211 protein-coding genes, 1 other RNA gene, 1 riboswitch and 2 other annotated features (2 of these 215 only partly in view) are annotated in these 230,686 nt (G+C 51.3%); of the genes, 30 read left to right on the top strand and 182 right to left on the bottom strand.

Annotation, left to right across the window (positions count from 1 at the left end; all coding sequences use genetic code 11):
- The 7 genes from O9139_RS30130 to O9139_RS30160 form a co-directional block, all read right to left on the bottom strand.
- Positions 1 to 1,388, bottom strand: the 5' portion of a protein-coding gene (locus tag O9139_RS30130; RefSeq protein WP_270885438.1) for a DUF4352 domain-containing protein. It extends 775 nt beyond the left edge of the window; only the first 1,388 of its 2,163 coding nucleotides appear in the window; it begins with the start codon at positions 1,386 to 1,388; its stop codon lies off the left edge, out of view.
- 57 nt (positions 1,389 to 1,445) lie between these two features.
- Positions 1,446 to 2,915 (bottom strand): ABC transporter substrate-binding protein, encoded by a 1,470-nt coding sequence (locus O9139_RS30135; protein WP_270885439.1) that lies wholly within the window; start codon positions 2,913 to 2,915, stop codon positions 1,446 to 1,448.
- Between the two features lie 18 nt (positions 2,916 to 2,933).
- Positions 2,934 to 3,815, bottom strand: a complete 882-nt coding sequence (locus O9139_RS30140; RefSeq protein ID WP_270885440.1) for an ABC transporter ATP-binding protein — start codon at positions 3,813 to 3,815, stop codon at positions 2,934 to 2,936.
- Positions 3,816 to 3,818: 3 nt separating this feature from the next.
- A complete protein-coding gene (locus O9139_RS30145; protein WP_270885441.1) occupies positions 3,819 to 6,740 on the bottom strand; it encodes an ABC transporter permease in 2,922 nt (973 codons plus the stop codon).
- Positions 6,740 to 7,840 carry an efflux RND transporter periplasmic adaptor subunit gene (locus O9139_RS30150; protein WP_270885442.1) on the bottom strand — a complete coding sequence of 367 codons (1,101 nt, stop codon included), beginning with the start codon at positions 7,838 to 7,840 and terminating at the stop codon, positions 6,740 to 6,742. The genes O9139_RS30145 and O9139_RS30150 overlap by 1 nt, the downstream gene beginning before the upstream one ends.
- Entirely contained in the window at positions 7,803 to 8,582 is a 780-nt protein-coding gene (locus tag O9139_RS30155) for an ABC transporter ATP-binding protein (protein ID WP_270885443.1), read from the bottom strand. Before O9139_RS30155 ends, O9139_RS30150 begins: the two co-directional genes overlap by 38 nt.
- 253 nt (positions 8,583 to 8,835) lie before the next feature.
- The gene (locus O9139_RS30160; protein ID WP_270885444.1) at positions 8,836 to 9,381 is read right to left on the bottom strand and encodes a GNAT family N-acetyltransferase; all 546 of its coding nucleotides are present in this window, start codon (positions 9,379 to 9,381) and stop codon (positions 8,836 to 8,838) included.
- A 187-nt stretch (positions 9,382 to 9,568) separates the two neighbouring features.
- Here O9139_RS30160 and O9139_RS30165 point away from each other — a divergent pair, with 187 nt between their 5' ends.
- The gene (locus tag O9139_RS30165) at positions 9,569 to 10,945 is read left to right on the top strand and encodes a dipeptidase (protein WP_270885445.1); all 1,377 of its coding nucleotides are present in this window, start codon (positions 9,569 to 9,571) and stop codon (positions 10,943 to 10,945) included.
- A 47-nt stretch (positions 10,946 to 10,992) separates the two neighbouring features.
- Positions 10,993 to 11,493, top strand: a complete 501-nt coding sequence (locus O9139_RS30170; RefSeq protein ID WP_270885446.1) for a GNAT family N-acetyltransferase — start codon at positions 10,993 to 10,995, stop codon at positions 11,491 to 11,493.
- A 70-nt stretch (positions 11,494 to 11,563) separates the two neighbouring features.
- Here the strand turns inward: O9139_RS30170 and O9139_RS30175 are convergent, their stop codons facing one another.
- Both O9139_RS30175 and dapA read right to left on the bottom strand, forming a co-directional pair.
- Positions 11,564 to 11,953 (bottom strand): RidA family protein, encoded by a 390-nt coding sequence (locus O9139_RS30175; RefSeq protein ID WP_270885447.1) that lies wholly within the window; start codon positions 11,951 to 11,953, stop codon positions 11,564 to 11,566.
- Between the two features lie 25 nt (positions 11,954 to 11,978).
- Complete coding sequence (gene dapA / locus O9139_RS30180) at positions 11,979 to 12,854, bottom strand: 4-hydroxy-tetrahydrodipicolinate synthase (RefSeq protein ID WP_270885448.1); 876 nt, start codon at positions 12,852 to 12,854, stop codon at positions 11,979 to 11,981.
- Between the two features lie 125 nt (positions 12,855 to 12,979).
- On the opposite strand from dapA, the gene O9139_RS30185 reads away from it, so the two are divergent.
- A complete protein-coding gene (locus O9139_RS30185; RefSeq protein ID WP_270885449.1) occupies positions 12,980 to 13,861 on the top strand; it encodes a LysR family transcriptional regulator in 882 nt (293 codons plus the stop codon).
- A 126-nt stretch (positions 13,862 to 13,987) separates the two neighbouring features.
- Here the strand turns inward: O9139_RS30185 and pyrE are convergent, their stop codons facing one another.
- The 8 genes from pyrE to O9139_RS30225 all read right to left on the bottom strand — a co-directional run bounded on the left by pyrE (position 13,988) and on the right by O9139_RS30225 (position 23,507).
- Positions 13,988 to 14,629, bottom strand: a complete 642-nt coding sequence (gene pyrE, locus O9139_RS30190; RefSeq protein ID WP_270885450.1) for an orotate phosphoribosyltransferase — start codon at positions 14,627 to 14,629, stop codon at positions 13,988 to 13,990.
- Positions 14,630 to 14,659: 30 nt separating this feature from the next.
- Positions 14,660 to 15,349 carry an orotidine-5'-phosphate decarboxylase gene (gene pyrF / locus O9139_RS30195; protein WP_270885700.1) on the bottom strand — a complete coding sequence of 230 codons (690 nt, stop codon included), beginning with the start codon at positions 15,347 to 15,349 and terminating at the stop codon, positions 14,660 to 14,662.
- A 54-nt stretch (positions 15,350 to 15,403) separates the two neighbouring features.
- On the bottom strand, positions 15,404 to 18,613 hold the full coding sequence (carB, locus tag O9139_RS30200) for a carbamoyl-phosphate synthase large subunit (RefSeq protein ID WP_270885451.1): 3,210 nt from the start codon (positions 18,611 to 18,613) through the stop codon (positions 15,404 to 15,406).
- The gene (locus tag O9139_RS30205; protein ID WP_270885452.1) at positions 18,600 to 19,775 is read right to left on the bottom strand and encodes a carbamoyl phosphate synthase small subunit; all 1,176 of its coding nucleotides are present in this window, start codon (positions 19,773 to 19,775) and stop codon (positions 18,600 to 18,602) included. The genes carB and O9139_RS30205 overlap by 14 nt, the downstream gene beginning before the upstream one ends.
- 149 nt (positions 19,776 to 19,924) lie before the next feature.
- Positions 19,925 to 21,208: a dihydroorotase gene (locus tag O9139_RS30210; RefSeq protein WP_270885453.1), complete on the bottom strand. Its 1,284-nt coding sequence runs from the start codon at positions 21,206 to 21,208 to the stop codon at positions 19,925 to 19,927.
- A gap of 18 nt (positions 21,209 to 21,226) precedes the next feature.
- Positions 21,227 to 22,126 carry an aspartate carbamoyltransferase catalytic subunit gene (locus O9139_RS30215; RefSeq protein ID WP_270885701.1) on the bottom strand — a complete coding sequence of 300 codons (900 nt, stop codon included), beginning with the start codon at positions 22,124 to 22,126 and terminating at the stop codon, positions 21,227 to 21,229.
- 8 nt (positions 22,127 to 22,134) lie between these two features.
- On the bottom strand, positions 22,135 to 22,689 hold the full coding sequence (pyrR, locus tag O9139_RS30220) for a bifunctional pyr operon transcriptional regulator/uracil phosphoribosyltransferase PyrR (protein WP_270885454.1): 555 nt from the start codon (positions 22,687 to 22,689) through the stop codon (positions 22,135 to 22,137).
- 296 nt (positions 22,690 to 22,985) lie between these two features.
- The gene (locus O9139_RS30225; RefSeq protein WP_270885455.1) at positions 22,986 to 23,507 is read right to left on the bottom strand and encodes a MarR family winged helix-turn-helix transcriptional regulator; all 522 of its coding nucleotides are present in this window, start codon (positions 23,505 to 23,507) and stop codon (positions 22,986 to 22,988) included.
- 152 nt (positions 23,508 to 23,659) lie between these two features.
- On the opposite strand from O9139_RS30225, the gene O9139_RS30230 reads away from it, so the two are divergent.
- The 4 genes from O9139_RS30230 (at position 23,660) to O9139_RS30245 (ending at position 29,323) form a co-directional block, all read left to right on the top strand.
- Positions 23,660 to 25,381, top strand: a complete 1,722-nt coding sequence (locus O9139_RS30230; RefSeq protein WP_270885456.1) for an ABC transporter ATP-binding protein — start codon at positions 23,660 to 23,662, stop codon at positions 25,379 to 25,381.
- Complete coding sequence (locus tag O9139_RS30235) at positions 25,378 to 27,270, top strand: ABC transporter ATP-binding protein (protein WP_270885457.1); 1,893 nt, start codon at positions 25,378 to 25,380, stop codon at positions 27,268 to 27,270. Before O9139_RS30230 ends, O9139_RS30235 begins: the two co-directional genes overlap by 4 nt.
- Before the next feature lie 190 nt (positions 27,271 to 27,460).
- On the top strand, positions 27,461 to 28,171 hold the full coding sequence (gene dapD, locus O9139_RS30240) for a 2,3,4,5-tetrahydropyridine-2,6-dicarboxylate N-acetyltransferase (RefSeq protein ID WP_270885458.1): 711 nt from the start codon (positions 27,461 to 27,463) through the stop codon (positions 28,169 to 28,171).
- A gap of 18 nt (positions 28,172 to 28,189) precedes the next feature.
- Complete coding sequence (locus O9139_RS30245; RefSeq protein ID WP_270885459.1) at positions 28,190 to 29,323, top strand: N-acetyldiaminopimelate deacetylase; 1,134 nt, start codon at positions 28,190 to 28,192, stop codon at positions 29,321 to 29,323.
- Between the two features lie 80 nt (positions 29,324 to 29,403).
- Here O9139_RS30245 and O9139_RS30250 read toward each other — a convergent pair whose 3' ends face one another.
- From O9139_RS30250 to lspA, 3 genes are all read right to left on the bottom strand, one after another.
- Positions 29,404 to 30,561, bottom strand: coding sequence for an aminotransferase A (locus tag O9139_RS30250; protein ID WP_270885460.1), 1,158 nt, complete (start codon positions 30,559 to 30,561; stop codon positions 29,404 to 29,406).
- Positions 30,562 to 30,728: 167 nt separating this feature from the next.
- Positions 30,729 to 31,691 (bottom strand): RluA family pseudouridine synthase, encoded by a 963-nt coding sequence (locus O9139_RS30255; protein ID WP_270885461.1) that lies wholly within the window; start codon positions 31,689 to 31,691, stop codon positions 30,729 to 30,731.
- Positions 31,666 to 32,193 (bottom strand): signal peptidase II, encoded by a 528-nt coding sequence (lspA, locus tag O9139_RS30260; RefSeq protein WP_270885462.1) that lies wholly within the window; start codon positions 32,191 to 32,193, stop codon positions 31,666 to 31,668. Before lspA ends, O9139_RS30255 begins: the two co-directional genes overlap by 26 nt.
- Positions 32,194 to 32,365: 172 nt before the next feature.
- On the opposite strand from lspA, the gene O9139_RS30265 reads away from it, so the two are divergent.
- The gene (locus tag O9139_RS30265) at positions 32,366 to 33,097 is read left to right on the top strand and encodes a TraR/DksA C4-type zinc finger protein (RefSeq protein ID WP_270885463.1); all 732 of its coding nucleotides are present in this window, start codon (positions 32,366 to 32,368) and stop codon (positions 33,095 to 33,097) included.
- An 85-nt stretch (positions 33,098 to 33,182) separates the two neighbouring features.
- Here the strand turns inward: O9139_RS30265 and ileS are convergent, their stop codons facing one another.
- From ileS to O9139_RS30455, 38 genes are all read right to left on the bottom strand, one after another.
- A complete protein-coding gene (gene ileS, locus O9139_RS30270) occupies positions 33,183 to 35,951 on the bottom strand; it encodes an isoleucine--tRNA ligase (protein WP_270885464.1) in 2,769 nt (922 codons plus the stop codon).
- Between the two features lie 83 nt (positions 35,952 to 36,034).
- Positions 36,035 to 36,278, bottom strand: a binding site (T-box leader).
- A gap of 83 nt (positions 36,279 to 36,361) precedes the next feature.
- Positions 36,362 to 36,844, bottom strand: a complete 483-nt coding sequence (locus O9139_RS30275; RefSeq protein ID WP_270885465.1) for a DivIVA domain-containing protein — start codon at positions 36,842 to 36,844, stop codon at positions 36,362 to 36,364.
- 121 nt (positions 36,845 to 36,965) lie between these two features.
- Entirely contained in the window at positions 36,966 to 37,748 is a 783-nt protein-coding gene (locus O9139_RS30280) for a YlmH family RNA-binding protein (RefSeq protein WP_270885466.1), read from the bottom strand.
- A gap of 1 nt (position 37,749) precedes the next feature.
- Positions 37,750 to 38,019, bottom strand: coding sequence for a YggT family protein (locus tag O9139_RS30285; protein ID WP_377525562.1), 270 nt, complete (start codon positions 38,017 to 38,019; stop codon positions 37,750 to 37,752).
- Between the two features lie 42 nt (positions 38,020 to 38,061).
- Complete coding sequence (locus O9139_RS30290; protein WP_270885468.1) at positions 38,062 to 38,487, bottom strand: cell division protein SepF; 426 nt, start codon at positions 38,485 to 38,487, stop codon at positions 38,062 to 38,064.
- A 39-nt stretch (positions 38,488 to 38,526) separates the two neighbouring features.
- Positions 38,527 to 39,213 (bottom strand): YggS family pyridoxal phosphate-dependent enzyme, encoded by a 687-nt coding sequence (locus O9139_RS30295; RefSeq protein ID WP_270885469.1) that lies wholly within the window; start codon positions 39,211 to 39,213, stop codon positions 38,527 to 38,529.
- Positions 39,214 to 39,278: 65 nt separating this feature from the next.
- Complete coding sequence (gene pgeF, locus O9139_RS30300) at positions 39,279 to 40,121, bottom strand: peptidoglycan editing factor PgeF (RefSeq protein WP_270885470.1); 843 nt, start codon at positions 40,119 to 40,121, stop codon at positions 39,279 to 39,281.
- Positions 40,122 to 40,234: 113 nt separating this feature from the next.
- Positions 40,235 to 40,537 (bottom strand): YlmC/YmxH family sporulation protein, encoded by a 303-nt coding sequence (locus O9139_RS30305; RefSeq protein WP_270885471.1) that lies wholly within the window; start codon positions 40,535 to 40,537, stop codon positions 40,235 to 40,237.
- Between the two features lie 132 nt (positions 40,538 to 40,669).
- Complete coding sequence (gene sigG, locus O9139_RS30310; protein ID WP_270885472.1) at positions 40,670 to 41,452, bottom strand: RNA polymerase sporulation sigma factor SigG; 783 nt, start codon at positions 41,450 to 41,452, stop codon at positions 40,670 to 40,672.
- Between the two features lie 192 nt (positions 41,453 to 41,644).
- On the bottom strand, positions 41,645 to 42,367 hold the full coding sequence (sigE, locus tag O9139_RS30315; protein WP_270885473.1) for an RNA polymerase sporulation sigma factor SigE: 723 nt from the start codon (positions 42,365 to 42,367) through the stop codon (positions 41,645 to 41,647).
- A gap of 97 nt (positions 42,368 to 42,464) precedes the next feature.
- On the bottom strand, positions 42,465 to 43,385 hold the full coding sequence (gene spoIIGA / locus O9139_RS30320; protein ID WP_270885474.1) for a sigma-E processing peptidase SpoIIGA: 921 nt from the start codon (positions 43,383 to 43,385) through the stop codon (positions 42,465 to 42,467).
- Between the two features lie 224 nt (positions 43,386 to 43,609).
- Positions 43,610 to 44,740: a cell division protein FtsZ gene (gene ftsZ / locus O9139_RS30325; protein WP_270885475.1), complete on the bottom strand. Its 1,131-nt coding sequence runs from the start codon at positions 44,738 to 44,740 to the stop codon at positions 43,610 to 43,612.
- Positions 44,741 to 44,815: 75 nt separating this feature from the next.
- Entirely contained in the window at positions 44,816 to 46,072 is a 1,257-nt protein-coding gene (ftsA, locus tag O9139_RS30330; RefSeq protein WP_270885476.1) for a cell division protein FtsA, read from the bottom strand.
- Positions 46,073 to 46,360: 288 nt separating this feature from the next.
- Complete coding sequence (locus tag O9139_RS30335; protein ID WP_270885477.1) at positions 46,361 to 47,245, bottom strand: cell division protein FtsQ/DivIB; 885 nt, start codon at positions 47,243 to 47,245, stop codon at positions 46,361 to 46,363.
- A gap of 200 nt (positions 47,246 to 47,445) precedes the next feature.
- Positions 47,446 to 48,714, bottom strand: a complete 1,269-nt coding sequence (murA, locus tag O9139_RS30340; protein WP_270885478.1) for a UDP-N-acetylglucosamine 1-carboxyvinyltransferase — start codon at positions 48,712 to 48,714, stop codon at positions 47,446 to 47,448.
- A 15-nt stretch (positions 48,715 to 48,729) separates the two neighbouring features.
- Complete coding sequence (murB, locus tag O9139_RS30345; protein ID WP_270885479.1) at positions 48,730 to 49,635, bottom strand: UDP-N-acetylmuramate dehydrogenase; 906 nt, start codon at positions 49,633 to 49,635, stop codon at positions 48,730 to 48,732.
- Between the two features lie 209 nt (positions 49,636 to 49,844).
- Positions 49,845 to 50,915, bottom strand: coding sequence for an undecaprenyldiphospho-muramoylpentapeptide beta-N-acetylglucosaminyltransferase (locus tag O9139_RS30350; protein ID WP_270885480.1), 1,071 nt, complete (start codon positions 50,913 to 50,915; stop codon positions 49,845 to 49,847).
- A 5-nt stretch (positions 50,916 to 50,920) separates the two neighbouring features.
- Entirely contained in the window at positions 50,921 to 52,018 is a 1,098-nt protein-coding gene (spoVE, locus tag O9139_RS30355; protein WP_270885481.1) for a stage V sporulation protein E, read from the bottom strand.
- A gap of 58 nt (positions 52,019 to 52,076) precedes the next feature.
- Positions 52,077 to 53,471, bottom strand: coding sequence for a UDP-N-acetylmuramoyl-L-alanine--D-glutamate ligase (gene murD / locus O9139_RS30360; protein WP_270885482.1), 1,395 nt, complete (start codon positions 53,469 to 53,471; stop codon positions 52,077 to 52,079).
- A 3-nt stretch (positions 53,472 to 53,474) separates the two neighbouring features.
- Positions 53,475 to 54,410, bottom strand: a complete 936-nt coding sequence (mraY, locus tag O9139_RS30365) for a phospho-N-acetylmuramoyl-pentapeptide-transferase (protein ID WP_270885702.1) — start codon at positions 54,408 to 54,410, stop codon at positions 53,475 to 53,477.
- Between the two features lie 126 nt (positions 54,411 to 54,536).
- Positions 54,537 to 55,937 (bottom strand): UDP-N-acetylmuramoyl-tripeptide--D-alanyl-D-alanine ligase, encoded by a 1,401-nt coding sequence (locus O9139_RS30370; RefSeq protein WP_270885483.1) that lies wholly within the window; start codon positions 55,935 to 55,937, stop codon positions 54,537 to 54,539.
- On the bottom strand, positions 55,934 to 57,424 hold the full coding sequence (locus O9139_RS30375; protein WP_270885484.1) for a UDP-N-acetylmuramoyl-L-alanyl-D-glutamate--2,6-diaminopimelate ligase: 1,491 nt from the start codon (positions 57,422 to 57,424) through the stop codon (positions 55,934 to 55,936). Before O9139_RS30375 ends, O9139_RS30370 begins: the two co-directional genes overlap by 4 nt.
- Positions 57,425 to 57,581: 157 nt before the next feature.
- Complete coding sequence (locus O9139_RS30380) at positions 57,582 to 59,513, bottom strand: stage V sporulation protein D (protein ID WP_270885485.1); 1,932 nt, start codon at positions 59,511 to 59,513, stop codon at positions 57,582 to 57,584.
- Positions 59,514 to 59,607: 94 nt separating this feature from the next.
- A complete protein-coding gene (locus O9139_RS30385) occupies positions 59,608 to 61,968 on the bottom strand; it encodes a penicillin-binding transpeptidase domain-containing protein (RefSeq protein ID WP_270885486.1) in 2,361 nt (786 codons plus the stop codon).
- Positions 61,969 to 61,985: 17 nt separating this feature from the next.
- Positions 61,986 to 62,423: a cell division protein FtsL gene (ftsL, locus tag O9139_RS30390; protein WP_270885487.1), complete on the bottom strand. Its 438-nt coding sequence runs from the start codon at positions 62,421 to 62,423 to the stop codon at positions 61,986 to 61,988.
- 26 nt (positions 62,424 to 62,449) lie between these two features.
- Positions 62,450 to 63,400 (bottom strand): 16S rRNA (cytosine(1402)-N(4))-methyltransferase RsmH, encoded by a 951-nt coding sequence (rsmH, locus tag O9139_RS30395; RefSeq protein ID WP_270885488.1) that lies wholly within the window; start codon positions 63,398 to 63,400, stop codon positions 62,450 to 62,452.
- A gap of 18 nt (positions 63,401 to 63,418) precedes the next feature.
- Entirely contained in the window at positions 63,419 to 63,856 is a 438-nt protein-coding gene (mraZ, locus tag O9139_RS30400) for a division/cell wall cluster transcriptional repressor MraZ (RefSeq protein ID WP_270885489.1), read from the bottom strand.
- Positions 63,857 to 63,981: 125 nt separating this feature from the next.
- On the bottom strand, positions 63,982 to 65,061 hold the full coding sequence (locus tag O9139_RS30405) for a DUF4349 domain-containing protein (protein WP_270885490.1): 1,080 nt from the start codon (positions 65,059 to 65,061) through the stop codon (positions 63,982 to 63,984).
- A 287-nt stretch (positions 65,062 to 65,348) separates the two neighbouring features.
- Positions 65,349 to 66,611: an adenosylhomocysteinase gene (locus tag O9139_RS30410; protein ID WP_270885491.1), complete on the bottom strand. Its 1,263-nt coding sequence runs from the start codon at positions 66,609 to 66,611 to the stop codon at positions 65,349 to 65,351.
- 12 nt (positions 66,612 to 66,623) lie between these two features.
- Positions 66,624 to 68,261, bottom strand: a complete 1,638-nt coding sequence (gene bshC, locus O9139_RS30415; RefSeq protein ID WP_270885492.1) for a bacillithiol biosynthesis cysteine-adding enzyme BshC — start codon at positions 68,259 to 68,261, stop codon at positions 66,624 to 66,626.
- Positions 68,262 to 68,413: 152 nt separating this feature from the next.
- Positions 68,414 to 69,373: an ABC transporter ATP-binding protein gene (locus tag O9139_RS30420; RefSeq protein WP_270885493.1), complete on the bottom strand. Its 960-nt coding sequence runs from the start codon at positions 69,371 to 69,373 to the stop codon at positions 68,414 to 68,416.
- A complete protein-coding gene (locus O9139_RS30425; protein WP_270885494.1) occupies positions 69,366 to 70,400 on the bottom strand; it encodes an ABC transporter ATP-binding protein in 1,035 nt (344 codons plus the stop codon). The genes O9139_RS30420 and O9139_RS30425 overlap by 8 nt, the downstream gene beginning before the upstream one ends.
- 17 nt (positions 70,401 to 70,417) lie before the next feature.
- A complete protein-coding gene (locus O9139_RS30430) occupies positions 70,418 to 71,350 on the bottom strand; it encodes an ABC transporter permease (RefSeq protein ID WP_270885703.1) in 933 nt (310 codons plus the stop codon).
- Between the two features lie 3 nt (positions 71,351 to 71,353).
- On the bottom strand, positions 71,354 to 72,286 hold the full coding sequence (locus O9139_RS30435) for an ABC transporter permease (RefSeq protein ID WP_270885495.1): 933 nt from the start codon (positions 72,284 to 72,286) through the stop codon (positions 71,354 to 71,356).
- Positions 72,287 to 72,389: 103 nt separating this feature from the next.
- Complete coding sequence (locus tag O9139_RS30440) at positions 72,390 to 74,075, bottom strand: peptide ABC transporter substrate-binding protein (protein WP_270885496.1); 1,686 nt, start codon at positions 74,073 to 74,075, stop codon at positions 72,390 to 72,392.
- A gap of 395 nt (positions 74,076 to 74,470) precedes the next feature.
- On the bottom strand, positions 74,471 to 74,869 hold the full coding sequence (locus O9139_RS30445; protein WP_270885497.1) for a DUF3397 domain-containing protein: 399 nt from the start codon (positions 74,867 to 74,869) through the stop codon (positions 74,471 to 74,473).
- A 10-nt stretch (positions 74,870 to 74,879) separates the two neighbouring features.
- Positions 74,880 to 75,815 carry a ketopantoate reductase family protein gene (locus O9139_RS30450; RefSeq protein ID WP_270885498.1) on the bottom strand — a complete coding sequence of 312 codons (936 nt, stop codon included), beginning with the start codon at positions 75,813 to 75,815 and terminating at the stop codon, positions 74,880 to 74,882.
- Positions 75,816 to 75,933: 118 nt separating this feature from the next.
- Positions 75,934 to 76,584, bottom strand: coding sequence for an RsfA family transcriptional regulator (locus tag O9139_RS30455; RefSeq protein ID WP_270885499.1), 651 nt, complete (start codon positions 76,582 to 76,584; stop codon positions 75,934 to 75,936).
- A 373-nt stretch (positions 76,585 to 76,957) separates the two neighbouring features.
- Between O9139_RS30455 and O9139_RS30460 the strand changes: the two genes are divergently transcribed.
- Positions 76,958 to 77,188, top strand: coding sequence for a DUF2626 domain-containing protein (locus O9139_RS30460; RefSeq protein ID WP_270885500.1), 231 nt, complete (start codon positions 76,958 to 76,960; stop codon positions 77,186 to 77,188).
- A gap of 46 nt (positions 77,189 to 77,234) precedes the next feature.
- On the opposite strand, the gene O9139_RS30465 is transcribed toward O9139_RS30460, so the two are convergent.
- Positions 77,235 to 78,359 (bottom strand): class I SAM-dependent methyltransferase, encoded by a 1,125-nt coding sequence (locus O9139_RS30465; protein ID WP_270885501.1) that lies wholly within the window; start codon positions 78,357 to 78,359, stop codon positions 77,235 to 77,237.
- Positions 78,360 to 78,446: 87 nt separating this feature from the next.
- Between O9139_RS30465 and O9139_RS30470 the strand changes: the two genes are divergently transcribed.
- From O9139_RS30470 to O9139_RS30480, 3 genes are all read left to right on the top strand, one after another.
- Positions 78,447 to 79,415: a hypothetical protein gene (locus O9139_RS30470; protein ID WP_270885502.1), complete on the top strand. Its 969-nt coding sequence runs from the start codon at positions 78,447 to 78,449 to the stop codon at positions 79,413 to 79,415.
- Positions 79,416 to 79,512: 97 nt separating this feature from the next.
- Positions 79,513 to 80,610 carry a coiled-coil domain-containing protein gene (locus O9139_RS30475; protein ID WP_270885503.1) on the top strand — a complete coding sequence of 366 codons (1,098 nt, stop codon included), beginning with the start codon at positions 79,513 to 79,515 and terminating at the stop codon, positions 80,608 to 80,610.
- Between the two features lie 73 nt (positions 80,611 to 80,683).
- Positions 80,684 to 81,172: a hypothetical protein gene (locus O9139_RS30480; protein WP_270885504.1), complete on the top strand. Its 489-nt coding sequence runs from the start codon at positions 80,684 to 80,686 to the stop codon at positions 81,170 to 81,172.
- Between the two features lie 62 nt (positions 81,173 to 81,234).
- Here O9139_RS30480 and O9139_RS30485 read toward each other — a convergent pair whose 3' ends face one another.
- Positions 81,235 to 82,566, bottom strand: coding sequence for a PhoH family protein (locus O9139_RS30485; RefSeq protein WP_270885505.1), 1,332 nt, complete (start codon positions 82,564 to 82,566; stop codon positions 81,235 to 81,237).
- 134 nt (positions 82,567 to 82,700) lie between these two features.
- On the opposite strand from O9139_RS30485, the gene O9139_RS30490 reads away from it, so the two are divergent.
- Positions 82,701 to 83,249: a YhcN/YlaJ family sporulation lipoprotein gene (locus tag O9139_RS30490; protein WP_270885506.1), complete on the top strand. Its 549-nt coding sequence runs from the start codon at positions 82,701 to 82,703 to the stop codon at positions 83,247 to 83,249.
- Positions 83,250 to 83,291: 42 nt separating this feature from the next.
- On the opposite strand, the gene O9139_RS30495 is transcribed toward O9139_RS30490, so the two are convergent.
- From O9139_RS30495 to O9139_RS30520, 6 genes are all read right to left on the bottom strand, one after another.
- Positions 83,292 to 83,609, bottom strand: a complete 318-nt coding sequence (locus O9139_RS30495; protein ID WP_270885507.1) for a PNPOx family protein — start codon at positions 83,607 to 83,609, stop codon at positions 83,292 to 83,294.
- A gap of 178 nt (positions 83,610 to 83,787) precedes the next feature.
- Entirely contained in the window at positions 83,788 to 84,075 is a 288-nt protein-coding gene (locus tag O9139_RS30500; RefSeq protein ID WP_270885508.1) for a hypothetical protein, read from the bottom strand.
- Position 84,076: 1 nt separating this feature from the next.
- On the bottom strand, positions 84,077 to 84,502 hold the full coding sequence (locus O9139_RS30505) for a hypothetical protein (RefSeq protein ID WP_270885509.1): 426 nt from the start codon (positions 84,500 to 84,502) through the stop codon (positions 84,077 to 84,079).
- Between the two features lie 17 nt (positions 84,503 to 84,519).
- Positions 84,520 to 84,795: a YlaH-like family protein gene (locus tag O9139_RS30510; RefSeq protein WP_377525459.1), complete on the bottom strand. Its 276-nt coding sequence runs from the start codon at positions 84,793 to 84,795 to the stop codon at positions 84,520 to 84,522.
- A gap of 111 nt (positions 84,796 to 84,906) precedes the next feature.
- Positions 84,907 to 86,748, bottom strand: a complete 1,842-nt coding sequence (typA, locus tag O9139_RS30515) for a translational GTPase TypA (protein WP_270885511.1) — start codon at positions 86,746 to 86,748, stop codon at positions 84,907 to 84,909.
- Between the two features lie 139 nt (positions 86,749 to 86,887).
- A complete protein-coding gene (locus tag O9139_RS30520) occupies positions 86,888 to 87,370 on the bottom strand; it encodes a LiaI-LiaF-like domain-containing protein (protein ID WP_270885512.1) in 483 nt (160 codons plus the stop codon).
- A gap of 191 nt (positions 87,371 to 87,561) precedes the next feature.
- On the opposite strand from O9139_RS30520, the gene O9139_RS30525 reads away from it, so the two are divergent.
- Entirely contained in the window at positions 87,562 to 88,776 is a 1,215-nt protein-coding gene (locus O9139_RS30525; RefSeq protein ID WP_270885513.1) for an MFS transporter, read from the top strand.
- A gap of 39 nt (positions 88,777 to 88,815) precedes the next feature.
- Here O9139_RS30525 and O9139_RS30530 read toward each other — a convergent pair whose 3' ends face one another.
- The 9 genes from O9139_RS30530 to O9139_RS30570 form a co-directional block, all read right to left on the bottom strand.
- Positions 88,816 to 89,496, bottom strand: a complete 681-nt coding sequence (locus tag O9139_RS30530; RefSeq protein WP_270885514.1) for a TerC family protein — start codon at positions 89,494 to 89,496, stop codon at positions 88,816 to 88,818.
- A gap of 39 nt (positions 89,497 to 89,535) precedes the next feature.
- The gene (thiI, locus tag O9139_RS30535; protein WP_270885515.1) at positions 89,536 to 90,744 is read right to left on the bottom strand and encodes a tRNA uracil 4-sulfurtransferase ThiI; all 1,209 of its coding nucleotides are present in this window, start codon (positions 90,742 to 90,744) and stop codon (positions 89,536 to 89,538) included.
- Positions 90,741 to 91,919 (bottom strand): cysteine desulfurase family protein, encoded by a 1,179-nt coding sequence (locus tag O9139_RS30540; RefSeq protein ID WP_270885516.1) that lies wholly within the window; start codon positions 91,917 to 91,919, stop codon positions 90,741 to 90,743. Before O9139_RS30540 ends, thiI begins: the two co-directional genes overlap by 4 nt.
- A gap of 146 nt (positions 91,920 to 92,065) precedes the next feature.
- On the bottom strand, positions 92,066 to 92,779 hold the full coding sequence (locus O9139_RS30545; protein WP_333743077.1) for a lytic transglycosylase domain-containing protein: 714 nt from the start codon (positions 92,777 to 92,779) through the stop codon (positions 92,066 to 92,068).
- Between the two features lie 125 nt (positions 92,780 to 92,904).
- The gene (locus O9139_RS30550; protein WP_270885705.1) at positions 92,905 to 94,197 is read right to left on the bottom strand and encodes a hemolysin family protein; all 1,293 of its coding nucleotides are present in this window, start codon (positions 94,195 to 94,197) and stop codon (positions 92,905 to 92,907) included.
- A gap of 612 nt (positions 94,198 to 94,809) precedes the next feature.
- Positions 94,810 to 95,259 (bottom strand): hypothetical protein, encoded by a 450-nt coding sequence (locus tag O9139_RS30555; RefSeq protein ID WP_270885517.1) that lies wholly within the window; start codon positions 95,257 to 95,259, stop codon positions 94,810 to 94,812.
- A 22-nt stretch (positions 95,260 to 95,281) separates the two neighbouring features.
- Positions 95,282 to 95,497, bottom strand: coding sequence for a DUF1540 domain-containing protein (locus O9139_RS30560; protein ID WP_270885518.1), 216 nt, complete (start codon positions 95,495 to 95,497; stop codon positions 95,282 to 95,284).
- Between the two features lie 41 nt (positions 95,498 to 95,538).
- On the bottom strand, positions 95,539 to 96,639 hold the full coding sequence (locus O9139_RS30565; protein ID WP_270885519.1) for a glycoside hydrolase family 15 protein: 1,101 nt from the start codon (positions 96,637 to 96,639) through the stop codon (positions 95,539 to 95,541).
- Between the two features lie 96 nt (positions 96,640 to 96,735).
- The gene (locus tag O9139_RS30570; RefSeq protein ID WP_270885520.1) at positions 96,736 to 97,236 is read right to left on the bottom strand and encodes a YpuI family protein; all 501 of its coding nucleotides are present in this window, start codon (positions 97,234 to 97,236) and stop codon (positions 96,736 to 96,738) included.
- A gap of 197 nt (positions 97,237 to 97,433) precedes the next feature.
- Between O9139_RS30570 and O9139_RS30575 the strand changes: the two genes are divergently transcribed.
- A complete protein-coding gene (locus tag O9139_RS30575; RefSeq protein WP_270885521.1) occupies positions 97,434 to 99,329 on the top strand; it encodes a S8 family peptidase in 1,896 nt (631 codons plus the stop codon).
- Between the two features lie 461 nt (positions 99,330 to 99,790).
- On the opposite strand, the gene rnpB is transcribed toward O9139_RS30575, so the two are convergent.
- The 25 genes from rnpB to rsgA all read right to left on the bottom strand — a co-directional run bounded on the left by rnpB (position 99,791) and on the right by rsgA (position 121,284).
- Positions 99,791 to 100,206, bottom strand: an RNA gene (gene rnpB / locus O9139_RS30580) — RNase P RNA component class A.
- A gap of 90 nt (positions 100,207 to 100,296) precedes the next feature.
- On the bottom strand, positions 100,297 to 101,406 hold the full coding sequence (locus O9139_RS30585; protein ID WP_270885522.1) for a Nif3-like dinuclear metal center hexameric protein: 1,110 nt from the start codon (positions 101,404 to 101,406) through the stop codon (positions 100,297 to 100,299).
- A complete protein-coding gene (locus O9139_RS30590; protein ID WP_270885523.1) occupies positions 101,382 to 102,140 on the bottom strand; it encodes a tRNA (adenine(22)-N(1))-methyltransferase in 759 nt (252 codons plus the stop codon). Before O9139_RS30590 ends, O9139_RS30585 begins: the two co-directional genes overlap by 25 nt.
- Before the next feature lie 3 nt (positions 102,141 to 102,143).
- A complete protein-coding gene (locus O9139_RS30595) occupies positions 102,144 to 102,974 on the bottom strand; it encodes a hypothetical protein (protein WP_270885524.1) in 831 nt (276 codons plus the stop codon).
- Positions 102,975 to 103,099: 125 nt separating this feature from the next.
- Positions 103,100 to 104,218 (bottom strand): RNA polymerase sigma factor RpoD, encoded by a 1,119-nt coding sequence (gene rpoD, locus O9139_RS30600; protein ID WP_270885525.1) that lies wholly within the window; start codon positions 104,216 to 104,218, stop codon positions 103,100 to 103,102.
- Positions 104,219 to 104,254: 36 nt separating this feature from the next.
- Positions 104,255 to 106,102 (bottom strand): DNA primase, encoded by a 1,848-nt coding sequence (gene dnaG, locus O9139_RS30605; protein ID WP_270885526.1) that lies wholly within the window; start codon positions 106,100 to 106,102, stop codon positions 104,255 to 104,257.
- A gap of 48 nt (positions 106,103 to 106,150) precedes the next feature.
- Entirely contained in the window at positions 106,151 to 106,615 is a 465-nt protein-coding gene (locus O9139_RS30610; RefSeq protein ID WP_270885527.1) for a YaiI/YqxD family protein, read from the bottom strand.
- A gap of 105 nt (positions 106,616 to 106,720) precedes the next feature.
- Positions 106,721 to 107,542 (bottom strand): pyruvate, water dikinase regulatory protein, encoded by an 822-nt coding sequence (locus O9139_RS30615; RefSeq protein WP_377525566.1) that lies wholly within the window; start codon positions 107,540 to 107,542, stop codon positions 106,721 to 106,723.
- A 173-nt stretch (positions 107,543 to 107,715) separates the two neighbouring features.
- On the bottom strand, positions 107,716 to 108,465 hold the full coding sequence (gene recO, locus O9139_RS30620; protein ID WP_270885529.1) for a DNA repair protein RecO: 750 nt from the start codon (positions 108,463 to 108,465) through the stop codon (positions 107,716 to 107,718).
- 33 nt (positions 108,466 to 108,498) lie between these two features.
- Positions 108,499 to 108,651 carry a YqzL family protein gene (locus tag O9139_RS30625; RefSeq protein WP_270885530.1) on the bottom strand — a complete coding sequence of 51 codons (153 nt, stop codon included), beginning with the start codon at positions 108,649 to 108,651 and terminating at the stop codon, positions 108,499 to 108,501.
- An 80-nt stretch (positions 108,652 to 108,731) separates the two neighbouring features.
- Complete coding sequence (gene era, locus O9139_RS30630; RefSeq protein WP_270885531.1) at positions 108,732 to 109,631, bottom strand: GTPase Era; 900 nt, start codon at positions 109,629 to 109,631, stop codon at positions 108,732 to 108,734.
- The gene (locus tag O9139_RS30635) at positions 109,624 to 110,043 is read right to left on the bottom strand and encodes a cytidine deaminase (RefSeq protein ID WP_270885532.1); all 420 of its coding nucleotides are present in this window, start codon (positions 110,041 to 110,043) and stop codon (positions 109,624 to 109,626) included. The genes era and O9139_RS30635 overlap by 8 nt, the downstream gene beginning before the upstream one ends.
- Before the next feature lie 38 nt (positions 110,044 to 110,081).
- On the bottom strand, positions 110,082 to 110,786 hold the full coding sequence (locus O9139_RS30640; RefSeq protein ID WP_270885533.1) for a diacylglycerol kinase family protein: 705 nt from the start codon (positions 110,784 to 110,786) through the stop codon (positions 110,082 to 110,084).
- Complete coding sequence (ybeY, locus tag O9139_RS30645; protein WP_270885534.1) at positions 110,786 to 111,310, bottom strand: rRNA maturation RNase YbeY; 525 nt, start codon at positions 111,308 to 111,310, stop codon at positions 110,786 to 110,788. Before ybeY ends, O9139_RS30640 begins: the two co-directional genes overlap by 1 nt.
- A 21-nt stretch (positions 111,311 to 111,331) precedes the next feature.
- Positions 111,332 to 113,560 (bottom strand): HD family phosphohydrolase, encoded by a 2,229-nt coding sequence (locus tag O9139_RS30650; RefSeq protein ID WP_270885706.1) that lies wholly within the window; start codon positions 113,558 to 113,560, stop codon positions 111,332 to 111,334.
- 40 nt (positions 113,561 to 113,600) lie between these two features.
- Positions 113,601 to 114,566, bottom strand: a complete 966-nt coding sequence (locus O9139_RS30655; RefSeq protein ID WP_270885535.1) for a PhoH family protein — start codon at positions 114,564 to 114,566, stop codon at positions 113,601 to 113,603.
- 6 nt (positions 114,567 to 114,572) lie between these two features.
- Positions 114,573 to 115,766 (bottom strand): sporulation protein YqfD, encoded by a 1,194-nt coding sequence (gene yqfD / locus O9139_RS30660; protein WP_270885536.1) that lies wholly within the window; start codon positions 115,764 to 115,766, stop codon positions 114,573 to 114,575.
- A gap of 35 nt (positions 115,767 to 115,801) precedes the next feature.
- A complete protein-coding gene (yqfC, locus tag O9139_RS30665; RefSeq protein WP_270885537.1) occupies positions 115,802 to 116,080 on the bottom strand; it encodes a sporulation protein YqfC in 279 nt (92 codons plus the stop codon).
- A gap of 153 nt (positions 116,081 to 116,233) precedes the next feature.
- Entirely contained in the window at positions 116,234 to 116,797 is a 564-nt protein-coding gene (locus O9139_RS30670; protein ID WP_270885538.1) for a hypothetical protein, read from the bottom strand.
- 20 nt (positions 116,798 to 116,817) lie between these two features.
- Entirely contained in the window at positions 116,818 to 117,807 is a 990-nt protein-coding gene (floA, locus tag O9139_RS30675; protein WP_270885539.1) for a flotillin-like protein FloA, read from the bottom strand.
- A gap of 13 nt (positions 117,808 to 117,820) precedes the next feature.
- Positions 117,821 to 118,483, bottom strand: a complete 663-nt coding sequence (locus O9139_RS30680; protein WP_270885540.1) for an NfeD family protein — start codon at positions 118,481 to 118,483, stop codon at positions 117,821 to 117,823.
- 299 nt (positions 118,484 to 118,782) lie between these two features.
- Positions 118,783 to 119,226 carry a GatB/YqeY domain-containing protein gene (locus O9139_RS30685; RefSeq protein WP_270885541.1) on the bottom strand — a complete coding sequence of 148 codons (444 nt, stop codon included), beginning with the start codon at positions 119,224 to 119,226 and terminating at the stop codon, positions 118,783 to 118,785.
- Between the two features lie 8 nt (positions 119,227 to 119,234).
- On the bottom strand, positions 119,235 to 119,408 hold the full coding sequence (rpsU, locus tag O9139_RS30690) for a 30S ribosomal protein S21 (RefSeq protein ID WP_010491812.1): 174 nt from the start codon (positions 119,406 to 119,408) through the stop codon (positions 119,235 to 119,237).
- A 112-nt stretch (positions 119,409 to 119,520) separates the two neighbouring features.
- A complete protein-coding gene (locus tag O9139_RS30695) occupies positions 119,521 to 119,871 on the bottom strand; it encodes a histidine triad nucleotide-binding protein (RefSeq protein ID WP_270885542.1) in 351 nt (116 codons plus the stop codon).
- A 348-nt stretch (positions 119,872 to 120,219) separates the two neighbouring features.
- Positions 120,220 to 121,284, bottom strand: coding sequence for a ribosome small subunit-dependent GTPase A (gene rsgA / locus O9139_RS30700; protein ID WP_270885543.1), 1,065 nt, complete (start codon positions 121,282 to 121,284; stop codon positions 120,220 to 120,222).
- A gap of 205 nt (positions 121,285 to 121,489) precedes the next feature.
- On the opposite strand from rsgA, the gene O9139_RS30705 reads away from it, so the two are divergent.
- On the top strand, positions 121,490 to 123,400 hold the full coding sequence (locus O9139_RS30705) for an FAD-dependent oxidoreductase (protein ID WP_270885544.1): 1,911 nt from the start codon (positions 121,490 to 121,492) through the stop codon (positions 123,398 to 123,400).
- 44 nt (positions 123,401 to 123,444) lie between these two features.
- On the opposite strand, the gene O9139_RS30710 is transcribed toward O9139_RS30705, so the two are convergent.
- The 9 genes from O9139_RS30710 to O9139_RS30750 all read right to left on the bottom strand — a co-directional run bounded on the left by O9139_RS30710 (position 123,445) and on the right by O9139_RS30750 (position 143,782).
- Entirely contained in the window at positions 123,445 to 123,885 is a 441-nt protein-coding gene (locus O9139_RS30710; RefSeq protein ID WP_270885545.1) for an NUDIX hydrolase, read from the bottom strand.
- The gene (locus tag O9139_RS30715) at positions 123,882 to 125,771 is read right to left on the bottom strand and encodes a stalk domain-containing protein (RefSeq protein WP_270885546.1); all 1,890 of its coding nucleotides are present in this window, start codon (positions 125,769 to 125,771) and stop codon (positions 123,882 to 123,884) included. Before O9139_RS30715 ends, O9139_RS30710 begins: the two co-directional genes overlap by 4 nt.
- Before the next feature lie 203 nt (positions 125,772 to 125,974).
- The gene (locus O9139_RS30720) at positions 125,975 to 127,072 is read right to left on the bottom strand and encodes a chymotrypsin family serine protease (protein WP_270885547.1); all 1,098 of its coding nucleotides are present in this window, start codon (positions 127,070 to 127,072) and stop codon (positions 125,975 to 125,977) included.
- Between the two features lie 158 nt (positions 127,073 to 127,230).
- Complete coding sequence (locus tag O9139_RS30725; protein WP_270885548.1) at positions 127,231 to 130,701, bottom strand: SMC family ATPase; 3,471 nt, start codon at positions 130,699 to 130,701, stop codon at positions 127,231 to 127,233.
- Between the two features lie 211 nt (positions 130,702 to 130,912).
- Positions 130,913 to 132,088 (bottom strand): exonuclease SbcCD subunit D, encoded by a 1,176-nt coding sequence (locus O9139_RS30730; protein ID WP_270885549.1) that lies wholly within the window; start codon positions 132,086 to 132,088, stop codon positions 130,913 to 130,915.
- Between the two features lie 33 nt (positions 132,089 to 132,121).
- Positions 132,122 to 136,081, bottom strand: coding sequence for a helicase-exonuclease AddAB subunit AddA (gene addA, locus O9139_RS30735; RefSeq protein ID WP_270885550.1), 3,960 nt, complete (start codon positions 136,079 to 136,081; stop codon positions 132,122 to 132,124).
- Between the two features lie 25 nt (positions 136,082 to 136,106).
- Positions 136,107 to 139,634 carry a helicase-exonuclease AddAB subunit AddB gene (gene addB, locus O9139_RS30740; protein WP_270885551.1) on the bottom strand — a complete coding sequence of 1,176 codons (3,528 nt, stop codon included), beginning with the start codon at positions 139,632 to 139,634 and terminating at the stop codon, positions 136,107 to 136,109.
- Positions 139,635 to 139,780: 146 nt separating this feature from the next.
- A complete protein-coding gene (locus O9139_RS30745; RefSeq protein ID WP_270885552.1) occupies positions 139,781 to 140,887 on the bottom strand; it encodes a citrate synthase/methylcitrate synthase in 1,107 nt (368 codons plus the stop codon).
- A 1,527-nt stretch (positions 140,888 to 142,414) separates the two neighbouring features.
- Complete coding sequence (locus O9139_RS30750; RefSeq protein WP_270885553.1) at positions 142,415 to 143,782, bottom strand: class I SAM-dependent rRNA methyltransferase; 1,368 nt, start codon at positions 143,780 to 143,782, stop codon at positions 142,415 to 142,417.
- A gap of 127 nt (positions 143,783 to 143,909) precedes the next feature.
- Between O9139_RS30750 and O9139_RS30755 the strand changes: the two genes are divergently transcribed.
- Complete coding sequence (locus tag O9139_RS30755; protein WP_270885554.1) at positions 143,910 to 144,914, top strand: Na/Pi cotransporter family protein; 1,005 nt, start codon at positions 143,910 to 143,912, stop codon at positions 144,912 to 144,914.
- 9 nt (positions 144,915 to 144,923) lie between these two features.
- Here O9139_RS30755 and O9139_RS30760 read toward each other — a convergent pair whose 3' ends face one another.
- The 22 genes from O9139_RS30760 to gpr all read right to left on the bottom strand — a co-directional run bounded on the left by O9139_RS30760 (position 144,924) and on the right by gpr (position 167,866).
- Positions 144,924 to 145,349 carry an NUDIX hydrolase gene (locus O9139_RS30760; RefSeq protein ID WP_270885555.1) on the bottom strand — a complete coding sequence of 142 codons (426 nt, stop codon included), beginning with the start codon at positions 145,347 to 145,349 and terminating at the stop codon, positions 144,924 to 144,926.
- Positions 145,350 to 145,442: 93 nt separating this feature from the next.
- Complete coding sequence (mtaB, locus tag O9139_RS30765; RefSeq protein ID WP_270885556.1) at positions 145,443 to 146,783, bottom strand: tRNA (N(6)-L-threonylcarbamoyladenosine(37)-C(2))-methylthiotransferase MtaB; 1,341 nt, start codon at positions 146,781 to 146,783, stop codon at positions 145,443 to 145,445.
- Between the two features lie 5 nt (positions 146,784 to 146,788).
- Complete coding sequence (locus O9139_RS30770; RefSeq protein ID WP_270885557.1) at positions 146,789 to 147,556, bottom strand: 16S rRNA (uracil(1498)-N(3))-methyltransferase; 768 nt, start codon at positions 147,554 to 147,556, stop codon at positions 146,789 to 146,791.
- Positions 147,557 to 147,680: 124 nt separating this feature from the next.
- Positions 147,681 to 148,349, bottom strand: coding sequence for a site-2 protease family protein (locus O9139_RS30775; RefSeq protein ID WP_270885558.1), 669 nt, complete (start codon positions 148,347 to 148,349; stop codon positions 147,681 to 147,683).
- An 11-nt stretch (positions 148,350 to 148,360) separates the two neighbouring features.
- The gene (gene prmA, locus O9139_RS30780) at positions 148,361 to 149,335 is read right to left on the bottom strand and encodes a 50S ribosomal protein L11 methyltransferase (RefSeq protein ID WP_270885559.1); all 975 of its coding nucleotides are present in this window, start codon (positions 149,333 to 149,335) and stop codon (positions 148,361 to 148,363) included.
- Between the two features lie 156 nt (positions 149,336 to 149,491).
- Complete coding sequence (locus tag O9139_RS30785; RefSeq protein WP_270885560.1) at positions 149,492 to 149,863, bottom strand: hypothetical protein; 372 nt, start codon at positions 149,861 to 149,863, stop codon at positions 149,492 to 149,494.
- Positions 149,863 to 150,009 (bottom strand): YfhD family protein, encoded by a 147-nt coding sequence (locus O9139_RS30790; RefSeq protein WP_270885561.1) that lies wholly within the window; start codon positions 150,007 to 150,009, stop codon positions 149,863 to 149,865. The genes O9139_RS30785 and O9139_RS30790 overlap by 1 nt, the downstream gene beginning before the upstream one ends.
- Before the next feature lie 74 nt (positions 150,010 to 150,083).
- Positions 150,084 to 150,899 carry a hypothetical protein gene (locus O9139_RS30795; RefSeq protein WP_270885562.1) on the bottom strand — a complete coding sequence of 272 codons (816 nt, stop codon included), beginning with the start codon at positions 150,897 to 150,899 and terminating at the stop codon, positions 150,084 to 150,086.
- A 12-nt stretch (positions 150,900 to 150,911) separates the two neighbouring features.
- The gene (locus tag O9139_RS30800) at positions 150,912 to 152,138 is read right to left on the bottom strand and encodes an ABC transporter permease (protein ID WP_270885563.1); all 1,227 of its coding nucleotides are present in this window, start codon (positions 152,136 to 152,138) and stop codon (positions 150,912 to 150,914) included.
- On the bottom strand, positions 152,135 to 152,812 hold the full coding sequence (locus tag O9139_RS30805) for an ABC transporter ATP-binding protein (RefSeq protein WP_270885564.1): 678 nt from the start codon (positions 152,810 to 152,812) through the stop codon (positions 152,135 to 152,137). Before O9139_RS30805 ends, O9139_RS30800 begins: the two co-directional genes overlap by 4 nt.
- Before the next feature lie 80 nt (positions 152,813 to 152,892).
- Positions 152,893 to 154,641 carry an alkaline phosphatase gene (locus O9139_RS30810; RefSeq protein WP_270885565.1) on the bottom strand — a complete coding sequence of 583 codons (1,749 nt, stop codon included), beginning with the start codon at positions 154,639 to 154,641 and terminating at the stop codon, positions 152,893 to 152,895.
- A 205-nt stretch (positions 154,642 to 154,846) separates the two neighbouring features.
- Entirely contained in the window at positions 154,847 to 155,965 is a 1,119-nt protein-coding gene (dnaJ, locus tag O9139_RS30815) for a molecular chaperone DnaJ (RefSeq protein ID WP_270885566.1), read from the bottom strand.
- Between the two features lie 109 nt (positions 155,966 to 156,074).
- Positions 156,075 to 157,928, bottom strand: coding sequence for a molecular chaperone DnaK (dnaK, locus tag O9139_RS30820; protein WP_270885567.1), 1,854 nt, complete (start codon positions 157,926 to 157,928; stop codon positions 156,075 to 156,077).
- Positions 157,929 to 157,983: 55 nt separating this feature from the next.
- A complete protein-coding gene (gene grpE, locus O9139_RS30825) occupies positions 157,984 to 158,538 on the bottom strand; it encodes a nucleotide exchange factor GrpE (RefSeq protein ID WP_270885568.1) in 555 nt (184 codons plus the stop codon).
- A 55-nt stretch (positions 158,539 to 158,593) separates the two neighbouring features.
- On the bottom strand, positions 158,594 to 160,129 hold the full coding sequence (locus tag O9139_RS30830) for a TCP-1/cpn60 chaperonin family protein (protein ID WP_270885569.1): 1,536 nt from the start codon (positions 160,127 to 160,129) through the stop codon (positions 158,594 to 158,596).
- Positions 160,126 to 161,154, bottom strand: coding sequence for a heat-inducible transcriptional repressor HrcA (gene hrcA / locus O9139_RS30835; protein ID WP_270885570.1), 1,029 nt, complete (start codon positions 161,152 to 161,154; stop codon positions 160,126 to 160,128). The genes O9139_RS30830 and hrcA overlap by 4 nt, the downstream gene beginning before the upstream one ends.
- Positions 161,155 to 161,337: 183 nt before the next feature.
- Positions 161,338 to 161,808 carry an N-acetyltransferase gene (locus tag O9139_RS30840; protein WP_270885571.1) on the bottom strand — a complete coding sequence of 157 codons (471 nt, stop codon included), beginning with the start codon at positions 161,806 to 161,808 and terminating at the stop codon, positions 161,338 to 161,340.
- A 135-nt stretch (positions 161,809 to 161,943) separates the two neighbouring features.
- Positions 161,944 to 163,134 carry a radical SAM family heme chaperone HemW gene (gene hemW, locus O9139_RS30845; RefSeq protein ID WP_377525488.1) on the bottom strand — a complete coding sequence of 397 codons (1,191 nt, stop codon included), beginning with the start codon at positions 163,132 to 163,134 and terminating at the stop codon, positions 161,944 to 161,946.
- A gap of 36 nt (positions 163,135 to 163,170) precedes the next feature.
- The gene (gene lepA / locus O9139_RS30850; RefSeq protein ID WP_270885572.1) at positions 163,171 to 164,985 is read right to left on the bottom strand and encodes a translation elongation factor 4; all 1,815 of its coding nucleotides are present in this window, start codon (positions 164,983 to 164,985) and stop codon (positions 163,171 to 163,173) included.
- Positions 164,986 to 165,061: 76 nt separating this feature from the next.
- Positions 165,062 to 165,451: a hypothetical protein gene (locus tag O9139_RS30855; protein ID WP_270885573.1), complete on the bottom strand. Its 390-nt coding sequence runs from the start codon at positions 165,449 to 165,451 to the stop codon at positions 165,062 to 165,064.
- Between the two features lie 27 nt (positions 165,452 to 165,478).
- The gene (gene spoIIP, locus O9139_RS30860; RefSeq protein ID WP_270885574.1) at positions 165,479 to 166,708 is read right to left on the bottom strand and encodes a stage II sporulation protein P; all 1,230 of its coding nucleotides are present in this window, start codon (positions 166,706 to 166,708) and stop codon (positions 165,479 to 165,481) included.
- Positions 166,709 to 166,867: 159 nt separating this feature from the next.
- Positions 166,868 to 167,866: a GPR endopeptidase gene (gene gpr / locus O9139_RS30865; RefSeq protein ID WP_270885575.1), complete on the bottom strand. Its 999-nt coding sequence runs from the start codon at positions 167,864 to 167,866 to the stop codon at positions 166,868 to 166,870.
- 196 nt (positions 167,867 to 168,062) lie between these two features.
- Between gpr and rpsT the strand changes: the two genes are divergently transcribed.
- Entirely contained in the window at positions 168,063 to 168,332 is a 270-nt protein-coding gene (rpsT, locus tag O9139_RS30870; protein ID WP_270885576.1) for a 30S ribosomal protein S20, read from the top strand.
- A gap of 75 nt (positions 168,333 to 168,407) precedes the next feature.
- On the opposite strand, the gene holA is transcribed toward rpsT, so the two are convergent.
- From holA to O9139_RS30905, 7 genes are all read right to left on the bottom strand, one after another.
- Complete coding sequence (gene holA, locus O9139_RS30875; protein WP_270885577.1) at positions 168,408 to 169,427, bottom strand: DNA polymerase III subunit delta; 1,020 nt, start codon at positions 169,425 to 169,427, stop codon at positions 168,408 to 168,410.
- Between the two features lie 315 nt (positions 169,428 to 169,742).
- A complete protein-coding gene (locus O9139_RS30880; RefSeq protein ID WP_270885578.1) occupies positions 169,743 to 170,975 on the bottom strand; it encodes an anti-sigma factor family protein in 1,233 nt (410 codons plus the stop codon).
- Positions 170,972 to 171,520: an RNA polymerase sigma factor gene (locus O9139_RS30885; protein WP_270885579.1), complete on the bottom strand. Its 549-nt coding sequence runs from the start codon at positions 171,518 to 171,520 to the stop codon at positions 170,972 to 170,974. Before O9139_RS30885 ends, O9139_RS30880 begins: the two co-directional genes overlap by 4 nt.
- Positions 171,521 to 171,973: 453 nt before the next feature.
- The gene (locus tag O9139_RS30890) at positions 171,974 to 172,576 is read right to left on the bottom strand and encodes a response regulator transcription factor (protein WP_270885580.1); all 603 of its coding nucleotides are present in this window, start codon (positions 172,574 to 172,576) and stop codon (positions 171,974 to 171,976) included.
- On the bottom strand, positions 172,573 to 173,760 hold the full coding sequence (locus O9139_RS30895) for a sensor histidine kinase (RefSeq protein ID WP_270885581.1): 1,188 nt from the start codon (positions 173,758 to 173,760) through the stop codon (positions 172,573 to 172,575). Before O9139_RS30895 ends, O9139_RS30890 begins: the two co-directional genes overlap by 4 nt.
- A 3-nt stretch (positions 173,761 to 173,763) precedes the next feature.
- Complete coding sequence (locus O9139_RS30900) at positions 173,764 to 174,504, bottom strand: ABC transporter permease (RefSeq protein WP_270885582.1); 741 nt, start codon at positions 174,502 to 174,504, stop codon at positions 173,764 to 173,766.
- A 21-nt stretch (positions 174,505 to 174,525) separates the two neighbouring features.
- Positions 174,526 to 175,410: an ABC transporter ATP-binding protein gene (locus O9139_RS30905; protein ID WP_270885583.1), complete on the bottom strand. Its 885-nt coding sequence runs from the start codon at positions 175,408 to 175,410 to the stop codon at positions 174,526 to 174,528.
- Between the two features lie 139 nt (positions 175,411 to 175,549).
- Between O9139_RS30905 and O9139_RS30910 the strand changes: the two genes are divergently transcribed.
- Genes O9139_RS30910 through O9139_RS30925 form a run of 4 tightly spaced genes read left to right on the top strand, consistent with a single transcriptional unit; the run spans position 175,550 to position 179,602 of the window.
- Entirely contained in the window at positions 175,550 to 177,142 is a 1,593-nt protein-coding gene (locus O9139_RS30910; RefSeq protein WP_270885584.1) for a spore germination protein, read from the top strand.
- Positions 177,139 to 178,248 (top strand): GerAB/ArcD/ProY family transporter, encoded by a 1,110-nt coding sequence (locus O9139_RS30915; RefSeq protein WP_270885585.1) that lies wholly within the window; start codon positions 177,139 to 177,141, stop codon positions 178,246 to 178,248. Before O9139_RS30910 ends, O9139_RS30915 begins: the two co-directional genes overlap by 4 nt.
- Positions 178,238 to 179,410 carry a Ger(x)C family spore germination protein gene (locus O9139_RS30920; protein ID WP_270885586.1) on the top strand — a complete coding sequence of 391 codons (1,173 nt, stop codon included), beginning with the start codon at positions 178,238 to 178,240 and terminating at the stop codon, positions 179,408 to 179,410. The genes O9139_RS30915 and O9139_RS30920 overlap by 11 nt, the downstream gene beginning before the upstream one ends.
- Positions 179,411 to 179,416: 6 nt before the next feature.
- Positions 179,417 to 179,602, top strand: a complete 186-nt coding sequence (locus O9139_RS30925; RefSeq protein WP_270885587.1) for a hypothetical protein — start codon at positions 179,417 to 179,419, stop codon at positions 179,600 to 179,602.
- Positions 179,603 to 179,614: 12 nt separating this feature from the next.
- On the opposite strand, the gene O9139_RS30930 is transcribed toward O9139_RS30925, so the two are convergent.
- The 3 genes from O9139_RS30930 to O9139_RS30940 form a co-directional block, all read right to left on the bottom strand.
- Positions 179,615 to 182,155, bottom strand: a complete 2,541-nt coding sequence (locus tag O9139_RS30930; protein WP_270885588.1) for a DNA internalization-related competence protein ComEC/Rec2 — start codon at positions 182,153 to 182,155, stop codon at positions 179,615 to 179,617.
- A gap of 110 nt (positions 182,156 to 182,265) precedes the next feature.
- Positions 182,266 to 182,778, bottom strand: a complete 513-nt coding sequence (locus tag O9139_RS30935) for a deoxycytidylate deaminase (RefSeq protein WP_270885589.1) — start codon at positions 182,776 to 182,778, stop codon at positions 182,266 to 182,268.
- A gap of 84 nt (positions 182,779 to 182,862) precedes the next feature.
- Positions 182,863 to 183,444: a ComEA family DNA-binding protein gene (locus O9139_RS30940; protein WP_270885590.1), complete on the bottom strand. Its 582-nt coding sequence runs from the start codon at positions 183,442 to 183,444 to the stop codon at positions 182,863 to 182,865.
- 143 nt (positions 183,445 to 183,587) lie between these two features.
- Here O9139_RS30940 and comER point away from each other — a divergent pair, with 143 nt between their 5' ends.
- Positions 183,588 to 184,436 carry a late competence protein ComER gene (gene comER / locus O9139_RS30945; protein WP_270885591.1) on the top strand — a complete coding sequence of 283 codons (849 nt, stop codon included), beginning with the start codon at positions 183,588 to 183,590 and terminating at the stop codon, positions 184,434 to 184,436.
- Positions 184,437 to 184,440: 4 nt separating this feature from the next.
- Here the strand turns inward: comER and leuS are convergent, their stop codons facing one another.
- The 17 genes from leuS to O9139_RS31030 form a co-directional block, all read right to left on the bottom strand.
- Positions 184,441 to 186,903 carry a leucine--tRNA ligase gene (leuS, locus tag O9139_RS30950; protein WP_270885592.1) on the bottom strand — a complete coding sequence of 821 codons (2,463 nt, stop codon included), beginning with the start codon at positions 186,901 to 186,903 and terminating at the stop codon, positions 184,441 to 184,443.
- Between the two features lie 74 nt (positions 186,904 to 186,977).
- Positions 186,978 to 187,216, bottom strand: a binding site (T-box leader).
- Between the two features lie 69 nt (positions 187,217 to 187,285).
- The gene (locus O9139_RS30955) at positions 187,286 to 188,044 is read right to left on the bottom strand and encodes a class I SAM-dependent DNA methyltransferase (RefSeq protein WP_270885593.1); all 759 of its coding nucleotides are present in this window, start codon (positions 188,042 to 188,044) and stop codon (positions 187,286 to 187,288) included.
- A 1-nt stretch (position 188,045) separates the two neighbouring features.
- Entirely contained in the window at positions 188,046 to 188,939 is an 894-nt protein-coding gene (locus O9139_RS30960; RefSeq protein ID WP_270885594.1) for a CvfB family protein, read from the bottom strand.
- Positions 188,936 to 189,283, bottom strand: a complete 348-nt coding sequence (rsfS, locus tag O9139_RS30965; protein ID WP_270885595.1) for a ribosome silencing factor — start codon at positions 189,281 to 189,283, stop codon at positions 188,936 to 188,938. The genes O9139_RS30960 and rsfS overlap by 4 nt, the downstream gene beginning before the upstream one ends.
- A gap of 27 nt (positions 189,284 to 189,310) precedes the next feature.
- Positions 189,311 to 189,877, bottom strand: coding sequence for a bis(5'-nucleosyl)-tetraphosphatase (symmetrical) YqeK (yqeK, locus tag O9139_RS30970; RefSeq protein ID WP_270885596.1), 567 nt, complete (start codon positions 189,875 to 189,877; stop codon positions 189,311 to 189,313).
- Positions 189,867 to 190,454: a nicotinate-nucleotide adenylyltransferase gene (locus O9139_RS30975; RefSeq protein ID WP_270885597.1), complete on the bottom strand. Its 588-nt coding sequence runs from the start codon at positions 190,452 to 190,454 to the stop codon at positions 189,867 to 189,869. Before O9139_RS30975 ends, yqeK begins: the two co-directional genes overlap by 11 nt.
- Positions 190,455 to 190,491: 37 nt before the next feature.
- On the bottom strand, positions 190,492 to 190,782 hold the full coding sequence (gene yhbY / locus O9139_RS30980; protein WP_270885598.1) for a ribosome assembly RNA-binding protein YhbY: 291 nt from the start codon (positions 190,780 to 190,782) through the stop codon (positions 190,492 to 190,494).
- A 17-nt stretch (positions 190,783 to 190,799) separates the two neighbouring features.
- Positions 190,800 to 191,660, bottom strand: a complete 861-nt coding sequence (gene aroE, locus O9139_RS30985; protein ID WP_270885599.1) for a shikimate dehydrogenase — start codon at positions 191,658 to 191,660, stop codon at positions 190,800 to 190,802.
- 55 nt (positions 191,661 to 191,715) lie between these two features.
- Positions 191,716 to 192,831, bottom strand: a complete 1,116-nt coding sequence (yqeH, locus tag O9139_RS30990) for a ribosome biogenesis GTPase YqeH (protein ID WP_270885600.1) — start codon at positions 192,829 to 192,831, stop codon at positions 191,716 to 191,718.
- A gap of 18 nt (positions 192,832 to 192,849) precedes the next feature.
- Positions 192,850 to 193,344: a YqeG family HAD IIIA-type phosphatase gene (locus tag O9139_RS30995; protein ID WP_270885601.1), complete on the bottom strand. Its 495-nt coding sequence runs from the start codon at positions 193,342 to 193,344 to the stop codon at positions 192,850 to 192,852.
- Between the two features lie 236 nt (positions 193,345 to 193,580).
- Complete coding sequence (locus tag O9139_RS31000; protein WP_270885602.1) at positions 193,581 to 195,812, bottom strand: transglutaminase TgpA family protein; 2,232 nt, start codon at positions 195,810 to 195,812, stop codon at positions 193,581 to 193,583.
- On the bottom strand, positions 195,805 to 197,091 hold the full coding sequence (locus tag O9139_RS31005) for a DUF58 domain-containing protein (protein ID WP_270885603.1): 1,287 nt from the start codon (positions 197,089 to 197,091) through the stop codon (positions 195,805 to 195,807). The genes O9139_RS31000 and O9139_RS31005 overlap by 8 nt, the downstream gene beginning before the upstream one ends.
- A gap of 5 nt (positions 197,092 to 197,096) precedes the next feature.
- Positions 197,097 to 198,056 carry an AAA family ATPase gene (locus O9139_RS31010; protein ID WP_270885604.1) on the bottom strand — a complete coding sequence of 320 codons (960 nt, stop codon included), beginning with the start codon at positions 198,054 to 198,056 and terminating at the stop codon, positions 197,097 to 197,099.
- Between the two features lie 500 nt (positions 198,057 to 198,556).
- Positions 198,557 to 198,907 carry a stage V sporulation protein AE gene (gene spoVAE / locus O9139_RS31015; RefSeq protein ID WP_270885605.1) on the bottom strand — a complete coding sequence of 117 codons (351 nt, stop codon included), beginning with the start codon at positions 198,905 to 198,907 and terminating at the stop codon, positions 198,557 to 198,559.
- Positions 198,904 to 199,923, bottom strand: coding sequence for a stage V sporulation protein AD (gene spoVAD / locus O9139_RS31020; protein ID WP_270885606.1), 1,020 nt, complete (start codon positions 199,921 to 199,923; stop codon positions 198,904 to 198,906). Before spoVAD ends, spoVAE begins: the two co-directional genes overlap by 4 nt.
- A 7-nt stretch (positions 199,924 to 199,930) precedes the next feature.
- Complete coding sequence (gene spoVAC / locus O9139_RS31025) at positions 199,931 to 200,404, bottom strand: stage V sporulation protein AC (protein WP_270885607.1); 474 nt, start codon at positions 200,402 to 200,404, stop codon at positions 199,931 to 199,933.
- A 24-nt stretch (positions 200,405 to 200,428) separates the two neighbouring features.
- Positions 200,429 to 201,238, bottom strand: coding sequence for a DUF421 domain-containing protein (locus O9139_RS31030; RefSeq protein WP_270885708.1), 810 nt, complete (start codon positions 201,236 to 201,238; stop codon positions 200,429 to 200,431).
- Positions 201,239 to 201,444: 206 nt separating this feature from the next.
- On the opposite strand from O9139_RS31030, the gene O9139_RS31035 reads away from it, so the two are divergent.
- Positions 201,445 to 201,651, top strand: coding sequence for a DUF1657 domain-containing protein (locus tag O9139_RS31035; RefSeq protein WP_270885608.1), 207 nt, complete (start codon positions 201,445 to 201,447; stop codon positions 201,649 to 201,651).
- Between the two features lie 212 nt (positions 201,652 to 201,863).
- On the opposite strand, the gene O9139_RS31040 is transcribed toward O9139_RS31035, so the two are convergent.
- From O9139_RS31040 to O9139_RS31080, 9 genes are all read right to left on the bottom strand, one after another.
- Entirely contained in the window at positions 201,864 to 202,004 is a 141-nt protein-coding gene (locus O9139_RS31040) for an N-acetylmuramoyl-L-alanine amidase (RefSeq protein ID WP_270885609.1), read from the bottom strand.
- A 4-nt stretch (positions 202,005 to 202,008) separates the two neighbouring features.
- Entirely contained in the window at positions 202,009 to 202,767 is a 759-nt protein-coding gene (locus O9139_RS31045; protein ID WP_270885610.1) for a C1 family peptidase, read from the bottom strand.
- A 160-nt stretch (positions 202,768 to 202,927) separates the two neighbouring features.
- Entirely contained in the window at positions 202,928 to 203,365 is a 438-nt protein-coding gene (locus O9139_RS31050; RefSeq protein ID WP_270885611.1) for a MarR family winged helix-turn-helix transcriptional regulator, read from the bottom strand.
- Between the two features lie 709 nt (positions 203,366 to 204,074).
- Positions 204,075 to 204,401, bottom strand: coding sequence for an L-rhamnose mutarotase (locus tag O9139_RS31055; RefSeq protein ID WP_270885612.1), 327 nt, complete (start codon positions 204,399 to 204,401; stop codon positions 204,075 to 204,077).
- 27 nt (positions 204,402 to 204,428) lie between these two features.
- Positions 204,429 to 204,746, bottom strand: coding sequence for a cupin domain-containing protein (locus tag O9139_RS31060; protein ID WP_270885613.1), 318 nt, complete (start codon positions 204,744 to 204,746; stop codon positions 204,429 to 204,431).
- 94 nt (positions 204,747 to 204,840) lie between these two features.
- Complete coding sequence (melA, locus tag O9139_RS31065; protein ID WP_270885614.1) at positions 204,841 to 206,346, bottom strand: alpha-glucosidase/alpha-galactosidase; 1,506 nt, start codon at positions 206,344 to 206,346, stop codon at positions 204,841 to 204,843.
- Positions 206,347 to 206,472: 126 nt separating this feature from the next.
- Complete coding sequence (locus tag O9139_RS31070) at positions 206,473 to 207,372, bottom strand: AraC family transcriptional regulator (protein ID WP_270885615.1); 900 nt, start codon at positions 207,370 to 207,372, stop codon at positions 206,473 to 206,475.
- Positions 207,365 to 208,021: a response regulator transcription factor gene (locus O9139_RS31075; RefSeq protein ID WP_270885616.1), complete on the bottom strand. Its 657-nt coding sequence runs from the start codon at positions 208,019 to 208,021 to the stop codon at positions 207,365 to 207,367. The genes O9139_RS31070 and O9139_RS31075 overlap by 8 nt, the downstream gene beginning before the upstream one ends.
- On the bottom strand, positions 208,018 to 209,967 hold the full coding sequence (locus O9139_RS31080) for a sensor histidine kinase (protein WP_270885617.1): 1,950 nt from the start codon (positions 209,965 to 209,967) through the stop codon (positions 208,018 to 208,020). The genes O9139_RS31075 and O9139_RS31080 overlap by 4 nt, the downstream gene beginning before the upstream one ends.
- Positions 209,968 to 210,386: 419 nt before the next feature.
- On the opposite strand from O9139_RS31080, the gene O9139_RS31085 reads away from it, so the two are divergent.
- On the top strand, positions 210,387 to 210,935 hold the full coding sequence (locus tag O9139_RS31085) for a hypothetical protein (protein ID WP_270885618.1): 549 nt from the start codon (positions 210,387 to 210,389) through the stop codon (positions 210,933 to 210,935).
- A 49-nt stretch (positions 210,936 to 210,984) separates the two neighbouring features.
- Here the strand turns inward: O9139_RS31085 and O9139_RS31090 are convergent, their stop codons facing one another.
- Positions 210,985 to 211,155, bottom strand: coding sequence for a hypothetical protein (locus tag O9139_RS31090; RefSeq protein WP_270885619.1), 171 nt, complete (start codon positions 211,153 to 211,155; stop codon positions 210,985 to 210,987).
- Positions 211,156 to 211,360: 205 nt separating this feature from the next.
- Here O9139_RS31090 and kduI point away from each other — a divergent pair, with 205 nt between their 5' ends.
- From kduI to O9139_RS31110, 4 genes are read left to right on the top strand one after another with little or no spacing between them, the layout of a single operon-like run.
- Complete coding sequence (gene kduI, locus O9139_RS31095) at positions 211,361 to 212,194, top strand: 5-dehydro-4-deoxy-D-glucuronate isomerase (protein ID WP_270885709.1); 834 nt, start codon at positions 211,361 to 211,363, stop codon at positions 212,192 to 212,194.
- 9 nt (positions 212,195 to 212,203) lie between these two features.
- Complete coding sequence (locus O9139_RS31100) at positions 212,204 to 212,959, top strand: DeoR/GlpR family DNA-binding transcription regulator (protein WP_270885620.1); 756 nt, start codon at positions 212,204 to 212,206, stop codon at positions 212,957 to 212,959.
- 22 nt (positions 212,960 to 212,981) lie between these two features.
- A complete protein-coding gene (gene kduD, locus O9139_RS31105) occupies positions 212,982 to 213,734 on the top strand; it encodes a 2-dehydro-3-deoxy-D-gluconate 5-dehydrogenase KduD (RefSeq protein WP_270885621.1) in 753 nt (250 codons plus the stop codon).
- Position 213,735: 1 nt separating this feature from the next.
- Positions 213,736 to 214,566: a sugar phosphate isomerase/epimerase family protein gene (locus tag O9139_RS31110; RefSeq protein ID WP_270885622.1), complete on the top strand. Its 831-nt coding sequence runs from the start codon at positions 213,736 to 213,738 to the stop codon at positions 214,564 to 214,566.
- 56 nt (positions 214,567 to 214,622) lie between these two features.
- Here the strand turns inward: O9139_RS31110 and O9139_RS31115 are convergent, their stop codons facing one another.
- From O9139_RS31115 to O9139_RS31125, 3 genes are all read right to left on the bottom strand, one after another.
- On the bottom strand, positions 214,623 to 215,951 hold the full coding sequence (locus tag O9139_RS31115) for a DRTGG domain-containing protein (protein WP_270885623.1): 1,329 nt from the start codon (positions 215,949 to 215,951) through the stop codon (positions 214,623 to 214,625).
- A 97-nt stretch (positions 215,952 to 216,048) separates the two neighbouring features.
- On the bottom strand, positions 216,049 to 217,335 hold the full coding sequence (gene aceA, locus O9139_RS31120; protein ID WP_270885624.1) for an isocitrate lyase: 1,287 nt from the start codon (positions 217,333 to 217,335) through the stop codon (positions 216,049 to 216,051).
- Between the two features lie 86 nt (positions 217,336 to 217,421).
- Positions 217,422 to 217,589 (bottom strand): hypothetical protein, encoded by a 168-nt coding sequence (locus O9139_RS31125; RefSeq protein WP_270885625.1) that lies wholly within the window; start codon positions 217,587 to 217,589, stop codon positions 217,422 to 217,424.
- 1,616 nt (positions 217,590 to 219,205) lie between these two features.
- Here O9139_RS31125 and O9139_RS31130 point away from each other — a divergent pair.
- Positions 219,206 to 219,700 (top strand): GyrI-like domain-containing protein, encoded by a 495-nt coding sequence (locus O9139_RS31130; RefSeq protein WP_270885626.1) that lies wholly within the window; start codon positions 219,206 to 219,208, stop codon positions 219,698 to 219,700.
- Here O9139_RS31130 and O9139_RS31135 read toward each other — a convergent pair.
- From O9139_RS31135 to O9139_RS31185, 11 genes are all read right to left on the bottom strand, one after another.
- A complete protein-coding gene (locus tag O9139_RS31135; protein ID WP_270885627.1) occupies positions 219,678 to 220,271 on the bottom strand; it encodes an AAA family ATPase in 594 nt (197 codons plus the stop codon). The genes O9139_RS31130 and O9139_RS31135 overlap by 23 nt on opposite strands.
- Before the next feature lie 151 nt (positions 220,272 to 220,422).
- Positions 220,423 to 221,112 carry a metal-dependent hydrolase gene (locus O9139_RS31140; protein ID WP_270885628.1) on the bottom strand — a complete coding sequence of 230 codons (690 nt, stop codon included), beginning with the start codon at positions 221,110 to 221,112 and terminating at the stop codon, positions 220,423 to 220,425.
- A gap of 94 nt (positions 221,113 to 221,206) precedes the next feature.
- Positions 221,207 to 221,710 carry a metal-dependent hydrolase gene (locus O9139_RS31145; protein ID WP_270885629.1) on the bottom strand — a complete coding sequence of 168 codons (504 nt, stop codon included), beginning with the start codon at positions 221,708 to 221,710 and terminating at the stop codon, positions 221,207 to 221,209.
- Positions 221,711 to 221,863: 153 nt separating this feature from the next.
- Positions 221,864 to 222,043 carry a hypothetical protein gene (locus O9139_RS31150; protein WP_270885630.1) on the bottom strand — a complete coding sequence of 60 codons (180 nt, stop codon included), beginning with the start codon at positions 222,041 to 222,043 and terminating at the stop codon, positions 221,864 to 221,866.
- Between the two features lie 44 nt (positions 222,044 to 222,087).
- Positions 222,088 to 222,171, bottom strand: a riboswitch (cyclic di-GMP riboswitch).
- A gap of 144 nt (positions 222,172 to 222,315) precedes the next feature.
- The gene (locus tag O9139_RS31155; protein WP_270885631.1) at positions 222,316 to 223,323 is read right to left on the bottom strand and encodes an LLM class flavin-dependent oxidoreductase; all 1,008 of its coding nucleotides are present in this window, start codon (positions 223,321 to 223,323) and stop codon (positions 222,316 to 222,318) included.
- A gap of 65 nt (positions 223,324 to 223,388) precedes the next feature.
- Positions 223,389 to 223,682: an HPr family phosphocarrier protein gene (locus tag O9139_RS31160; RefSeq protein ID WP_270885632.1), complete on the bottom strand. Its 294-nt coding sequence runs from the start codon at positions 223,680 to 223,682 to the stop codon at positions 223,389 to 223,391.
- A gap of 762 nt (positions 223,683 to 224,444) precedes the next feature.
- Complete coding sequence (locus O9139_RS31165) at positions 224,445 to 226,220, bottom strand: sensor histidine kinase (RefSeq protein WP_270885633.1); 1,776 nt, start codon at positions 226,218 to 226,220, stop codon at positions 224,445 to 224,447.
- A 153-nt stretch (positions 226,221 to 226,373) separates the two neighbouring features.
- Complete coding sequence (locus O9139_RS31170; RefSeq protein WP_270885634.1) at positions 226,374 to 227,255, bottom strand: carbohydrate ABC transporter permease; 882 nt, start codon at positions 227,253 to 227,255, stop codon at positions 226,374 to 226,376.
- Positions 227,252 to 228,163 (bottom strand): carbohydrate ABC transporter permease, encoded by a 912-nt coding sequence (locus O9139_RS31175; RefSeq protein WP_270885635.1) that lies wholly within the window; start codon positions 228,161 to 228,163, stop codon positions 227,252 to 227,254. Before O9139_RS31175 ends, O9139_RS31170 begins: the two co-directional genes overlap by 4 nt.
- Positions 228,164 to 228,234: 71 nt before the next feature.
- Complete coding sequence (locus tag O9139_RS31180; RefSeq protein WP_270885636.1) at positions 228,235 to 229,635, bottom strand: ABC transporter substrate-binding protein; 1,401 nt, start codon at positions 229,633 to 229,635, stop codon at positions 228,235 to 228,237.
- Positions 229,636 to 229,781: 146 nt separating this feature from the next.
- A protein-coding gene (locus O9139_RS31185) for a response regulator (protein ID WP_270885637.1) crosses the window boundary here: on the bottom strand, positions 229,782 to 230,686 show its 3' portion. 424 nt of this gene lie beyond the right edge of the window; 905 of the gene's 1,329 nt are visible here — the last part of the coding sequence; its start codon lies beyond the right edge, outside the window; the stop codon is at positions 229,782 to 229,784.

Below are 230,686 nucleotides of genomic sequence, written 5' to 3' on the forward strand. Positions count from 1 at the left end.
ACGTTGCGAACGATATACTTGGCCTTGCGACCAATCTCCTCGGACGTATAGGATTGCCCCATGCTTACATAGGGAATCGCTTGCAGCTCATTTTGCGTGGAAAATTCCAGGACATCCGCCCCCGTGCCACTCCCCCCGCCTGCATCCCCGGTTGTTCCTGACGCAGACGGATCGCCTTCCTTCTCTTGCAGGACCAGTTTGATTTGCGAGAATGCATACGTATACGGCACTTTCCCGGCCAATTGGAGATTCATCGCGTCGCCTGCGCTCAAACCGATCACTTTGGACGTCTGCACCAGCTTGGCATCTATTTTTACCGCATCGTCCAGCAGGAAATAGCCCGTTAAATTCGGCAAAGGCAGCGAATCGGCCCCTTTATTGCTGAGCGTCAAATCAGCGGTTAAAATATCCTGGTCTTCCCAGGGAAGCCGGTGAAGCCCGTTCAATTGCATCGTATATACGCCGTCTTCGTTCGTAAACGAGTATTCCTTGCCGATCGAACCCGCATCGCCCTGCGAAACGGCCGGCAGCTGAAGGGCAGCGACGGCTACGTTCAGTTTCAGATCCGTGATCGGCTCAGCAACAACCAGCTGCCAGTTATCCGCTTGAACGGCAACAGGGATGGATCCTGAGAGCTGAATTTCCTTACTCTCTTTTGGATTAATTTTCAGATCCTTAACGCCTTTCGCTTCCAGTGGATACATCAGCCCTTCCGGGGTGCGAATGGAGAATAAGTAAGAAGGCAGTGTTACGGTGTGACTCCCAACGTTTTCCAAAGTCAAATATACAGTCGGCACGTAGTACTTTTCATTTTTATTTTTGATAAACTTCTTAATCGACGCTTTCAAATCGATCCCGTTCACAGTAAGCGACGCCGCCCCATCCACGGGGGTAACATCGGTGAAGTTGTCCGGCACTGCAACCTCGCCTAGCACGCTTTCAAAATTCGCCTGACTGAAGTCCCACTTAATAAACTGAACGACCAGATCCTGCAAATTCGTGCTGCTGTTAACTGTTGCATAAAAAGTAAGATCCAGGGTCGATCCAGGCGCAACCCGGTTCTTCTCCTTGTCCGCAGGCAGCAGATGTGCTGAGAATTGGTTGCCTGACTTGTTCTTCAACCGGACCCAATAATCGATAAACTGCAGCTCGCTGACGCCGTCATTATGGATGGTCACGGTGAATGTTGCTAATTTGCCGCTTTGATCCGGCAGCACATGAATTTGTTTCAGTTCGAAATAGCTGCTGCTTGCAATCGCAACTGTACCTAGGGATGACGCTGCCACACTGGGGCTGCCGTCCGCCCATGCGGGCGAAACGGCTCCGAGTGCAAGCGTAGCGGATATAGCAATAACGGCTAAACGCCGATAGCGCAACTTGATGCTCATGTTCGAGATGACCTCCTGCTTCATTTCGTGGGAATAGATTACGCTGCAGCAGCGTAATTAGCCTTTAACCGCTGACATTGCCGGCATAGGCACAGGCTGATTCGGGTTATCCTTCATCTGTTTCAGCATGGCATCGCCCTGCGTTTGCCATTCCTTAAGTCCCTCACGCGCTGTCTTCTTCCCTCTGACCACCTGATCGAATTGCTGGCGACCAATCTCTTGAACTTGATAAATGTAAGGTTTATCGCGAAATATTTGGGTGTTATTGTCCACCGGCGCAGGCGTTACATTATAAAAAGCTTCAATGTGGAACTCCTGGCCGTCCTTCGGCTTCAAATATTTGGAGCGCGCGACGAGGTTATAAGAACTGTATGATTTCAATTTCGCCCAATCATCGCCGTTGACGAACCTAATAAACTTCCAAGCGTCGTCCGGATTTTGCGCCTTGGCATTAATACCCATGATGCCATTTATATAGATCGCACCGCCGACGCCTTTTGCTTCCGGATGAGATGGCATTGTCACCACATCCCAGTCGATTGGCGTGTATCCTTTATAAAGCGCAGCATTTTTATTCGCATTCGCCAACTGCTGGATTTGCCCGTAATTGATGATGCTCATGGCTAACCGGCCTGACATGAAATCGTCATAAGCGAACGGATGTTCCGCATCCATCTTCCGCCCCATCGGCTTCTGCGGATCGAACAGATCGGGGAACACATTCTCCTTTTGCAGCTGCGCGATGCGCGTCCATACCTTCTCCCACTGATCGGTGTCAACCGTCATCTTTTCGCCGGCATCGTCGAACATTTTGAGCTGCAGTGGAGCCGTATAAGTCTGCAAGCCGTAAAATAAATCGCCCTGAGCTTGCGTGGAAAAGTTAAAGCCGCTTACCTTGTTATCTCCTTCCCCTTTGCTTACGCGCTTGGCCAGGTCGAACACTTCATCCCAAGTCATGCCGTCTTTGGGGAAATCCGCGCCTGCGTCCATAAACATTTTTTTGTTATAAATTAGTGCAGACGAGCTAAACATCGGAGCCAGGGCGTAAATCTTGCCGCCTCCGGCATTTTTCATCCCTTCCATAACGGCTGGCACGATGCCGGTTGTATCAAACTTATCTTTGGTAATGAGCGGATCGAGCTGTGTCAGCAGATTGCTTTCGATCACATCCGGCAGCTGCTCATAGCCAAGCATCACCACATCCGGCGGATTATCACCCTGCATCACTTCTTTCAGCTTTTCCAACGGATCCGGCATCTTCTCACCAGGCTGAATCCCGCCATAACGATATCTGTCGTCCATCGTCGGGATCATTTCAATTTTGATATTCGGATTGGCAAATTCAAAAATTTCCGTGAACTGCTGGCGGAAGTACTCGTCATCCCCGTAACCGAAAGAGGTGGCGATGCGCAGCACACGCTCTTGTTGATCTACAGCTTTCTCCCCTTTGCTGCACGCTACGGCAAGGGGAGCGACCATCGCGAGCGTTAACGAAACGGCCAGCACTTTACGATTCCATGTTTTCATTCTTCTTCTCCTCCAACACTATTTAAGAGTTTGGTTCGGGTTCGGGGCTTTAATCATAATTTTCTCCCCGTCAAATTCCATCGTTGCTTTGCCGTTAATGCCCAGCGCCGTCAAATATTCCTTCGGCACCTGCAGGCGTCCGGCGCGGTCCAGGACCACAAATTCCTCGTGGGCCTGCGCGATCCCTGTGGGCCAGTGGCCGTCCGTCGCCCCGACCGCCGGATGGCGGGCAATGAATTCGGAACTGGTCATTCCGTCCCGAATGGCGACGACCCGCCCCACTTTACCGGCGACAGACATATCGTGGGTCACGATCACAATCGTGACGCCCAGCTCTTGATTGAGCCGCTGAAAAATGGAAAGAATCATGTCGGCCGTCTTCGTATCCACCGAACCCGTCGGCTCATCGGCCAGCAGCAGCCTAGGGCGGTTGGCCAGCGAGATCGCGATGGCCACACGCTGCTGCTCGCCGCCGGACAACTCCTGCAATCGGTTATGCATGCGGTTGCCGAGCCCGACCCATTCCAGAAGCTGTTTCGCGTAAGCACGATCGTAGTTGCCGCTGAGCATCATCGGCATTTCCACGTTTTCCAATGCGCTAAGATAGGAAATTAAATTTCGCGCATTGTTTTGCCAAATAAAACCGACGGTGCTGCGCTTGTACTCGACAAGCTGCTTATCGGTAATTTTAAGCAAATCCCAATCACCGACTTTCACTTGCCCGGCCGACGGACGGTCCAACCCGCCCAAAATATTGAGCAGCGTCGATTTCCCGCTTCCGCTATTGCCAATGATCGCCATCAGCTCTCCGGTGTCGATCTGAATGTTAAGCCCTTGCAGCGCCACGACCTCGATCTCGTCGGTCTTGTAGATTTTAACTAACCCTTCGCATGTAATCATCGCTTATTTCTCCTCCCCGAGCTTCACGGCCTGATGGACGCGCAGCCTGCGAATGTGCAAGAACAGCAGCGCTATGCCCGTCAACATCATAAAGGCAACGACGAAGTACAGCTGCTCTGTGTCCCGGGATTCAAAGACAACCCGAAACGGCGGAACCTGCGTCTTGACGTTCTCCGTGGTCTGCAGAAAAGGCAGGAAGAAGTAGCTCGTCAGCTTCCCGATCCCGATGCCCAGCGCAATGGAAAGCCCGGCTGTAAAACCTTGTTCGAGCAGAAGCATGCCTGTCAGCTGCTTGCGGGAAAGCCCCATGGCCCGCAGCACGCCGAATTGAACGACCCTGCTGGACAAGTTGAAGAACCAGTAAAGCAGGTAGCCGATTAAGGATACGATGACCGAGACGAGAAATCCGAGACTTAAAATGCCGAAGACACCGCCTCTGGCCGGGTGCTTCTTCTGGGCAATCAACTCGTTGCGGACGTCCTTGACCGAGGCGATTTCAATGCCCTTCGCTTGCAGCTCAGCAAGCATCGGAGCGACCTTCGCCTCCAGCTTCACCTTCAGCCAAACCTCGTAAGGCGCGATCGGCGCCTGGTCATACAAATATTCCAAATTGGTAATGAAAAATGGCGTTTGATCCGGATATTGACTCGGCCAATACGGCAGGATGCCGACGATCACGAATTCTAACGGCTGCTGCTGGATAGAGATGGAGAGCAGATCGCCTTCCTTCAAGGCGTATTTCTTGGCAAAGCCTGCAGGGATGATGACCGCTTGCTCATAGGAGCCGAGCAAATTCAGGTATTGGTTCGGATGCGCCGGGAACAAGTCCGGGCGAAACCACGCGACTTTGGCAAAGTCCACGTTGTCAATCCCCATAACCAAGCCTTGGCCGGTCGATTTGCCGGAGACGACGACATTGCCTTTCGTCTGCAGCACGCGTGCTGCAGCTTCGACACCATCGAGGTCGCGGAAAATTTGGAACGGCGGTTCGACGTAGCGGATCTTCGACGGCGGCAATTCGACTTGGCCGCCACCGGCGCCAGCACCAGCACCGCCTCCGCCTGACCCTTGAGCCCCGCCGGCGCTGCTGCCCTGCCCAGCGCCTTGACCTTGACCGCCGCCGTTCTGGCCGGCGTTCGGGTCTGTCGGCACGTCGTCGGAAAAGCCTTCCCATACCGCTTGCATCACAACGTCCGTGCCGTATTGATACAAAGTCCGCTCTGTGGAGTTCAGATCGATCGTGCGGGCGGCCGAGGCATTGTAGATGCCGAGACCGAGCGTGAGCACGAGCAGCAGCATGAGCGGATAATACGATTTGGCGGATCGGGTCAGCTGCGCAAGCGTCAGGTACAAAGGCACGGGCAGGAAACGCCGCCCGAGCCAACCGAACAGACGCAGCAGCCACGGGAAGATCCGCAGGAAGAACAAGCCGAGCGCAAAAATCGAGAGCGCCGGCACGAAAAACAGCAGCGGGTGCACCTGCAGCTGATCTGTCGTTAGCCCTGTTTGCAGCGATAGCAGCTGGCGCTGGTCAAACAGGTAGTAGCCGTAGCCCGCTATGCCGAGCAGCGCCAAATCGAGGAACCAGCGCTGCCAGACGGGCGCGCGGTCCGATCTGGCGAGCTGCTGCTTATAGCCGACGATCGAGGATCTGGCGAAGACGACCGCCGGAATGACGCTCGACATGATCGCGATCAGCACGGCGAGGCCGCCGTACACCATCGCTTCCGCCGTAAAGCCGACCGGTATCGATTTGCGGTCTACGAAAGTGAGAAAACCGCTGGAAGAGCCGATGCTCTTGGCCATGAACCAGCCGATGCAAGGGCCTGCCAGGAGGGCGATCGCCCCCAGCACGAGTCCTTCCAGCAAATAGATGCCAATGATCTGCCTTGTGCTGCCTCCTCTACTGCGCAGCACGGCAATGACGCTGCGCTGCCGGTCCAGCGATTGTCTGGCATTCATCACGATGTAATAGAACACCATCGCGATCATCGGCGCCGCAAGTGTAAACAGCAAAATTTGCATTTGCACACTTTGCACGCGGAACTCCTGCAGCATCGGCTGGAACGATACGTCCACTTTGGTGTTTTTCAAAATCTGGAACAGATTGATGTCCAGCCGCTCCAGCCGGTTCTGCAAAGGCGTCAGCTGACTTGTCTGAATGTCTTTTAAATCGAAGGCATAATACCAATTGGCCAGCTGCAGCGGAATCTTTTTATCCGTAAGCAACGTGTCTACCATCATCGCTTCATCCACAAATAAAGCATTTATCAAGCCTTCCTGGCCTTGAAACCAGTAAGCATCGTTCTCATTGTTCGGCTTGAATGCGCCGACGATCTTCACCTTCAGCAGCTGGCTGCCGCTTGCGCCGGAGATCGGATAGTTAAACATATCCCCGACATGCAGATCGTTCCGGTACATGGCTTCCTCCAGAACGGCGGCTTCCAGCGTGTTGCTATCCAGCTTGCCCGAAGGCATCTGGCCCATCGTCCATTCCACTTGATGAGGGAGATCGTTTAAAGCAGTGATCGTCATCTGCCGCCTTTTGCTCGGATCGACCTTGCTGGGATCAACCGGTGTGAGCTGCGCGCCTTTCACCGTGTAGCTTCTGGCATAGGCAGATATGGGAAATCCGATATCATGAGGAATCGTTTCCCGAATATATTGATTGACGTCATGCAGCTCGTTCAGCCCTGCACGATCCGCTCCGACCGCCTGATAGCGGATGAGCAGGGAGCCCGCAGGCAGGCCATCGCTTTTGTCCGCTAACGATTTGGCGACGACGCGCTTCAACGCGCCATCGGCATACATCGGGATACTCGTCGTAAAAGCAACCGCCATAACCAGTCCGAGCAGTGTGCTTAAGGTGAGCCAGCGGGTATTCCACATTTTCCGCATTAAAAAGCGCAGTATAGGTATGGACATTATCGACCCACTACTTTCTGTCCCGGTGTAAGTCCTTTAACAATCTCGACGTCTGTCGCCGTCTGCTGGCCGATCTCCACGTCCACTTCCTTCTTGTTGCCCTGTTCATCGACAACTTGCACATAGTTGCGCCCGGCATAGGAGCGCAGCGCCCCAAGCGGAATGACCGTGGCATTCTCTTTGCGCTGGGTAATAATGGTTACGCTGAGCGGAGTCCCACGATTCATTCCTGCGGGGAAATCGTCCAGTTCGACAACCAGGTAGTTGTCGATGGAATCCTGCTCGCTGCCAGAGCCATTGCCAGGAAAACCACCGCTACCGCCGCCGTTATCCGCTTTCGGATTCGGCAGCTGCTTCACTTTGCCTTTGTGCTGACCGGCAGAATTGATGTCGACCAGCGCCTCCATGCCGACAGCAACTTTCTTCGCATCATCTGCCGTAATGCTGGCTGCCACCGTCAGCTCACTTAGATCGGCAATCGTCGCCACGGAAGCTCCCGAGGTCACAGTGTCCCCCTTCTTGGCCTCGACACTGACGATCGTGCCGCTAAAGGGTGCCAGCAGCTTGGCTTTGCCGATGCCGGTTTCCAGCTTAGCCAAATCTTCTCGTTTGAGTTCGAAATCGATTTTGGCCTGCTCCACTTGCTCAGGCGTCATCTCGTCCGCTTTGCGCAGCGTTTCGATCATGGTCAGCTCATCTTTGCGCGTTTCCAGACGCTTGCGCTTTAAGTCGCTTTCCATATCGGAGACATCCAGCTCGGCGATCGACTGGCCTCCCGTGACAGCGTCTCCGCTTTTCACCAGCACCGAGCTGATGCGCTTGCTGCTCATGTCCTCGGAGAAAAACAGCTTCTCCTCTTTTAACGCCATCAGGCGCCCGCTCCCCCTAACTTTCGTTTCCAGCGTATCGGTCTTCACCACATATTCGGGCTTCTTGGAAAGCTTAGGCGGATTAATGGTCGGAAGCACCTCTTCCTCCTGCTCCTTGGGCAGCAGAGAGCAACCGGATGCAAAAATTAAGCTGGAACATACAAGCAAGACCGTTAAAGGCTTCATCATCCGGCTAGGAGACGAATCTTCCGTCCACCATTTCGTAAACATGATTGGCAACCTCCAAAATCGTAGGGTCATGTGTGGTCATACAAATTGTCACGTATTCAGTTGCAATAATATTTTGAAAAACATTCATGATCTGCGCGCCCATCTGCGAATCCAATTCGGCTGTCGGCTCATCCGCCAAGATCAGTGCTGGCCTATGGGCGATTGCTTTGGCGATGGCGACCCGCTGCTGCTCACCGCCGGACAGCTCGAACGGCCGGTGGTGCATCCTTTTGCCTAAGCCGACGAGCTCTAGGCAGTGCGTCACACGTGCCTGCCACTGGGCTCTCGGCGTACCGGCCATGCGCAAAGCCAGCTCGACGTTCTCCCAGGCGCTTAGCAAGGGCATTAAAGCGAATGATTGAAAAATAAAGCCGATTTCCTTGCGCCTAATCAGGGTCCGCTCGTCATCGCCGCACTGGTGAAACGGCCGGCCGTGAAACCAAATCTCCCCTTCATCCGGCTGATCAAGGCCGCCGATCAGGTTCAGCAGCGTTGTTTTTCCTGAACCTGATCGCCCCCGCAGCATCACGAGCTGCCTCGGCCGCAGTTCCATCTCGATCCCTTTGAGCACGTCCAGCTTGTGCCCCCCGACATGAAAGGAGCGCTGCACACCGCTGACCGTCAGCAACGGTTCGGAAGTGTGCGGTATAGCAGAGGCCGGCGGATCAGGCGGGGAAAAGATTTCGGAAGCGGGCGGCGCTCCCGGCGGGCTCATCTGTTTGTTGCGAAACCAGCTTGCCATGCATGATCCTCCCATTGATTTCCAAGTTTGTATGCTAAAATAGACGTGGCATCTTTCACAAAAGTTCCATCTTCCTGAAAAAAAGCTTAAAGAAAGCTGAAAATTTGCTGAAAGACTTTGAACATTTCGTTACATTCGTTCATGGAGGATGGTAGATTTTAAAATTTATTTCATACAAAAAGACCCCAGCGTACGAACTCTTGACAATCGCTTGTCAACAGTTCGTTAGCTAGGGTCTTTATATATCTGGGTTCTACTCCATAGCCTCATTTCTCAGCACCATATGGATGTGGTCTTCCCAGACGCCATGGATTTTCAAATATTTGAGCGCCAGGCCCTCATCATAGAAGCCCAGCTTCTTCACAACTTGTAAGGAAGCAATGTTGCGCGGCATAATGTTCGCCTCAATGCGATGCAGCTTCAACTTTTCGAAGGCATACGCCACCAAGGCGCTGAGCGCTTCCGTCATCAGTCCCTTGTTCAGCTGCTCATGATCCATCTTGTAGCCCAAGTGGCAAGATTGAAACGCGCCCCTGACCATGTTGCTGAGCGCAGCCGAGCCGATGACACGCCCTTCCTGCAGCATCCACACTTTGAACATGTGACCGTCTTTCATCTTCTCCATCTCCTGCTGGAGCAGCGCTTCCTGATGGGCTAACGTATAAAATTCCTCATTGCGCTCCGGCTCCCACGGCGCCAAAAATTGGCGGTTGCGAACGACATAATCCAGAACTAAATCTGCTGAAGAGGTGTCCAATTGCACTAAGTCCATCCGTTCCGTACGGCAAATGATGTTCATATGAATTCTCCTTACACGATCATTGAATCTTTATCATACCCAAAACTTTCCATTGTCTGCAAGATCAAGTCACTCCTTCGTCACATTTGCCCGGTTTGAAGGGTTAAAAATGGAAGGATTTTTCCCTCCTTTAGGGAACTTTATAAAGTATACAAGCAATCTAGGCTAACCAGAAGGAGAATTAACGATGATTGAAACGTTAAAAACGTATTTTGCTCAGCAGCGCGACCAACATATAGAGGAATTGAAAGATTTGCTGCGGATTCCCAGCGTTAGCGCTGTCGCTGAGCATCAGCCGGACATGATCCGCTGCGCGGAGTGGGTCGCTGCTGCGCTCAACCAAGCCGGCCTGGAGCACGTGGAAATTATGCCAACTGCCGGACATCCGGTCGTTTACGCCGATTGGCTGCACGCGCCAGGCAAACCGACCGTCCTCGTCTACGGTCACTACGACGTGCAGCCGGCAGAGCCGCTTGAGCTCTGGTCGACGCCGCCTTTTGAGCCGGTCATCCAGGACAATAAATTGTTTGCCCGCGGCAGTACGGACGATAAAGGGCAAGTGATGCTCTATGTCAAAGCGGTGGAAGCATTCCTCCGCACGCAAGGCAGCCTGCCGGTCAATCTCAAGTTTTGCCTCGAAGGCGAAGAAGAGATCGCCAGCAAAAACTTGCCGCCATTTGTGGAAGCGCAAGCCGAGAAGTTGCAGGCCGATGTCATCGTCCTGTCGGATACGCAAATGCAAGCGCTGGGCAAGCCTGCTCTCATGTACGGGCTGCGCGGACTGGCAGCCTTTGAAATTACGGTGGAAGGCGCGAACAGCGACTTGCATTCCGGACTGTTTGGCGGCGCCGTACAAAATCCGATTCATGCGCTTACCAAGCTGCTGAGCTCGTTCCATGACGAAAACGGTCATGTCGCGGTGGAGGGCTTCTACGACCGGGTCATCGAGCTTTCCGAGAAGGAACGGGAATCGTTCAAACAAGTCGCGCCGGACCCTGACAAAATCAAGAAAGACCTGCAAGTTGACAGCTTGTACGGGGAGAAAGGCTTCACCTTCTACGAGCAGACGACGTCCAGACCGACACTGGAGATCACCTCTGTCAGCGGCGGCTTTCAAGGCGAAGGCATCAAGCCGATTATCCCGAACCGTGCCTCGGCCAAAATCGCTTGTCGGCTCGTCGCCGCCCAGGTGCCGGACGAAATTATGGACGCGGTTGAAGCCCATATCCATGCCAACACCCCTCCGGGCGTAACGATTCAGCTGGATCGCCAGCTTCGCGGCAATCCGTTCATTACGCCGATCGATGAGCCGGTCATGGTCGCGGCGGCTTCCGCTTATGAAGAAACGTTCGGCGTATTCCCGGTTTATACGCGCAGCGGCGGATCCGTGCCGATCATTGAAGTGTTCGGCCGTGTCCTCGATGCGCCGGTCGTGCTGCTCGGCTTTGGCGTGCCTGGTGAAAACTTGCACGCCCCGAATGAACATTTCCACTTGGAGAACTGGGATAACGGGTTGGAGACGATCAGCCGCTTCTGGTTAAAATTAGGTGCGACAGACAAATAATTAAAGCTACTTTTACTCACGCATGGGGAAAGGAATTTTGAACGATTATGAACGAATTTAACTTGCGAGACGCCAGCTTGGAAGATCTGTCCGAGATTGTGCGCATTTATAACACAACGGTTGCCGGACGCATGGTGACAGCCGATACCGAACCGGTCACGACGGAAAGCCGTGAACCATGGTTTCACGAGCACTCCCCCGAATTCCGCCCGCTATGGGTGCTGGAAGACGGTTCCCGCATCTGCGGCTGGCTTAGCTTTCAGTCGTTTTATGGCCGTCCGGCTTACAATGCAACAGCTGAGCTGAGCATTTATATCGACGAAGCGTACCGTGGGCGGGGCATCGGCCGCTACTTACTGCAGCAGGCGATTGACGCCGCTCCGCGCTTGCAGGTAAAGACGCTGCTCGGCTTTATTTTCGGGCACAACGAGCCCAGCTTGCAGCTGTTTTACAAGTTCGGCTTCGAGAATTGGGCCCACTTGCCGGGAATCGCCGAGCTTGACGGCATTGAGCGCGATCTCATTATCGTAGGGAAGCGCGTCGGATAATAAAAACGCTTATCCGCCAAGCGTAAGTGACGTCATCTTGACGCCGCTTACGCCGGGGATAAGCGTTTTTTTACTGATCGCCGACAACAGCCTCCGCCTCAATCTCCACCAGCAGTTGTGGATCGATCAGCGCTTTGACTTCGACCATCGTCGCCACCGGCTGCACATCACGGAAAAACTCGCCGTGCGCGCGACCGATTTCCTCCCATTTGGAAATATCCGTCACATACATCCTCGTCCGAATCACATCGGACATCTGTCCGCCAAGCGCTTGCAGCGCCGACTCAATCGTCTGCAAAATGAACTTTGCTTGTTCATACGGATTGCCCGCGCCCACGACCACGCCGTCTTTTACCGCCGTCGTTCCCGCCACTTCAATGCGGCTTCCTACCCGCAAAGCGCGGCAGTAGCCGACTTCAGGTTCCCAAGGCGAACCGGTGAATACTTTTTTTCGCTCCATTGCGTTTGTGCATCCCCTTTCTGAATTACAAGTAAACCGCCAGCTTTTGCTGCAAATCTTCCGATATCGGCAGCAGCGGCAGACGCAAAGTTGGTGTCGCAATAATCTCTTGCTGTGCTAAAAGCCATTTGAGCGGGGCTGGGTTGGGCTCTTGGAACAGCAGGCGAACGAGTGGCAGCAGCTCGGCAAATTGCTGTGCGCTCGCTTCGCGCAAGCCTTGAGCAAAGCTTTGGTAACAGGCGACAAAGCGCTCTGTTTCCACATTGGCCGAGGCGCTCATCACGCCTTTGGCACCGGCGCATAAGGCAGCGTGGAACAGCGTATCCTCCCCGCAAAGCACCGGCTTGGAGCCAACTCGGGTAAGCTCTGTGACGAGCTGTACGCTTGGTGTGCTGTCTTTCATCCCGATGACCCCATCAATGTCAAGGATGGCACGAACGGTATCCAGCTGCAGCGTAACGCCAGTGCGATGCGGAACCTCATACAAAATAACCGGAACACCCACGCTCGCTACGCGCTTAAAATGCTCAATAATCCCCTGCTGGCTCGGCTTGTTATAATAAGGCACTACGACCAGCACGGCATCTGCGCCTAAATGGCCTGCCGCTTCCGTATATTTCACTGCGGCCCTCGTATCATTGGACCCCGCTCCCACGACGAGCGGCACCTCAACACCTGCCGCCTCACGCGCATCTTGCGCTGTGTGAAACAAAAGGGTAAGCTCCTCCGGCGAAATCGTCGGCGACTCGCCAGTCGTTCCGTTGACGACCAAGCCATCGACTTCATCTTGAAACAAATTGTAAGCCAAGTTGTAAAAGGAGGCGATTTCCAACTCCCCCTCTTCATCAAACGGGGTTACGATCGGCACATAGACGCCCTGAAGCTCACTCTCTTTTAGCATGTTCGACCCACTCCTTGTCAAATTAAGATTGTACCTTCACTTTAACATGGAAGTTAGCATCACTGTTAGCTATAATAAATGATAGGTGCTATCAAAAATTTTGATGATACAAGCGAGGATCACTTATGGATCTCACCTATTTTCGAACGTTTCGCGAAGTCGCCCGCAGAAAAAGCTTCACCCGCGCTGCGGAAGAACTGGGCTATGCCCAATCCAGTGTGACGATGCAAATCCAGAAGCTGGAGCGCGAATACGGCGTTCCTCTGTTTGAACGATTCGGCAGACAGCTGCGGCTGACCCCGCCTGGCGAAGGATTACTGAAGCTGGCTGTGCAGATGCTGGAGCTGTACGATCAATCCAAAGAGCGGATCGCCCAGCAAGTGAGCGGCACTTTGACCATTGGCACAATCGACTCCCTCGCGGCTTATTACTTGCCGCCTTTTTTGCAGCAGCTCAAATTGCTGTATCCCGGCTTAAACATTCAATTAATCGCTGACAATGAGTCTTCTTTGCTGGCAAAAGTCCAGGAAGGCGACTATGACATCGGCCTCCTGCTTGACCGTTACCCGGCGGATACATACCTGAACTGCATCCAGGTTCGAGATGAGCCGCTTGTGATCGTGGCGCCGGTTCACCATCCGCTCACCCAACTAGGCAGCGTGCAACTGGAGGATTTGCAACATAGCGAATTTATAGTGACTGAAGGCAGCTGTCTATACCGCAATATGTTTGAAAAAGTGTTAAAAGACCACGGCATCGTCTTCCGCATCGGCTTTGAGCTCGGCAACCTCGAGACCATCAAGCACTGCGTCATGACTGGGCTGGGTATCGCCCTTCTGCCCCGCATTGCCGTAGAAACCGAGCTTGCGCTAGGCAAGCTGGCCGTCATCCCGTTCAGCCATCCAGAGCTGCGGTTCGATTTGCAGCTGCTCCTCCATCCCAAAAAATGGATGTCGCAGCCTTTGGACGCTTTTATCAGCATGCTGACCGATGGTAAGACCAGCTGACTTCCCGCGCATGTAACGTGTGTATTTCGTTCTAGATTGACAGTACAATGTCTATGCTACCACTGCGTTTAAATTCTAATCAACAAACAAAAAAGCCCACTTATCAGCAAGTGGGCTTCTTCTATGTTACAAACCGTAAGCAGCAGGGTTTCCTCTCCAAGAGCGGAGCAGATCCAAGTCTTCGGACTTGATCGCTCCTTTTTCCAAGGCCACTTCCAGCAGTGTCGAATAATTGGACAGCGTGTGCAGCGGCATATTCTCCGCTTCGAACGCCTGCGCAGCTTTATCCAGCTGGTAGGAGAAAATGGCGAGCACGCCAAGCGGCGTCGCGCCGGCATCTTTCACAGCCAAGGCTGCCTTAAGCGAGCTTCCCCCCGTCGAAATCAGGTCCTCGATCACGATGACCTTCTGCCCTGGCTTCACAGAACCTTCGATCAAGTTCTCTTTGCCATGGCCTTTGGCCTTATCGCGGATATAAATCATCGGCAGACCCAGCTTCTGCGCGACCCAAGCCGCATGCGGAATGCCTGCTGTCGCCGTTCCCGCGACCACTTCGGTGTCCGGGAACTTCTCCTTGATGAGAGCGGCAAAGCCGTCCGCAATCGCTTCGCGAATCGCCGGATGCGACATCGTCAGGCGGTTATCGCAATAAATCGGCGATTTCAAGCCGGATGTCCAGGTGAAAGGCTGATGCGGGCGCAGCGCTACCGCTTCAATATCTAATAAAGATGCAGCAATCTGCTGCGCAATCGTTTCGAGTTGGCTCATCTGAAGTTGCTCCGTTCTTCCTCTTGATTTCTATACAATCGAATCAATAATCGATTCAATCGCCGCGCGAGGGTCAGCGGCTCCCGTGATCGGACGCCCGATGACGACGTAGTCCGTCTTCTGGGCGAACGCTTCAGCCGGCGTCATGACGCGCGTCTGGTCCCCGACATCCGCACCTGCAGGGCGGATGCCCGGCGTGACGGTGACGAAGGCGTCACCGCACGCCGCTTTGATCTGCGTCACTTCCAGCGGTGACGCGACAACACCCTGCAGCCCGGCGTCAAGCGCCAAGCGGGCATAGCGGATCACGGCCTGCTCGACCGAGCCTGGCAGGCCGATCTCTGCATTCAGCACCTGCTGCGAGGTGCTGGTCAGCTGCGTAACGCCGATCACGATCGGGCGTTGCGCGCCTGGCGCCATGGCCTTGTCGACACCTTCCATGGCCGCCGACATCATGTGCTTGCCGCCAGCGGCGTGCACATTGAACACATCAACCCCAAGGCGGGTAACGCTCTCCGCTCCGCCTTTGACAGTGTTCGGGATGTCGTGCATCTTGACATCCAGGAACACTTTGTAGCCGCGGTCTTTCAGACTGGCTACGAAGCCCGGGCCTGCCGCATAGAACAGCTGCATGCCCACTTTCATATAGCACGGAATGCCTTCGAGCTGCTTGAGCAGCCCTTCAGCTTGTTCCGCATTCGCATAATCCAGGGCGACCATAATCCGCCCGGCGATATCATTTCGCGTTAACACTGCCACGTCCGTCACCATCCCTTACGCGTAAACCGGCATCGAACGGGAGGAGAAGTTGATGGATTCGAGCATGTTGACCAAAGCTCTGACCGTATCCAGCGATGTCATACAAACGACACCGTTCTCTACCGCTTCACGGCGGATGCGGAACCCGTCGCGCTCAGGCGTTTTGCCTTTGGTCAGTGTATTGACGACGAATTGCGCTTCTCCACCGCGAATCAGATCCAGGATATTCGGAGAGCCTTCGCTCAGCTTGTTCACGGTTTTCACAGGCAAGCCCGCTTCTTCCAGTGCCGTCGCTGTTCCGCCAGTAGCAATGATTTTATAGCCTAAGCGGTAGAAACCTTTCATGATTTCGATCGCTTCTTCTTTATCTTTATCGGAAACTGTCACGACAACCGAGCCAGCCGGTGGAATTTTCATTCCAGCGCCGATGAGACCTTTGTACAGCGCTTTGGCAAAGTTCGTATCGCGGCCCATCACTTCACCCGTCGATTTCATTTCCGGACCGAGTGTTGTATCGACGCGGCGCAGTTTAGCGAAGGAGAATACCGGAACTTTTACCGATACATACTTATCTTCCGGCCACAATCCGCTTTGATAGCCCATGTCAGCCAATTTTTGTCCCATAATGACGCGGGTAGCGACATTCGCCATCGGAATGTTCGTGACTTTGCTCAAGAACGGCACTGTTCTGGAGGAACGAGGGTTAACCTCGATGACATACACTTGATCGTTGTGAATAACGAACTGGATGTTGACCAGACCGACTACGTTCAGTTCCAGACCGATTTTCGTCGTAATCTCAATAATTTGCTGTTTGATTGCATCGGACAGCGTTTGCGGCGGGTAGACGGCAATCGAGTCACCGGAGTGTACCCCTGCGCGTTCTACGTGCTCCATGATCCCTGGGATCAGCACCGTTTCCTTATCGCAGATCGCATCGACTTCCACTTCTTTACCAAGCATGTAACGGTCAATCAGGACCGGATGCTCAGGGTTGATTTTCACTGCATACTCCATGTAGCTCAGCAATTCAGCATCGGAGTAGACGATTTCCATCGCGCGTCCGCCAAGGACATAAGATGGACGAACCAGTACCGGATAGCCGAATTGTGCAGCTGTTCCAACCGCTTGATCGACTGAAGTTACGGTGCCGCCTGGTGGTTGAGCAATGTTCAGCTTGCGCAGCAGCGCTTCGAATTTTTTCCGGTCTTCCGCTGCATCAATGCTCTCCAGATCGGAACCGAGAATGCGTACGCCTGCTTTGGACAACGGAGCTGCCAGATTGATGGCGGTTTGACCACCGAACTGTACGATAACGCCGATCGGCTTCTCGCGTTCAATCACGTTCATGACATCTTCGAAGAACAGCGGTTCGAAGTACAAACGATCGGATGTGTTAAAGTCGGTCGAAACCGTCTCCGGGTTATTGTTGATAATAACTGCTTCATAGCCTGCCGCTTGGATCGCCCATACAGCATGCACCGTGGAGTAGTCGAACTCGATACCTTGACCGATACGAATTGGACCGGAGCCAAGTACAACGACTTTTTCTTTGCTCGTTTCTGTTACTTCATCTTCTTGCTCGTATGTGGAGTAGTAATATGGCGTCGAAGCTTCGAACTCCGCTGCACATGTATCTACCATTTTATAAACAGGCTTGATGTTTTGCTCCAAACGCAAGGCGCGAACTTCAGCTTCTTTGGTGTAAGAAGCGGTGCCGGCCAATGTGCGGATCTCGGCAATTGCCCGGTCCGTGAACCCTTTGCGCTTCGTTTCAAGCAGCAATTCCGGGGACAAGTCGCTGGCAGCAATAGTTTGCTCGAACTTGATCATGCCTTCCAATTTGTTTAGGAACCACCAGTCGATCTTCGTCAAGCTCTGCAGCTGCTCTACCGTGTAGCCTCTGCGGTAAGCTTCAGCCAGCAGGAACAGGCGCTCATCGTCAGGCTTTTGCAAACGAAGCTCAAGCGTTTCTTGATCGAGCAGGTCCGTTTCTTTCAGGAAAAGGCGGTGTACACCGATCTCCAAGGAGCGGATCGCTTTATGAATCGACTCTTCGAACGTCCGGCCGATCGCCATGACTTCGCCTGTCGCTTTCATTTGTGTACCGAGCTTGCGGTTAGCCGCTGTAAATTTATCGAACGGCCAACGTGGAATTTTGGAAACGATGTAGTCCAGCGTCGGCTCGAAGCAAGCATAAGTTTGTCCCGTAACTGGGTTGACGAGCTCATCAAGTGTATAACCGATGGCGATTTTCGCCGCCATTTTGGCAATCGGATAGCCCGTTGCTTTGGAAGCGAGCGCTGAGGAACGGCTCACCCGCGGATTTACTTCAATGACATAGTATTGGAAGCTGTGCGGATCGAGCGCGAACTGTACGTTACAGCCGCCTTCGATGTTCAGCGCGCGGATAATTTTCAGCGATGCCGAACGCAGCATTTGGTACTCGCGGTCCGACAACGTTTGGCTTGGCGCCACGACGATACTGTCGCCCGTATGCACGCCTACTGGGTCGAAGTTTTCCATGTTACATACAACGATACAGTTATCGTTGGCGTCGCGCATCACTTCATACTCGACTTCTTTCATGCCGGCGATGCTGCGCTCTACAAGACATTGGCCGATCGGGCTGTAACGCAGACCGGATGCGACGATGTCCGTCAATTCTTCCATCGTGTTACAAATACCGCCGCCTGTGCCACCCAATGTGTAAGCAGGACGAACGATGATCGGGAAGCCGATTTCCTGCGCGAATTCAATCGCTTGCGCAACCGTTGTAACGATCACGCTATCCGGAACTGGCTGCTCAAGCTCTCTCATCAGATCGCGGAACAAGTCGCGGTCTTCCGCTTTTTCGATCGCAGTCAATTGCGTACCGAGCAGCTTGACGTTCTCGCTTTCCAGTACGCCTGCGCGAGCCAATTCTACCGCCATGTTCAGGCCGGTTTGGCCGCCGAGCGTCGGCAGCAACCCGTCAGGGCGTTCCTGACGGATGATTTGTGTAACAAAGTCGAGTGTGATCGGCTCGATGTATACTTTGTCAGCCATGTTCGTGTCTGTCATAATCGTGGCTGGGTTGCTGTTGATCAATATAACTTCCATGCCCTCTTCTTTGAGCGCTTGGCAAGCTTGTGTACCTGCGTAGTCGAACTCCGCCGCTTGACCGATAACGATCGGGCCGGAGCCAATTACGAGAATCTTTTTGAGTGTATTATTTTTTGGCATACTGCAGTTCCTCCTTCACAGATGTCGGCGCCGGGTTAGCCGCTTTCCATTGGGCCAGCATTTGCGCCTGACGCGGCTGTTGCGGGTTGTCTAGCTTATGTTTACGGATCATGGCAATGAAGTCATCGAACAAGTAGCTGGAGTCAAAAGGCCCCGGAGCTGCTTCCGGATGGTATTGCACCGAAAATGCATCATATTTCTTATGTTTCAAACCTTCGATCGTACGGTCGTTGTTATTAATGTGCGTCACTTCAAGCTCGGTTCCGGCAACGGAATCTTCATTCACCGTGTAGCCATGGTTTTGCGAAGTGATGTAGCAGCGGCCGGAAATCAAGTCTTTCACCGGATGGTTGCCGCCGCGGTGGCCGAACTTCAGCTTCTCGGTATCTGCGCCGCAAGCGAGGGCAAACAGCTGGTGACCCAAGCAAATGCCGAAAATCGGGAATTCGCCGAGCAGCTCTTTCACCATTTGCACAGCGTGCGGAACATCTTTCGGATCCCCAGGGCCGTTGGACAGCAGCACGCCGTCTGGAGCCAGTCTGCGGATTTGCTCAGCCGTCGTATCCTGCGGGACAACGACAACGTCGCAGTCGCGTTTGCTCAGGTCGCGGATGATACCGCTTTTTGCACCGAAGTCGACGAGAACGATGCGCTCTTTATGGCCTGGCGCTCCGAATACGCTCTTCGTGGACACACGTGCAACTTGATCCGTCATCAGTGTGGAACCACCGAGCATTTCAGTCAGTTCAGCTATCGATTTATTGGAAGTTGTCAAAAGACCTTTCATCACGCCGTGGTGGCGGATTTTACGAGTCAACATACGGGTGTCGATGCCGCTGATCCCGATGATGCCGTATTCCTTCAACAGGCTGCCCAGCGTGTATTGCGCTCTCCAGTTACTTGGAATTTCTTCGTGCTCGCGCACAACGAAACCGTGAATGAAAGGACGCACGGATTCGAAATCGTCGCGGATGACCCCATAGTTCCCGATCAGCGGATAAGTCATCGTTACGATTTGGCCGCAGTAAGAAGGATCGGAGAGCACCTCCTGATATCCTGTAATTCCTGTATTGAATACAACCTCACCGACGGAATCACCCTCACTCCCGAACGATTTGCCTGTGAATAGAGTGCCGTCTTCCAGCAACAATCTTGCCTGCATGTTCTTTCAACTCCTTCGCTATTGTCAAACGATTCGCATCCGAATCGATCATTCATGCATAAGACATGTATAATTAAATATCTTTCTGTATAAATATACACGAATTTTCATTCGCCGTATAGATGTTTTCTTCTCGTTTTATGGCGTTATTATGACCAAACGACTTTGCCGGAGGCCATCGTCACCACGGGCCACCCTTGCAGCTTCCAACCGATGAACGGTGTATTCTTGCTGCGGGATACGATCTCTTCCTTCAGCACTTCGCGCTCTGTATCCAGATCGACAATCGTCAGATCCGCCGCGCTGCCTTCAGCCAATGTTCCGTATGGCAGTCCGAATACTTCAGCCGGCTTCTGCGTCATGCGGTTGATCAGGAAGCCGAGCGTCCACTTGCCGGTTTTTACGAATTTCGTATACAGCAGCGGGAACGCTGTCTCAAAACCGAGAATGCCGAATGGCGCCAAGTGCATCCCCTTCTCCTTCTCTTCTTCGCTGTGCGGTGCATGATCCGTCACGATGATGTCGATGGTGCCGTCTTCCAGTGCCTCGATCACGGCTTCCACATCGCGCGGCGTACGCAGCGGCGGGTTCATCTTCCAGTTTGCATCCATGCCTGGAATATCTTCATCCGAGAGGACGAGGTGATGCGGGCAAACCTCTGCAGTTACTTTTATGCCGAACTGTTTCGCATGGCGGATCAGGCGAACCGATTGCTCGGTGCTGACGTGGCAGACGTGGTAGTGCACGCCAGTCGCTTCGGCCAGCAGCACATCGCGGCCGACGTGAATCGCTTCAGACTCGTTCGGGATACCCTTGAGTCCGTGCTTCTTGGCGAATGCGCCATCCGTCACCGGCGCGCCTTCAACGAGCGTGTTATCCTCGCAGTGCGCGATGATCGGCATGCCCATCGACGCGGCCAAGGCCATCGCATCTTTCATCATTTGCGCGCTTTGCACGCCGACGCCGTCATCGGTGTAGCCGATAACGCCCGCTTCCTTCAGCGCGGCAAAATCCGTCAACTCGCGGCCCAGCTCGTTCTTCGTGATGCAGCCGTACGGCAGCACGCGCACGACGCCTTCTGTTGCGGCTTTGTCCAATATGTAGTTGACCGTATCGACGGTGTCAATGACAGGTCTTGTATTCGGCATGCAGGCGATGGTCGTGAAGCCGCCTCTTGCTGCAGAGCGCGTGCCCGTTGCGATATTCTCTTTGTGCTCAAAGCCCGGCTCGCGCAGATGCACGTGCATATCGATGAAGCCCGGTGCCACGAGCTTGCCTGCTGCGTCAATCACTTCATGTCCGCTCGTATCTGGCAGGCTGCCGTCTACGGCATCAACAACTTGGGCAATCTTATCATTCTCTATATAGAAGTGTTTTTTCGTTACTGTATTGTCGGCTGCAACCGTTTGTCCGTTTAAAATCCAGATTCCCATCGTTCAAGTCCCCCTGTTTTATGTTAAAGCTCTCTCGATGACCGCCATACGGACCGGTACACCATGAGCAATTTGTGTGAAAATTTTTGACTTTTCATGTTCAACCAACTCATCGTCCAGCTCGACATTGCGGTTAACCGGAGCCGGATGCATGATAATCGCGTGAGGGGCCATGCGGCTCGCCCGCTCCACTGTTAATCCATACTGCTCGCGATACTCCTCGGCAGAGCGGATAATACCTTTGTCGTGACGCTCCAACTGTACGCGCAGCATCATAACGACATCGGCCTTCAGAGCCTCATCGAAGGAGACATAAGGCGCATATGCAGCCAACTCCGGAGCTTTCATGCTATCCGGTGCGCAGAACTGCACCTTCGCGCCGAGCGCCAGCAGCCCCCACAGGTTCGAGCGCGCCACTCGGCTGTGCAGAATGTCGCCGATGATGGAGACGGTCAAACCTTTGATTTCGCCGAACTGTTTGCGCATCGTGTAGAAGTCCAGCAGCGCCTGCGTCGGATGCTCGTTATTGCCGTCTCCAGCATTGATGAGCGGCACCTTGATTTTTTCCGCCAGCTCGGCCAGCACGCCGACCGGCTTCAAGCGGATGACACCTGCGTCGATGCCCATCGATTCCAGCGTTCTGACCGTATCGTAGATCGACTCCCCTTTTTGCACGCTGGACTCTGCTGCGGAGAAATTAAGCACATCAGCGCCCAGACGCTTTTGCGCCAGCTCGAAGGAGAATCTTGTTCTTGTGCTGTTTTCAAAAAAGAGGTTGGAAACGAACTTGCCTTGCAGCTGATTCGTCACTTTGGCCGGGGATTGCTCCCAGTAAGCGGCGCGGTCCAGGATGCTCATGATCTCCCCGCTGCTCAGTCCTTTCAGTCCCAAAAAGTGTTTCGTTGATGTATGCTCCATCGTGCTCTTCACTCCTGTTTCCCCCTCTGTCCGATGATGATGACTTCGTCTTTGCTGTCGTATTCCGTCAGGTGGACGGCGATATCCTCGCTCTTGGCAGTTGGCACGTTCTTGCCCACATAGTCGGGGCGGATCGGCAGCTCGCGATGCCCTCTGTCGACAAGTACGGCCAGCTGAATCATTTGCGGTCTTCCCAAATCGATCAAGGCGTCCATCGCCGCCCGTACGGTTCGTCCCGTATAGAGGACGTCGTCGAAAAGGATGACTTTACGGTCCTGGATTTGCATCTTGCCGCCTTCCTGCACATTATCGACCGATCTCACCTTGACACGGTCGTCGCGGTAAGACGTAATGTCGATCTCCCCTACAGGAACCGGCACGCCTTCGATTTCGAGAATCCGTTCCGCCACCCGGGATGCCAGGTAAATGCCCCGGGTTCTTATGCCGATCAAGGTGCAATTCTCCACACCCTTATTCTTTTCCAGTATTTCATGGGCAATCCGCGTAAGCGCTCTGCGAATCGCCATTTCGTCCATAATCATATGTTCGGTGATTTCGTTCATGCTCTCGCCTCCTGAGCGGTATGCTTAACTCATGCGCTGCATGGTCGTCCGTAGCCTATAGCAACGACAAAAAACTCCTTGCCGGATTGTTGGCAAGGAGTTGTGTATGCATAAGGATAGAAAGCGGGCAGTCAGGATGCGCACATCCCTACAGCGTCATGTTCCAAAAGCTCGTTTCGGAACATCCCGTTTCATTCATCGGCTACCTTGCCAGCCTCTCTGGACTGTTTTTAAAGGTACATATTCAATTGTTTAGTATTATGCCACTTTCGACAGGACATGTCAATACGTGATAGCTAATCTTTCTGTACATTTTTTTCATCCGGCTTGCTCTCTTCCCGATGTGCGACACACCACCCTTGCTCAAAGTCGCCGATTTGGGCAAGAATATCCAATAGCTGCCGCCTCATCTGCGGTGTCACACGCTCTAGCATCTTCTCGGACACTTGTCTGGAAGCTTCGCGTGCACGTATCAACAGTTCCGGGGCGTTCTCGGTCAGCTGCAGCAGTGTGGCGCGCCTGTCCGTCGGATCGGGAAGACGCATGAGCAAATTCTCTTTCTCTAAAGCATCTACAAATTGTGTGACCGTGATGGCCCTGATCCCCATTTTTGCAGCCAAATCATTCATACGTATCGGACCATGGTCGGATACAATTCCTAGTACCCTTAAGCGGGGCCCTGTTACATAGGAGGGAACCCCCATAGCCGTGGAACCCGTCTCATGGACGTGGCGTACAAAATGCGCGGTCCGGATGATCGCTTGGATGACCTCACCTGATGTGGGCACGCGCTCTCCGGTTGGCATTTGCGAATCCATATTGCAGCTCCTCCTTGACGATTGAAAAATGATTCTGTAAACTGAAAATAAAATACTAAGGTTACTTACTATAAGTATACTTCCATTTAATTATGTTACCGTATTTTTTATCATTTGCAAAGTGCAACTCCCTACATTCGAAGGAGGAAATCATGTTTAAACTGTTTCGGCTTCTGAAACCTTACAGGCTGCAGCTCACCGGCGTCGTTGTCTTCATGCTCATGCAATCGCTGGCGCAGCTGTACCTGCCGACGCTGCTGTCCGATATCGTCGATAACGGCGTCGTCAACGGAGACATCCCTTATATTCTGAAGTTCGGCGCCTATATGCTCGGCGTTGCGCTCAGCGCCACCGTCTGCGTCGTGATCGCCAGTTACCTGCTGGCCAGATCAGCCACCGGCTTTAGCCGGGATTTGCGCCGCAAAGTGTTCTCGCATGTCGAGAGCTTCTCGCTCGGCGAATTCGACAAGTTGAGCACGGCATCGCTCATCACGAGAACGACGAACGACATTCAGCAAGTGTCGCAAGTGCTCGTCATGATGCGGATGTTCATCGGCGCGCCAACGATGCTGGTCGGCGGCGTCATCATGGCGACGCTCAAAGATGCGAAGCTGGCTTTGGTCCTCATCTGCATTATTCCGATTCTTGCGATCGCCATTGTGGCGATTATGCGCAAAGGCATTCCACTGTTCAAAGCGCTGCAAGTCAAAATCGATCAGATCAACCTTGTGCTGCGCGAAAATTTGACCGGGATCCGGGTGATCCGGGCTTTCAACCGTTCTGCGCACGAGCAGCGTAAGTTCGAGAAGGCGAACACCGATTACACGCAAACTGCAATCAAAGTGAACATTATTATGTCCACTATGATGCCGCTGATGATGCTGGTGTTCAACCTGGGCGTTGTCGTTATTTTATGGTACGGCGGCATTCGCATCGATCATAATGATTTGCAAATCGGCGACCTGATGGCTTTCATCCAATATGCGATGCAAATTATGATGTCCATGTTTATGATGACGATGATCTTCGTCATGATTCCACGGGCATCGGCGTCTGGTGTGCGCATTAATGAAGTGCTGGATACGCAGTCGGCGATTCGCAATAGCGCATCGAGCGAAGCGCTGGCAGACGATGGCGCCGTCGAGTTCAGCGACGTGACGTTCAGCTACCCTGGCGCTGAGCAGCCGGCCGTCCGCGGGATCAGCTTCCGCGCAGAGCCCGGCCAAGTGACGGCGGTCATCGGCGGCACCGGCTCCGGCAAAACGACGCTGATGAATTTGCTGCTCCGCTTCTACGACGTCAGCAGCGGGCGAATCGAAATCGGCGGCAAGCCGATCCAAGCATTGGATCTGGAGGGCTTGCGCAGCCGCATCGGCTATGTGCCGCAGAAGGCCGTCCTCTTCTCCGGCACGGTTGCGGACAATATCCGATATGGGCAGGAAGAGGCAGCGGATGACGAGGTGCAGCGGGCTGCAAATATTGCTCAAGCCGCTGAATTTATCGCCGAGATGAAAGACGGCTACGATTCCGTCCTGGCGCAAGGCGGCAAAAACTTGTCCGGCGGGCAGAAGCAACGGCTGTCCATCGCCCGCGCCTTAGTGCGCAAACCTGACATCTACGTGTTCGATGACAGCTTCTCGGCGCTCGATTTCAAAACGGATGCCAAGCTCCGCGCAGCTTTGAAGGCTGAAGTTCAAGATGCGGCGTTCATTATCGTCGCCCAGCGGGTCAGTACAATCATGGATGCAGACCGCATCCTCGTCCTGGAGGACGGCGCGATGGCCGGGATCGGCACACATGCCGAGCTGATGCAATCCTGCAAGGTGTATCAGGAGATTGTCGCTTCCCAGCTGTCAGAGGAGGAAATCGCATGAGTGATAAACCGAACCAAAACCGCTCTGCTGGCATCAGCCCGGCGCATTTCGGCCGAGGCGGAATGGGCGCAATGGGGATGCCTGTGCAGAAGGCGAAAAACTTCAAAGCAACATTGAAACGGTTGCTAACCTACATGCTGCCATTTCGCAGACAGCTGGCTCTCGTTTTGTTAACGGCCGTACTAAGCACCTTGTTTAGCATCGTCGCCCCTAAACTGATGGGTCAAGCGACGACCACCTTATTTGAAGGCTCTATGGCGAAGATCAAAGGTGTTGCTGGCGCGAAGATTGACTTCGATACCATTATTCATATTGTTATTACGCTTGCCGTGCTGTACATTTTAAGCTCGCTCATGACATTCATACAGCAGCGGATCATGGTCGGCGTTACGCAGAAAATTGTATATAACCTGCGGGAGCAAATCAGCGCTAAGCTCTCTCGCGTGCCGCTCTCTTTCTTCGATTCGCGGAGTCAGGGCGATACGATGAGCCGGGCAACCAACGATGTCGATACGATCAGCTCCACCATGCAGCAAAGCTTGACGCAGCTGATCACCTCCCTCGTCACCCTGCTCGGGATCATCATTATGATGCTGACGATCAGCCCGCTTCTCACCTTGGTGACGCTTATTACATTACCGCTCAGCATCATGGGGACGAAGATGATCGCCTCCCGCTCGCAGCAATTTTTCAAAGGGCAGCAGCGGACGCTCGGCGAGTTGAACGGCCATGTGGAAGAAATGTATACAGGGCATACGATCGTCAAGGCGTTCGGCCATGAGCGCAAGTCGGTGGAGCGCTTTAATGAGATTAACGACCGCTTGTATCACAGCGGCTGGAAAGCGCAGTTTATTTCCGGGCTTATTTTCCCGCTAATGAGCTTTATCGGCAATATTGGCTACGTCTTCGTCAGTGTCATCGGCGGCGTGCTGGTGACCAATGGAGCGATTAAGATCGGGGATATTTTAGCCTTCATCCAATATTCCGGACAGTTCGGGATGCCGATCACCCAAGTCGCGAATATTGCCAACGTCATTCAATCGACCATTGCGGCGGCGGAGCGGATTTTTGAATTGTTGGATGAGCCGGAGGAAGTACAGGAGCGAACGGATGTTTCGATTACTAAACCGGTGCGCGGACATGTCACATTTGAGCACGTTGCTTTTTCCTACAAAGAAGATGCTCCGCTCATTACCGATATGAACATTGATGTGCAGCCAGGGCAAACTGTCGCGATCGTCGGGCCAACAGGCGCCGGCAAAACGACGATTGTCAACCTGCTGATGCGGTTCTATGAGCTGCGTGGCGGCCAGATCCGGATCGACGGCGTCGACACGCGGGACATGGCGCGCAGTGATCTGCGCGAATTGTTCGGCATGGTGCTGCAGGACACCTGGCTTTTCAACGGCACGATTCGCGATAACATTGCCTACGGCCGCGATCAGGCATCGGAAGATGACATCATCGCCGCAGCCAAAGCCGCTTATGCCGATCACTTTATTCGGACATTACCCGACGGCTATGACACGGTGCTGAATGAAGAAGCATCCAACCTGTCGCACGGGCAAAAGCAGCTGTTGACCATCGCGCGCGCAATCCTCGCCGATCCGGCGATCCTTATCCTCGATGAAGCGACGAGCAGCGTCGATACGCGAACCGAGGTTTCGATTCAAAAAGCGATGAACCATCTGATGGAAGGCCGCACCAGCTTCGTCATTGCGCACAGACTGTCGACCATTCGCGACGCCGACCTCATCCTGGTCATGAATCATGGTGCGGTGATCGAACAAGGGACGCACGAGCAGCTGCTGGAACAAAAAGGATTTTATGCAGACCTGTACAACAGCCAGTTTGCGCAGTCCGCAGCCATCACCCGCAACGTGGGGTAGCTCTCGCAGAATAACGTATCGCTGAGATATAGGATAAGAAAAGCGCTGTAAGGCGCTTTTTCTTGTTCATTAGCCTTCTTTTTCGACAAAAAAGGCAGCTTTTTGCTGAAACGGATTGGCTCAAGTGCTTGCTTTCTGCTAAGATAGGAGAGTTAGGAGACCATTTAAACCATTGAAGGAGAATGTAACCATGAGTGAAATGAATACCCTGGAAATTATTCAGTTTATCAAAGAAAGTAAAAAGAAAACCCCTGTTAAAGTTTACGTAAAAGGAAACCTCGAAGGCGTTAACTTCGGCGAAGGCAGCCAAAGCTTTATTTCGGGCGGCAGCGGCGTCGTATTTGGCGAATGGAGCGTGATCCAGCCTGTTCTGGAAGCGAACAAAGCGCAGATCGAGGATTTCGTCGTTGAAGCGGACCGCCGCAACTCGGCTATCCCGATGCTGGATCTGAAGCCAATCAATGCCCGCATCGAGCCAGGCGCAGTTATCCGCGACAAAGTACATATTGGCGATAACGCTGTAATTATGATGGGCGCCTTGATCAACATCGGCGCATCCGTAGGCGAAGGCACAATGATTGACATGAACGCTGTGCTTGGCGGCCGCGCGCAAGTCGGCAAAATGTGCCATATTGGCGCAGGCGCAGTAGTTGCAGGCGTCATCGAGCCACCTTCAGCGCAACCATGCGTGATCGAGGATGACGTTCTCGTAGGCGCGAACGCGGTAATCCTTGAAGGCGTACGCATCGGTAAAGGCTCCGTTGTCGCTGCCGGCGCAATCGTAACGCAAGACGTTGAAGAATACACCGTCGTTGCAGGCGCACCAGCCCGCGTCATTAAAAAAGTGGATGACAAAACAAAATCCAAAACGGAGATTTTAGCAGATCTTCGCACCCTGTAAGTTCTGGGAGGGACAAGCATGCTTAGCCCATTCGTCGAGCTGCGCCGCCAGCTTCACCAAATCCCTGAGCCCGGGTTCCAAGAATTCAAGACGCAGCAATTGCTCATGAATGTTCTTGCCGGGCTGCCGCAAGAGCGGCTGACGATACGCACATGGCGGACAGGCATTCTTGTGCATATCGCCGGTACGAATCCGACGAAGCGGTTCGGCTATCGCGCGGACATGGACGGGCTGCCGATCACGGAAGAGACCTCTCTTCCGTTCCCTTCGCAGCATCCCGGCTTCATGCATGCTTGCGGCCATGACCTGCACATGTCGATCGGCATGGGGATCGTCTCTCATTTTGCTCACGAGCCGATGAAGGATGATCTCGTTGTGCTGTTTCAACCTGCCGAAGAAGGTCCCGGCGGAGCATTACCAATGCTGGCTGCCGAAGAACTGCAGGATTGGAAGCCTAACCAGATCGTCGGGCTGCATATCGCCCCGGAGTATCCGGTCGGCACGATTGCTACGAAGCCGGAGATTTTGTTCGCCAATACGTCCGAGCTGTTCATTGATTTGCTTGGCAAAGGCGGGCATGCCGCCTACCCGCATCAAGCGAACGATATGATCATCGCGAGTACGCAAATGGTCGGTCAATTGCAGACGATCGTATCGCGCAACGTAAATCCGCTGGATTCCGCCGTCGTGACGATCGGAAAGATGGAAGCCGGCACGAAGCAGAACATCATCGCCGAGAAGGCGCGGCTGGAAGGTACGATCCGTACGCTATCCGCCGACTCCATGGGCAAAGTCAAAAAGCGCATCGAAGCGATTGCCGCCGGCATCGAAGCCTCATTCGAGTGCCAGGTTTCCATCGATTACGGTTCGAATTACCGCCAGGTCTATAATGATCCGGCGTTGACGAATGAGTTCATGGATTGGCTCCGCAGCAGCACCATCAGCGAAAGCGTACAGCTTATCGAGTGTACCGAAGCGATGACTGGTGAAGATTTCGGCTACTTCCTCGCGGAAATTCCCGGCTTCATGTTCTGGCTGGGTGTGGAGACGCCGCATGGTCTTCATCATGCCAAGCTGGAACCCGATGAGCGCGCCATCGAGCTTGCCATTGATACCGTGACCCGTTATTTGCTCTTCAAGTCAGGTGTATAAACAAATAAAAGCCTCCAATTCCCATCGTTTTCATGGGTGTTGGAGGCTTTTTGCTATGATTGCTTGCTATGATTGCTTTCCTATACCAGCTTGCTTACAAACCGTTCCACGCGGTCCAAGGCTTGCTCTAAAACTTCCTGCGAATACGCGTAAGAAATGCGCATATAGCCTTCTCCGTAAGCGGTAAAAGCATCCCCAGGCACAACGGCCACATGCTCTTCCTGAAGCAGCCTCATGGCAAATTCCTGCGACGAGAGCCCGAAACGGGCAATCGACGGGAATAAGTAAAAGGCGCCGTTCGGTTTATCCAACTCGAAGCCCATCGATTTCAGGCGCTCGTACACATAATCGCGGCGTGATACATAAGCTTCGCGCATCGGCAGCGCATCATCGATTCCATTCGTCAGTGCTTCCAACGCCGCGTATTGGCTGACGGAGCTGGCGCACGTGACGTTGTACTGGTGCACTTTGACCATGTGCTGGGTCAAGTAGGCTGGAGCGAATGTGAAGCCGATTCGCCATCCTGTCATCGCATGGGATTTGGATAGCCCATTGATGACAATCGTTTTCTCACGCAGCTTGCCGATTGTAGCAATCGAGCGATGCTGGTCTTCATAAACGAGTTCGCTATAGATCTCATCAGAGAGCACAAACAAGTCTTTATCCTCGAGCAAGCGGGCAAGATCCGCTAGTTCTTGCTCAGACAGCACCTGTCCTGTCGGGTTGGACGGGTAACAGAGTATGACGCAGCGCGTTTTGTCTGTCAGATGCGGCTCCAGCAGATCTGCGGTCAGCTTCAAGCCATTCTCTCTCGTGTCAACGTAGACAGGCACACCGCCGGCTAAGCGGATGAGCGGCTCATAGCCCGGATAGATCGGTGCAGGCAAAATAACTTCAGCGCCAGGCGTCAAAATCGTGCGCAGTGTAATATCCACCGCTTCACTCGCCCCCACCGTGACGATGATCTCATCAGCAGCACGATATTGTTGTCCGTATTTATGCAGAACGAATTGCGAAGCGGCTTCACGCAGTTCCAACAGACCCGGATTCGGCGTATAAACGGTTTTATTTTGCTCCAGCGCCCGTTGTCCGGCTTCAATTATGTGCCGCGGCGTCGGAAAATCCGGCTGGCCAATCGTCAACGTCAACGCACCGGGAATCGTGCTGACAAGGTTGGAAATTTTACGGATACCTGAAATTTGAATTTCTTTCACTTGCGGATTGATCAAATGTTCCATCAATTTCATTCCTCCCCCATGGATGAACGGTTCATTGACAATTCCAACTGGCTTTGCCATCCAACCGCGCAGATGAATTCGCAACTCGTTGACAATTCCATCTAGATTTTAAGTTGAAATTGCAACCTGTTGACAATTCCATCCAGATTTTTGAGCTGAAATTGCAACTAGGTTGTTCTCAACATGTGCAGCAAGTGCTCCATGTCCGCAGGCAGCGGCGCTTCAAATTGCAGCGTCTCGCCTGTTCTCGGGTGCACGAAGCCCAGTGCCGCGGCGTGAAGCGCTTGTCCGCTCGTCTCCATGGTGATCCCTTTGCCTCTCGCGCGCCCGTACATCGGGTCACCGACCAAGGGATGACCGATGAATTTCATATGCACGCGGATTTGGTGCGTCCGCCCCGTCTCCAGCTTCAACTCCACCAGCGTATTATCGGCGAACCGCTCCAGCACGACAAAATGCGTGACCGCATGCTTACTGTTCCGCTCCGTAACGGTGTACATCTTGCGGTCCTGCGTATCTCGGCCGATCGGCGCATCAATCGTTCCGTTCTCATGCTGAATGACGCCGTGGACGACAGCGATATATTTCCGGTGCACGGTATGCGCCTTGAGCTGCTCCGCCAAGCTCGCATGTGCTTTATCATTTTTGGCAGCCATAATGAGGCCTGAAGTGTCTTTGTCGATGCGGTGTACGATACCTGGGCGCAGCTCTCCGTTGATCCCTGACAAGTCCTTGCAATGGTGCATCAAGGCATTGACCAGTGTGCCTGAATAGTGGCCAGGCGCCGGGTGCACAACGAGCCCTCTTTGCTTATTCACCACAATAACATCTGAATCCTCATAAACGACATCCAAAGGGATATCCTCTGCCGCGAGTTCAACGCTGGACGGTTCGGGAATATCGAGCGCAATCACGTCATTCACCGAAAGTTTGTAGTTCGGTTTAATGAGCTTTCCATTCACTTGCACGTGCCCGTCTTTAACCCATTGCTGCACTTGCGTGCGGGATACTTCAATTTCAAGAGATTCTGTAATAAATTTATCGATTCGTTCACTCGCATATTGCGGATCAACCGTCCATTCCACTGTCTCGTTAGACACGGAATCAGGAGAGGTCTGGTTTGTGTTCATGTGTTGCTCCTTTTTTCTCTTTTCTCCATACAAGCAGCGACTCCAGGAAGATCAGAATCACGCCGATGACAATCGCCGAATCCGCCAGGTTGAAGATCGGATAGATGTAATAGATGGATTTGCCGAAAATATCAAAATCAAATGTCACCTGGATGAAATCCACCACTTCCCCGAACAAAGCTCGATCCAGGAAGTTACCTAACGCGCCGCCTAGCAGCAAACTAAGTGCAAAGGACAGCAGCACTTTTCCTTCGCGAATCGTCTTGCGTAAATACCAGAGAATCCCAATGACGACGATAACCGTAATAATGATGAAAAACCATCTTTGATTTTGTAAAATGCCGAAGGCAGCCCCGCGGTTGCGGTGCGAAGTGATCACAAGGAAATCTCCTAGAACCGGACGCTCTTCCCCGATCGGAATGCGCTTAACAATCACCCATTTAGCCGCTTGGTCCAGCAAAAATACGATTAACGCGTACAAATAATACTTTAAATACTTCACAAATGATCCTCCTTAAGGAGACCTCTTCTTAGAAGAGCAGTCTCGTTAGCTGAAGCTGATTTTGACCTTCACAAACTGTCCCTGTTATTCAAGGATTTACCTCACTAAAAAAAGCTTCCACTCGGCACTATAACGGTATGGATCATTCTGCAGGAAGGGAGCTGTGCCGACCATGAACCATTTAACCGAGCAGCAAATTAGAGAATTAAATCTGCAGCTACTGGAGGAAAAGCTAGATCTCGAACGGCATTTTGATTCGAATGATAACTTTGGCTTGTCCAACTCATTTATAGACAGTACCGGCGAGTTATCCATGTATGACAATCATCCCGGCGATGTGGCTTCAGAAATTTATGAGCGTGAAAAAGATATTTCCCTGCAAGAACATGCCTCATTTCATTTGACGCAAGTGAATGAAGCCTTAAAGCATATCGAGCAAGGCGATTATGGTACCTGCATATTCTGTCAAGCCCCGATCAGCTTTGAACGTCTCCAAGCGATACCGACGACGCTGTATTGTGTAGAACATGTCCCTGATCCGGAGCGTTCAGAACGCAGACCGATTGAAGAATCGTTCCTTCATCCGCCATTCGGCCGCACCAGCATGGACGAGCATGATAATGAGACCGAATTTGACGGTGAGGATGCTTGGCAAATCGTCGAAAGCTGGGGAACCTCCAACACGCCAGCATTTGCGGAGGACCCGAATGTTGAGAACTACAATGAAATGTACATCGAAGCAGATGAGCATGAAGGTTATGTCGAATCGTTCGAAAGCTTCGTGGCCACCGATTTGTACGGCGAACATGTGACCATCGTGCGCAGCAAAGCATACCGCGATTATATGCATAATGGTGAAGGAGATCCACTCTTGGAACCTGACACCAATGATGATCTCAACTAGCTGATCCTGCCCCGTCGCCCTATAGCTTCATGAATTACAAACGAGCTTCGCTATATAACGAGAGCTCGTTTGTTTATATTCACTTTTACTCGTGATAATGCGCCGTAACGACGTCATTGCATCGTACGCAGAGCGTTGGATGTTCCTTACTCTGCCCAACCTCAGGCGTCACTATCCAGCAGCGTTCGCACTTCTCCCCTTCGGCTACGGCAACCACAATCGCCGCTTCCTTCGATTGGAACGCGCCATCCGGCACTTGTGTTCCCGGCTGGTGCACTTCTACGGCAGAGACGATGAACAATTGATCCAATTGTTCGAATTGGCCGAGCAAGCTGTACAACCTCTCCGACGGATACAAATGAACGGCTGCGCTAAGCGAATTGCCAATCACTTTATCCTTGCGCGCTTCTTCCAGCGCCTTCAGCACTTCATCCCTGACATCAAGGAAGCTGTCCCACTTCTGTTCGAGCTCTTCGTTGTACAGGTGAGCCGCGGCTTCCGGCAGCTCAGCGATTTGCACCGTGCTCAACCCCACTCCTGGAATATACCTCCAAACCTCATCGGCCGTATGTGGCAAAATCGGTGAAATCAGCTTTGTGATGGCGATAAGCGCATCGTACAGCACCGTTTGTGAAGCTTTACGAGCGGCATCATGCGGTGCACCGGCATAGAGGCGGTCTTTGATGACATCCAAATAGAACGAGCTCATCTCTACCGCACAGAAATGGTGAATCGATTGGTACACGACATGGAATTCATAGTTGTCATACGCTTTAATGACTTTTTCCACCATGCGGTTCAGGCGAATCCATGCGTAACGGTCAAGCTCAGACAAGTTCTCCACAGCCACACGGTCAGTTGCCGGGTTGAAATGGCTCAAGTTCCCGAGCAAGAAACGCAGCGTATTGCGGATTTTCCGGTAAACCTCTGTCGTTTGGTTCAAAATATTATCCGAAATCCGGTGGTCCGATTGGTAGTCCACGGAAGATACCCATAAGCGCAAAATATCGGCGCCTAATTTACCAGCCACTTGCGTCGGATCGATGGTGTTCCCGATTGATTTAGACATTTTGCGACCTTCACCGTCAAGCGTAAAGCCGTGACTCAAAATGCCTTTGTACGGCGCTTGACCTTTCGTCGCAACCCCGGTGATCAACGAGGAGTTGAACCAGCCGCGATATTGGTCGGAACCTTCCAGATACAGGTCAGCAGGCCACTGCAGATCTGAGCGGGCTTCCAACACGCCTGCGTGCGAAGAACCGGAATCGAACCATACGTCCATGATGTCCGTTTCTTTACGGAAGTCGCCATGACCGCATTTTGCGCAAGTCGTGCCATGCGGCAGAAGCTCCTTCTCATCTTTAATAAACCATGCGTTCGATCCTTCTTGCGCGAACAGCTGTGCTACATGTTCAATCGTTTGCTCATTGACCAACGGTTCGTTACAGCTGCGGCAGTAGAAAATCGGAATCGGTACGCCCCATGCACGCTGACGGGAAATACACCAGTCACCGCGCTCGGCGATCATGTTGTGCAGGCGAACTTCACCCCATGTTGGCGTCCAGTTCACTTTTTTGATCTCTTCCAACATTTCATTTCGGAATTTATCAATGGAAGCAAACCATTGCTCAGTCGCGCGGTAAATGACCGGCTTCTTCGTGCGCCAGTCATGCGCGTATTGGTGCTTGATCTCGCCGGCATGCAGCAGCAAGCCAATTTCCTGCAGCTTCTCCATAACGAGCTTGCCGCCTTTTTCATAGAACAGGCCTTCAAAGCCAGGCGCCTCCGCCGTAAAATGACCTTGATCATCCACTGGGCACAGCACGCCGATATGATAACGCTGGCCGATGATGAAGTCGTCTTCCCCGTGGCCAGGCGCTGTATGGACGCAGCCCGTACCGGCTTCCAGCGTCACGTGTTCGCCAGTCATGACGAGCGACTCGCGGTCGTAGAACGGATGCTGGCAAGTCACATACTCCAGCTCGCTGCCTTTGATGGTGGACAGTACTTCAAAGTCCGTCCAGCCCATTTCTTTCGCCGCCGTCTCGAGCAAGCCTTGCGCCAAAACGTATTTCTTGCCGTTCACTTGCACTACCGCATAATCGAATTCAGGGTGTACGGAAATACCTAAGTTCGCTGGCAATGTCCAAGGCGTTGTCGTCCAAATGACGATAGCAGCGTCTTGCGGCAGCTTGCCTTTGCCGTCTTTAACTGGAAACGCGACATAAATCGAAGAGGAAGTCTTCTCCTTATATTCAATCTCAGCCTCTGCAAGCGCACTCTCGGAAGAAGGAGACCAGTATACAGGCTTCAATCCTTTGTAAATGTAGCCTTTTTGCACCATTTTTCCGAACACGCGAATTTGTTGGGCTTCATACTGAGGCTGCAAAGTGATGTACGGATTGTTCCAATCCCCGCGAATACCGAGGCGTTTGAACTGGCCTTTTTGCTTTTCCACCCACTGCAGCGCATACTCTTCGCAGTATTTGCGGAATTCGGACACGGACATTTTTTTGCGGTCCACTTTGCCGCTGTTCGTGATCGCTTGCTCGATCGGCAAACCGTGCGTATCCCATCCCGGAACATACGGCGCATCGTAGCCTTGCAGCGTTTTGAAACGGACGATAATGTCCTTCAGCACTTTATTCAAGGCATGTCCGATATGAATATCACCATTGGCGTAAGGAGGCCCATCATGCAAAACAAACTTGTTGCGGCCTTTACGGCTCTCCTCCACTTGTGCGTAGATGTCATCGGCTTCCCAACGCTCTTGAATTTTGGGCTCCGCCTGAGGCAGATTGCCTCTCATCGGGAATTCCGTTTGCAATAGATTTAATGTTTTACCATAATCCACTTCAATCACTCCATTCCTGCCCGCTAAGCATCAATGCTTCTTATGTGACAGTTTATTTGAAAATAAAAAAAGCCCTCATCCCCATAAGGGACGAGAAGCTTATCTCGCGGTACCACCCTCGTTAAAAAGTGCAGGATCATCCATCTAAGATGCCCCACTGCAACTCTTTCACTCGATCATGGATAACGGCATGACCCGATACTCTCTACTTGATTCAAGAGACGCTCCTGGGGGATATTCGGCTCGCTGCAGTCATTAGGCTCACACCATTACCCTAATTCGCTGACACTGCGGTTACGACCTACTTGTTCCAGTCATCGCTTTACTATCGATACATTTAACTGGAGTATACCGAATTCGACAGGCATAGTCAATATAACGTCTCTCCAAGAGGCATCAGCGGCGACATACTACGCTTCTTGTTGATCAATTTGCATTTGCATGCTCTGCCAACCTTCGTTGTTCAGCAGCTCCAACTGAGCCTCCAATAGCGTCCGGAAACGTGTGCGGTAAATGGAAGCTTGCTTCTTCAACTCTTCGATTTCCAGCGCTACCTTACGGGAGCGGCCTAACGATTCGTTAATGATCCGGTCTGCATTCTTCTCCGCTTCTTTCAGAATGAGCTGCGCTTCCTTCTTCGAGTTATTCTTCACTTCATCGGCGGCTTCCTGAGCGATGATAATCGTTTTGCTCAATGTTTCCTCAATATTGGAAAAATGATCCAAACGTTCTTGCAACGTTAAGGCTTGATTCTGCAATTCTTTATTCTCACGAATGAGCGCCTCATAGTCCTTAATAACTTGATCGAGAAATTCATTCACCTGATCTTCGTCATAACCACGGAACGAGCGGGAAAACTCCTTGTTATGTATGTCAAGCGGTGTCAATGGCATGCGGTGCCCCTCCTTAGAGTATTCGTAGAAACTTGCCTTCGCAGCATGATTTCTTAGTTATAAGATCAGTTCGACAGAAACCAATTAATTCCTGCAACGTTCGAGGAATTTTCGTCTAATATTATGCATATCTGCCGATCTTCACACGAATTCGCCCTTTCTTGGTGACACCTTCGACTTCAAGTACCTTAAATCTTCCAAATCCTTGCAGCGACACGATATCGCCTTCTTTCAGCGGCTTGCTCGGGTCTTCCTCCACTTTCCAGTTGACTCGGCAGCGGCCAGCTTGAATCGGAATGAGCACTTTCGCCCTGCTCAAGCGGAAAACGTCGCTGACGATCCCGTCCATCCGCAGCGATGCCACCGACAGTTGGAGCTCATCCAACTGCACCTTGGCCGTCTGCAGCCGGTCCAGGGGGAGCAGCTCTGTCTGCACATGAACTCTGTGCACTTGCGACAGGTTCATGTGGAGGTAATCCGCCGATTCGCTCGTCACGAGAAAATGGCAGCCCCCTTCTAAAACATGAATATCGCCAACCTTGTCCCGCTTCATGCCAAGACCAAGAATGGCGCCCATGTAATCCCCATGTTCCAATGTCAAAAACTTTGCGTCGGCTGACGTTACGGACAGCACGAGGATGCCCATGTCCTCCCCGTCAAGCGTCCGGTAGTCCGGCGCAATGAGTGCCCGCTTCCGTTCCGCTTCCGGATACCCGCCGTCCAGGCGGCAGTGGACATCCGGATGCCTGTTCACAAGCGTCGATAAAATGAAAGCTTGCCTCGGATCCAGAAAGTCGGTCAGCTTGACGGCATGCTGGTTGGCGGCGCGTTCTAACCAATCGAGTGCCTTATCAACGAAATGATGCTCATCTGGATGAAAATGATGATAGATTTCTTTGTTCAAGTTAGAACACTCCAAGAATAAAACCAATCACAGCTTCGATGCCCTGCACGACAAAGTTGAGCGCAATCAGCGCAACGATCGGCGAAAGATCGATAAAACCGATGCTTGGTATGATTTTGCGGAACGGGCGTAAATAAGGCTCAACCAGTTTCCCCAGCAACCCGCCGATAAAGCTGTCGCGCGCATTGGGAAACCATGACAAAATTAAATATCCAATAATCATGAAATAATAAATTTCTTCTAAAACGCCAAGATAATAGTGAACGTAGATCACGTATGCATTCACCTCTATGTCTATATCAGGATATGGCGTCTATTCCTCGCTAATATAATCGGATATGTGACCGTGAATATCGACCGAATCCGGTGTGCACAGGAAAATATTCGGTCCAAGCTTGGAAATTGACCCATTTAAAGCATATACGGTCCCGCTTAAGAAATCCACAATACGGACAGCCTGATCCCCGCGAACGCGCTGCAGGTTCACAACGACGGCTCTGCGGGAGCGAAGGTGGTCGGCGATGTCCTGCGTTTCTTCATAAGTGCGGGGCTCGCTGAGCACAACGCGCGCATTTTTCTGCGAATGAATGCTGACAACATTGTTAGCCTTACTTTTATTACGCAGCTCGTAAGGATTGGTTTCAGGCTCTTCAGGCGTCTCGACGATCCGCTCGCGCTCGACGATCTCCTCTTCTTCCTGCAGCCCTAAAAAGTTCATAAACTTGTTCATGACACCCATGATAATCCCTCCTTGTCCATAACAGCCTATATGACAACGTTATAACTCTTTGCCCACTAGAACGGTGCCCAGCCGAATCCATGTAGCGCCTTCTTCGATCGCTACTTCAAAGTCCCCGGACATGCCCATGGACAATTCTGTGATTGCATAGGGGAATATGTGTTGCTTGTTCAAACGGTCCCGCAGCTCCCGCAATCCGCGAAATACCGGACGCGTCTGCTCGGCTTCCGCTTCATAAGGTGCCATGGTCATGAGCCCAGCGATATGTATGTGTTTCAGTTGGCTTACTTCCGCCGCAAATTCCATGACTTGCTCAGGCTGCAAGCCGTATTTGGATTCCTCGCCGGATATGTTCACTTGCAGCAGACAGTTGGTCTGAATGCCGAGAGCGGCCGCCTGCTTGTCTATTTCTTTGGCGAGCGACATTCGGTCAAGCGAATGGATGTAAGCAAATTTCCCGATCACATCCTTCACTTTGTTCGTCTGCAAATGGCCGATGAAATGCCATGTCCCCCGATCGTGCAAAGCTTCCCATTTCGGCTTCACATCCTGCCAACGGTTCTCGCCGATGTGGAGCAATCCCTCATCCAGCACCGCCCTTGTCGTCTCCAGTGAGACATATTTGGTTACGGCGATGGTCTTGACTTCATCTGTTTGTCTTCCTGCACGCTCGCAAGCTGCTGCGATGCGTGTCTTCACTTCCTCTATGCGTGCTTGTAAACTCATCTGGTAATGCCACCTCAATTCCACACCAGCCGGAAGGACTTCTCTGACTAAGCTAAGCATCTTAATCAAGTAAGTCCAATCCAAGCCACCATTCTTCCGGTCGATCCGCCTTCTTTTCGATGTGAAAAGAACTTATCGGTTCTACAGCTCGTACATAACTGAGTTACTTCGATATGGGACGACAAAATTCCTGCTTGACGAATCAATATTCGGTTCAATTCTTGCAGATTCAGCATATACTTCCCGTCGCCTTTGGCATTCAGAACGCCTTCGACTTCTAACTCCGGCATTTCGTTCAGCACTTCCCGCACTCGCGAAGCGACGGTTTCATCGACCTCATAGCAGCAAACACCGATCGACGGTCCAATCGCTGCGCGAATATGCTCCGGCCGACTACCAAAAGTATGCGTCATTGAGGATATTGTAGCCATGGAAATTTTTAGCACCGTGCCTTTCCAACCGGCATGCGCGAGCCCAATCACACCTTCGACAGGGTCATAGAAGTAAAGCGGCACGCAATCAGCGAACTGTGCGCATAGCATAATCCCCTTCTCGTTCGTGATGAAGCCGTCCTTCGCTTGAATCGCCGATTCCCTGGACAGCCGGCCCTTCCCTTTGTCCTGCTCGCCGACAACGATAATTTCATGGCTATGCACTTGCTCTGCATAAGTGAAAGCCTCAAACGGCTGACCAAGCGCGTCTGCGAGGCGCTCTCTATTCCTCACAACATCCTCCGGCAGATCGTTCACATGCAGCCCGCAATTCAGTGAGCTGTAAGGCGCACGGCTTACACCGCCGAGCCGCGATGTAAAACCGGCTGTCAAACCAGGGTATTCGTCCATCCATTTCTTTATCGTAAACAGCTCAGGCTGATCTTCTTCTTTCTTATATTCCACAAATGGTTCCATGCCTGTCGCTCCTCATCCCCTCATTCTATCTCTTACTTTACCATAAAATGAAAAGACACACGATAGATGCTTGGATCTGCCGATATGCAGCAGCCCAGCACGTGTGTCTGGCATTAATTGCGAAATTGCCGGTTGTACTCATACACCTGCTCATTATTTTCTTCCGTTTGGCGGTAGGGCCTTGCGTCTTCGATCTTGACGAGCACGACATCCGCCCCGATTTTCACAATATGCTTCCATGGAATGATGACATCTGTCCCGGAACCGAACAATCCGAAGAAACGGCTTTGATTCGGAACCACAATCGACTCGATGCGGCCCTGTCGCAGGTCCAGCTCCAAGTCACTAATTTGGCCGAGTTTCTTGCCGTCTACAATGTTGATGACATCCTTTGTCTGGAAATCGGATATTTTCATGAGGCTCATCACCACGAATCTTCAAAGGATTTGGTCTTGCTTAGTACTAGTATATGTCTGTCAGGGGCAAAATGTCCTGCCCCATAAAAAAAGACCTTCACAGCTTGTCCAGCCGTTGAAGGTCTTTGGCATTTATGACTTTACGTGTTTCTGCATTTGCGAGATGGCTGATTTCTCCAGCCTGGACACTTGGGCTTGCGAGATACCGATCTCATCCGCCACTTCCATTTGCGTCTTGCCTTCGAAAAAGCGCATGGATAAGATCATTTTCTCCCTGGCATTCAGTTTGCGCATCGCCTCTCTGAGGGCAATCCCCTCAATCCAGGACATATCTTTGTTGCGTTCGTCGCTGATTTGATCCATGACATAGATCGGATCTCCGCCGTCATGGTAGATCGGCTCGAAGAGCGAGACAGGATCCTGGATCGCATCCAGCGCAAAGACCACATCTTCTTTGGGCACATTCAGCGCTTCCGAGATTTCATAAATTGTCGGTTCGCGTGAATTCTGATTGGTCAGACTATCTCTGACCTGAAGCGCCTTGTAAGCAATATCTCTTAAGGATCGAGAGACGCGAATCGGGTTGTTGTCGCGCAAGTAGCGGCGAATCTCTCCGATAATCATCGGTACAGCATACGTAGAAAATTTTACATTTTGTCCCAAATCGAAGTTATCAATGGCTTTCATTAACCCAATACATCCAACCTGGAAGAGATCGTCCACATATTCTCCGCGGTTATTGAACCGTTGGATGACACTGAGCACCAATCTCAAATTGCCATTTACTAATTTCTCTCTTGCAGCTCGCTCCTGTTTGGTCTGCAGCTCAGCAAATAATTCGCGCATTTCGGCATTGGTCAGAACAGGCAGTTTGGCGGTATCAACACCACATATCTCGACTTTATTTCGGGTCACCGTGATTACCTCCCAAGGAGAAACATTAATGTTAATTATCCCCCTGAGTCATTGATTTATTCGTCCCCTAACCCCCGCGAAGCCACTTGACAAAAGGGCTGGAAGTTGCTCCCTCCCGTGACTGCTGAACAAAATCGATGTCGACTGGAGAAAAAAAAATTTTGCATAAAAAAAGAGAGGTTCTCCCCTCTTTTACACCATTTTATTAAACTCCTTGCGCAGCCTTTTGATGATGCGCTTTTCCAATCTGGAGATGTAGGACTGCGAGATGCCCAACAGATCAGCGACATCTTTTTGCGTCTTCTCTTCGCCGTCCTGCAGACCGAAGCGAAGCTCCATAATGATGCGTTCACGATCCGTCAGCTTATCCAGCGCTTTATGCAGCAGCTTGCGGTCCACTTGTTCCTCAATATTCCGGTAAATCGTATCATTCTCCGTTCCGAGCACATCGGACAGGAGCAGCTCATTGCCGTCCCAGTCAATATTCAGCGGCTCATCGAAGGAGACTTCCGTCCTGATCTTACTATTCCGTCGCAAATACATGAGAATCTCGTTCTCAATGCATCGGGAGGCGTAGGTGGCCAGCTTGATTTTTTTCTCCGGGTCAAACGTGTTTACCGCTTTAATTAAGCCGATAGCGCCGATCGAGACCAAATCCTCAATATTAATGCCAGTATTCTCGAATTTCCTAGCTATATAGACAACCAACCGCAGATTGCGCTCTATCAGCATAGCGCGGATCGCCGCATCACCGGAAGGTAACTTTTCCAGTAAATATTCTTCTTCTTCTCTCGTTAAAGGCGGCGGGAGCGCTTCGCTTCCACCGATATAGTAGATTTCCTCGCCTTTGAGCCCGAAAAACATCAAGATGCGGTAATAAGTAAGTTGCAACAGCAATTTCCACTTCAAGAGCATGAGCGTTCCTCCTAAGAGCTTTTCGTCGAAAAGCTTATGTCGTAAGCGTTGCCGAGCTTTCTGCATGGAAAGCTGCTTGATTCATCTGTTCCTTCGTTCAACCAACTGCAATCAGGGTCGGATGGATAATCGCTTGGTACGTGCCGTCGCTGCAAAGCTTTCCTCCATCAAGTCCAATGAGCACTTTCGTCACTTCGATCTGTCTGTCATTGTGATGAATCACCACCTTATCCGGTTTGATGGCGAGCATAAACTGCGTATTACGGTTCACCCCCCGGTAGGGTACAAGTCGCAACCGATCCTGCCAGGCAAAGTCATCTGAGCCCATGCCGCTAATAATTTGATCCACGTCCGCTGAACGAATCTTTTGAAGCCATGCATCGGGAAGCACTTCCCTCCACTCTGACACCTCCATCACCATGACCGGTGTTCTCGTCAACGGATCATAGAGCTGATTCCCGGTATCGATGAGCCCCTTGCAGGTGGCTGTAAATTGTTCGATCTGGATCGTGACTTCCGCGACGAAAGATGTCAGCTGTTCGCGCTGCTTGGCGCCAAGGAACACCGTCCGCAGCCACCAGATGAGCGGAAACAACAGCACAAGCACGTACACGATACCGACTTGAATCTTATAAACCGGAGCTCCCGACTGCGTAAAGACTATGCCTTGCATGACCGCGGAAGATGAAGCCAATACATAATGGATGCCAAACATGCCACCGGCAACAGCAAAATTAACAAGAAGAAACGCGCCGAGCGTTCTTAAAAAATTTTGTAAACTGCCGAAACCAAAAGCTGTCATAATCATGCCAATGCAAAATATACATTTCACAGAAAATGTAAATAACAGTGCAGGCACGGGAAGGAACATCATGACGACATAAGTTGCGCCTAAACATGCGGCTAGAGCGATTCGCCACCATTTGAACGACAGCTTACGCGTTTTGGCCGTCACGATCAGCATGGCCGCGTCCATCAGAAAATTGATCAGGAAAATGAGATCTGCATAGACGACCACAATTCCTCCACCTCTAATCTCTTTGGTTCAAGATCAGTATATAAGAATGATATTTCAAAGTCTGTCTAAACTTGCTAGGGCTTTGGATCTTTTTTTGTCAGTTGGCGCGGGACCGCTCTACGCCTCGATGGGTGTGGTTCTTGCCGGAGAGGTGACGAAGAGGAAAGATAAGTAAGCAGAAAAAAAGAAGCCTCTATTCCAAAGAGGCTTCTTGGCATTTGTATTTATTTGTCGTTATTCCGTCCGCGGTTACGCAGGAATGTCGGAATATCCAATTGATCGCTTGATGTCTGGCTGCCAAAAGGGCGCAAATTGTTCAAACGGTTGTCAGCAACAGGTTCTTGCTGTTGCGGCTGCCCAGGAGCAGCTGGACGTTTGACCTGCTGTGGAATCGGCTGGGATCTGTGTTCGAATCCTGTCGCGATCACCGTGACGAGAATCTCATCTTTCAATCTGTCATCGATGACGGCACCGAAGATCATGTTGACTTCGATGTCGGAAGCAGAGGCTACGATGTCCGCCGCTTCATTGACTTCGTACAAGCTCAGGTTCATACCGCCAGTGATATTCATCAGCACGCCGCGCGCGCCTTCGATCGAAGTTTCCAGCAATGGGCTGGAAATCGCTTTTTTCGCAGCTTCGGCCGCACGGTTCTCACCTGTGGCAACGCCGATCCCCATCAGGGCTGAGCCGCGTTCTGTCATAATGGTCTTCACATCGGCGAAGTCCAAGTTAATCAGACCCGGAACCGCAATCAAGTCGGAGATCCCCTGTACACCTTGACGCAGAACGTTATCCGCTTCACGGAACGCTTCGAGCATCGGCGTCTTCTTGTCGACGATCTCGAGGAGACGGTCGTTAGGGATGATGATCAACGTATCTACTTTCTCTTTCAATGCGGCAATCCCTTGCTCCGCTTGAAGGGAACGCTTACGTCCTTCGAATGTAAACGGGCGTGTAACCACACCTACTGTCAAAGCGCCTACTTCTTTGGCGATCTCCGCGATAACAGGCGCTGCGCCGGTTCCGGTGCCGCCTCCCATACCCGCTGTGACGAAGACCATGTCAGCGCCGCGCAGCGTGTTCAGAATCAATTCTCTGGATTCTTCCGCCGCTTTCTTACCAACCTCCGGGTTCGCACCCGCGCCAAGACCGCGCGTAAGCTTGTCCCCGATTTGCAGTTTGTGTTCCGACTTTGCCAGGTGCAGGGCTTGAGCATCCGTATTCACCGTAATGAACTCGACACCTTTAACACCGTTCTCGATCATTCGGTTTACCGCATTACTGCCGCCGCCACCAACACCGATGACTTTTATTTGAGCCAATTGGTCCATATCCAAATCAAATTCAAACATACGAGCCATATCCCCCTAACTATTCGTTCACATACAAATTATTCTTGTTCATCATCGCCGATCCTTTGCGTCGGTTTATATGAATTCACTAAAGAAGCTCTTTACCCGTTCCATCAATCCGGGTTTACTTATGTCGGAGGATTTCTTACTACTTGGAGCCTTCACTACGTTTTTCTTGGCGAACCCGCCGTTGGTTGTGCGGTTTCTCATATACTTATATACGAATTGGATAATGCCTACACCACTCGTGTAAGAGGGATCACGCACGCCGATGTAATCAGGTACCGCGATGCGCACGGAAGTCGCAAGCTCCTCCTGTGCGACGGCAAGAACGCCTGGCATACTAACCGTACCACCTGTAAGCACGTATCCGCCGGCTAAATGGTCATAACCGAGACGATGCACTTCAGCGAGGATCAACTGAAAAATTTCGCCCACTCGCGGTTCGATGATATTGGCGAGATCGACTTGCGAAAATTCTTTTTCCACGTTGCTTCCCATTCTCGTTACTTTAAACACTTGGTCATTCGCAGAGTCGTTCAACGAAGCACAGCCGTACTTCAATTTAATCTTCTCAGCAATGTCAAATTGCGTGCGCAACCCGATCGCGATATCGTTGGTTACGTATTCGCCGCCGATGGGAATCGTCGACGTCGCGGCGAGATTGCCTTGATCGAAAATGGCAATTGTGGTAGCTCCGGCACCTACATCCACGAGCACCGTACCCACGGACTTCTCATCTTTGGAGAGTGCAAGCTGACCTGATGCCAGTGACATCAGGATAAGACCGGCAACCTTCAGTTCGGATTTTTCCACAACCCGGATTAAATTATGTATTCCTGTTTTCGCGCCGGTAATGATCGTTGCTTCCACTTCCAAGCGGACGCCGATCATCCCGCGAGGATCGTTAATACCTTCTTGTCCATCAACTAAATATTGCTTTGGAACGACTCCAATGATTTCACGCTCTGGAGGTAGGGCAATGACTCTCGCTGCCTGAATGACTCGGTCGATATCCTCTTCTCCGATTTCTCGATCCTCATTTGATACCGCAACAACACCGTGACTGGATTGAAGCGCGATATGATTCCCGGAAATACCTACATAAACCTCGGAAATTTGAATGCCCACCATTCGCTCAGCATGATCTACCGCACTGCGGATCGAATTTACCGTTTGATCAATGTCGACGATGGCTCCTTTGCGAATACCTTCTGACTCGGCAGATCCCACACCTATTATATTAATGGATCCGTTGACAACTTCTCCAATAATAGCACGAACCTTGGATGTACCGATGTCCAAACTAACAATGATATCATTGTTGCTCAAGCCCCTGGCACCTCCTGTAACTTGGTAAAAAAGATAATTGCTCGCAAATTCCTATGTACTTATTCAACACAACAGCCATATTCCCTCTTTTTTCTACAAAATTTTGCCTAATTGAGAGCGGGTTTTCACAATTGCACTTTTGATTGCTGGTAGTGGTTACATTATTAGAGAATATATGGAAATAGGGTACTGATTTACTATATTCCTATTTGACCATAAAACTAATTTTAACATTATTTCAAGCGATTGAGTAGTCCATTCCTCGTTTTTTTGTCAATGTGCCTTCGCTTATTCCTTCGCCGTCTGTTTGGTTGATGACTTCGGCGTTGACGTTGGCTTTCCGGACGGCTTGCCTGCATCCTTATTCGGCGTAGGTGATGGAGCGCTGCCTTTTGCACTTTGGCTATTGGCATCATTCTTCGCATCAGCGTTTGGTTCAAACGGAGCATGGTTGTCCACTTCCAGCATTTTGATGACGCCGTTGTTAATGTGATCCTCCTGCAGACTGGCAATATAAGCAGGCAAATTATCAATTTTATCGGGTAAATACGCGATTGTCGTATAGACCTCAAATTGCGAGCGGGTATATAGCTTAATCTTGTCCGGATAAGATTCAGACGGGTCCGGCTTAATCTCGGATATATCTGCAAGGCTGCTGGCCGGAATCTCGCCGAGCGCTTGGCAAAGTGCTAGCTTATTCGGATCCGAATCTGCCCAGCCGGATAGAATCGGTTTATCGAGCGGCACATTGTTCGCCGTCATTTTTACTACAGCGCCGTCCGCCAGTACAGCCTCTTGCGAGCCGTCCGCCCCCATCTGAAACGCCACCTTAGGGTGCTCTTGAATGGTAATATGAATAACCCCTGGAAAGCGCTTCGTGACTTGCACTGCCTTCACGATAGGAAGAGCGGCCAGGCGGCTCTCCACGGCGGCGGAGCTTATCATAAAGAAGCGGTCCCCGGGCGCAACCTGAGCAGCTTGTCCAATCGTCTCCGAGGCTAGCATTTCATTGCCTACGACTTCGATCTTGCTTACACGGCTGAGCGGGGATTGAAAGAATAGAATGACAAGAACGGTTATGAAAAAGAAAAATAAGAAAGCAAGCAACTTCCGGTTGGTACGCGCGCGTGGCTTGGGATTCGGCAGGGCGGGTACTTTGCGGTCTTCTGACAAAATAGGCACCACCTATGCGTTATACTTGTGTGTTCACTACATGAATAAAAAAAAACAAACCATGCACATCATACTGCAATATTGTACTTATGTTTGACTCGTGATGAATCTATCAAAAGTACTATCATGGAGCAATCCGCCATTAAACTGAAAACCGTATATCCCCTCCTGCGGACAGGAAGGGATCACGAAAAAATGATTCACTCACTTGGAACAGGTGATTGACGGTGGACAGAGGCTCCCAAACGGGAAAGCATAAGTTCAATTCTATCATAGCCTCTATCAATATGATGAATCTGTTCAACGATCGTCGTGCCATGCGCAGCCAGACCGGCGATGACAAGCGCAGCTCCAGCGCGCAAATCGGTAGCCTCCACGGTTGCCCCATACAATCTCGGCACCCCGCGAATGAAAGCTGAGCTTAAATCAACGCGGATATCGGCACCCATGCGGGACAATTCATCGACATGTTTGAATCTGCCTTCGAAGATCGTTTCTTTCATTACGCTTAGTCCGTCTGCAAGAGACAGCAGCACCATCACCTGGGATTGCAGATCCGTCGGAAACGCCGGATGTGGCGAGGTGACGATACGCTCCACGGCTTTCGGTCTTGTCGGGCAGCTTACATGTATTATATCACCGCTAGCAGTGATTTGAACACCTATGCGCTTCAAGACATGAATGACCGAAGTCAGATGGGCGGGATTGACATTCTCCAGCGTAATGTTGCCTCTAGTCGCCGCTGCCGCCACCATAAAGGTACCGGCCACAATGCGATCCGGAATGATGCGGTACGCGCACGGTGTCAAGGTTTGAACACCATGGATGGTGATCGTATCCGTGCCTGCGCCGATAATATCGGCGCCCATGGCATTCAGAAAGTTTTGCAGATCCTGAATTTCAGGCTCACGGGCGGCATTATAAATCGTAGTAATACCTGAAGCTTTGACGGCAGCCATCATAATGTTTTCTGTAGCTCCGACACTTGGAAAATCGAGAATGATCTCGCATCCTTGCAAGGATTCAGCGGTGCAGACGATTTTATTCGTCGATTCTTCAATCTGTGCGCCAAGCGCCTGCAGGCCTTTCAGATGAAGATCGATTTTGCGTTCACCGATCGCGCAGCCGCCCGGTTGATACACCGTGACGCTGCCGAATCGGGCGAGCAACGGACCCATAAGGAAGATGGAGGAACGCATCTGCCCCATCAACTCTTCAGGGATATGAGAGGAATGAGCTGTGGATGTTGTTACGGTTGCGGTATCGCCTTGTTGCTCTGCCCAGCATCCCAATGAGCGGAGAATCCGCAGCATGGTGTCGATATCGAGCAGATTGGGGACATTGTGCAAAGTGTGAGTGCCGTCTGCCAAAAGACAGGCTGCTAAGATTGGTAATGCGGCGTTTTTAGCGCCGTGTATCTGGATGGCTCCCGAGAGAGGTCTTCCACCTTCGATAACGAGCTTCTCCAAAATTCCACCTCCGATTTACATCTCACCCAGCACCAGTACCTCAGGCTTAAGCGCAATGCCGTGCTTATCAAGCACGATTTGCTGCACCTCTTGGATTAGAGTGAGAACGTCCACGGCTGTAGCATTCCCAGTGTTAACAATGAAATTGGCGTGCAGCGGGGAGACTTCTGCTCCACCGACTCGTTTGCCTTTCAGACCGGATTCTTCGATAAGCTTCGCCGCAAAATTCCCCGTCGGGTTGCGGAATACGCTGCCGGCACATGCCAATTGCAGAGGCTGTGTACGAAGACGGCGATCGCGATAAGCTGCCATCGCGCCGGCGATTTCCTTACGGTCTCCGACCTGCAGTTCAAATATCGCCTCTGTGACGATGCCAGGCAACGTATGCAGAATCGAATGACGATAAGCATACTGTAAATCTTCCGCCTGCATGGTGACCAATTCCCCTGTGTCCAGGATGACTTCAGCCTGCTTGAGTATGCGTGACACATCGGACCCATGAGCCCCTGCATTCATGTAGACGGCGCCCCCCACTGTACCGGGAATTCCAGAAGCAAACTCGAGTCCGGTCAATCCTTCTTTGGCTGCTAGTACGGACAACTTAATGAACGAATAGGAACCGCCTGCATATACGGTCGCGCCTTCGAAGCGCAGCGTTTCTAATGCACTGCCCAGCTTGATGACGACGCCTCTTATGCCTTTATCGCTGATGAGCAAGTTGGAACCTCGGCCGATAATCGTCCATGGCACCCCCCGCTCATGCAGCATTTGAATGACAGCCACGACCTGCTCTTTGGTGTGCGGAATGATCAGAATGTCGGCAGGACCGCCGATTTTCCACGTCGTGTACGGAGCTAATCGCTCATTCGTTCGGATGTCTCCTATATTTGCTGCCTGTAAGTCGGATAATAACTGTTGCATGGGAAAACCTCCTTCACAGAACTTCGGGTGGAATGACAAATCGCGATGATCGCTGTCTCTTTTGTCCGTCCATCTATACGAGCTGGTCGAATTCGGCCGGGATTCGATAGCCAGGCGCCGTATATCGCCCTTAGGTGTCTGTCACGGTTATAGTGTAGTTTATGTAAAATCGGAAAGAGTGTGACAATCGCCCATCGCTTTCAGATGGGTCATTTCGTTTGGCTATACGTTTCTATTAACTTGATAATGGCGGAAACCGCATTCGTTTCGTTTCTGGAAGCCATCGCTTGCTTATAGGTCTCGCGGTTCGCATTCAGTGCTTCCAGACGCCCTATGAGGACGTCAGAGGTGAGTTCTTCCACCGGCAGCACATCCGCGTAGCCGGCTTTCTGGAACGATTTGGCGTTCAATATTTGGTCGCCACGGCTTGCTTGCAAAGATAGCGGAATGAGCAGCATCGGCTTCTCCAAGGCGAGAAACTCATAGATGGAGGTTGCGCCGGCACGGGAAATGACCAGATCAGCCATCGCCAACATATCGGGAAGCTCATCAGCAATATACTCAAATTGCTTGTAGCCCCGCTTGTTCAGCAGCTCTTGGTCAATATTCCCTTTTCCGCAGATGTGAATAATTTGAAACTGGTTCAACAAGCGGCCCAACTGTTCCCGAACGGCTTGGTTAATCACTTGTGAGCCCAAGCTCCCGCCCATGACCATCACGACCGGCTTTTGCGAATGAAAATCACAAATTTGATAGCCTTTCATCGCCTTGCCGCTAAATATCCCTTCACGGATCGGCAGGCCGGTCAGCACCGCTTTATCTTCCTGCACATGGCGCAAAGACTCCGGGAACGTCACGCAAACTTTCGTAGCCATCGGAATGGAGATTTTGTTAGCCAGTCCTGGCGTCATATCGGATTCATGGATGATAACGGGAATGTGGTTCAACCGGCTGCCGAGGACGACCGGGACGGAAACGAACCCGCCTTTCGAAAATACGATGGCGGGCTTCAGTCGGCGAAGCAATCTATAGGACTCGTAAACGCCTTTCAAAACTTTAAAGGGATCTTTGAAATTTTTGAGATCGAAGTATCTGCGCAGTTTTCCGGAAGAAATGGGATAAAATGGAACACCTTCGCGCTCAATGATATCTTTCTCAATGCCGGTGGCGGATCCGATGTAGCGAATATCCCAGCCTTGCTGCCGAAGCTTGTTCATCAACGCAATGTTGGGCGTAACGTGTCCAGCGGAGCCTCCTCCGGTAAAAACGATGGTTTTCATGCATGTCACCTCGAATAACGGGATATGTTGAGCAGGATGCCAATAGCTGTCAGCATCAAGGTCAAGGATGAACCCCCTGCACTAATTAGCGGTAATGTGATGCCTGTTACCGGGAACATCCCGATGACGACGCCGATATTAATGATGACCTGAACGGCAATCATGCCGATAATGCCCACGGCGATGAGACTCGCAAACGTATCCGGCGCTGTGATCGCCGTTCGCATACCGCGCCAGACCAAGATCGAGAAAAGCAGCAGAACCAGTGTGCCTCCGATAAAGCCTAACTCCTCGGCAATGATCGAAAAGATGAAGTCCGTTTGCGGCTCTGGCAAATAGCTGTACTTTTGCCGGCTCATCCCCAAGCCCAGCCCGACGAGTCCTCCGGGGCCGATGGCATACAGCGACTGAATCGCCTGATAGCCAGCGCCGAGCGGATCTTGCCACGGGTCCAGGAACGCTGTAATTCGCTTGAGCCGATACGGGGCGGCAATGATCAAGCCGACAAAGCCGGCGATCCCGACCATGCCCAGATACGAGAGATGGAGCAAGCGCGCGCCGGACGTGTATATGATGAGCAGCGACGCCCCGACGAGCACGGCGCCGGTCCCCAGATCCGGCTGCAGCATAATGAGCCCGAAAGCAAGGCCCATAAGGCCAAGCGGAGGCAGCAGCCCTTTGGTGAATTGGGTAATCTTGGACTGCTGCTCAGAGAGCAGTTTGGCCAGAAACAGGATCATGCCCATCTTCATAAACTCAGACGGCTGAATCCCGAAAGCGCCGATGCCCAGCCAGCTTCGCGCCCCTCCGCGCACGACGCCGATGCCAGGAATCAGCACGATGACGAGCAGGAAGAAACAAAGAATGAGAGCAAATTTGGCATACTTTTTCCAGAGAATGTAATCGACATTCATCGTAAAAAACATCGCGACAACGCCTAAAGCCGCAAATAACAGCTGCCGCTTCAAATAATAAAACGAGTCGCCGAAATCATGAAATGCAAGCACCGCACTGGCACTGTACACCATAATAACGCCAATTGTCAAAAGCAGCAAAGTCGGAACAATGATCCAAATGTCCGGAGCGGACCGTGCTTTACCCATAACCGACACCTCTTAGCCGTGTGTTGTGGGCTTATCCAAGAAGTGGGATAGGCCCTACTTAAAGGTTATGCACGGACTGCTTAAACATGCGTCCCCTGTCCTCATAGGATGGGAACATATCCCAACTCGCGCAAGCCGGGGAAAGAAGCACGATATCTCCGGCTTCACTCATCTTCCAGGCCAGCTCGACCGCTTGTGAGACTGCGTCCGCTGCATCTTTAGCAGTATCGACGGTTTCACGGCGGCTAATCCCTGCCAGCTCGGCAATGCGGTTGATTTTTTCCCGTGTTTCTCCGAGCGTCACAACGCCTTTGATGCGCTCGCGGAAAGTCGAAAGCAGCTCCATGTAATCGGAGCCCCGATCCAAGCCGCCGGCAATGAGCACGACACGCTGCTCAAAAGCTTCAATCGACTTGATCGATGCCGCAGGATTCGTTGCTTTGGAATTATTATAAAAGGTGACGCCACCTAGCTCTCTGACGAACTCCAGACGATGTTCCACGCCCTGGAACGTCTTGAGCACATCGGCAATCTTCATTGGCGTAACACCGGCAGTAAGAGCCGCTGCAGAAGCTGCGAGCGCATTTTCCACATTAAAGCTGCCAGGGATGCCCATCTCTTTTGCTGGGAGGATCGAGTGGACAGCGCCTTGCCCATCCGCATAGACGATCGTGTCCGTCCTTGACTCCAAGTAAACGCCAAACGGCAATGCCTCTTTCATCGAGAAAGGCATGACTTTGGCTCGCAAACTCGGAATGATCGACCGGCACACCGCGTCATCCCAGTTCAAGATAGCTGTATCTTCTTCGGTTTGATTAGCAAACAGCTTCGCTTTGGAAGCGATATAATCTTCCATGGTACCATGGTAGTCAAGATGCGTTTCGTACAAATTCAGCAGCAATGCGATCCGCGGACGGAACGCTGTCGTTCCTTTCAACTGGAAGCTGCTCAGCTCGACAACCATCCAGTTCTCTTCGGTGACTTCAGGTGCGGCTTCCGTCAGCGCACGGCCGATATTGCCTGCGACCACCGGAGCAAGACCGCCGGCATCCAGCATTAAACCGATCAACGTTGTGGTTGTTGTTTTCCCATTGGAACCTGTGATGCCGATGATCGGCGCTTTACAGAACTGATAAGCGACTTCAACTTCCGTGACGACCTCGATGCCCAGCGCCTCGGCATGACGGATCGGCTCACCGGAATAAGGGATCCCCGGGTTCTTCACGACGAGCGCGACGCCTTCATGGACGATGGACTCCGGATGATAGCCGCAAACAACAGAAATACCCAGAGCCTCCAACTCGTCGGCTTCAGGGCATGCACTGCGCTCTTTCTTGTCGTTGACGGTGACGATCGCTCCTTTTTGATGAAAAAGCTTAGCCGCAGCAACGCCGCTGCGAGCCAAGCCCAAAATTACGACTTCAAGTCCACGATATTCACGCGGATGCTTCATCCTCTACAACACCTCATTCATATATAATCCGATGACGGCAAGCACCAGGCCAACTGCCCAGAACGTAATTACGACGCGCCATTCCGACCATCCAACCAGTTCAAAGTGATGATGGATCGGGCTCATTTTGAAGACGCGCTTGCCTCGGGTTTTAAACGATACTACCTGAATGACAACGGACAAAATTTCGACCAGGAACACACCGCCGATGATCGCCAGCAGCAGCTCGGCTTTGGTCAAGATGGCCACAGCGACAAGACCGCCGCCAATTCCCAGGGAACCGGTGTCCCCCATGAACACTTTGGCCGGGTGCGCGTTAAACACCAGGAAGCCGAGCACAGCTCCCACCATAGCCGCCGAGAATACAGCAGCTTCCGGCTGCGTACTGTTCATCGCGATCACGGTGTAGGCGCCGAACGCAATCGCACTCGTTCCCGCTAACAGACCATCCAGTCCGTCGGTAAAATTAACCGCATTGGAAGCACCGAGCATCAACACGGCCATTAGCGGGAAATACAGCCAGCCGGGGTTGAAGTGGAAGTCAACAAAAGGAATGTATAAGTCCGTGCTATGACCTTCTCGAATCAACAAGTAGCAAACAATCGCTGAAATCAACAGCTGGCCGAATAACTTTTGCTTGGCCGTGAGTCCTAATGAGCGTTTGAAAATGATTTTAATATAATCATCAAGGAAGCCAACTAGTCCATAACCTAAGGAGGCAATCAATAGAATTAAGAGATCTGTCGTTTTGTCGGCAAAACGCAGTGTAGCGAGCGCCAGCGCCAGCAGGATAATCGTGCCGCCCATGGTAGGCGTCCCCTGCTTCTTCAAATGTCCTTGCGGACCATCAGTCCGGATTTGCTGACCGAATTTCATGCGGCGCAAAATTGGAATGAAGAGCGGTCCCATAATTAGCGCAAGCACAAAGGCTACACCCATCGTTAATAATATGACGTTTTCCACTGTATTTCCTCCTGTCGCTCCCTCATAACAAGGAAGCGATTCGCTAAAATTAGTTTATGGCTTGCAGGATCTTAAATAGACTGCTGCATAGCGCTTGCAGTTCTATGCAAGCAAGGCGTGTACGACCTGCTCCAGACGCATGCCGCGCGAGCCTTTGACGAGCACAAGATCGTCCTTGCCCGCGAGCTCCGCCAGCGCCTCGGCGAGCTGCATCTTGTCGTCGAAGGCGCGCACATGCTCCGCCTGCGCGAACGATTTGGCCGCTTCCTCCGCGATGAAGCGCCCGAGCTTGCCGAACGTGAAGACGTAGTCCACACGTTCACAGGACAGCATCGCGCCGATCTCGCGATGGTACTGCTCTTCGTGCTCGCCCAGCTCCAGCATATCGCCGAGCACGACGAACTTGCGACCGTAGCCTTGCAGCTGCTCGGTCAACTGAATGGCCGCCCGCATCGAAGCCGGGCTGGCATTATACGCATCGTTGAGCACCGTCAGCCCCGAGGCTGCCGTCAACTTCTCGATGCGCATGCTTGTCATCTGCAGCGAGCAAAGCCCCGCTGCAATGTCAGCCGGCGATACGCCGAAGGCTTCGCCGATCGCGATGGCGGCAAGCGCATTGATGACGTTGTGCGTGCCGAGCAAAGGAATGTATAATTCCGGGTATTCCGGTGAATTTATAGAGAAATAAGCCCCGTCCGCATCCATGCGAATCCCGGTCGGGTGAATGTCATTGCCAGCGCCGCTGCCGAAGCGAATCCGGCGCAACCCCTCCGGCAGGCTCCGCTCGCTGATCGCCTGCTCAATCAACGGTTCGTCACCATTATAGACGAACAGCCCCCCGCTCGGCATGCCGCTCAAGATCTCGGCCTTCGCCCGAGCGATCTCTTCGCGCGAGCCGAGCTGCAGCATATGCGATTCGCCGATCATCGTAATGATCGCTGTCTCCGGCTCCGCCAGCTCGGATAGCAATTCAATCTCGCCGCGTCCGCTCATGCCCATCTCGACGACGGCAAATTGCGTCGTCTCGGTCAATTGCAGCAGCGTGAGCGGCAAGCCGATATGATTGTTCAAGTTGCCTTTGGTTTTATGAACTTGGTACGTGCTGCCGAGCACAGAAGCGACCAAATCCTTGGTCGTAGTCTTGCCGTTGCTGCCGGTAATCCCGACGATCCGCACGGGCAGCTGCTTCCGGTAAGCTTTAGCCAGCTGCTGCAGCGCCACCAGCGTATCCTTCACATAAACGACCGGCATGCCTTCCGGCGGATTCGGCTTGTCATCTTGCCAAAGCGCAGCCGCCGCACCTTTGCTGTACGCTTCCGCCGCATAGGCATGGCCGTCGAAGTGCTCGCCAATCAGCGGCACGAATAGACTGCCGCCAGGTATCGTCCGCGTATCCGTCGATACGCCCGTTATTTGCACATCCGCTGCTTCGCTCGAAGAAGCAACCAATGTCGCTTCGCCGCCGAGCATCGTTGTAATTTCCTTTAATGTTCGTGTAATCATCCGATTCTTCCCCTTATCGCAGCTTTCGCCACTAACCGATCATCAAAATCATGCTTGACCCCCATGATATCCTGATAGGTTTCGTGACCTTTCCCCGCAATCAATACTACATCTTTGGGGCCCGCTCCTTCAATAGCCTTTTGAATGGCGAGCCTTCGATCTGCGATGAGTTCATACTTATCGCTTGGGAACCCGGCTCCCACGATACCGGGAACGATATCTTCAAGAATCGCTTCGGGCTTCTCCGTCCGCGGGTTATCGGATGTCACATACAGATAATCGCTGTATTTAGCTGTGACTTCGCCCATCAGCGGCCGCTTTCTCCGGTCCCGATCGCCTCCGCAGCCGAAGACGGTGTAGACGTTGCCTTCCGCGAACTCGCGAATCGTCGACAGCGCATTGTCCAAGCCATCCGGCGTATGCGCGTAGTCCACCAAGACGAGGAAGTCCTGTCCTTCGCTCACGACCTCCATGCGCCCATCCACAACCGCCACTCTTTCTAAACTATTCCGGATTTGTTCCAGCGGAACCCCTTCCGCCAAAGTTGAGGCAATTGCCCCAAGCGCGTTATACACGTTGAACTTTCCGACCAGTTTCATACGGAAAAGAGCTTCCCCCGCAAAGGAAACGAGGCGAAACTCCGTACCTTGAGCCGTTATTCGAATATCCGTCGCGCGCACATCGCACTCGGAGTCAATTCCATAGGTGATGACCTGCGCAGCAGTCAGCTTGCTGTACGCCTCGGAAGCCGGATCGTCAGCGTTCAGGACCGCGTACTGGCGCTCCGCATCGACCGCCGAGAAACCGTTGCCTAGACGGGAAAATAGCAAACCTTTGGCCGCCTGATAGGCATCCATCGTCTTATGATAATCGAGATGATCCTGTGTTAAGTTGGTAAAAATACCCGTACGAAATTGAACGCCTTTGACCCTGCCCATGTCCAAACCGTGCGAAGAAACTTCCATAATGCAATAGTCGGTCTGCACATCTGCCATTTTCCGGAAAATACGCTGCAGTTCCAGCGCTTCCTGCGTATTCGTGACTTTGTTTTCCTCATAGTCCGAACCGATTTTGATATGAATATTGCCCATCAAACCTGTCTTAAAGCCTTGATCGCTCAAAATTCGCTCAATTAAGTATGTCGTTGTCGTTTTACCATTCGTCCCTGTAACCCCGATCACTTTCATTTCCTTGCTGGCATAGCCATAAAAATGAGCGGAGAGCGCAGCCATCGCGTATCTGGCATCCTTGACCACCAATTGCGGTACGGACACGTCAAGGACGCGCTCCGTTACTAAGGCGGCAGCCCCTAACTCAATTGCTCTAGGGGCGTAATCGTGACCATCTACCGTCAACCCAGGCACGCACAAAAACAAATCTCCCGGCTTTACCTTACGGGAATCCGCTTCAATGCCTGTAATTTCGGTATTCACTTCACCGTGTATATGGGTAATGAGCAAAGCAGAAGCAAGCTCGTTCAACTTCATGGTTAACCCTCTTCCTTTAACAATTTCAATGAAAATCTGGCTTCAGGCGCATCAAAGCGTAACCTTCCGAGGCTTCCAATTCACCTTATCTATTATGTACAATTTTATGCATATGGAAAAGCAAAACATGTTTCCAATCAGCAATTTTTTTGAAAAATTACTGAGGAGGCTCGCTATTCGATAAGAAAATCCGGATCGTCGAGCCTTGATCAACCCGGGTTCCCGGTTTCGGTGCCTGACTGATAACATACTTGCCGCTGCCGGACTTCGCCAAACGGAAATTCATGTTCAGATCTTCTAATATATCATCAACCGAAGCTCCAACCAAGTTCGGCACTTCCACGATCGGCGTTTCACCATAGCGGTAATCTTTATTCAGCTGCTGTTTGTTCGGTTCAACCTTCATATATCGCAAAGCGTCAGCCATAATGTTCTTAACCAGCGGAGCGGCAATGAGCCCTCCGAATTGAATGCCTTGCGGATCATCGACAGCTGCATAGACGACAACTTTCGGGTTATCCGCAGGGGCAAAACCGATAAAGGATACGATGTGCTCATCCGGTGAATAGCGCCCATTAATTACTTTCTGCGCTGTTCCCGTCTTGCCTCCTACGCGATAGCCGTCGATAAATGCATTGCGCCCCGTTCCTTTGGCCACAACGCTTTCCAGCGTTTCGCGCACCTGCTGAGAAGTGTTCTCCGATATGACATTTCTCACCAATTCCGGCTCAACCACGTTCACGACCTCGCCGGATTCCGGATTCGTGAAAGATTTGGCGACGTGCGGCTTAAACAGCTTGCCGCCGTTGATTGCAGCCGATACGGCTGTTATTTGTTGAATCGGCGTTACGGAAACGCCTTGGCCGAACGCGGTCGTAGCCAGCTCGACAGGCCCTACTTGCGACGGTTTGAACATAATCCCGTTCTCTTCGCCGCCGAGGTCGATGCCGGTCTTTTTCCCGAAACCAAATCGGGAAATATAATCAAACAGCTTCTCTTTGCCAAGCCGCTGTCCCATGACCACGAAACCGGGGTTGCAAGAGTTTTCCACGACTTGCAGCATCGTTTCGCTGCCATGTCCGCCCCGCTTCCAGCAGCGGAGTCTTGCACCGCCAACTTCAATGAAGCCGGGGTCAAAAAACTGCTCGTTCTTTAAATCAACCTTTTTCTCCTCTAATGCGGCTGCCAGGGTAATAATCTTGAACGTGGAACCCGGCTCGTACGTTTTCCAGATCGGCAAGTTGCGATTGTACGTCTCTGCCGAGTAATTGTTATAATTGCCCGGCTCATAAGTAGGCCTGCTGCCCATCGCCAGAATCTCGCCGTTGTTCGGGTCCATCATAATCGCCAATACGTTCTGCGCTTGTGTCTGGACCATCGTTTGATCCAGCTCGCGCTCCAAGACAGATTGCAGATGACTGTCGATGGTCAACTGCAGGTTCAGACCATCTTTGGGCTTCACGTACTCGTCTGTGGTCCCCTTCAACGTTCTGCCCGCCGCATCCGCCATATAGGAAATGCTGCCTGGCACGCCACGCAAATATTTGTCATATTTGGCTTCCACACCTGTCAAGCCTTCATTGTAGGCGCTGGTAAAACCCAGCACGTGTGCGGCAAGCGTATCGAACGGATAGAAACGCTTATTGTCCTCCGTTACGACAATGCCTGGAAGTTTCAGATTGCGAATCTCCTGGGCTTTTTCCACCGTAATTTTACGGCCTGACGGTTTAATATAGTTTTTCGACGTTTTTTTCGTCATCTGCTTATAAATTTCGTCTTCGTTTCCCTGCAGCACTTCAGCCAGCTTAGCAGCTGTCGCCCGGGCGTCCTCCAATTGCACAGGGATGGCCATGACCGAAGGTGTGCTGACGTTATAAGTAAGCGGGACGCCGTTGCGATCCTGAATCTCGCCCCGTTTGGGTGCAAACGGCAAATCGCGACGCCAGCTGTCTTCGGCTTTATTCGCCAGCTCCTGTCCAATCCACAGTTGGACATAAGCCAGGCGCAGGATGAGCGCAGTAAATATAACAGTGCCTATAATGAGCGCAGTAAATAATCTTCGACGAACGGTAACGTTAGATGCACGCATGGACGTTCGCTCCCCCTTCCTATCCAGTCAAGATCGTTCATATCATGACTATTCGGGACAAACAGGGGTTAGAACAAGCTCTCTCCGACTCGTACTATGGCGTCTTATCGTTCGTCGTACGCTCTTTATTGCCGGACGATGGTGACGGTGTTGGCGCTATGTTTGAAGACGGCGTCGGCGTAGGTGTTGGCGATGGTGACGACGCAGCTTCTGATGTTGAAGTCGTTGATGAAGACGCTGATGATGAAGATGCAGCAGACGGCGACGCGGAAGATGAAGTTTTTCCGCTTAATGGCTTCAGCTCCAGTGTTGCTGTTCGGCTGTCAGCATCTGCCGTCTGCGAGGTGACGTAGCCTTCGCCATTGGTTTGGCAGTTCACCTTGAGGAAGGAACAAACCTCCATCGCATCGCGCAGCGAGGTGCCGGTTAAAGTCGGCAGCAGCATCTCTTCTATCGGCTGCATGGCTACATAAATTCGTTGCGTCCCCAATATTTCTGTACCGGCTTTCGGAAATTGGTCAACTACCTTTGATCCTTTACCGAAAAATTCCAAATTCAAGCCATTTTCTTTTGCCTTTTCCTTCGCAGCATCTGTTGTTGCATCGCTAAAGTCTGGAACTTTCAGCTTGTTGGTTTGAACAGGCTCAAGCTTCATTTGTTTACTGGAAGCGACGCCCATATAATGCAACGATTCTGTGACAATGTCTTTGAAAGCAGGGGCCAGCACTTGCCCCCCTAAGTGATAATTGCCTCCGAGATCCGGCTGATCGGCGATCAAAGTAACCAGAATGCGCGGGTCTTCAACCGGCGCATAGCCGATGAAGGAGATTACCCATGTATTGGGGGAATACGTCTTCTCGCCAGGCAATACGATGTTCGCCGTACCGGTTTTACCTGCGACGCGGTAGCCGTCGATGTAAGCGAGCTTGCCCGTACCGATTTCTTGGTCAGATACGACCTGCTCCAAGTAGTTGCTGACTTGGCTTGCCGTCTGTTCGCTGACGATTTGACGCACCTCTTGCGGTGCAAAATGCTTAGTCTCGCCGGTCTTCGGATCGATAATGTCTTTCACCACATGCGGCCACATCAACTTGCCGCCATTAGCCATAGCGGCATATGCTGCCGTTTGCTGAATGGCCGTCACAACAACTTTCCCTTGACCGTAAGTCGCCGTGGCATACTCGGACGGATATTTCATATCAATGAGGCCCGAAACTTCACCGGCCAAATCGATATTCGTCTTTTGATCAAAACCGAATTGACGGATGTAATTCTCAAGCTTGGTCGTGCCCAGCTTCTCATACCCGAGTTTCACGAACGCGACGTTACTGGAGCGCTTCAGTCCGTCCAGGTAGGAGATTTTCCCCCAGCCTACACGGTTATGGTCATGAAGCTCACGGTCCTGAACGCGGATCATCCCGGATTGGTACATCTCGTTCGGGTTAAACAGACCTTCCTGCACCGTGCCGGCCAACGTGACGATCTTGAACGTGGAACCTGGCTCATAGCGGGAGGCTATGGCATTATTTTTGAAATCGCTCTGGTCTTGAATCATCCAGTACTTGTTCGGATTGAACGTCGGGAGATTGGCCATGCCCAGCACTTCCATCGTTTTCGGATCGACAGCGATCGCGGTCAAGCTTTTGGGGTGCCACTGCTCGTTCACTTTGGCCAGCGCGCTTTCCATATAGAATTGAATGTTCTTATCAATGGTCAGTCTGACATTTTTGCCATCGGCCGCAGGCTTGAATTGGATTTTGGAGTCCGGCAGCTCTACGCCTTTGCCGTCAGTTTCGTAGTTCATCATCCCGGGAACGCCTTTCAGCACATCATCCATACTCAGCTCCAAGCCAAGAGAAGGAACCCCCTCTTTATTCATGTAGCCGAGCACTTGGGAAGCTAGCGATTCACCGGGATAATAGCGTTTCTTGTCCTCCAGCATATTGACGCCGATGTCTGTTTTTTCTTTCTTTTTCAGCTTCACACGCAAATTTTTGACAAGCTCCGTGACGGCATCCGCCTTATCCTTCTCTATTTTCCACCCTTCGTTGTGAATCTCAACGTTCAATGCGAAGTCCGTGCCGTCCGGCTTTTTCTTCGTCGCCTTGTCACGGATTTTGTTGACCAGCTCCGCTTTTGCAGCGTCCGAATCCTTCAATATCTCAGCCAAACCCTGGGCAACATCTTCCGCAATTCCGTACTCATTGATCAACTTGGGATTCAATACGAGGGTATACGAAGTTGCATCCACAGCCAGCACCTTATCATTGCGATCCAGAATAGATCCGCGGACAGGCTGCAGCACTTTATCGGTCTCCCATATCTTTTGCGCTTGTCCTACCAACCATGAAGCTTCTACCACTTGAATCCAATAGACTTTCGTGATGAGGACAACAAAAAGAAGGGTAAATACCCCTCCGATAATTAACGAACGAATTTTAATTTTTTTCGTCATATGGATTACCTGCCTGTTTACGGATTATAGGCTACTTTCGCGTTTTTGTCGACTGTTGAGGCCGCCTTTCCTTTGGGCGGCGGCGTCACAAGGCCTACTTGCTTATCATCTTGAGGTTTCAAGCCGAGACGCTTGGCTTCCTCCTTTAAACGATCCGGACTTTGCAGTTTCTCCACTTCTTGCTTCAGCGCACTGTTCTCCGCTTGAACCTGGCGGATCTTTCTCTGTAAGTCGAGAATGTCCGTGTTCATTTGATAGATGGCTGTCACCCGGTAAACAATGATACCGGCAAGGAAAACAACCAGCAGCACCGTGAACAAGTAAAGCAGCTTCTCGCGAACAGGCAAAGACTTGGCGCGGTAAACAACCTTGGTTGTTTCTTTATATTTAACTTTTGGCGGCTGCTTACGGGACTTCTTTGGATCAAGTGCTAAATTCCCTTGAATATAAGCCATTCCCTTCCCCCCTCACCATAGTCATATTAAAGTTTCTCGGCAATCCGCAGCTTCGCTGATCTTGCCCGTTGATTGACTTCCAGTTCCTGTTCGCCAGGAATAATAGGTTTGCGTGTCACCAGTTTCAAGGTACCTTCGCGCTTGCAGACACAAATTGGAAAATCGGAAGGACACGTGCACTTCTCGACGTTATTCACCATGATCTGCTTGCAGATCCGGTCTTCCAGTGAATGGAACGTAATGACAGCCACTCTGCCCTGTGGAGCCAGGCAGCGTATCGATTGCTCCAGCGCTTCCTCAAAGGCCCCCAGCTCGTCATTCACAGCGATTCTCAGCGCTTGGAAGCTGCGTTTCGCCGGATGCCCGCCGGTTCTTCTGGCTGCGGCCGGGATGCCTTCCTTGATCAGCTCGACCAGCTCGCCGGTCGTTTCAATCGGCTGCTTCGCCCGCGCTTCGGCGATGACCGCCGCAATGCGGCGCGAGAACTTTTCCTCGCCGTATTCATACAAGATCTTGGCGATGCGCTCCGCCGGCCATTCGTTGACAATGATTTTCGCTGTCAGCTCCGTTGTGCGGTCCATCCGCATATCGAGCTCAGCGTCTTGATGATAGCTGAAGCCGCGTTCCGCTTCGTCCAGCTGCGGCGATGAGACGCCCAAGTCGAACAGGATGCCGTCGACTTGCGGTTTGCCGTCTTTCATCGCTCTGGGCACGCTATGCAGCACATGCTCCAAATCGCGGAAGTTGCTTTTCACAATCTTCACGCGATCGATATAGGGAGCCAGCACCTTCTCCGCATTGGCCAGAGCGACATCATCCTGATCCAAAGCGATGAGCAAGCCGTCCTTGCCCAATTTGGAGGCGATTAAGGAACTGTGCCCTGCTCCCCCCATTGTACAATCGACATAAACGCCATCCGGTTTTATATGTAAACCTTCTACAGACTCTTCTTTCAGTACCGTTACATGATGAAACACGTGTTGTCCTCCTACAAATTACAAATCAAAATTGAAATCGACGAGCTTCTCCGCAATTTCGTTAAAGGATTGCTCAGACTCATTGGCATAGTTTTCCCACATTTGCTTACTCCAAATCTCAACGCGGTTGGAAACACCGATCACAACGCAATCTTTTTCAAGCTTGGCGTGCTCCATCAGATTGCCTGGAATGTTAGCGCGTCCTTGCTTGTCCAAATCGCATTCCGTGGCCCCGGAGAAAAAAAACCGGGTAAACGCGCGAGCATCGGACTTCATAAGCGGCAGCGCTTTGAGCTTCTGCTCGAGGATCGTCCACTCCGATCGGGGATAGACGAACAAGCATTGATCCAAACCGCGTGTGATGACAAAAGATTCACCGAGGGCTTCACGAAATTTAGCCGGTATAATGATACGGCCTTTTTCGTCGATGCTATGTTGGTATTCCCCCATGAACATAGCATGGCGCCCCCTTTCCCTCCACTTTGTACCACTTTCCACCACTTTTAAATCCCTATTCGCCAAAAACGCAGCAAAATCCTGCTACGTAAGCAGGATTTGCTGCGTTTTCATGAAAAATAGGTCTAAAGTCCGTCTTTTGTCCCTTGATTTTCAACTTCAAGAGTTTGTAAGTCGGCATTTTGCATTTTCAAATGTTCTCGCATGCTTAGCAGTTGTTGGTGCTTTTTCCGCCTATACACCCATATGGGTATCGCTATTATAGCAAGTACAGCTAGGACTGGTAAAGCCGCGGCAAAAAATACCAATATGCCTTGAAGTACTGCTGTGAGTACGTTTAAGCTGGAGTACCACGCCCTCTCGATCCGTTCCTGAAGCGAAAGTACATTCGGATCCGCCAGCAATGGCTTATTCGCGGTCTGCTGATACATGCGTAGTTCGATAGTCGAGTACGCCACATTCTGATCGAGATAGCGCATCCGCCCTTTGATCTGCTCGATGTTCTCCTGAACCTTGGACAATTCATTCGAAAAGGCAAGCAAATCATCGGTTTTCGCAGCTTTTTCCATAAAACTGAGGAGCCTGGATTCCACAAGCTGCTTGGCCTTCAGACGTGACTCGAGATCTACGTACTCTTCCGTGACATCCTGACCTTGGACGTTTCGCTGCAGCGTTGGACTGATCTTTTCCAGCCCGTCGAGCAGGGAAACGAAGCCGCTTGCCGCCACTTTGATCGTATAAGTGCCCCCTCGCTCGCCTGTGCTGGCATTCTCAGAGAACTGCAAGATGTACCCCCCGCTAAGCGCCACAAGGTCTCTAAGCTGGGTCTGAGCCTTGCTGTAGTCCTCCACAGGCATCACGAGGTTGGCGCGATAGATCAGCTTGCGGTTAAAGCCTGCGGCTGCGTCGTTGCCGGTGGCGGGCATGACCGTGATCGGCGCTGGAGCCGCATCTATCTTTGCCTGCGCGCTGTCATTAGCCACACGACTGGAGCCCGCTGCGGTACCGGTTGCGGCTGTGCCAGGCGCTACTGCTGCTTGGTCCTGCGCCGCATTTGCCATAGACGCCGGCTGGCTGGCCGCCTGAGCTTCTGGAGCCGCGGATTTGGCTGACGACTCCGATTTGGCAGAGCTGCAGCCGGCAAGCGCCGACAGCAGCAACAAAGACAGCATAATCATGTGAAGCAGCTTGCTTGTGTTACACATGCGACGGCTTGCCCTAAATCGTGTGACTCCCCTCATTTTTACCCAACCCCTCTTCCATTTATAGGTAATACACCCTATTAACGGCGGTAGCAACATGAATGTTGCACGGAGTGGCCTCGTTGGAGTTAAAAATTTCTTCAACTAAAACTTTCATAACCTTCAGCCGAGTCACTAACTAATGGTTTGACAGCTATACAGGTCTGAAACCTAGCCAGGATTTGCCTCGTGAATGAGCAACTTTCATAATAAAAGGCCTAAGAAGCAATTCGCTCCTTAAGCCTTCGATATTAATGCTCGTTCCAGCTGTCCAAATAATCCTTTTGCTCATCCGTCAACGAATCAATGCTGGTGCCCAAAGATTCCAGCTTGAATCTGGCGACTTTCTCATCCAGCTCATAAGGCACATTAACAACCTTCTTGCCGATGCTCTCGTATTGCTCGTTCACATATTTCAGCGACATCGCCTGCAGGGCGAACGTCATATCCATAATTTCCGCCGGATGGCCGTCGCCAGCTGCGAGGTTGACAAGACGTCCTTCTGCCAAAATGTAGAACTTCCGGCCGTCAGCCAATTGATACTCCTCAATATTGCGGCGTACCGTACGTTTGGAGACAGACATAGCTTCCAGCTCCGGCTTATTCACTTCAACATCAAAATGCCCCGCATTCGAAAGAATTGCACCATCTTTCATCACTTTGTAGTGCTCGCCACGGATGACATCACGGTTGCCTGTAACCGTGACGAAGAAATCGCCCAGCTTCGCAGCTTCGCTCATCGGCATGACGGCAAAACCATCCATATGAGCTTCTACCGCTTTGATCGCGTCGATCTCCGTTACGATCACGTTGGCGCCCAATCCTTTTGCCCGCATCGCCACGCCTTTGCCGCACCAGCCGTAACCGACGACAACGACATTCTTACCAGCAACCACAAGATTCGTCGTACGGTTAATGCCATCCCATACGGATTGACCTGTGCCATAGCGGTTATCGAACAGATGTTTGCAATATGCATCGTTCACTGCAACCATCGGGAACTGCAGCTCGCCGCCTTTCTCTAGCGCCTTCAAGCGCTGAATGCCGGTCGTCGTTTCCTCGGCCCCGCCGCGAATGTTCTCGCGCAAGTCTTGGCGCTCCGCATGCAGAATCGTTACCAAATCGCCGCCATCATCGATGATGAGATCCGGCTTCGACTCCAGCGCTTTAATCATCAGCTCTTTATACTCCTGCGGGCTTGGATTGTATTTCGCAAACACCGTGATGCCGTCCTCCACCAGAGCCGCACACACATCATCCTGTGTGGAGAGCGGATTGCTGCCTGTGATTGTCACGTCTGCGCCGCCGGCTTTAACGACTTTAGCCAAATATGCCGTTTTGGCTTCCAAATGCAGCGCAATCGTCACCTTAAGCCCTTTAAACGGCTGATCTTTCTCAAATTGCTCCCGAATGCGGTTCAACACAGGCATATGCTGCTTAACCCAGTCAATTTTCAAATGGCCGTCTTTCGCCAGGCTCATATCGGCAACAATGCTTTTATCCACAGTATTCAAATAGATAACCTCCTATAAATAATAAACGCGGTGCAAACCGTCAACGGGAATCGGCGTTGTCAATAAGGTATGAAGCCAATCAGATCCGTACCGATTTATGTAAGCACACCCATTATACACTCTTTCCTGAGGCTTGGCTAACGGGAGAATCGTCAAGCGAATGCGCTCCAGCTGCCTTAAAGCGGAGTCAAACTGCATGCGATAAGCATCTGTCGCCTTATGCTCAAGAAACTCAATTTGCTCGATGATCTTCGCCAAATTGGTCTCCCCGAGCTTTTTCACACCTGGGTTAATGGCATTTAACGATTCGACTAATGGTGTGTAGCCGGCGCGGAATTCGGCCTTCACCGCGGCAAATCGTTCATTCAGCTGCAGCGTATCCTGCGCATCCAAAAAGTGCTGCTTCTTCTGTTCGTAGCGCTGCTCAATTACATCGGCGAGCGTGATATTATATTTATTCATATACTTCAGAACCGTGCCTTCAAGCAGCGTAAATTCAAGGCGCGGCGCAATAATCGGCATTCTCATTCCATATAGCTCAAAAGCTTGCTTCGTTAAAGCCCAGTAGGCGATTTCCCCAGGGCCAAGTACCGCAGCCAGCACAGGGAACAAAAAGTCCTGCATTAACGGACGGGTCATCACATTATTGCTAAGCTGCTCCGGCGTTGTCAACGCTAGATCATGCAGCTGTTTCCGGGTATACGTAAAATCTTTCTTCTTATCGGTAAACTGATCCCCTTCCCGATGAAGGAGCAGCCTCTGTCCGCCGGCATAGATGAATAAATTCGCCCCATCTTCGGCTACATCGGCTTGCGCCTGGTAACCTGCGGCCTGAACGTGGGAGCGGCTTTGCAGCAGAGACTCAGTCAAGTTCTCATTCTTCATCACAAGCTGCTCAAACATTGGCGCTTCCAGTTGGCGCAGGGCAGGCTCATCGGAATCGATCAGCACGAGGCCATAATCGCCGAACAGCTCTGCCATGAAGGCGGCAAACGCGTCCGAAAGCGTCGTCGGGCCTTCCATGGTCCGGTTTATCTTAGCCATCAGGTCCGCTTTGAATTCCGTGTCCATGAGCGTCCTGTCCAGTCCCTCAAGCGCTTCTTTCCAAGCTTCCGGCTTAAGCGGCAGCTTGCTAACGGACGTACGATGACCAGTTGGATGATCGACTTTGAGTTTCTCGACCTGCTGCGCACTCGTTAATGTATAAAGATGATTGACCTCATCGAAGTCGTGGTCTTCCCCGGCAATCCAGAATACAGGCACCACAGGGCGCTGCAGCTTCTCACTCCATTGCTTTGCTAATTGCACAATGGTAATGGCTTTATAAAGCACAAGCAGAGGCCCGCCAAAAAGACCAGCCTGTTGGCCGCCTACAATTGTTAACGCGTCTGCTTGATTCAAGGCGGCGATTTGCTCCATCGCTGCAGGTTTATTTCCGACTCGGCGGTTATAGCCCGTCAGCACATCGACTAGACGCGCACGATCCGCTCTTGGCGCCGCATTCTCTTCTGTCAACCAGGCAGCCCGCTGCTGCCAATCACGCTCGTTCTGATAATGATAGGAGAACAGACCGTTGGTCCGTTCCGGATCGCTAATATAATCTTCAGCAAGCGTCTGGCTTTTCTTCCAATGAAAAGGTTCCATATGCATAGATGACACTGTCTCCTCTATAATCCAAATAAAGACGTTCCTTTCTTGATTGTACACGTATGATCGGCAATCGTCAAAACTGTATTTATTTCAATTACATTTCTAGCCGCATAAATGCAATAAAGCCGCCCCTTTCGGGACGGCTGAAGCAATTAGTACAGATGGCAAGCCACAAAGTGGCCTGGTTCAACTTCTTTGCTAGGCGGCATGGATTCTGCGCACTGCGGCATTGCTTGTGGGCAACGCGTGCGGAACGGACAGCCGCTTGGCGGGTTGAGCGGGCTCGGCACATCACCCTGCAGGATGATACGCTCGCGCGTGCGCTCTACCTCTGGATCCGGAATCGGAATCGCCGATAGCAGCGATTGGGTATACGGATGCAGCGGTTTCGCATACAGATCGTCGGATGTCGTTACTTCCACGAGGTTACCCAAGTACATAACGCCGATACGATCGGAGATGTGTTTCACCATCGCCAAGTCATGCGCGATGAACAAGTAAGTCAAACCGCGCTCTTTTTGCAGGCGTTTGAACAAGTTCACGACTTGCGCTTGAACGGATACGTCAAGTGCGGAGATCGGCTCGTCCGCAATAATGAATTGCGGTTCGATCGCCAGTGCGCGGGCAATCCCGATACGCTGACGTTGTCCGCCGGAGAACTCATGCGGAAAACGGTTGGCGTGCTCATCGTTCAAGCCTACTGCGCGCAGCAGTTCCAACACTTTCTCTTTACGCTTAGCGCCTGTGTACAGACCGTGAATATCAATGCCTTCTGCAATGATATTGCCGACAGTCATACGCGGATTCAAAGAAGCGTATGGATCCTGGAACACCATTTGCATATTGCGGTTGAACTCTCTCAGCTTCTTGCCTTTCAATTGGTGCACGTTCTCACCGTTGAAGATAACTTCACCGGATGTCACGTCGTACAAATTGATAATCGTTCTGCCTGCTGTGGATTTACCGCAACCGGATTCGCCTACGAGACCGAATGTCTCACCGCGGTTAATTTCAATGGAGAAATTGTCAACGGCTTTCAGAATCTTGCCGCCACCCAAGTTGAAGTGCTTCTTCATATTGTTAATTTTCAAAATCGGTTGTTGCTTAGCCATTGTGAACACCTCCTGCAGCTACAGGACGTTCAACTTTCGGAGCATCTGGGTGCAGCAGCCAGCAAGCTGAGCTGTGTGTATCGGACAACGTTGTGTGCTCCGGATCTTCTTCCAAGCAGATGCTCATTGCATATGGACATCTAGCTGCGAATGCGCAGCCTTTTGGCGGTGCAAAAAGATCTGGCGGTGTACCTGGGATTGGAACCAATTCTTCATTGGCATTTGTATCCAAGCGAGGTACGGAACGCAGCAAGCCCCAAGTGTAAGGATGCTCCGGATTGTAGAAGATTTCGTCTACCGTTCCTTGCTCGACAATTTTACCTGCATACATAACGACAACGCGCTGTGCCATATCGGCAACGACACCGAGGTCATGCGTAATAAGAATAATAGAAGAGTCCGTCTCGACTGAGATCTTTTTCATCAAATCAATGATTTGAGCTTGAATCGTTACGTCGAGCGCTGTTGTAGGTTCATCAGCGATCAGCAGCTTTGGCGAGCAAGCCAAGGCAATTGCGATCATAACACGTTGACGCATACCACCGGAAAGTTCGTGCGGATACTGGTGAATACGGCCCTCAGGGCTGTTGATCCCTACGAGCTTCAGAATCTCAATGGCACGCTCTGTCGCCGCCTTCTTGCTGAGGCCTTGATGCTTGACCAAACCTTCAGTGATCTGGTCACCGATTTTCATCGTTGGATTCAACGATGTCATCGGATCTTGGAAGATCATGCCCATTTCGGAGCCGCGGATTTTCTCCATTTCTCTGTTGGACAATTTTGTAATGTCCATCTTGCCGTCGAAGAGCACGGAACCGCTTTTTATATAGCTAGGCGGAGTCGGAATCAAACGCATGAGCGTTTGGGCCGTTACGGATTTACCGCAGCCGGATTCCCCTACAATCGCCAATACTTCACCTTTTTTCAGGTTAAATGTAACGCCGCGTACGGCTTGAACTTCCCCTGCATAAGTGCGGAAGGAAACTTTAAGATCTTTAACTTCCAGCAAATTGTTGTTGGTGCTCATCTATAATTCACCCCTTATTACTTGCGCATTTTTGGATCAAGCGCATCGCGAAGTCCATCGCCTAACAAGTTAAAGCTTAATAGAATTAAGCTAAAAATGATAGTAGGGAAAATAAGGCGATGCGGATACAAACGGATATAGTTCGCGCCGTCAGACAGCAAATTACCAAGCGATGCCAGCGGCGGTTTAATGCCAAGACCGATGAAGCTCAAGAAGGCTTCTGTGAAAATCGCTGTTGGTACAACGAACGTAATTTGTACGATAATGATACCGAGTGCATTCGGAATCAGGCTGCGCATAATAATGCGCATTGGTGAAGCGCCAAGTGTACGCGAAGCCAGGACGAACTCCTGTTCTTTGAGCGTCAACATTTGACCGCGCACCAAGCGGGCCATAGGTACCCAACCGGTGATACTATAAGCCAAGATGATCGTCGGGATACCTGGTCCGATAACCATGATGAGCAAAATAGCGATCAGCAAATATGGAATCGAGTATACGATCTCAATGGTACGCTGCATGATTTCATCGACTTTACCGCCGTAATACGCAGAGATACCGCCGTAAATTACCCCGATAACCAAGTCTATCAAAGCCGCGACAATCCCGATGAACAGGGAGATCCGCGTTCCCCACCATACACGCGTCCAAAGATCACGGCCGAAATCGTCCGTACCGAACCAGTGTGCGCCTGATGGTGAAGCATTTTTCAGTTTCAAATTCTGAGTCTGATAGTCATAGCTAGAGATAAAAGGCACAACCACTGATAATACAATCAAAGCAACCAGTATAATTAAGCCAGCCATAGCCAGTCTATTTTTCTTAAGTCGTCTCCATGCGTCCTGCCAGTAGTTCAGCGAAGGTCTAACAATTCTTTCGCTTGTTAAGTTAGCGCTTGATACGGGAGCAAACTTGTTGTTAGTCTCAGTTGTTTGCGATGTCGTTTGCATCATTTATTTCCCGCCTTTCCCAAGACGAATTCGAGGGTCAATAAAGCCATACACAACGTCTGTAATAAAGATTACTAAAATCAAAATACTCGAGTAGAAGATGGTCAAACCGGAAATCATGGTATAATCATTGGAATATACCGATGTTACAAAGTGTTTACCCAAACCAGGAACCGAGAAAATTTGTTCAACGACGAGAGTACCGGTGATTACGTTTACAAATATTGGACCAATAATCGTGATTACCGGCAGGATCGCGTTACGAATCGTATGTTTCACAACAATCGTAATGCTGTTCAAACCTTTTGCTTTCGCAGTTTTAATGTAATCCTGATTCAAAACGTCAAGCATCGATGTACGCATCAAACGCGCTAAGATCGCAATCGTACCGAAGGAGAGTGCAATTGCCGGCAAAATTTTGTAGCTTGGCCCTTTCCAGAGACCCGCTGGCAAAATACCCCATTTAACACCAATGTAGTAAGAAAGTAATGGCCCTAATACGAAAGATGGAATCGACACACCGAGTACGGCAATGAACATCGCTGTGTAGTCGCCTGCTTTATTATGCTTCAAAGCTGCTGTAATACCCAGAGTCAAACCTACGATAATCGCAATCGCGATCGAGATCAAACCAAGTTGAAGCGATGAAGGGAATGCTTGTTTGATAATATCTGTAACCGTGTGAGCAGGGAATTGAAAGGAAGCTCCTAGATCGCCATGGATGACATTATTCATGAAAGTCAAGTATTGCTCCCACAATGGCTTATCTAGGCCGTATTGCTTTAACAACATTGCTTTCGTCTCTTTAGGGATCTTCTCAGAGCCTTCTCCTAGTGGATCTCCCGGTAAGTTTTTCATCAACACGAATGTGAATGTTGCGATGAGCCATAACGTGATAAGCGCATATAAGAGACGGCGAAGAATGAACTTAACCATGATGCTCCTCCTTTATTAATGTAAAAGCTAAGAAATTTAGAAGAGGCCGCGCCCACGAGGTGTTAACGGCCTCTTCTTTTAAAGGTGTTTTTTGAGCTTGTAATTACTTAACAGAAGCCCATTTCAATTCCCACTCTTGACCGAAGGAAGGCAAGATGATGCCATCAACATTCGGTTTTTTCAAGTAAGCACGGGAACGGAAGTATATTGGAGCTACGCCTTGATCATCCATCAAGATTTTCTCAGCATCTACCATTGCTTTCGTACGCTTTGTAGCATCTGTTTCGGTTTGAGCTTGTTTCACCAAAGCGTCGTACTGCGGGTTGCTGTAGTCGCCTTCGTCAAACTCGCCGCCAGTTACCCACATATCCAAGAATGTCATTGGATCGTTGTAATCCGCGCCCCATAGGGACAGAACCATATCGAAGTCATGTTTGGAAGAAAGATCGATACGAAGTGCGTGCGGAACTGGGTTCGCTTCAGCTTCGTAGCCAAGGTTTTGTTTCCATTGAGCAAGGATGAACTCAAGGGATTTCTTAGCTGTTTCTGTATCGTCTGCATTCACTTTCAACTTAGGCAAGGAAGTCATGCCAAGTTCTTTCAAACCTTCTTCGAACAATTGTTTTGCTTTAGCTGGATCGTACTTAGGCTGTGTATCGCCAGCAGTTTTACGGAAGTCGCCGCCTGCACCGTCAGATGTACCGCCAGGGATCAGACCTGTGGATTGTACCGAACCATTACCGAGTACTGTATCTACGAAAGCTTGACGATCGATCGCCATACCAAGCGCTTGACGGATTTTCTTGTTAGCAAGTGCTGGTACTTTCTTCGTTTGGAACATGATGTAGGAATTCGTCAACTCTGGTTTAGGCAGGTTGTCTGGCTTTCCTGCATACAATTTCAACTGGTCGCGATTGATCTCAGTCAGATCAGCTGCATCTGTTTCATAAAGGTTCAAACCAGTGTTGGAATCCTTCACGATATTAACAGTTGCTTTTGTGATTTTCACGTTAGCAGCATCCCAGTATTTATCGTTCTTAACAAGCTCAAGGCTTTGACCGTGATCCCACTTGGAAAGAAGGAACGGACCTGCACCGATAACTTTGTCAGCATCTGCGCCGTACTTGTCGCCGTATTTAGTTACGATATCTTCACGTTGCGGCAAGAATGTACCGAATGCCAGCATGGATGTGAAGAAAGCAACAGGTTTTTCTAATTTAATCTCAAGTTGTTTGTCGTTGATTGCTTTAACGCCAAGCGCATCTTGAGCAGCTTTTACTTCTTCAGGAGTTTTCGCTTTCGTTACGGCTTCGCCGCCTTTGATCCAAGCAACTACGAAGCTGTATTGCGCTTTCGTTTTAGGATCCAAAGTACGTTTGAAGGAGTAAACGAAATCTTGTGCTTTAACCGGTTGACCGTCGGACCAGTTCGCGTTGTCGCGGATGTCGATGGTGTAAGTCAGACCGTCAGCGGACACTTTAGGGAAATCTTTTGCAAGACCAGGAGTTGCCTTGCCGTCTTTGTCAATACGATAAAGACCTTCGTTAAATGCGCTGATAAATGTAAATGCAGCATTCGCAGTCGCAACGGAGCTATCCATAATTGGAGGCTCAGCAGTAAAGTTGATTTTGATTTCTTGTGGCTTGTTGGAAGCCGCTGGAGCTGCCGATCCTTTAGTTTCTCCAGATGGTGATGCTGCTGGAGCACCCCCGTTGTTTCCGCAACCGACAGCAACGCTACCCATAAGTGTAAGTGCTACCGCTGTTGTTACCCACTTTGTCGCTTTCATGAAACTCCTCCTTTAAAATTATGTATGTCTAGTATATGGCTAGGTGTTTTTGGAAGTTATATTGACATAAACTTAACACCGTGAACCCAAACAGAAAAAGAACACCGCTTTCAATGTCACTTATACTAACATTCACTTAACAACAATCTCTGGTAAAAAAATTTACTAGAGTATATGCAAGGAATTATAACATATTAATTTGCAATGTCCAATACTAATTTACCTTTGTTAATTTAGTATTGAGATAATGTTCAGAAAACTCTCTCACGGTTTTTAATTATACAACCATCGGTCAATAAAATCTATATGATTTTCATTGTTATTTTCTACAATTATCAAATTATTATTACAAAAGGATTGCTTTTTCCGCAAAATGTAAGCACTTACTTTTATTTTCATGTCGAAAAAATTAAATTTTTACCGACATGGAGCAGGAACAGAATGACATAAAGAGTTGAAAGCCCCAAAAAGCTTAAGCGCCACACGACGCGGCTCACTTTCAATAAGTCGGCCTTCCCCTTCAGCTGCGTCTGGTAGCCGCCAATCATCCCGAAGGCGATCAGCAGGACGAGCACGATGAGCCAGAAGCCGAATGTAGTTTGAAACAGACGATTCCACATCAATGAAACCGAGCCGATCAGAAAGATCGTCGTGATATCCATCGTCAGTCTCGTTGTCATTTTCTTGTCCTTAAGGAAAACGTATACTAAGAACCAAAGTAGAATAAATGTAATAAATGGAGCTACGGCCATTGTGGCATAAATCGTAGATAAAATATTCGTCAAGACGCTCACTACCAATCACCTACTCTTCAAGAGCTTTCACGAGACGATACACGGTCCGATGAATGGGAAGCTCGATCTGCAAGGCTTCCGCCAACCGCAGTAAACTGCCGTTCATGCTGTCGATCTCGGTGTTCCTCTTCAGCATCACATCCTGCAGCATAGAGGAGTGGTTGCGCGCAGTCGCCTTGCACACATGCTGAATCGTTTCCCATAGATCTTCAGGCAAAGAAATCTGTTTCGCCGCAGCAAGCAGCATGGCTTCATCGAATAGATCTCTCATCAACGCAATTGTCGAGGGTGAACGCAGCAAATCCCCATTCTTCACGCGCAAAATAGCCGTGAGCGGGTTAATCACTGCATTGATGAGGAGCTTGGTCCATATTCGCATCACCATGTTTTTCGACATCTCCGCTGAAACTCCTGCTTTTTCCATTAAATCTGTCAACAAAATTTGCAAACCTTCAGGCACCGGTTCATGCCCTGCCGCTTCGATGGCTCCAATATACGTGATCCCTTTGCCCGTATGCGATACGGCGTTGCTCCCTTCTTTGCGCGCGGCCTCTGTCGTCACGGCCAGCAGCAGCTTGTCGCTGCCGACGGCGCTGCCCAGCCTTTGTTCGTGTCCGATTCCGTTCTGGAAACAGACGAGCACCGTCTTTGCCGCCATAAGGCTTTTGACACCAGCAATCAGCTCATCGGTAATCGCCGTCTGTTTCACCATCAAAAAGATAAAATCGGGATCCCCCCCGCTCCCCGCTTGCCCATCTTCAAAGCTTTCCACAACTATATTCCGAGCGGCCATCCGCGTACCGTCCAGGACGATGCCATGCTCTTGCAGCGCCTGCGCCTGGTCTTTCGTTCTCGTTACGATCGTCAATCGGTGTGAACATTCAGACAACTTGGCGGCAAATAAAAGACCGAGCGATCCTGCGCCGACAATCATGATATGCATCATCTTTGAATCCCTGCTTTCTATTGTTAATTGATTCCTTCCATTATAGCATCACCGCGATAACATAATAAAAGCCCCGGCTTGAGGATCTCTCCTTAGCCGAGGCTGCTTATGCTGATCATTAATCTACTCTTTCTAAATTCCCGTTGGCATCCATTTTGAAACGAGGCTTGCCGTCTTCTTCTTCCTCTACCAGGAAGGCCATTTTCCTTGCCCGGTCCATAATTTGGATCAAAGCTTTATAATCATCGTTAACGACGCGGTAATCGGTAGACACTTCACTAACCTGCTTGTTCAGTTTGTCATTCTCCCGAACGAGCTTATCTAATTCCTCTTCTTTTTCCTGCAACTCTTTTTCTAAATTTTTGATATGCCTGTTCATATCTTGATAGGTGCTGCGCCACTGGCGTAGAAAGCGAATGACAGCATCTATCGAAAGCGTTTCTTCTGTAAACGTTTCAGATTTGATGTTGCCCAGTTCCGCATTATCCAGCATCGCAATGGATGAGCTTGAAATGCTCACAGCCGCATGCTTCTTGAGCTGAGTGCGCTTCTGTCGCTGCGCTTTAGCTATTTGAATCGCTGCTTCATATTTCTTCCTAACGAAGCTATTCCAGCGAAAACCGCAGGCTGCCGCTGTCCGTCCAATCCGTTCGCCTACTTCTTCGAAAGCTGACAATTGCGTGCTTCCTTCTCGTATATGCCGCAAAGTCACTTCCGCTAAAATCAAATCGTCTTCGTCGCTCCAAGCATCTTGTCTGATTGCCGACATAAGGTCAATCCTCCTAACATTAATGTACGGTTGCATCTATACCGAAAGCTGGCCGAGCATACGCGTGTATTATGCCTTCAGTAAGAGTAAAGTGATTTTAGAATGATCTCACTCCGGTTGGTATACATGGATTGGTACCATTAGTACTATTTCTATGCTCATAGTAGATTTCATAGAATCTATTTGATACTAAATGGTATTGCCAAATTTTTTGTCACTCATACATGGAAGGCTTATAAAATGACATACTAGTCCTAGATGATGAAATGTTTTTAAATTCGTCACGTTTTGACGGTTTACACTATTGGACTCAAAAGGTATAATGTGGTGTAGTAAAAGTGCAACGTGGAACGAGAGGGGGATGTAACGAAAAATGGATCGCATGTTTCGGGTACTAGGATTTTGGACGCTTGCCATCGCTTTGATGAGCTTAGCTGGCGATATGATTCCAATGTCTTTGATTTTCTTCTTCCAAACAGCCGTATTCGTCATACTTGGCTATATGCGCTTGTCAGAACGCACGTACATATTGTTGTTCTGGGGTTATATGATCCTGTCCTTTGGCGGATTTACGTACTGGTCATTCTTCAAAATGACCGTCTAACCGACAACGAACAACAAAAAGAAAAAGTGATCCGATATCCATCGGATCACTTTTTTTTCGTTGCAATCAATACTTTGAACAATTCGCTCATTTGGTCGCTAACCAGCAATTGGCGGATCGCCCGATTCCTTTTTGACACGTCGCTGAACGGATTCCGATCAAAGTGATTTTGAAGTTTATGTAAAATGCCCTGGTCCAGCAAAAATTCCCGCTGTGTTTGCAAGGAAACCTCATCCGCACCGGACATCGAGGCTGTCTGCTTACATGCCGTGAAATTCACATGTGATGTCACATCCTGCTCTCCTTGGTAAATAAAGGGATTATCATGCGCCTGATGCCGGCGATAGCACATCAACGTTCCATTATGGCGATGAGGTGCGTACAGCTCCTCCTGCCGGTCACCGTAGTCAATCACCAGTAAGCTGCCGCTGTGCATGCGGTTCATCACCGCCTCAATCCAAGCCGCTGCTGCAGTATTGATTTCCGCAATTTGCCCGTCTACCCATTGAACGTTCATCCCCTGCAAGTCGTCTAATAAGCGGCTGTCCTGAAGCGAGCGCCATATTTCCGAAAAAGTCTGATCGTCTTCATTCCAGACCACATAACTTTGTTGCCATTGCTCCTGCTGGTAACGCATTCGCTGAACCGGAAAAGCATCCAGCAATTCATTGGCGATGACATAGAGATGATCCTGCGGTGGTTGCGCGAACCACGCTTGTTCTTCCATGAAGGTTAAGACGTCCGCGTGGGTTTGCAGCGTTTCCCGCTGCAGGCGGCGATGATACGAGCTGGATTCAATCATCGTATACGATAAGCGGCTGTACAGGTCAGGCGCGATCAAACGAAGTTCATCCAGCACATGCAACGCCATACGCCCGTTGCCGCCTCCCCATTCTACGAGGTGGATTCTTTCATCGGGGTCATCCGGAACACGTGTTCTTTTCTCTAAAAAAGCTGCCACCATGTCGCCCATCACCGTCCCGATAGAAGAGCTCGTATAGAAGTCTCCGGCTTTGCCGATTTTCGGCTCTTCATTGCGATAATAGCCACCAGGCTCATTGTATAAACAAATATTCATATAATCGCGAAACGTAATCATCTGCTCAGCGCTTTGCGCAATCGCCGCTTTCAAAGCATGAACGACCTCCGGACGGCCCAGTTGAGTATTCACTTGCATCCCCCATTTCTTTACTTGAAGACAAATGCTCACGAAACCTATATAATGATAAAGGATTATGGAAGGAGAGACAAAAGTATCATGTGCAAAAAATGGTTGACCCTCACGGTGGTGGCTGCAGTCAGCATCACCTCATTAACAGCTTGTACAGATAATACGAAAGTGAAAGAAGCAGCCGTTCAATCGCTAGACAAACAAAAAGAAATGAAATCGTATACTTTCGAAGGAAGCACGGCTTTATCGATGAACGATGCTTTGATCAAGACCTCGAACCCATTAACGAATGGATTGCTCGCGCTGGTGAAAGAAAGCACCATTGAATGGAAAGGCATCAGCAACATCGATCCGCTGCAATATCAGACAGATTTGAAAATTACCCCTAAAGGGTCTACATCGCCTTTTGAGATTCCAATTCTCATTAAAGATAACAAAATGTATTTTAATATGCCAGCTATAAATAAATCGGCTGATGAATATTATATGGTTGATTTGCAGCAAATGAGCCAGAACAGCAAATCGCCGCTCACACTGGACAGCTTGAAAAACACATCACAACTGACCACCTCTCTGGCCAGCCTGCTCATGGGCGGAACCGATGCCAAATGGTTTAGTCAAGCCAAGGATCCGGTCAAGCTGAAAGATGGCACGAATGCCAAATCAATCAGCATTGAGATCACAGACAAAAATGAAAAAGAATTGAATACGATGCTGCAAGCAAAAATGCCTGAATTCATCGGTTTATTGCAAAATAACGGCCTGCTGTCTGCCGATAAAGCGGACGAGCTGAAAAAAGCGCCTGCCGGCAACTTTCAGATTCATGCACCTGGCAAAATGAACATCGCCATTGATGATCAAGGATTTGTCCGCGATGAAACGTTGGATCTGAACTTCGCCGTAACCGCGGCGGACGGTAAAGCCGCTGATAATCATATCACCTTGCACCAAACCTATGATGCGATCAACCAAGGTTCTCCACTGACCAAAGAAGTGCCGAAAAATGTGCGCAGCTTCGATGAGATTCTAAAGCTAATCGCTCCTGCTAAAAAATAGCCTATCCTACATACTTACCTCTTCATCGGGTAAGTATTTTTTTGTGCTTCATTTAATAGAATTATGTTAATCTGATCATAGGGGGAGAGAACATGAAATGAATAATAAAATCAAAGCTATCTGGATGTCGATCCTGCTGCTCCAATCGCTCATGCTTCCATCCTACTCCGCTTACGCCGAAGAAGGAGCACAGAATCAAGGGGATACCAAAGAGCTCGTCCAGAAGGGATTAACGATATTTGAAATCGATAAAGAAGTCGCACGCTTGAATGATCAAGACGCGCAGATTGCTGAGCAAATCAAGCAAAATGAGCGCGATATTGACAATCAGAATCAAGATGTCGCGAAGACGAGGAAACATGCCGCAAGAGTGGTGCGCGCCTACTATACAGGCGAACGAGACTCCATCTGGATGCTGATGTTCTCCGTCACTTCTTTTTCCGATGCGCTGAAAATGTTCGAGTATTTGTCTATGATTATCAGCAATGATCATCGAGCGCTGGATCAATTTACGACTTCCTTCGTGAAGCTGAAAGCTTTGCGCAGTGGTCTTGAAACTTCGCGTTTACAGCTGCAGCAGACGAAAGATAAATATTTGCAGCAGCGTACACGGCTTGTGCAATTGCAGGAAGAGCTGGACAAGCAGCTAGCCATCACGGCCCAGGCAAAAGTGATTGAAGAGCAAATTAATAATGTGAATAAGCAATGGAGGGATCAGGGCGTGCCCCTATTCCGGGAATATCTCCGGAATTTAAACACCGCGTTTAAAGATCTTCCGCAATATGTGACCAATGGCAGCAATAACTTTTTGGACTTATCCAATCTTAAAAATCCGGTCATTACTATTACCGATCAACAATTTAATGCGTACATACATACGAAAAATGAACAGCTTGCCAATTTGAATTTCACCTTTTTAGATGGCAGCATTGAAGCGCAAGGCACGCAAGACGATGTCCATGTCACGTTGGACGGGCAATTCATCTTGATAGAAAACCCGGATATGAACGAGGTTCGTTTTCAAGTCAACCGGCTTGTGTTTAACGGCTTTGAGCTGCCGGATACGACCATTGACGATTTTGCCAAAGAGTTTAAACTCGGTTTCATCCCGCGGAAAATGGTCAGCTACATGGATGTTGTCAGCGTCGAAACGAAAAAGGGAGTCGCTACCGTGAAACTGAAACTCATGCTTTAAACGGAGCAACTTGCATGCAGCTGCAGTTTTCCACATAATAGGGATACAACGAATATAAAGCGAGGACCGAAACATGGAATCAAAAATTGGCATTATGCTGGATTTGCCCGATGATAAATTGCCAGGCTTTTATGCCCAAGTAGTCAAGGCCTTAGCTGGGAAAGCGCAGTTATTTGATCGGGATAAAGAGATGCTGATCGTAAGCGATGAAGAACAACAGCAGGCTGTGCTGGATATTATGGCACATTATAAGGTCGAGACAGAAATCATGGCGCTGTGCCTTGTCCCTGATGATGCCGAACTGACGGACCTGTTCAACGATTATGGCTTTATTAGCCGTTCCGAGCACGCATACCTCTACGAATCGCTGATCCGCGTATTCCGACTTGTTCCAGCTAATGAGCGGGCTGACGCTGCGTCCGCGAAGCAGCAGATGGACGAGCATTTGCTCGCGCAGTGGAACGCGGACGGACTCGATACGTTCGTCGTTGACCGCCAGCTGGAAGAACTGATGCATGGCATCGCTAAGGCGTACCGCTGCCAAATCGAAATTGTGCTGTAAGCTGGCCGTGTTCAGCACTAAGAAAGCCCTTATCCATCGATGGATAAGGGCTTTCTCGACGCTTACAGCAAATCTGCTGCCAGCTGAGCCAAATGTGAACGCTCGCCGCGTTCCAGTGTAATATGGCCGCTAATATTTTCCTGTTTGAAGCGTTCTACCACATAAGTTAAGCCGTTGCTTGAAGCATCGAGGTACGGATGGTCAATTTGATCCGGATCACCGAGCAGGACAATCTTACTGCCCTCTCCTACGCGCGATACTATCGTTTTCACTTCATGCTTCGATAGGTTTTGCGCTTCATCGATGATGATGAATTGGCCGGGAATCGATCGGCCGCGGATATATGTCAGGGCTTCCACTTGGATGCTGCCGAGGCCGGCCAGCACCTTATCAATGTCCCCCGGTTTTTTCGTATCGAATAAAAATTCCAGATTATCATAGATCGGCTGCATCCATGGCCGCAGCTTTTCGTCTTTTTCCCCTGGCAAGTAGCCGATATCCTTGCCCATGGGGACGACCGGACGCGCGATCAACAGCTTCTTATATTTCCGCTCGTCTTCGATTTTCATTAGACCTGCCGCGAGCGTCAGCAGTGTCTTCCCTGTCCCCGCTTTGCCCGTCAAAGTCACTAGCGGGATGTCATCATTGAGCAGCAGCTCCAGCGCCATGCGCTGCTGCGCGTTGCGGGCGGCAATGCCCCAGATGGGCTCGTTGCTCATAAACAGCGGCTCGAGCTTCTTCCCTTCGGCATTGACTTTCAGCAGCGCCGATTTGGAGGTGCCCAGCTCATCGCGCAAGATGACAAATTCATGCGGGTGCAGCATATACCCCAAGTTTAATGAATTGACGCTCAGATAGCGGTACGAATAAAACTCATCAATAATGGATGGATGCACATGCAAGGTCAAATATCCTGTGTACATATCCGTCTGGGCGACAATGCGGTCCGTCAAATAATCTTGTGCGGTTAAGCCTAGCACGTCAGCTTTAATGCGGACCAACGTATCTTTACTCACGATGACGACAGGTCTTGGCATATCGTTCGCTTGCTCTTCAATGTGATAATTGAGCGCTACGGCCAAAATCCGGTTATCATTGGTCAATTCGGCGAAGGTTTCCTGCAGCTTGGCAAAGCTGCGGTGGTTTAGCTCAACCTTGACACTTCCGCCATGTTCTAATGTAATCCCATCGGATAACGTCCCTTTGGCTCTTAACCCGTCCAGCAGACGGGAGACATGTCTAGCATTGCGGCCGATTTCGTCGGCATTCCTTTTCTTTGAATCGATTTCCTCCAACACCACGGCGGGTATGACTACTTCATTATCTTCGAAGGCAAACAGAGCATTTGGGTCTTGAAGCAGTACATTCGTATCCAACACGTAAATTTTTTTCATTTGTATGTCCCCTCCCAGTAATGGCGTTAGATCATTGGCTATAAGAACCAATACGTATTGATTCATACATACAAGCTAGCTGATAAGGACAAACTAAATGCGAGATGCAAAGAAAAAAGAGAGGATCGATTCTATTGAGACGAATCTGCCTAGTGTTGCTGTTCATGTCCTTGGCTGCCGGCTGTAGTCAAGCGCCGAAAAATGGTGCTGCCCCCCCTCAAGATCCATCTCAACAACAAGTGAAAGTTCAACAAATCGCTCCGCAAAAACTGGAGATTAAAGATTCCAGAGCGGTTGCGGACCGGTTGGAGCAACTGGCTACCAGCATTCCCGACGTCGAAAGCGCGCATTGCGTCGTCTTCGGCAACACCGCGGTTGTCGGCATTAACCTGAATAAACAGATGGACCGCGCCAAAGTCGGGACTGTGAAATATTCGGTAGCGGAGGCGCTTAAAAAAGATCCCTACGGCGTCAATGCCATCGTTACCGCAGATATGGATCTGGACCAACGCTTGCGCGATATTCGCGATAATGTCCGGGCCGGAAGGCCGATTACCGGATTTGCTGAGCAGATGGCAGAAATTATCGGCCGCGTGATGCCGCAATTGCCGCGCGATATTCGCAATCCGCCGAGCAACCAGGCGCCAAGTGAAGCGAATCGAGTCGGAAGCCCGAATCTCTAGCAGCCTGCAAATACAACAAAAAGCCTGTCTGCAACCGCAGATCTAGGCTTTTTTCATCGCATTAAAAACTTGTCCGTCCAGCTTGGCTGCTGCGCGGACATCTTCAGTTAGAAAGGCATGAACAGATCCTGTCCCTACGACACTTAGGGACACAGCAGGATACTTCCGTAGATTGGACACGATCCGGGATCGTGCATCCACAGCAAATCGCAGAGTAGCCCTGTCCTTGGCATCAATCCAGGAATCCGCATGGACACATGGGGCGACTGTTTCAACATCAAAGATGTTCAAACGCTCGAAATTCTTGTTGTGTAAGTCTGGATACAGCTGCTCCGGTATAACTGTGATGTGTTCAGCCATGTCGTCTGCCTCCTACTAGGTGGTAAAAACGAGCCTTACGCTTTCAGTATAGCATAGCATGTGGCAGGCTATCCACCTTTATGTGACATCTCTGCAAGTCATGCAAACACTCCTTTAGCACCCAGTTATACCTTATATGTACGTCGGATTAACAAACTTATGTCCTGCAATGACAAGACTATTGCTGATTATATTTCGGATTGCCATTGATATCTTCGAGCAGCTTCTCCGAGGCTTCCCGGTCAAACCGTTGAATTTTGCTGATTCCTTCTTGCTCGTAGGCGATTTGGATGGTGGAAGTCTGCTCTTGATCTTGCTCTAGTATATGAAAATCATGAACCAAATGATCCTCTTTTAAGATGACGGCAAAAAAATCTCTCGTCTCGCGGGCCGCTTCATCCTCAGGTCTGCCTTCGGCGACAATTTGCATTTGAAGCCAATTAAACAAAGCATCTTGAAGCTTCATCTCACATGCCATCCTCTCTTAACAAAATGACAGCCCAGCCTGCATCCAGCCAGCTGAGCCATAGCTGTTTCCAGCTTTGCAAGCGCTCACTATTTGCTGCAAGTTGATAAACCAATCCCTGCGTCTCACGGATGGTCAGCAATCGATCGAGAAACGCTTCTGCGCAATGCGACAGATGAAGCACCGTTCCGTCAAAAACGATATCGTCCTCACTCGCCAGCTCCAGCTCATCTGCCTCTGCGCCGCATACGTCTGGATCATCGCTGAGCAGCATGCTCGCTTTAAACATCGGCAATAGCCGCGGATGCAGCCCGTTAGCTATCTCACGCAACTTCTCCAGCTCAGCTAACGGTTCACAGACGATACGTTCACGGCCAACTAGTAACGGCGATCGGTTCACAATTGGAGTCAACCAGTACTTGGTCATTTGCCCCTCCTTTTATGCTATGCCTTCTTATTGCCGCTTCGCTTTTCAACAAAATAGCGGACGCGGACAAGCAGCATCAGCCCAACAGCCACAGCCAAGCTCAGAACGATCGGCAAGCCCGCCACTTGAAAGAAAAGCAGCATGACAGAGCCGAGCGCCAATAACACATAGATAATCAGCGATTTTAACACCGGCAGTTTGCGGGTGCGAAACACTTTGTTATACACATACGTCATAAACACAAAAATTAATATGTAAGTCGTGTAAATATGGTCGGCAAGCCATGCATTCACTTTCATTCACTCCATATTCCCGTAGTCGTATTGCTTATGTATACATATAGGGAAAGGGAAATGAGGCCTGGTAGCCTGCATTTCCCTTCTCCATCATAACTTAACCTGCCATTACACGTTAGCTTCAGCCATTTTGCGGTGCTTCTCGGCACGCTCGCGCTCACTTTTGTTCAAAATCTTTTTGCGCAGACGAACGGACTTCGGCGTAATTTCACAGTATTCATCGTCGTTCAAATATTCAAGCGCTTGCTCCAAGGAATAGAGACGTGGAGTTTTCATTTTCACAGTCTCTTCTTTGTTTGCAGAACGAATATTGTTTACTGCTTTTTCTTTACAAATGTTCACGATGATATCATTATCGCGCGTATGCTCGCCGACGATCATGCCCTCGTAAACTTCAGTTTGCGGATTAACGAACAGAATACCGCGATCCTCAACGGAAAGAATACCGTACAGCGTGGATACGCCAGTTTCACTGGATACGAGCACACCTTCGTGACGGCCGCCGACGTTAGCGCCTTGGTAAGGACCGTAGCTGTCAAACGCATGGTTCATAATGCCGTAGCCGCGTGTCAGTGTCAAGAAGTTCGTTCTGTATCCGATCAAGCCGCGCGCTGGAATCAAGAATTCCAAACGAACGTTGCCGGAACCGTTGTTGATCATGTTCACCATTTCCGCTTTGCGGGAGCCCAAGCTCTCCATAACGGAGCCCATGCTGTCTTCGGGAACGTCGATGATCAAACGCTCGATCGGCTCCATCTTTTGACCGTCAACGACACGGATGATAACTTCCGGCTTGGATACTTGCAGCTCGAAGCCTTCGCGGCGCATATTCTCGATCAGAATACCCAAGTGAAGCTCACCGCGGCCGGAAACGATGAAAGCATCCGGGCTGTCCGTATCGTCTACACGCAAGCTCACGTCTGTCTCCAGCTCTTTGTACAGACGCTCGCGAAGCTTACGGGATGTAACCCATTTTCCTTCACGGCCGGCAAATGGACTGTTGTTCACCAGGAACGTCATTTGCAGCGTCGGCTCATCAATTTTCAAGACAGGAAGCGCTTCTGGATTAGCGGCATCGGCAATCGTTTCTCCGATGTTAATATCTTTAATACCGGAGATCGCGATAATATCTCCCGCACCGGCCTCTTCAATCTCAACCCGCTTCAAGCCGGTGAATCCGAACAGCTTCTCGATTCTCGCTTGTTTCGTGATGCCTTCACGGTTAATAACGGCTACCGTTTGACCTTGACGGATTTTACCGCGGTTGACACGGCCAACACCGATGCGGCCCAAGTATTCGTTATAGTCCATCAGTGTAACGAGGAATTGCAGCGGTTGTTCAACATCTTCCGTCGGAGATGGGATATGGTTAACGATCGTCTCATAAATCGCATGCATGTTCTCGTCTTGCTTCTCTGGGTCCAAGCTCGATGTACCTTGCAGCGCAGATGCATAAACGACATGGAAGTCTAATTGCTCATCCGTTGCACCTAGCTCGATGAACAAATCAAGAACTTCGTCGACAACTTCCGCCGGACGCGCGTTCGGACGGTCGATTTTGTTCACGACAACAACCGGCGTCAAGTTCGATTCCAGCGCTTTGCGCAGAACGAATTTCGTTTGCGGCATTGTGCCTTCAAAAGCGTCAACGACGAGCAATACGCCGTCAACCATCTTCATAATCCGCTCCACCTCGCCGCCAAAGTCGGCGTGTCCTGGTGTATCGACAATATTAATCAAGTAATCTTTATATGAAATAGCTGTATTCTTAGCCAGAATCGTAATCCCGCGCTCTCTCTCAAGGTCGTTCGAATCCATGGCTCTTTCCTGGATCGCCTCGTTCTCGCGGAATGTACCGGATTGTTGAAGCAGCTTATCGACGAGTGTTGTTTTCCCGTGGTCAACGTGCGCAATGATCGCGATATTACGGATCTTTTCTCTTGCGTGCATGATTTCAAACCCTCTCTACCCAATAAATTTTCGTCTCTATTCTCACAAAAGAAGCGTCGGACGAAAGCGCCGACGCTTGACATTTAATCATAGTATACGCAAAATCCTGTCATTATGCAAGAAAAAAACACTGTCGATTTTACCAAGATCTTGGTCTCCGGAAAATTAACGCCGCTCCTGCCAGGACAAGCACGAGAGCAATAACATAAACACCAAGCTTAAATAAGAGCGTAATTACAAAAAATACCACTGAAATAGCGCCCAAAATCATCGCGGCGATCCATACGCCCCGGTGCGTATTACGATCAAACAGATGCAGTTCATATAAGCCGATGGCGACTCCCAAAATAAAGCCGGGCCAGAGATAGCTCATTGCTCCCCACCCGAACAAATTGCAATAAAAAAACATGAGCGCATATGTAGTCAGGATTCCTCCGGGAACAAGCACGCCTGACGGCAGCGTACGATTAAAGAACAGCATATGGAACAGCAGTCCCGGTATCAGCAAGACAAGCGGCCAAAAAAACGAAGCGATAAAATGAATCACACCCAATTTGCCCAACAGCAAAATGATGGCGACGCCAATCAATACAATCCCGATGGTGTAGCTATTTCTAGCCAAGCCTGATCCCTCCTAAATCTTGTATCGTGCGGAGCGTCTTTCGACACCCTTCAACAAGTAGTGTAGCGTAACTTGGGTAAAATTGCTAGGCGGTAATCGCTGCTTCTGCATAAGCTTTACATCACAAGGATGGGCATACTAGCAAAGCCTCAGCACTTACGACAAGACACCAGTTGTGATCAGGGGGAAGCATGGAACAAACTATGAAGCAAAGCGTGCGCAGGCCGCTTTGGACCAAAGCATTTTTATTGACAGCTTTATCGAATCTGCTGCTTTTCTTCAGTTTTCAGATGTTGATTCCGACCATCCCCATGCATGTCGCGCAATTAGGCGGCGATGATTTGCAAGTCGGGCTTGTCATCGGCATCTTTACAATTTCTTCATTAATAACCCGCCCGTTTGCAGGCAAAGCATTGGATCGGCTGGGCCGCAAACATGTGCTGTTTGTCGGCCTCAGCATCTGCGTGCTCACCATCGCCGGCTATTCGTACTTGGCGGCAGTGGCGCTGATTCTCGCCGCCCGCTTCGTACACGGAATCGGCTGGGGCATGTCAACGACTTCGCTTGGCACCGTGATCGCGGACATAATCCCGCCGGAACGGCGCGGAGAAGGCATGGGCTATTACGGATTGTCCAATACGTTCGCCATGGCGCTCGCACCGCTGACCGGGCTTTGGGTCATGAACCTATACGGTTTTCACCGTGTTCTTCTCCTATCGACTTGCTTGGCTTTGGCATCGATGCTCAGCTCTCTGTTTATTACATATAAGAAGCCGTCTGTGACAAATCCGGCCAAAGACACACAGCAGCCACGCGTAATCGACCGTTTCATCGAGCGAAGCGCCCTGCTGCCTTCCATGCTGCTGTACTTCACGGCCGTCTGTTACGGCGGCATCGTCACGTTCATCACGTTGTTCGGCCGGGAAACCGGCATTGCCAATGTCGGCTGGTTCTTTCTGTGCAACGCTTCGATGGTCCTGATCGTACGGCCTGTCACAGGCGTCCTGTTTGACCGCAAAGGGCCGGAGTGGGTCCTGCTCCCCGGCGCAGGCTTCACGATCGGCGGCTTGCTGCTGCTGTCCTACGCCCACTCCGAAGCCAGCCTGGCGGCAGCTGCGCTCTGCTACGGCATCGGCTTCGGTTCGATCCAGCCTGCGCTGCAAGCCTGGACGATGAACCGGACGCCGCCGGAACGGCGCGGCGCCGCCAACGGCACCTTCTTCTCAGCCAATGATCTCGGCCTGGGCTCAGGTGCTATGCTGCTCGGTGCGTTCGCCACCTATATAGGCAGCTATGCGCTCATGTACCGCTACTCCGTGGTGCTGATGATTCTCTTCCTTCTTATCTACGGCTGGTGCCTGTGGCAAACCCGCCGCGGCTTAACTGCGCTGCAGCGCGCCTCATAACAAAAACCGCAAAGCGCTGAGCGCCTTGCGGTTTCTTTTTTATTCGCTTCTAGGTTTCATTCGTAACGAACGCGTCCATTTCACGGTAAAGCCGATGGCAATGACGAGCACGGTTGTGGCGATCGGGATCCACGTATGAAGGAATTCGTGTTCGATCAGGAACCAATCAATCATCTTCTCATCCTTCACAAACATTTCACCAGCGGTATAACCTAGAATCCCTGCCCCGATATAGACCAAGATCGGAAATTTATGCAGCAAATTCATCACCAGCGTGCTGCCCCAAATAATGATTGGAATGCTCAGCCCGATCCCGAGGATAATGACTGTGTTATTGCCGTTACCTTTGGCAGCAATCGCCAGCACGTTATCGAGGCTCATGACGAAATCGGCGACGATGATCGTCCAGATCGCTTTGCCAAGCGATGTCGCCTCTTTTACGTTCGAATGATCGTCATCGTCGGTCAACAGCTTGATTGCGATATAGAAGAGCAGTATGGAACCAAGCGCCTGGATAAAAGGAATATCCAGCAAGCTGACGGCGATAAGCGTAAGAACGAGGCGTAGCGCGATCGCACCAAAAGCTCCCCACCAGATGGCCTGCTTGCGCTCTTTGACCGGCAAATTTTTGGAGGCTAGGGCAATTACCACCGCATTATCGCCGCTTAACACAATATTGATTAACATAATCTGTAAAAACAGGATAAGCGCATCAACCATTTTCCATAACCTCCGCTAGCTTACTAAAGTGTCTATGTCCTAAAACAAATGCTGCTCCGCAGCTTCCTTCTTGGCACCGAAGACGACGCGAATCGTCTCCGTTTGCTGAACAGCTTGTTCAATCAGCTCCGGCAAGAAGGACATGCTGTCCTCAATCTTTTCAACCATCCGCAGATTGGGGTTCGTACTTGGCGACGGCGGCAAAAATAAAGTGCAGCAGTCCTCATACGGCAAAATGGAAATCGCAAAAGTACCGATCGTCTCTGCGATCGAGATGATCTCTTGCTTGTCCATCATAATCAAGGGCTGCAAAATCGGCAGACTCACCACGCGGCCAATCGCGTTCATGCTGGGCAGCGTTTGGCTGGCGACCTGACCCAAGCTCTCACCGGTAACCAGTGCCTCCGCTCCGTTCTGGTCGGCAATCTTCTCAGCAATCCGGTACATCGCTCTGCGGATCAAGGTAACGAGCAAATTATCTTTGTAGACGCCATGAATGGCCGTCTGTACGTCTGTGAATGGCACCAGATGCAGCTTGATTGAATCGGTGTAAGAAGCAAGCTGGCGTGCCAGATCGATCACTTTCTCCTTCGCTCTCTCGCTGGTGAAAGGATAGCTGTGGAAATGTACAGCTTCCAGCTCCACACCTTTGCGCATAGCGAGCCAGCCGGCTACAGGGCTGTCTATGCCGCCGGAAAGCAGCAGCAGCGCTTTGCCGTTCGTCCCTTGCGGGTACCCGCCTGCGCCTTCAATCACCTCGGCGAACAGCAGCGCGCGTTCCTCACGCAATTCCAGCCTCAGCTCGATGTCAGGCTGATGCACATCGACTGTGAGACCAGGCATTCCTTGCAGCACATAGCCGCCAACGAGCCTGTTCATCTCCTGTGAATCGTAAGGAAACGATTTGTTCACCCTTTTTACACTAACCTTAAACGTCTTAGGAGGTTTCGGCAGCCCTTGCATCATGCTTAGCGCCGTTTCTTGAATGGACTTAAGCTCCAAGGGAGCCAAGTAAGCCGGACTAATCGACGATAGTCCAAAAATCCGCTTAAGATCCTTCAGCGTGTCCTCATAAGGCGCACCCTCTAGCTCCACATATACGCGTCCATATTCAGGAATATACCTAATCGACGGGTATGAGGCGAATACTTTCTTAATTTGTATCATGACGCTGCGCTCAAAGCGTTTGCGGTTCCGTCCTTTGAGTGTCAACTCACCCATGCGTATAATCATACATTCCGGTTTCATTTCCGCTGCCCCTTTCTCGCTGATGTCTGATGAAGCATGGGGGCCAGCTCTTGAACGGTTTGCCGGAGCGCACTCAGGAACTGATCAGCATCCGCCAAGCTATGGGTGTCAGAGAAGCTGACGCGCAAGCCGCTCACCGCTCGCTCGCGGCTGCATCCCATGGCCAGCATAACTTTACTTGGGTCTGATTCGCCCGAGCCGCAAGCCGACTTCGTCGATATGTATATGTCCCGCTTCTCTAAAGCATGAACAACAACTTCCGCCTTCATTCCTGGAAATGAAAAATGTACAATATGCGGCGCCGTTTCCGCTTCCGCTTGCGAGCCGGTTAACGCAAGCTCCGGTATGTCCGCAATGCCTTGCACAAGCCTTCTGCGCAGTTCGTACCGCTTCGCCGACTTCTCCGCCATGTGCTCCATCGACAGGCGCAAAGCTTTGGCCATGCCCACCAGCAGCGGCACGTTCTCCGTACCCGAGCGCAAGCCGTATTCCTGACCGCCTCCGCCGAGCAAGGGCAACAGATGAATGCCTTCTTGCTTGTACAAAAATCCGACACCCTTCGGCCCGCGAAACTTATGTGCCGAGGCACTGAACAGATCGACCCGCCACGCTTTTGGCGGCAACGGTAGCTTCGTCAATGATTGCACTGCATCGACGTGAAAAATCGTCTTTGGATAAGCCGCCAGCAGCTTTCCAATCTCCTCAATCGGCTGAACGCTGCCGACTTCATTATTCACCTGCATCACGCTGACAAGAATCGTTTCCTCGCTCAAAGCTTCCTGCAGTGCATCCAGACTGACGATGCCCCGCTCGTCTACCGGCAAATACGTGACGCGGAAGCCTTCCTTCTCCAATTGCTTGAATACTTCAAGCACGGAAGGATGCTCAATTTGCGTCGTGATCATATGGTTGCCACGATTGCGATAATTGTAGGCTACGCCTTTAATTGCCATATTATTACTTTCAGTTCCGCATGACGTATAAATAATCTCTTGCGGCAGCACCCCTAACAGACCAGCAATCACATCTTTAGAGCTATTTAGCAGCTTCTCGGCCTGCATCCCAAGCTTATGGATGGAGGACGGATTGCCGTAATGGAGCTTCATCACTTCTGCGACGGCGTCAATGACCTCATCATAAGGAGGCGTTGTAGCCGCATGATCCAAATAAAGCATAATATTTCCTTTCTCGCTTCGCAGCCTTATAAAATAACTTATTCTCATCCCATTAAAGCTTAAATGCACACAGATTTCAATGACCCGAGAAAAAACAAAAGGCCGATTCCGCTCGAAGTGCAGCGAAATCAGCCAAGTCTATTATTTTATATGGTAAAGTTGGATTTAGCATTCAGCACTTTATTCACATAACCCTGTGTCTCTTTGGGCAGCAGATGCAGCTTATTGGACAAGTCCTGATCATTGCGGATACCCAGTCGATCGATTCGGTTCGCCCCCGCGTTATAGGCAGCTAATGCCACGCCTTCATTGCCATCATACTTTTTCAGCAAATTGCTTAGGAAATGTGTGCCTGCATCAATATTCTGCTGTGGATCAAAAGGATTCGTGACCCCAAAGCCGCTTCCCGTACCGTCCATGAGCTGCATGAGACCCTTTGCTCCAGCTGAGGATACCGCCTGGTGATTAAAATCGGATTCCTGCTTAATCACCGCATTCACCAAAGAAGAATCAACGCCATAGCGCTTGCTAGCCGCTTCGACAAGATCTTGGAATGGCACCTTGTCAGTTGCCGTGGACGTCTGGTCAACGCTTTGTAGAGGTGAATAGGATTTACTAAGAGCCGATAATGAGCTAAGCGATGTTCCCGCTCCCGCTTGCCCCAAAGCGGCCGTCAACAAATCGCTGCTCGAATCACTGTCGCCGGTGGCTTGTCCCATCAAAGTTTGTAGAAGTGCGCCAAAATCATCGGAACCGTCCGTGCTCGACGTCCCCTGATTGTCAGAAAACAAGCTGACCTTGTTCAGCAATTGCAACTGCAGCAACTGTTTCATCACTCTCGGATCAATGCTGTTCATCATTAACCTCACTTCATCTAAGTTGTGTTGTTTTTATTGTACACGTTTTGTGCCTTCACGACCATCCCATTTTCATAGGTATTTCTGCCCAAAAATAAGAGGAACAGCCCAGAGGCTGCTCCTTTTGATTATGAAATATTTTGCTGCAAGGCCGCTTCTTGTTCTGGAATTTTGCGAACAATGACACGGGAGATTCGCAAATGCTCTGTCTCTTCGACGATGAACATCAGCTCATCGTTATAAGTGACTTGCTGATTTTTGCTTGGCGGAATCTCAATTTGCGAGTAAATCCAGCCGCCGATCGTATCATAATCGTCTGATTCAATATCAACGCCAAAATAATCATTGACTTCGTCGATTAACAGCAATCCATCGATCGAGAACGTTTGCTCATCCTTGATCTCAATCGTCGGCCGTTCCTCATCAAATTCGTCTTGAATCTCTCCGACGATCTCTTCCATGATGTCTTCTAGTGTAACAAGACCTGACGTCCCGCCGTACTCGTCAATGAGCAGCGCCATCTGGCTTTTGCGTTTCTGCATCAATTTAAGCAGATCACTGATTTGAATGGAATCCGGCACCGTCGTAATCGGGCGGATAATTTTTTTGATGCCTTTGAGGTTGGCATCCGGTTTCAAAAGATCCTTAATATGAACAAATCCGATGATATTATCTTTGTCCGGATCGCATACGGGATAGCGTGTGCGCATTTCCTTTATGGCGATCGAAAGATTTTCCGAAAAGGAAAGCCCTGCATACAAAACTTCCATCTCGGTTCGTGGGATCATGATTTCTTTGGCAGTTGTTTCAGCGAATTCAAATATATTATCAACAAGCGTTAGCTCTGTATTATCTATGAGTCCGTTTTTGTGGCTTTCTTTCATGAGAACGCGAATTTCTTCTTCCGTATGCGCAGAATCATGCTCCGTTGTAGGCTCAATCCCTGCGCGGCGCAGCATCCAGTTGGAAATTCCATTGAGAATCCAAATGAACGGGTACATTACTTTGTACACGATAACCATCGGGCCGGCGGCACCCAAAGTAATTTGTTCTGCTTTGCGGATTGCATATGTTTTGGGGAACTGTTCACCCAATGTAATATGCAAGGTTGTCATCAATGAGAAAGCAATGACGAATGTAATCGTGTGAAACACCGAATCCGGTAAATTAAGCGGTCTAAACAACGGCTCCAGCACTTTGGCGAACGTCGGTTCCCCGACATAACCAAGCCCGAGTGAAGTGAGCGTAATACCTAGCTGGCAGGCTGATAAATAAGCGTCGAGATTCATCATGATGCGCTTGGCAAACTTGGCGTTGCGACGGCCTTCCTCCACCAGCGTATCAATGCGGCTTCCTCTCACTTTGACCATGGCGAATTCCGCGGCAACAAAAAAACCGTTTAAAAGCACTAAAACAAGCATAACTGCAAAACTGACTAACGTTTCCGGTAAAGGATCTTCCAATACCCTACCTATCCCCTAATAATGCACACTTAGCATCAAGGAGTATAGGTACACCTCCCTTAAATGTCAATTTAAATAGAAAATATCACTTTTTATTATATAATAATACTCTAATCATTCAAAGGTTCGTTTATGACTCCTGTTGTCAAAAAGTACGAGCAAACGGGAGCATGCATGCTAAAATCGTACGACAATGCCTGCATACACCGAAATCGACCCTATCCAGCCGTTTTTTTAGTGAAAAAGTGCGTGAAGAGGGTGCGGGAGTGGTGGAAGCTTCTGGCGGCGAAGAACATACGAGTGAGGAAAGATCAGGCCGGTTGCGTAGGGTTCGCCCCCGACTTTAGTGGCGCGTTAGAGCGCCTTGCGAGGTGATGTCGGTGACCTCTAAAGCGTGTTAGCCTCTTTAGAGGTGGATCCCCTAGAGACAAAAACCGCTCTAGAGCCGCCTCCGTCCTGCTGCGCGCCCGATGCAGCACAAATAGCGGAAGAATCTCTTCCGCTATCTGGAGCACCGCTTTGTGCATAGCCGGGTATTGCCGGCTGATGCACTGCTCCCGTTTCGAAGCGCTATGAATAGAACGGGAGCAGAAAATAATAAGCGGCAATGGCAACAAGTCCCAGTCCGATGGACCAGGAACCAAGCGCTTTGTTGCCATAAAAGAACGCGATAATACCGAGAACAATCCCGCTGGCGCCGAGCAAGACAGGCCATACGAAGAGCGATGCGAGTGCAACGAATAAGGCGACATATCCGATCGCTTTGCTGCGCGTCACAGCGTCAACCATCTCGTCGACTTCTTCGTCGCTGACAGCTGCGGACTCCACGGCCGCTGCGGTTTTGTTCATTTTAGCCGAACGGTACTGCTCAGCATAAGTGATTTTGCGAACCGGCGCCGGCACGGCTATTTCCGCCGCGTACTCTTCATTGTGATTCAGGCCGCTTTCCATACGGAGCTGGTCCTGCTGGTAACGTTCCTTTGTGGCTTCATCATCATAAGGGACGTCTTTGTTAGTCATGTGGCCTCCATGGCACTAGTACCTAAGAATTCTTTTTGGGCGTAAAGGTATGGCAGCATGTGTTGGCAGCTTTCTTCGCTACGTCGTGGTGGCTCGTGTCGAACGACTCATTGGCGAATTCTTCATTGTAGGTTGCGTTGGCATGCGCATCCACTTCGATCATAATAGTACCTGCATTGCAGTTGTTGCCCTGCGCCCAATATTCGCAGTTCGCTACTGCACATTTTACACTTGGCATAATGATCACCCCTTCTACAATTTGCCCGTATCCAGGGGGAGCTATTCTGTCTTTAATTTACTAGATAGCACCAAGAACATCGCCTGCGACCACAACAGTGGCAGCGCGGGTTCACCCCATTTAGCCACCCATTCGTTGTAAGCCGGCGCATTGCGCAAGTGATCGGGCACCTGCTCCGGAAGCCTGCCAAGCGAATCCGCCTTGCTGATGATCCAATCCAAGCAGCGCTGCGCTTCCTCGCTATGTCCAGTTACAGCTTGATACCAGCCGTACCACGCCGTCAGCAGGATCCATTCGCCTCCGCCATAGTAGTTGTCAGCCGGATATCGCTGCAGACCGCCATGCTTCAAATCCCGTTCGATGGCTTGGACCGTTTGCTGCATAACAGGATCGTCAGCCTCACAAACGCCAAAAGGTACAGCGAGCCACAGCAAGCTCGTATCTACATCAGGCAGCACAGGCTGCCACACTTCGTTGATACACTGAATAGACTTCACAAAACGCCCATCCCTGACGGCATGCGCATGAAGGAAAGATCGGATCTCTTCAGCTCTTCCAAGCACGTCCTGACGCTGCTCCAGCTCCCCGATCGCCTTCAGCCCCCCATATACACAAGCAAGTGTGGACGGATGGACATAATCCGGGAATTCCTCCCAACAATCAAAATTCGGATAATGCCAAAAAGTCATTAAATAATCGACCGTAATCTCGACACTGTCCCTGAGCTCCTCAAGCAGCTCATGATTGCCGGTAAGCCGGATATGTTCGATGAATCCCCATAGCCAGGTCCCATAGCCGTCCAGCTGAAAATGGCCCCACTCCGAGTTGTCATTTCTACCATCCAAATGATAACGTGTTCCCAAAAATTCACTTCTGTCAATCCATTCCTTGCGCTCATGCTTGCCGATCAACGTGTCCACAATGGATCTTTTATCATGCAAAACTCGGTGAACCCAACGATAGAAAAGCTCCGCGCTAGCGGATTCACCTGCCAGATCCATCGCATATGCAATAAACGTCCCGTCTCTAAGCCAACTGTATGTATAATGAGTAAATAACGGCGATGCCGCATAACCGCCGCGGGGGTGCTGATTGAGTTTGATGATCGCCATGCTGCTTGCAGACAATTGTAGTTGATCCATAGCGCCTCCTGGGAGCGTAATAACAAACATGAAAAGAAAAGGGATGCGTTTGGTCCTCGCATCCCCTACTGACATTTTTTCTATGAATGATTGTAATTATACCTTCTCGCCTTGCATACGGCGCTGTGTGATATAGTCGGTTTCGTAGTACGCCAAGTCTTCGCGAAGCTCTTCGAACACTTTGGACAACTCAATTGTCAAATTGCGAACTTCCCGGGACGGCTTTTTGCGGAAGCGGATTGCATCTTGCCCCGTGTAAGCGTAACGTCCGTCTTCGGAATAGCATTCATTTTTCGGATAGAAAAAAGTATTCACGCATGTATGATAAACTTCATACAGCACTTTTTCAGAAAAATCTACATTGAACGTTGGACGTCTCAAGCTTACGCCCAATTTCTCATAGGCAACTTCGCAGAATACGAGCAAATGACGTGTATCTTGCAGATAACCTCTGTAAAATTCGTCCATTGCCGGGTCGTTTTCGACATTCAATTGAGATAGTGAATGTTGATTCAGAAACAACTCCATTTTGGCAGTCGTTTCTTTTAGCTTGGTACGGGTTGAGTCGCAAATATTTTTGACATTAAAAACAGCCATTCATGAAGACCTCCTCTAATTGCACTATTCCTATCCTACCATAAAAAAAGCGGAAAAGGTATATGCAATACCACAGTTGCGATGCATAAAAGATCCTCTCGCGCCTAAATCTATGGGATGAGCCCTGTTTATGTCCTTGTCGCGACCTATCGAACGCACGAACCAACAATGAGAGTTTCATCAAGGAGGCCTTCTGTATGTGGCGTTATGTATGCACGTTCCTGCTCGTCGTGGGTTTCGGGATCTTCTTATTTGCCGACAACCCGAACCGCAATACCAAGCCTGGTCCTGAGGTGTATAGTGTCAAATATGAAACGGCCAGCAAGCAAACCCTGCTAAATCAGGACGTTAAGCTCACCGATGATTTGTGCCGAAGCCAGTGTTCGCTTGATTTTATCAAGATGGTAGGACGTATAGAAGCTGGTGAAGCCGCCGATAAGGTGTTGAAGGAAATGAAAGCAGACCATGAAAAAATGGATGTACTGATCTGGTCCAAACCTAATCAACCGTTGGCACAAGGAGTTAAAGCCGGCGACGTGCATGCGGATTACAAAGATCAAGCCAATACGTATTTGAACGAGGCCAAAGCCGCGGTGGACAAAGGACAGCATTATCAGTCTCCTCCCTTCGGGACAGGAAAGCAAACTTTTTTTGTGCTCGGTGTGCCTTCCCACAAGACATCCGGCTCGCTGGTTGGGGTCATTCATCAGGAGATTTTGCATCAAGTGGCTGATCATCAACGTAAAAATTTACGGTTAGAACCTTATCCAAACGAAAATCGTTGGAAAATTGAATCTGTCGATACCAATACACTGAAAGATAAAGTGGTTAATCATCCGGAGGACAACCAAGGTACTAGCCACTATCATCAAAATGAAGTTGTCGTCCGGTTCAAACAGGAGCCAACCACCGCGGAGCTGAATCAGATTAAATCCGAAATTAACGCCGGATCGATGCAAAAGCTGGGATATACGTACGTATTCCGCACCGATGCGATGGAAGCGAAGCAGTTGATGAATTATTTTAAAAAATGGAATGTCGCTTATGTGGAGCCTCATTTTCTATATTTAACAAATAGCTTCGGATTTTTTGACCGCCAGCATGGAGATGAGAATAATTCTGACCGCTCAACAGACTATTTCCAGCCAGCCGAGAACCAGAGCACATCAACAATCAGTGCCAATTTTGTACCGAATGACAACTTGTATAGCAAATATCAATGGAATTTACCTTCCATTGAAACGGTGCAGGGCTGGCAAGTCAACAGAGGCGCTCAGAACGTCATCGTAGGCGTCGTCGATACCGGTGTAGATCTAAAACATCAGGATTTACAAGGACAACTGCTGCAGGGCTACAATGTCATCAGTGACAACAACGTTCCGCAGGATGACGTAGGCCACGGAACGCATGTCGCCGGCGTCATTTCTGCCTTAGTAAATAACAACTTAGGGGTTGCCGGCATGACTTGGTACAACAAAGTGCTCCCTGTCAAAGTGCTCGATCAAACAGGCGCAGGCAGCACGTATTCCGTAGCGCAAGGCATTATTTGGGCTACGGATCACGGAGCCAAAGTAATCAATTTAAGCTTGGGTAACTATGCCGATTCCAGTTTTCTCCATGATGCCATCAAATATGCGTTCGACAAAGACGTCGCTTTGATCGCGGCCAGCGGCAACGATAATACAGAGCGTCCGGGCTATCCGGCTGCGTATGAGGAAGTTTTTGCTGTCGCTGCGACAGATTCCGAGAATAAGAAGGCGCCATTCTCCAATTACGGCGATTATATCGACGTAGCAGCGCCGGGTGTCAGCATTGCCAGCACCTACCCTGACAACCAATATGCGGCCTTGTCGGGGACTTCGATGGCCAGCCCGCATGTCACCGCGCTCGCTGCGCTCATCCGCTCGACGAATCCGAACCTCAAGAATACAGAGGTTTATGAGATCATGCGGCAATCAGCTCAGGACTTGGGCGATCCCGGCAAAGATAAATATTTTGGGTTCGGGCTTATTGACGTCGTGAAAGCAGTTAAAGCCGCGGCGCAAGCAAAAGGCTCGGTCTCGCAAGCAAACGCGGGCTCCACGAGTCCATAACTCGTTCAGCGTTTGAAGCCACGCGCGCCACTGAACCGGCTGTAGTTCGAAATAACGAGCTACAGCCGTTTTTTTGCTTCTTGACCATGAAAACGGCCGCTGCAATTGGGAGAAAATCGCCTACTGCGCGGCGGTGCGGCGGTGGCTATTACAATTTCGCAAAATCGGACTGCAGCAAAAACTAACGCGTGGCTGAGCTCACAGCGAGTAAAGAACTGAGACGTTACCTCCCGCCACTGACTTTTCGAACTCAAGAGCAGGCGCTGCAGCATGGCTGCAACAAATGCTGTAGTCCGAAACCCAAAACCCATCTGAACAGGCTATCGTTCACACACTCCCCATCTGGGCAGCTGCTAATAAACAACAAAAAAGGGTTGGTCAGCATCAAGCTGTCCAACCCTTATTATTTGTCATTATTATGCAAATACCCGCCAGGCAAAGCCTTGCGGGCAACCGACAGTGTAGAAAGTTTGCCGTAAGCCGGGTTCTGTACTTCCAGTGGTCATAACGGGCGTCTGTTCCCCTGCCACCATTGAAGTGACAATCATCTATCTAGGCTGTACATTGCTGCACAGCTCAAGCGACCAACCCGAACGCGTCTCGGGCTAAGACTGCCGCTTCGAGAGCGGCTTGCGTTCCTCTAGGTCTTGCTCCAAGTGGGGTTTACCAGGAACTATGTCACCATAGCTCCTCGTGGTCTCTTACACCACGGTTCCACCCTTGCCTGATCCTTGCCCTAAGGCAAAGCCATCGGCGGTCCATTTCTGTGGCACTATCCTTCAACTCGCGTTGACTGGACGTTATCCAGCACCCTGCCCTGTGGAGCCCGGACTTTCCTCTCGCGTGTCGCCACGCCAGCGATTGTCTGTCAAACTTTCCGATGCATTTGCTAGTATACTAGGAATGCTCATGAATTACAACCTCGAATGTTTCCACTTCTGCCATGGAGGAAACATCCAACCGAGCCTTACACAAACTGGAAAGGCTCGGTATTGATCTCAGACGGCACGACTTGCGTATCCGCCTTGGCCAGTTGCGCGGCGAGGTAGTCGGCGACGCCGCGCTTCATAATCTTCTCGACGTTATGGCCAACGTCGAGCAAAGCGATCCCCGCGGCGAGCGCATCGTGCGCGGTGTGGTAGTCAATGTCGCCGGTGACCAGCACATCGGCGCCAGCGAACAGGGCATGCCGCATATAGCGGCTGCCCGAGCCCCCGAGCACGGCCACCTTACGGATCGGCCGGTCCAGATCTCCAACGACGCGCACCGCGGGCACGTCGAATGCCTGCTTCGCGAGCTCCGTCAGCTCGCGGAGCGACATGGCCGCGGGCAGCTGGCCCGCGCGGCCGAGGCCGAACACTCTACCCTTGAGGTCCATCGGGTAGAGGTCATAGGCCACCTCTTCGTAAGGGTGCGCCTTCAGCATCGCTTGCACCGCCTTGCGCTGCACGCTGGCGGTGACGATCGTTTCGACGCGCACTTCCTGCACGCGCTCCAGCTTGCCTGCTTCCCCGATGAACGGATGCGTCCCTTCCTGTGGCAGGAACGTTCCCGTCCCGGGGATGTTGAAGCTGCAGTGGCTGTACTGCCCGATCCACCCTGCACCTGCGGCGAATAAGGCATCCAGCACCTGCTGATGATGCGTCTCTGGAACGAACACGACAAGCTTCTGCAATTTCTCGGTATGTACATCTTCCAGATGTGTGAGATTCGTAAGGCCCAGCGCCTCCGCCATCATATCGTTAATGCCGCCGTCGGCAACATCGAGATTCGTATGCGCGATATAAACAGCGATATCATGTTTGATCAGCTTGGTATATAACCGCCCGGCTGGCGTATCGGTTTGCAAATGAGCTAATGGACGGAAAATAATCGCATGGTGGGCAATAATGAGATTCGCTCCGATGCGAATGGCTTCATCGACGACTTCGTCGGTGACGTCCAGCGCGACGAGCACCTTATGGATTTCTTTTTGCAGCGAACCGAGCTGCAGGCCGATTTTATCATCAGGCATCGCATAATGCTTCGGCGCCAGCTGCTCAAACAGTTGAATTACAGTTTGACCTTTTGCAAACAAGCGAGCACCTCCTTGATTTCTTGAATCTCCTGTCCGATTTGCTCCGATTTTGCTTTGGAGGCTTCAGCCGTTGACAGCGCGAGCTGCCCTTCGATCATCGCCAGCTTCACTAGCTCGCTCTCCCATTTGCGGAACCAGACCTCCGGCGCTTGTGTGATCAAGTAGGGTCCCATCTGTAGCAATCTTGCCTTATTGACAACTTTGCCGCCAATCAGCTCTCTGTCTTGATACAGCGCTTCAAGTGTAACAGGTGCACCGTTTGGCGAAGCCGTCAAGATCTCGTATATTTTCCCATCTTCCTCCAAAATTGTTTCGCTTTCCAGCAGCCACCCCTGCTCATCCAGCCAGCGCCGAACTTGATCTTCACCGACATTGGGCTGCAATATCAGCTTCGCCACCCCTTGCAGTTTGGACTTGCCGGCATCCAAAATGCTAGCAATCAAACTGCCGCCCATGCCTGCAATCGTGATCACATCCACTTCGCCAGGCTGAATGACGGCTAATCCGTCGCCTAACCGCACGTTGATCGCAGCCTGTAGGCCGCATTCCATCACTTGACGTGTCGCCGCATCAAAGGGCCCGGGATTGACTTCCCCAGCAACCCCGAAGGTGATCACGCCTTGCTGTGCCAGGTAGGTTGGCAGCAGCGCATGATCCGAACCGATATCGGCCAGCCGCGTACCTGCCGGAACCCGGTCAGCAATCATTTGTAGTCTTTTTGATAATTTCACCATTTGTCACATTACCCACTCTACCCAATTTTTACGTAACATAAATAAAGCTACACCAAGGCTCACCAGTTTTCCTACAAAAGATAGCTGGATGATCTGCGTCGAGATATCGACATCTACAATAAAAGTAAGCGCCTCAGGGATAAACCAAACCAGAGCGCCTGTCAGCATCAGCACCCCTGCAGCCTGCTTATTGCTATGATGTGCAAGCCACCCGATCCATATAAGTAATATACTAACGGGAATCCAACTTATTTCAAGTATGAGCCAATTCGGCTGATTTAGATGCTTCATCAACATCCACCCGTATACACCGATTAAACCGACCCAACCGCAGAATTGGAAGATGGCCATCCGTCCGGCAAATCCTGTAAGCAGCCATATCAAACTGCAAAAAGCAAGATAGCCGATGTAGGCTGAAGGCTCATGGATCCCATGCCAATCAAGCAAATAGAGCCCGATGAACAGCATTGCCACTGAGGCAACTCCGCAAGATAAGTAACTCCAAATAGGCGTATCGCGATGTCTCCGATAGGCAAACCAGTAGCAGATGACGACAAAAAGCGTCGTTATTCCAATTTGCATTGGTAATCCAAAAGAGTTAAAATTAAGAGCAGATAAGGCAACAGCGGCTATCATCGCCATTGTAACCATCCATATTTTCCAATTACTGCCGGTCACCGAAGTGGAGGATATTCCCATAATGAATTTCGGCTTTTCCATACCGTCTTCCAAATATAAATTCATCAGAAAGTCACAGTAATGCTCAGGCAGTAACCGGCTTCTCCGCCAGTGTTCAATTTCTTTGATAATCACTTTTCTTTTATCTGCATCCATCGCACATTCACACTCCTAGCTACTATATCGGTGGGAATGCCTGCATCTTTTAGCAGAACTTTTACCATATTGAGCAATGGACAAAAAAAGACCCCGCCGCAGCCGGCAGGGCCTTCTCACAGCTACTATTCCAAGAAATCTTTCAAGCGTTTGCTTCGGCTCGGATGTCTTAACTTACGAAGCGCTTTGGCTTCAATTTGACGAATCCGCTCCCGCGTAACGCCAAATACTTTACCCACTTCTTCCAATGTGCGCGTGCGACCGTCGTCCAAGCCAAACCGCAAGCGAAGCACATTCTCTTCCCGCTCTGTCAACGTATCCAGCACATCCTCAAGCTGTTCCTTGAGCAGCTCATACGCCGCAGCATCGGCAGGCGCCAAAGCTTCTTGATCCTCGATGAAATCACCTAAATGCGAGTCATCTTCTTCACCGATCGGCGTTTCCAACGATACGGGTTCCTGCGCAATTTTCATGATCTCGCGGACTTTGTCAGTCGTCAGATCCATCTCTTTGGCGATTTCTTCCGGAAGCGGCTCTCGCCCGAGCTCTTGCAGCAACTGTCGCGAGACGCGAATCAGTTTGTTTATTGTTTCAACCATATGTACCGGGATACGGATTGTTCTCGCTTGGTCGGCAATCGCGCGAGTAATTGCTTGACGAATCCACCAGGTCGCATAGGTACTGAATTTGTAGCCTTTGGTGTGGTCGAACTTCTCTACCGCTTTAATGAGACCCATATTCCCTTCCTGAATCAAATCCAGGAACAGCATGCCCCGTCCTACATAGCGCTTCGCGATACTAACCACGAGTCTTAAGTTGGCTTCTGCCAAGCGTCTCTTCGCTTCTTCGTCCCCGTTCTCAATCCGTTTGGCCAAATCGACTTCGTCTTCTGCAGAAAGCAGCGGGACACGACCGATTTCCTTCAAATACATCCGTACCGGATCATTGATCTTAATGCCTGGCGGCAAAGCCAAATCATCGTCGAAGTTGAATTCGTCATGCTCCTGTTCGTCAGGATTCATCGACATTTCATCGTCAGACTCGTTCCCCACATCAATGCCGTGCTCGGAGAGCTGTTCGAAAAATTCATCGATTTGTTCCGGATCCTGATCGAAGGGAGCCAATTTCTCCATAATATCCTTGTAAGTCAGTGAGGACCTTTTTTTACCCTGTTCGATAAGCTGGTCTTTCACCTGCTCCAGAGTTAATTCTGTCTCTAGTTCTGTACGCTGATCATTCGCCATAGTACGGACTCCCTCCTCCCTAGTGATTACGTAGATCTACGTTGACTTCAATCTTTTTTCTAGGGCAATAATCTCAATTGCTATTTGTGCTGCTCGTAGAGGATCACCCGCGCGCTCGGCCCGGACTCTCTCTTCTGTCTTGCGTTCAATCTCCTCTTGCATCGGAACTTTGCGGATTTGGCGAATATAGTCGTCAATCACTTGATCATTCATTCCGTGACCTGCCCCCATCATCACAATGGAGCTGGCTAAGCTCTCCAGCTGCTCATCCTGCAGCATGGCAATGTATCGGCTTGCATCGGGCTCAGTATTCTGAGCGTAGTAAGCATATAAATAAGCAGCTAATACTGCGTGAGCTTCAACATTAAAAGCATCGCCTAACTGGGACTCCACTCGCTCACATACTTCACGGTCGTGCATCATGACAGCGAGCAGAAGGCGTTCGGCGTTGTGATAAGCTGGTAAAAGTGCGGGTGTTTGACTTCGTGTTCGTTCCGTTGTTCTCCCATTATTCATAACATTATTCCACAGAAATGGTTTATTATCCCCATCTGTCCGTTTTTTTTCCGATTGCAAGAGGATCTCATGCATGTCTAATTTCATACTTTCGTATGACGAGTCCGGAAATTCGGAAGCTAACTGCTTTAAATAATGATCACGTTCCATGGTTGAAGCTAAATCGGCAATCATTCTCACTGCGGTTTGCAGATAACGAAGTCGGTCACCTTCTTCATGCAGCTTAAAATTTTTACGAATGTATAAAAGCTTATATTTCATCGACGGTACGGCAGGTTCAATGATCTCCCGTACAAATCGGTCAAAACCGTAAGTACTGACATATTCATCAGGATCTTTGCCATCTGGCAGCATGGCTACAGTGACTTGGCAGCCAGCTTCCTCAAGAATCGGGATGCTCTTGAAAGCCGCGGATTGTCCGGCATTATCGCCGTCATAACATATGACGACTTTGTCCGCGTTGCGGTTTAATAATGCCGCGTGTTCTTTAGTTAAAGCCGTGCCCATCGTCGCGACACCGTTGCTGACGCCTGCCTCCCAGGCTTTGATCACATCGACATAGCCTTCGAATAGGACAACTTGCTGGGTCTTGCGCATGTGGGGTCTAGCCTGATGCAGGTTATACACAGTCCGGCTTTTATTAAATAAGAACGATTCCGGACTATTCAAATATTTGGGCTGCGCATCACCTGTGGATCGGCCGCCGAAGGCAATTGTTTTGCCGGTGGCGTCGTAAATCGGAAACATAATCCGTTCCCGGAATTTATCGACATAACCGCCGCCTTCGTGTCTGGCAGAGATGAGACCGCCTCTTTCCATCAGAGGCAGCGAAAAGCCCCGCTTTTCCAGCTGTTGAACGAGTGTATCCCACATGGCCGGCGCGTAGCCGATTTGAAACGTTTCGATCAGCTTATCCGAAATGCCCCGCGATACTAAATAGCTCTTGGCGGCTTTCCCCTGATCGGTATTATTTAATATAAAATGATACAATTTGGCAGCGAAATCATATGCCTTTAGCAAATCAGCTTTTTCCCGCTGCTGTTCGCTCTGCTCCTCAGTTGCCTCTTCCCAAGTAATCGGGATGTCGCCCTCTTCGGCCAATTTGGTAACGGCCTCGGAGAAGCTGAGTCCTTCAATCTCCATGATGAAGCGGATCACGTTGCCACCCGCTCCACAACCAAAGCAGCGGTAAATTTGCTTTTCCGGCGTCACGGTAAAGGACGGGCTTTTCTCGGAATGAAATGGACAGAGTCCCTTCATATAATGCCCTTGTTTGCTCAAATGTACATGTCTGCCAATGACATCTACGATATCATTCCGCTTGAGGACAGCCTCGATGACCTCTTCAGGTATGCGTCCGTACCTCATCTTGGTTCCACCTACAATTCAGGTCTACATTCCAACTCATATTATTCGCTATTGATTTTTATTTTCCTGCAAAGATTCCAAAAGTTTTGTCAAACCATGTAGAAAAAATTGACGATCTTCCTCTGTAAAAGGTTTTGGCCCCTTGCCGTACTTGCCGTTTCTCCGCATCTTGGCGGAAGTGTGCCTTCGGTCCAATAAAAAATCTATCGTACTGTCGGTATATTGCTGACCGCGGTTCGTCAGACAGATGCAACCTTTGGCCAGCCCTAAAGCGGCAAGTCCGAAATCTTGCGTTACTAATATATCGCCTCTATGAAGATGATTGGCGATATAGAGATCGACAGATTGATCCGAGCGATCGACCTGGACCACTTGAACATCGCCTTCAGCTTTCATCCGATGGTCAAACGACGCCACCAACAGAACCTGAACGCCAAATAACCGACCGGCCTGCTCAATCTCCTTCTTCACCGGACAAGCATCCGCATCAACGATGATCCTTCTTGATTGCATCGCACTCCAGCCTCCGATGTCAGGTCTCTGCTTCACCGTAATATTATATACGATGGACTTACAAAAAATCCTGCATAAAGCAGATAAAACCTTGCCTAACCTTTCTTAGCCGCGCTCCACATGCTCGATGTGATCAAGGATTAGGCTGGCAGTTTCTTCCACGGCGCGGTTGGACACGTCAAAAATGACACAACCGATTTTGCTCATAATTTTGTCTGCAAATTCCAGTTCAATTTTAATACGTTCTACATTTGCATAGGTTGCATTTTCCGCAAGCCCGAGGGTTCTAAGCCGCTCCTGGCGAATGACGTTCAGTTTATCCGGATCAATCCGCAGACCGATAATCTTCTCTTTGGGAATCGAGTAGATCGCAGAAGGCGGCTGCATTTCTGGTACCAATGGCACATTGGCCACTTTAAGCCGCTTATGCGCTAGGTACATAGAGAGCGGCGTCTTGGATGTGCGGGATACGCCCAATAGCACGATGTCCGCTTTCTGGATGCCGCTGAAATCCCGTCCGTCGTCGTATTTCACAGCAAACTCGACGGCCTCAACCTTTTTGAAATATTCTTCATCCAGCGGATGAATCATACCGGGTTGTCGGCGCGGCTCCTGTTGCAGCGCTTGCCCCAACGAGGAAACGATCGGGCCGAGCAAATCAATATAAGGTATACGCAGCGCTTTCGCTTTTCGAATCAACTCATCTCTAAGCTTGGGAATGACTAAGGTGAACACAACGATGCCGCCATGCGCGCTAGCTGTGCCCAGTACCTTGTCGATCCCTTCGGAATCATGAATGAATGGTGCGCGAACGATATCGACGTGAGCGGGATAAAACTGCATCGCCGCGGCACGCACGACGGCTTCACCGGTCTCCCCGGCCGAATCGGATACCACATAAACGCGCGTAGTTGCTTGATGGTCCATCATCTTCCTGCTCTCCTTTTCCATATGGATGGAGTCCTTCCTATGTCCATAGTATGTAAGCTTGTCAAGAACAGAACGAAAGCACAAAAAAACTCACCAATATGCATCCGCATATGGCGAGAGAACTTCAACAAATCATATCAGAGGGCCTCTGATCTGTCAATTTCTTGCTACTAGATATTATATTTCTCCATCTGCTCAATAAATCCTCTCGATTTCCATTGAACGCCGACATGGACATCCATATAAGTTCGCATGCATTTCTTGAGCTGCGCTTTCGTCTCTTCCTTCACCTGCACGGCGCCGAGCCTGCGAATATCCATTCGTGGGAATAACTTCAGCAGCTTTAATGCCCCTTCTCCGATCGGAATAGCGACCGGGTCCTTGTGACGGCAGCGTGCACACAGAATCCCGCCCATTGCTGGACTGAAGGCTGTGATGGGCGCATCCGACTCACAGGAGACGCATGCGTCTGTAACCGGTAAATAGCCGGCTAAGTCAAACATTTTCATTTCGTAAATATGCGTCACAATCTGCATATCTTTGCCTTCTTCAATGGCGGCAAGCCCTGCTTTGACCTGTTCAAACAAGTACGTGCTGCCTTCCTCATCCCCCAGCATTTTATCTGTCATCTCTACGAGATAGGAGGCGTAAGCGGACATATAAAGATCTTCGCGCAAGGGATGATGCGCATCAATGATTTCCCCGCTATTCAGCGTCCCCATTTGCCCTTTTTGTTTAAAAAATACAAAATCGCCGTACGTAAATAGCTGCGTAACGGCGGCATGTCTGCTCTTCACTTTCTTAGCGCCGCGAGCCATGACACTTACTTTGCCCAGCTCAGGCGTGAATAAACTGATGATTTTGTTCCCCTCTCCGTAGTCCATACTACGAAGCACGATCCCTTGTACGCTGCGCAGCAATTGACGTCCCCCATGTGCCGCCTAGTGGACAGTCTAAGCGTCCAATCCATCCAGGGGCTCTTCGTTACTTTGATCCTCCTCCTGCGCTTCTGCTTCCATCCCTGGTTGCACGGTAACTTGTTTATACAGAAGGTAGGCATCTACATCACCGGTCATTGAAAAATACTTCCACGAAAAGTCTTTCATGTGCAGCATCCTCCCCATCGATCGTGATATCCATAGGATGAGGAGGATGGTGCCGATCTATTCCTTGCAAAAAATCCCAGTTAGTCTTGTCGGAAACCAAGGTCGCGCAGCACGCGCTCCTGGTTGCGCCAATCTTTTTTCACTTTCACCCAAAGTTCCAGGAATGTCTTGGAACCTAACAGCGCTTCAATATCTTTGCGCGCTTGTTTGCCGATTTCTTTGAGCAGGCTGCCCTGCTTACCGATAATGATCCCTTTCTGGGAATCACGTTCGACGAAAATAACGGCGGAAATGCGGACGAGCCCGCTTTCCTCGACACGCATATCTTCGATTTGTACGGCAATCGAGTGCGGTACTTCTTCACGTGTCATGTGAAGGATCTTTTCACGCACGAGCTCCGCGCAGACGAATTGCTCGGGGTGATCCGTAATTTGGTCCGCCGGGTAATATTGCGGGCCTTCCGGCAAATAGCGGACGATTTGCTCCAGCAAGGTCGTCACATTATTGCCCTGAAGCGCAGAAATAGGAACAATCTCCGCAAAGTTGTAGAGGTCTTTGTATTGAACAATGACCGGGAGCAGATCTTCCGGCGCCACACGGTCAATTTTGTTCAAGACCAGAATGACGGGCGTATCCACACGCCCCAGCTGCTCGATAATATAGCGGTCACCGCCGCCAAGTCCTTCGACAACATCCACGAGAAAAAGAATCGCGTCCACTTCCCCGAGAGTGCCGTGTGCCACCTTGCTCATGTAATCGCCGAGCTTGGACGTCGGCTTATGGATACCTGGCGTATCCAGGAAAACGATTTGGCCGTTTTCAGATGTATATACGCCATGGATTTTGTTTCTTGTCGTTTGCGGCTTGTCCGACATGATGGCAATCTTTTGCCCGATGATTTGGTTCATCAGTGTGGATTTTCCCACATTCGGGCGCCCGATGATCGCGACAAAGCCTGATTTAAACTCTTTTTTACTCACTGCTGTTCCTCCATTGTAGATCTTTGGTTGTAAACGCCCCTGGGAGCAGCTCTGCGACCGTCATCTTTGCGATATCCCCTTTCAAGTTACCGAGATAGACCGGCATATCGGGGCTGCACAGCTCAACCAGCACCTGACGGCAAACGCCGCAGGGCGAGATCGGCCCTTCTGTATCGCCAATGACTGCAATGGCCTGAAACGACCCTTTGGCATGGCCGTCGGCGATAGCACGAAAAAGAGCTGTACGCTCCGCACAATTCGTGGGTCCGTAAGCCGCATTTTCCACATTGCAGCCATGGTGGATATGACCATCATCCCCAAGCAGCGCGGCGCCTACGCGAAAATTTGAATATGGGACATAAGCTTTTTTCATAGCCTCAGCTGCATGACCAAGCAATTGCTCTGGTTCCATGATTATTTCATCCTTTCCCTATGTAAGCTGCTGCTCATCTAAAGCATGTGTAAACAAACGAAGGCGAGAATCGTTACAAAAATACCGATCAACGCACCCAAAAATAATGCGGGAAAGGGTCTCGTCTTTTTGTCATACAATATGATAAAAATAAGTGCAGATAGCAGATACGCCAACAGCGCGGCGATCGTTAAGTTGACAAAGTATGTTATCACGGTCGACACGGCAAATGCAATTGCCGCCAAAAGACTGGGTCTGACGAGCTTGCCTCTGTCAGAGAAACGCGTTTCTATTACAATTACAGTTAAGATTACTAGCGCGATCAACACCAAGATCCCGCCGGCCGAGATCGGCGCATGCTGGAGCTTGGCTTGCCGGAATAGACGGTCGATCGGCTCGTAGAAGACGATCATGCCGACGATGACGGCAAAGCCCGCAGACACCAAGACGGACGCCGCAGCGACGTCCTTGGCAATCTTGGCCAGGGGATGCTGATCCGGCATTGCCAGATCGACCGCTTTTTCCACCGCGGTGTTAATCAATTCAGTGACAATCATGAGCGTGACGGCCAGCAAAATAAACAAGACATCCGACTTCGACAGATGAAAGAACAATGCCGCGAATAAAACGAGAAAAGCAACGCAAAAATGAAATTTCATATTGCGCTGCGTATCAAGGGCATATTTGATTCCTTCGTATGCATACCGGAAACTCCTGCGCCATTTACGGAAGCCGTCCGTCATTAGCGGATAAGACCTGCCTTCTGCAAAATCTCCTCTTGCTTGCCGAACATCACTTTCTCTTCTTCTTCCGTTTCATGATCATAGCCGATCAAGTGCAGAAAGCCATGTACAAACAAGAAGCCGAGCTCGCGTTCTACCGAATGGCCATAATCTTCGGCCTGTGCGATCGCCCGCGGCACGGAAATAATGATGTCGCCGAGCGGTTCAATGAATGATTCCGCCTCCGCGTCATCCTCCGCAGCGTCTTCTTCGTCCTGTTCATAATGAATTTCAATCTCATCTTCGCCAAATTCGCTCATGGCAAACGACAGCACATCGGTCGGCTTATCGATATCGCGGTACTGCTTGTTAAGCTCGTGAATCGCCTCATCATCCACAAAGGTCAGCGCCACTTCGCCGGCTTCGACGCCTTCCAGCTCGCCGGCCAGGCGCAGCAGCTCTTCCAATTTGCTTACAAATTCAGGCGTGATTTCTTTGACTTCTTGCTCGCTGCTCCATTCCAGCGTCAAGTCTACACTTGCCATGCGGCAGCCTCCTTATTCGCTTTAGGAGCCGGTCTTTTTGGAAGCCAGCTCGCTAGGGTATTCGATCCTGGCATGAAAGATGCCAAGCAATGTTTCATTCAGCGTTCGGGCAATCGTATCCAGCTCTTTGAGTGTCAGATCGCATTCGTTGAATTGTCCGTCATCCAAACGGGACTTAATGATCTTGTGCACCATGGAATCGATCTGCTCCAATGTCGGATTACGCAGCGAACGCACGGCCGCCTCGACACTGTCCGCGATGCCAACGATCGCCGCTTCCTTGGATTGCGCTTTCGGACCGGGATAGCGGAAATCTTCCTCGCGAATCTCCTTCTCGGAGCCTTCCTCCTCCGCCTGCTTCACTGCTTTGTAATAAAAATAGTGCAGCAGCGTCGTACCGTGATGCTGCTCGGCGATATCGCGAATCGCCTTCGGCATCTTGTAATCCTTGAGCATCTCGACACCATCGCGCGGATGGGCGACGATGATCGATTTGCTCAAATTCGGATCAATCCGGTCATGCGGATTCTCGATGTTCATTTGATTCTCGATAAAGTAGCTCGGACGTTTCGTCTTGCCGATATCGTGATAATAGGAACCGACCCGGCAGAGCAGCCCGTCCGCTCCAATCGATTCCGCCGCAGCCTCCGACAGATTGCCGACCATCACGCTGTGATGATAAGTACCCGGCGTCTCCGTCAACAGCTTGCGCAGCAGCGGGTGGTTAGGGTTCGATAGCTCGACCAACTTGAGCGGCGACAGGATGCCGAACGCCATCTCGAAGAATGGCAGCAGCCCGATGACGAAGACGACTGTCAGCAACCCGCCGGCAGCTGCAAAGGAAAGCGACATAATCGCATCCTTCTTCGCGAAATGATCCTCCATGAGCATCATGGCGGTAATCGTGAGCACCGAAAAGAATGAAATCATGAGGCCCGCTTTCAAAATTGTCGCCCGTTGGCTGGCGCGTTGAATCGTGAATACGGCGGCGAAGCAAATGACCAAGCTCACTAAACCGTACCTGAAATCAAAGAGCAGCATATGCTCCGAATTGAAGATAATGCTCGCCATGAGCGAAAACAATACCGATGAGATGAACGCCATCGGCGCATCAAGCAAAATCGCAACCAGAATACTGCCCATCGCCGTTGGCGCCAAATAGCCAATATACGGATAATCCAGATTCTGACCGATTGAGATGATTTTCATACCTGCAATATCGATGATGAAAATGAGAATCAACATCACAAGCTGCGAATTGTTATACGTAATCGGCAGCGTGCTTTGACGGACAAACATGAAAATCACGAACGACAGTAAGGCGGACAAGACTGCTAAGCCCAGCTGCGGCAGATGGTTCGCTTTATCCTTCAGCAGCTCCAGCTTATCCAGCTTTGCATACAAATCTTCCGTGATCACGTCGCCTACGTTGACCAGCACATCATTCTTGTTGATGTACACCGGCTTTACATTTTCACGAGCTTGTCCTCTTGCGTCATCCGTACCTTTTTGGTCAAAAAACTTATTCGGGGTAATAACGGCCCGGGCGATCTCCGTCACCATCTCCCTGGACGTGTTCTTCGTCAAGTTGGATGTGTTGACTTGTTCCGCCACTTTGGCCCGCGCGGTTTGCGCATCCAAAATCTGATCGTTCATCAGCTTCGAAACGATATCCTTCGTCACTGGCAGCATCGCCGTCAAATCTTCCTTGGTCAAGCGGGGAAGCTTAAAAAAGGCCTCTTCAGGCAGTGAATACTGCTGATCGGCAAGCCCCGTCTGAATTTGTTCCAGAAGCGAATCGTTATACTGGCCGCTGTCGCGCAGCGCACGAATGGACTGATTCTCCTGATCGCTGATCAGCTGCGGGACGACCCGGCGGTAAATGCTGACTTTATCGTCGAATTTCACTTCTTCATCTGCATTAATTTGTAATAATTTATCAAAAATAGCATCAATCGCGGCATCGTTCTTCAGATTGACGATCCGATAAACCGGTTGAACGTGTTTGGCCGCATCTTCTTTCGCTTGCTCGGTGGCGACAGCATCCTCTAATTGTCTTGGTGCATAAATCGTTTTCTCGCTGGTCGCGCCTAGCTGGATATCATACACTTGCGGAACAAGCTTGGCATAAAGCGACATATAAAAGATGAGAGCCAGCAAGAGAAACAACGTCAAGCGCACCCACGCGCTATATTTCCATCCGATCAGCTGGTAATGAAATTTGCCTTTAATTTGCACTTCATTCTTCATCACGGAAGGTCATTCCTCTCTTCAGATCAACCGAGCTTCCTCACTTCTCGTTCTCTGCGTTGTAAGCGACAATAATCTTCTGTACGAGAGAATGACGAACAACGTCCTGCTCATCGAAATAAATAAAGCCGATTTCCTCAATATTGCGGAGAATACGGTTCGCTTCTACGAGCCCTGACGATTTGCCGCGAGGTAAGTCAATTTGTGTCACATCTCCGGTAATGACCATTTTGGAACCGAAACCAAGACGGGTTAAAAACATTTTCATTTGTTCCGGCGTCGTATTTTGCGCCTCGTCCAAAATGATAAAAGAATCATCCAGCGTCCGTCCGCGCATGTAGGCCAGAGGGGCGATTTCGATCAAACCGCGCTCCAGCGACTTGGCCACTTGTTCAGGTCCTAAAACGTCATTAAGAGCATCATACAATGGGCGCAAATACGGGTCAACTTTTTCCTGCAGATCGCCTGGCAAGAACCCCAAACTTTCGCCAGCTTCGACAGCAGGGCGTGTCAGGACAATGCGCTTCACGGCGCCTTCCTTCAGCCTCGTGACGGCAAGAACGACCGCCAGATAGGTCTTGCCTGTACCCGCTGGACCTACGCCGAATACGATATCTTTCTTCTTAATCGTTTCGACATACTGACGCTGGCCGATGGTCTTCACGCGAATCGGCTTGCCCCGATGCGTGGTCGTAATCTCGCCTTTGAACAAATCCAGCAATTGATCCGCTTTCATTTGCTTGGCAAGTTCGACAGCGTAATGGACATCGCGCTCTGTCAACGTGTAATTATTGCGGATCAGCTGCAATAAAACTTCAAAAAGCTGCTGAAGTGAGTTGACTTCCGCAGCCGCTCCTTGAATTGTAATTTCTTCTTCCCGCGTATAGATTTTGGCGTTAATTTCACGTTCAATCAAATGCAGGAATTTGTCCTGCGGACCGAACAATGCTAACCCTTCGGCCGGATTCTTCAAAGTCAATTTCACGGATTGCGCGTTTTCTACCAAAAGGCCTCATTCTCCTTGTGTCACAATTGGTTGCTCTTCTGCTATATTTTCTTCCACTTCAAAATGCACTTCCATATAAACTTTACCATTCTCTGTTTTTTCATGCAAAATTTTTTCACCTGTGAGGCGAGAATTCGGGCCTGCAGCTTTGAGCAATTCAGCTCGAGCCTGCTCGATTCCGGTCTTTTTCGCCGTCGCTTCATCCAATGCTTCCTCTACCAAATTCACTTCCATCACCTTCTCGTGCAGCCAGCCGATAGGCAGCGTAAAAGAGCGCCACTGGAGCGTTGTACGTTCAGGTATGACCTCGGATTGGGCGAATTGCGGTTTTCCGTATCCCGTTATTTTAAGCGCTCGACTGCCAAATACGATATAGTTCCGGCTCGCCGTTTGGCCAGTGTACGTTTTATAGCTTGTGGTCAGAGGAGCTTCAATCTTGGACGTATACCAGACGATCCCCCGCACCGTTCCGCTTGCCACGACAACCTGATTGTGCGCTTCATCGCCAATCACGCCAGAAATCAGCACGTCCCCTTTGCGGACGTACGTATTCGGTTTCACCATCGGTCTGCCTTTGACAGACTGGATTTCCGTGACGAGGGCGTTCTTGGTGGCAACCAGGTTCCTGGGATTCATCAGCGGCTTGCGATCCGGCAGCGTCGCTTCGACGACTTTAATCGTGATATGCGTGCCACGAATTTCTACACCGACCCAGGCGGCATCCGGCAGCATCGCTTGAATGTCCCTGGAAAGCTCTTCGCTTTTTTTCAATCTGAACTTCCATTGGAACGTATGGATGCCTTGCTTCTCCGCTGCTTGCAAAATCGTTGAATCCGATATGCGATCGTTCCCTTCTACACTCACTTGCCAGACAAGTGAAGTCAGGAGGTAGAGCGCGATGACAAAAGCGGCGATGCCGCCAAGAAAAATTTTGCGCCGTCCCAGCCTTTCCATAAAAAATGGCAGTCCATGGCGCGTGAGGACGTGCACCCGGCAGCCTGTCCGTTTCAACAACGGCCGAAGCCGGAAAAAGTCCCGCAGCATCATGTACAGCTCCAGCTTATCCTCGCCGACAGGCTTAATATCCCATATGGAGAAGCCTTTCTCCATCATGGGGTTGATCATCTCCTCACAGCCCTTGCCCCGCAGTTCAATGCGCACATAACCCCGTAGGCGGGCAATGAAAATCGATTGCTTCATGATACGTCCTCCTGTTCATGACAAATCACATGTATCTATGGAATGTATTTCACATCGTCGATAATGCCTTCGATAAATACTTCTTCCGACAAAATCGCCCGGATGACTAACTGCTTGCCGAATACGTCCAGCTTTCCTTTCGTCAGCTCAAGCTTCAAATGCTCGCTGGAAAAATGCAACACGCCTTTATGATTTTCCACATAAAGCTGTACGTTGCCGATCATCGTAATGCGCGGCAAGTCCTGCACCACATCCTGGGGAAGATCGAGGATTTTGGCTGTGAACTGGTTCCATTTGCGGGTCAAGCGACGCATAGTTGGGCAGTACCCCCTCTAACTTGATGATCTCGGCGGCAGGCGCGCGCATAGACTTTTTACCAAATTATGCTTAGAAACCGCCATTTATGAGATAAAAGTGCAAAAACCCCGCTGGACGTATCCAGCGGGGTTTTCCCTTGCAGCAAATCGTTATCTTCGGCGATAGGGTTGTTTCGATCTCGGCGGGCCGAGGATCTCAGCCCAGGCCACGCCTTGGGCAAGCTGCTGCGGTGTAAGCTGCAGCGGCTGCTGTTCGCGCGCGGCCGGGGCGGCCTCCGCCGATTCAGGCTCAGCGATGGCGTTGTCCCGAGCCGCGGAGCGGAACGGTGACGCCTTGCGGTGAACGGCCAGCGAGTCGTCAGGCGCACCAGGGCTCGGCTCCCGCAAGACGGGTGCCGCCACGGTGCTGTACGCCTCCCGCGAGTTACGGCGAGCTGGCGGCGTCATGGCGCGCTGCTCGCCCTGCTGGCTCGTCCTCTGCCCCGCTCCGGCGTACCGCCCCTGTACCGGCACTTCTGCAGGCTTAGGCGCCTCTTGGGGCCTAGCAGTGGTCCCAGGGCGGCCGCCAAAAGACGGCATGCCCATCTGGCCCTCCCGCTTGGTCGGATTCGTTTTTGTCGCAGACTTCCAGCCTTTACGAATTTGATAGTAAATGGCCAAAATGACAGCGATGATATACCAGTGATCCAGCAAGAAGAAAATGAGTTTTTCCAAAATGCGGCACTTCCTTCCTGTTACTCCTTCTCCGTTTTGCCGTCATTCATTTTGCCTAGTGATGAGCGCATTTGCGTATCGGCGTCAATATTTTTGAGATTCATATAGTCCATTACACCTAATTGACCACTTCGCAGCGCTTCCGCCATCGCCAGTGGGACTTGCGATTCGGATTCAACGACTTTGGCGCGCATCTCCACGACGCGGGCTTTCATCTCCTGCTCCGCCGCCACCGCCATGGCGCGTCGTTCTTCCGCCTTCGCTTGCGCAATGCGCTTATCGGCCTCTGCCTGCTCTGTCTGCAAGTTGGCGCCGATATTTTTGCCTACATCCACATCGGCAATATCGATGGATAAAATTTCAAAAGCGGTTCCGGCATCCAGCCCTTTGCCCAGAACCGTTCGGGAAATAAGGTCCGGATTTTCCAGCACATCCTTGTGGGAATCGCTGGAGCCTACGGTCGTGACAATCCCTTCGCCGACGCGGGCAATAATCGTTTCTTCACCGGCGCCGCCGACCAGTCGGTCAATATTGGCGCGAACTGTGACGCGCGCAATTACTTTTACCTCAATCCCATTTTTGGCCACCGCCGAAACAGTTGGCGTTTCAATCACACGTGGGTTAACGCTCATCTGTACAGCTAGAAGTACGTCACGTCCGGCCAAATCAATCGCCGCCGCACGCTCGAACTCCAAGTGGATGTTGGCGCGGTGGGCAGCAATTAGTGCATTGACGACACGGTCCACGTTACCGCCAGCCAAGAAATGGCTTTCCAATTGATTGATGCTTAAACTAATGCCTGCCTTCGTCGCCTTAATCAACGGATTTACGATCCGGCTTGGAATGACGCGGCGCAACCTCATCGCAATCAATGTAATAATGCTGATCCGCACGCCGGATGCCAACGCCGAAATCCAAAGCATCACAGGTACGACGCTGAGCAGAATCGCCAAAGCGATAATAATGACCGCTGCTAGGATCAACACATAGAAACTGGAATCAATAGGCATGAAAAAATCCTCCTCAACTATTTTGTTCAAAAATTTCACGGACAACGACCCGCGTCCCTTCCACCATGACCACGACGATCGTCCTACCGGCGGGGATAAAACCGCCGTCTGTCACCACATCGACACGTTCACCTTGAATCTCGGCGGTGCCGGCGGGGCGCAGCGGCGTGATGCTTGTTCCTTGCATCCCCACCAGAAAAGCACGGTCTGGGCTTGCTGTAAAGCCTTTGTCCGTCGTTAGCTGCTCCTTTAGAATAAAACGGTTCCACACGCCGCGATGCCTAAAATACTTGACGGCCACGGCTACAGCTATGATCGCCACCAATAAAGCAATCCCTAGCATGATCCCCGCTTGCTTTGGATCCGCTGCCGCCATCAGGACACCGCCAAACAGACAGATAGCCCCGAGCACACTCAAGATGCCAAAACTCGGTACGACTAGCTCCAGAATCAACAGGACAATCCCGATTCCAAACACAGCCAAGTCCCCAAACCCGACAAATCCCGCTAAATAGAAACCAAGAAAATAAAGGGCAAACCCGACGACCCCTGCCGCTGCCAGCAAGCCGCTGCTGAAAAATAACAATTCCAAGGTGATCCCTACGATACCTATCACCAACAACACTGTAGCTGTAACCGGATGTGTAAGAAAAGCTGACAAATGTTCTGCAAACAATAGATTTCACTCCTTTCCGCGTCTGCCTTGGTCCCATCTACTAATATGTACGTTTGATGACATAAACTGTTTCAAAATGTTGAGTAATGGCGCAGCATGTACAAAGTGACTTTCTAGCTTTCTAGCTCCTCACACGAGCTTTGTGGGGCGTGCAATCCAACTTTCTTGCTTTGCAGCTCTCTCACGCGCAGCACGCAGCAACTTCCATACTCTGTACTCTCTTCTCCCATCTGTACGCGCGTGCAAACGAAAAAGACCGGAAGGATTTAATCCTTCCGGTCTCACCGAACAATTGTGTATTAACCTAAAAATTGTTGAACGAGCTGATTGATTACTTTACCGTCAGCACGTCCTTTGACCTGTGGCATCAATGCCGTCATCACTTTGCCCATATCCGCTTTGGAAGAAGCACCAACTTGCTGGATGGTCTGCTGTACAATGGCTTTCACTTCTTCCTCGGAAAGCTGTTGCGGCATGTACTCAGTGAGAATGACAAGTTCCGCTTGCAGGTTCGCAGCCAGATCATCTCTGCCTGCTTTTTCAAATTCTTGGAGGGAATCCTTACGCTGCTTGATCTCACGAGTTAGAACGTCAAGCACTTCATTGTCATCCAATGTTCTCTTCAGATCAATCTCTGAATTCTTAATCGTAGAACGAACCATACGGATAACAGAGAGTTTGAACTTGTCCTGACTCTTCATCGCTTGCTTCATATCTTCGTTCAATCTTTCGCTTAAGCTCATGTTGCCTCCTAGAACTTTCTCTTACGAGCAGCCTCTGACTTCTTCTTACGCTTAACGCTAGGCTTCTCATAATGTTTGCGTTTTTTAACCTCTGCTAGAACGCCATCCTTAGCGATGGAACGCTTAAAGCGACGAAGTGCAGCATCTATAGTTTCGTTCTTGCGAACTCGAGTTTCTGACACCAGTTTTCCCTCCCTCCGAACAGACCGTCCAAGACAAAGCGGTTCATCAAATCTCATTATAGGTTATCAAACTAGGGGTGTCAATGCGAAAGTAAACTTGGGATGAATCTTCTTAATTGGCAACCCCTAACGGCGCCAGTTTCGCGCCTGCCAACAAGTGATAATGAAGATGATGAACGACTTGTCCAGCATTGGATCCGCAGTTAGTTACGACACGATAGCCGGACTCCGCCACGCCAAGTTCTCTGGCGATGTTCTGCGCTGCGCGTTGGGTTTGTCCGACAATAGCCCAGTCTTCTTCACCAGCAGCATCGAGAGATGCGAAATGCTTCTTGGGGATAATTAGAACATGGATCGGCGCTGCAGGTTGAATATCATGAAAAGCCAGGACATGATCGTCCTCGTAAACTTTTTTGGAAGGAAGCTCTCCTTCGATTATTTTGCAGAAAATACAATCACCCACGCCTCGGTCCCCCTCAACTATTCGAATAAATCTTCGCTTCTTTAATTTTATCGGAAAGAAAAGAAAAAATCCAATCCATCTTCCGAATCATGTTGGAACAATTGCAAAAAAGAAACACCATGCCCAGCATGATGTTTCTCCTGCTTCCAATCGCGTCTGAAATTGCTCCAGCGAACAGCTGCTTAATAATACGGAAGCAGCGATAAAGTCAGCAGCGCTGCCAGCGGCAGCACTTGGCGGGCAAACCGCCGCCGCGGCCAAAAGAACGGATAAGGGTATCCGTAGTAGGGATATGGAAAAAGTATATTCCGCAGTAGGCAAAAGGCTACTGAATGCCATTTAAAACGCTCAAAAACGGTTGAACTGCTTTTTCGCCGTTTGATGAATCTTCTTCCATTTGGCTTTCTCCGCAGCCTGCAAGACTTTATCTTCCTTACGGGCCAAATAGGCAAGCTCTTTTTGCAGCTTCAGATAGCTATCAAACCGCTCCTGTGCTAACGTGCCGTCATGGAGGGCTTGTTTAACCGCGCAGTTCGGCTCATTGTTATGCTGGCAATCTTGAAAGAAGCAATCGGCCCCTAGAGATTCAATATCTTGAAAAGAGGTGCTGAGGCCTTCGGCGGCGTCCCACAGCTGCAGCTCCCGCATGCCTGGCGTATCAATCAGGATACCGCCTCCTGGCAGTGCAAGCAGCTCACGGTGCGTCGTCGTGTGCTTCCCTTTATCGTCCCCGTGGCGGATATCTCCGGTTTCCAAAATCTCCTCACCGAAGATCCGATTCACAAGCGTAGACTTGCCGACACCCGAGGAGCCCATAAGCGCCACGGTCTTGCCAGGTGCGATATAAGCCGCGAGCTCAGCTAATCCCCGATTCTCAGCGGAGCTGATGATGTGTATCGGCACACCTACAGCCACAGCCTCCACTTCGGCTGCCTTCTCCTCGGCATCGGCGCAGAGGTCGGCTTTGCTCAGCACGATTACCGGATTCGCGCCGCTCTCCCATGCGAGCACCAAGTACCGCTCGATACGCCGGACGTTGAAGTCCAAATTCAACGCTGTCACCAAAAAGACGGTATCCACATTCGTCGCCACTATTTGCTCTTCCGTCACTTGGCCGGCAACTTTGCGCGAGAACTTGCTGCGGCGCGGCAGCACCGCATGAATCGTCGCTCGCTGCTCTTCCTGCCGGACAGACAGTACGACCCAATCGCCAACAGCGGGATAATCTTCACGGTGTAGGGCGTTGTGTCGCATTTTGCCCGAGACTTCCGCCAGCACTTCGCCTGACTCCGTTTGCACACGGTACATATGCTTGTGCTCCAGGGAGACACGTCCAGCTGTAAACTCATCTTGCTCGTAAGGCTTAAAGGCCTCTTCAAAAAAGGGATTCCATCCCAAATCAGTTAACTTCAATCTACCGGTTCATCCTCTCAATATTGTGTATAACAACAGTATATTCCGGTAATTTCCCCATCACACGGGAAACAATTGTTTTAACCAATTTTTATCCAGGAACACACAATGGTTGATGGTCATTTCTCCAGTAGACTGCGAGTCTAATTCTGGTTATAATATATATTAACCAATGGTGAATGGAAGTGATCGGTTGAATCCCTACATGAGAGCCTCCACCCGCAAAAAGCGGGATGTGATGATGGAAGTCGCCTTAAGGATGTTTATGGAAAAAGGCTATGAGCACGTATCTGTAGACGAAATCATAGCAGCCACCGGCACGTCCAAAGGGACGTTTTACCATTATTTTAAAAGTAAAGACGCTATCATTACCGCCATTTACAGCAAGCAAATTGAATTTATTAAAGAATGGGTGAAACAGCCGCCTTCTCAAGTGCAATCCCTTGAGGGCCACATCAATCGATTGTTTTTAGACTTATCGTCCAATATTAACCAATATCCGCGATTGATTCGCAGTTTACAAGCATTATCGCTGCAAAATGAAACGGTAAAAGCAGAAGAACAGCAGCAATTGCGCATACTATCAGAAAGCTTGCTCCACTGGCTGCCCGAACCGCAAAAGATCGAGCTGCTTGTCAGTATGTACACGGGTACGATACTGAAATGGTGCACGGAGGACGAAGCAGATTTACTCAGCATGATGAAAAGCAACTTAGCCTGGCTATGGGCAGGCCTCCGTTCGCAAGGACCGAGCGCTATGCTGCAGGTGGAACAAGTCCCCAAGGAGGAACACAAAATGAAAGTAGCAATTATTGGCGGCGGCTTGGCGGGTTTGACCGCGGCTGCGTATTTATCTGAAAATCCACATGTGCAAGGTATCTTATTTGAACGCAGTCCGCAGCTTGGCGGTCGCGCTTTTACTTATGAAAAAGCTGGTTTCACTCTCAATTACGGCGCACATGCCGTTTATGGCATCGATCGTCACACCTTAACCGTCATGGAAAAGGAATTGGGTCTTTCTTTCAGCTCGAAGCAAGTTGATAAGCGCAAAGTCGTTTATGCCAAGAATAACCAATTGACGCAAGCCCCGCTTGACGCGATGAATCTACTCAAAACGGATTTACTGAATACGGCACAAAAAGTACGATTTGTCGGTGAAATTGCCGCCATTATCGCCAACATCCATAACATCAAAAACTATGACACGCTCGCGGATTATTTGGCTGAATCCAATGCGGATGAGGATGTCAAAGAGCTGTGGGAGCATCTTGTCTGCTCCAACTTCTTCATCGCCCCTGAAGACGCTCGCAAAGTGTCCGGCGCAGTCATTAGCGAATACTACCATAACCTGTTCCTGTCCAGTAAACCGGTTAACTATATACTTGGCAGCTGGGCTGTTATTACGAACCAGTTGAAGGAAAAGATGACGGCGACAGGCCGTTGGGAAATCGCCCTGCAAGAAGGCGTAGACAGTTTGCGCTATGCGGACCGCAAGTTTATCCTGCAGACGAAAAACCGCGAGGAAGCTTTCGATAAAGTCATTTTTGCCATGCCGGTTCAGCAAGTCGTGAAGCTGCTTAAAGGTACGGCATGGGAGCCGTTCCTGGCACCGTACGAAGGCAATACGGCAACGGAAGTCATGGTTTATGACATTGGACTTAGCCAAGTAGTAGCCCGCCCGTTCAGCTACATCAGCGACATGGACAACAAAATGTTCATCAGCGATGTCTCGGCTACAGACCATACACTCGTACCGGAAGGCGGACAGCTGCTGCAAGGGATCGCCTACTTGGCAGACCGCTTTGACAGCGATGAAGAGCGCAAAGCGTACTTGGAAGACAAAACGATGAAGATGGAAGGTTTGTTCGACCGCTACTACCCAGGTTGGAAAGATGTGACCGCGGTGAAACGCGTATCTAAGAAAGCGATGGTTTCCAGCGTGAAAAATATCGCGACGAACAACCTGCTGCCGACTCGCGTCGAGAACGTGCCGTTCTACTTCTGCGGCGACGGCTGCATCGGCAAAGGCGAGCTGGCAGAGCGCGCCTTCTCCAGTGCCCGCAATGCGGCAATGTCCGTCAACCAAGAAGTGCAGCAAGCGCTAACGCACGTATAAATAAACAAGGCTCCGTGTCCTTCATCAGGACATGGAGCCTTTTCCTATTCCGGAAACTTGCCGAACGTATCAAAAAAAGTGCCGGAACTTGCATTTTCTAAAGCGCGTCTAATATAAGGAATTATGTTGGATGGGAGCTCCTGCAGGGAGTACCAGGCTAGTTCGTCACATTTGTGCGGCTCTTTGTTGACAGGCTCCCCGGTCCAGCGCTCCACTTCCACAAAGAAATCGACTCGCTCATCATTTTCGCGGCGGTGCATGATGCCCACAACCCGCACATCTGTCAAAGCGATTTCGATCCCGGCCTCTTCCCGCGCTTCGCGGACCGCCGCTGCAGCAACGGTCTCTTCCCCATCCAAGTGACCGGCGACAACGCTGTAGTTCCCATCCTCATAGCCCGTATTGGCTCTGCGCAGCAATAGAACGCGATCCCCTTTCCGCAAAAAAACATGCACAGCTAATGGCGCTAAAAAACGTTTACTCATCTCGAAGCTCCTCTCAATTTCCCTTTCGTAATGGTTACGGTCCGCATCTTCCCATCCCATGAAACTTGACCGCCAAACGCCTCGCCGACAAATCGCGCCGGCGCGACTGTATAACCGTTCACAAGCTGGGCAGGAACTTCCAGTTGGACTTGCGTGCCATTCACATAGGCGGTCGTTTGATCGATCGAGAGGACGGCAACTGTACAGCCGTTTTGCGCTGTCACCGTCTTCGTTGTCGCATCGTAGCTCACTTCCGCTCCCATCGCTTCAAAGATAGCCCGCAACGGCACCATTGTAGAGCCGCTTATGCTCAGCGGGGCTTGCGTAAATGACGGCCTTGCCCCATCGACATCGACGGCGATTTGCGAGGAAACCCCAAATGATTTGCTTGCAACCTGTTTTCCAGCTTTGTTGAACACGCGAATCTTCAACACAGAGCCCTCCGGCACGGCTCCCGCCTGCAGTTCAAGCCCGTACGGCAAGTCGCTCTGCGCGGCAAGTACTCTGCCGTTCAGCTCATACTCCACTTTTCCGATGTAGACGTCGGGGATTTTGATGAATGGGATCAGCTTCATGGTCTTCGTAAACGTCTGATGATCCGCATCCAAGGGAACATAACCGATCCCGTCTGCTGGCTGCGCTGCTTCGGAGACACTGGAGAGCAAATACGGATTGCGGATCAATTGGCTGTAATAGTTTTGAATCTCGTGGTTATCGCTCAACAAATAATCATTCCTGGCTTTTCCTTGGCCTTGATCAACATTGAAGTAGGTAATGGCTTTCAGCCTCGGATATTTATAAGGCATAATTTCGTACAGCCGCTGCAAATTGAGCTTGGCCCATTCCGTAAAGTCTTCATCCGTTGCATGGGAGTAGTGCGGTACCCCGGTCTCGCTAAGCATAATCGGCTTGCGATCGGCGTAAGTGTTGTAGATCCGCGTTAACCGTTCCACATTGCTGGTTGCAAGCATGGGGGGCACGGAAGGATCGCCGTTTTCATAGTTATCGCTTGGGCTCCAAACCATCGCAACGTTCGGCGCCTCCTCCGCAAAGACGTCATGCAGCATACGGAATTTGCTTATGTATGCAGCGGGATTCCCGTGCCAATTGATCCAATTGCCATTCATTTCGCTAGCAAACCGCAAAAAGATCGGAATGCCGCTGGCTTTCGCTGCCCGCGCCCACTCGCGCAAGTAGGCGCCGTCCGTAACTGATGATAGGCCATCATCCGGCTCCCAGGCAATTTGCAGCGCACCGCCTGCTTCCTTAGCCCGCTGCGCATAAATCGTAGGAAACGGTTGTCCAAAGTGGGCATATGCGAGATAGATGGCATGTTTTTTACCGTATACATCATCGATGTTGGTAAAATAGTTACCGACTTTCGGATCCTGTTCCGAGTACATGCCAATATAAGCGCCGTATGCAGGCTCGAATTTGGCCAGCTGACCACTGGCAGGCAGCGACGCTGCGCGCAGCCGCTCCTGATCGGCATCCTGCCTGTACACTTCGATCGTCGTGCGGATCTGCTCCGCCCGCTGGAGCTTAACGTCGCCCCAGTCTTTGCCTGCTTTGACCCAGAATGCATTCTCCCTCTCATAATAGTGGATGGCTTGATCGTAATCACCGATTTTATCATAGTAAGCATCTAATTTCCCACTAAAGAGCGCGGCATTCTGCCAATCCCCTGTTCCCGCATAGTAGTCAGCGAGAAATTTCCATTGAACGGCCGCTTCCGCCGTCTGTCCGGCTGCTGCGAGCGAATCCGCCTGCTGCCAACGATCCCAGATCGCATCCGCACATACAGGCATGGGCGCAGCCATCAAACTCATGGCCAGTATGCCGGCAGCCATGCTTAGCAGCACTATTTTTTTATTTTTCATAAACATCCATTCTACCCCAGTTCTGCTGAAAACTTCAATATGTAACAAGTATGAATACGCGATTCGGCTAGGAAAGTAGCACGTTTGCGGGTAGAAATTCATGGAAACCCCGCCGAATCATGATGACCTTTTTGCAGGATAGCCCCATGCTAAAAGAAAACAGACTTCTTCGTCCACCACGAAGCGGAAAAAGAAGTCCGTCGATCTGCTTATTTTGATTTCACGAGGATAGCTCGCGTGCGTGCCCGCTGTGTTGGTGTTAACGGCTGCACATAGCTGTAGTTGCCTCGTGGAGCTGCACCTTTGATCGCACCGCTTGTAAAGCCTCCGCCTGCCGCAGGAATGGCGATGCGCAGGCCATATGTCGACATAACAAGACCGAGCGGATTGCTGATCGAACGCCTACCGTCGGAACTCCCGGCAAAATTAAGCGCTGCGGCAAACCTGTCGCTCGCGCGCAGCCACACCGAACCGGAGTCACCTGGTTGGGAGACGGCTGTGCCGTTATTGCCGACGATGACTGACTGGTTGCGAAACAGGAGCGTTCCGAGCGAACCACCATACGTCACGTTCACATCGACGTTATTCGCTTCCACCGTTCCACGCACAAATCCTGACGTGCGTCCGGTTTTCATGACCTGCAAGCCGACAGGATAGCTTAATAAATGACCGGGCACCGTGACAAGTTGAAAAGCGCTGATAAGATAACGGGGGTTGAGCAAGCTGTTCGATGTCGGCAGCGCAATGGCCGAATCCTGGAAATTGACTTGCCCAGGGCGCAGCGGTACGAATTGAAACGCACGACCGACCGTATTGCCGGCAATAGGCGCATCGGCAGGTCCAGGTTGTACGGTTGCGGAGAATGCAGTGGAGTTATTTTTGATGAGGACATGGTTATTGCTCAAAATGAAGAGCTGATTGTTCTTAATCACGATCACGCCGGCTGTTCCTGTTGAAAAAGGATCGGGTTTGCCAATGCTGACACCGCCAGGTACCGGACGAATCCGGTTTCTGAAAATTTGCTTCAGTCTATAGGCTTTCGGTTTCGGCTTCGCAACATGGTTCGTGAACTTGCCTGCAGAGATAAAACGTACAGGTACCGTTGTACCCGCTTTGACAAGCGACGCTTTGAGATTGGTTAAGTGCGAAGGCGTCACTTTTTTATGCGTATACACGATAACGCCTGCTCCGCGTGACGGATTGCTTGGATCCGCATAACCGACACCCACAGCCATCACCTCAGCCCGCTTCAACAGGGTGGGGGAAAGCCGGTTTTTGTGCTTTAATGCCTCATAGAAAGTTGCCATGCGCATACTCCTCTTTCATCAAGATGTTGCAGTGTATGCCTGCTTGGCCATGATTGATTAGGGCAGCACCTATTTCCCATTATTTATGGCAAAAAAAAGGCTAGCCCATAGAGGAACGCCCTCCATAGATTAGCCCAAAACAGATTTATAACTTGTGCTTATAATTCTTCCATCCATACACGGCTGCCGCGACCTGACGGTTCGGCTGGCTGTACGATCAATTTGCGCGGCAGGCGTGCCCGCAGCTCAGGCACGTGCGAGATCACGCCAACGGCTAAGCGATCCATGTGCAGCTTCTCCAGTGCGCCGATGACCATGTCGAGCAGTTCTTGATCGAGCGTGCCGAAGCCTTCGTCGAGGAAGAAAAACTCCAGCGGATATTCGCCTTTCAGCTGGATTTGCGCAGACAGCGCCAGCGCCAAAGCCAGCGATGTCAGGAACGTCTCGCCGCCCGACAACGTGCTGACCGGGCGCTTGACCCCGCCGTTGGCATCGTCGCGGATGACAAAGCCGCCACCGGAGTCGACCTCGATCGCATATCGGCGACGCGTCAATTCCCCCAGCCGCTCTGAGGCGGCGCGGCTGACCTGCATGAGCTGCTCTTCGGCGAGATACTCGACGAAGGCGTTCGCCTTCAGCACGGCTTGCAGCTTGCCAAGCCGCTCCAGCAGCACCGCCAGCTCCGCTCGGCGGGCCTCCAGCTCGCTCCACCGCGCATGGCGCACAGCGAGCTCCTCGGCGCCCTGCGCCGCCTTGGCGCGCGCTTCCAGCGACGCCTCCGCCCTAGCCTTGGCAGCCGCCAGCTCCGCCTGCGCCTGCGCCCACTGCGCCGCGCTCACGACGCGGCCCTGCAGCTTCGCTGCGAGCTGCGCCAGCCCGTGCCGCAGCGCCTGCTCGCGCTCGCGATGCGCAGCCGCGAGCGCCGACCATTCGCGGCGCACCTCCGGCGCCAGCGCCGCCGCATCTGCGGCTTCGCGCGACGCGAAGCCGTTATCCGCGAGCGCCGCTTGCAGCGCTCGCTCTGCCTGTGCCAGCTGCCGCGCTGCGAGCGCAGCTGCTTCTGTGGCGGCACTGTGACGCTGTGCCGCCTGCTGCTGCTCCGCTAGCGCCGTGCCGTGCGCTAGCTTGGTTTGCTGCGCCCGCAGGCGCAGCCGCTCGATCGCAGAGGTCGCTTCCGCGATCTGCTGCGGCACGGCGGCGCCGGGCGCGCGCAGCGCGAGCTGCCGCGACTTGTCGGCAGCCAGCTGCGCCATCCCCTGCAGCCGCTCGTGCAGCTGCAGAGCTGTTTTGTCCTGCTCCAGGGCGCGCCGCTGGAGCTCCTCGATTTGGCTGAGCAGCCCGTCAAGGAACGGGATGCTTTTGTCAATGCGGCCGCGGAGCTCTTCGGCGGCGCGTTCGTTCGCCAGCAGCTCTTCCAGCTGCGGCTCGATGCTCTCCCATGCCAGATGCGGAAAGCTGGCATGCCAAGAATCTTGCTGCTCGCTGAGCTTCTTCTCAGCGGCGAGCAGCTTGTGAACGGCATCAGCGAGTACGCTTGATGCCGCCTTATGCTCAGCAGCCACAGCGGTGTGCTGCTGGTCGCTTTGCGCAAGTTCACGCTGTACCGCTTGCAGCTCCTGCTCTTGCTGTGCTACCTGGGATTTATTGGCATCCACGACTGTCAACAGCGTGGCCCACGCCGCTTCCAGCGCACCCACTTCCAAGTCGCGATCGGTTTGCTCTATAGTTACCGCAGCTTCAGCAAGAAACGACTCTTGTTGGAGGCCTTTTTCAGCATTCACGGCATGAGGTTCATCCGACGAAGCCAATAGCGATGCTTGCTGAATGAGGCCTGCCACTTTTTGAATGAGCAGGGTATGGGTATACTGCAGCTCTTTCGCCAGCTGCAGCAGCTCTTGCACACGCTGCAGATCCTCTTCATACGTCGCTTGTCCCTTGGCAAGCTCTTCATGATTGTGGTGTCCACTGCTGCTGTTTAACGGCGACGGATGCTCGGTAGATCCGCAAACTGCACAGGCTTCCCCGGCAACGAGCTGCTCCGCAAGCACGATTGCGAGCGTTTGACGCTCGTGCTGTTTCCATCGCTTTTTTTGAATATCCAATCCGGTTTGCAGCCGTGGAATAAATGCAGCGATTTGTATGCTTTCCAGCTCTAAGCTGCGATATAGATGATTGGTTTGCTGGAGCATATATGTAAGCTTTGACTGCAAGCCATAGCGCTTCTCCGCCAGCTGCACAATCCTTTGTTCCGCCGCCTTCGCCGCAGAGCTTCGGGCGTCACGTTCCTGACGCGCCTCCTGCGCTTGCGCCTCCAGCAGCTGGATCGCTTTTTTTGCTTGATCCGCCGCTTGCAAAAGCTGCCGAAGCACCGTATTCGGCTCAATCCGCTTCAACTGCTCCTTAAGCTCTGTTTGCTTATTCAGCGCTTTTTGCTTCGTCTCCAGCGCTTTGTTCAGCTCCGCTTGCGTCGACTCAAATGAGGATTTGGCGACTCGCTCCTGCTCTTGCCCCGTCTGGATCTGCAGCTGCACCTGCTCGAGCTCCTTTTGCAGCTCCAGCGCTTGCTGCAGCTGATCCAAGCGCAGCAACAACGGCCCCTCTCCGGACGCAAGCTCTTGCTGCGCAAGGTCAAAGGCATCGGCGGCCTGCTGCAGGGCAGTATCCGCTGACAAATGGCCAGCTGTGGCTAGTTCCAGCTGCGACTGGCTGCTGCGCACTTCAGCGGAAGCCGTCGCTTGCTGTTCGAGATACGGACGCACCCGCTCCGCCTGTTCAGCTTTTTGCAGCAACAGCTCCTTCTCCCGCACGCTTGCTTCTTCCGCCTGCTGCTCGCGAAGCTGATGCTCCAGCGCTTCTTTTTCAACCTGCCACTGATGAACCTGCTTCTGCTCCTCGTAGGAAGCTTCCTGCCGCTGCAGCTCACCTCGGCTCAGTTCGGCCTCGCGCTCTGCTTCAAGCAGCTTCGCCTTCGCTTCTGCGAGAGCTTGATCGGATGCATCGCCCAGCCCCTGCTGCTCAGCAGCGATTTCTTTGACAGCGCTGTCCGTTTCTTTCACTTTCGCGCTGACTTTGGCGCTTAACTGGTCGCCATACGACTCCAGATGAAATAAGCGCTGCAGCATTTGCCTGCGGTCTTTGCCTGTGAGCGTCAGAAACTCGGCAAATTTTCCTTGCGGCAGGACGACCGCTCTGGTGAAATCCTGCATCGAGAGTCCAAGCACACTTTGTACTTGCTGATTCACTTCTCCCGCCTTATCGGCAAGAACGATTGTCTCGCCGCCTTTCAGATGCAGGAATCGGGTGATCGTGCCGTTGATGGATAGCTCTGAACCACGCTTGAATTGCCGCTCCACCCGATAACGTTCCGTGCCGGCAGCATTCGTCAGCTCAAATGTAAAAGAAACGAACAGCACTTGCTCCGCATGGTTCATAATCGCCTGCGTGCCGCCGCTTGCCCGCTCGACTTTGCCATAGAGCGCAAGTGTAATGGCATCGAGAATTGAAGATTTGCCGCTGCCTGTCGGTCCAAATATCCCGAACACTCCCGCTTCCGTCAGCAGGTCAAAATCAATCGTTTGCATCTCGCGATAACTTTGGAGACCGGACATTTGTAATTGAATTGGACGCATTCGCGCAAGTCCTCCTTCCCTATATTTGCTCTTTCAATGATATTCGAAAATGGATAGGCCACAATGTGCCAACTTATCCACAAAGGCTATAGTTGGATAAAAACTGCAGAGACTAGTACGCGTCAGACATCTTTGCGCCGGCTTAAGCGTGTTTTTCAACGCTAAACTGGTAGCTCGCTGACCGCGCCTAGCAGCCTAGCCCTACGCCACCTTAGCCTGCCTGTGCATCATCGCTCTCCTGCAAAAGGGAGAGAAATAGCTGCACAAGCTCCGCCTCAGGCTGCGCCCCGCCCGTTTGACGCGAATAAAACCGCGTAAAATGCTCCTCCATAGAAAGAGCGGCCCGTGGCGCTGACGCCCGCACAACTTCCATCTCCGGGTAAATCGGGCGGATATGAATGAACCCGTCGTACGCTTTGCGCAGCGACTGGATTTGCTCCATAGACATCGCTTCCGTCATGGTAATTTCCAGATCGATCCAAGCGGTAGCGTCACGCTTCTCTTCCAGCCACTGATACACCTGCTTGATGCCATCCTTCGCCTTCCAACTGACAAGCGGCCGGCCGGAAGTAAGATAAATCTCCTGCGGATCTGCAGCTTGTCCGGGCGCGAGATCAAGCACTGTCACGGACTTCGCCTGCCCAGCCTCCGAGAAGCTGTAGGCGATCGGAGAGCCGCAGTAACGGATAGGCGTTGTCGCCGATTTCACCATCTGCGGCCGGTGAAGATGCCCCAGCGCCACATACTGCGCTCCCGCTTCAAAAGCAGCGGTATTCACCGTATAAGCCCCGCCGACCTGGATCGGGCGCTCCGATTCCGTCTCTTGACCGCCGAGCACATACAGGTGACTCATGATTAAGTTCACCGTTCCCGCTTCAAAAGCCGCCGCCTGCTGGCGAATTAGCGAGGCTACACGCTCGGAGTATTTGCTCCGCAGCGCCTCCTCCTCGGCCACGGCGGATAACAGCTCCTTGAGGCGCGACTCGGACGGGTACGGCAGCGCCGCCAGCTTGGCCAGCTCGCCGGTACGGGCGATGCCGATCGTTTGGATGTCCGCGACAGGCAAGCCGACTAGCGTGATCCCCTGTTTGGCAGCCAGCGGGCCAGAGGCGGCCAGCCGGTCTGGATGATCATGGTTGCCGGAGATGATCGCAACCTGCCTTTTACCGCCATCCGCGAGTCGCGCAATCCCCTCATAAAAAAGCTGTTCCGCCGCCGCAGGCGGGTTCACGGAATCATAGATATCACCGGCGACCAGGACAAGGTCGATCCCCTGATCGTGTACCAAGTCTACTAGCTCATCCATAAAAGCGCTTTGCTCCTCCAGCCGGCTGCGCCCCTCCAACGTCCGCCCGAAATGCCAGTCACCCGTATGTAGAACACGCATTTCCCTCGCCTCCAATCAACATCTCAATTTTATCTATTTGCCAAGCTCCAACAATCTTGCCCCATCGAAAAAGTACAAAAACTTCCCGCTCACAGGCCGCTTCCAAATCTGTTCAACAGCCCGGGTATACAGGTTGATTTGTGTTTCATACCGCGCCCGGAGCTCTGCGTCGCTGCTGCCTTTCACCGCATCTGTTTTATAATCCAGCAAAACGAGCCCTTGCTCGTCCTCGAACAAACAATCGATGACGCCTTGAATCAGCACCGTCTCACCGGATGTGGCATGCTCGGCATCTGCGTAAACGTCATCCGCAGCTAATCCATAGCTGAAAGGCACCTCACGCTGCAGCTTGGGAGCTTTGATCATTCTTTGCCCGACATCCGTCTGGAAAAAGTTCAAAATCACCGGAATATCCACGATTTCACTTTGCTGCAACGTCAGCGTCTGCTTCTGCAGCATAGCTTCCAGCGTCTGCCGAATACTTGCTTCTGTAGGCGCTTCGCTTAATGAAATATTTTGCATGACGGCGTGAACAACGGTGCCTTTTTCAGCTGCAGTCAGCTTCTTCTCTTCCATAAACCGCGGTCTGCGCCAGACCGCAGATCTCATCTTCAGCGGCTCGGTCGGCTGCTCTCCGTCAGCCGCAATCCGGTTCAGCTCCGACAACCGTTTCATTTCAGAGACGGTCGTCTTGGCAAACAGCTTCGGCGCATCCGTATACGCATACGTCCATGACAACCGCTCGTCCAGCCAACCGCCCCAGCCTCCTGTTGTCGCCACCGGCTGAACAGTGCGAATCGCCGCAAGGCGCTCTTCATCCGGCAGAGCGACCGTATCTTCCATTTGCTGCTCCAGCTGCAAGCTTTCCGGCGTAATGACCGTCAGCTTCCATTCTGACGGATCTTGAAGCAAGCGCACATCCGCTGCAGCCTCACTGATACCGATGCGCTCCCGCCACGAAGCAGCGTCCGGATGGCGGAGCAAGGCAGGCCCGACCCAATCGAGGTAGCTCTTCGCCTTGGCCAATTCAAAATCCGGCAAATACCAATCCGCTCTCGTGAGATGCCGTCCCCAGGCACGCAGCTGTTTGTCGAGCGATTTGACCGTGCCAAGCAGGTACAGCTTCTCTCTGGACCGCGTCAGCGCCACGTAAAGCACGCGCATCTCTTCGGCGAGCAGCTCCAGCTTCATCCTTCTTTTTATCGCCAGGGAGGGCAAGGTCGGGTAGCTTACACGCAAGGTCGTATCCACAAAACGCGGTCCGAAGCCCAGCTCCTTGTGCAGCAAGAAGGCGTCGTTCAGATCGCGCTGATTGAACATTTTTGCCATACCCGCAACAAACACGACTGGGAACTCCAACCCTTTACTTTTATGGATGGACATAATGCGCACGACGTCTTCCTGCTCGCCAAGCGCACGCGCCGTTCCGAGGTCTCCCCCGCTATCTTTCATCCGTTCGATGAAGCGCAAGAAGCGGAACAGTCCACGCAATGACGTGCTTTCATATTGCCTTGCCCGATCATACAAAGCTCTTAAGTTCGCCTGTCGCTGCAAGCCCCCGGGCAATCCGCCGGCAAAGTCGTAATAACCGGTCTGGCGGTAAATGTTCCAGATCAGATCGGCCAAAGAGCCTTGTCTGGCCTCGCTGCGCCACTGTTCCAGCATCTTGAGGAAGTTTTCCAGCCTCGTCTGCAGCGATAATGTTTCATCCGATTGCTCCGCCTCGTTCTCTGCGTCAGTTCCACCTGCAAAGCGCAATAATGATTCGTAAAAAGGAACCGACTTATCCGTCACTCGGACTCTAGCCATTTCTTCAGCGGTCAACTGAACGACCGGCGAGCGCAGTACAGCGGCTAGCGGCACGTCCTGATACGGGTTATCAATAATTTTTAGGAGCGAAAGCATGACTTCAACTTCAGTTGCGGAAAAATACCCCGTACTCAAATCGGCATATGCAGGAATGCCCTGCTGCTTTAGCTCCTCAATGATGACTGGCGCCCATTGCTGCGTCGCCCGCAGCAAAATGACAATGTCACGGTACGTCGCCGGGCGCGTGCCCCCGGTCCTTTTGTCAAAAGCCTGGAACGGCTCCCGCTTCCCGCCGTCACCGAGCAGCTCGCGAATATGCCGCGCGATCGTGCGCGCTTCCAGCTGCACATTCTCCAGCTCCAGCGTGTCCAGCTCCGGTTCGATGCTGCGCTCATCGCCTGCTGCTTCCGAGTCGCTGCCGTCCTGATCGTCCGACTCCCCGTCGTAGGCTTCGCTGCGCTCAGCTGCGTCCACGGCGCGATCCACGATTAGCATCTCCACCGCGCAATCCGATGCCGGCGGCGGGTAGCCCGCCCCATAGACGAGTTCCGCGCGTTCATCGTACTCGATTTCACCCACAGCTTCGTTCATCATTTGCTTGAACAAAAAGTTCACGGCATGCACCACTTGGATACGGCTGCGGAAGTTACGGGCCAAATCGATACGTCCCCCGTCTGCGGACACGCCGGCTTCCGCTTGTTCACTTTTGGAACGATAAGCTTTATATTTTTCCAGAAACAACTCGGGCTCTGCCAAACGGAATTTATATATACTCTGCTTCACGTCACCGACCATAAACCGATTGCCAGGCTTAGGCTGGGAAATCAAGGAAACAATCGCTTCCTGGACGCGGTTCGTATCCTGATACTCATCCAGCAGCACTTCGGCAAATTGGTTGCGGTACGCAAGTGCCGCTTCAGATGGATAGAGCTCATCCGGCATAGAACCGGGTGCGCAAAGAATTTGCAGACAATAGTGCTCCAGATCGGCAAAATCGATTAACCCTTTCGCCGCCTTCGCCTGCTGATAACGCTGGCCAAAATCAAGCACCAAGTCCACCAGTTGGTGAAGAACAGGCGCAAGCTCGGCAACCTCTTGCCCAAACTGCTCTGGCGTGCGGCCGAACAGCTCTTCCTTCAGCTTGTTGATCTGATCTTTGGCCCGATTGCGCAGATCTTTTACTTCTTCTTGCAGCGATTTATCGTAATCGTCGCCTTTACATGCTTTCAGCTTGCCGAATTCCACCGTCTGAAAGCCTTGATACAATACGGACCATGGGTATGTGGTTGTCTCCAGCAAATTGTTCACGAGCAGCAAGTCCTCGCGCAAATTGTCCAAATACGGCGCAGGACCGCCCGGCTGCTCACCGATCATCTGCGCTTGGCGCAGCAGGTCGGCCGCGCCTTCCAGCTCCAGGGACAGGTCGCGGATCAAACTCCGCTCCCAGATGGATACGTCCGCGGCGGCTGATGCCGCGGCAACGAGCGGCAGCGCCGCCGCAGGGTCGGCGATTTCTGGCTCCGCTTGAGCTGGTGCCGCCGGCGGTCCGAACATCGCGGCCGTCGTCCTGAGCCAGTACTCCGGCCACGGATGGCTGCGCGACACATCATACAGCTTCTGTACCAGCTGCATGATGGCGTCGTCGTTGCGCTCGCCGCTGAACGAATCGACCAGCCGCCAGAAGGCGCTGTCCTCTCCGCTCGCGGCGTAATATTGCTCCAGCATCTCGCCCAGCAGATCCTGGCGCAGCAGCTCGGCTTCCGTTTCGTTGGCGATGCGGAAGCCGGGGTCCAGCCGAATGAGGCTGAAGTAGCGCTGCACGACTTCCAGACAGAAGGAATGGAGCGTCGTGATCGACGCCCGCCCCATGAGGGCCAGCTGCTTGCGCAAGTGCTGCGAATTCGGCTGCTTGGTCAGCTCCTTTTCCAGCGCTTCGCGGATCCGGTGCTTCATCTCCGAAGCCGCCGCTTTCGTGAACGTCGCGACAAGCAGACGGTCCACATCGATCGGCTCCCATTCATTCGATATGCGGCGGATGATCCGCTCGACCAGCACCGCGGTTTTCCCGGAGCCGGCGGCAGCGGCGACCAGCATATTTTGACCGCCGAGCGTAATCGCATCCCACTGGTCATCCGTCCACGTGCTGCCAGCCGGCTTTGGCTGTTGCTGAGTCCATTGATTCACTTGTATACGCTCCTTTCACCCATCGTCATCTTGCTGTTTCCTGCTCCATCTCCGCCCAAATCTGCTCCTTGCCGCGCTGTTTCCACACTTGCGGCTCGTTGCCTTCAAATAACGGATCGAATTGACAAACGGAGCGGTAGGAGCAATGCAGACAAGCGGACTTCTTGCCGAGCCTGTAAGGCGCGATATCCACATGGCCGTCCGTAATGCCTGTGCCGATTTGTTTGACCTGTTTGCGCACATATTTGCGCAGCGTGTCCCATTGCTCTTCCGTAGCAACGGACGAGCTCGAATAGAATGTCCCGTCTTTTTTGAGGGCAACGGGAATGAGTTGCGAATGTCCGGCAGCATGCGTCAGCTGCTCGTCCATAAGCCCAGCAACATCGGCGTCAGCGGTTATGAGGCCTTTCATTTTGTACCGTTTGCGCAGCTCCTTATCCACTTCAGCCGGATCCATCGCATTTTTTTGCTGGAGCATCGGATTGTGAACGTGGAAGTAGAGAACGCCTGCCGGTTTGGCCGGAATACCCAGCCATTGTTCGGCATGCGTAATTATGACGTCCAAGTACGTAAGCATTTGCAGCGATAAGCCGTAATACACTTCAGAAAGCTGCAAGGAAGTTTGACTCGATTTATAATCAATGACCCGCAGCAGGACACCTTGCTCGCCATCCGCGCGGTCCACACGGTCGATCCGGCCGATAATTTCCATCGTACAGCCATTGTCCAGCTCAAAACGGAGCGGCGGCAGTTCTTTACCTGGACCGAAGTCGATTTCCAACCCAAGCGGATGGAATTGGCCGCGTTTGGCATGCTCGCCCAACACGATAGCCGCCCGGCCCACCACTTGTTTCAGCTTCCGCGCAATGTAGGCGTAGCGGCTGGAGCTAAGCAGGATTTCGCCCTGCAATCGCGGCGCCAGCTCATCAACGACCTGGGCAGACCGCTCCATACAGGCTTCAGCCGAGAGCGCGCCCCAGTCCAGTTGATCCTGCTGCAGCTTTTGCACAAATTGGTTCAAAGCCGCGTGGAACAACTGTCCGATATCTGGAGCGTCCAGGCGATACACCCGCCGCTCCTGCAGTTTTAAACCATGCGAGAGGAAATGCGAGAATGGACAAGCTACATATTTTTCCATCCGCGATACACTTGCTCGTAAATGCTGTCCATACAGACGCTTGCTTGTCCCTTGACTGAGGGCGGACTCTTTATTCGTATACTGCAGCGCGCTTGCCACGGCTTGGAGCTTCATGCGCCAATCCGGCTGCTCCGCATACCAGTTATAGGTCTCCCACCACAGATCAGCCATGCGCCCGCCAAGCATCCAATGTTTCATCCGTACAGCCAAATAAGAAATCGCTTGGCTCGGATGTGCGATATAGACCGATTGTTCCGCCTCCGGCGAATCATTTGCAGGCTCAGCCAGCAGCAGTGTTTGTCCCGTGCCCGGGAACAAATGGCGAATCTGCTTAATCAGCTCCGACGGAAGCAACGATTTGCCTTCTTCGTCAGCGAGCGGGTAGCTGAGCCACAATCTTTTGCCAGGAACGGTCAACGAAGTGTAGACGATAAACTGCTCGTCCAGCAGTTTCCGTCTGCTGCCATCAGCCATCGGCAGTCCGGAATCGGTGAGCACCTCCCGCTCAGCCTCGGTTAGTACGCCTTTTTCATCCATTTGCGCAGGTATAACTCCGTCATTAACCCCTAAAATGTAGGCGTAACGAATGCCGCTGGAACGCGTCCGATCCATGCTTCCGATCAGCAGCTGATCCATGGAAGGCGGCACAAGCCCGAGCTTCATGCTTTCCATCCCGGTTTCGATCAGGCCGGTGAACAACTCCAGAGATAAACGGTCCTCGCCCATCGTCTCCACTAACTGATCCAGCATATCCATCACGTTATTCCACATTTGCCCGTGCTCGCGGGCTTTTTCCGGCTTCCCTTCCTGCAGGGCCGTTTGGCTCCACAGCTCCAGCTGTTCCGGCGCCTGTACATCCATAAGCAGCTCGTACAGCGCTTCGACCTGATTTTTGACTGTGCCGGCCTTCTGCAGCCGCTGCCCAAAAGCTTGCAAAGGTCTGACAATCCACGCTTTGGCCACATTGAGCTGTTCAAGCGCCTCCGAATGCTCTTGCAGCTGCTCTTCGGCCTGCTCCAAATTCGCCCGGAATTTATACGCCCAAGGCTTGCCGTCCGTCCATCTATATCCTTGAATCCCGAACGCTAGCACGTAATTTTCCAGCTTATCCATTAAATGCCGATCGGCTGCGGTCGTTGCCGGCAGGAGCAGATCGGTTTTCACACAGCGAAACACAGCATCATAATGCCAATTGTGCTGCACAACCTCCAGCGCAGAGCGAATAAACTCTACCAGCGGGTGATGAAGCACCGTGCGTTTTTGGTCAAAAAAGTGAGGGATATCATAGTCGGTCAGAACCGCCTTCAGCAGATCCTGATAGCCTTCCATATTGCGAACCATGATCGCGATGTCGCGCCAGCGAACACCATGCTCGCGCACTAGTTGCAGCATGTCCCGCACAGCGCCCTCGACCTCTGCCCGGCGGTGGACGGCTTCTTGAACGACCACTTGGTCGCTGAGCTTCTCGCCTGCAGCAGGCTCGTAAGGTTTCGCGCTGCCGCCAATTCGCCTCTCGAACATACGTTCGAGATAAGCTAAAGCCGGACTGGCATGAAAACGCTGCGCCTCCCCGGAAGCCAATTGCACCACCTCAGCTGGCGCAAGACCAAGCTGCCAAACCATCTCCTGCAAGCGCACCATCGTCTTCGCCGTCGGGTGAAACAAGTCCAGCTCGTCCGGCACATCCACAGCTTCGAGCGCCCGATTCAGGCAAAGCGTGATCGTGACGTCTTTGCACGTGGCAAAAAGGCCGGCAAGCACGGCAAACTCCTGCGGCGTAAAACCGTGAAAGCCATCAATCCAGATCGAGGCTGAGCGCAAATAAGCCGATTTCGGAATCTGCTCCGCCAGCAGTGTCAAATAATCCTCGCCGTCCAAATACTGCCGGGCCAGCACATTTTCAAACTCGCGGTAAATGAGCCGGATATCGTGCATTTTCTCACGCAGCAGGCCGCTTTCACCAAGCGACGCGACGCGTTTGGCATCGTGTTCATCCAATTGCTCAGCCGATAAGCAATAACGTTTGAACTCTGTGAAAAGCTGGTTCAACCGATCGATAAAGCCCATTTGCTCGGCAGAATGGCCAAATATGCGGAGCTGATCCTTATGTTTATGTAAAATGCTCGTCAGGAGCAGTTTTTTGCCTGTTTCATCAATGGGGAGGCGGGCCGTCCCGCCTTCTTCCTGCATCACGCGCCAAGCTAAACGGTGGAAGCTGAGCACCTGCGCCCGAATCATCCCGCTGATCTGCGGGTCGGATACGATCGCATGTTCTGCCTGAAACGTCGCTTGCTCCGGAACCAGCAGAATAAGCGGAGCTCCTTCTGGCTCAGCCGCCAAACGCTGTTTCATTTCCTCCATACAGCGCATGCTTTTTCCGCTGCCGGCTCTGCCTAATATGAATCGAATCGTCATGCAGGTCCTCCTTCATTCTATGTAGTCATCCTCTTATTCTATCATACTTTTACTAGAAAAGAGGTGTGGCAGATGATGGTGCTCCACATTCACGCAACGATAAAAAAGGCCCTCCGTCCATTCCTCGACGAAAGAGCCTTTTACACCTAAACTTCTGCCGTTTCCGGCATGGCACCAATATAAATCGACTGCGGCCTGAAAATCCGATTGCATCCGGCTTGCTCCAGCAAATGCGCCGTCCATCCTACCATCCGGCTCACTGTAAACGTCGGGGTAAAAAGTGCCGATGGCATATTTACCGCCCGCAAAACAGCCGCCGCATAAAACTCCACATTCGTATAAAGCTTCCTGCCAGGTTTGTATTCATCCAATAGGCGAGTAGCTAACGACTCCACGTACACCGCAAGCTCAAACCATGCATCATCGGCCGATAGCCGGATGATCATCTCCCGCAGCGCTTCCGCCCGGGGATCAAACGTTTTATAGACGCGATGTCCGAAGCCCATTAAGCGTTGTCCTTCATCCAAACGCTGCCGCAGCCAGCCTTCCGCTCTTTCTTTGGTCGCGATGGCATCCAGCATATGGACAACTTCCGATGGCGCGCCCCCATGCAGCGGGCCTTTCATCGCACCGATCGCTGCGCACAGCGCTGAAGCCATATCCGACTGCGTCGAAAGCACGACTCGTCCGGCAAAAGTAGACGCATTCATCCCATGCTCCATCGCTAGTATGAAATAAGCAGTCAAAGCTTTCACATGCGCAGGCAGCGGCACCTCACCGGTTAACATGAACAAATAATTGGCCACATGGCCCAATTGCGGATTGGGCTCAACCGGCTCTAGCCCAGCAGAACGCCTGTAGCGATAGGCAATGATCGACGGCACCAGTGCCGTGTAGCGCAAAGCTCCTTCCAACGAAGGTGACCACGTCCCCCGATTCGTTTCTTCTGCAGCTGAGATCGCTGTCCGCAGCACACTCATCATCTCGAATTCTTGCGGAAGCAAATCGATCACCGCTTTAACTTCAGCCGGCAAAGCACGCAAACCTGACCATTTAACACAAAAGTCAACCAACTGCTCCTCCGTAGGCAACTGACCGTACCACAATAAATAGGCAGCTTCCTCATAACTCAATTCCAAAGCCAACCGCTTAGCCTCGTAACCGCGATAAATCAAAAGCCCCTTTTCCCCATCCACCATAGACAACTCCGTCTCCGCAGCGACAATTCCTTCCAAACCCGTTACAGATGCCATCGTGACGCCTCCCCTTCATGTTAAAAAGTTTTTTGATCATTTCCTTCATCTTACACATCGCTTACAAATGGAGCCAATTCGAGTTTTTTGGCATACCGATAAATAAAAGTGTATTCAAAAATTTTATCAATCAGAAAATTTTATCAACATGATATATTCTTATCTGTCCGCGTTTCCGTTCGTACACCCTGCTCCTAGGGCTGCTCGAGGTGTATATGCCTACCCCGTCTTTCTAATTACTATCCTCTTGGCTCAGATTGAAAAAAAATTTCTATAGAGCACTCGCTCGTCTGACTCTCACTTCACTATCCCATTGACTCAGATGGAATTCCTCTTCCTGAGCGAAGGGGATAGTGATTAGATACGGATGATCGCGGTGATACACTCCCCAACACGCTCTTCTGACCACTATCCCATTGACTCAGATTGAATAAAAATTCTTATGGAACACTCGCCCGTCTGACTCTCTCTTCACTATCCCATTGACTCAGTTGAAATTCCTCTTCCTGAGCGAAAGGGATAGTGATTAGATACGGACGATCGCGGTGATACACTCCCTAACCCGCTCTTCTGACCACTATCCCTTTGACTCAGATTGAAAAAAATTTCTATGGAGCACTCGCCCGTCTGACTCACTCTTCACTATCCCATTGACTCAGATGGAATTCCTCTTCCTGAGCGAAGGGGATAGTGATTAGATACGGATGATCGCGGTGATGATATACTCCCCACCCCGCTCTTCTGACCAATATCCCATTGACTCAGATTGAAAAAAATTTCTATAGAGCACTCGCTCGTCTGACTCTCTCTTCACTATCCCATTGACTCAGATGGAATTCCTCTTCCTGAGCGAAGGGGATAGTGATTAGATACGGATGATCGCAGTGATATAATCCCCACCCCGCTCTTCTGTCCACTATCCCTTTGACTCAGAATGAAAAAAAATTCTTATAGAGCACTCCCCAGCCTGACTCACTATTCACAATCCCATTGACTCAGATGGAATTCCTCTTCCTGAGCGAAGGGGATAGTGATTAGATACGGATGATCGCGGTGATATACTCCCCACCCCGCTCTTCTGACCAATATCCCATTGACTCAGATTGAAAAAAATTTCTATAGAGCACTCGCCCGTCTGACTCACTCTTCACTATCCCATTGACTCAGATGGAATTCCTCTTCCTGAGCGAAGGGGATAGTGATTAGATACGGATGATCGCGGTGATATAATCCCCACTCCGCTCTTCTGTCCACTATCCCATCTGTCCAGTTTGAACTCCTGTTCTGAGAGAAAGGGATAGTGATAGATACGGCTGCTCTCAGTGCTACTCTACCTAACATGCCGTAGCTTGAGGGCTTCAGGCGCCGTGAGTGCAGTATGCAACGATTGGACACTATTTTTTCTGAGCTAAGGGGATAGTGGTCAGAGGATACAGACGTGGATACAGATGGGAGGGGTATGCATAGGAGCAGTATCGTAAAAAAAAGGTTAAGCAGACCCGGGGTCTGCTTAACCTTTTGAATACACTATTTGCTGCGGACTTCAAAAATCGCAAATTTCAAGTAATGCCCCTCGTCAACGCCCAAAATCCGGGGATGATCCATTCCTGCCCCGCGGAAGTCGACTAGACGGAGAATTTTTCCTGCATCGGTTGCCGCTGCGTGGATGGTCTCCAGGAAAAGCTCAGGACGCATATGGTACGAGCAGCTGGCGGTGACCAAGTACCCGCCTTCGTTAACAAGCTTCATGCCGTGCAGGTTAATGTCTTTGTAGCCGCGGCAGGCGCCTTCGACGGCACTTTTGGTTTTGGCGAAAGCCGGAGGATCCAAAATGACGACGTCCCAGGTGCGGCCGCCGCTTACGGGCTTCGACGTATCGACTTTACCCTGCGCCACGTTCGCAGAGGCTCGAAGCTTACGCTCATCCAAACCCTTCACTTGTTGACGTAAGTAATCAAAAGCATCGGCCACAACAAATTCGACGCGATCTTCAAATCCGTTCAACTGGATATTTGTGCGGGCGCTCTCGATCGCGTGCTCGGAAATATCGAGACAGGTCACTTTTTTGGCACCATATTTGCAAGCATTGAGTGTAAAACTTCCAGTATGGGAAAAGCATTCCAGCACAGTGGCACCATCCCAGTAAGGGAACGCGACGACTTTTCCGTTAGCATTGACCGGTAAGGTTTGGCTAATACCGCCTTCCTCGACTTGCTGCAGGGCGATTCCGCTGCGATGGCCCCAGCCTGTCATTAAAGGCGCGATGGCCGCCCGGTTTTCCCGTTGGTCGAAGAAATAGCCGGTTTTTTGCCCTTCTTCGATATCCACTTTGATGCGCAGACCGTTCTCCAGAATGTCGACATGCTTTGGACATGTGCCGTAAAGGAGCCCCTTCGTTTGCTGCAAGCCTTCCAGCTCGCGCACGGGCACATCGCTTCGCTCATAGATGCCCGCCGGGTTCATGACCTGCACAAGGGCGTCCACGATTTGCTGTCTGCAGCGGTCCATGCCCAAAGTGAGCAGTTGAACAACGAGAATGTCGGCGAATTTATCGACAATTAAGCCCGGCAAAAAATCCGCTTCGCCATAGACGAGCCTGTACGACTCCGCGTCCGCCAGGAAACGTTTGCGGTGCTGCAAGCATTTGGTGAAGCGTTCAACGAATACGTCCGTCGTTAAAGCTTCAACCGGCTGGTAGGCTACGATTCGAACTGTAATTTGCGACAACTCATTGTAATAGCCCGTCCCCAAATACTGGCCCAGATGGTTGTGAACCGGAACAAGCGCCCCGGGCTCGATCTCACCGTCGACTCTTTCGATTTCACTGCGGTACACCCAAGGATGGCCTTGCTCCAAACGAGGTTTCCTTTTTTTATGTAAAATAACTGCTGCCATATGTATGCTGCCTTCCTTTTCGTGAAGCTGATCTTTCTCTTTCCCGGCTTGTCATGCTTGTCTCGACGTACACATATATATGTCTTTATAACAAAAAATGACTGTTTCCGAAGGAGAAGCGCTTCGCATGATGACTACGATTATACTGCCTGTACTCACAGGCTTAGCCTTATTTCTGTTTGGCATGAAGCTGATGGAAACCGCGCTTCAGCACTGGGCCGGCGCCAGCCTCCAGCTGTGGCTGGAGCGGTTTACCCGCACGCCGGTACACGGCCTCGCCACCGGCACGGTGCTCACAGCGGTGCTCCAAAGCAGCACCGCTATCACGGTGATCGCCATCGGCCTTGTCGGCGCTGGCGTGCTGACGTTCCCGAGAACGCTCGGCGTCATTCTCGGGGCGAATATCGGCACGTGCCTAACGACCGAGCTGATCGGACTCAGCATCGGTCATCTTGGCGTGCCGCTGCTCCTTGCCAGCTCGGCTGTATGGCTCGCGAGCTGGTGGGCCGGGCCCCTGCCACCGCAAGCGCAGGGGACGGATGCAAGCCGATCCGCACACACCGATGGCGGTCGGGGCTGGCTGCGCAGCGTGCGCTTCGGCTCGCTCGCTGTGGCGGGCTTTGCTCTCGTGCTGCTCGGCATCGAGATCATGCAGACCATCGGGCCTGCGCTGCAGACCCGTGGGCTGTTCGCTTGGTTCGTGAACCAAGCGAAGGTCAGCCTGCTCTGGGGCGTCATCGCAGGCGCTGCAGTGACCGCGCTCGTGCACAGCAGCGCGGCCGTTATCGCGATGGCCATGGGCCTCGCGAGCATCCAAGGCATTCCCGTCGAGCTAGGCGTCGCCATCACCATCGGGGCCAATGTCGGCACCTGTGTGACGGCACTGATCGCCGGGATCGGCGGCACACGCGCCAGTCAATATGTCGCCTGGTCGCACATCCTGCTCAATGTCGGAGGGGCGATCCTATTTTACCCGTTCATGCACCAGCTCGTCCAAATCTCATCCATGCTCGCGGGGGGAGCTTCGGAACAAATTGCCCGCGCGCAAACGGTTTTCAACGTCGTCAGCTCATTATTGGCTTTGCCCTTTTGCTATCTAAAAATATGGGAGCGCCTGGAATTCCGCAATTAAGCTTGCAGCTTATACCTCAATGCCAAGCTTACGCAGCCCTTTGCTCAATACGCTATTGTTGTTATCATAGCCGGATTCAAGCTGCTGGCGCCAAGCTTCCAACGGTTCGAGCCACTCGACGCCGCGAATTTCCTCGACCTGTGCCTGTAGTGTACCGCTTGCGGCTTCTACCAAATAATAATGCACTTCTTTATCCACGATGCCGTGAGTCGGATTATTGTACTGGTACGCAATGATTTCAATGGAATCGACGATTCGGCCAACAATTCCGGTTTCTTCCAAAATTTCACGAAGCGCTGTTTGCTCAACCGTCTCGCCGGGCTCCATTTTGCCTTTGGCCAGCGTAATTTTACCGTATCGATCCTGAATCAATTGCACTTGTAATTGGCCGTCTTGCTTTCGAAATACGACCCCACCTGCTGAAAGTTCTTTCATTTGAAATCCCCCTGGTCTCCAAATTCATCGTCCCACGACGAAGAAGAGGATGTCACCCCACCTGCGGGCGGAAGTGAAATCCTCAGCTAGTTGTTACAAATTCGCAGCTTGCGCAGGCTCCATCACGCGGACTAATTGTCCTTTGCTCTCATTCACGCCTGCTTCCGTCACCTTCACACGGCATAGCTGACCGATCATGTCCTCGGATCCTTCGAATACGAGCTGCAAATAGTTATCGGAATACCCCATGTACAAGCCGCTATTCGGCGCACCTTTGTGGGCGCTTTCCGGGATCACTTCAAGCACTTGGCCGACAAATTTTTGCGCGTAGGCAAGCTGCATTTTTTCCGACAAATCGATCAACTCATGCACGCGGGCATTTTTGATCTCCTCATCAATTTGATCTTCCATCCGCGCCGCAGGCGTACCTGTCCGCTTGGAATAAGGGAAGACGTGCATTTCGGAGAATTGCATCCGCTCCATGAACGCATAACCGTTGCGGAACATTTCTTCCGTTTCGCCTGGGAACCCAACGATAACGTCTGTCGTAATTGCCACGTCCGGCATGATTTCGTGCAAACGTTCGATTTTGCGGGCGAACTCTTCCGTCGTATATTTTCTGCGCATACGCGCCAACACCCGATCGTCCCCCGCTTGCAGCGGGATATGGAGATGGCGGCACATTTTATCCGACTTCTGCAGCACTTCGATCACTTCATCGGTAATCTGGCTCGCTTCGATGGAGCTGATCCGAATGCGCTGCAAACCTTCAACTTTGTCCAAGTCCCACAGCAGCTTAGCCAAGCTGTAATCCTCAATATCCTCGCCATAACCGCCGGTATGAATACCTGTCAGGACAATTTCCTGGTAGCCCGCTGCTACCAGCTGCTTCGCTTGCGCGATAACGCTTTGCGGTTCACGGCTGCGCATCAAGCCGCGCGACCAAGGAATAATGCAGAACGTGCAAAAGTTGTTGCAGCCTTCCTGGATTTTCAAGAATGCTCTTGTGCGATCAGCAAAATCCGGCACATCCAGCTCTTCGAATTGGCGTGTTTTCATAATGTTGCGCACCGCATTAATCGGCTGACGGTCTTGCTCCAGTTGTTTCACGAGTGGAACAATCTTCTCCCGGTCCTGTGTCCCGATGACCATATCGACACCAGGGATCGCCAAAAGTTCCGCAGGCGATGTTTGCGCATAGCAGCCTGTGACGGCTACGATCGCTTCCGGATTGCGGCGGATCGCCCGACGGATCATTTGCCGGCTTTTTTTATCACCTGTATTGGTAACTGTACATGTATTGACGACATACACATCAGCCGTTTGCTCAAAGTCAACTTGCTCATAACCCTCATTTTTAAACAGCTGCCAAATGGCCTCTGTGTCATAAAAATTCACTTTACATCCTAACGTATGAAACGCTACTGTTGCCATCTTGCTTATCCTCCCATCTCTCCGGTTTCATAGAAAAGGCATGTGAGCCCTACCATAGCGGCAGTCTCCGTGCGTAAAATGCGTGCGCCAAGCGATACGGAACGAAATCCGGCAGCTTCCGCTTGTTCGATTTCCTGCTCCGTAAAGCCGCCTTCCGGCCCAACAGCAAGCAGCACTCGCTTGCCTGATCCAAGCTTGCCCGCTGCTGCGGCTGCCTGTATGGCCGGTCTAAGCTGCTGTCCGTCTTCCTTCTCGTAGCAGATCCAGGCCGCATCGGCCTCCTTGGCCAGCTGAAGCAGCTGCTTCCACGTATACACGGCATCGACCTGCGGGACGCGATTGCGGTGCGCCTGCTCCGCCGCTTCCTTGGCAATCTTCTGCCAGCGCTCGGTACGCTTCGCTTCTTTCTTGGCATCGTATTGAACGACTGTGCGCTCCGATAAAAAAGGGAGAAACCGGGCTGCTCCGATCTCCGTCCCCTTTTGAATGACCGTCTCCATCTTGTCGCCTTTCGGCAAACTCTGCGCCACCCAAACCTCAACAGCGGCTTCCGCAGTCATGGCCAGCTCCTCCACGACTTCCGCAATCACGCACCCTTTCTCCAGTTGCGTGATACGGACCAGCGCTTCGCGATCGACCCCATTGCTGCAGATGACCTGCTCGCCAACTTCTGCGCGCATGACGCGCTGCAAATGATGAGCATCGTCGCCTTCAATGGTGACAACGGCAGATGCTGATGTAAACTGCTCAGGCGGTAAAAAATAACGCTGCATAGGTCAAGCCTCTCTATCTTCATAATTACGCATTTACGTTTTGTATGATTCTATGAAAACATCCACACATCATCATACCTGTTTTGGCTTTGAAAATCTACAAGAGCTTACTGGCAGACACTGGCTAGCCCAGTATCCAGCTGATCGGAATCAACATCGATTGATAAATATTATTGATCAGACTGAAGTAAGGATCCAATGTAATTTGACGCAACGGCCTAATGTAAAGCAGCAATAACATAATAATAAAAGCCCATTGCTCAAATCGCTGCAAACGAACATTCAGCTGAAGCGGTAAAAGTTCTTGTACAATCCGGTACCCATCCAAAGGCGGAATAGGGATTAAGTTGAATAATAACAAGCTCAAGTTGATGATAACCATTTTCGAAAAAAATACATTAATGGCTAGAATACTGCCTTTAGATAAAGTGTCCATCCAGCCGAAATGTTGAATGAGGGCATACAATAACAACGAAAGAAAAGCTAAAACCAGGTTACTTAACGGTCCTGCTGCAGTAACGACGATCGTCATCACCCTTGGATTTTTGAAATACCCTCGGTTAACAGGAACAGGTTTGGCCCAACCTATTCCCGCTAACAACATCATGATCGAACCTAATAAATCAAGATGAACCATCGGGTTCAACGAAACCCGGCCGAGCTGATAAGCAGTTGGATCTCCAAATTTATAGGCGGTGTAGGCATGTGCAAATTCATGGATGGTGAATGAGATCACCAAGGCCAAAACGACAAAGGGTAGTGTACTCCAATCGTTAAATAACAGCCCATTCATGAAGGGATCACCTACGGCTTTCTAGCAACGATCACAACCCAATCCGAATCGTAGTTTTTCTCTACAATTTCAAATTTAGCTGCAACCAGTGCTTTTTCCACATCAGCTTCTTTGCTCGTGATGATTCCGGAAGCTACATAGTATCCGCCGGATTGCAGCACGTCGTACACATCGTTCACGAACAGCAAAATAATTTCCGCCAAAATGTTCGCCACCACGACTTTCACCGGAATGGTGACGCCTAATTGGCTGGACGCTTCGGTTTCGCTTGCTTTGAGCACGCCCAGCAGATCGCTCAGCTTGACGGTGATGCTGTTCTCCAGTTCGTTCAGCTTGGTATTCTCCGTTGCACTGGATACAGCCACAGGATCCAAATCAACCGCCAGCACATGCTTGGCGCCTAATTTGGCCGCTGCGATCGACAGGATGCCCGAGCCGGTGCCCACATCGATCACATCGTCGCCTGGCTGAACGACTTTCTCCAGCGTGCGCAGACAAAGCGCTGTTGTCGCATGTGTGCCGGTGCCGAAAGCCATGCCCGGATCCAGCTCCAAAATAATTTCTTCCGGGGATGGTGTATATTCTTCCCAAGTCGGTTTGATCGTCAACCGCTCGGAGACGCGAATCGGTTTAAAATATTGCTTCCAAGCCGTTGCCCAATCTTCGTCATCAACCTCTCGCAGTTCATAAGTCGGATTGCCGGTGTCGATATCGAATTCTTTCAACTGTTCGATCGAGGCTTGCAAATTGGCCATGATCGTGTCCATATCGTTATCTTGTGAAAAATATCCTTTGATAACCGCGCGTCCTTCCGGAATATCGTTCAAAGGCAGTTCATACCATTGTCCGAACGAGGTGTCGCGCTCCTTATTCAACGTTCCGGACTCTTCAATGGAGACGCCGCCGGCGCCGAGTTCGTGAACAAAGTTCGAGATCATTTCTATTGCTTCTTCAGTCGTATGTACGGTAATTTCGTGCCAACGCATGGGTGAGGCTCCTCCTAATAATTGGGTGTATAACCCAGAATTCATAATGACTATTGTACTACACTCAGTTCCCCTAGTAAAATCGGCTTTTCGAATAAGAAAAAGCACCTGTCTTCTTGTGCCTGCGCACGTTAGACAGATGCTTTCAATTGCAGATTATACTTGCCCTCCCGCGCCGTCAATGACACGGAGAGCTTGCTCATAGATCGACTCGTCCACGACTGCCGCCAAAATCACATCAAGCCCGGTCACCCCGCCACCGCCGCCGTCACTCATCCCGCTTGCCGCAGGGTCCGCCGCGATGAGGATCCCCTCATCCGGCGTGGACACATGTGCGGCCTGCGTTAAGCTGCCCAAACTGCCGAAGTCTCCGGCATACGGATTCATCACCGACCGAAGGCCTGTGCCTTCATAACGGCCGAAGCGGTCAACCGACACATCAATGGCACGCAGTGCGCGCAGCTTCATGGCCGCTCCCTCGGCCTGTTCAGGCGCATGGAAGTAGGCTAAAATGTTGCGCTCGGCCATTATTGATGTTCCTGTCTGTAATCAGCCGCCTGCGCGCGCTCGGCTGCCTCATAATCATCTGCATCCGCCACTTCCGCGGCAAATTCAACGTCTTCATTTTTGGCGATCGGCAATTGTTTGTCCTGCTGTTTGTTGTTGTTCGTCATATAAAAAAACCTCCTGGAACATGTGTAGGTAAACACGTTTTATTGTTCCAAGAGGCTTATAAATTATGCCAGTGTTACTCTTTGATTTTTTCAAAGGAAGCGTCATACATGCGGAACATCGTCTTATAGCCTGATTCGTCCAGCTTAATTCCGACATCTAACTTGCCGGTAATCAACAGTGGACCTGATGTGTAACGAAGCTTAACCGAGTCCGGTACAAAAACGATCATGATTTTGTTCCAATACGTCTCATCGCCGTTATCAAACGGGCATTCCGCACCAGGCTGCGGTATGAGCAGAAACCAGTGTTTCTCAAAGGACAGCACTTCGCCCATGAACCCTTTGATTTGTACGGTTTTGCCGCTCATATCCCAAAAATGCTCCGATGGCCGATCCTGCTTGTCGTTATCAAAAAACTCCGACCAATTGATTTCATTGGTCAATTTCACTGCGGCCGGCTTCGCGCTGGGCTGCGCTGTGGCCACCGGCTGTGCCGGCGTGGTCGCTGCGGCTGGCTGAGCCGCTGGCGGGGCGTCAGCCGCCGCCGCAGGGCTCGGCGCTGGCTTCACGCTCGGCGCCGGGCTGGCTGCGGGCTGCCCAGACGCTGCCGGGCTCAGCTCCGGCGGCGGGCTCGCGCTGGCCGCGGGCCGCGCAGGCGCTGCCTGGCTCGGCTCCACCGCCGGCTGCACAGCTGGCGCAGTGGCCGCTGGCGTCGCCGTTGGCGTGGCCTGCACTGCCGGTGTCGCGCTCGCCTGCGGGCTGACCGCCGCAGCCGCCGCGGCTTGCCCGAACGACTGCCCGGGCGCTTCGCCTTTCTTTTGCCCGCAGGCGGCGGCAATCATGACGAGCGACAGAAGGCCGATGACGAACAATGCTTTATTCTTATTCATAGCGCGGTCACCTCAAGATTTGAATAATTGCAGCGGATCGACGCGATACGCTTGTAAGGCTGGTCCTGCAGCGGCTAGGCCACCGATCAACAGCGTAAAGACCGCGAGCATCCACTCGCCCGGCATCAGCTGCCAGGACTGGATTTGCAGTCCGGCAAACTCGAACACGGCTTCACGGCCCAGATAGCCGCCAAGGTGCCCGATCAGCAGGCCGAGAATCAAGCCGATCAGTGTTAACGACAGGCCTTCACCGACCAAGGCCATCCAAATGAACCCTTTGGACTTGCCAATCAGTCTCAGCAAGCCGACGTCCCGTTTGCGCTCTTGGACAGCGGCGATCAAGGAAAGGAGGATCGTGCCTGCCGCGAGCACAACGCAAACTCCGGTCACCACGCTTAGCGCCTGTGTCCCTTTATCGACAACATTGACCACGTCTGCGACAGCCTTGCTCGTATAGATCGCCTGCACATTGCTGATTTGGCCGTACTTCGTTTTAATGGACTGTGCGCCTAGCAGAGAACTAGGCTTTACCAAGATCGCTGTCACGTCTTTGTTCGCTCCGGATTGGCTCTCATGCACCGCCCATGCATAATCCAGCGTCGTGTAGATCGCCCGGTCATCGGAAGTGTGAAGCGGCGGAAGAATGCCGACGATCGTATACGTGAAGCTGTGATGCGCTTCATGCTCATCATGATCGCCGTCCGCACCTGCGCCCTCGTCTTCGTCGGCTGCCCCTTTTACCAACCCATGTGCGCCTTGAAACTTATCGCCGACATGCAAACCGAGCGCGCTCGCCGCGTAAGAGCCAAGCACCGCCTCGCCAAGCTTGCCGTAAAGCTTGCCTTCCGCCAGCTGCGTGTCATTGCCGTAGCGCACCGGAAAATACCCCGGCTCCATCCCCACAATCGGGAAGCCGTTCAAATTATCGCCCGTCGTCATCGCAAAGGCGCTGCTGACCTGAGGATCTTTGCGCACTTCATCAAGCAGCGAGAGCGGAACGTTGCCGGTCGGCGCGCCGATATGATAATACGTGTTCAACGCCAGCTGCGATGCGCTTCCTTTGGCCCCGATCGTCACTTCGAAAGGCCCGTATCCTTTCTCCGCGCCTTGCTCCAAACCAGCGCTGCACAGCAGCAGGAAGACGACGAGCGCAACCGTAATCGCAACCGATAACACCGTTACCAAGGAAAGCGTTTTGCGATGCAGGATATTATTCCAAAGTAAGGAAATCAACTTCATACCGCTTCTCTCCTAACGATTTCGTTCAGATCCTGGATATGGATGCGAGCGGGGTACATATCTGCCAAGTGAAGATCATGGGTGACCGTAAGCAAAGTCAACTGCTCAGCTGCGCAGATCTCTAGCAAGAGCGACATCACGTCTCGTGCCGTCTCCCAATCCAAGCTCCCTGTCGGCTCATCAGCCAGGATCAGCTTCGGCTTGGCGATTAACGCCCGCACGATGGCAGCACGCTGCTGCTGCCCGCGGGAGAGCTGCGCCGGCAGGTGATGCATCCGGTCTTGGAGACCGACGCGCTCGAACCAGTAGTCCAGCTGCTCAGCCGTTTGACGTTTTGACCATGCGGACGGAACGATTAGCTCAACGTTCTGTCTGGCGGTCAGCGAGGAGATCAGGTGAAAATCCTGAAATATATAGCCGACCTTTTTCGCGCGGTACTGATCCCGCTTCGCTTCCTTGTATTGATGCAGCGGTTCGCCATCTACCCATACTTCGCCCAGATCCGGCTGAATGACGCCGGAGAGTACATGCAGCAAGGTGCTCTTGCCGCTCCCGCTCGGACCGATCAAGGCGATCCGTTCTCCGCTCTCGACGCGCCAAGAAGGAATCTGCAGGATGGGCAGCGTTTTGCCATGCATCGCAAACGATTTGCTGACTGCTTCTAATTGGATCATATCTGCCTGAACCTCCATTATGTCTATATAGACAAACAGGACAGGGAATACAATCCCCTGTCCCCTGCCTGTACGAATGCTTAGTTTTTCACAATTCGCTCATTAAAGGAATCCCATGTGAAGTTTTTGCCAGTCAGCTTGTTGAAAGCTTCCAGCGGCAGGTACAGTTTGCCGTTGTCAATGTTGCCTTTCAATGTGCTGTCTGCGCCATTCACTGTTACTGCACCAGTCTCAACAAGAACACTCACAGTGTTGTTGTCTTTGGCAAGCGTTACAGTTTTCGTTGCTTCATCCCAAGTCACTTTGATATCCAAAGCTTCAGCCAAAGCTTTCGCAGTAAACAATGTTTGGTTGTCGCGCGTCACTTTGAACATTGGGAAGATATATTTGTCTTGCAGTTGTTTAGTTGCAGCAGCCAGATCGGCACCGATAACTTTTGCTCCGCTTTTCGCGATATCTGTGTTATCTACATCGCCTTTAACCAGGGAAGCAATTGGACCGTATGCCCATACGCCCACGTCAACGCCGGTATGACCATGTCCTGTCCAACCGATCGCGAGACGCTTGGAGATGACGGCATTGTAGCCGCCAGCACGGCCGTAGGAGGAACCGTCGCCGTTCATAATCAGGGCAACTTCTTCGTCAGTCAAATCTGTAAATCCAGTGTTATCCGCTACGATTTTACGGATATCGTCAGCTGTTTGTGCCTTTTTCAAAATGCCGTCCAAATACTCGTAAGAGTGCTTTTCTTTGTTAAACAAGTCTACGTTCAGCTCGTACACATTGTTGATCCCTAGTGTCAGACCGCCAGTTTCGTGGTCAGCTGTTACCACAACGGAAGTGTTGCCGTCTTTTTTGGCAAAATCAACCAAAGTTTTGAACGTTGCATCCAGTTCCAGCATCTCTTGAATGTTAGCTGGAAGGTCATTAGCGTGGCCAGCGTGATCGATACGACCTTGCTCAACCATCAGTACGAAGCCGTTTTTGTTTTGGGACAAAATGTCCAATGCTTTTTGCGCCATTTGCGGCAAGCCTGGTGTATTGTCATCGCGATCAAGCACGTAAGGGATCTCTGCGCCAGCGAAAAGACCTAATGCTTTACCGGCAGTTGCAGGGATGGCATCCAAACCTTTTTTGTCGAATGCAGTTTTGAAGCCAGCTGCTTCATAATCAGGAATGATGTTTTTGTCTGTACGCTTGCCTTTTTCTTCTTTGGTTGTGAAGTTGATTTTACCGCCGCCGAAGATAACATCCAGACCGCTAGTCAAATATTGCGAAGCAATCGCGTTTTGATTGCTGCGTTGACGCACGTGGGAAGCCCAAACTGCAGGAGTCGCACCTGTGATATTGTCTGTGGATACGACGCCAGTTGCTTTGCCTTGCAGCATAGCAGCTTCAATGACGGAACCGTAAGGCTTCGCGACATCGCCATTCGATACGCTGATCGCATTGTTGTATGTTTTGTTTCCTGTGGAGAACGCCGTACCGGCAGCTGCCGAGTCTGTAACCGCACCGGACTCCGTTGTGTACGGGCTTGGCTCCGAATATGTAGTTGCTTTACCGACGTAGTAGCCGCCGTCAAGCTCAAGGTGTGGCTTGTTCAAAAACTTTTTGGAATAATAGCGAGCTGCTGTTACTTCAGCTGGGCCCATACCGTCACCGATCAGGACGATCAAGTTTTTGGATGGTGCTGCAGGTGTAACTGCAGGCGCAGATGCTGCAGTGTCTGCTGCAGTGGTGTCTGCTGCAAAAGCGGCTCCGCAAACGCTCAAAGATAGTAGAGAAACCGTCAACCCTGAACCAATGATTTGCTTCAATGATTTCTTCAATTTTTTCCCCTCCGCAATATATGGATTCAACTCCTCTAGCATAAAATCCGTAGATTCAGAGAACGTTAACTGAACGTTTGGTGAATGTTAAAAATTGCCTATTTTATTATGGTAATGTTTACATAATCAAAAAAACTCCGTTGATAGGTACCTAGATCGCAAAAGATCCAAATACTTTTCAACGAAGTGTTCTCGTAACTTACAATTAATCACCCAAAAACGCGCGTTTCATGCGCTCAAAAATCGATTGATTTTGCTCATGCGTATGCTCGCCGCTCTGCTTGCCGAACTGGCGCAGCAAATCTTTTTGCTCCTCGCTCAAGTTCGTCGGTGTGACCACGACCACTTTGACATGCTGGTCGCCCTGGCCATAGCCGCGCAAACGCGGAACCCCTTTGCCTTTGAGGCGGAAATACGTGTCCGTTTGTGTGCCCGCAGGAATTTTCAACTTGACTTTCTCGGTCAAGGTCGGGATCTCGATCTCATCGCCAAGCGCTGCCTGCATGAAGGTCAGCGGCACTTCGCAGTAGATATCGTCGCCTTCGCGCTCGAAAAATTCATGCGATTTCACGCGGATCACGACGTAGAGATCGCCTGAAGGGCCCCCGCGTGTTCCCGCTTCACCTTCGCCGGAAACGCGAAGCTGCGCGCCGTCATCCACGCCTGCAGGAACTTTGATGTGAATGGTGCGTTGCTTCTTCACTTTGCCTGCGCCATGACAAGTATTACATTTATCTTTGATAATACGCCCTTGTCCATTACACGTCGAACAAACGCGGCGGTTTACGATACGGCCAAATGCCGTATTTTGCACAACTTCTTGCTGTCCGCTGCCTTTACATGTCGTACAAGTCTCCGGCTTCGTTCCCGGCTTCGCACCTGAACCATGGCAAGTATCGCAGTTCTCCGTGCGCGGAATGTGAATGTCCGTTTCTTTGCCGAACACCGCTTCCTTGAACTCGATTGTCATCGTGTACTGCAGATCGTTACCGCGCTGCGGCGCATTCGGATTGCGTCTATTGCCGCCTCCGCCGCCGAAGAACATATCAAAGATGTCGCCGAATCCGCTGAAGTCTTGGCCGCCCATGCCGCCCATACCCTGATTCGGATCCACATGGCCGAAACGGTCATACTGCGCCTTCTTCTGGTCATCGCTAAGCACATCGTACGCTTCTTTGGCTTCTTTGAACTTGTCTTCCGCGTCAGCGGCTTTATTTACGTCCGGGTGAAACTGACGGGCCATTTTACGGTACGCTTTTTTAATATCCTCAGGCGAAGCGTCCTTTTCGACCCCGAGCACCTCGTAATAATCGCGTTTACTCATGATTCCACTCCCATGTTCAAGACTACAAACGGAAAGTCAAAGCCGTGGAGCGTGCTCCAAGCGGCTTTGACCTCATCCGTTTTTGTGAAACTCTTACTATAGGATATGTTTACTTCTTCTGATCGTCAACTACTTCGTAATCAGCGTCGACAACATTTTCCCGGCCGCGAGGTGCTTCGCCAGCGCCCGCACCTGCTCCAGCGCCTGCATCAGCAGCGCCTTGCGCTTGCTGTGCTTGCTCGTAAAGCTTCACAGAAAGCTGTTGGATCACTTCTGTCAACTCAGCTGTTGCCGCTTTGATAGTTTCCAGATCGTTGCCAGCCAGCGCGGAAGTTACTTTTTCCTTCGCAGCATTCGCTTTATCGATCTCGCCTTGGTCTACTTTATCGCCAAGATCTTTGATTGTTTTATCAACGGAGTACACCAGTTGGTCCGCTTCATTGCGAGCTTCTACAAGCTCTTTGCGCTTGCGGTCTTCTTCAGCGTGTGATTCCGCATCTTTCATCATTTTATCCACTTCTTCATCGCTCAAGCCGCTGGAAGAAGTAATCGTAATTTTTTGGCTCTTGCCTGTGCCTTTATCTAAAGCGGATACGTTAACGATACCGTTGGCATCGATATCGAACACTACTTCGATTTGCGGGATGCCGCGCGGTGCCGGTGGAATTTCGCCGAGCATAAAGCGTCCGAGTGTTTTGTTGTCGGAAGCCATCGAGCGCTCGCCTTGAAGGACGTGGATTTCTACGCTTGTTTGGTTATCCGCATATGTGGAGAACACTTGGGATTTAGTTGTTGGAATCGTTGTGTTACGGTCGATCATTCTCGTGAACACGCCGCCGGCTGTTTCGATACCGAGGGACAGCGGAGTTACGTCCAGAAGCACGACGTCTTTCACATCACCAGTCAATACCCCCGCCTGTACTGCTGCGCCAAGGGCAACAACTTCATCCGGGTTCACACCTTTGTGAGGCTCTTTACCAGTTAATTTTTTGATCGCTTCCACAACGGCAGGAATACGAGTCGATCCACCGACAAGCACGACTTTATCGATTTGGCTTGTAGACAAACCGGAATCGCTCAAAGCTTGGCGAGTTGGTCCGAGTGTTCTTTCTACCAGATGAGCGGAAATCTCTTCGAATTTTGCACGAGTCAAGTTGATTTCCAAGTGCTGCGGCACGCCGTCAGCTACTGTGATAAACGGCAAGGAAATCGTCGTTGTCAAAACGCCCGAAAGCTCTTTTTTCGCTTTTTCCGCTGCGTCTTTCAAACGTTGTACAGCTGCTTTATCTTTGCTCAGGTCGATGCCTTGCTCTTTTTTGAATTCAGCTACCAAATAGTCGATGATCACTTGGTCGAAGTCGTCGCCGCCCAGACGGTTGTCACCGCTAGTCGCTTTAACTTCGAAGAAACCGTCGCCCAGCTCAAGGATGGATACGTCGAACGTACCGCCGCCCAGGTCATAAACGAGAATCGTTTGGTCTTCTGTTTTTTCCAAACCGTATGCAAGCGCTGCTGCTGTAGGCTCGTTGACAATACGCAGAACTTCCAAACCGGCAATTTTACCCGCATCTTTAGTTGCTTGACGCTGGCTGTCGTTGAAGTAAGCAGGAACGGTAATAACCGCTTGCGTTACTGGTTGACCCAGGTAAGCTTCCGCATCGGATTTCAGCTTTTGCAAAATAATGGCAGAAATTTCTTGCGGTGTATATTCTTTGCCATCGATATTTTCTTTGTGGTTCGTACCCATGAAACGCTTAATGGAAATAACTGTTTTGTCAGGGTTTGTGATCGCTTGGCGCTTCGCGGTTTCACCAACAACGCGCTCTCCATCTTTCTTAAAGCCTACTACGGACGGCGTTGTGCGGTTGCCTTCCGCGTTAGGGATAACTACAGCCTCGCCGCCTTCCATGACGGCTACGCAAGAGTTTGTTGTACCTAAGTCGATACCAATTACTTTACTCATGTTAAAATGGCCTCCTTTTGTTCATTGAAACATCTCATTTAGACTCTATTTGGAGTTAGACGCTTACTTTCACCATCGCAGGGCGGATGACTTTATCTTTCAGCATATACCCTTTTTGCACTTCCTCAACGACGATGCCTTCTTCATGCTCTTCCGATTCCACTTGCATAATCGCTTGATGGAATTCCGGATTGAACGGCTGTCCAACCGCATCGATCGGCTTCAGGCCCTCTTGAGACAATACTTGATCCAGCTGACGGAACGTCATATCCAAACCTTTGACCAAAGCTTCAAAATCTTTGGCTTCCTTGCTCGAAGAAAGGGCGCGGTCAAAGTTATCGACCACAGGAAGAAGCTGCTCAATCAATTTAAGTGAAGCGTATTTCGCGAAATCTTCCTTCTCCAGTCTCGCACGGCGACGGAAATTGTCGAAGTCCGCTTGAACGCGTAAATAACGCTGATAGTTTTCTTCAGATTGCACACGCAATTGATCCAATTCACTCGTGCCTGCAGCCTCGGATTGCTCTTGCTGTTCAGCCGTTTGCTCGTTTTCAGTTGCGTATGTACCTTGCACTTCTTGCTCAGTTGTTTGATTATCTCCAGTACTCAATTGTCCTTCACCTCCTTAAAAGAATCAGATCTGTTTGGCGTCAGTTTGCCCATCTTTACACATCTTCAAAAGATTGTTTCATTTTAATTACGGTATGAATCCGCAGCACTGCAGCCGCTACTTCGCCTGCCGCTTGCAGCGCATGTATTTTCACGTCAACAGGATCGACGATCCCGGCTTCCAGCACATTAATGACCTGGCCGGTATCGCAATCGATGCCCAGCCCGTCTGTCTCCAAAGCGATCTGCGCCGCCTTGAGCTCTTCTACCTTCTCGAGCGGGTTGTAACCGGCGTTCACTACAATCTGCGCGAGCGGCTTGCGCAGCGCGCCCGCAACGGCGGCTACGCCGAAGCCTTCCATGCCCTTCATCGTTTCGCGCAGGCGCTCCAAATCGTGCGCCACCGCCATCTCGGCTGCGCCGCCGCCAGGCAAGTACCCGCCGCGCACGGCGGCCTGTACAGCGGAGGCGGCGTCCTTGGCGATGCGCGAGCGCTCGTGAGCGGCTTCGCGCGTCGCTGCGCCGACGATGACGCTCACGTGCTGCTCGCCGCGCCCGCCGCTAACGCGCACGCGGCCCAGCCGCTCATCGTACGCGGCATAGCCCGCGTACCCGAGCGCTGCGGCCAGCTCTGGCGCGCTCTTGCGTAGCGCGGTGCGGCGCACCGGCCGGGCGCCGGTGTGCTCGCTGAGGAGCTGCAAATCCCGGCGGGACAGCCGCGGTAGCACGAGTATGCCGGCGTCGGAGCACAGCTGCTCCGCCTCGGGGTCTACACCGCGGTCTGAAGCAATCAGACCGACGCCGAGCTCCAGCAGCAAGCCGAGGCTGCTGCGGAACTGCTCACGCAGCTGCATATGCCGCTGGAAGCCTGCCTCGGTGACCAGCGACTCATCGCTGACCGCCTCAGGCTCCAATGCATCGTGCAGCACGAGAATACGGGCATCGCGCCGCTCCAGCTCGGCGAGATGCAGGTTCATCGGCTTCTGGTTCAACAGAATGCCGGGCCAGACCTCGCTGCTCGCCTCTTCATGGGCGAGCACGCTGTCCGCGAAGCGGTAGCCGTCTTCGCGCAGCTTGCTGCCGCCGACTGCTTCGGCGGCGCTGACGATGAGCCGCGCGATATCCGCCTGCTCGCGGCCCGCAGTAATGGCGATGCGCTGCAGCGCGGCATCGCCTAAGCTTTCGATTGCGCGGCTGCGAGCCCGCAAACTGCTTACGGCCAGCTCGACGCCTTGCAGCATGCCGCTGACGACTTTGGCGACGGGCACGCCGCGCACCACCTGGGCGACGCCTTCCTGCACGAGCGCGCCGGCGAGCACTGTGGCCGTCGTCGTGCCGTCGCCGATTTGCCGCTGCTGGCTGCGCGCCACCTGAATCATGAGCCGCGCCGCCGGATGGGTGACGTCCATTTTTTCCAGGATGGTGACGCCGTCATTCGTGATGATGACTTCGCCCTGCGCACCTACGAGCATCGTGTCCAAGCCTTTGGGACCGAGCGTGCCTTCCACCGCGGAACAAATAGCTCTTACTGCCGCAGCGTTGTTCACAAGTGTGGAGAAACGCTCTTCACCTTCATGTGGAATGCCGCTCATTTGCCGTACCAGCGTCCCAGGACGACTTCCAAATGCTTAGAAACATGATTCAGCAAATTAATAACTCGGCCATATTCCATGCGCGTAGGTCCCAAAATACCGATCGTTCCAAGCGGTGTATCGCCTATCGAGTAAGACGCGGTAATTAAACTGCAGTTGTTGATCGCTTCGATGCTGTTTTCCGTACCGATTTTGACCTCGATGCCTTCACTCGAAGGTGTAAACAGCTTGATCATAGTAGGTACTTCCTCGAACAAATCTAGAATGCTCTTCACCTTATCCACATCTTTGAATTCCGGTTGAATCAGCATGTTCGTTGTGCCGCTAAGGAAAACCCGATCCTTCTCATCGTTATGCAGGACACTTTCGACGACGGAAACGAGCTCCTGATATCCGCTCACATACTTGCTGAGTTCAGCGGAAATTTCATTGTAGAGCTTCGATTTGAATTGCAGCAGCGGAACGTTCTTCAATCTTGTATTGAGTAGATTCACAACTTTCTCTATTTCAAGCATCGAAATGCCTTCAGGAATCGTAACCGTCTTGTTTTCCACATGGCCGGTATTCGTCACGATGATGGCTACCATCGTCGTATCTGTCAAAGGCACAATCTGCAAATGCTTCAGCGTCGTGCTGAAAACTTCAGGTCCGAGCACAATCGATGTATAATTCGTCAAATTGGAGAGTACGCCAGATACGTGCTGGATAACATCCTCCATCTCTTGAATACGCTGAGCGAAAACCATCTTCATCGCATCGACTTCATGCGGCTGCAAGGTGCCGTGCTGTAGTAGATGATCAACATAGTAGCGATAGCCTTTATGGGAAGGAATTCTGCCCGCAGAAGTGTGCGGCTGCTCCAAAAAGCCCATGTCTTCCAGATCGGACATCTCGTTACGGATCGTCGCCGGACTGAATCCAACATCGCCTCGCTTGGAAATGCTTCGGGAACCAATCGGTTCAGCCGAACGTACATAGTCATCAATAATAGCACTTAAGATCATTCGTTGACGTTCTGACAACATATATACCCCTCCTTGAAAAATAGTTCTACTATGAAACACCGCTATATTCTCATGTTCACCCGTCAAGCGACTTTCTCGCTCTAACCGTGCCCAAGCTGTTATTCCATCGCATCGTTAGCACTCCTATTTAGTGAGTGCTAAATCCTATTACAAAAATAACAGACCCTAAGGTCTGTTGTCAAGTCAATCCAATCGTTTGAGCACGGCGATTTCGTCGCAGCAATACTGTTTTTTGCAATGCATGCAATCCTTCCAAACCTTCTCCGGAAAAATCTCCTTAGGCACAAGCGTAAAGCCATTTTTCTGGAAAAACGCTACTTCGTACGTCAGCGCCATTACTTTGGTAATTCCATGTGATCTCGCTTCTTCAACCAGGAAATTAACGAGCTTGCCGCCAATCCCTTGCCCCTTATAGCCAGGCGTCATGCCGAGCGATCGAATCTCGACGAGATCGGGGCCGAGCCGCGTCAAGGATCCGCAGCCAATCAGCAGTCCGTCGTGCTCCGCAACGACGAACGTCTCGATTTGCTCTTGCAGCATCTCCCTGGTGCGCGGCAGCATAATCCCCTGCTTGGCATAACCTTGTATAATATCATAAAGCTTCTCGATGTCGTCTACGGAAGCTTTTCTCACTGTAATCGTTGAATTCACCATCAACCCATCCCCACCCATCGCAAGAAAATGCATAAAACCCACGCTGGCGTGATGACGGGTTATGACCGTGCTTCGCTTGTGGATTCATGTATAAATATACAACGAAACGTATATTTGCACAAGAATTATTTCACACTATGATAAAAACGATCCGAACACTTCATTCCCCAGCAAAATCCCCGGCTTGGAAAGCTTATATCCGTCCGCGCTGCGCTCCAGCAACCCCTTGGCCAGAAGCTGCGCTAACACAGGTTCAAAATGGGCTTCAATCGTTTCCCCGAACTGGCTCATAAAATCGGCATTCCTTACGCCTTCCAGCATCCTCAGACCGACCATCATGAAGTCCTCCATCGCTTCCTGCTTCGTCACTTCAAACTGTTCCATAATCGGCAGCCCGGTTTTCGTCGCGTCAATGTATGGCTGAATGCCCTTCACATTAACATGACGCTGATGATTCATATAACCGTGTGCCCCAGCGCCAAGCCCATAATAGGCCCGGTTGCGCCAATACATCGTGTTGTGTCGGCTTTCGAAGCCCGGCTTCGCGAAGTTGCTGATCTCATATTGCTTGTAACCAGCCTGCTCAAGCCGGTTCATGATCAGCTCATACATACCGACTTCCTCGTCTTCGCTAGGCAGCGGCAGCTGGTTTTTATGATACAACGTGTGGAACAGCGTATTCTCTTCCACTTTTAAGCTATAGATCGAATAGTGCTGCAAATCCAAAGCTAAAGCTGCATCCAGCGTAGCCTGCATGATGTCCACCGTTTGCTTCGGAAGACCGAACATCAAATCGATCGACAGATTGCGGAAGCCGAGCTTCCGGGCATTTTCGATGCTGCGGTACACGTCGTCCGTGTTATGAATGCGGCCAATTGCGGCAAGCAGCTCATTGTTAAATGACTGCACGCCGAAGCTGATGCGGTTCACGCCGCCTTCTTTCATTACGGCCAGCTTATCTTCATCCGTCGTCCCCGGATTCGCTTCCATCGAGAACTCTACTTCTGCCGCGTCAGCTGGGAAGTAAGTGCGAACCATCTGCAGAAAACGTTCCATCTGATTAGGCAGCAGCACAGTTGGCGTACCGCCGCCGACGAAAATCGTCTCGACCTTGGCAGGCGGATTCTTTTTGACAGTCCGCTCCATCTCTCGCTCAAGAGCATCCAGATACTCCATGACAGGCTGACCTTTGAGCACATAAGAATTGAAATCGCAATAGTGACATTTGTTCGTGCAAAACGGGATATGAATGTATACGGCTGTTGGGGCCGCTTGGGTAATCACCATAAAAGTTGTTCCTTTCTGAGCGAAAAAGCCAAGGGGCATATAATCTGCCTCCCCGGCTTCTCCATAGATGGCTTTCTATTCGTCAATTTTGAGAACCGCCATGAACGCTTCCTGCGGCACCTCAACGGAGCCGACTTGCTTCATGCGCTTCTTACCTTCCTTCTGTTTCTCAAGGAGCTTACGTTTACGGGAAATGTCACCGCCATAACACTTGGCGAGAACGTTCTTCCGCATCGCTTTGACCGTTTCACGCGCTACGATCTTTTGACCGATCGCCGCTTGAATCGGCACTTCGAACATTTGGCGAGGAATCAGCTCTTTGAGCTTGTCGCAAATGATCTTGCCGCGATGGTAGGCGCCGTCGCGGTGTACGATGAATGACAGCGCGTCGACTTGCTCGTTGTTCAACAGGATATCCATCTTCACCAGGTTGGATCGCTTATAGCCTGTCAGCTCATAATCGAACGATGCATAGCCCTTTGTTCTGGATTTCAGCTGATCGAAGAAATCGTAAACGATCTCGGATAGTGGAATATCATATGTCAACGTCACTCGATTCGTATCGAGATATTCCATATTCAAATATTCGCCGCGCTTGCCTTGGCAAAGCTCCATAATCGTGCCCACATAATCGTTCGGCACAATAATTGACGCTTTGACATAAGGCTCTTCGACGAAATCGATGCGCTGCACGTCCGGATAATTTGACGGGTTATCGATATCGATCACATCGCCGTTCGTCATCGTCACGCGGTAAATAACGCTAGGCGCCGTCGTAATCAGCGGAATGTTAAATTCGCGCTCGATGCGCTCTTGAATGATCTCCATGTGCAGCAAGCCTAGGAATCCGCAGCGGAACCCGAAGCCGAGCGCCGAGGAGGTTTCCGGCTCGAAGCGCAGGGAGGCATCGTTCAGCTCCAGCTTTTGCAGCGCTTCACGCAGATCATTGTAATCCGAAGTTTCGATCGGATAAAGTCCGCAGAACACCATCGGGTTGATTCGGCGGTAACCCGGCAGCGGCTCAGCAGCCGGACGCGCCGCATCCGTTACCGTATCCCCGACACGAGTGTCGCCGACATTTTTGATTCCGGCAACGATAAAGCCAACATCGCCCACGTCCAAGGATTCTACGATGGACATTCTCGGCTTGAAGGCGCCGACTTCGATCACTTCGAACGTTTTGTTCGTCGCCATCATTTTGATCTTGGAGCCGGCCCGGATGGAACCGTCTACGACACGCACATATACGATAACGCCTTTGTAGGCATCGTAGTGAGAGTCGAAGATCAGTGCTTTCAGCGGGTTGTCCGGATCGCCTTCAGGCGCAGGAACCTTCTGGCACACTTGCTCGAGAATCTCTTTGATCCCGATGCCCGCTTTGGCAGATGCCAATACAGCGTCACTGGCGTCGAGGCCGATGACGTCCTCGATTTCCTGCTTCACTTTATCAGGGTCCGCGCTTGGCAGATCGATTTTATTAATAACAGGTAAAATTTCCAGGTTGTTATCCAGAGCCAAATATACGTTAGCCAATGTTTGCGCTTCGATGCCCTGCGCCGCGTCAACGACGAGCAGCGCGCCTTCACAAGCAGCGAGGCTTCGGGATACTTCGTACGTAAAGTCGACGTGTCCCGGTGTATCGATGAGATTCAAAATATACTCTTCACCGTCATCTGCCCGATAGTTCAGACGCACCGCTTGCAGTTTAATGGTGATCCCGCGCTCCCGTTCCAAATCCATCTGATCAAGCACTTGCTCTTGCATTTCGCGGGATGACAAGGCGCCTGTATATTCCAAAATGCGGTCAGCCAATGTCGACTTGCCGTGATCGATATGTGCGATAATCGAAAAGTTACGTATTTTCTCTTGTCTTGCTCGAATGTCCGTCATGCTACAGAAATACCCCCAAGTACATGCAAATAATTTTCATTATAGCAGTTGTCGGAGGTCTGTTCAATGTTGCCCGTCATCCTTTGCCAAGCACAGCATCAAATAAGGACACAAACAGCTTAATTCCGTGGTGCGCGACAATCTGCAGCAGGTCGCCAAGTTTATTGCCCACATGGTTGAGGGAATCGTCATGATCAGCGATCGGCTCGGCAGCCGCCTCATCCCCTGCCTTCGGCTTCTCCGAAGGCGCCGTGGCTTTAACGTCAGATACTGGCTTGCCTGCCTGCGCCACGCTTACCGCTGAGTTCGATTGCGGCTTAGCAGAAGCTGCTGGCGAAGGTTTGGAGGAGGGAGGGAGCGGTCCTTGTATGCTCTCAACGCCGCTTGAAGCCAAGCTGACACCGAATAAGATGCAGAACATCAGCAGCAGACCGAACAGCCCCACTTTGAGATAAAAATGTTTCATACCCTCTCTCCTCCTCATTCCGGCTCATTAAGACTGCTTAGCAGGCGCATCAACTTTCTTCGCATTCAGAATCACTTCGGAGATCGCTTCAGCCAGCCAATCCGTCGTCCGATAGCATTCTTCCATCGTATTATAAGGACCGCCGACTTCAATCAGGATGTTGTTCGGCGAAAAGTTTTGGTTATAGAGGCCATTGCCTTCATTGGCCTCTTTGGCGTGAATACCTTTGGAAACGCCCGGATGCTTAGCCTCCAACACTTCGTGAATCTTGTTGGCGAATTCTTCATTTTTTTTCCAGTTCGGATTTTTGCCGCCAATAATAAAGTACACTTGTGCATAGTCCTTGCCGTCGATGGTCACTGTCGTTTTGTTGCGTGCTGCGGAATCGCGGTGGATGTCAAAATAGTAATTAAGATCTGGATGCGCCGCAAAAGCTTCCTGTAACGTTTTCAGTGAATATTTGTAAGAATATGGATATTCAAAATTTTTAACTACGTTAGGGTAGACCGTTTCCGAATGAACGGCGCCTATGCCGTCCTTCTCCAGATTTTGCGCCAATCGCGCTCCGACCGAAATAATATTAACTTTATCGCTGTACGCTTTATCCGGGTCTGTGATCCCTTTAAGCTCCGGCAGGAACGATTCGTTGCTGTGCGTCTGATAGATGAAGGCGACGTTCTTGCCTGCGGATATTGGCGGATCGCCAGCAGCTGCGGTTTGAGTCGGTTGCGGTGTTTGCGCGGTAGCTTCTGGTGTCGGCGTAGGCGTTGGCTGTGGCGGGTTTTTGGCCTCACCGGACAGATCGCCAGCTGCTGGCGTATAATCGGTCGGCTCGCTTGGGTTGGTCTCGCTGCCTTTGACCAGCACCGTCGTTTTCGTTGCGTCCATGCCGGGGACTTCGCTGGCCATCAGGCTTTTGGGATCGTGCGGATTGATGTCGGTCAGGAAGCGAAAAGCAAACGTAAACACGTTATGCTGGGAGAAGGTGAACTTCTTTTGATCTTGATGAAGATGGGGAACTTCCATGCCAAGCATATCGATAAAAAATTGATTAGTGACGGAGGCAGCTAAACTTTTCATGGAGGAGACTGGGGAAGCGGTAATCACTTTGCTCTGGATGTAGCCTCCAGCTCCAAGTAGGACGAACAAGGCGAGTGTCGACGTACTGAGCGTGATGAAGGTTTTGCCCAAGGTGCTAGCGCTCTGGTACGTTTTGCGGATTTGGCTGAGATTGATGGTGGCAGAAGTCCATTTCATAGTGCGATTCCTCCTAATCTATCTTACTTTAATCTATGAACCGAACGATTTCGGTAGAACTCGATTCACTAGATTTTTCTGATAGATCAGGATCGATCTCCGTCGCTGCATATCAAAAAGCTGACCCTGCACGATTCACATGCGAGATCAGCTTTTCATTTAGTGTGTGTATGCCGCCACATTGTCCACACTCACGGAATCATGAAGCGCAGCGTTTAATCCGCTGGCGATAATATTGGCGATATCTTCGATGAACTGGTCGATTTCCTTCGGGGTCACCAGCAGGTCATGTCCAACAGGGTCGAGCACTTCCTTAACGAGCATCAAGCGCTCTTCTTCCTTCATGTTATCGAGCAGCCCGAGAATATGACCGGTGTTGTTGGTCTGATCTTGAAAATGATTATGCATCATATCAAAAGCATTATTGACAATCGTCGAGGCATACACCACCGTCGGAACACCGATCGCCACGACCGGGATGCCCAGCGCCTCTTTGGTCAGCCCTTTGCGCTTGTTTCCAATCCCTGAGCCTGGATGAATCCCCGTATCCGCGATCTGGATCGTCGTATTCACCCGCTCCAGGGAGCGCGACGCAAGTGCATCGATGGCGATAATGAAATCAGGCTTGGACTTTTCCACGATGCCTTGAACGATATCGCTGCTCTCGATCCCCGTCGTGCCCAGAACGCCTGGAGCCACAGCGCTGACAGCGCGATAGCCGGGGCCCACGTCGTTCGGCATCAGCTCAAAATAATGGCGCGTCACCATGACATTGTCCACGACGAGCGGGCCCAAGGCATCCGGTGTGACGCTGGAGTTGCCAAGTCCGATGATCAGCGCCTTGGCGTCCTTGGGTATGCCGATGTCCTTCAAGAAGCGCTCAAACTCTTGGGCAAGCTTCGTGGCGACACGGTCCTGCAGTTGGCTGTCTTTTTGCCGGAGTGCCGGCACTTCTATCGTTATGTAATGGCCCGGCAGCTTGCCAAGCGATCTGGAGCCTTCTTCGTTCAGCACGTTAATTTTGGTCACGCGGATGCCGTTTTCACGGCTCATCTCAGTTTCAATGCCGGGGATTTCCTGCCCGTGTCGGGCAGCTTGTGCCATATCGCGCGCGTCTAAGGCAAGATCTGTATGTGTTGAGTATGCACTTAAATCCATCGTGGTTCCCCTTTCTCAAGTAGCAAATCTTTGCTTATTGTGCGACTAAGCAAACACCGTTATGCAAAAATAAGAAGGAGATTTAACCATTGACAGGTCTTGCAATTTCGTTTATCACATGATAGAATACTTAAAGTTGTCAGCAAGCATGAAAATGTAAAGTTGAACGTGTTTTTTGAAGTAGGAGGTGAATTTCATGCCAAACATTAAATCCGCTATTAAACGAGTTAAAGTTAGCGAAAAGCGCCGTCTTCGTAACGCTTCCCAAAAGTCCGCTCTGCGTACTGCTGTGAAAGCTTTCGAAACAGCTGCTAGCAGCAATGTAGAAACTGCCAAAGAAGCTTTGATCAACGCTTCTAAGAAATTGGACAAAGCAGCTTCTAAAGGTTTAATCCATAAAAATGCCGCTAACCGCAAGAAGTCCCGTCTGGCTAAAAAGCTGAACGCTCTTACGGCTCAAGCGTAACCAGAACATAAAGTGAAAGTCCAGATCTCTTCGAGAACTGGACTTTTTTCATTTCATTGGCTCACTCCTTCCTGCTCAAGCAGCCAGCCTGAGCAGAAACATTTCGAGCCCTAACACTTTATCGATTTTTCCGCTTTTCATCTGAAAATCAAGATCCGCCAACTGCGACATAATGTCGCACAGCCTCTTCGTCTCATATTTGCGGGACTGACCTTCCGCAATCTTCACGGCAAACGGGTGCAGCCCGATTTGTGAAGCCATCTGCTGCTGCGAGTACCCCATCTTACTGAGCTCCTTCACTTGCAGCATGATCCGGAACTGCCTGGCGATCAGCGCGGCGATTTTAATCGGCTCCTCCCGCTGTTTAAGCAGCTCTTCCAAGATGACGAACGCCCGCTCCAGCCGCAGATTCACGATATCCTCGATTAAAATAAACACATTTTGCTCCGTGCTGCGCGCCACCAGCTGATCGATCGTATCCGGGGATGCCGTGCCACCTGCGCCGACATATAGAGAGATTTTCTCAATCTCGGCCGAGAGCGACTGCAAATTGCCCCCTGTGTACAAGATCAATTGTTCCGCAGCCCCGCCGGAGAATGCAAATCCGGTTTGCTGCGCTTTCCGCAGCACCCATTGCTGCAGTTCTTCCGCGGTGAGCGAGAGGAACGGAACGACCGCTTCATGCTCTTTGAGCGCTTTGACAACCTTCTTCCGCTCATCCAGCTTGTCCGCATCTACCGTAAAGACGATGACCGTGTGATCGGCTGGGGATTTTAAATAATCGATGAGCCGGTCCAAATGGTGCTCAACCTTCGTGCTTTCCTTCGCTCCTGTGAAAAACAACGCATTCGTAGCAATGATCAGCTTCTTCGGCACCATAAAAGGCAGCGTTTCCGCGTCTTCGATAACAGCAGAGAGACTGATTTCGCTTAAATCAAATTTGCTGACGGCAAACTCCCGATGTTCCGGCTCGATCAACGAATCCGACAGGATCTGAATAAACTCTCTCATCTTGTATTTCTCAGGTCCGAAGCACAAATATACAGGTGCTGGGCGACCTGCTTGAATGTCTTTCAACGCTTTCTTCGCATCCATCTTAAAGCACACTCTCCTAAGCGCTTTCCAATCGGAAAGCTGGCATATCCATGATAGTTCGTAAAGCTATTCCCATCTTACCAACAACAAAGGGATTGCGTCAAAGTCCGAAGACGTTAACGCAATCCCTTTGCCGAGCAACTGGAAGAATTTGTTCCGAAAGTCATGTTCTTTCGGAAACAGCATCTATTTAAACACCGGTGCAGAGGCTCTAGAAACCTCTGACCGAGTGGCGAACCGCCAATTGAATCGTTTCATGCTGTTAATATAACATACGCTGAGCGAGACATTTGGTGCATTCGATTCATTAAAAAATTACGTGGAGCTCTCAGTTTTGGTCTTGACATCAATCACAATAGACTTCGCTGTGCCGCTGGCCTTCACCTGATACGTCAATTTATCGTCCTTCGACCATTCGCCAAGTGTTATTTCATCCGATTCCTCTCCCTGATAGGTGGAGGTATACACGACTTCCTGGCTGGTACTATTGCGAATGACGACATGATGGTTCTCGATCATGGCCTCATAGGTGCCTGTCAACGACTTCAGCGGCGCCGGACTTTGGGTCATCAGCGAAAACACGCCGTTCGTGTTTGGTGCCTTCGCCCTTGGTTCTTTCGGTCCAGCTACAGGCGACGATGCCGGCGGCGGCTCGGTAGCCTGGATTCTGGCACCTTGCGGCGGCTCGGAAACCTGAGGCTCCGGCGTAGGGCTTGGAGCGGTCGGCGCTGTCGGTGCAGGCACAGATTCCGTCGCTGCCTTCTCGGATGCGCCAGGGCTCTTCATGCGGGCAGGCTCCGATGTGGAAGGCGCCATCTTCGGCGTTGGCGTGCCGGCGTCAGCGCCTTTCAGCGGCTGCGGCTTCTCCAACGTGGCGTCGGAGGCGGCTTGCGATGGAGATTGCGATTGCGCGGAACCGCCATCCGCAGGCTGAGTGGCAGGCTGCTGTAGATCAGCCGATGGGGCCGTCACAGCCGCGGATGCTTGCGGGCTGTCGCCAGGTGCCATGCGCTTCGAGTTCGCAGCGCCTGCCGCATCGGCAGCAGTCCTTTGCTGCGCTGCGGAGCCGGAAGCTATTTCCTGGCTCGCTTTCGGCGGCAGCAGGCCATCCGCATTATCCAATACCGGATGCTTCATATTAAAAGCGAAGAAGCCTATGATCAGCCCCGCTGCGATGACGCCGCTGGCAAACTTCCATGAGAATTGCGATTCCAAACGGCGTGTCCATTTTCGGTGAGGGCGCTGCCCCTCATCTTTGTTGACCGAATGTTGTTGTGTTGTGCCGTGTGTAGTCAACGATTCGGATGTGGATTGCGCGGTAGACTTGTCGATCTCGTCTAACTGTGGGATAAGGGCATCCACCAAGCTATAAGGAGGAACAACCTTCGGTAGTTGCGTCAATTCCTGAGATAAGCGCTGGAGCCTTTCAAACATTTCCGTACACTCCTGACAATGTCTCAGGTGATCTTGGAGCTCCATTTCTTCTTGTGTATTTAAGTCTTCATCCAGATGTCTTTGCATGAGCTCCATCACCTCTTGACAATTCATCCCCGAACACCTCCTTTCTGATATTCTTGCAGTAGTGATTGCAATTGCTGTCTAGCTCGAAATAAGTAAGACTTCACGGTATTCAGCGGTAAGTTGAGCGATTCTGCAATTTCATGATACGAAAAGTCCTGCAAATAACGAAGAACAACAACTGAGCGGTGGTGTTCGGGAAGCTTGTCGATTGCTTCGCGAATATCTTTGGCTAAATAGCCTGTCATAATTTCCTGTTCAACGTTATGGTCGGCTGTAAATGTCATTTCATGCTCATCGATTGATACCGTTGGTCTCGCCTTGCGAAATTTATCTATGCAGATGTTCGTCACAATCCGCTGCACCCACGTCTTGAACAGAGCTTTTTCTTCATAAGAATTGATCTTGGTATAAATACGAAGCAGGGCCTCTTGTGAAGCGTCGAGAGCATCCTGTTCATTATTTAAAATGTAGTAAGCCGTTCGATAGACGTGAGTTTCGATTTCTCGCAATAGGGTAATGAGAGCATCACGGTCACCGGCTTGAGCGGCTCTAACCAGTTCGGGTGCTACCACTGGGATCCCTCCCTCTTGCACTCTTACAGACGCGGCTGCATCCGATAAGGTTGCATCTATAATAAAAAAATATAAAAATCAATGCATAATTACCAGAATAGCAAAATTTTTAATCAAATAACAGAGATACTTAGGGGTACCATAGATATTAGACGAAAATGACTGATGTTTAGTTTCAAAATAGACCGCGCTCCCTTCATCCACTTTTTTACTTATTTATTGTGGAGTGGAACGCATGAAATGCCTAGTACTATGTTTGTGTAGTACCTATTTACGCCGAGGTGGCGCGTGAAGGAAAGGGTTAGCGGAAAGTGCGGTTCCGCTATGCGCCTTGCGCAGCCCAGATTGAGGCCATTCGCGGAAGTTTTTCCGTTATGGGCTCTCCGGGCCGCGCATCACATCAGCGCATAAAAAAAGCTCTCCCTCACGGGAGAGCCGCTGCATGCTGCATCATCAATTCAGCCAGCCGTTCTTCTCAGCGATTGCAATCGCGTCGATCCGGTTCTTCGCATCCAGCTTTTGCAAGATTTCGGACACATAGTTGCGGATCGTGCCGCTGGACAAGAATAACCTCTTCGCCATTTCATTGGCTGACAGTCCTTGTGAGATGAGTTTCAAAATCTCTTGTTCTTTCGCCGTCAGCGGATTTTGCGCGTCCCAGAATGTGAGCGCCAACTCCGGCGACACCGCTCGGCCGCCGCCATGCACTTTGCGCAGCGCGGCGCTTAATTCTTCAATCGGCGCGTCCTTGAGCAAAAAGCCCTGCACCCCTGCCCGCATCGCCCGCTGAAAATACCCGGACCGGGAAAACGTGGTCAAGATGACCACTTTGCAAGGCAAGCCGCTCTCTTTTATTATTTCCGCGACATCGAGTCCCGTCAGCCTGGGCATCTCAATATCCAGAATGCAGAGGTCTGGGGTCAGCTTCTGAATCAGCTCCAGCGCATGCTCCCCGTTCTCCGCTTGGCCAATCACATTGATATCACCTTCGAGATCGAGTAAGGCGCTAAGCGCTCCCCGCAGCATCCCCTGGTCTTCAGCTATGATTACTTTCATACTTCCTTCCCCTCCCCGGCGCTTTCAGCAGAAGCCGCCTTCAGTTGTTGCTCCGTAGACTGGTGCTTAATAATAATGGGAACCTGAATTGTCAGCATCGTCCCTGCCTCAGTTCCCTTGTGAAATGTCATCTTCCCGTCAATTAGCTCCAAGCGCTCTTGCATACCCAGCAGGCCGCGGCCCGATGATGGCACCGGATCAACGCCCGCTTTGTTCTCACAGCCTTTGCCGTTATCCGCGATCGTCATCACCCAATACCCGGATTGTTCCTTCAAGGAGAACGTGCAGCGTGTGGCACCGCTATGCTTAATCACATTCGTGACCGCTTCCCGCAAACACATGCCCAAAATATTATGCACCATCGGCGGCGCCTGCAGCTTGCCGAGTTCCGCATGGCTGTCAAAAGCAATCGATGCCGCTTGCAAAATCGCTTTGGACTGCGTAATTTCATCACTGAGAGAGATTGCATTCATGCCCGAGATCAGTTCCCTCACTTGTTTCAAGGCCGCTCGGGACGTCGCTTGAATATCTTTCACTTCCTGCACGGCGCGTTCAGGCGCTTTCAGAATTAGCCGCTCTGCCAGCTCGCTTTTCAGCGTAATTAAGGAAAGGGTATGCCCCAGCGTGTCGTGAAGGTCGCGCGAGATGCGCTGCCGTTCTTCAATCATGGCCAAGCGGGCAATCTCGTCATTGGCGAGCATCAGCTTCTCGCGCAGTTCATTCGCTTTTTGCCGGGAGCGGATGCCAAAGGGCAGAAAGATTAAAACGACAAGGGTTGGGAAAATATACCAGGAGCTCGCATTGTAAAATTCTATGAAATTGAGCCAGACAATCGAAGACACATTGATCAGCAGTAATGCCACTGCGGCATAAAACGACCGGTTCTGCGCGATCATGCCGATGATTGGAATCGTATAAAAAAACATGAAAACCAAGTAGGGACTGTAAGTCAGGCTGAAACCTGTAATTAATATAAACAGTACCAGGATATATAGGATCCGCCGTTTGCCGTCTTTGAAGCCCAACAGAACAAGCGCAACGAACACCGCTAACAAAGTAAAGCCGATCCACCTTTGTGGATTCGGCCTCGATAGGATGCTGCTGAAGGGAAAGATTAAGTAGAACACCCAGAAAATCCAAAAGTTTTCAAAAGGTTTTCTTCTGTTGCCTAGCACATTCTTCATACGTTAGACCGCTTTCTGTTTTTTTAGAATATAGGTAGATAATACCATAAAAATGAGCAGATAGGCGGCTAGAATGCAGATGCCTGATAGACTAAGCCCACCTCCGGCAATAATGTTCCATGCACCTTGACCAAAGCGAAAAGATGGCGAGAACGACGCGATCTGCTGCATCACCTTCGGCATGATTTCGGTCGGGAACCATAGCCCGCCAAGAATCGAAGTTCCCATGAACACAATTTGCGCTACAACTTGGGTCACTTCTACGCTTTTCAAGGTGCCGATCAGCACGCCCAAAGCCATAAAAGGCAGCGCGCCGAGCCATATCCATAGCCCGCACAGCACCCATTGCAAAAGAGAAAGCTCCACCCCTTTGACGATGCTGCCGATAAGAAACATAACGACAATGGTCACCAAATTCACGATCGATTGGGAAACAATTTTGGATAAGACATAGGCGCTGGAAGGCAGCGGCGTAATCTCGATCATGCGGATCCAGCCTTGAGTTCGCTCCTGGGCAAACCTGATGCTCAGCGTATTGACACAAGCGCCAACGACGCCGAATACAGTCATGGACATCAAATAATACGCTTTCCAGTCAACGCCGCCGACTTGCGTTCTATCTCCGACCGTTGAAGTAAAAATGAAATAGAAAATAGCCGGCATAATGATTGAAAATACGAAGAAACGCTTATTGCGAAATGTTCGTAATAATTCCGCCTTACACTGGGCGATCATCGCTCTCATCGTTCCACACATCCCCCTTTATTATTGTTGAACCAAAAATTGAAAGGCATCCTCAAGTCCGCCTGCATGAATCTCGATATCTTTCATGTCCAATTGCTTTTGCACCATGGCGGATATCACTTGGTCGGTATTAGGACTGATGATTTTCACCTTGCGACCGCTCCACGTCACGCTCGTAATCATCGGAATCCCCTCCAGCATCTCGGCCGTCAAATCAGGGCCAGCGGTAAACTGAATCGTTTTTTGATGCGTCGACGCTTTGATTTCCGCCGGAGTGCCGTCCGCGATTAATTTGCCTTTATTAATGACGACAATGCGATCGGCGATGCTGTCTGCCTCTTCCAAGTAATGCGTCGTCAAAATAATCGTACGACCGCCGGCCGCCATGCCCCTCACCGTATCCCAAAAATGCTGGCGTGCTGTCACATCCATACCAACGGTCGGTTCATCGAGAAAGAGCACGGACGGATCGCCAGCCAGCGCTAAAGCAAAGCCGAGTCTGCGCTTCTGACCGCCTGACAGCGAGGAAGCACGCTTATTTCTCTCCGCCTCCAACCCTGACACTTGGAGCAGCTTCGCAAGGTCCAGCGGTCGGGAATAGTAATGGCGGAACAAATCGATCGTTTCGAGCACGGTCAAGCCTTCGATGACATTCACATCCTGCAGCATGGCTCCGATCCGGTCTCGGACGTCGCGGTCTTGCGGCTTGCCGCCGAGAAGACGGATCGTGCCATCCGTCGGTTGCAGCAGTCCCAGTGTCATGGAGACTGTCGTTGTTTTGCCTGCCCCATTAGGACCCAGCAAAGCCACGACGCTGCCTTCCTCAATCGTTAAAGACACGTCATCTACAGCCCGCTTCCCTTTAAACTCTTTACTTACGTGATCCAGCTCAATGATCGGCTTCAACAGCTCCACCTCATAACCTATTTGATGCTTTTATGTTACCGGACTGCCAAAGATTTGGTAATTCACGAGTATCATCGCTTTCGAATGACAAATGTCATATCCGATTAATTCCAGCCAATCTGGAGAATATTAAGTAAGCATGTTGAAAGCGAGGGATATCAGCAGCATGTTCAAGCAATTATTCGGCAAACATCCGGCATCAAGATCATTCACGAACAAAGCCGCTCAGACGGCTGCGGAAACATCCAATCAACGCATTTACCCGCTTGTTCAGGATAATTTGCAAGCCATCAAGCAATCGCTGCATCATCCCAGCGATCTGGTCATTCGATCGTTTACCGTCGGCCCGAGCCAAACTCTGTGTGCGACCGCCAGCATCGACGGTCTTGTCGATACGGCGCAAATCAATGAGCAGCTGCTGAAGCCGATGATGCATTCCTTTGATTATGTGACTTCCAGCGCCGAAGAAATGTGCTCTGTTCTGGAACAGCAGGTGCTCTCCACCTACCAGGTGAAGCGCATTGCTACGATGGATGATGTGATATACAACATTCTTTCGGGGAATACGGTGTTGTTCATCAATGAAAGTCCGGATGCCATTGCTGTAACGACGATCGGGTGGAAATCACGAGCCATTGAAGAGCCGCAGACGGAGTCCATTATCCGTGGCCCACGAGCCGGCTTTACCGAGGACTTGCGTACAAACACGGCCATGATCCGCAGAAGAATGAAAGAGCCTAATCTCGTCTTCGACAATTATCAAATTGGCCGCCGGGGTAAGCGTGATGTCGTCATTGCCTATATTGTAGGCATTGTTCATCCCGACCTTGTGAAGGAAATTACAAAGCGCGTTCAATCCATCGATATTGATGATATCGACGGCTCCGGATTTCTCGAGCACTGGATCGCCGACAGTTTCCTTAGTCCTTTTCCACTCATTTTAAACACAGAACGGCCGGATAAAGTAACTACCTCCCTACTGCAAGGACGCGTTGCCATTCTCGTCGACGGAGACCCGTTTGCGCTCATATTGCCAATTACTTTTTCTTCCAGTCTGCATTCTCCGGAAGATTATTATCAGCATTGGATGATCTCCTCCCTGACCCGAGTCCTGCGGTTAGGAGCCGCTTTTATCGCAACTTTTTTGCCTGCATTGTATGTCGCTCTACTGGAATATCATCATGGCATGATCCCGTCTAAGCTGGCCTTCTCAATAGCCGGTGCAAGGGAGGGTGTGCCTTTCCCGGCGGTGGTCGAAGCATTCGCTATGGAGATTACGCTCGAGCTGCTGAGAGAAGCCGGACTTCGCCTACCTAAGCCCATCGGTCAGACGATCGGCATTGTCGGCGGTCTGGTCATCGGCGAAGCGGCTGTTGCCGCGGGCATGGTCAGTCCGGTTATGGTTATCGTCGTCGCGATTACAGCGATTGCTTCCTTTGCACTGCCTTCCTATTCGTTCGCCATCACATTGCGGATGATCCGCTTCGGCATTATGCTGGCAGCTGCATTTTTTGGTCTCTTCGGCATCATCCTGACGTACATCATGATCAATGTACATATTACCAACCTAATGAGCTTTGGTATTCCGTATTCAACGCCGTTTGCCCCGCTGCTTAAGCAGGATTGGAAAGATCTCATCCTGCGCGTGCCCACCATTTTCTTGAAAAGGCGCCCGGAAATGATGCAGCCGCAAAACCCAGACAGAATGAAAAAGGAAAGCGATCCGTCATGAAATATTTTGAATATGGAGATCCAAAAGTTACCGCCCTTGACATGTGTGTAACCATCGCTTCCATGATTATCGGCGTTGGCGTGCTGAACTTGCCGCGCGAGTTGGCCAAAGTGACCAAATCCTCCGACGGCTGGATTTCAATCGCCATCGCCGGGCTCATAGCCATAGGCGCAGCGTATCTGCTTGCCAAAATTGCTGTGCACTTCAGCAAACAAGGCTATTTTGCGTATACGGCAGCTGCTGTCACCAAGCCTGTAGCTTATGTGATTACATTGCTGCTTTCCTTTTATTTCCTTTCTTATTGTTCCTATGAAATTCGAGCGATCGCCAACATTTCCAAACAGTATCTGTTCGAGCGTACGCCTGTGGAAGTAATCGCCCTAAGCTTTTTTTTAGTCGTCATTTATGCGGTATCCGGCAGTCGTGCCGGTCTTATACGTCTTAATCTGATGACGATCCCGTTTATTTTCGGGATTACGTTTGTCGTCTTATCTTTTAGTTTAACGAAATTGACTGTTGCAGATTTAAAGCCTTTCTTCATATCCAACTTCAGCGAGTTGGTCTCAGGGGTCAAAGCCAGCGTATTTTCTTTGCTTGGGTTTGAAGTTGTATTGTTGTATATCACCATGATGCATAAGCCGCAACTTGCACCCAAGGCAGCAGCGATTGGCGTTGCACTTCCGGTGATCATGTACTTGGCCATTTATATCGTATGCGTAGGTGTATTTTCGCAATTTGGTTTACAGGAAGTATCTAGCCCGGCTGTAGAGCTCGCGAAGGAAATGACAATTCCAGGCGAATTTTTCGAACGCTTTGAATCCATTTTTTTTACGATTTGGATTGTCACTGTCTACACGACAACTTGTATGGCTTTTGATTGCTGTATTTACACACTTAGATCCATGTTCAAAAAAATCAAGCATATGCCGGCGGTCTATACGTTAAGCCCCATTATTTTTTGGGTGAGTATGTTTCCCCGGGATGTCAACAGTTTTGCAAAAATGGGTGATTACATCAGCTATTTAGGCGTAGGGGTTGCGGTGATCGCACCGATGTTGATTTACTTGTTCGCGAAATTCCGTGGGGTGAAAAGCGATGCGGCCTAAAGTGTTCTTCCGAATTGTAACCATTCTAAGCTGCTTGATGCTGACCACAAGCTGCTGGGATCGCGTCGAAATTGACCAACGCGGCTTCGTCGTCGGTGTAGCGATCGATCCTGATGAGCATGCCAAAAACAGTCAAAAAGGCACCTACCAATTTGTTGTTCCCGCAGGGCTGAAACAGAACAGCCGCGGAGCCAGCGATTCGTCGCAAAAAGCTTTTTTTAATCTAACAAGCTCAGAGCAATCCATGTCGTCATTAGCAGGCAAAATTGCCAATTTAACAAGCAGGTCTCCCTACTTTGAACATCTAAAATTAGTCATTATTTCCAATGAAGTCGCGCGAAGCGGTTCGCATATGGCTGATATTTTAGACTTTTTTCTCCGCAACAACGAAATGCGAAGAGGAGTTCAAATATTAATATCCGAAGGCAACGCAGCGGATATGCTAAAGATTAATGCCAACATTGAGCCTATGCCTGTGGACTACATCAACTCGATCGCCAAAAACAATATGAAAACCAATTTCATGCTTCCACAGTCGCGTATAGGCGATGTTCACGAGTATCTTGTCAAACATCGCAGCTTCGCCATTCAGAAAATAAAAATCGAAAATGGCAGCGTCAACCTGCAAGGGGCGGCCATATTCGACGGGCATTCGAAAAATTTTATCGGGTTTCTCTCGGGGGCTGAGACGCAGGGCCTGAACTTTATTACCGGAGATATTAAGGGAGGCATTGTTGAAGCTGTGATCAACGGGAGTTCTGTCGATTATTTAATTAAACAGTACAAACGGAAAATATCGCTGGAAAATACCGATCCGAATCATCTAAAATTTCATATCCAATTGCTTTCCGAAGGAACACTTGACAAATCCAAAGCAAATCTCGATCCGTTAGATGCCACGGTAAGTCACAACTTCGAGGAGAAATTTCAAAAAGAGATGGTTACCGCCGCCATGAAAACCGTTAAAAAACTGCAGCAAACCTACAAGAAAGATGCGCTGGGCCTTGGCGCTTATTTATATCAGAACCATTATCAGATATGGAAGAAAGTTCAAGATAATTGGGAACAAGGGCAAAATTTGTTTTCCCAAGCGGAGGTTGACATCGAAGCTACTGCCATACTCCGCAGAGTCGGCAACATCAATGAAATATCGAAGGAGTAAGCAGCTATGCTGAATCGAATCCTCGGGGAATTCCCCCAGGGTATGGTCATTATTTGCACCATCCTTTCCTTCCTGATTCCGTTTACGATCAATACCATAAACGCGAGGCTTCACAAGTACGGCGACCCGCCATGGAAAGCTGTAGGCAAGCAAGAAGACGAGACAGATCCGCCATCAGGCGGCCAAGTATAGCATGCTCTAGCACTACACCCGCATTCTATAAAAAATCTTCCCTTGACGAATTTCGAATTGAATCTCCCCCCCTTGATCCGTCCGGAACACCTTGATCCCTGACTGATCCAATCGCTGCACAACTTCCGGGGAAGGATGCCCATAACTGTTCACAGCGCCGACTGAAATCACCGCATAAGCGGGTCGCCAATAATCGAGCCATGCTTGAGTCGTCGACGTTTTGCTGCCATGGTGTGCTACTTTCAGCACATCAACAGGCGCATGAACAATCCCCGCTTGATCCGCCTTGGCCAGCTGCTCCAACACGGCGCCTTCCGTCCCTTTCTCGATATCACCGGTAAACAACCAACGTGTCCCCATCATGTCCAAAATAAACACAACCGATTGTCCGTTTTGCTCTGCAGCGACATCCACTTCATCGTCTTTTTCACGAAATGGATATAGAACTTGCAGATTCGTCTCCGCATCGATAGGTATCCAACCACTCGGCTTAGCGGCCAGCAGCGGTACCTTACGATCAAGAGCTGTGCGGAACAAGCGTTCCAAGCTCGCCCCAGGCTTATACGTGCCGTTAAATAGAAACTGCTTCACCGGAATTTGCTCCAGCACCGCCTGCAAACCTCCGCTATGATCGGCATCGCCGTGCGTCAGCACGAGCAGATCGAGGTGGTGAACACCTCTTTTTTTGAGCAGCGGCACAAGCAATTTGCGGCCAACTTCATACGGGTCTTTGCGCTGCTTCCATTCCTCGCCTTTTTTGGAAAAGCTCAACGTCCCTCCGCCATCAATGAGAATGTGCTTGCCATGCGGCGTCCGGATCAGCATACTGTCACCTTGACCGACATCAATGAATTGCACGCGCCCGGAACGATCCAGCTGGTCAGGCGAATAGCCGATCCAAAGCAGGGCCAGCAAACTGCTGACGCAGATCAAAATTGCTAACCGCGAATAACCATGCCATATTTGCGATGAAGCGTCGAAGATGGGCGGAAGATCCGACTTCTTTAATTGCCGTCTGTAGTGTAATAACCCGTCCAGGATGACGACAAGCATATAAAACAATGCCATCCAAGCGAAGCTTGGTGTCGGCCAAACCATGCGGAACATCCGCAGCAATTGCAGCAAATCCGTCAGCCAGAACACAGCCTCATTGAGCGCCGACACCAGCCAGCCCAAGCATCGACCTGCGGGCAAAAATAGCAGGCTGGCGGTTAAGGCCAACAACCCTGCCGGAAATACCACCATACTGATAACTGGTACAAGTACAGCGTTCGCCAACCATGACAGCAAGGAAAATTGATTAAAATAATAGATGGAGACAGGAAAGGATATCAATTGCGAAACAAGCGTGATCGAAATCGTATTCATCAGCCACGCCTGGGGAATATAATCCTCCAGCAGCCGGTTCACCCGCTGCACACCGAGAATGAGACCTAATGTGACTAAAAAAGAAAGCTGAAAGCTGACATCCAAAATATAATACGGATTCCACAACAGCATCAGCCAGGCGACGATCGCCATGATATGCAAAACATCCTTCAGCAGGCCTCGCCTGGCTGCATAGAGAGCGACCATCGCCATAAGGCCTGCCCGCACAATCGACGGCGAAGCACCCGTAAGCAATATGTAGAAGGGCAGCAGCAGCATCGCGACCAAGAGATACGTCTCTTTGGCCAGCTTCATTCGGCGCATGATCCATATACAGACGCCGAGAAATACGGACACATTCAGCCCGGATATGGCTAAAATATGAGTCAGCCCCAGCTCGGAAAATTGCTGGAAGCGCTCTGGATCGAGATCGTCCTGCTCCCCGATCAGCATGCCTTTCATGAATCCCGCGTGTTCGTCCGGGAATATCTTGTCCATGCGCCTGCTGAGTGCCTCGCGCAGCCCGTCGTTCCAGCGCAGCAGCTGAACGACGCTAAAGCGCAGCGCCGCAGGCTCGACCTGCGCCTGCTCCACCCCTTTGACAGCCAGCTGCCAATGGGTGTAGTGCAGGCGCAAATATCGGCGGTAGTCGAAGCCGCCGAAGTTGCGCGCCTGGGACGGGCTGCGCAGCGTCCCAGCCAGCGTAACGGCGTCGCCTCGGCGCCAGCCCGCCGCCACAGCCTGCTGCTCCTGCTTCAGCAGACGCAGCGAAACCTGCACGCTTTCCCCGCCGAGCGGGAAAGCGGACTCCCCTAGGAAGCGGACGGACGCCGCTTCCACTTGAAAGCTGGCCCTGTCACCGTCGACGTTGACAGGGCTGGACAGACGGCCGCTCAGCGCGACTTCGCTGCCGTCGAGCATCCGCTGCTGGCTGAGCGGCAGCAGCGCCGAAACATTGCGCTGGTCGTTCCACGCGTAGTAGCCGAAGGCTACACCGACCAGCAGCAGCGCCCCGACCGGCAGGCGGCCAGGCAGCCGGAGCGCATACAGGACGATGAGCGTGCCTAGCAGGATCACGCTCATCGTCAAGGACATCCATGGCAGCTGGATGTGCAGCGCCAGTGCATAGCCAGTTATCCACAGACAGCATCCTAGAACAACTGGCCGTTTGATCTGTGTATCCAAGTTCAATCAGCCTCCTTGCTGGTGCAAACAACAAAGAACCTCCCCCTACGACAAACCGCCCAAAAGCAGATTTGACCGTAAAAAGAGGTTCTTCCTCATTCGTTCATTCATTAATTAATCACTTCTGTAATCGTTCCTACTGGAGGCTCGTAGCTTTCCATGCGGCGGAAGGTGATTCCCCGCGCAAGCATCAGCTGACCTACCTTCTCTTGATCCTTAGGATAGCTGCGATGAAACACGATCTCCGTCACACCGCTGTTGGCCAGCATGTTCGCACACGTCCAGCACGGCTGATCGGTGACATACACAGTAGAACCTTCGCGGTCTTCGCGGTCCGTAAAAAGCAACAAATTCTGCTCAGCATGGATCGTGCGTATGCAGCGCTGCTTTCGGATCACTTCCTCTTTGCCGTCGACAAGCTTCAATTCGACTTCTTCAACAAGCATGCACCCGGCTTCGCTGCAGTCAGGCACCCCCATCGGCGCGCCGTTATACGCGGTCCCCAAAAGCTTCTTGCCTTGAACCAACACAGCCCCGACGTGTCTGCGATTGCATTGCGACCGTGTGGAAGCCATGTAGGCGATATCCATGAAATAGGTGTCCCAATTTTTACGAGTACTCATAACGCTCCACAGCTCCTCCCAGGCTTATCTGTCTGTTCATCTTCTCTCCTATTCTCTCACAATTTCTAGTAAAACAAAATAGAGCTACGTGGTAGCCACATACACCAGCGGCTTTAGCTTCTCTAGCATTTTCGCGCCGATGCCTTTGACTTCCAGCAATTGTTCAACACGCTGAAACTTGCCTTTCTTCGTGCGATGCTCGACAATGGCTTGCGCCTTGCTCGGTCCGATCCCCGGCAATGCGTCCAACTGCTCGGCGGTAGCCGTATTTAAATCCAATCGGGTTTCGGTTTTGGTATCACTGTTGTTCGCTTTCGGTGCAGCTGTTTGCTGCCCTGCAGGTGGCTGGGCGGTCAAGGGAGCGGCTGTTTGTAAACTTGCTGCCGGGATGGACGATGGCGAGACGGCTGGCAAGCCTCTTGACTCAGGAGGTTGAACGCTCGGGGATGAAGCTGCGGAGCTCTCTTGCCTGGGACTCGCTTGGGCAGCAGCTTGCGGCTTATTTTGCCCGTCAATCAGCTGCTGCATGGAACTGTTCACAGGCTGGAATTCCGTCTGGAGCCATGTGCGGCCGCCGAGGGCAAATTGCCAAAGCACATAACCGAATAAACAGGCGAGTACGGCGCCCAGGAGGTACCATCGCCCCTTTTTTACGAATAGAATCACGAATTCTCTCCTTTCATAGCATCAAGATTCATAAACGTGCATATAAATAAAAAAGCTTCAGCTTGGAAAATCATGAAAACCCAGTTCAAACCAATTCCATATGAACAACGCGGGTAATTGAACTTTTTGGGAGGGATTACTTGATGATAGCAGGATTCATAGGTACTGGGAGTATGGGAAGTATTCTCATTGAGGCATTTATTCATTCAGGTGCATTCAATCCGGAGCAAATCGTCGCCAGCAATCGGACGATCAGCAAAGTAGAGCTTTTGGCCCAAACTTACGCAGGGCTTCAAGTAGCCCGATCCAATAGAGAAGTAGTCACGCGCAGCGATATCATTTTTATTTGTGTGAAGCCGGGTGAGTTTAAGAAGGTTATCGATGAGATTAAAGAGGACGTGCTTCCCTCGCAGATGGTGATCTCCATTACGAGTCCGATATTAATTCAGCATTTGGAAAGCACACTGCCAGCAAAAATTAGTAAAATTATTCCTAGCATCACGAATTATGTGTTGAGCGGAGCTACGCTGTGTATTCATGGTAACCGTATGCAGCCTGAGGATCAGGAATGGCTGGAAAATCTGCTCGCGCATATTTCCTCACCGATTCGCGTATCAGAAAATTACACGCGTATTTCATCGGATTTATCGAGTTGCGGGCCCGCTTTTCTAGCTTATTTCTTACAATCATTTATCAATGCTGCAGTGGAAGAAACTGGGATATCCAAGGAAGAAGCGACGCTTCTCGCCAGTGAGATGACGCTCGGTACAGGCAAGCTGCTTACGACAGGAGGGTTTGATCCGGCTACTTTGCAAAAGCGTGTCGCTGTGCCAGGTGGTATTACGGCGGAAGGATTACGGATCATGGATAATGAGCTCGTGGGGATGTTTCAGCAGGTCGTGCGTGCGACACACACCAAATACGCAGAAGACCTTGAGAAGGCTGAACAGCTTCTATGTACAAAGCAGCAGCCTTCCCAAGAACCTAACTAACGCATTAACCTACAACGATATTGACAAGTTTGCCTTTAACAACAATCAACTTGCGAACGGCCTTTCCGGCGGTCGCTTCTTTCACTTTGTCAAGATTCTGCGCCATTTCTTGCATCGCAGCCTCTTCCATGTCTTTGGAGATCAGAACGCGTTCGACAATTTTGCCATTCACCTGAACGACAATCTCAACTTCATTGTCAACCGTCCAAGCTTCATCGTATTCCGGCCATGGCTCGTAAGTAATCGAAGCTGTGCCGCCCATTTTCTCCCACAATTCTTCAGCGATATGCGGTGCGATTGGAGACAGCATTTGCACGAAGTTTTTCATCGCTTCCAGCGGCAGACGCTCGGTCTTATAAGCTTCGTTGACGAAAATCATCATTTGGCTGATCGCCGTATTAAACCGCAGGCCTTCAAGGTCTTCGGTAATTTTTTTGATCGTACGGTGCCATGTGCGCTTGAACGTTTCGCTGCCAAGCGTTTCCTCCGCACTGATCTTGCTGTTTAACTGGCCATTATCTTCCACGAACAAGCGCCATACGCGTCCCAGATAGCGGTAAATACCGTCTACGCCGGTCGTGTTCCATGGCTTCGTCGCTTCCAGCGGTCCCATGAACATCTCATACATCCGCAGCGTATCCGCACCTTGTGCGCCTACGATATCGTCCGGATTCACGACGTTGCCGCGCGATTTGCTCATTTTTTCCATGTTCTCGCCGAGAATCATACCTTGGTTAACGAGCTTGTGGAAAGGCTCTTTCGTGTGAACGACGCCAAGATCGTACAGCACTTTGTGCCAGAAGCGCGCATAAAGCAAGTGAAGTACGGCATGCTCAGCACCACCGATGTACAAGTCAACCGGCAGCCATTGCTGCTGCAGATCATGCGAGCACAGCGCCTTGTCGTTCTTCGGATCGATGAAACGCAGGTAGTACCAGCAGCTGCCAGCCCATTGCGGCATCGTGTTCGTTTCGCGGCGCGCTTTCATACCGGTCTCAGGATCAATCGTATTCACCCAGTCGGTGACATTCGCCAGCGGAGATTCGCCTGTGCCGGACGGCTTAATCTCATCGACTTGCGGAAGCAGCAGCGGCAGCTGGTCTTCAGGCACTGGTTTCATCGTTCCGTCTTCCAGATGAAGAATCGGGATCGGCTCGCCCCAGTAACGCTGACGGCTGAATAACCAGTCGCGCAGGCGGTACGTCACTTTCCCGCGGCCTTTGCCGTTCTGCTCCAGCCATTCAATCATGCGGCTGATCGCTTGTTCGTTGTTCAAGCCGTTCAGCAGCTCGGAATTCACATGCTGGCCGTCCCCGGTGTACGGTTCCGACTGCACATCAGAGCCGCCTTGAACGACTTCGATGATCGGCAGATCGAATTGTTTGGCGAATTCCCAGTCACGCTGATCGTGACCCGGAACAGCCATGATCGCGCCTGTGCCATATCCTCCAAGGACATAGTCGGCGATCCAGATCGGAACTTTCGCGCCGTTCACTGGATTGATCGCATAAGCGCCGGTAAACACGCCCGTCTTGTCTTTCGCCAGATCGGTACGCTCCAGATCGCTCTTGCGTGCAGCTTTCTCCTGGTATTCTACAACCGCGGCTTTCTGTGCCTCTGTTGTAATCAGCGCGACCAGCTCATGCTCAGGCGCCAGGACGCTGTACGTAGCTCCGAACAACGTGTCCGGACGCGTTGTAAACACCGTCAACGTATGACCTGAGTGTCCGTCAATCGCAAACTGCACTTCAGCGCCCTTCGATTTACCGATCCAGTTGCGCTGCATATCTTTGATGCTCTCCGACCAGTCAAGCTCTTCGAGATCTTCCAGCAGGCGTTCCGCATACTCGGTAATCTTGAGAATCCATTGACGCATCGGCTTGCGGATAACCGGATGACCGCCACGCTCGCTGAGGCCGTCAATGACTTCTTCATTCGCCAGCACCGTGCCGAGCGCCGGGCACCAGTTCACAGGCACTTCGTCCACATAGGCAAGGCCCTTCTTGTACAATTGGATAAAAATCCATTGCGTCCACTTGTAATACTCCGGATCCGTCGTGCTGATCTCGCGGTCCCAGTCATAGGAGAAGCCGAGCGACTTGATTTGACGGCGGAACGTATCGATGTTCTTATTCGTAAAATCACGCGGGTCGTTCCCTGTATCCAGCGCATATTGCTCAGCCGGCAGACCGAACGCGTCCCAACCCATCGGGTGAAGGACATTAAAGCCTCTCATCCGTTTAAAACGGGAAACGATATCCGTTGCCGTGTAACCTTCCGGATGTCCAACGTGCAGACCTGCTCCAGACGGGTACGGGAACATATCGAGTGCGTAAAACTTCGGTTTATCCGAGTTTTCCAGCACTTTAAACGTCTTGTTCGCATCCCAATACTTCTGCCATTTCGGCTCGATCGCCTGCGGGTTGTAACCCACTTGCTCTCTTGTTTCTTTAACTTCCTGTGTCATGTGCCAAATCCTCCCTAACGCTTAACAATGTGCTTCAAAAATATCAAAAAAACCCCTCATCCCCAGCGGATATCGCTAGGGACGAGAGGTTGATTTCCCGTGGTACCACCCTAGTTAACACACGGCATGCTTCGCCAGTGTTCACTCTGCCCCTTAACGCGGGTGAGACGATCCGGCTAGCGCCACCGTTGTTGACGGCGTTCACCTTCTAGCTCTGAGGCGAGTTCACTTACGCTAACTTGCCGGCTTTCACCACGATCCCGGCTCTCTGTAAAATCTGCGCTAAGCTACTATTCCTCTTCAAGGCTTTAACATCTGATTAGCTATGATTATATGTAAAATAATGCCGTGATGTCAAGCCGGAAGCCGTTTTCTCCGCAGCCTATTTCCTCGCGATGAAAAATGCGCGCTCCGTCCGAGTCGTCGGCGGCGCCCAAGTGAAATCGCCTGCCAACTGCACTTCCGCAAAACCGGCTGCGCGAAGCTGCTCTTCCAACCAGCGGAGCGGATAAGCGCGCTGCACATGCGTCTCGTCTATCCGCCGGAAGAGTCCGGCCGAGCCGTCCTGGACAAAGATCGTCAGCTCATGCTCGATCTGCACCCGCTCTTCGTCCAGTTCGCTCGTCCAAATATAGGCAACATCATCCTCATTCAAAAAGAACGGCTGGGCATCGGCGTAAGCAAATAGCTGTTCCGGCGTATGCACGTCGAACAAGAAGATGCCGCCCGGTTTCAAGCCTGCATATGTCTGCTGGATAGTTTGAATGACATCTTCTTCCTCCAGTAAATAGTTCATGCAGTCACAAAACGAAATCGCTGCGTCCACCTGCTCCTCCAGCTCCCACTCCCGCAAATCTTGCTGGATCCAGCGGATCGAACCTGGTTTCAGTTGGGCGCTGTGCGCTTCGGCCTTTTGCGCGGCGACGGCCAGCATATCCTCGGACAAGTCGATGCCGGTAACCCGATAGCCTTCGGCTGCAAGAGGAATCGCGATCGTGCCTGTCCCGCAGCCAAGGTCGACCACCGTTACTGGCTGCAAAGCATACCGTTTGAAGCATTCCCGGGTAAACCGAAGCCAATCGCCATAAGGCATGCTTTCCATCAAGCGGTCATACGTATACGCAAACCGTTCGTAACTCATGTTAGACCTTGGTCTCCTCTTGTTTCAGATACGTCCAATTTTCCTGCTGGTAAATGAGCCCTTCTTTCATCAGCTTGCCGAGCGCCCGCTTAAACGCAGACTTGCTCATACCGAAGCGATCGCTGATAATATCGGCAGCGGTCTGATCGGAGAACGGCATCGCGCCGTTCGGCCGCTCTTTGAGCAACGCCAGGATGCGGTCTGCATCCTCATCGCGTCCTTTTTCCTTCGCCAAGCGCATGGAAAGGTTCACGCGTCCGTCATCCTCGCGGACGAATACGATGCGCACTTGAACCGTCTCGCCGACGCGCAGCAGGCGTGTGCGTTCCGAGCTCGCGATCAAGCCGATAATGCCAAAGCCGAGCACGCCAGCATCGCAGATGACGAAAGTCCCCATCTGCAAGGGCTTGTACACGCGCGCTTCCACCCACTGGTTGCGCCAGCTGGAAGGCGCTCTGACGCATAGTGGCGCTAAATCTTCTTCCGTAGCCAGCTTGGCGATCAAACGGCCTTGACGATCATGGGCCAGCGTCACATAAATCTTATCGCCTACTTGCGGTCGCAGGGATTCGAGTTCTGGTACGTGCTTATAAGGCAGCAGTAAGTTACGGCCGAGACCCATTTCCAAAAAATATCCAAATCGCGGATGGATATCCACGACTTCGAGCAAAGCAACCTCACCCAGAATCAGGTGAGGGCGCTTCATTGTCGCCATAATCCGATCCTGGGTATCGTGGAACAAAAACACTTGCGCGCGTTCGCCCGGCTTGATTGTACCGACGACCTCGCCATATGGCAGCAGCACATCTTGCGTGCCATCGGTCAAAAAGTAGCCGTTAGGCGGAACTTCTCTCGCCACCTCTAGGCTGACGAGAGATCCTGCTTCCATTCTCATACGCGCTCCACTACTTTGGCATCGGACCAAAGCCTCTCGATGTTGTAATATTCACGGTCGTCGCGGTGGAATACATGGAGTACGACATCTCCCAGGTCCAGCAGCACCCATCTAGCAGTATCAATGCCTTCGAAACCTCGGACATGAACACCGTATTCTTGTGCTTTCTTTCTGGCTTCGGTGGCGATCGCCTGCACCTGTGTCTCTGAATTTCCGTGACAAATAACGAAGTAATCGGCAACCAAGGAAATGCCCTGCAGGTTTAACGCCACCACGTTCATCGCTTTTTTGTCTTCTGCTGCTTCCACCACGAAAGCCATAATTGCCTCTGGGGTCATGCTCATTCCATCATCCTCCTATTAAGGTGAGAGTCAATCTTGAATTTGTTTCAATAAATCATTTCTTGTCAAAATGGTTAAAGGATAAATCCGCTTGCCTTTGGAAAGCAAAAAACTGATCGTAGAGTCGAATCCGGCAATCAGCGCCTTTTCAAGACTATGTTCAGCGATTTCACGAATATTATGCACACCTGGAAAGTCGCGGCCCGGCTCCATATAATCGGCTAAACAGACGACTTTGTCCAGCAGCGTCATGCCCTCTCGCCCCGAGGTGTGATAGCGGATCGCATCCAGAATTTCCTCATCGTCAATCCCGAATTCGGTTTTGGCGATGTAGGCGCCTGCATGCGAATGCCACAGTTCTTTATCGTAGTCCAGCAAGTCCTGCGGCAACTGATTTGCTCGGATAATGTTGGCCTGATCCTGGACCGGCCAATACTTGCAATAATCGTGCAAGATTGCGGCCAAATCCGCCTTCACAGGATCTGCACCGAAGCGCTTGGCTAGCACTACGGATGTTTCCATCACGCCTAAGGTGTGCAGCCAGCGTCTTTCCGGCATCTGTTGTTGCACAGCGGCAATCAGCCTCTCACGATTCATACAGATGATTCACCTCCATGTAGGCCCGGACGGCTTCAGGGACCAAATAGCGTACGGAACCGCCGATCCGGCGTTCTTCCCGAATCGAGGTCGAAGAGATTTCGACCTGCAGCATAGGCACGATCGTTACGCAGGAACTGATCGACGAAGGCAGATTCGACATATCCAGCTCGTAGCCCGGTCGGGCTAAACCGATGAAGCGAATGAGCTGGGTAATCTCATCGATCCGATGCCAGTTCGGCAAATACTGCACCATGTCGGCGCCGATAATGTAGGCGAACTCCGCATCTGGATGCAGGGAACGAAGCAGCTTGATCGTATCGATACTATAAGATACGCCGCCTTTACCGATTTCGATATCCGTCGGACGAAAAAAAGGATTTCCTTCCGCCGCGAGACATACCATGTCCCAGCGCTGATCTGCCGTCGCTTTCGGCGCGCGTGGCTTATGCGGCGGCACATTGGCCGGCATCAGCCATACTTCATCGAGCCCCGCTCCTATCCGCGCCCGCTCCGCTGCGATCAAATGACCGTTATGGATCGGGTCGAAGGTGCCCCCCATAATTCCAACCCGCATGCTTCCACCTCTTTGACTGGCGTGTAACGGCCGTTGCCTACGGCAGCTCGATTTTCTTCTTGTCGCGCGATTCTTTGTAGAGCACAATAATTTTGCCGATCACTTGAACCAGCTCAGCACCCGACTTCTCCGACAGCTCTTGGCCGACCTCGTCGCGATCCTCGCCGCTGTTGTTCAGCACGGTAATTTTGATCAGCTCCCGTACTTCCAACGCTTCCTCAATGTGGCGGATCAAATGATCGTTCACTCCACCCTTCCCGACTTGGAAGATTGGATCAATATGGTGCGCGAGCGAGCGCAAATAACGTTTTTGTTTGCCTGTTAACATGATGTGTCCCTCTATTCTTATTCAGCTAACGACTGTTCTACCACCTGTCTCATCGCCGCTACGGGCGCAGGGGTGCCAGTCCAGTATTCAAAGGCGTACGCGCCTTGATAAATAAACATGCCGAGCCCGCCGTGAATGCGCGCGCCTCTAGCTTCGGCCTCCCGCAAAAAGCGGGTGATGCGCGGGTTATAAATTAAATCGCTGACCAGATGCTTGTCGCTCAGCAGATCGACCGGCATCGGCAATTCGTCGACATGCGGATGCATACCGGCCGATGTGGTGTTGACGATTAAGCTGACGGCGCCTGCCGCTTGCTCGACTTCATCCAAGCCCAGCCCAACGGCTTGCGTGTAAGCTTGAATCGTCTGCGCCAGCTCCACGGCCCGCTCTTTGGTGCGGTTGGCGATGTAGATGCAAGCCGCCCCTTCCTTGGCCAAGGCGTAAGCGACGCCGCGAGCCGCTCCGCCCGCGCCGAGCAGAAGCACGGCTTTGCCCTGCAGCTCGATGCCCGTCTCTTCCTTCAGGGAGCGGACATAACCAATACCGTCCGTATTATAACCGATGAGACGGCCGTTCTCGTTCACGATCGTGTTGACGGCACCGATTACCTGCGCGCCTTCATCGATCTCATCGAGGTACTGCATGACCTCGACCTTGTGCGGTATCGTCACGTTGATACCGCGATATCCGAGCGCGCGGATGCCGCGCACGGCATCGCCAAGCGCTTGCGGGCTCACGTGAAAGGCGGCGTAAGCCGCATTCATACCCGCTTCGCGGAATGCCCGATTGAGCATAATTGGCGAGCGCGAATGACGTATCGGATCTCCGAATACACCATATAAAATCGTGTGACTGTCAAGCGTCCGGTTGTTCTCCATCTCTGTGATTTCCCCCCAAGAGCTTTCCGCTGAAAAGCCGGCTAAGTTGCTGCAGTTAAATTAAAGATTCCCTTAATATAACTTTAATGCCCTTTGGCGCGTGCACCGCGATTTCCGCTCCGGCATCGCTGTTCACTTTGATCCAGCCGAGTCCCGAAATCAGCACGTCCACCTTTTTCCCCTTCGGTACATGAAACGGGTGTTTGACCAGCTTGGGCAGCTCGTCCAAATCGGCTTTCACCGGCGGCGCCAACATTTCGCCCTTATGATTGTCGTACAGCTCGTCCGCTTTATCCAGCTTCGTCCGGTGAATCTGAATCGAATTCGGCGTGTAACAAGTGAACGATTGGTGCTCGCCCTTTATGAAATCAAAACGCGCCATGGCGCCGAAAAATAACGTCTGGCTTTCGTTCAGCTGGAATACCATCGGTTTAAGCGGCTTATCCGGCATAATCCGTACCAAATCGCGCTTTTTTACAACTTCCGTCAAGCGATGTTCGTACACAATTCCAGGCGTATCGACGATAAAACGGCCGTCATCGAGCGGGATTTTCACCAAATCCAGCGTCGTTCCCGGATATTGCGAGGTCGTCAGCTCCGCATCCAAATCGCTGTAATCGCTGATCAAACGGTTGATCAGGGTCGATTTGCCGACGTTGGTGGCCCCGACCACATAGACGTCCCGGTTCCCGCGGTGCTCGGCCACTGCCGAAATGACGCGCTCGAAGCCCATATTTTTCTTCGCGCTGCAAAGTACGATATCGACAACTTTCAGGCTGTGCTCTTTGGCCCGGCGTTGAACCCAGTTGATGATCTTGTTCGCGTTCGTCACTTTAGGCAGCAAGTCGATTTTGTTCACGACGAGCAGGATCGGGTTATTCCCGACAAAACGCGCCAAGGAACTGATCATACTGCCTTCAAAATCGAAAATATCAACGATATTGACGACCAGCGCTTTCGTCTGTCCGACATGCCCCAGCAGCTTCAGGAAGTCGTCCTGCTTCAGCGTAACGCTGGAGGCTTCGTTATAATGCTTGATGCGATAACACCGCTGGCAAATAATCGGTTCCTTCTGGAACGCTTCTACCGGCACATACCCGAGCTTGCCCGGCTCTTCAATCTGCAGCTCTACGCCGCAGCCGGCGCAATGGATTATTTCTTCTTTGCTCATGAATCCTCCTAAAACCCTCTATTTCTTCATCATCGATAGAGCCAGCTTCTCGATGCGGCGGTTAATCTTCGTAAAAAATCCTTCGTCCATAATGGAAATAGGCTGAACGAGGATCGTATAGAGCCCCATCCGATTGCCGCCAAGGACATCGGTTAACATTTGATCGCCGATCACAGCAGTCTGTCTGGCATTCGTTCCCAGCAGCTGCATGGCTCTGTGGAATGATACATTGGTAGGCTTCTTAGCCCGGTAAATGAATGGAATACCAAGCGGTTCGGCAAAAGTGGAGACTCGTCCGCGATGATTGTTGGATACGATCACCACTTTAAATCCAAGCTGCTGTACACGTTTCAGCCATTCAATCAGCTCCGGGGTCGCATGCGGATCACGCGCACCGACGAGCGTATTATCCAGATCTGTAATAATGCCGCGAACGCCAAATCCCCATAGGTGATCGACGTCGATATCATAAATCGTGTGTACGGACTGTCTCGGCACGAGCTTTTTCAGCAAACCTATTCCCTCCAACTGATTCCTCGACATATACGTGAAACTATACCATAGTGACCCGCTTGTTGCAAAAAGAAAAGAACATATTTTCCCACATCCACGGTGATTTGAAAACGATCATGTCAGGGTTGGCAAAGGAAGCCCGCGGAGCGTTCTCCAATGTTCTGATCCCAGTAACCCTCCCTCATCTCTGCGCTCATGTGAAAACCACCTCCATCTTGGCAGGTGGTTTGGGCCGATTATTTCATTTGTTCTTTCAGTCTAGTAATCGATTGCGAGAGCTGCACATAATCCTGCTCCGTCGAACTCGCCTGGCTATACTTCGCGCGCTCGAAGAGCAGCAAGACGGTATCCAGCTCCGCTTTCATCCATTTGCTCTGCTGGCTCCAGCGGGCCACAGCTTCACGAATTGTTTCGTGCTCCTGCCGTGAATAGCCTTTGCGCCTGCCGATGCGGAGCAGCTTTTCAAACTCGACGATAATTTTCTGGTTAAAATTAACAGCTGACGCCTGCCGGCGACGCGTCAACCACGCTTTCCACGGGCTCACCTTGTACAGCAGGAAAGCTGCTACGGCCAAAACGACGACGCCCCCCGCAACCGCTGCGGTGATCCACAGCCCTGTATGGTCTGTCCCGCTGTCTACTGGCATTGCAGGTTCATCTGGCGCCGTTTCCGGCGTTACGTCCGCCGGTACAGCGGTGACCTCCGGCGAGGCGTTCGGGAATGAAAACCCGGCAGTCGGCTCAAACGAAATCCAACCATATCCATCAAAATAAATTTCCACCCAGGAATGGGCATCCGAATTGCGAATGGTATACGTCCCTGCTGCGTTCGGATCAATATCAGGGCCGAATTGGCTGAATACGCCGAGCTCCCTGATTTCGTCAGGCACCGGCGCGATGCCGGAGGAATAGCCCTTCACCCAACGGGCGGGCAGCCCGATCGAACGCGCGAGCACGGTCATGGACGTGGAGTAATAATCACAATACCCCTGCTTGACCTCGAATAAAAAACGGTCGACAAAATCCTTGCTCTTGCCTTTGCTTTCGTCAGGCGTATTCGTGTAAGGATAATGTTCAGCCAAATATCTTTCGATCAGCTTTGCTTTGTCATAGTTGTTCGTGCCAGTCTTTGTAATATCGACAGCCAATTGCTTTACGCGCTCCGGCAGCTCCTGCGGCAGTTGCAAATAATCACTCCATGCCGGATCCTGCGCATAATTAGTGTTCACCTCGCGCAGTCCCGGTTCATCCAAAATCGGCGTCTGCACAACGAGCTTATAGTCCTTCGGATAGTTGTTCTTGTCAGTAAAGCGGAGCTCCGCTTGCCGTGGCGACCAGAGCAGCTGCTGGAACGGATTCTCCCCTTTGTTAATCTCCGTGATCTGCTGAGTGGCGAAGCCGCCGAACAACACAGGGAACACATCCGGCCGTTCCATCACGACGCTTTGCGTCACTTCCTTCGTCTTCAGCAGTGACACATTCCACTTCGGATCGGTTTGCAGCGGGGCGCCGTTCACACGGACGAGCGGGAGCTTTTTCTCTGCCGGACCCAATTCCCAGCCTTTTCCATTATAAAAAGATCTCGTCTCCCCGCGGTAATAAGTCCGGTACGTCGTCTCGACCGTCATGACCGGGGTATAGTCAAAGCGGAAGCCACCGCCCAGCTTGCTGTCGTCCCGGCTGTAGCCGGAAGACGCATCGGCTGTCGTCGTGCTTACGCTGATGCCTTTGCCTAATAAAGGCACGGCCTCGCCCCGGCTCACTTTCCAGGCTGTATACGGATCCGTCAGAATCGGGTCGACGGTCGGTGAGATCAAGCCGGCGCATAGCGTGATGGCGACAATGAAAAGAATCGGCACCGCAAGCGCCGCCGGATACTCGATGATCGTCTCCCAGATGACCGGCGCGCGCTGCTTCAATTCGGCGAAATGACGCAGCATCAAGAGGACGAAGCCGCAGAACAGCACACCTGCAACCTGCGGCCACAAAAAGATCACGCTAAACGAGTCCCGTATAGCAAAAAATAAGACGCTGACGACGATCAAAGCGAAGATTCGAATCTTGGCTTGAACCGCCCACATCGTGAAAGCATAGATAGCCCAAGCGACCAAACTGAACCAGATGAACGGCGCGATCTGCGAGAAGTTCTCTTTCAGCCAGACGATTCCGTCCATCCATGTATGCAGCTTGACAGCTACGAAATGATAGTTCAAATATAAGGCGTGCCAGCCGACAATCAATATGAATGATAGGATGACCCGCCATATCCAGTGCAGTCTCGGCACCATCTGGACAGCCATAAGGAGGAGCAATGTACCGCTGACGACTGTCACTGTTTCGGGCAGCCACAGTCCGTCTTCTTTTTGAATCCACCATATGAATTGAAAAAGCAATAGCCCTGTCATGATCGCTGCCAGACGTCCCGGCCATTCAGCTAGAAGCGCCCTTTTCCACCATTTGTCAGGCATAACGCTTCGCCCCTTCCAATAACGCAGGCAGATCGGATAACTGGCCGATTTCGTATCCCATGTAGCCTTGGGTGCGAATGTGCTTCAGCCAGTCGTCGGCTGCGCTGTCCGTTGCTGCCATATACGGCTTGAATGCCGAAGCTTCTGTTCCATGAATCCAGATGTGGCAAGGGTTCGTTTGCAGCTGTGCCAGGTAATGCAGCACCTGCAACGCAGCTGTACCTTTTTGCGGGGATAAAATCACGAAAAAACAACCTGCAGGCAATGAGCGGGACTGCTCCTTCACAATGTGCAAGAGCGGATGATAGCCGTCCGCCTCGACGCCAACCAAATGCCTCTGCATCATGTTATGGTGATTTTGGTTCTGTTTCGGCTCGATGAAGGTGACTTCTTTGCCGACGGACAGCAAGCCCAAAGCCAGGTTGCGGCTTGAAGCATACTTCAGTAACGAAGCGGCGACGGAAACCGCCAATTCGAATTCAGCCTCATCCCGATAGGCTCGCGCTGTGCGATCCAGCAATATAATCGTTTTGGGCAGCGATTCGCGTTCAAATTCTTTGGACTTCCAGGTTCCGGTTTTGGCCGTCGCATTCCAGTGGATTCGGGACAATCGGTCGCCGTAAATGTATTCGCGAACCCCGTTAATCTGCGTCGTTTCCCGGTGCGCGCGCGTCGTCGTGGAATGATGCTGCATGCCTTTAAGCATTTGATGAAATTGCACCCATTCGCGGATCGGCACGGTTTGCGGATATACGGTGACATGCTGTGGAAGCTCCAACCGGCCTTTATGCTGAAAAAAGCCAAAAATATCCTCAGTGACGCATTCCGTCTGGCCAAATCGGTACAAGCCCCGACGCAGCGGCGGTGTGCTGTAAATCAGCTCCCCCCGGCGCTTCCAATCAGGAACAAGCGAGCCTTCGAAGACCGCAGCATCGCCGTTTTGCCGCAGCAGCTGGTCTTTGACCAAGATGTAAGGAATCGGCCAAAAGCCGGGGATTTGCACGTTGATACTGATTTTCAGCGACTGCCCCGCATCCAGCTGCGCTTCCTGCTGCGTGTTCAGCAGCATCCGCACGCCTTGGGTCCTGCGCACCCCGCTCCAATAGCCTAAGAGCAAATAAACGGATAGACAGGCGACGATGATGAATAGCATCGCGGCCAGTTTGCCCCCTTGAAAAAGCATAAACAGCAAGCTGCCGACCAAACAGGAAGCAACCGCCCACAAAGCAGCCGGAACGCGCGGGCGATCTTCCCACAGTTTAGCAATCGGACGTTTCATGCGGCTCACTTCTCCAATCGCACAGGCACGCGGACTTGCTCAAAGATCGAGGCTAACACAGCATTCATGGTTAAGCCTTCCATCCGCGCCTCGGAATGAAGAATCATGCGGTGACCGATGACAAATGGGGTTACATATTTAATGTCATCAGGAATGACATAGCTTCTGTTGTTGAGGAAGGCGTACGCTTTTGACGCCTGTACGAGCGACAGGGTCGCACGCGGGCTGGCGCCGAGGAAGACGGCTTTGTGCTCGCGCGTTTTTCGAGTCAAGGCGACCAAATACTCAGCGACCGCATCATCCATATGAACGCTCCGCACCTTCTCTTGAATGTCCAGCACTTGCGCCGTATTCAAGACAGGCTCCAGCGTTTCCATCGGGTGCGCTTTGCTTTGCGCTACGATCATTTGCTTCTCCGCCGCCTCGTTCGGGTAGCCCAGGCTGAGCTTGATCATGAAGCGGTCGAGCTGCGCTTCCGGGAGCGTATAGGTACCCTCAAAATCGATCGGATTTTGGGTAGCCAGCATCAAGAACGGCGCAGGCAGTTCATGGAGGTCGCCATCGACAGTGATATGGCGCTCTTCCATCGCTTCGAGCAGCGCGGATTGTGTTTTGGTCGTGGCCCGGTTGATTTCATCCACCAAAAGGATGTTCGTCATGATCGGACCGCTGCGGAAAAGAAACTTTTCTTCTTTGGGATGATAAATGGAAACACCGGTAATATCGGAAGGCAGCAAATCCGGATTGCATTGAATGCGGCGGAACTGGCCGTCGATGGAGCGGGCTAATGCTTTGATCAGAACCGTTTTACCCGTGCCCGGAACGTCCTCCAGCAGCACATGTCCACCGGCCAGCATAGCCGTCAGCAGCAATTCAATCTCCTCGTTTTTGCCGAGAATGCATGATTCCAGATTCGCTTTCAATTTCGCTAAAATCTCTACGTGATTATGAATGGCAGTTTCCATGTTAAGTCCTCCTTCGTGCTCTCCGATAGGAATACTATCTGTGTAAGCCAGATCCACGCGTAAGCGTTTGCTTGTAATCTTGGAAACGATAGAATTACGCCAAATTGTAAAGAAAAATTAGGTAAAAGGGCGTAAATCTAGTTTACAAGAAAGTAATTCGCACGTACACTTGTAATTCCTCTAAATTTATTTGTTAAAATTACCCATCTCTTGTGATTCCCGTATTTCTAGTTAATTTGACCCCTATGAACGAGAAATAGTTCAGATCAGATATGTGGCATTTAGCTGCTAGATTAATAGAAAGTCGAACGATTAAAATTTAGACATATTGTATTTACAATGTTATTTTTTGCATGTTTTAGTAGACAAATCTTAGTCATAAGACTTAATATCGCGAATGTAAGCGCAAGAGGAACCGCCGGAAATGCTACTTTACTGCTAAGAGAACAATAAAAAGAGACCGGCTTCGCCCGTTACCAGGCATAGCCGGTCTTTTGTATTCAGCCTTTGGGCTTGGCCACCACAGCAGCCAAAAAAGAAAAGATGATCGCCGCGGATATCCCGGCACTCGTCACTTTAAATATGCCGGTTATAATCCCGATCGCACCCTCTTTTTGCAACTCCTCCAACGCACCATGCACGAGCGCATTGCCGAAGCTTGTAATCGGCACCGTTGCCCCGGCGCCGGCAAATTTGATAAACGGATCATAAAGACCGCATCCGTCTGCAATCGCGCCGATCACCACCAGCGTACTCATCGTATGTGCAGGCGTCAGCTTGCCGACGTCCATCATGAGCTGGCCGATCACGCAGATGGCGCCGCCAATTAGAAAAGCCCATACAAAATTCATGCGTACAACCCCCTGGACTCAATTGAAACCGCATGGGCGATGCAAGGAATGCTCTCACCCTGTTGGAAGGAGAGCGGAGACAATAGCGCTCCAGTCGCCACAACGAGCATGCGCTTGATCTCTCCCTTCTCCATCCGCTTCAGCAGATGGCCGTAAGTGACGGTTGCTGAGCAAGCGCAGCCGCTGCCGCCGGCCTGAACGGCCTGTTTGTTCACATCGTAGATGATCAAACCGCAATCCTGATAGGTCGTCTGCCCGATCGGAAATTGATGCTTCTCGAACAGCTCATTGGCAATGCCGTACCCGACCGTGGCGAGGTCGCCCGTCACGATCAAATCGTAATAGCCAGGCTCGATGCCCAAATCGCGGCAGTGAGCCTGGATCGTATCGACGGCCGCCGGTGCCATGGCGGCCCCCATATTAAACGGATCCTTGATGCCCATATCTACGATCCGTCCAATTGTGGCTGAGGTGACGACAGGTCCGTCACCCTTGGCACCGAGCACGGCGACGCCTGCGCCGGTCACCGTGTACTGCGCCGTCGGCGGCTTCTGCGAGCCGTACTCCGTCGGATAGCGGAACTGCTTCTCCGCGGTGCAGTTATGGCTGCAAGTGCCGCTCATCGCATACTGAGCGGCACCTGAATCCACCAGCTGCGCGGCGATCGCCAGCCCTTCCATCGACGTCGAGCATGCGCCGAAGATGCCGAGATAGGGCATATTCAGCGTTCGCGCAGCAAACGTATTGGAGATGATCTGGTTCATCAGATCACCGCCGACGTAGAAGTGCACCTGGCCCTCTTCCAGCCCGGCTTTGTCCAGCGCCCGCTGCGCCGCTTCTTCAAGCAGCGCTTTTTCCGCTTTTTCCCACGTTTTTTGGCCAAGCATCAGATCCCCGTGAACGATATCGAAGTCCTCACTGATCGGACCTAGTCCCTCATCAGGGCCAACGACAGTTGCCGCCGCCAAAATCACCGGACGATTCTTAAACACCCAACTCTGATGTCCCTTCAGCATGCGCTGCTCACCCCCCAGTTCCCAAAATCAAATGGACGATCCCGACTACAAAGGCGGCTACCGTACCGAACACAATCACGCTCCCGGCCAGCTTGAACATGCTGCTGCCGATGCCCAGCACAAGCCCTTCCGCACGGTGTTCGATCGCCGCAGAGCACAGCGAGTTGGCAAACCCGGTTACAGGGACAGCCGTGCCCGCGCCGGCCCATTGCGCAATTTTATCGTATATGCCAAAGCTCGTCAGGACGACGGAAATAAAAATTAAACAGGCCACCGTCGGATTACCGGCAGTCTTTTCCGTAAAGCCGAACCAATGGATGAAAATCTGCATAAAACATTCACCGATGAGACAGATGACCCCGCCTACCAAGAAAGCGCGGAAGCAGTTTTTTAGAACGGGCCGTGGAGGCTCTTTCTCTTTGGCCAGCTGCTGGTATTCCTGCTGCGTCATCGTCATATTTTTCTTTTTATTGTTGGCCATGGTGTCCCTCCTGCCTCAAGTTGATCACGATTTTAACAAGGTTTCCAACTCGCGGATCACCCGCTTCATTTTATCTGAAGACTCTGTATACATTTGCTTCGCACCGGCATGCTTGGTGGTGAGGGCGAACAACTCCAAATCCGCTTCGCACTTTTTGAGCGTCGCCAGCAGCAGCGGCTTCTGGCTTGGCTTCGGTACCTTCAATTTATCGTCGTAAAGATCGACTGTCAGTTCCCCGTGCGTATCCACTTGACCGAGGAATACATTCTCTATGGTAACCCCGATTTTATCCAGTTCGGTGTGCAGCCAGCCTCTGCTCTTGCCCGCCGTCGCCAACGGCTCGTCCTGAATGACACCGTCCATAATGACGGTTTGATTCGGCTTCTCGACCGTTAGCTGCATCCCCATATGTTTCGGGGTCAGAGGCTGATTCTCAGATTTCAGCAGGACGCTCAAATCCCCGCTCGTTTCCAGCATGGCGAATTCCACGTCAGCCAATTTGAAGACGCTCTTGGTGCGCAGCTGCTCGAGCAGCTCGTCCGCGGTGTAGCGCTCCTTCTTCAAGTTGTCTTCGAGCACTTTGCCATCTTTGATCATGACCGTTCCTTTGCCTTCAAACCATTGCCGCAGCGTCTTGCTCTTGAGCGTCAGCATTTCCAGCACCAAGGGCACAATAAACCAGACGAACATGGCTATCAATCCATAAGAGTAGTGGCTCTCCAAGTCTAATGAAAGAACGCCGGCCAAGTCTCCGATGGCGATACCCGTGACATACTCGAAAAACGTGAGCTGGGATATTTGTTTTTTGCCAAGAATCCTTGTGAAAATAAACATCGTCGCTAGCGCCGTAAACGAGCGAATGACGATAACGAACCATTCAGGCACAAACTTTCCCTCCCTTTCCGTATCCTCCAAACAAAGTCATTATGCGCGTTTTTGGAGCTCGCTATCATCGTCCGCTCGTGGTTTTAATTGGCAATAATGTAAACAGCGATAGCGGGCATATTAAGATGCGTTGATAGCTCAAGGAGGTGATTATTGTGACAGTAGCCGCTCAAGTCAAGACAACTTTGGCTTCATTAAAAAGCGCACAAGCCAACCTGGAAACTTTCGCGCTAAGCACGCAGAATCAAGAAGCGAAGCAGCTTTTTGAAAATGCTGCTACAGCAACTCAGCAAATCGTAGATCAAGTTTCTTCTCGCGTTCAACAACTGGAAAATGAAGAACCGCAATATAAGGGATTCTAATCGTTCGTAAAATGAAAACAGCCTGCTGCGATCTGGAATCGCGCGGGCTGTTTCGTTATTTCGGTGACATTTCATGAACGGAATTTAAATGATATGGTCACCTTCCATCCAAAGCATCAAGATCACACAGAGCAGCACAAACAAAATCAAAACCAATAGGATGAACTCCTCTTTGGGCATAAATGCCGCCTCTCATTCTATGATAGGATGCATCATTCCGTCGGCTGGCCGGATGCCTTGCGAAGCTCATTGGCGAGACGGTGAAACTCAGCTCTCGCCTCCGCATCTTGCGTAGCATTATAAGCAGCAGATAGGAAGGCAATGATCGTATTCGCATCTTGCACGCTTAACATGGATTCACCTCCCCGTCCAGTAATCAAAGGTTAGCGCAGCGTTTTTGAAAAAAGCATAGGACATATATCCGTAGCCCTTATCGCCCCAATTTTTACCCCAGGAATTGCGTACGATCATCGTGCCTTGCCCTTTCTTCTTGCCATCCCGATAGCCAACAGCTAGCAGGGCATGACCTCCCAGAAGCTGTTCTTTGTTTCGGTCTGGGTAAGGAATGCGGCCAGTTCGTGCCGCCTGCGCCCCTTCGAAAGACTCGTAAATCCAAATCCCGAACACAACAGGCTGACCATCGGCCAACGCCGCTTTGATGCCAGCCAGATCGTGAATGCGATGATAAGCATCGATGCGATACGCACCTGCAGCAGCTTCAGCCCCATGATCGGGCTGGGTTTTAAAATTGGCGATCTGGTAAGGCCATTCCGCCTCCGGACAGACGCCAGTTTTCTGCAGCACCTTCATCCCATCCCGGATCGAAGCCCCGGAATCGCGGTTCACCGTGCCTTCCAGCTTCCGTTCGTGCCAGTAGTGGAATAAGCGCGAGAGCCGCGTCGTCGCCCGGGTCTCTTTGCGCAGCCAATATTCCCGCAATCCGCTGACGATCGCATTGGATGTGCAAGAGCCAAGCCGGCCTTGGTCGACGATCGGCGAAAGCTCGGGCCGCAGGTCCACCGTGCGCGGCAGCTGCGTTTCACGAATATAATTCGTACTGCGGTAAAATAGATCGCGAAAATCGCGGGCATCTCGTTTTACCGTGTATTTTCTCATGGATGTACCCTCCTAGCTTGTGCCGGCTGATGTACTCCATTATATTCACCCATAGGCAATCGCGTTCTGGGCGAGCTGTGTTCTGGGCGTTAAGGAAAAAAAGCGCACCATCCATAATATGGAAGGTGCGCTTTTTTGGGCAAACTGACCTGAATGTATGTTATAGGTTCGCTTTTATTTTCAAAATCAGCTCGGATAGCGTTGACTGCTCTTCCGTCGTAAGCGCCTGCGTGATGCGCTGCACGAAACAGTCGCAATGCCGGGGAAAATGCTCCATCAGCTGATGGGCTTTCTCCGTTGGCGCAATAATGAAACATCTGCGGTCACCAGGATCGAGCTTACGATCGATACAGCCCTTCTGCTCCAGACTGTCCAGAAGCCTTGTCAAGGTGCTGAGAGAAACCGACGGTACTTGCTGGGCGATTTCCTTGACCACGAGCGGCCCCTTCATGCTCAGGATGTAAAGAATGTTGAATTCATGCCGGGAGAGCTCCGCGCTGCAAGCAAAGCTGTACTGGTACTGTTGTAGAGATTGCCCCATGTTAATCAGGAATTCTCTAATAATTTCAGCTTGCTGTTGTTCTGTTCGCAGCGACATAAGGACAACCCTCTCATTCGTAGTTTGAATCCAAATTACTAGAGAATCCTGCAGAAGTCAATGGATGAACAGCGACACTTTATTATTTTACTTTGACTTGCCATTTTGCAGAGTCGTTCTGCTGTTGCTGCAATCCTTCACCTCGGGCATACCGCTGCTTTCATGTAGCTGACTTCCTTGATTCCAGCTTGATCAGGCCCATAGATGAATGTTTCATTCTGATCATATGATCTTTTGGCGGAATGTAATGCCAAGGTGAAATTATCATTTTTTTTGATAGATTAGGAAGAATATCTCTACGAAGGTTGCGTATGATTGAGTTACTGTCTTGAATACTCCCTCCACGCAAACATTTGCGACCGACAACATACTCGACAGGGTCGGAGGCTATGGATGGGCTTAACCGCTGAACAGAATGTTGCACCAACCAGTGGTGAGGCTGCAGTCCGAATTGGCCCAACTAATTGCAGCCAGTACCGATGAGTTGCGGCTGTAGTTAGGATTTGCCCACTTACAGCGGCTATATGGGCTATGCACGGCAATTTCATGCCAGTAAGTGGGCACAATCGGACTGTAGAGGGATTGGGAGGGAGACAGGCTGCAATAAGTCAGCTAAATCGGACTGGGGCGCGTCCGGCCATCCCCTGTTATAAATTAAAAAGCGCAAGCACTAGGGGCTAACCCTCATACTCGCGCTTTTGCTATCTTATTAGGCCAAGAAAAATACTTCTCTCATCGGTGTAATCGGTACCGCTTCACGGAAATCAAAGGAGCCGATCACCATCTTCGAGGTAATCGCATTCCAGCGATTGCAAGCCTCACTCTCGGCCAAATAAGCAAACGCCTTATCCAGGTCGTCACACTGGAAGCAGTAGAAGAACTGCGCGCCATTTTGGAAAATGGAATAGTCGCGAATTCCCGCTTTACTATGTTCCTCCATAATTTCCGGCCACGGAGCCAAGTGCATGCTAACATACTCTTCCAAACATTCTTCCTTAATGGTCCAAGTCCATGCGAATTTGCCACTGCCAGCCATCCGGTTTCACTTCTCCCTTATTATGGATTATCGCTTAACGAGGTCTTCACGAATTGGCGTAAAGACATCCAGCAAAGCCGACGCCTCCAAAGCTGTCACTCCATGCTGCGCACCGCTAGGTATGTATACGGTCTGCCCCTGCTCGATCACCGTCTTGACACCGTCGATCGTAAATTCGATTTTGCCCTTGAGACAATAGGACATTTGCTCATGTACGTGGCTGTGCTGATAACCAACGGCTCCAGGCTCAAAATGAACTTCCATCATCATCAAGCCGCCGTCAGCTCTTAAAATGCAGCGCTTAACGCCCGGTTCGGCCGGCTCCCAGACTCCAATATTCGACATTTGCTCTTCCCCTCTCTAAGTCACCCGGATATCATGCCCCCTCATTATAACCGAAAAGAACACGAATGAACATACATGGATGCAAATGAACGCATTAGGAGCTCGCCTTTGCGCGATCTTTCCCTTTGTCAGCTTCAGCGGCATTCCGGCGCGCCGATGCGCGATCCTGCTGCATCTCTTCGACCGACTTGACTTTCAGACGCGCTGCGCCTTCATACGGCTGCGTCGGAATCAAGTCGCCTGCAGCAAGGCGCTGCTTCGCATCGGCAATCGCCGCCCCGTACTGCGGCAGCCAGCGTTCGCCTGCGACCAGCATCTCGTCGACCATTTGCCAAATCTCCTTCGGATTGCAAACGGCGCCGACGAGCGGGTCCATCATGAACGCTTGCCGCAGCAGCTGGTCGTCGCCGTGCACGGCCGCTTCTACAGCGAGCCGCTGCACGGAGATGCTGGCGCTGCAGACAGCGGCCGGTCCGAGCGGCAAACTGCCGATGCGGGGCATCGAGATGCCGTTCTTGTCGACATAGCCCGGCGCTTCAATGACCGCATCGCTTGGCAGATTGGCGATCACGCCGTCATTGACCACATTGAAGTGGCCCCGATAGACGCGCCCCGTCTCCAAGCCCTCAATGATATAGGAGCCGTGCTCCTCGCTCCGTTTGTCCCTGGTGTAGGCGAAAGCCGGCTCCTGCATCCAGTTCGGGAAGTCCGTCTCGAACCAGCTGCGCCCCTCGGTGCATACCCGCAGATAGCCCCCGGTCTCGCCATTGATCCAGCTGCCCAAATCGATCCATTCCTGGATTTCTTGCGGGCGCTTGCGATACCAAGGCACATATTCGCTCAAGTGCCCGTTCGACTCCGTGCTGTAATAGCCGAAGCGGCGCAGCATGTCGATGCGCACTTTTTCGGTACGGGCCAGCTCCGGATGCTGCTCCATCGCCGCCAGCAACCGCCCCGTCAAATCTTCACCCTGATGGCGAATCTGCACATACCAGGTTTGATGGTTAATGCCGGCGCAGACGATATCGACCTCTTGCTTGCGCAGACCGAACGCCTCAGCAATCTGGCTGTGCCCGTGCTGGACACCGTGGCACAAACCAACGGTACGGACGCCGCCATATTGATTGCACGCCCAGGTCAGCATCGCCATCGGGTTCGCATAATTCAGCAGCAGCACGTCGGCTCGTGCGACCTCACGGATATCCCGGCAAATCCGCAGCATCTCGGCAATCCCCCGCTGTCCGTACATGATACCGCCTGCACACAAGGTGTCTCCAACACATTGGTCGACCCCATATTTCAGCGGGATATCCACATCGGTTGCAAAAGCTTCAAGGCCGCCTACGCGGATCGTGCACAGCACATATTTGGCGTCCTTGAGCGCTTCACGGCGATCGGTCGTCGACTGGATTTGAATAGCAAGACCGTTCTCGCGAATATCCCGCTGGCACAGCTCGGTTACCATATCCAGATTGTGCTTATTAATGTCCGTAAAAGCCACCTGAATATTGTGAAATTCAGGCACAGCGAGTAAATCACGCAGCAGGCCGCGCGTAAATCCGATACTGCCGGCGCCGATAAAGACAACTTTAAAAGACATAGATTTCATCCTCTCTGTTATCACTTTATAGGCATATTGTAGCAAACGGCCTCCTGTAAACGTTATCAAATTTCTCACCATTTCACGGATCAAATGTCAAAAATACGAACCTCCTGAGCACGTCCGCTAAACCGGGTAATCCCACCTTTGCGCGTGCATGGACTTGCGGTATTCCAGCGGCGTTTGGTCGGTGTATCCCTTGAACAGCAGATGAAAATATTGCCGGCTCCCCACGCCGATAAAATCACAGATCTCTGTAATCGGGATATCGGTCTCGTGCAAGAGCATTTTTGCTTTTTCCATTCGAATATTCGTTAAGTACGCCGTCAGCGTCCGTCCGGTATGCAGCTTAAAAATGCGCTGCAAATAACCCGGATGCAGGCTAACCGCGCTTGCGATATCTTTCACTTGGATGTCGCGGTCATAGTTCTGATGCATGTACGCTTTGCTCATCCATACGTAATGCTCGCTCTGCGGCAGTCCTCCGCTCGGCGCTTCCGTACGCAGCCGGGCGATACGGATGAGCAGCTGCGCCATAAGCAGCTGCACCATCGTTTCGCTGCGCACTGCGCTTTTATCGAGCTCGAGCACGAGGCTTTTCATGAGGTGGTACACCTCATCCGGATCGCGCAGGACCAAGTAGGAGGCGGCCACCTGCAGCAAATCGGCCAGCACCGTCTCTGCGCCGGCCAGCTGGCGGATGGACGGCAGCACCCCAGTGCTGTCGCGAAAGCGGAACTCGAGGTTGAGCATCCGGCACGGCGTCGCTTCATCCACAAGCAGACGGTGCGGTACATTGGCGTCCAGCATAATAAATTCGCCCTTTTTCAAGCTCACGCATTCCGGTTGGGCAGTACCTTCGCGAATTTCCACGATGCACGAGCCTGTCATCGCATACATGATTTCTGCCGCATCGTGACGGTGGAACGGCATTTGAAAGCCGTTCCATTGTTTAAAATAATACGCAACAACGTGTGGATGAAGATCCCGCTCCAGTAAGTCAAGCGGAAACAATCGGCTATTCATCGTCAGACCCTTGGATGTCGCGTGATGTGTTCAGCATTTTTTTGGCCTCATGCCGGTCGGCGACTTCCAGTTTATTGAGAATATTCGTCACATGGTTAGCCACTGTTTTGACGCTTAATTGCAGCCGGGCTGCGATCTGACTGTTCGTCAAACCACTGGCGATATGCTCCAAAATTTCCATTTCACGTCCGGTCAATCCATCCAGCGCTGGATTCGCGAATTCCTGTATCTGGGGGGCGGCGAAATAATGCATCATCCTTGCTGCGATATCGCTGCTGAACACAGCGCCTCCGCCGCCTACAATCCGGATGGATTGCAGCAGCTCCATCTCGCCCGCATCTTTGAGTACATAGCCTCTGGCTCCCATTTGCATGGCGGTCAAGACCGATTTATCGTTTTTCAGCATCGTAACGATCAAAATTTTCATCTGCGGAAATTTCTCGCGAATGATTCTCGTCGCTTCGATGCCATTGATACCCGGCATGCGGATATCCATGACGATCACATCAGGCTGAAGGTGAGCCGCCATAGCCACCGCTTCTTCCCCTGTAGTAGCTTCGCCAATGACATGCAAATCGTCCGTAGTCTGAATTAAGTTCCGTACGCCGCCTCTGAACAGCGGGTGATCGTCAGCTAGTAAAATATTCAAGTCGTTTCCCCCTTCTTCTCGAATGGCAGCGTAGCCTTCACTCGGGTGCCGCCACTCTCCAAACGTTCAAACATGCAGGATCCGCCGAGCTCAGCCGCCCGGTCGCGGATCGAGGTGAGCCCGATGCCTCCACTGCCGGACGGTCTGATAAAAGCGGGCAAGCCGACGCCATTATCGGTGACTTCGATCAGCAGAGCGTGGGCCGCTTCAATGCTGATATGCACGGCGCACTGCGTCGCCTTCGCATGCTTGGCAACGTTCACCAGCGACTCCGTGACAATACGGTAAGCGGCCACCTCTACAGCAGCCGGTAAAGCAGGAAGCTCGCGTGGAGCCAGGAGACTTACTTGCGCCGGCACTTCCTGCATGGCTGCCGCCGTCTGGCCGGAAGCTTGAAACAATTCATCCATCCGCGCCTGGATGGAACCGAGCAGGCCGAACTCATCCAGTGTCGGCGGTCTTAAATCATGCACCATCGTCCGAATGTCATCCACCGTCGTACGTATGGTTTTTCGTAATTCGCCCAGCAAATCAATAGCGGTATCCGGGCTTTTCCGGATGTATTGCTCGGCAGCGGCAACGTTAAATGCCAGCGACATCAAGCGCGGCGCAAGATCGTCGTGCAGATTACGGCGGATTTGCAGCCGCTCCTCTTCCCGCGCCAGGACGAGCTTCTCCCGCGACACCTGCAAGTCCTTGGCCAACAGCTTCATGCCGATCGTCATCCGTACATTTTGCAGAATAGGACCCACTTGGCGAAGCAGGACGTCGATCAGTTTGCGGTCTTCTGCTGTGAATCCTTCACCAGCGGACCGGCTGGACAGCATGAGCGTCCCCTGTTCCTCTCCACCGTGAATGACCGGAAATTCATAGAGTTCGTATTTATTTTTTTCCGAAACAGCCATTAACGCATTTTGACCGTCCAGCCGCAAGGCGACCGAAGCATAAGGCAGTCTTAACGCATCGCGAACCGTTGCCGCAACCACATCCAGCGTCCGCTCGGGATCGATCGGTTTGGTGAGGTGATTGCTTAATTCAACCAGAACGGCGTATGGGTCATCGTGGCGTCCATTCAGCCAGCGATTCACCATTTTTTGCAGCCTTGCCTTCAAGGGCACAAATGCCACGGCGACAAGAGACGCCGCTGTCAAAGAAATGAGGAAGTTCCCTTCCGAGCGGAATAATCGGCTTAAATAGAGGACGGTACCCGCATACAAAAGAATGATCAGCAGCGATAAGGCACCGTAGACGAGTGTCCGGTTAACTAGCGGATCAATATCCCAAAGCCGTTTCCGCAGTACCGAGAAGGTTAGCGAGACGGGAATAATAGCTACGAACAGATGCAGCGCGGTATTCAAAAGAATGTAAGTCATCGGTACAACCGCAAACGCCGGGTACACAAAAAAGGCGCTTACGCCAATAAAACCCGCAAAGGAAATCGAGACACCGAATACGACCCATTTCGTTTGTTGTCGCTCTGTGGATGTGGAAAGGCGGCGGTAACGGTAAACCTGTGAAACGATCATCGTCAGGATAGCGGCGGCATAGACCAAGATTCTGGCAGACCCCGACCACATCTGCAAATCGATCCATGAATGACGAAATATCAAACCTGCCAATTCCAAAATCATAAAAGGAATATAGATGAAAGAAGTCCAGGACGGGGAGAAACGTCCATTTGGGAATAACAGGAAAAACAAGAACAAAGACAGCCAGCCAATCGTATCGACAGCATGCGTCCATTGTTCCAATAATAGATGTCCTTTGGACACCATATAGACCAAAATAGGAAACGTGGTACCGTAAGTAACGAGCGCAAGGGCGGCGAGCCAGGCAATCTGCTCTCTTCTCCCTTTCCATACAATAATTCCTGCCGCTCCATAAAAGACAAAAGCAAGGGCGCAATCAATGAGCACAAAAGCAGCTGCATAGGAGTCAGGATTCATATTAATCCTGCTTAACGCATCGACCGTTGTTGGGGGCGCCGGAGCCATGGGGCCGCAATCTTGCAAAACGCATTGATCCCGTAGTATTTCGAAATAGCTTGAAATGCTGCTGACAAAAAAGAATATGGACAACAAGCAAAATACCAAGACGAACAGTGGAAAAACTGCTGCGAGTCTGGCGCGATGATTGCCCCTGAAGTTCTTAGTCATGTTTTGCATCAGCGGTACCATCCATTCAAACCCCCTTCACATGCAACGTACATGGAAATTATATCGAATAGGACGGATCCTGTATATCCTCCCAATAATTCCTAATCAACTTCCCGATCCATTCAGGTAGCCCTACTCTCGATATAAGGAAATGCCGCTTGTTATGATTACATCAAGAAATCAAAAAAACATGCGGAGGCTGAATAACAATGACTTTGGAACGTGTAGTAAAATGGCTTGGATTTTTATGTATACTGGCGGGAATTGTACGAATGGGGATGACGCCGTCTTCCTTGCTATGGGGGGATGATAGCATCCCCGAGGTGATCTGCGGATATGCCGCCTGCATCTTGATGACGGTCTGCTCCATTGCACTCTATTTAGCGCAATCACGTGAAACCGGGATCCTCGGTTTACTAGCAGCCGTACTGCTGACCGTCGGCAATTTAATGATTGCGTCGAATTTTTATGGCTTGTTTGCCTACGGTTTTTATGCTAAAGAGGGAACCTTCGCGAGCCTCAGCAGCGCTGTTTCCGGCATGGGATTGCTCCTCGGCACGATTCTGCTGGCGATCCTCACCTACCGAGCCAAAGTTTTCCCTCGCTGGACGGTTCTGCTCTTTGCTGTGATGCTGGTTTCATTTGGCTTGCCGGGGCTGGAGAAGTGGTTTGCTCTGTTCTGGGGAGCGACCTACGTGGGCATGGGTTACTTTATCTGGAGAGGGAAGCTCACAACTCAGGCTGCCACTGCGCAATAAACAGGAAGCCTCTGGTTCCGCTAATGCGGAATACAGAGGCTTCTTCCTTTCAATACGCATCCCGGTCGCTTGACGAAAATGCGTTTTTAATATTATCCATAATTTCCTCCACCGCTTCGCTAACCATATCCGTTGGCGTCGTATCCTCTTCGTCTGGCTTCGTCGGAATCGTATCGTTGCATACACGATCGAAATAGTGAGTTTTATCTACTTCATCCAATTTGCGAATCCTCCTGTTTTCCAAAAAATGTGTTCATAGAAGTAGTCGTTTGCAAAATGTGCACCCTTTATTCACAATTGCTTCAGATTCCGCAGCAGCTCGGAAATTCCTGCTTGCCTAATCCGTTCGTTTGGAGTAACTTAAACCTATATGAACCTAAATCAACAAAAATAAACCACAAAACAAGGAGAGATTGATAATGGAAATGGATATTCGTTATGCGTCCCACCCGAGAGAAGTTAAACAGTTTGACACTGACCGCCTGCGCGAAGAGTTTTTAATCAGCACATTGTTTGCTGCAGATCAAGTCAACATGGTGTACTCGCACGTAGACCGCTTTATCGTCGGCGGCGCTGTGCCTGTTAACGGTTCCTTGCAATTGGAAGCTAACAAAAAAGATATGGCAGCCGACTACTTCCTGGAGCGCCGTGAGATCGGCATCATTAACATCGGTGCAAGAGGTACAGTCACAGTTGACGGTACTGTGTACACGATGGATAACAAAGACGGCCTTTACATCGGCCTTGGCGCCAAAGAAGTCGTATTTGCCAGCGACAATGCGTCTGAGCCTGCGCTGTTTTACTTCAACTCTACACCGGCTCACGCAACTTATCCGACGGTCAAAATCGCCATCAGCGAAGCTTCCCCGAACCACCTGGGCAGCATTACGAACTCCAATGAGCGTACCATTTACCGCTACATCCACACCGGCGGCGTGAAAAGCTGTCAGCTCGTGATGGGCATGACGCTGCTGAAGCCAGGCAACATGTGGAATACGATGCCATCGCACACGCACAACCGCCGTTCCGAGGTATACCTGTACTTCGATATGCCGCAAGACGGCGTTGTTTTCCACATGATGGGTGAACCGCAAGAAACTCGTCACATCGTGATGCGCAACCAGCAAGCGGTTATTTCCCCAAGCTGGTCCATTCATAGCGGTGTAGGTACAAGCAACTATACCTTCATCTGGGGTATGGCCGGCGAAAATCAAATTTTCGAAGACATGGATGCAGTAGCCATGCAAGATTTGCGTTAATTTTTTCCCATGAATCCTTTACGCAGATATGAAATCATCATGGAAGTGCTTCTAGCGCAAAAAGAAGTGACCGTCGTCGAGCTCAGCGAACGCCTGGAGGTCACGGGCAAAACCATCCGCGAGGACTTGGCGAAGCTGGAGGAAAAAGGCTTGCTCGTGCGCGTGCACGGCGGTGCCGTGCTGGCGCAGAGCGACCAGTTCGGCATCTTGTCAGCCAAGGAACCGATCGTCAAGTACGAGAACGAGAAAACCGAAATTGCTGAGCTGGCGCTTCGCTACATCCAGCCGCGCGATATTATCGCGCTGGATGGCGGCAGCACGACGCTGGAAATTGCCCGCAAGCTCGACAACCAACCGCTCACCGTGGTGACGAACGATTTGTTCATCATCTCCGAGCTCGTGTACAAGGATCAGATTCGGCTCGTTGTTCCCGGCGGCTACCGGCTGCGCAACATGCTCGCAGGTCCTGAAGCCGCGCAGTACATCAGAAGGCTGAACATCCAGAAGACCTTCCTTTCGGCCACGGGCGTGCACTTGCAGCATGGTTTCACCATTTATACCAATGATCTCGTCGATTTCAAACGGGCGCTGATCGATGCCAGCGCAACCGTCTATGGGGTCGCCGATCATTACAAATTCGGGCAATGTGCGCTGCGGACGTTCGCCACCTTGTCCGAAGTTTCGATGATCTTGACTGACAGCGCACTCCCCGCCGCAACTTCGGAGCAATTCCGCCAGGCGGGCGTTCCTGTCGAAACATTATAACGAGGAAGAAGGAGTGCCTTACATGCGTTTATTTAATTTGACTGGTAAAGTGGCTCTCGTCACCGGTGCTTCCGGCGGTCTGGGTCAAGGGATGGCCATCGGACTTGCCGAGGCCGGCGCTAAAATCATCGCCGTATCCTCTTCGGAAAGTGTGCAAACCGTCGAAGCGATCCGAGCGCTAGGCGGACAGGCCGAGCTGATTGCAGCCGATCTCAGCAATGAGGACATTTTAGAAGATGTGGTCAACCGCGCTTTGGGTATTTATGGTAAAATCGATATTCTCGTCAACAACGCCGGCATTATCCGCCGTACGCCAGCCGCAGACCATGCGCGCCAAGACTGGCATGATGTGATTGATTTGAATCTGAACTCCGCTTTCTTCCTGAGCCAGCTCGTCGGTCGACACATGATCGAGCAAGGCAGCGGCAAAATCATCAACATCGCATCGATGCTGACCTACCAAGGCGGCATTAACGTGCCTGGCTATACGGCCAGCAAACATGCGATTGCCGGCGTAACCAAAGCACTCGCCAACGAGTGGGCTGGCAAAGGGATTCAGATTAACGCGATTGCACCTGGCTATATGACCACGAACAACACAGCGCCGATTCTGAAAGATGAGAAGCGAACGCAATCCATTACAGAGCGCATCCCGGCTGGCCGTTGGGGGACACCTGAGGACCTCAAAGGTCCGGTTGTTTTCCTCGCTTCTTCCGCTTCCGATTATATGAACGGACACGTGGTTTGCGTGGACGGCGGATGGATGGCCAGATAAGATGCGCCTCGGAACACTTGCCCATACTGTCGGACATCTGCCCTTGCAACAGCTGACGGCCAAGCTGAGCGGACGGGGCATCGATTTTGTTCAACTTGCGCTGAGCAAAGCAATCAGCGATATCGACACCAGCCTCGGCAAGCTGAGCCCTGGCCTCGCCAACTACATTGGCGAGCAGTTCGATCGTGCCGGGGTTCGCATTGGCGTGCTGGGCTGCTACATTAACCCGGTCCATCCGGATGCGCAGCAGCGCCGCTACGAGATTGACCGGTTTAAAGAGCATTTGCGCTACGCCCGCGATTTTGGCACTTCGATCGTCGCGACCGAGACGGGCGATCTGCTCACCTATGCCGCTCAGGACCGTGAGCGGTATGAAGAGATCGGCTGGGCCGTGCTGAAGCAAACCGTCGAGGAGCTCGCCGAAGAAGCGGAACGCTGGGGCGTGCATATCGGCCTGGAGCCGGTTTTTACCCATACGCTGTCCAGCACGTCCAAAATGGTACGGATCCTGGAAGAAGTCCCGTCCAGTAATCTGGGCGTCGTCTTCGATCCGATCAATCTGCTTCCGCCGCAAGCGATCGAGACCCAGGGAGCGTTCCTGGATGAGGCATTCGCCGCTTTTGGCGACCGGATTATACTCGCGCATCTGAAAGACGTGACCGTGGAGAACGACAAGCTGCTGTCCGTCCGCTCAGGAACCGGCATATTTCATACAGAATCATTTCTGCGCAAGCTAAAGCAGCATAAACCAGGCATTGATGTCTCGCTGGAGCAGCTAGCCGATGATACCATTGAATCTACGATTCAGTACGTGCGCCAGCTTCTGCCATAAAAAACAAAGCCCCCCGATCCGCTTTCACTCAGCGTCGGGGGGCTGTTTGCTGCACACTACAAAATGCGTGCCGTGAACATGGAACGGGCTACGCGCGTGCCATTCGTTACAATCTCCATATCGATTTTGCAAAATCTACGACTCATTTCCACGATTGTCGGAACAATTTCGATAACATCATCGATTTGCAGCGGGATCAGGAAATAACTAGAAGAACTATCCAGAATCAGATCCCCTTTCTTTTGCTCCTGCACCGTGCGGTAGGCAGCTCGGATCATAAGCGTGGTCAGCACACCTTCCGACACGAGGCCTTCGAAATTCGTCATTTGCGGCGAAATGCTCCCTTTAAAATACAGCTTGCCCTCGCTATCCCGCATCTCCTCGATGCCCGCATAGATCTGCACCTCGAATGTCTCGGCGTTTTGCGGCTGGCGCTGCATGTACTGCATCGCCTTCATCACATCTTTTCGCGAAATCACACCGACCATTTGGCGCTCGCCATTGATGACTGGAAGCAACTCGATCCCCTCCCAAACCATCATATGGCCGGCCGAAGCCACCGATGTTTTCAGGCTGATCATAAGCGGATTCGGCGTCATCAGAGCGCCCACAGCCTGATTCGGTGGAGCGCCGATAATATCTTTCGTCGTGATCATGCCGATCGGGACCCGATGCTCATCAACGACCGGATAACGTGTATGCGTCGTTTCCTCCACAAGCTTTTGCATGTCCTTGACCGTTTGGCCGGCCACAAGCGAGTATACCGGACTATCCGAACGGACGATGTCCTCTACGCTCATAATTTTTTTCTTGATGAGCCTGTCCTCCATCGCCCGATTTATCATCGTCGCTACGGTGAAGGTATCGAACGAACTGCCGATGATCGGTAAGTTGAGCTCATCTGCGAGCTCTTTTACTTCCGGCGTGGTATCGAAGCCGCCCGTGATCAGCACGCCTGCGCCTTGACTGAGCGCACACATGTGCGCCTGAACTCGGTTGCCGACGATCAACAGATTGCCGACTTCAATATATTTAAGCATCGCTTCCAACTGCATCGCGCCAATGACAAATTTGTTCAGTGTCTTGTGAATGCCTGAAGCTCCGCCCAAGACGACACCTTCCACAACATGCACAATTTCAGCAAACGTCAGCTTGTCAATGACAGGCTCTTCTTTCTTCTCCATGCGGATCGTGCCAATGCGCCTTTTTGTACTCACCAGGCCGATATTTTCCGCTTCTTTAATGGCACGGTAAGCCGTACCTTCACTCACATCCAGGTCCTGTGCGATTTGCCGAACAGACAGCTTCGTTCCTACAGGCAAGGATTCGATATATTTCGTAATTTGTTCATGCTTCGTATGCAGCTCCGAATGGCCTGTACTCATTGTTCCACCTCGCTGAACTGTTATATAACATTGAATTCATTATATTACAGCTCCACTCAAAAAAACAGGAGCCGCTGAGAAGAGGCTCCCTCTTTTCTTATTCATGAGCGAATTGTTCAGCTTCCGTCGAACCGGATAAAGCTGTTGTAGATGAATTGCCACCAGCAATAACCTGTGACACCTCGTCAAAATAACCTGTTCCGACCTCGCGTTGATGCCTAGTCGCCTCATATCCACGAGCCTCGCTGGCAAATTCCACCTGCTGGAATTGTGAGTAGGCAGCCATACCACGGCTTTTATAATCGTAAGCCAGCTCAAACATACTATGGTTCAGCGCATGAAATCCAGCCAGTGTGACGAACTGGAATTTATACCCCATTTTTCCCAACTCGCATTGAAATCGGGCTATCTCCTGCTCGTGAAGTTTCTTTTTCCAGTTAAAGGACGGTGAACAGTTATACGCCAGCAGCTTGCCAGGATATTGAGCATGGATGGCATCAGCAAACTTTTGCGCTTCCTCCAAACTCGGTTCCGATGTTTCACACCAGACCATATCTGCGTAGGGCGCGTAAGCTAGACCTCGGGAGATCGCTTGCTCCAAGCCCGCACGCACATAGTAAAATCCTTCCGGCGAACGTTCGCCTGTAAGAAACGGTTTATCGTTCTCATCGATATCACTGGTCAGCAAGCTTGCTGCATTCGCATCCGTCCGCGCGATCAACACCGTCTCAACCCCCATTACATCAGAGGCAAGCCGGGCTGCAATCAAATTTCTCACCGCTTGCTGCGTTGGAAGTAGGACCTTTCCACCCAAATGCCCGCATTTCTTCTCCGAAGAAAGCTGGTCCTCAAAATGCACCGCAGCCGCCCCCGCTTCGATCATTCCTTTCATAAGCTCGAACACGTTCAACGGCCCGCCGAATCCGGCTTCCGCATCTGCGACAATCGGTAGGAAAAAATCAATGCCGCCCTTGCCCTCGGCGTATTGAATTTGATCAGCGCGCTGCAGCGCCTGATTAATCCGCTTCACCACGCTCGGCACACTGTTAGCGGGATAAAGACTCTGATCTGGATACATATGACCAGATAAGTTCGCATCGGCTGCGACCTGCCAGCCGCTCAAATAAATGGCTTTTAGCCCCGCCTTTGCCTGTTGAACCGCTTGATTGCCCGTTAATGCGCCCAACGCCGGCACAAAATCCTCTTGGTTGACCAACTCCCAAAACTTGCGGGCTCCTCGCGTAGCGAGCGTGTGCTCAACCGCCACCGTCCCGCGAAGCCGCAGCACATCCTCCGCCGAATACGGGCGACTCGCCCCTTCAAACCTTTTTGAGTCCCACCTTGCTTGTAAATGTTCCTTTTGAAGTTGGTCATTTTGGCTCATACCTACAGCACTCCTTTAAATAAATTAAGATCGCAAAATTAGGCAGAAACAACTCATGATTCGGAATATTAGCCAACCGCGTTCGTTTAAAAAGATACATCCAAAAACCCGCTGCCCCCGCAAACCGGACAAGTATTGGGCCAAAGCACCAGGTCTTGCCCAAAAGCGATGCCCTTTACCTCTTCTTCAGCCGGTTGATTTAAAGGTCTCATTTCATCCAAATCGCCATTACCTTGGCATGTCGGGCAATCCATTGTAACTCCTCCTTAAATGTTATAATACATTTATGTGTTATTAATATAATATATAACACTTAGTTCGTAGATGTTCAATACTGTTATATAAAATAAATAAAAATTTTATTTTATATAGAAAATTAAGATTACCTAACTCTAGACACTTTCCCCTTCGCTCAGAACATCGGGGGTTCGGGCGCCCACGCTCTCGGCACTATCCCCTTCGCTCAGATCATCGGGGCGTCGGGCGCCCACGCTCTCAGCACTATCCCCATCGCTCAGAACATCGGGGGTTCGGGCGCCCACGCTCTCAGCACTATCCCCATCGCTCAGAACATCGGGGGTTCGGGCGCCCACGCTCTCGGCACTATCCCCTTCGCTCAGATCATCGGGGCGTCGGGCGCCCACGCTCTCGGCACTATCCCCTTCGCTCAGAACATCGGGCCTTCGGGCGGGGGCTGCGTTTCGTATGCTTTGAGAAGGGGATATTGAACAGATAGTATTCTTGTTGAGGTATGGCTGCGGAAAGAGCTCGGACGGGGGCTGCGTTTCATCCGTTCTGAGCCAAAGGGATAGTGGACAGATTGCGCTCTTGTTGAGGTATCGCTTGCGGATAGAGCTCGGGCGGGGGCTGCGTTTCATCCGTTCTGAGCCAAAGGGATAGTGGACAGATTGCGCTCTTGTTGAGGTATCGCTTGCGGATAGAGCTCGAGCGGGGGCTGCGTTTCATCCGTTCTGAGCTAAAGGGATAGTGGACAGATTGCGCTCTTGTTGAGGTATCGCTTGCGGATAGAGCTCGGGCGGGGGCTGCTTTTCATCTGTTCTGAGCCAAGGGGATAGTGGTCAGATAGCACTCTTGTTGAGATATCGCCTGCGGATAGAGCTCAGACGGGGGCTGCTTTTCATCTGTTCTGAGCTAAGGGGATAGTGGACAGATAGCATTCTTGTTGGGGCATCGCCTGCGGAGAGGCTAGGCGGGGGCTGCGTTTCATCTGTTCTGAGCCAAGGGGATAGTGGACAGATAGCATTCTTGTTGGGGCATGGCCTGGCGATAGAGCTCGGGCGGGGGCTGCGTTTCATTTGTTCTGAGCCGAATGGATAGTGGACAGATTGCGCTCTTGTTGAGGTATCGCCTGCGGAGAGGCTAGGCGGGGGCTTCCCTAATGAATAATAAAAAGCCCGCCATCGTAGGCAGGCATTATTTTATAAGTGTGTAAGTTAATCGATTACAGCCTCAATAACATCAAATGCGCAATACAGTGTTAAGTATAAAGGTGACATAGGGTAAAAAGCTGTATCTCCGCATTCCTCATGCTCGATAAGTCGATCAAGATTGGTCATTGCTCTTTTGCACAGGAATCCGTAGGTTCTAAAACGAGGAAATTTGCTACCTTCGTACTCCATCGCTGCCGTTAGACTGCTCATGACGATCACTCCCCTCAGCATCCCAATTTTATTGTTACACAACATATTCGACTGTTTAGTTATATTATATAATTTAAAATTTTAAATATTCAATAACATTTTCGATATTAATAATATTTTGTATAACACAGCCATCCAAATCGATATGGAAAATAAAGGAATCCATACTCCAAATAACGAATCTTTAAATAATAAAGGAGGAGATACTTATGGCACAAAAAGATGAGATTACATTGATCACAAAGCCAATTTTTCAGGCCATAGGATTACGCTGGGAAGGCACTTTCGCCGAAGCGAACGCAGGAGGCATTCGCGAAGTGCATCGAGCATTGCAAAAAAGACTGCCGGAGATCCAGCAGCCTGTTGATCAGCAACATTTTTATGGGTTGTCCTATCATGCCTACCCAGAAGGGACTGGTTTTACGCATTACGCGGTTGTTGAGATGGATAACTCGGCTCCAACGCCTCCTGGCATGCTGCGCATCCATGTTCCAGCACTTACGTACGCCAAGTTGGAGCATCGTAAAGGTCAAAGCATTCAGCAATCCTATACTTACGCCTACGCATGGATGAAAGAGGAGCATTTGGCACCGGATCCAGGCGAGCTTACACATTTTGAGGTCTACCCGATGCAGCAAAATCCTTTTGAGCAAGACCCCGTTTTTACGATTTTAATCCCTGTCATTCAGGTGACATCTCCATAAAAGCTTGCAATTGTGCGAGTTTTTCTGCGGACAGCTCACCCGAATTATCCCAATATCGGACAGATCCCGCAGACAAAGGCCACTTGACTTCGCGGCGAAATAAAGATGAACGGAAGGTTTCCCAGTTGTCTAGCTTCCAAATATCCATCTCAGAGCCTCGCTCCCGCAGCCTGGATTGATAGGCATAATCGCTCGGCAAATATACATAGATCACTTTCACGTGAACTTCGCTCATTGACAATCCCGCACGAGCAAGCTCTTGTTCGAGCCATTGCGGGTCTTCGATCTCTTTGGTGAACGGACCGATGACGAAAGTGTCGATGCCCAGCTGGAGGTTTTCGACAGCGGCATCCATCGTGATTCGATAGCCTAAGTCACGGCAGTTCTTTTTGTACACCGGCGAATCCCGATCATTCGGATCCAAACCTAATGCTGTCATGATCGCCTCTGCAGCGGGTCTGAGCAGCGTATCCATGTCAAGAAAAGCAGCTTTATGCGTTTTCACGAGCGCTTTTGCCAGTGTTGTTTTGCCTGCTGCTGCAGGACCAATAAAGAAAACAAGCGCCGTCATGCAGTACCTCCCGAGAACGTTTTAATTACAACTATTATACGCTTTCCCGCTCTCTTGTGTCCAAATAATCAACTACTGTGGCAACAAACAAACAACCTCCTTTACGTCATAAAGGAGGTTGTTATGGTAAACCGCCGGTTCTAGCGGCCGTTTATACTTCCAACTTCTCGCCGGGAGCGAGCACTTTGCCCTTCAAACCGCGCGCTTCCAGCTTTTGCACGAACGACTGCGCATCCTGCTCTATAACAGGAAAGCTGTTATAATGAACCGGCACGGTCAGCTTGGCGTGGAACCATTCCGCAGCTTGCAGCGCGTCCTCAGGGCCCATCGTGTAGTGATCCCCGATCGGCAAAAACACCACATCCAGCGGATGTCGGTCGCCAATCATTTGCATATCGCCGAACAGACCGGTATCGCCAGTATGCAGCACCGTAACCCCATCGGCTTCAATAATAAAACCGGCAGGCATCCCACCATAAAGAATGCGCTGTTCTTCGTCAAGGACGATGCCTGAGCTGTGGAAGGCTTGAATCATTTTTACCTTGGCAAAGCCTACATCCAGTGTGCCGCCGATGTTCATGTCGATGGTTTTAACACCTTTCCAACGCATGAACGCAGCAAGTTCGGGAATCGCCACTACCGGCGCATCATTCGCTTTGGCAATCGGTTCAGCATCTAAAATATGATCCATGTGCGCATGTGTCAGGAGGACGTAATCCGCTTTAATATCCTCCGGCTTCGTGACCGCAAGCGAGTTCCCTCGTAGGAAGGGATCAATCACAAGCGATTTGTTGCCGACAATGATTTGTAAACAAGAGTGTCCATGGTAAATAAGTTCCAAGAGTATATGCCTCCCTGCACAGTAGATTTTTTGAAGGGAAATCTTTTCCTACTCATCATCTACTATTTTTAACGCCAGGTCAAATTCTGGTCGTTTAAGAGAACCTCTGGACCACAAGCAGCAATGGAATGCCCAAGCTTATGACGAAAAGTAAAGCTCTAAACACTGTTTCGCCTGTTGAGCCGGTCGTGATCGCTAGCCATTTGGGAAGCAGACGGACTTTCCCAGGGATTGGCCACAGGAGCTGCACCCCTTTGTCATTAAGCAGGTCGATCAGCGGATGGGAAACGTAACCAACAACTAACGTCCAATAGAATAAAGTTGGAAGCGGCCCGGCTGCCAGCATGATCAAGGCGATCACGAGCAGCGAATGCGTCACTGTGCGGTGCCGCACTTTTAACACATGCAATAAGGCGGATAGCGGGAACAACACTTTAGCCATCGTTGACCCAGGTTTATCGACATCCGCTAAAGTGCCGGCTAGACAACCAAGTAAGAGCGCCCCAGCAGCTTCCCAAGACAAAAAACTGACATCCTGCCAGACGAGCACAACTTCCGCAGAAACGAGACCAGCGACACTGTGTGTTTTTTGAAGCATTAGACCAGCCCCTTATTTATACGTAAAATAAAGTTAACAACCCTATAAGATTCGAGACTGGCGCTCATTATGAGTCGTTGAATAAAAAAACTGCCGAAACGGATCTTCGGCAGTTTCATATGTATACGACGATTAGCGCTTACATTAATATGTCTAATAAAACAGTTCGCTTTCCGCATTGATCACTGAATCCATATGCAGATCCAAGCCAATGAGTTCCTCCGGTTTCTTAGATTCTCTTTCCAGGCGGTTCGCCTGAAGCCACTCCTCGAAACTTTCTTGACTAATGCCTAACTGCTTCACGATTTCTTCCAATTCCAACAAGGTCTTCACAACATATACCTCCACTTTTTCTATAATATATGTAGACACCTACTAGAAAAAATGGCCGGTTGCACTACTAGCTCCTCCTAATCCAAGTGCCCAAGTACAGATTAGGTTTCATCGCTTCCAAGTCTCATTTCCTATATTATACAGGCCCTTTCGACTATTGATAAGAGTTCATTTTGTACCCTTTTGTCGAATACACTTAATTTTATCTTGATGAAGTTATTTTTAAAATAAAGAAAACCGCCTCCCTGCCTGGGATCGGGCGGTTTATCCATTTATGGTTTAAATTGGAAAGCTTCAGCAATCAGGCGAACGGAGCGTATGCGCGCTTCTACATCGTGGATTGGACATACGACCATAAATTCATCGGCTTGATACGATTCATTCAGCCTTATCAGTTCTTCTTTCACCTGCTGCGGTGTTCCGATGATGCGCTTATGACGGCCATCGCGTATTTGAGCGCGATCTAATTCGGTGTACGGGTAGCTTAGCGCTGTCTCCATCGATGGGAAAGACGGCAGCAGCGCCCCGCGGCCGAGCGAGAGGAAGAATAGCTCCGTGCTGGAAGCGAGCCGCTGAGCTACTTCCTCTGTCTCTGCACAGACGACGAGCACGGCGGCCAAAGAGCGTGGCTGCGCATTCAGCCTTGACGGCTTGAAGTGCTCGCGGTAAATGCGCAGCGCCTCCGTGCAGTCGGCGTTGCCGAAAAACTGCGCAAAGCCGAAGGCTGCTCCCTGACGTGCCGCGATTAACGCGCTGTCATAGGAGGATCCGAGCAGCCACACCTCTGGCGCAGTCGGAATGATTGGCGACGCATGCAGCGCCGCAAACCGGTGCTCTGCAGGCAGGGCATCATACAAGTATCCGGTCAAATCCGCCACTTGCTGCGGATAATGGTCGACACTTGTATATTTCCCCTCCTGCAGCGCCCGGGTTGAAATCGGCATGCCGCCGGGCGCCCGGCCGAGGCCGACATCAATGCGGCCCGGATGCAGCGCTTCGAGCAGCCGGAAATTTTCCGCAACCTTATAGGCACTGTAGTGCGGCAGCATGATGCCGCCTGAGCCTACGCGGATGCGTGAAGTATGGGCCGCGAGGTGCGCGATCAGCACCTCCGGGCTCGAATGCGCGAGCGCTTGCGAAGCATGGTGCTCCGACACCCAATAGCGGGTATAGCCGAGCTCATCGGCCACCCGCGCCAGCTGTGTCGTTTCCGCCAACGTCTCTGACGCGGTGCGGCCTTCTCCTATTTGTGATTGGTCTAAAATCCCCAATTTCATCATCTATCACCTCTGTGATCAACTGTAACACAATTAATCACAGAATAGCAAAGGCAGCGATGCGCGTGTCACATATTCATAGCATATCCCGTATGCAGCCGCTGCTCATTAATTTGTAGAAACACCGCTAACTGCTCAAACGCCTCCTGAGCATCCTCGCCTTCGAGTTGAAGCAGAACTGAGGAGTACTCATTTAGCGAGAGGCTGAACGACACAATGCCAAGCAGCCCTTTGGCATTTAGCATTTTTTCATTGCTGCCAATATAAATATTGCACGTGTGTAGATTTGCAATCCTCACAAACTCAAGCACACGATCGATTTTCCACGGTTCATTCAATCGGAATGTCCAATCTATTTTCATCCTTCGTCCTCCTCACTTAGCATCAAATCGCACTGCAGCAACAAGCATTTTCTTAACCATTTAAGGCGCAAAAGAAGACACATACACCTTGGTAACGAGGTGATCTGTGTCTCCAGTTGGCCGGTCGACTTAATTCCACTTAATCCTAGTTGTTTACTTGTATTAAAGTATAGATTGTTACTTCTTCCCTGTCAACCGACAATAAAATTTTGACCACTTTTGACAATATCCCTACGTTCAAACGCGATTAGCCACCACTTGGTGCAACGTGCTGTTTAGCGGTTAAGCGCTCTTTCAGCAGATGCCCGGCTAGCCGCATGCGCTCCAATCCGATTTTGCCTACGTATTGCCGAAGGCTATGGAATTTCCATCATCGCAGATGAACCGTTAGAGAGTATTAAGCGTTTTTGTAAGCATTTGTTTTCTGAGCCACGGGGATAGTGGGTAGAGGGGCCCTCTTCTGACCCAATGGGATAGTGGGCAGAGAAGCCCTCTTCTGACCCAACGGGTTAGTGGGCAGAGAAGCCCTCTTCTGACCCAATGGGATAGTGGGCAGAGAAGCCCTCTTCTGACCCAATGGGATAGTGGGCAGAGTGGGCCTCTTCTGACCTAACGGGATAGTGGGCAGAGAAGCCCTCTTCTGACCCAATGGGATAGTGGGCAGAGGGGCTTTCCGATCGGTTAGGACGGTAAAGTTGATGTTATAGTTGCTGTTAAAGTAAGCAGCATAGCGACGGCAAGACGCGCAGCCTGCCGCCCCCTCTAACTCCGCAGTTCCCCGTCAGTTTGGACGGCGGGGATTTTAATGGTGGCGAGGAGGCCTTGGCCCTCGCGGAGGGTGTATTGCAGGCCGAAGCTTTCGCCAAAATGGAGCTGGATGCGCTTTTGCACGTTGATGATACCGTAGCCATGGTTCTTTTCTTTGCCTTGTAAGATGGCGTTGAGCATGGAGATATCAATCTGTTTGTAGCCATTGTCCTCGACGATGACGATGACATGCCCGTTCTCACAATGAACAGAAATCCACAGTTCACCGTCTTGGTCCATATGTTTAATGCCGTGTAAAATCGCGTTTTCCAAAATCGGCTGAAGCACGACTTTCGGAATCAGGTACCGCTTCGCGTCCTCTTCGATGTTCCAATGCACTTGGAACGCATATTCATAGCGGAAAAGCTGCAGTCGCAAATACGCTTCCGCATGGTTGATTTCCTCCATGATCGGAATCAGCAGTTTGCCTTTGCTTAGGCCGATTCGCATAATCAGGGACAAATCTTTGATCATTTCGGCGGATTCCCCCGCCCCTTCCATCAGGGTGTGCCAGTAAACGGACTCCAGCGTGTTATAGAGCAAATGCGGATTGATTTGCGAATGCAGAGTGGATAGCTCCACTTCTTTTTGCTTCAATTCCAGCTCATATTTATCGTAAATCGTCTGATTCAGCCGATTGGTCATGCGAATGAATAGGTTGTTCAGCAGCACGATTTCGTTCTTGCTATCTGATTGCATGGCAATCGACAGCGGCCGGCCCGGATGATAGGAGTTTGTAATGCGCGCGAGCCTGGATATGGGCTTAAGAATGGACTGAATGAAGTACATGCTGGCTAAAATTAAAATCAGGAAATACACCATCATAATCAAATTCACTAAATGCTGGACACTGATATGATCGATAATGATAGACTCGACCGGCACTCGCATCAGCAGCTTCGTATTCGTATACTCGCTTGAATGAAGCACAAACATCAGCTCGCGTCCCGCTTCTTTGATTTTGAAAACGCCTTCCGTTTTATCCGGCGGCAAATGGAATTTCGCGCCGATTTCGTAGTTCTGTGTATTCGTTACTAGCACTGTATCGGCGTTGTCCAGCAACATCACTTCCGCATCGACATATTTGCCAAACGGAACAAAATCCATCTGCAGCTGCGTTTCAATCCCGGATACGGCCAAATATCCGATCACCGTATCACCGTTATAAATGCTGTTAAGCTGCCGCAAATAAGCGACTGTACGCGTATTGTTCGGGTTGTAGCCGAATTTGTCAATAACCCGGATAATCCCTTTGCCCTTGGCCTGACTCACATCCTCATACCATGGGAGCCCATTCATGTCCGTGTAATAAAAGATTCCGTTCGTTAATAAGTCCGGATTCGGCACGAACGAATATGACTTTTCTTTATCGGAAAAGAAAAGCGAATATCGGATCGCATTCGTCGAATAATGGTTCAAATATTTGTCCAATGCTTTAAAAATTTCTACACGCTCATACTCCGACGAAGACGGCAAGCTGACGAGCTGCTGGATTTCTTGGGAAATCATAATGTTTTTCGTTTTTTCATCAAAATCGGTGCTTTCCCGATCCAATGTGAGATGAGTTGCGCTCACCAATTGCAGCAAAGCGTTGCCGACTTGTTCCTCGGTGATCGACTCAAGCTTTTTGGCAACGAAAAAATCAATGACGAGAATCGGAATGACGACGAAGATGATGAGCAGGACGATCAGCTTTTTCATCAAATTCATATTCCGCAACATTTTAAACATGGCGTCGTTCATTCCTTTCGCTCATCAAACTGTCCCCACCTGGGATCCCCCATATTTTCGCCAAGTTGCGGCCTGACTCCTTTTCTCGCTTCAGCCTTTACAAGCAAACGAAAAAGCGCCCGCAGAATGCGCATTCTGACAGACGCTCAAGCCTCACCCTTTGACACTGGATGCACTTAGACCGCGCACGATAAACTTTTGAAACGTGAGGAAAAAGATGACCGGCGGCAGCATCGCCATGGTCAACACCGCGAACCTGACGCTCCATGGAATGACCGAGGTCGGATATACGACGTACCTGTAAATGCCCGTGGCCAGCGGGCACATGCTTTTGTCCGTCATTACAATGTTCGGCCAGTAGAAGTCGTTCCATGTGGCGGAAAAAGCCAGCATCAACAAGGTGCCGATGATCGGCGTCGATAGCGGGACCGCGATGCGCATATAGGAGGCGAACTCACTTGCGCCGTCGATGCGGGCGGCTTCGAGAATTTCTTTGTGGATACCGTCAAAGAAGTTTTTAAGCAGCAGCATATAGTACGCATTCGCAGCCGCCGGGAGCCAGAACGCCCAGTATGTGTTGATTAATCCTAAGCTTTTTAAATTTAAAAAGTTCGGTACGATGTACGTGGCTGGCGGGATGAGCAGTGTGGAAAGAAAATAAAGCGTCACCCATTTTTTGAACGGTACCCGCAAATGCGAGAGGGCGAAAGCGGCTAGGCCGATAAATAAGAAGCAAAACACTACATTGCCTACGTAGATGAAAATGGTATTTTTCAGGAAAGTGAGCAGCGGCAGGTCGAATTGCGTTAAGGCATCTTTATAATTTGTCCATATCCATTCTTTCGGATAAAAGGTGGGTGGGAATGCGAAAAATTCCTCCCGTGTTTTGAGCGAGCTGAAAAAGGTGTTAAAAAACGGATACAGCATCGTGATTGCCATGCAAACCATCAGCAGGACCATGATGGCGTAGCCGGTTTTTACCGTGCCTTTTTTAAAATCATAGGATGACAGAATGCCGCGTTCTGATGGTTTCATGCTTTTTCACTCCTACGCTGCAGCAAATTGTACACAATTGACAGCAAAATCAACACGAAAAACATCAGGCTGCCCATTGCGCTCGCTTTGCCGAAATTCAGATCTGTAAATGCCGTGTGGTTCATCCACAGCAAATAGGTCAGCGTCGCATTGTTCGGACCGCCGTCAGTCATAGACAGCTGCGCCTGGAAGCCCTGCGAAGTCGTAATCAGCTGCAACAGCAGAAGCAGCAGCATGAGCGCGCGGATGCTCGGCAGGGTAATATGGCGTATGCGCTGCCAGACGCTCGCGCCATCGATCTCCGCCGCCTCGTACAGCTCACGCGGAATGCTGACAATGGCCGCGATATATATGAGCGTAGCAGCCCCGAAGCTCTGCCACGTCTCCAGAATGACGATGGAGATCATGGACATGTTGGGGCTAAAAAATAGAATCGGCTGCAGACCGATGGTCTGTAAAAAATTGTTGATCGGGCCGACTGCATCGAAAAACCACATCCACATCCCGTAAAGGACGATGGCCGGCACGGCGCTGGGCAAATAGCCGATAATCCGCGCCGCCCCCTGAAACCATTTCAATTCCGTCACGGCAATCGCCACGAGCGGAGGAATCCAGAAGCCGAGCACGACGCCCAGCAGCATGTAGTACAGCGTGTTTTTGATCGAAATGAGCAGCAGATCATCCTGAACAATGCTGATATAATTGTCAAGGCCAGTAAATTGATTGCCGTCGACAAAGTCGATATTATAGAAGCTGTAGAAAATGCCTTTGAGGATAGGCACCCACAAAAAGATGAAAAAGAAAATGATTTCCGGAAGTATGAACAGGGTTCCCCAGAAATACCAGTTGATTTTTTTCCGGACTGACGCCTTCGCAGCAGCCGATTGTACGTATTGGACATCCTCCATGATGGACACTCCTCGCGCGCTTGCATAAATCGGGCCTAAACCTTGACGGCTTAGCCCCGATCTCCGCCGGACTATTCGATTTTGACTTTGTCAAACACTTCGGACTGCACTTTGTTCGAAGTATCCTCCAGCGTTTTCTTCAAATCCACGTTCTTGGTCGTGAACACTTTTTGGATGACATTCGCCATTTCCGCATAATACTTCTGCGCTTCATATTGCGCTTCTGGTTTGCCGTCCCACAGGCTGAGCAGCTGCGGATCGTATTTGAAAACATTGTCGTACTTCGCCAGCAGGTCGGAATACTTTTTACCGAAATCGGAGGAATCTTTCCAATAGTTGATCGGCTGCGGGATATAGACGCGGTTTTTCGCTTTGCGGTCTTCAATTTCTTTTTGCGTGGACGTTAGGAATTCATCGGTAAAATATTCATCCGTGATCCACTTGAATGCCATCTGCTGCGTCTCTTTGTCCGCTTTCGGGTTGATAACACGGTAATTTCCGCCGAGAACGCCGGTATGTTTGCCTCCCTTCGTCATGGAGGGAATTGGATACACAACCAGATCGTCTTTGCTGATACCGCCTTCATTAATCGCCGTATCGGCAGCATTGCCGCTTCCGCACATCACCATGGCGCCACGTCCCTGGGCAAATGCGCTGAGTGCATCTCCGTATCCGAGCGCCCAGTTTTGCGGAATCAAATTCTCATCCTTCAGCTTCTTATAGAATTCAAGCGCTTTCAAACCGGCATCGGAATTAAACGTAGCGACAACTTTGCCGTTGTCCAGCTTTTGCACATCACCGCCGGCTGCGTAGAGGAAATTCGTCCAATTCCAGCCCGCTTCCGGACCTTTGCCCATCGGAATAAACCCTGCGATCCCTTTGGCTGGATCGTTGATCTTGCGGGCGGCGTCAAGCAAATCGTCCCATGTCCAATCCATCGGCGGCAGAGGCACGCCTTTTTGCGCGAACAGCTTTTTGTTCAGCGTGATCGTCATGACATAGCCGTCAATCGGCACGCCGTATGTTTTACCGTTCACGACGAACGGTTTGGAGAGCAAGTCGTTCATATCTTGCGCATGCGCCCAAGCATTCACCGAATCCGTAATGTCTGCGACCCATTTCTTGTCGACAAGCACCTTGCCTTCGGTGGCATAGGTCGTATATTCCGTCGGCGCGCTGTTAGACGCCATCTTCACACCGATTTCCAGCGGGCTGTACTGCCAGTCGTCCTTTTTAAACTCGACGTTCGGGTTCTTCGCTTTAAACCGATTGATCCGCTGGTCCAGCTGATCATTCTTTTCTTTCTGATCCGGCTTGAAGCTTTCAGCTGTGATCGTAATTTTCTTCGATGGCGCAGGAGTTGCTGACGCAGCTGCTGCACTGCTTGCTGCCGGCGTCGCTGTACCTGCGCTAGGGCTCGCCGAGTTGCTTGCGGTGTTGCTCGTGCTGCAGGCGGTTAATAAAACAGTCAAGGCGATCGTACTGAAGGCTGTAGCTTTTTTTACCTTTCATGTGAGGTCCCCTTTCGATTATCCTAACGATTGTTGTCTACAGGTTTGATTATAAGGGGAACGCTTTCAATGGGCGATGTGCGCTATTACGCTTATTGTGTCACATGTTACGAACCCGCGCTTTTCAACTCGGAAATATTGATGCCGAAATGCTTCTTAAAAATTTTGCTAAAATGCTCCGGCGACTCGTAGCCGATGGCCTCCGAAATCTCATACCTGCGCTTATCTGTCGTCATAATAAGCCGCTTCCCTTCCTCCATGCGCAGCCTCGTTACATAGTCCCAAATATTGATGCCCATCACCTTTTTGAACAAATAACTCAAATAATTCGGGCTCAGGTGCACACTGTCCGCAATATCCTGCAATTTCAGGCCTTTTTGGCAAAATGAGCTCTCCATATACGTCTTAGCAGCAAAGACGATGCGATGATTCGCCTCATCCATCTGCGTCCTCGACAAAGGCTGATCGCTCATCACATGACCGATATCCTCGATGTAGACCATGTAATGTCCTTTGTGCGCGTCATTATCGCTCCAATTCAAGCTGGTCTGCGCTTCTTTGTACAGAACCGGCCACTGGGTCACGCCTTCACGAATGCGGCTGATGCCGATGCGGCTTTTGACATTGACATATTTTTGCAAATTGGTATGAATCATCTGTGCGACCATTTGCAGCTGATTCACGCGCAGCGCGTCCCGATTCTCCTCTTCTGACACTTGCAGCAGCAGCGTAAACGTCGAATGATGATTGTTGAACACCAAATGGTTCCACTGGCCGGCCGTTTCATCCATAATGTTCAAAGCGGCGTACTTGAGCAGATTCCTGTCCTTCAACGTCAAAATCTCTTCATCATGGATGCCGCCACGCTCCAGAAACAGCTTGATCATCAGCATGCTGTAATACGTTCCGTCCAATCTCCTGCCAAGTGTTTCCAGGATGCCGTCGACTTCGCTGGGATGGATGGCCCCGGTCATCAGCTCGTTTAAGTAATAGTTTTGCTCCGGTGAGGAAT

It is taken from the genome of Paenibacillus aestuarii, assembly GCF_027789125.1.
GTDB classification, from domain to species: Bacteria; Bacillota; Bacilli; order Paenibacillales; family NBRC-103111; genus Paenibacillus_E; species Paenibacillus_E aestuarii.

What these genes read in the sequence shown, in the direction of transcription:
- O9139_RS30140 (WP_270885440.1), bottom strand. Translation starts at nt 3,815, where the DNA reads ATGATTACATGCGAAGGGTTAGTTAAAATCTACAAGACCGACGAGATC.
- hemW (WP_377525488.1), bottom strand. Translation starts at nt 163,134, where the DNA reads ATGCCCCTTGGCTTTTTCGCTCAGAAAGGAACAACTTTTATGGTGATT.
- O9139_RS30525 (WP_270885513.1), top strand. Translation starts at nt 87,562, where the DNA reads ATGGAACAAACTATGAAGCAAAGCGTGCGCAGGCCGCTTTGGACCAAA.
- O9139_RS30920 (WP_270885586.1), top strand. Translation starts at nt 178,238, where the DNA reads ATGCGGCCTAAAGTGTTCTTCCGAATTGTAACCATTCTAAGCTGCTTG.
- O9139_RS30800 (WP_270885563.1), bottom strand. Translation starts at nt 152,138, where the DNA reads ATGAAGTTGATTTCCTTACTTTGGAATAATATCCTGCATCGCAAAACG.
- O9139_RS30430 (WP_270885703.1), bottom strand. Translation starts at nt 71,350, where the DNA reads ATGCAAACGACATCGCAAACAACTGAGACTAACAACAAGTTTGCTCCC.
- O9139_RS30210 (WP_270885453.1), bottom strand. Translation starts at nt 21,208, where the DNA reads ATGGGAATCTGGATTTTAAACGGACAAACGGTTGCAGCCGACAATACA.
- O9139_RS30290 (WP_270885468.1), bottom strand. Translation starts at nt 38,487, where the DNA reads ATGGGTGTCATGAACAAGTTTATGAACTTTTTAGGGCTGCAGGAAGAA.
- O9139_RS30205 (WP_270885452.1), bottom strand. Translation starts at nt 19,775, where the DNA reads ATGCAGGCAAGATTGTTGCTGGAAGACGGCACTCTATTCACAGGCAAA.
- melA (WP_270885614.1), bottom strand. Translation starts at nt 206,346, where the DNA reads ATGTCTTTTAAAGTTGTCTTTATCGGCGCCGGCAGTATCGGATTTACG.
- spoVAE (WP_270885605.1), bottom strand. Translation starts at nt 198,907, where the DNA reads ATGAATTTTGTATGGGCTTTTCTAATTGGCGGCGCCATCTGCGTGATC.
- typA (WP_270885511.1), bottom strand. Translation starts at nt 86,748, where the DNA reads ATGCACGCAAGAGAAAAGATCCGTAATATCGCGATCATTGCGCACGTT.
- O9139_RS30135 (WP_270885439.1), bottom strand. Translation starts at nt 2,915, where the DNA reads ATGAAAACATGGAATCGTAAAGTGCTGGCCGTTTCGTTAACGCTCGCG.
- O9139_RS30760 (WP_270885555.1), bottom strand. Translation starts at nt 145,349, where the DNA reads ATGAAAGAACTTTCAGCAGGTGGGGTCGTATTTCGAAAGCAAGACGGC.
- O9139_RS30625 (WP_270885530.1), bottom strand. Translation starts at nt 108,651, where the DNA reads ATGAAAGACTTTTCGTGGAAGTATTTTTCAATGACCGGTGATGTAGAT.
- rpsT (WP_270885576.1), top strand. Translation starts at nt 168,063, where the DNA reads ATGCCAAACATTAAATCCGCTATTAAACGAGTTAAAGTTAGCGAAAAG.
- O9139_RS31000 (WP_270885602.1), bottom strand. Translation starts at nt 195,812, where the DNA reads ATGCCTGACAAATGGTGGAAAAGGGCGCTTCTAGCTGAATGGCCGGGA.
- O9139_RS30295 (WP_270885469.1), bottom strand. Translation starts at nt 39,213, where the DNA reads ATGAGTTTACAAGCACGCATAGAGGAAGTGAAGACACGCATCGCAGCA.
- O9139_RS30500 (WP_270885508.1), bottom strand. Translation starts at nt 84,075, where the DNA reads ATGAAGCTTCAAGATGCTTTGTTTAATTGGCTTCAAATGCAAATTGTC.
- O9139_RS31160 (WP_270885632.1), bottom strand. Translation starts at nt 223,682, where the DNA reads ATGAAAATAGATTGGACATTCCGATTGAATGAACCGTGGAAAATCGAT.
- O9139_RS30555 (WP_270885517.1), bottom strand. Translation starts at nt 95,259, where the DNA reads ATGACTAACAAAGACGTCCCTTATGATGATGAAGCCACAAAGGAACGT.
- holA (WP_270885577.1), bottom strand. Translation starts at nt 169,427, where the DNA reads ATGGATGCGAAGAAAGCGTTGAAAGACATTCAAGCAGGTCGCCCAGCA.
- O9139_RS31080 (WP_270885617.1), bottom strand. Translation starts at nt 209,967, where the DNA reads ATGAATCCTGACTCCTATGCAGCTGCTTTTGTGCTCATTGATTGCGCC.
- O9139_RS30895 (WP_270885581.1), bottom strand. Translation starts at nt 173,760, where the DNA reads ATGAAGAATGTGCTAGGCAACAGAAGAAAACCTTTTGAAAACTTTTGG.
- O9139_RS30350 (WP_270885480.1), bottom strand. Translation starts at nt 50,915, where the DNA reads ATGAAAACCATCGTTTTTACCGGAGGAGGCTCCGCTGGACACGTTACG.
- O9139_RS30250 (WP_270885460.1), bottom strand. Translation starts at nt 30,561, where the DNA reads ATGGAACATTTGATCAATCCGCAAGTGAAAGAAATTCAAATTTCAGGT.
- O9139_RS30235 (WP_270885457.1), top strand. Translation starts at nt 25,378, where the DNA reads ATGAGTGATAAACCGAACCAAAACCGCTCTGCTGGCATCAGCCCGGCG.
- O9139_RS30245 (WP_270885459.1), top strand. Translation starts at nt 28,190, where the DNA reads ATGCTTAGCCCATTCGTCGAGCTGCGCCGCCAGCTTCACCAAATCCCT.
- addB (WP_270885551.1), bottom strand. Translation starts at nt 139,634, where the DNA reads ATGACGATTCGATTCATATTAGGCAGAGCCGGCAGCGGAAAAAGCATG.
- hrcA (WP_270885570.1), bottom strand. Translation starts at nt 161,154, where the DNA reads ATGTTGTCAGAACGTCAACGAATGATCTTAAGTGCTATTATTGATGAC.
- O9139_RS30375 (WP_270885484.1), bottom strand. Translation starts at nt 57,424, where the DNA reads ATGAAGTTGAACGAGCTTGCTTCTGCTTTGCTCATTACCCATATACAC.
- O9139_RS30750 (WP_270885553.1), bottom strand. Translation starts at nt 143,782, where the DNA reads ATGGCAGCAGTTATTTTACATAAAAAAAGGAAACCTCGTTTGGAGCAA.
- O9139_RS31030 (WP_270885708.1), bottom strand. Translation starts at nt 201,238, where the DNA reads ATGTTTATTTTCACAAGGATTCTTGGCAAAAAACAAATATCCCAGCTC.
- O9139_RS30615 (WP_377525566.1), bottom strand. Translation starts at nt 107,542, where the DNA reads ATGGACCATCAAGCAACTACGCGCGTTTATGTGGTATCCGATTCGGCC.
- O9139_RS30900 (WP_270885582.1), bottom strand. Translation starts at nt 174,504, where the DNA reads ATGAGAGCGATGATCGCCCAGTGTAAGGCGGAATTATTACGAACATTT.
- yqfD (WP_270885536.1), bottom strand. Translation starts at nt 115,766, where the DNA reads ATGAAGCAATCGATTTTCATTGCCCGCCTACGGGGTTATGTGCGCATT.
- O9139_RS31145 (WP_270885629.1), bottom strand. Translation starts at nt 221,710, where the DNA reads ATGCTTCAAAAAACACACAGTGTCGCTGGTCTCGTTTCTGCGGAAGTT.
- rpoD (WP_270885525.1), bottom strand. Translation starts at nt 104,218, where the DNA reads ATGGCGAATGATCAGCGTACAGAACTAGAGACAGAATTAACTCTGGAG.
- O9139_RS30720 (WP_270885547.1), bottom strand. Translation starts at nt 127,072, where the DNA reads ATGGCAACTTTCTATGAGGCATTAAAGCACAAAAACCGGCTTTCCCCC.
- gpr (WP_270885575.1), bottom strand. Translation starts at nt 167,866, where the DNA reads ATGGATTTAAGTGCATACTCAACACATACAGATCTTGCCTTAGACGCG.
- dnaG (WP_270885526.1), bottom strand. Translation starts at nt 106,102, where the DNA reads ATGAGGTACGGACGCATACCTGAAGAGGTCATCGAGGCTGTCCTCAAG.
- yqeH (WP_270885600.1), bottom strand. Translation starts at nt 192,831, where the DNA reads ATGAGCAAAGAAGAAATAATCCATTGCGCCGGCTGCGGCGTAGAGCTG.
- dnaK (WP_270885567.1), bottom strand. Translation starts at nt 157,928, where the DNA reads ATGAGTAAAGTAATTGGTATCGACTTAGGTACAACAAACTCTTGCGTA.
- O9139_RS30480 (WP_270885504.1), top strand. Translation starts at nt 80,684, where the DNA reads ATGGAATCAAAAATTGGCATTATGCTGGATTTGCCCGATGATAAATTG.
- O9139_RS30590 (WP_270885523.1), bottom strand. Translation starts at nt 102,140, where the DNA reads ATGGTGAAATTATCAAAAAGACTACAAATGATTGCTGACCGGGTTCCG.
- O9139_RS30915 (WP_270885585.1), top strand. Translation starts at nt 177,139, where the DNA reads ATGAAATATTTTGAATATGGAGATCCAAAAGTTACCGCCCTTGACATG.
- O9139_RS30550 (WP_270885705.1), bottom strand. Translation starts at nt 94,197, where the DNA reads ATGCTTGTTTTAGTGCTTTTAAACGGTTTTTTTGTTGCCGCGGAATTC.
- mraY (WP_270885702.1), bottom strand. Translation starts at nt 54,410, where the DNA reads ATGGGTGTAGCCTTTGTGCTTGCGCTAATTATGGGACCGCTCTTCATT.
- comER (WP_270885591.1), top strand. Translation starts at nt 183,588, where the DNA reads ATGATAGCAGGATTCATAGGTACTGGGAGTATGGGAAGTATTCTCATT.
- O9139_RS30275 (WP_270885465.1), bottom strand. Translation starts at nt 36,844, where the DNA reads ATGCCATTGACACCGCTTGACATACATAACAAGGAGTTTTCCCGCTCG.
- O9139_RS30160 (WP_270885444.1), bottom strand. Translation starts at nt 9,381, where the DNA reads ATGAACATCATTTGCCGTACGGAACGGATGGACTTAGTGCAATTGGAC.
- O9139_RS31155 (WP_270885631.1), bottom strand. Translation starts at nt 223,323, where the DNA reads ATGATGAAATTGGGGATTTTAGACCAATCACAAATAGGAGAAGGCCGC.
- O9139_RS30150 (WP_270885442.1), bottom strand. Translation starts at nt 7,840, where the DNA reads ATGTTTACGAAATGGTGGACGGAAGATTCGTCTCCTAGCCGGATGATG.
- O9139_RS30855 (WP_270885573.1), bottom strand. Translation starts at nt 165,451, where the DNA reads ATGAAACATTTTTATCTCAAAGTGGGGCTGTTCGGTCTGCTGCTGATG.
- O9139_RS30575 (WP_270885521.1), top strand. Translation starts at nt 97,434, where the DNA reads ATGTGGCGTTATGTATGCACGTTCCTGCTCGTCGTGGGTTTCGGGATC.
- O9139_RS30610 (WP_270885527.1), bottom strand. Translation starts at nt 106,615, where the DNA reads ATGCAATCAAGAAGGATCATCGTTGATGCGGATGCTTGTCCGGTGAAG.
- O9139_RS31110 (WP_270885622.1), top strand. Translation starts at nt 213,736, where the DNA reads ATGCGCCTCGGAACACTTGCCCATACTGTCGGACATCTGCCCTTGCAA.
- O9139_RS30175 (WP_270885447.1), bottom strand. Translation starts at nt 11,953, where the DNA reads ATGGAGCGAAAAAAAGTATTCACCGGTTCGCCTTGGGAACCTGAAGTC.
- spoVE (WP_270885481.1), bottom strand. Translation starts at nt 52,018, where the DNA reads ATGGGTAAAGCACGGTCCGCTCCGGACATTTGGATCATTGTTCCGACT.
- O9139_RS30730 (WP_270885549.1), bottom strand. Translation starts at nt 132,088, where the DNA reads ATGCGTGTTCTACATACGGGTGACTGGCATTTCGGGCGGACGTTGGAG.
- O9139_RS30955 (WP_270885593.1), bottom strand. Translation starts at nt 188,044, where the DNA reads ATGAGTTACGAACGGTTTGCGTATACGTATGACCGCTTGATGGAAAGC.
- aceA (WP_270885624.1), bottom strand. Translation starts at nt 217,335, where the DNA reads ATGAGCCAAAATGACCAACTTCAAAAGGAACATTTACAAGCAAGGTGG.
- O9139_RS30805 (WP_270885564.1), bottom strand. Translation starts at nt 152,812, where the DNA reads ATGATCCAATTAGAAGCAGTCAGCAAATCGTTTGCGATGCATGGCAAA.
- carB (WP_270885451.1), bottom strand. Translation starts at nt 18,613, where the DNA reads ATGCCAAAAAATAATACACTCAAAAAGATTCTCGTAATTGGCTCCGGC.
- O9139_RS31135 (WP_270885627.1), bottom strand. Translation starts at nt 220,271, where the DNA reads ATGACGGCGCTTGTTTTCTTTATTGGTCCTGCAGCAGCAGGCAAAACA.
- O9139_RS30420 (WP_270885493.1), bottom strand. Translation starts at nt 69,373, where the DNA reads ATGGCTAAGCAACAACCGATTTTGAAAATTAACAATATGAAGAAGCAC.
- O9139_RS30425 (WP_270885494.1), bottom strand. Translation starts at nt 70,400, where the DNA reads ATGAGCACCAACAACAATTTGCTGGAAGTTAAAGATCTTAAAGTTTCC.
- O9139_RS31055 (WP_270885612.1), bottom strand. Translation starts at nt 204,401, where the DNA reads ATGGCTGGCAGTGGCAAATTCGCATGGACTTGGACCATTAAGGAAGAA.
- ybeY (WP_270885534.1), bottom strand. Translation starts at nt 111,310, where the DNA reads ATGGCAAGTGTAGACTTGACGCTGGAATGGAGCAGCGAGCAAGAAGTC.
- O9139_RS30455 (WP_270885499.1), bottom strand. Translation starts at nt 76,584, where the DNA reads ATGTCGGCAATCAGACAAGATGCTTGGAGCGACGAAGACGATTTGATT.
- sigE (WP_270885473.1), bottom strand. Translation starts at nt 42,367, where the DNA reads ATGCTCTTGAAGTGGAAATTGCTGTTGCAACTTACTTATTACCGCATC.
- O9139_RS30960 (WP_270885594.1), bottom strand. Translation starts at nt 188,939, where the DNA reads ATGAGAATGGAAGCAGGATCTCTCGTCAGCCTAGAGGTGGCGAGAGAA.
- O9139_RS31115 (WP_270885623.1), bottom strand. Translation starts at nt 215,951, where the DNA reads ATGAGTACAGGCCATTCGGAGCTGCATACGAAGCATGAACAAATTACG.
- spoVAD (WP_270885606.1), bottom strand. Translation starts at nt 199,923, where the DNA reads ATGCTGAAGGGACATCAGAGTTGGGTGTTTAAGAATCGTCCGGTGATT.
- pyrF (WP_270885700.1), bottom strand. Translation starts at nt 15,349, where the DNA reads ATGGTCGCCCTGGATTATGCGAATGCGGAACAAGCTGAAGGGCTGCTC.
- dapA (WP_270885448.1), bottom strand. Translation starts at nt 12,854, where the DNA reads ATGCTAAAAGAGAGTGAGCTTCAGGGCGTCTATGTGCCGATCGTAACC.
- O9139_RS30545 (WP_333743077.1), bottom strand. Translation starts at nt 92,779, where the DNA reads ATGATGAACAGCATTGATCCGAGAGTGATGAAACAGTTGCTGCAGTTG.
- O9139_RS31005 (WP_270885603.1), bottom strand. Translation starts at nt 197,091, where the DNA reads ATGAAACGTCCGATTGCTAAACTGTGGGAAGATCGCCCGCGCGTTCCG.
- O9139_RS30165 (WP_270885445.1), top strand. Translation starts at nt 9,569, where the DNA reads ATGATTGAAACGTTAAAAACGTATTTTGCTCAGCAGCGCGACCAACAT.
- O9139_RS30170 (WP_270885446.1), top strand. Translation starts at nt 10,993, where the DNA reads ATGAACGAATTTAACTTGCGAGACGCCAGCTTGGAAGATCTGTCCGAG.
- O9139_RS31165 (WP_270885633.1), bottom strand. Translation starts at nt 226,220, where the DNA reads ATGTTTAAAATGTTGCGGAATATGAATTTGATGAAAAAGCTGATCGTC.
- kduD (WP_270885621.1), top strand. Translation starts at nt 212,982, where the DNA reads ATGCGTTTATTTAATTTGACTGGTAAAGTGGCTCTCGTCACCGGTGCT.
- ftsL (WP_270885487.1), bottom strand. Translation starts at nt 62,423, where the DNA reads ATGGCTTATATTCAAGGGAATTTAGCACTTGATCCAAAGAAGTCCCGT.
- O9139_RS30305 (WP_270885471.1), bottom strand. Translation starts at nt 40,537, where the DNA reads ATGAAAATATCCGATTTCCAGACAAAGGATGTCATCAACATTGTAGAC.
- O9139_RS30975 (WP_270885597.1), bottom strand. Translation starts at nt 190,454, where the DNA reads ATGCGGGTTGGAATTATGGGGGGCACCTTCGACCCGATCCATAACGGT.
- O9139_RS30145 (WP_270885441.1), bottom strand. Translation starts at nt 6,740, where the DNA reads ATGTCCATACCTATACTGCGCTTTTTAATGCGGAAAATGTGGAATACC.
- O9139_RS31175 (WP_270885635.1), bottom strand. Translation starts at nt 228,163, where the DNA reads ATGGAGGATGTCCAATACGTACAATCGGCTGCTGCGAAGGCGTCAGTC.
- O9139_RS30925 (WP_270885587.1), top strand. Translation starts at nt 179,417, where the DNA reads ATGCTGAATCGAATCCTCGGGGAATTCCCCCAGGGTATGGTCATTATT.
- O9139_RS30385 (WP_270885486.1), bottom strand. Translation starts at nt 61,968, where the DNA reads ATGACGAAAAAAATTAAAATTCGTTCGTTAATTATCGGAGGGGTATTT.
- O9139_RS30595 (WP_270885524.1), bottom strand. Translation starts at nt 102,974, where the DNA reads ATGGATGCAGATAAAAGAAAAGTGATTATCAAAGAAATTGAACACTGG.
- ftsZ (WP_270885475.1), bottom strand. Translation starts at nt 44,740, where the DNA reads ATGTTTGAATTTGATTTGGATATGGACCAATTGGCTCAAATAAAAGTC.
- dnaJ (WP_270885566.1), bottom strand. Translation starts at nt 155,965, where the DNA reads ATGAGTAAACGCGATTATTACGAGGTGCTCGGGGTCGAAAAGGACGCT.
- O9139_RS30565 (WP_270885519.1), bottom strand. Translation starts at nt 96,639, where the DNA reads ATGGATCAACTACAATTGTCTGCAAGCAGCATGGCGATCATCAAACTC.
- O9139_RS30380 (WP_270885485.1), bottom strand. Translation starts at nt 59,513, where the DNA reads ATGCGTGCATCTAACGTTACCGTTCGTCGAAGATTATTTACTGCGCTC.
- O9139_RS31100 (WP_270885620.1), top strand. Translation starts at nt 212,204, where the DNA reads ATGAATCCTTTACGCAGATATGAAATCATCATGGAAGTGCTTCTAGCG.
- O9139_RS31010 (WP_270885604.1), bottom strand. Translation starts at nt 198,056, where the DNA reads ATGGAAACTGCCATTCATAATCACGTAGAGATTTTAGCGAAATTGAAA.
- leuS (WP_270885592.1), bottom strand. Translation starts at nt 186,903, where the DNA reads ATGACACAGGAAGTTAAAGAAACAAGAGAGCAAGTGGGTTACAACCCG.
- spoIIP (WP_270885574.1), bottom strand. Translation starts at nt 166,708, where the DNA reads ATGAAATGGACTTCTGCCACCATCAATCTCAGCCAAATCCGCAAAACG.
- O9139_RS30185 (WP_270885449.1), top strand. Translation starts at nt 12,980, where the DNA reads ATGGATCTCACCTATTTTCGAACGTTTCGCGAAGTCGCCCGCAGAAAA.
- O9139_RS30710 (WP_270885545.1), bottom strand. Translation starts at nt 123,885, where the DNA reads ATGAGTAAACGTTTTTTAGCGCCATTAGCTGTGCATGTTTTTTTGCGG.
- O9139_RS31085 (WP_270885618.1), top strand. Translation starts at nt 210,387, where the DNA reads ATGACTTTGGAACGTGTAGTAAAATGGCTTGGATTTTTATGTATACTG.
- O9139_RS31130 (WP_270885626.1), top strand. Translation starts at nt 219,206, where the DNA reads ATGGCACAAAAAGATGAGATTACATTGATCACAAAGCCAATTTTTCAG.
- rsfS (WP_270885595.1), bottom strand. Translation starts at nt 189,283, where the DNA reads ATGAGCATGACCCCAGAGGCAATTATGGCTTTCGTGGTGGAAGCAGCA.
- lepA (WP_270885572.1), bottom strand. Translation starts at nt 164,985, where the DNA reads ATGACGGACATTCGAGCAAGACAAGAGAAAATACGTAACTTTTCGATT.
- O9139_RS30475 (WP_270885503.1), top strand. Translation starts at nt 79,513, where the DNA reads ATGAATAATAAAATCAAAGCTATCTGGATGTCGATCCTGCTGCTCCAA.
- O9139_RS30560 (WP_270885518.1), bottom strand. Translation starts at nt 95,497, where the DNA reads ATGCCAAGTGTAAAATGTGCAGTAGCGAACTGCGAATATTGGGCGCAG.
- murD (WP_270885482.1), bottom strand. Translation starts at nt 53,471, where the DNA reads ATGAAGCATCCGCGTGAATATCGTGGACTTGAAGTCGTAATTTTGGGC.
- pyrE (WP_270885450.1), bottom strand. Translation starts at nt 14,629, where the DNA reads ATGAGCCAACTCGAAACGATTGCGCAGCAGATTGCTGCATCTTTATTA.
- O9139_RS30470 (WP_270885502.1), top strand. Translation starts at nt 78,447, where the DNA reads ATGTGCAAAAAATGGTTGACCCTCACGGTGGTGGCTGCAGTCAGCATC.
- O9139_RS30880 (WP_270885578.1), bottom strand. Translation starts at nt 170,975, where the DNA reads ATGAATTGTCAAGAGGTGATGGAGCTCATGCAAAGACATCTGGATGAA.
- aroE (WP_270885599.1), bottom strand. Translation starts at nt 191,660, where the DNA reads ATGGAGAACAACCGGACGCTTGACAGTCACACGATTTTATATGGTGTA.
- O9139_RS30635 (WP_270885532.1), bottom strand. Translation starts at nt 110,043, where the DNA reads ATGGAACCAGAGCAATTGCTTGGTCATGCAGCTGAGGCTATGAAAAAA.
- O9139_RS31040 (WP_270885609.1), bottom strand. Translation starts at nt 202,004, where the DNA reads ATGTTAAGCGTGCAAGATGCGAATACGATCATTGCCTTCCTATCTGCT.
- O9139_RS30830 (WP_270885569.1), bottom strand. Translation starts at nt 160,129, where the DNA reads ATGAGCGGCATTCCACATGAAGGTGAAGAGCGTTTCTCCACACTTGTG.
- pyrR (WP_270885454.1), bottom strand. Translation starts at nt 22,689, where the DNA reads ATGAACGAAATCACCGAACATATGATTATGGACGAAATGGCGATTCGC.
- O9139_RS30505 (WP_270885509.1), bottom strand. Translation starts at nt 84,502, where the DNA reads ATGACCAAGTACTGGTTGACTCCAATTGTGAACCGATCGCCGTTACTA.
- O9139_RS31170 (WP_270885634.1), bottom strand. Translation starts at nt 227,255, where the DNA reads ATGAAACCATCAGAACGCGGCATTCTGTCATCCTATGATTTTAAAAAA.
- O9139_RS31060 (WP_270885613.1), bottom strand. Translation starts at nt 204,746, where the DNA reads ATGTCGAATATTGGAGTCTGGGAGCCGGCCGAACCGGGCGTTAAGCGC.
- O9139_RS30935 (WP_270885589.1), bottom strand. Translation starts at nt 182,778, where the DNA reads ATGAGTACTCGTAAAAATTGGGACACCTATTTCATGGATATCGCCTAC.
- bshC (WP_270885492.1), bottom strand. Translation starts at nt 68,261, where the DNA reads ATGCATATGGAACCTTTTCATTGGAAGAAAAGCCAGACGCTTGCTGAA.
- prmA (WP_270885559.1), bottom strand. Translation starts at nt 149,335, where the DNA reads ATGCGTTGGCACGAAATTACCGTACATACGACTGAAGAAGCAATAGAA.
- O9139_RS30440 (WP_270885496.1), bottom strand. Translation starts at nt 74,075, where the DNA reads ATGAAAGCGACAAAGTGGGTAACAACAGCGGTAGCACTTACACTTATG.
- O9139_RS31050 (WP_270885611.1), bottom strand. Translation starts at nt 203,365, where the DNA reads ATGTCGCTGCGAACAGAACAACAGCAAGCTGAAATTATTAGAGAATTC.
- O9139_RS30785 (WP_270885560.1), bottom strand. Translation starts at nt 149,863, where the DNA reads ATGGCCGAGCGCAACATTTTAGCCTACTTCCATGCGCCTGAACAGGCC.
- O9139_RS30435 (WP_270885495.1), bottom strand. Translation starts at nt 72,286, where the DNA reads ATGGTTAAGTTCATTCTTCGCCGTCTCTTATATGCGCTTATCACGTTA.
- murB (WP_270885479.1), bottom strand. Translation starts at nt 49,635, where the DNA reads ATGCAACAGTTATTATCCGACTTACAGGCAGCAAATATAGGAGACATC.
- O9139_RS30460 (WP_270885500.1), top strand. Translation starts at nt 76,958, where the DNA reads ATGGATCGCATGTTTCGGGTACTAGGATTTTGGACGCTTGCCATCGCT.
- O9139_RS30495 (WP_270885507.1), bottom strand. Translation starts at nt 83,609, where the DNA reads ATGGCTGAACACATCACAGTTATACCGGAGCAGCTGTATCCAGACTTA.
- O9139_RS30540 (WP_270885516.1), bottom strand. Translation starts at nt 91,919, where the DNA reads ATGCTTTATTTGGATCATGCGGCTACAACGCCTCCTTATGATGAGGTC.
- thiI (WP_270885515.1), bottom strand. Translation starts at nt 90,744, where the DNA reads ATGAAACCGGAATGTATGATTATACGCATGGGTGAGTTGACACTCAAA.
- O9139_RS30485 (WP_270885505.1), bottom strand. Translation starts at nt 82,566, where the DNA reads ATGAAAAAAATTTACGTGTTGGATACGAATGTACTGCTTCAAGACCCA.
- O9139_RS31070 (WP_270885615.1), bottom strand. Translation starts at nt 207,372, where the DNA reads ATGAATAGCCGATTGTTTCCGCTTGACTTACTGGAGCGGGATCTTCAT.
- yhbY (WP_270885598.1), bottom strand. Translation starts at nt 190,782, where the DNA reads ATGTTAACAGGCAAACAAAAACGTTATTTGCGCTCGCTCGCGCACCAT.
- O9139_RS30890 (WP_270885580.1), bottom strand. Translation starts at nt 172,576, where the DNA reads ATGAAAGTAATCATAGCTGAAGACCAGGGGATGCTGCGGGGAGCGCTT.
- O9139_RS30745 (WP_270885552.1), bottom strand. Translation starts at nt 140,887, where the DNA reads ATGGCATCTGTAACGGGTTTGGAAGGAATTGTCGCTGCGGAGACGGAG.
- O9139_RS30225 (WP_270885455.1), bottom strand. Translation starts at nt 23,507, where the DNA reads ATGGATTCGCAAATGCCAACCGGAGAGCGCGTGCCCACATCAGGTGAG.
- O9139_RS30775 (WP_270885558.1), bottom strand. Translation starts at nt 148,349, where the DNA reads ATGAATGGGCTGTTATTTAACGATTGGAGTACACTACCCTTTGTCGTT.
- O9139_RS30755 (WP_270885554.1), top strand. Translation starts at nt 143,910, where the DNA reads ATGATGACTACGATTATACTGCCTGTACTCACAGGCTTAGCCTTATTT.
- mraZ (WP_270885489.1), bottom strand. Translation starts at nt 63,856, where the DNA reads ATGTTCATGGGGGAATACCAACATAGCATCGACGAAAAAGGCCGTATC.
- O9139_RS30230 (WP_270885456.1), top strand. Translation starts at nt 23,660, where the DNA reads ATGTTTAAACTGTTTCGGCTTCTGAAACCTTACAGGCTGCAGCTCACC.
- O9139_RS30910 (WP_270885584.1), top strand. Translation starts at nt 175,550, where the DNA reads ATGTTGAAAGCGAGGGATATCAGCAGCATGTTCAAGCAATTATTCGGC.
- O9139_RS30215 (WP_270885701.1), bottom strand. Translation starts at nt 22,126, where the DNA reads ATGGAGCATACATCAACGAAACACTTTTTGGGACTGAAAGGACTGAGC.
- O9139_RS30725 (WP_270885548.1), bottom strand. Translation starts at nt 130,701, where the DNA reads ATGCGTCCAATTCAATTACAAATGTCCGGTCTCCAAAGTTATCGCGAG.
- O9139_RS30265 (WP_270885463.1), top strand. Translation starts at nt 32,366, where the DNA reads ATGAACCATTTAACCGAGCAGCAAATTAGAGAATTAAATCTGCAGCTA.
- yqfC (WP_270885537.1), bottom strand. Translation starts at nt 116,080, where the DNA reads ATGCGTCGCTTGACCCGCAAATGGAACCAGTTCACAGCCAAAATCCTC.
- O9139_RS30685 (WP_270885541.1), bottom strand. Translation starts at nt 119,226, where the DNA reads ATGAGCTTAAGCGAAAGATTGAACGAAGATATGAAGCAAGCGATGAAG.
- O9139_RS31125 (WP_270885625.1), bottom strand. Translation starts at nt 217,589, where the DNA reads ATGGATTGCCCGACATGCCAAGGTAATGGCGATTTGGATGAAATGAGA.
- floA (WP_270885539.1), bottom strand. Translation starts at nt 117,807, where the DNA reads ATGCCTATTGATTCCAGTTTCTATGTGTTGATCCTAGCAGCGGTCATT.
- O9139_RS30405 (WP_270885490.1), bottom strand. Translation starts at nt 65,061, where the DNA reads ATGTGTAACACAAGCAAGCTGCTTCACATGATTATGCTGTCTTTGTTG.
- O9139_RS30770 (WP_270885557.1), bottom strand. Translation starts at nt 147,556, where the DNA reads ATGCAGCGTTATTTTTTACCGCCTGAGCAGTTTACATCAGCATCTGCC.
- O9139_RS30530 (WP_270885514.1), bottom strand. Translation starts at nt 89,496, where the DNA reads ATGGTTGATGCGCTTATCCTGTTTTTACAGATTATGTTAATCAATATT.
- O9139_RS30705 (WP_270885544.1), top strand. Translation starts at nt 121,490, where the DNA reads ATGAGAGCCTCCACCCGCAAAAAGCGGGATGTGATGATGGAAGTCGCC.
- O9139_RS30840 (WP_270885571.1), bottom strand. Translation starts at nt 161,808, where the DNA reads ATGGTGAATTCAACGATTACAGTGAGAAAAGCTTCCGTAGACGACATC.
- O9139_RS30640 (WP_270885533.1), bottom strand. Translation starts at nt 110,786, where the DNA reads ATGACGGACGGCTTCCGTAAATGGCGCAGGAGTTTCCGGTATGCATAC.
- O9139_RS30255 (WP_270885461.1), bottom strand. Translation starts at nt 31,691, where the DNA reads ATGAACACAAACCAGACCTCTCCTGATTCCGTGTCTAACGAGACAGTG.
- O9139_RS30155 (WP_270885443.1), bottom strand. Translation starts at nt 8,582, where the DNA reads ATGGCAAGCTGGTTTCGCAACAAACAGATGAGCCCGCCGGGAGCGCCG.
- O9139_RS30450 (WP_270885498.1), bottom strand. Translation starts at nt 75,815, where the DNA reads ATGATGCATATCATGATTGTCGGCGCAGGATCGCTCGGTCTTTTATTT.
- mtaB (WP_270885556.1), bottom strand. Translation starts at nt 146,783, where the DNA reads ATGGCAACAGTAGCGTTTCATACGTTAGGATGTAAAGTGAATTTTTAT.
- kduI (WP_270885709.1), top strand. Translation starts at nt 211,361, where the DNA reads ATGGATATTCGTTATGCGTCCCACCCGAGAGAAGTTAAACAGTTTGAC.
- yqeK (WP_270885596.1), bottom strand. Translation starts at nt 189,877, where the DNA reads ATGAATCGTGAGAGGCTGATTGCCGCTGTGCAACAACAGATGCCGGAA.
- O9139_RS31045 (WP_270885610.1), bottom strand. Translation starts at nt 202,767, where the DNA reads ATGAGAAAATACACGGTAAAACGAGATGCCCGCGATTTTCGCGATCTA.
- spoVAC (WP_270885607.1), bottom strand. Translation starts at nt 200,404, where the DNA reads ATGGCCAACAATAAAAAGAAAAATATGACGATGACGCAGCAGGAATAC.
- dapD (WP_270885458.1), top strand. Translation starts at nt 27,461, where the DNA reads ATGAGTGAAATGAATACCCTGGAAATTATTCAGTTTATCAAAGAAAGT.
- pgeF (WP_270885470.1), bottom strand. Translation starts at nt 40,121, where the DNA reads ATGGAACCATTTGTGGAATATAAGAAAGAAGAAGATCAGCCTGAGCTG.
- O9139_RS30790 (WP_270885561.1), bottom strand. Translation starts at nt 150,009, where the DNA reads ATGACGAACAACAACAAACAGCAGGACAAACAATTGCCGATCGCCAAA.
- O9139_RS30715 (WP_270885546.1), bottom strand. Translation starts at nt 125,771, where the DNA reads ATGTTTATGAAAAATAAAAAAATAGTGCTGCTAAGCATGGCTGCCGGC.
- O9139_RS30650 (WP_270885706.1), bottom strand. Translation starts at nt 113,560, where the DNA reads ATGAAGAATGAAGTGCAAATTAAAGGCAAATTTCATTACCAGCTGATC.
- O9139_RS30570 (WP_270885520.1), bottom strand. Translation starts at nt 97,236, where the DNA reads ATGGCTGTTTTTAATGTCAAAAATATTTGCGACTCAACCCGTACCAAG.
- O9139_RS30795 (WP_270885562.1), bottom strand. Translation starts at nt 150,899, where the DNA reads ATGAATAAGAATAAAGCATTGTTCGTCATCGGCCTTCTGTCGCTCGTC.
- O9139_RS30370 (WP_270885483.1), bottom strand. Translation starts at nt 55,937, where the DNA reads ATGATTACACGAACATTAAAGGAAATTACAACGATGCTCGGCGGCGAA.